Origin of the sequence: Halomonas sp. DP4Y7-1 (assembly GCF_019800705.1) — a bacterium.
Taxonomy (GTDB): domain Bacteria; phylum Pseudomonadota; class Gammaproteobacteria; order Pseudomonadales; family Halomonadaceae; genus Halomonas; species Halomonas litopenaei_A.
Genome location: NZ_JAHVKS010000011.1, coordinates 1 through 185,372, shown reverse-complemented (window position 1 = coordinate 185,372; position 185,372 = coordinate 1). Strand labels below are relative to the sequence as shown.

Below are 185,372 nucleotides of genomic sequence, written 5' to 3'. Positions count from 1 at the left end.
GCGTTCGGGCGCCTTGTCGGCGTCCTGTCCCGGCAGGTCTGTCATGGGACTTCCTCGACGGCTTGAGGATCGCGCCAGGGCACGATCCGGAAATGAGGGGGCGGTGCCGTGGCACCGCCCTGAACGTTCAGGTACTGGCAGGTAACGCGGTACACCCTTATGCGATATGCCGTGTCGCTGCACACCAGGCGACAGTCAGCACGGCTGACGCGTTACCCTGAGACCTTGGGCTTACAGCAGGTTGTGGTTTTCCAGGTAGGCCACCACGGACTCGTAGAATTCCTGGGTGATCTCGTTCTTCTCGGCCCAGTTCTCCCACTCCTGCTTGGCGATGTTACGGAACGCTACGCGCTCTTCCGCCGGCAGGTCGATGATCTCGATATCCGGGTTCTGGCGCGCTTCGCGCACGGCTTCGAGGTCACGCGTCTTGAGCTCGGCGACCATCTCATACGCCAGGGCATCAACGGACGTCTCGAGGATGGTCTTGAGGTCGTCCGGCAGGCTGTCCCAGACATCCTTGTTCAGTGAGACCGCGACCATCGGCAGGGAGTGGAAGCCCGGATACAGCGGGTAAGGAGCAAACTCGTGCAGACCCTGTGCCTGGTTGGTGGCAAACACGGTGTAGTCAGCAGCGTCGATCACACCCTTCTCGAGGCCGGTATAGACCTCAGAGCCCGGCAGATTGACCGGTGTGGCACCAGCGGCTTCAAAGATGTTGTACACCATGCCTTCCGGAGCGCGCAGCTTGAGGCCCTGCATGTCCTCGATGGAGCGCACCGGCTTGGTCGAAGGCAGCGACTCCAGCCCGGTGGCAGCAGCGCCGATCAGGTGCAGACCATAGGGTTCGACCAGCTTGTTGTAGAGCTCCTCGCCACCGGCATTGTTCATGTAGTCGAGGAAGTCATAGGGGTCGCTCCAGGCGCCCACCAGGTTGCCGATCATGCCGAAGGCCGGGTTCTGACCCGTGAAGTAGCTGGGATCGGTCAGGTGTCCCTGAAGGATGCCGGACTGCACCGCCTGCAGGGTCTGGTTGGCCTGAACCACGGCATTGACCGGCAGAATTTCGATGGCGATGCGGCCATTGGACATCGTCGAAACGTTGTCGGCCCAGGCCTTCTTCATCTCGAACTGAGGCTCGCCGGCCGTTTCGGAGGTCTGGAAGGTCCACTCATACTCGGCAGCCTGAGCAGAAGCGGCCATGGATGCCAGAATCGCTGCACTCAACAGCTTGAGCTTGGCGCTAGGGGTCTTGAGCTTGGTGCTTGCCATCATGGGAATCTCATCCTTCTTGTCGGCATGTTGCAGATAGTTCGGGAGCGTCAAAGGTTGTCTCGAGCGTCGATGAGGCCTTGGTGACCTCTTCCAGTCCAAGGTCCTGCCCAGTGCGCTCCAGTACCGCGAGCGCCGCACGGGCCGCTTCGCGGGGCTGTCTCAGCCGAATCGCCTCCATCACCTTGCGATGACGATCCATGCTGTCATTGAGCCTGTCCGCGCTGTGGTTGGATCGCTCCACCAGCAGCGCAATGGCAGGCTTGAGAACGTGGCTGATCTGCGCCCACACCAAGTTATGCGATGCGGTGAAGATGGCCTCGTGAAACGCCACGTCGTACTCGTCGTGGGTCTTGCCCTGAAAGCGTAGATCATCACTGGCCAGGGCTTCGATCATGCCTTGATAGGCGGTTTCGATGGCCAGCAGGTCGGCGGCGGTGGCGTGCTCGGCGGCCAGTCGGGCGACGAAAGGCTCGACGGCTACGCGAAAGGCAAACACCTCGCGCTGGATCACCGGATTAGGATGGGCGAAACGCGCCAGCCAGCCGCTGACCCTGGGATCGAGCAGGTGCCAGCCTCCAAGGGGTTGCACCCGCGACCCTTGACCAGAAATTCGAGTGATCATGCCAGCGGCGACCAGCACCTGCAGGGCACTTCTCACCGTCGAACGACTCACCGCGAAACGCTCGCACAGGTCCACTTCTCTGGGCAGGAACTCGCCCGGCATGTACTCACCGGCAAAGATCGCCTCGGCCAGGGCATCTGCGATGTCCGGGCGCGCGCGACGCAAGGGAGTTGAGGCTGCTGCCATGAGGGTCATCCGAACAAGGGAATGCAGAGTCAGACCTGCTATTCCATGTGTCTGACGCTTGGTGGAGTTATGTCGGACATAGCTTCGCTAAAAATGCACATCGATGCCTTTAGACTTTAGTTTGATAACGATCGCTTTTCGCGCGCCCGCCCCTGCTCAAGTAGCGCGCTCGCCCCTGCTCAAGGAACCTCTTCCATTCAGCACAGTCGCACTGTGTAGATCTCAATGACCCGAGGCTTTTTCCTACCTTCTACGCAGCTCTTTACGACTTCGACCGACTGGTCTATTCTGGACGCACAAGCCAGGCGCTGAGTCCATTGGCCACGCCGCGTCCTCAGCAAAGGCGTGTCCTCAGCGGTGTCTGAGGCGTCGTCCGATCCACTGGGCAATGCCCTCTGGCTACAGGACGCAACGTCCCGGCAGGCAGGACCAGCAGCGACACCTTATCTAGCGAACGAGACAGGACGCGATTACCCATAGCAAAGGAGGCATCGATGCAATCCAACTACTACAGCATTAGCGAATACCCTACTGGCACTCCCAGCCCGGACGTCTTTGTTCTGAATCAGCAGGAACTGCCGGCGCTGCAGGATGGCGAGGTACGCATTCGCAATCATTGGCTGTCAGTTGACCCCTACATGCGAGGCCGCATGAGCGGCGTCAAGACGTACATCGATCCCTTCGCCCTCGATGCCCCCCTCGAGGGCGCCGCGGTAGGTGAAATCATCGAATCCCGCGATGACCGCTTCAAGGTGGGAGATCGGGTCACCCACATGGGCGGCTGGCGTGATGTGGCACAGCTATCAGCGGACACCGTCACCGCCCTTCCCGATCTTGACGTCCCCGAGCAAGCCTACCTTGGCGTTCTCGGCATGCCTGGCATGACCGCCTGGACCGGCCTCAATGCGATTGCGCATATGCAGGAAGGCGACAACGTCCTGGTCAGCGCCGCCAGCGGCGCCGTGGGCTCACTGGCGGTACAACTGGCCAAGGCCAAGGGCGGCACTGTTGTCGGACTTGCCGGCAGCCAGAAGAAACGCGATTGGCTCGAGTCCCAGGGCATTGTCGCGGTTGACTACCGCGACAAGGACGCTGCCACACTCAGCGATGACCTGGCCAAGGCCTGCCCAGGCGGTTTCGATGTGTACTACGAGAACGTCGGCGGCGTCTGCCTCGAGGCAGCCCTGAACAATCTCAACGTCGGCGCACGCATTGCCGTCTGCGGCATGATCTCTCGCTACAATGATGAAGGGCCGGCTCCTGGACCCGCCAACCTGGCCATGATCCTGATTCGTCGCGCCAGCATGCAGGGCTTTATCGTGTTCGAGCACTGGGACAACTATCCGGCCTTTCTCGCCGAGGTGGGTCCACAGGTCGCCGCTGGCGATATCGACTATCAGGAAACCGTGCGTGAAGGGCTGGAAGCGACCCCCGAGGCCTTCCTCGACCTGTTCAAGGGCGCCAACAGCGGCAAGATGCTGGTGCGCTTGAGCTAAGGAAGCGCTGAAGTCATCAGCCGAGCGGCGCCAGGCGCCCGCAGCGCAAGACTCCGAGCCCATGCGGTACAGGTGAGGAGTTCAAGCAGCGCGCAACGCAGCGAATCGGCGGCGCAGGCATTTATGCAGTGTTCCCCTGATGGCCCTTGCTCGGCAATTGACGCAGACACCGCCTACGGGCGGTGTCTTTGGTTCAGCGCTGACGCCAATGACACGCCTGCCATCAACGGCCACGGCTGGCGATCATCACACCGAACACCACCATCAACATCCCCACCGCGGTGATCCCACCGATCGTCTCGTCCAGCGCCCACCAGGCCAGCGCCGTGGCAACCACCGGGGTCAGCGACCCTAGTGCCGAGGTCGCCTCAGCGCCCAGCCGTCGAATCGCGATGCCCATCAGCAGGCCAGATCCCAGCCCCACCAGGATGCCCTGAACCACCAACTGCCCCAGCCACTCCTGGGCTGACACCAGGTGTAGCGTCAAGCCCCCCACCCCGCTCACCTCGAGCGCGACCACCGTCAGCGCAATGATCGATCCACTGGGCACCGTGACCACCGCCGTAGCCTCGAGCGCCGACAGGCCACTCTGACGCACGCTGAGGGTGAACACCGCCCACATCACGCTGGACAGCAAGAACATGCCTTGCCCCAGCAGCAGGGACTGCGAGCCCTGGCCCGAGGACGCCAGCAGACAGGCAATGCCCATTGCGATGGCGACCAACCCGGCGGCACGCCCCCGCGACAACGGCTGGGCGAAGACCCACACCGCCAGGGTACTGACGAACAGCGGCGCCGCCCCGGGTATCAGGGTACTGCCGTGGGCCACCGGCGCCAGTCCCATCCCTACCGCCCCCAACAGAAAGAAGGGAATGCCGGCGCCTGCCATCATGCCGACCAGCCACACCGGGTTGACCGCCAACAGACGCTGTCGCCGACGCAGCGCCAACGGCAACAGCACAAGGCCAGGCACGGCGTAGCGAAACAGCGTCAGGTCGAGGGTTCCCAGTGGTGACAGTGCCCCTTGGCGCAGCGACAGGAAGTAACAGGACCAGATCAGCACCGCGCCCAGCGCAGCGGCGACTCCCGACAGGGCGCGCCGGGGAGAGGCGACAAGCGGTGCCACCTGGATCAGAGAAGACGACATGACAGGACTCCGAAAGGGTTGTGGGGTAGCGGTACAAGCACCCTGCTAAGGCCAGTCTGCCGGCAATGCTCGGGGGAATGCAGGCAAAGACACTCCGCCGCTGGACCCACATTGGCAGCGCGTGCCAATATTTCGGTCTTCATGGCAAGTTTGAGCCAATTCCTTGAAAAAACTGGACCGTATCGATCGCCATCTACTCGCTCTGCTGCAGCAGGATGCGCGACTCACCAGCCACGAGCTGGCCGAGCGAGTGGGTCTGTCCCCATCCCCCTGCGCCAGGCGCATCCGCCGGCTGGAGCAACAGCGGCTGATCCAGCGCTACCGCGCTGAGCTGGACCGCGAACGCCTGGGGCTGGGGCTGACGGTGTTCGTCCACGTCAAGCTCAGCCGCCATCAAGATGCCCTCGTGGAAGCCTTCGAAGCCGCCGTGGCAGAGATGCCCGAAGTCATCGAGTGCCACACCGTGTCCGGTGCCTTCGACTATCTGCTGCAGATTGTCAGCGCCGACCTGAAAGGTTACGAACGCTGGGTGCGACAGCTGCAGACCCTGCCCATGGTCAATACCGTGGACTCGAGCTTTGCCATCCGGGCCGTCAAGCGCGCCGGCGCCCTGGATCTTCGCGACGCTCGCCCATCCGACGACGCCTAGCGCCTGACTCCAGGGGCTTTGCTCAAGGGCTTTGCTCAAGGGCTTTGCTCAAAGAGCGTTGCATCAGAGGCTTTGTACTGGCGACTCTCGAGCTGGGTCCGAGCCACGGCCGCATCCGCCAGGCATCGCCGCGCATGGGAGCAGGGCCTGGGCACCTTCGTCAGCATCGAGCCTGCCTGTCGCCGGCGCTTCACTTCGACGGCATCAGTCGTCAAGCTAGAGGCGACTCCGCCGCCATCCGGTCCCACGTATTGCCACTCAGGAGAGTTGAATGCCGACATCGCCCACTCCCCCACGCCTGACGCTCGAGGTCTTCAGCGACCTGCGCTGCCCATTTTGCTATCTGGAGCTGCCGGAGCTTGAGGCCTTGGAGCAACGGTTCGGCGATGACATCCACATCCACTGGCGTCCATTCGAACTGAGGCCAGAGCCTGAGCCGGCCTTGGATCCCCATGGCGACTACTTGAACGAACTGTGGCGTGACGCTGTGCTGCCCATGGCGCGCGAACGTGGACTCAGCATGCGCCAGCCGGATATCCAGCCTCGCTCACGCCTTGCGCTCGAGACCCTGGCCTGGGCTGAACGACACGCCTCGGCACAGCAGGTAGCCTCGTTAAGGAAGGCCTTGTTCAGTGGCTTTTTCGAACGCAGCCTGGATCTCTCCGACCCTGCCGCACTGGCAGACCTCGTTCGTGACCAGGGACTCGATGGCGACGCGCTGGTGGCAAGCCTTGCCAATGAAGAAGATCGTCAGGCCGTCCGCGAGTCTCGTGAGGAGGGACAAGCACTGGGGATCGCCGGCGTGCCTGCCCTGCGCTTCCTGATCGACGGCGAGCATGCCGGCATTCTGTCAGGGGCTCAGCCAAGGCGGCAGCTGTTTCTGGCGGTGGAGCGGCTGCGTGACGCACTCCAGCGCAACGACAGTGGCGCTGGCCATGAGTGACAGAACACGCCCCGTCGTCGTCCTCGGAGGAACAGGGTTTGTCGGGGCTGCCGCTGTGCGTGAACTCTATTTCAGTGGACACGCGGTGAGGGTGGTGGCGAGGCGTCCCCGGCTACCTGACATGGTCGAACCCGGCGACCCGGTGGAAGCAATGGCGGCAGACCTGCAAGACCCCGACAGTCTGGCGCCGGTACTGGAGGGCGCCAGCGCGGTGATCAATGCCGTCAGCCTCTACCAGGAACGTCGCCGCGGGGACTTCGAGAAGGTCCACGTAGAAGGCGCCGCAGCGCTGGCCAGAGCGGCCAGGGCCGCCGGCGTCGACCGCTACCTGTTGATTTCCGGTATCGGAGCGCGGACAGACTCACCCTCGCCTTATGTACGCGCCCGGGCCCTGGGCGAGCAGGCGGTGATGGAAGAAGTCCCACGGGCCATTATCGTCAGGCCCAGTGTGCTGTATGGCCCACAGGCCGGTCTGACGGCCACGCTGGCGCGCCTGGTTCGACTGCCGGTCGTCCCGCTCTTCGGCACCGGAGAGGTACGCCTGCAGCCCCTTCACGTGGGCGATCTCGGCAGTGCGCTGGGACGCCTGGCCACCCGTTTAGATCTGCCGCGTGCGCTGTATGAGCTGGGCGGACCTGACGCCTTGCGCTATCGCGACCTCGTCACGCTGGTCGCCCGCCATCTGGATAGGGACCCCACCCTGCTGACGACGCCGATGTGGCTATGGCATGCCCTGGCCACGACCATGAAGGCCCTGCCGTCTGCCCCGCTCACCCGTGACATGCTGTGGCTGATCCAGCAGGACAACTTGGTGTCACGCGGTGTAGGCACCTTCGACGACCTGGGCCTTCATCCGCGCAGCCTGCGTGACAGCCTGGTGCACTGCCTGCCGCGCTAGATGAGCGTCAATACGTCGGCTGGCTCGTCCCGCTAGGGAAGTGCTGACTACATCAGTCGAGTGGCATGAGGCACCAGGCGCCCGCAGCGCGGAACCCGGAGCCTATGCGGTATCGCTGAGAGTTCGAGCAGCGCGTCACGCAATGAATCGGCCGCGCAGGCCTTTATGCAGTGTTTCCTTAGCCCGTGATACGGGCCAAGCGCCTTCAGCCTTTGCCCACCTGTGACATCAGGTCTGGCTGGACCACCTCGATCCAGTAACCGTCCGGATCCTTGACGAAGACCACGTCCTTCATCTTGCCCTGTTCGGGGCGCTTGATGAATTCGACGTCATTTTCATCAAACCAGGCCACCGCGGCGTGCAGATCCGGCACTGCAAAACAGATGTGACCAAAACCCTGCGGTTCGGCGTTGCCATCGTGGTAGATACGTCCTTCCTGGTCCTCAGTGCCCCAGTTGTGCGTGAACTCCAGCAACCCGCGCTGCTGGAAGGTCCAGGTAGTGCGAGCCGCCACATCTTCAGGCACCTCATCCTGGGCATCCAGGTTAGCGAGGAAATACAGCGAGAACTGCATCTCCTCGAAATCCAGGCGCCTCAGCACGCTCATGCCAAACACGCGGGAATAAAAGGCGAGCGATACTTTCGGGTCCTTGACCCTCAACATGCTGTGGTTAAGACGAAACCCACGGGTGGCCGCCGGTGCCGCTTCAACGCCCGGATGCTGTTCGCCTTGGGGGGTATCCTTCATGGGTATCTCCTTCAGTGAGTTCGAGGAATGCATCAACAGTTTCGACGTGTTCACCATCGATGCGTTCAGATGTTGGCGCCACGCCAACGATGACCCATTAACAGGCCTGACTAAGGGTAATCATCCTTAGCGCACGACATCCTCCAGCGTGCGCGGTGCGCAGCACTTTTGTCTCTGAGCATGCGCTCGACAGGCCAGCGACCTGTCTACTAACGCGCCAAGTGCTGCATCAGGCGCAAAAATACTACCAAAGTCTAATAACATATCCACAAATCAACGCGATAACTCAATCTTTTCGCCACACGCCTTGTCATCCCTACCATTTCGTGAAAAATGGCCACCGAATTCCTACCAATGGAACGCTTTGACATGGACTCCATCGCCACCTGGTTCAACAGCGTCGTTTCCGCTGGAAACGGCCTGATCTGGGGCAAGCTGCTGGTCTACCTTCTGATCGGCGCTGGCCTCTATTTCACCGTGATGACCCGCGGTATTCAATTTCGCTTCTTCGGCCATATGTTCTCCCTGCTCAAGGGATCACGTGACGGCGGCGAAGGCATTTCCTCGTTTCAGGCGCTGTCGACCAGCCTTGCCGCCCGTGTGGGCACCGGCAACCTGGCGGGTGTCGCCGTGGCCATCTACCTGGGCGGCCCCGGCGCCATCTTCTGGATGTGGATGACCGCTCTGGTGGGCATGGCTACCAGCTTTGTCGAGTCTGCCCTGGCTCAGGCCTATAAGGTCGACCACGGCGACAAGACCTTCCGTGGCGGCCCTGCCCGGTACATCGAGCGAGGCCTCGGCCAACGCTGGATGGCGGTTGCCTTCTCCATCTGTCTGATCATCGCCTTTGGTCTCGCCTTCAACAGTGTCCAGGCCAACTCTATTGCTCAAGCCATGGAGCAGGCCTTCTCGATTCCGACCTGGGTGGTGGGCGTTGCCCTGCTGGTGGCGGTAGCGCCGATCATTTTCGGTGGCCTGCGCTCCATCGCCAAGGTGGCAGAGCTGATCGTGCCGGTCATGGCGGTGCTGTACCTGATTCTGGCGCTGGTGGTCGTGGCGTTGAACATCGAGGAGCTTCCTGGCGCCATCGCCCTGATCTTCAATAGCGCCTTTGGTCTTGAAGAAGCCGCCGGCGGTGCCGTGGGCTACGCCGTGGCCCAGGCCATGATGCAAGGCATCAAGCGCGGCCTGTTCTCCAACGAGGCCGGCATGGGATCCGCCCCCAACGTGGCAGCGACCGCCAGCACACGACCCAACCATCCAGCGGCTCAGGGTTTTATCCAGATGCTGGGGGTATTCTTCGACACGCTGGTAATCTGCACCGCGACAGCAGCAGTGATCATTCTGGCAGAGCCGGCCCTGCAAAGTGGCGATGCCCCCAACGGCATCCAATTGACCCAGACGGCGCTGACCGAGCACGTAGGTAGCTGGGGCGGCATGTTCGTGGCGATCGCCATTCTCCTGTTCGCCTTCACGTCACTGATCGCCAACTACTCCTACGGCGAGTCCAACATCGAATACCTGGCCGGCAAGCGCCGTTCTGCCGGCGCGGTATTCATCTATCGGCTGGCGGTGCTGGCCATGATCATGATTGGCTCGGTGGCGCAGCTGAAGACCATCTGGGGCTTTGCCGATCTGTCCATGGGCATGATGGCACTGATCAACCTGATCGCGATCCTGCTGCTGTCGCCCCTGGCCTTCGCGCTGTTCCGTGACTACGAGCGACAGCTTAAGGCGGGCAAGGAGCCCACCTTCGACCCCGACCAGTTCCCGAAGCTCAAGGGCAAGGTCGACCGCAGCGCCTGGCCTGGAACATCCGGCCAGACCGAAGGCACCACCAGGACCGACGCTTGATCCTGATGAATGCCCCCGTTTGACCCTCAACGCCACGGTTCGCCGTGGCGTTGTCGTTTCAGTCCCTGATGGCGTACCAGCCCTTGCGCGAGTCAGTGTCGGTCTCATCCAGAGCATTATCGAGAAACGCCAGAAGCGTTCGAACAGAGGGTAGCTGTCCACGACGACTGGCGTAGACAGCGTGAATCAATCCAGAGCGCGGCGTCCAGCCAGGCAGCACGTCCACGAGATGGCCCCTTTCCAGTTCTCTACCCGCCGCGACCAAAGGCAATCGCGCCACTCCAAGTCCATCCACTGCGGACCTGACTAACAGCCCCACATCGTCAGACACCAGACGCGGCCGGTGTTCTACCATACGCTCCATGCCGCCGGGGCCATCAAGCCGCCAGACATGTCGCCGCTCAGGCTCCTCGAAGTCCAGGCTCGGCCAGTCACTGAGGTCCTGCGGAATCTTCGGCTTACCCATGCGCTCTAGAAGAATAGGAGCAGCCAGCAGCAACTGTGGGCTGGCACATAATCGTCGCATCACAAGATCACTGTCTTCCAACGGTGGATAGCGCACACGAATAGCCAGGTCGAAACCTTCACGAACAATATCGACCCGCCGACTGGTCGCCACAACGTCGAGTGCTATCAAAGGGTATTGCTTCATAAACGCAGACAGGATCGGAGTAAACAGGCTTGTCAACAGACTGGGCGGACAGCTAATCCGTATTCGGCCACGGGGCTCTGATTGATGCCGTTCGACGACTTCTACTGCGGCTTCTGCTTGCCACAGCATGGCCTGACAGTGCTGATAGAACGACTGCCCAAGCTCTGTCACGGCAAACTGGCGGGTCGAGCGTTGGATCAAGCGCACCTCAAGCCGGGCTTCAAGTTCGGCGATGCGGCGGCTCAGGCGCGACTTCGGCACACCCAGTGCGCGGCCAGCAGACGCAAACCCTTGGTGGTCGACGACCTGAACGAAGTAGTAGAAGTCATTGAGATCCTGCATCGCGACGCTCTTGTTGAGACGGGACGCCACATAGGCTGACTCACCGTCCGGTTTATCGGCAACAATCGTGCTCCCTTCCGTCACGTCCTCTTACAGGCCGCATCAGAAGCCTTTCACCACTCACCATCCACTGTCTCAAAAATAGAACAATCAGTCCGAAAAACACCAACTACCAGCATCTTCGTTCTACTTATAGGATAAGAGATATCGGGGTCGCTATAACCCCTCGGCACCAGGAGACTCCCATGAAGAACATCCTCGGCGTTCACTCTGCACCGCGTCGCCATTGGGTTGGTGACGGCTTCCCGGTGTCCTCACTACTGAGCTACGACCGACTCGGCGCGGAGCGAATCAGCCCGTTCCTGCTGTTAGACCATGCAGGCCCTCACCATTTCGCTCCAGGGCAGCACCGGCGCGGCGTCGGCATTCACCCCCACCGAGGCTTCGAAACGGTCACTTTCGTCCATAAGGGGGAGGTGAGCCACAGAGACTCCTCAGGGGGAGGCGGCACAATAGGCCCCGGAGATGTGCAGTGGATGACAGCAGGTAACGGCATTCTGCATGAGGAGTATCATTCTGATGCCTTCAGCCAGACGGGCGGCGAGCTGGACATGCTGCAATTGTGGGTCAACTTGCCCTCACGGCATAAAAGTACACCGGCGCGCTATCAGGGCCTGACCAGCGAGCATATTCCGAAGGTACCGTTGGCAGGCGATAGCGGCTACGTCAAGGTAGTCGCAGGCCGCTACGCCGGAATCACCGGGCCCGCCCAGACCTTCACTCCTGTAAATGCTTGGGAGGTGGTGTTGGCCGAAGGCGCCGAGACCTCCTTGTCACTCCCGAATGGGCACACTAGCCTTCTGGTAGCACTCGAAGGCACGCTGCTGGTCCAGCGCGATCAAGTGGTCCGCAGCGGGAACGTTGTTGAGCTATCCAGAGAGGGTCAAGACGTTGCATTGGCTGCCAATACCGCTGTTCGGCTCCTGGTGCTTACCGGCGAGCCCCTCGACGAGCCCGTAGTGGGTCACGGCCCCTTCGTGATGAGTACCGAAGAAGAGATTCAAGACTCAATCGCTGCTTTTCAGCGCGGTGAGTTCGGCCACCTCCCTCATTGAGCCCGCGTCACTTTCGCAAATCCCGATGCCAAACTTGGTCGGGACCTATCGCTCCAGGCGGAGTGCCGGAGCCTATCTCCCAAGGAAGGGCCCTGACGACCGGAGATTTCTATGACACGCCCCTATGTTCGACTCGACAAGAACGACGTGGCTGTCTTGCTTGTCGACCATCAAGCCGGACTATTGTCGCTGGTGCGCGACTTCGATACCGATGCCTTCAAGAACAATGTACTGGCACTCGCGGATATCGCGAAGTTCTTTGAATTACCCACCATCCTTACCACCAGCTTCGAAGACGGTCCCAATGGTCCAATGGTACCTGAGTTGAAGGAGATGTTTCCCGACGCGCCATACATTGCGCGCCCTGGCCAGATTAATGCTTGGGACAACGACGACTTTGTCGCCGCCATCGAAAAGACTGGCTGCAAACAGTTGTTGATAGCGGGTGTAGTGACCGAAGTATGCGTCGCCTTTCCCGTTCTCTCGGCCATTGAGGCGGGGTATGACGTCTTTGTCGTCACCGATGCGTCCGGCACCTTCAATCAGGTCACACGCGACGCCGCCTGGGATCGAATGAGTCAGGCCGGTGCTCAACTCATGACCTGGTTCGCCGTGGGCGGTGAGCTCCACCGAGATTGGCGCAATGACATCGAGGGTTTCGGTGGCCTGCTGGCATCACACCTGCCGGCCTACTCCAACCTGATGCAAAGCTACGAACAACAAAGCCAAGACTCCTGAGCATGACGAGTCAACCTCCCAACACATTCTCTACACCAAATCCTTAGCAACAGACCGAGCCCGAGATGCTCGGGCTCGGTCTGTATCAGGAGCTAACCGCCCATGAGTCTGCACGAAACACCCCGCCGCCCTTCTTCCTCACGGGATTGTCCGGTCATCGACGGACGTTATCAGATTCAGCGTATTGGCTCGCGAGAGGCCACTGTCGGAGGGCTGCCAATCCATCGCGTGCTGCCTACTCGACACCGCCGCACCATCGGCGCCTGGTGTTTTCTCGATCACGCGGGCCCCAGTATCCTGCGCGAGGGTGAGGGCATGCGAGTCGGCCCTCATCCCCATACCAGCTTGCAGACCTTCACCTGGATGCTGTCAGGTGAGGTACATCATCGCGACAGCCTAGGCAGTGATCAGGTCATCCGGCCTGGCGAGGTCAATCTGATGACCGCGGGCCATGGCATCAGCCATACCGAAGAGAGCCTCGAGGACAGTGACGAGCTGCATGCCGCCCAACTGTGGATCGCGCTGCCTCTTGAACACGCTGACACGGCGCCTCGCTTCGACCACTACGCCGACCTGCCCCGCTGGTCCCAGGAGGATGTTCACTTCACTCTTCTGGTTGGCCACTACGGTGGGCATGATGCACCCACCCTGAGCTTCTCTCCGCTGGTAGGCGTTGATCTTCAGGCCGAGCGCTCCGCCCAGCTGACGCTGCCGCTTCAGGCAGCATTCGAATACGGGGTGCTGGTGCTGGAGGGTGACCTGACCCTGGACGGAGAATCCTTCAAGGTGGATGAGCTGGCCTACCTGGGTCGCGGCCGCAACGCTGTCGACGTCACCCTGTCGCCTGGCAGCCGCATGCTGTTGATTGGCGGCGAGCCGCTCGAGGATGAGATTGTCATGTGGTGGAACTTTGTCGGCCACTCGCGCAAAGCGATTATCGAGGCCCAGCGGGACTGGGAAGCCGAAAGCCCCCGCTTTGGCACCATACCGCAGTGGCAGGGACAGCGCCTGGAAGCCCCGCCATTGCCATGGAAGTGATCTGCCGTGTCAGGGGCTGCGACTCGCCCACCAGTCGGCGTAGCTGCTGTTGTGCGGCGCCTTGCCGGATTCATCCTCGGCTCCATCGTCCCACCACACGGGGCCGCGCTCGCCGAGTGCCTCCTTGGCGGCCTGAACCTGTGCCCGGGCAGCCTTCAAGGCAGCCTCGTCCTCACTCTGCCTGGCATCCTTCACCGCTCGACGAGCTGCCATCAACGCCTTGACGTGGCGCTGTCGAAACGCCTCATCAAGGCTTGGATCGGTGCAGCGCCACAACCGATTCTTGGCGACAAAGTAACGACCATCCGGGGTCTTGGGATACTTCATGGGCAGCCTCCGTGTGCCTTCAACGTAGTGTACATTGCATGATGACGGAGCAGCGGGTTCGCGTCTGTGCTTGCACCCCATCTCAACGCCCTGACGACTGCCCTAGCGCATCAACCTGACATGGAGGAACACGTCATGAGCCACCAACGTCCACGTATCCTGGTCTTCGCGGGCAGCGCTCGCAAGAACTCCTATAACAAGCGTCTGGCAAAACTGATGGCACAGCGTATCGATGCCTGTGGGGGCGACGCCACCTTTGTTGACCTGGCAGATTTTCCCATGCCTCTCTACGACGGTGATCTGGAGGAGCAAGAGGGACTGCCAGAGCACGCCAGCCGCCTGAAGCGCATGTTCATGGACCACCAAGGCGTTGCCATCGCCTCTCCTGAATACAATGGCTTCATCACGCCTCTGTTGAAGAACACCATCGACTGGGTGTCTCGGCCTGATGGAGACCTGGGCGCGCTCGAACCCTATCAGCACAAGGTGGCCGCCATCGTGGGCGCCTCACCCGGCGGGCTCGGCGGACTGCGTGCCCTGCCTCTACTGCGCCAGCTGCTGAGCAACATCGGCGTGACCGTCCTGCCCGACCAGCTCGCCGTCGGCGGTGCCGGTGAGGCCTTCCATGAAGACGGTAGTCTGGCAGACGAAGGCAAGGCCAAGGCCCTGGACGGTATCTGTCAGCGACTGGTGGATAGTTTGACATAGCGCCAGTGAGGGCCGTCTGACCACCGACGGCGACCCAGGCAAGAGGCACGTATCGGGGCGCCTACCACAGCGCCCCGATCATGATGACAAGGCATGCCAGCATACCCATGGCAAACACACCAGAGCGGATCCATTGCCAGTCGAGGGCATAGGCGATGGGATGCAGCAGGCGCGAGGCAAGAAAGACTAGCGCAGGCGTGTCGAGGCTGTTCAGATCGGCGCCAGCGCCCATGGCGACCACGGCCGTGCTCAGATAGACGATCAATGCCTCCCAGGCGTTGGACTGGGCCGCATGCAGGCGCGCGCCAATCCCTTCCATGGCGGCCTGCTGGGCCCGCGGATGGCGGTTATCGAGATGGCCGAACTGGCGCACGCGCCAGGCGGCACCGATCCAGGCCAGCAGGATCGGCAGCAGGGAAGCGATAAACAGGGTGACGAGAAAGATCGACATGGCAGGCTCCGAGGGCGAATCTTCCTCAGCATGGCACAGGCAATGGCTGACAGGCGAAGGGACAGGCGTCAGCATGGCGGTACTTGCCTGATGCCTGGCTTACCGAGCCCAAGAGGTTTCCTCCATGCCCGCAAGCCGAGACCGCGACGTCCCCCACGTACCCGATGTCCACCCTGCCCGCCACGCCCTGACCAGTCGTGCCCTGCACGCCTTGCTGGCACTGACCACCGGCCTTCTCTACCTGAGCGCCTACGGACGCAAGTGGGCGACCACCCAACTGGAAGCCGCCAACTGGTATCTGCTGGTGGCCCACGTCAATCTGGGACTGTTAAGCGTAGCGCTGTCGCTTGGCCTGTTGATGGCGCATCTATGGCTGCCTCGACCTGCCCCCCAGGGGCCGCCCCGCGTGTCGCGCCTCGCTCACCGAGGTCTGCTCGCGCTACTGCTGGCGCTGCCAGTCGCGGCCTATGTCGGCACCGGCTTCGACCTCAAGGTGCTGGGCCAGTGGACACTGCCTTCATTTCAACGCCTGCCAGTGGCTGACTGGCTATCGGACGTGCTGGCCCAACCGCTGATCAGCCTGATGGATCCTTTCGCTCGTTTTCACAAGGAATGGGGCTCCGATCTGCTGCTGCCGGTATTGCTGGCCGGCCATATCGCGGGCGCCCTTTTCCATCACTGGGTGCTCAAGGATGATGTCCTCAGGAACATGTGGACACTCAAGTCACCCTAGGGTTATCGGGGCGGGGCCCTGTGCAAGATGGTCGATGACTAAAACCCCGCGTCACATGCATGACGCGGGGTTTTGGCATCAACGTAGGTGACGCGCTCGATCAGGCCTTGGCCCCCTTGCGCAGTGGCACCTCGGGTACGGCTTCCATACGCTCACGTTCCTGGGTGATCAGCTCCAGAGCCTGATCCTCGGTCAGCTCGGATGCTGGGGTGAACAGACTCACCACGATACCCACCAGGATTGCCATTCCCACTGCCGGGATACTCGGATTGCCCCAGTACAGGTTCCAGCCACTATGGCTGATCACCACCAGTGACGTTATCGAGGCAGTTGCCAGGGAAGCGATCGCCCCCTGCCAGGTATAGCGAGACCAGAAGCGTCCCAGAATCCCGCAGACGAACATGCCCGCCAGTACCGTGGCCACCATCTTGGTGATGTAGGCGATCACGTTATCGGAGGTCAGGGCGAAGGCCAGCGCCAGGCCGATCGTGAACACCAGACCGACGCGGGACAGCCAGACCACGCTGTTGGCCGAAGGAGCACGACCCTTGACCAGCACATAGAGGTCACGAATCAAGGTGGTGACACCGGCAATGGCATCGCTGCTGGCGCTGGACATGGTGGCCGAGAGGCCCGCGACGAGCAGCAGCAGGCCCAGCCACAGCGGCAGCACTTCGGTGGCCAGGTAAGGGAACGCAAAGTTACTGTTTTCAAGGCCTGGGTTCAGCGCATAGGTCGACATGCCGATAATCGCCGGGACGATGGAAAACAACATGTACAGGCAGCCGGTGACCAGGAAGGAGCGACGCACCGAACCCACGGAAGCGCCGGAGTAGATCCGCTGACGGAAGGACGGAGTCGACAGCACCCCTACCGCGATAACCGCCACCAGTGACAGCGCCGGTACCAGGCCAACCTTTTCGATCGCCAGGAAGCTAGTGGCAGCGGCATCCATCGAGGCGGTCATCTCGGCGAAGCCCCCTACCTCTACCACGGCCACCGCCGCCATCAGGAAGAAGCCGACGAACAGCACGATCGCCTGGACGGTGTCGGTCCACACCACCGCCATATAGCCACCGATGACACAGTAGACGCCAAACCCCAGGGCCACGATGAGCTTGGCCTGCCACACCGGGATGTCAGCCATCCAGGCAAGATACAGACCGCCGCCAAGGATATGGGCACCCAGCCAACCGATACAGGCGATGTAGATGAACAGGGCCACCACATTGCGCACCAGACGGTTGGCGCCCACATAGAACGACAGCTCTTCACTCATGGTCATGAAGCGGTAGCGCCGCACACCGGAGAAACACAGCGCCAACAGCAGCACGCCGATGGAGCCGCCGAGGCCATACAGCGCCCCGCCCCATCCGTTGGCGTAGCCAAAGCCTACGGCTCCCATGCTGGAGCCGGTACCCACCATGGTGGCGACGGTGGTGCCGATGGTCAGAAACAGCGGGACACTCCGCCCGCCAAGAAGAAAATCATCGCCGGAACCGCGATCATTGCGCGACATCCACCAGCCAAAGCCAATCATCAGGACGATGTAGATACAAAAGGTAGCAAGGAAAAGATGACTGTTCATACAGACCTCTTATACTTGTCGTCTCGGTCGTTGCCGCGATCGAGACAGTGAACGTAAGCGTTTGCTGAGCCTGGCGTCGGGTCCTTGCCGGGACCCGGCGCCCTCCTTCACTGCGATGCGGGCATCCTGCCCAGGACGAGTTGCCGCTCGCCCCTGGTTATCCCCTGATCCCCTTCCTTATTCAGGCCCGGTCAGCGCGATAGCACGTCAGGTCGACCTCGACCTTGCAGTCCACCACCAGGTCCTGAACGCTGCAGATACGTGCCGGCGGGTGATCCTTGAAGTACTCCGCAAAGACCTTGTTGAACGACTGGAAGTAGCGGGCATCGGTCAGCACCGCGGTCACGTGCACCACGTGTTCGATGTCGTACCCAGCCTCACGGGCGATGGTCAGCGCATTCTCGAAGGCCAGTCGGCTCTGCTCGATGATGCCGCCTTCAACCACTTCACCGTCGGTCATGGGTGTCTGGCCAGACACCTTGAGCCAGCCCCCCGCCTCGACGGCCCGGGAGAACGGCAGTTTCTGTCCACCGGTGCCTACGCCTCCCTCGGCGCCATAACGCTTGATGCTCATCTTTCACTCTCCTGTCAGGTACAGATGCAAACTCTTGATATGTTGAGCGTTCCTTGGCGAAGCGCTCGCTACAGTGGCGTCGCCTCCAGGCGCACGCTTCGACGCAACATGCGTCCGTTACGTTCGTTCGAGGCCCTGTCCTCGGTATAGGCCGTGTGGCCATTGACCCACACCCGCAGAATGCCTTGTGCGGGCGTCTTGGGTTGGTCATAGGTGGCGCTGTCGTCCAATCGTTCCAGGTCCAGCAACACCAGGTCAGCGAACGCTCCCTGGCGAATCACTCCGCGATCTTCAAGGCCAAAGGTGGCAGCGGACAGGCCGGTCATCTTGCGCACCGCCTCGGCGGGCGCCATCAACGCCAGGTCCCGGCTGTAATGGGCGAGGACTCGGGGAAAGGCGCCCCACAGACGCGGGTGGGGATGAGGGTCATTGGGCAGGCCATCCGAGCCGACCATGGTCAGCGGGTGCGCCAGTACCTGGCGCATATCCTCTTCACACATGTTGTGGTAGACCGCTCCCGCCGGCTGCAGCCGCTTGGCCGCCTCCAGCAGTGACACCTCCCAGTCGGCGGCAATCGCCGCGAGTGGCCGGCGCGCCTGCTCGGGATGCGGTTTCGACCAGGTGATAGTGATCTCGATTTCATCCGTGACCTGGCCCAGGTCCAGCGTCGACGAACCCGCGGTATAGGGGTAGCAATCGCAGTGCACCCGCTGCTGGGTGGCCGCATCGGTCAGCTGCGACAGCGCCCTTGGTGCCTGCCCCCAGTTACCGGCGCCGGCACACTTCAAGTGAGAGATCACCAAGGGTGCGCTGGCGTCACGAGCGGTGGCGAAGGCTTCGTCCATGGCCTCGGCCTGGCCGGCGAACTCGTCACGCAGATGGGTGGTATAGATGCCCCCTGCAGCGCTGACCGCACGCACCAATGCCGCCACTTCGGCACTCGGCGCCTGGCGGGCGTTGCGATAGGCAAGCCCGGTGCTCATCCCGATCGCTCCTTCGGCAAGGGCTTGCTCGAGAGATGCGCGCATGGCAGCAATCTCTTCCTCGCTGGCGGGTCGCTCAAGGTCCTGCATAACTTGAGAGCGCAGGCTGGTGTGGCCCACCAGTGCGGCGACATTGATGGCCGGCTCCGCCTGTTCGACGGCCTGGGCATAGGCGGCAAAGGTGGGATAGACGAAGTCGTCGGCCTCACCCAGCAGGTTCATGGGGTCCGGCACGTAGCTACCTGCCAGCTGGACCGGAGAGGCACTGATGCCACAATTGCCCACCACCACGGTGGTCACCCCCTGACTTAGCTTGGGCAGCATGTCAGGGGTGCGCACCACATTGGTGTCATCGTGGGTGTGAACGTCGATAAACCCAGGCGTGAGGGTCAGACCTTGCGCCTCGATGACGTCGAGAGCCTCGTGTCCCGCCAACTGCCCCAGCGCCACGATGCGATCGCCCTTGATGGCCACATCGGCGATGAACGGGTCGGCGCCAGTGCCATCCAGCAGGGTGGCGCCACGGATCAAGAGGTCATGCTGCATATCAGTCTCCCAGTGGCTGACGATTGTCGCCGCCACGATGGTCATCCAGTGCAATCTTCAATCGCCGCAGCTTGGCACGCGCCTGGTCGCGATGACGCATGGCCAGTTCCAGCGCCAGTACGTCGATCGCGGCCATCAGCGCGTAGCGCGACGCCGAAGGGTGAAGAATGAAATCGGTTTCTCGGGTGGCGATAGGCAACACAACATCAGCCGCTGCGGCCAGGGGCGAACCAACAGCGGTTAGGGCGATGACCTGGGCTCCGTATTGACTGGCAATCTGAGCCGACTCGACCATCTCCGGGGTGTAACCAGACACCGACAGCACGACCACCACATCGTCGGGATCCAAGGTGGCGGCGACCATGCGCGGGACCAGGCCATGCGGATAGGCACTGACCGGATAGCCGAGGCGCATCAGCCGAAACTGCAGCTCCTGACACATCACGCTGGAGCCTCCGCCGCAGCCGAAGGCCAGGATCTGGCGCGCCTGGTCCAGTCGCTCCACCGCGCCGGCAATGTCCGCCTCGAGCAACAGTTCGCGATTGATCGCCAGCGTCTGGGTGGCAACGTCGTATACCGCAGCAGGGCCCCGCGCCGGGTCGGCGTCCTCGATGAAGCGGCGACCTGCCGCCAGCGCTCGATTCAGGCGCAGCTTGAGATCGCGCACGTTGTCGCAGCCCACGGATCGCGCAAAGCGGGTCACGGTGGCATCACTGACACCAGAGCGTCTGGCGATGTCGGTGATGCTGGCCTCGGCCACGAAGTCGATATCCTCGAAGATCAACTCCGCCACCTTGCGCTCCGAGTCGCTCAGCGACCCGACAAGGGCAGTGATTCGGGACAGGATGTCGATCTGCTGACTCATGACAGGCTCCTAGCCGTTACCGCGATGGCAGGTCAATAAGCCCATCGAAAGGGCTCGCTATCGGTGTTGTCATTACGCTATGTTAGTTTCTAACATCAATCCATAGTTTTATGAAAATTTCCTACAAAGGTCGTAGTCAGGTCAATTTTCATCGGTTGCCAATGGCCACGCCCGGCGTAACATGACCTTCGCTCAGCTCTCAGGAGAATCCTCATGTCACTGTCGTCTCACTCACCTGCGCACTCCGCCGCGGCACTGGATACCAAGGGGTCCCACAAGGGCACGCTGGAAACCGGTCGTGGCCTGCTGGCGGATGTCAGCCTGCCCGCTGCGGTCATTCATCAGCGCCCGTTGGCACATAACCTGGACTGGATGCAGCAGTTTGCCCGCCAACACGGGGCTGAGCTTGCGCCCCACGGCAAGACCACGATGACGCCTGAGCTGTTTCGTCGTCAGCTCGATGCCGGCGCCTGGGGCATCACCCTTGCCACACTGCCACAGTGCCGCGCCGCCTTTGCCGAGGGGGTCAATCGGCTGCTGGTGGCCAACCAGATGGTGGGCCAGGCGAACATGGCCATCGCCGCCGACCTGATCCGCGCAGGCGCCGAACTCTTCGTGACCGTCGACAGTGCGGAGAACCTGGATCAATTAGGCACTTTTTTTGGTGACGCTGGCATCACCCTGAATATCGTGATTGAGGTAGGTGTAGAAGGGGGAAGGTGCGGCCTGCGTGACGATGCCGAGGTAGTCGAGCTGGCACGCAGGGCCAAGGCCTTGCCCGGCATCGCTCTGGCCGGTCTGGAAGGCTATGAAGGGGTCGTGCACGGTGACGATCCCATCGCCGGGATTCGACGCTACGCCAAGCGGCTCATCGCCAACGTCAAGCAACTGGCGAGTGAAGGATTGATCGAGCGCGATCTGCCCATCGTCACCGCCTCAGGGTCTGCCTGGTATGACCTGATCGCCGAAGAATTCCGTGACGGTGGGTTGGACGGCAAGTTCACCCCAGTGCTGCGTCCGGGCTGCTATGTCGTCCATGATCACGGTATTTACCGGGAGGCCCAGGCCGGCGTTCTGTCCCGCCGCAAGGACCTTCACCAGGGCCTTGAGCCCGCACTAGAGGTGTTTGCCCAGGTGCAGTCCCTGCCGGAGCCCAGCATGGCTATCGTGGCCATGGGCAAGCGCGATATCGGCTTCGACCTGGCCCCGGAAGCGCTGCGCCGCTACCGGGAAGGCGGTCCTACCGACCAGACGCTGTCGGTAGACGGCTGGAAGGTCATCAAGCAGATGGACCAGCATACCTTTATCGAACTCCCGGCCGACGCTACTGACGTGCGTATCGGTGACGTCCTGGCCTTCGGCGCGTCGCATCCTTGCATGACCTTCGACAAGTGGCGTCAGCTGCATCTCGTCGATGACCAGCTGGAAGTGGTGGAGACCTGGGAAACGCGTTTCTGACCAGCGCGCATCCGGCGACCAAGTAGCGACGGCGGCCACACGGCCGCCGTCGCTTTCTCGCTGGCACCATCTGTTCCTCTCCCTTCATATCCCCCTCGTGCGGTGCAACAACGCCTGAGCTCCCCTTCTCCTATGCCCAGCCGTTTCTCCTATGCCCAACCGTTCAATCTAGGCCCGTTCGCCCGCCTGCTGGTCCTGGCGCAAGGTCGACGCCGCCACCTGCACGTACACTGACAGCGATGACCGGGCGTTTTCCGGGCGCCGCCAGCGAGAGCAAGGAAGGTCGATGGCCAAGAACGTGGCGTTGTTTTTCGATGGCACCTGGCAGGTGCCTGACACGGACCTGCAGGATGGGGATACCAATACCAACGTGAGTCGCCTGTACCAGGCGGTGCTCGAGAACCCCATGGCCGAGGGCGGTACGATAACTCGCTACTACCGGGGCGTGGGTAGCGGTCGCCGCTGGTACGAGCGACTGGTGTCGGGAGCCACGGGGCTAGGTCTTTCCGACATTCTGCTCGACGCCTATGTCGAACTCATCGACCTGCTGCGACCGGGCGACCGACTGTTTCTCTTCGGCTTCAGCAGGGGCGCCTACACGGCACGCAGCCTTAGTGGGCTGCTTCACACCACAGGGCTGTTGAGGCCCGCCCACCGTCAGCTGGCGTGCAGGGCGTACAGGCTCTATCGCGATCGCCGACGGGGGCCGCGCTCCGCCGAAGCCAAGCGCTTTGCCTCACGCTATACCTGGATGCCAGACATTCACATGATCGGGGTGTGGGACACGGTGGGCAGTCTCGGCATTCCCCTGAGGAGCTTTGCCAACTTCAACCGACGACTGTTCGAGTTTCACGATACCAGGCTGAGCCCTTTGGTCCGTCATGCCTATCAGGCGCTGGCCATCGACGAACATCGCGAGGCCTTCGCGCCAACCCTGTGGTCGCCGCAGACCACGACCGCTACGCTGGAACAAGCCTGGTTTCCAGGCGCCCACTCGAATGTAGGGGGTGGCGTCGAGCAGCGCGCACTCTCTGATATCAGCCTTGACTGGATGATGACGCGTGCCGCACTCCATGGCCTGACACTGGCGCCACACAGCCGACCGCTGTTGGGAGCGCCGCCCCGTGACGATGACATCGTCGACTCCTACGCCCTGTTTCTATCAAACCTCTACCAATTGGTATCCCCGCTGCGCTACCTGAGGCCTGTCGGCTTTGCTCGCTTCGGTAACGAGTGCCTGCATGCCAGCGTCGCCGAGCGCCAGACGGTACTGCCACACTACCGGCCAGGCAATGCCTTCCACCCCAGCCTGTCGCACTGCTCACGTTCCCCTTGAATCGACGTCTGCCAGCAGGGCATCTCTGAAACGCCAAGCGCCCACCGGATGGGGTGGGCGCTTGGCTCACGAGCCCGCGACATGGGGCTCGTTAGGCGAGAGCTCAGTGCGAGGGGAAGTTGAACTGAGCCTGCTCCTTCTGGCGCTGGCTGGGCCAGCGCTGCGAGATCGCCTTGCGTCGCGTATAGAAGCGCACCGCGTCGGGGCCGTAGGCGTGAAGGTCACCAAACAGCGACTCTTTCCAGCCGCCAAAGCTGTGAAAGGCTACCGGCACCGGCAGCGGCACATTGATGCCGACCATGCCCACCTCGATGGCATCGGCGAAGCGCCGCCCTGCCTCACCGTCGCGGGTAAACACACAGGTACCGTTGCCAAACTGATGAGCGTTGATCAGCGCAATGGCCTCATCGAAGCTTGCCACGCGGACAACACACAGCACCGGTCCGAAGATCTCGTCACGATAGACGCTCATCTCCGGCGTTACCCGGTCGAGCAGGCTAGCGCCGAGAAAGTACCCCGGTGAAGCGGCCACCAGCGGATGCTCACGGCCATCCACGATCAGTTCAGCGCCCTCGTCGACACCCTGCTGGATATAGCCTGCCACCTTGTCGCGATGGCCGGCGTTGACCAGGGCTCCCATGTCGAGGCCAGGCTCGGTGCCAGCACCGATCTTGAGCTCACGGGCTTGCTGGGACAGCCGTTGCACCAACCTATCGGCGGTCTCATCACCAACACACACCGCTACGCTGATCGCCATGCAGCGCTCGCCGGCGCTACCGTAAGCGGCCCCGATCAAGGTACTGGCCGCGTTGTCCAGGTCGGCATCGGGCAGCACCACGGCGTGGTTCTTGGCACCCCCGAGCGCCTGCACGCGCTTGCCGTTCTCGGCGCCACGCTGATAGATCGCCTTGGCCACCGGGGTAGAGCCAACAAAGGACACCGCCTTGACATCCGGGGTATCGATCAGCGCCTCGACCACTTCACGATCGCCATGCACCACGCTGAACAGACCATCCGGCAGTCCAGCCTCGGCCAGCAGTTCGGCCATCTTCACGGCTGCTGACGGCACCTGCTCGGAGGGTTTGAGAATAAAGGCGTTGCCGCAGGCCAGCGCCATCGGATACATCCACAGCGGCACCATGGCCGGGAAGTTGAACGGCGTGATCCCGGCCACGATGCCCAGCGGCTGATGATTGGACCAGGTGTCGATGGCCGGTCCAGCGTTGTGGGAGTATTCCCCCTTGAGCAGCTCCGGCACGCCGCAGGCGTACTCGACGTTCTCGATACCGCGCTTGAGCTCGCCCATGGCGTCTTCCAGCACCTTGCCGTGCTCTTCGCTGACCAGCGCGCAGATCTCGTCGGCGTCGCGCTCCAGCAGCATCTTGAAGCGATACATCACCTGGGCGCGCTTGGCCGGCGGGGTGTCGCGCCAGGCAGGCTGGGCGCGGCGAGCCGCCTCAATGGCACACTCGACGGTAGCAGCGTCGCCCAGGGCGACACGCCCGACCGGCTCGGCGGTGGCCGGGTTGATGACATCCAGATGGCGCTGGGACGGCTGTGACTCACCGCCGATCCAATGATTCACGTCTTTCATCAAAACTCTCGATATGACTTTCTTACAAGGCGTCAGCGCCGGGCGGCCATCTCACATGCAGCCCGGCGCAGCATGTTACGCAGATGATGCGGCTCAGAACTGGCGGTCGAGCAGGGCCTCGTCGAAGGGATAGCGGGACAGCTTTTCGACGCCGGTGTCGGTGATCAGCACCTCTTCTTCCAGCTTGACCCCGTCGGCGGCGCCCACCTCGCCGATATAGCTCTCCACGGACACCACCATGCCTGGCTCAAGCACGCCATCCTTGGAGAAGCGATCAAAGTCCATATGGTGGGCGACCAGCGGCGTTTCACCGTGCATGCCGACGCCGTGAATGATGGAGGGGTAGCGACGGTCCAAGAAACGCTCGGGGATCTTCCAGGCCTGCTCGGCGATCTCGCGATAGCTTATACCTGGCTTCAGGATGCCCATATTGTGGTGCACCTGGTCGTAGGCCATCCGATACAGCTCCTTCTGGTAGGCGCTGGGGCGATTCGGGCCGACGTGGAAGGTACGCGAAAAGTCCGAATAGTAGCCGTGACAACCGATGGTATCGGTGTCCAGCGCCACCAGCTCGCCCGGACGGATGACCCGGTCACTGGCCTCATTGAACCAGGGGTTGGTACGCGGGCCGGAGGACAGCAGACGGGTCTCGATGAATTCGCCGCCCTGGCGGATGACGTTGCCGTACATGACCGCGAACAGTTCGTTCTCGGTGATGCCGGGCTTGATCGCGGCTTCAACCTCAGCGACTGCCGCCTCGCTGCCGGCCATGGACTGGGCCAGACAGGCGATCTCTTCCGGGGTCTTGATGCGCCGACAGTGCAGGGTGTCCTGCATGCAGTCGAAGACCTCAAGGCCCTGGGCCTCGAGCGAACGGGCCAGGTTGAGCGCACAGCGATCCAGCCCGATCTTGCGGTTGCCGCGCCCGTGCTCTTCGATCAGCTCGGCGATCTCCACACCGAAGGGGTCCGAAGAGAGGTTGTCGCGCTGATTGACGGCGGACCACACCACCTTGGACGTGCGCGATTCATCGATGGTCTCGAGCCAGGTAGAGACGTGGGCGCTGCCCGGGTATTCGAACAGGATCACCGGCCCTTCCAGGGGCACATAGATGTAGCGGGTCGAGTTGCGCAGGAAGTAGCCGAACATGTTGCGCGACCCGGTGGCATAGCGCTGGTTGTTGGGGTCGAACAGTACCATGGCGGCGTAGCCTTGCTCCGCCATCGTCGCGCGCAGCCGCGCAAGGCGCCCGGCGCGCAGCTGTTTCGGGTCAAACGCCGTGGGGATGCTATCGCCGTTGGCCATCGGCGCTGATGGCACCACGGGAATGTGATCCGGTTCATTGTCGGTAAGGTTGTCGAAGTCGACGATGCTCATGTCAGGGTCCTGTTCAAACGGGCAGAAAATCACGCTGGGTGCGGCCTGTCCGGAGCTCTATGGACGGGCTCTCTGAGACGGGGCTCTCTGGGACAGGGCTCTGAGACGCTCTGCTAGAACCCGGCCGCCGCACTCCACGCTTAATCCGCCAGGGAATCGGTACGATTCATGCCTTCCTTCAGGAGGGTCTCGTGAATCGGCGCCATACGGCCGAAAATACGTTGGGCGCGCTCCGGGCGGCCGATGAAACCCGGCTCCTTGGCGTAGGCGAAGATCACGGTGTGGCGCTCTTTCTGGCCTTCCACCGGCGTCACGCGATGCAGAGAGTAGCGGCCAAAGAAGACCTGCAGGTCACCCGGCTGCAGATCCAGCGCCTTGAGACGCGAGCGATCGCCATCCAGCACCTTTTCGACCTCTTCGAAGCTCTCGCCTTCAGGACTACGAATGCCGGGGGCGTACTCGAAGCGCCCACCGCCGTGGGACTGGCGAGTCATCATGGTGACGATGAATTCGTTGGTGTCGTAATGCCACGGATGCTGGCAGCCCTCTCTCAGCACATTGACCACCAGGTCCGCCAGCGGGTCGGCATACTGATGAATCTCTTCCATGCCCACCACGGTGGCGATAAAGCGCTGGAAGTCCGGATGCTGGTAGACCTGACGAATGATCGTGTCTTCACCGATGCGGTCACCGGCGACAAAGCCGTTGGTGCGATCGTCGAAGCGATTAAGCGGATGCGACGCGGGCCGCTCGGGATCCCCGGCGTTGTTGTAGGGATTCGTTTCGGTCTGATTGTAGTGAGCATCCGGTGAGAGCCTTTCGGTCTCGCGCTCCAGCCGCGCCAGCGCATCGGCCGGCACGAAGTTCTTGAGCACCACGCAGCCGTCGTCGGCCAGCTGTGCGTGACAGCGCTGGATCAGCGCCCGGCCGGACTCGCCGTCCAGATCATGAATCGGGTAGTGCTCAAGGTCGATCAGACCGTCCAACGAGGACGTGGTGGGCGCATCGGTGGCCTGCATGAGAAGCTCCTGCCTGTCTGGTGTGTTGCTGGACAGGATAGGGAGCGGCTCTCCATAATAGAAATGAATGGTTGAGATACTACTTATTTCAAAGGCTCATTAATCATGGACACAGACCTGCTCCGCGCCTTCGTCACCGTGGCCGAGTGCCAAGGCTTCAGCGCCGCAGGACGGGTGCTGCATCGCACCCAATCCGCCGTCAGCCTGCAGATCAAACGGCTCGAAGATCAGATGCACACTCCCCTGTTCGAGCGCACCAGTCGCAGCGTACTGCTGACGGCGGACGGGGAGCGCCTGCTGCCCTATGCCCGACACATGCTGACCCTGGAAGATGAGGCCAAAGCCGCGCTGGGAGATCATCAGCAGGGTGAAAAGATTCGCTTTGGTACTTCGGAAGAACAGGCCAGCGCCTACCTGCCGGAGCTGCTGCCACGCTTTGCCGAGGCTTATCCCAGCACGCGTATCGAGGTCATCTGCGGCATCAGTGCTGGCCTGGTGGATAGCTTCCAGCAGGGGCTATTGGACGTGGTGCTCTCGATTCGCCATGGCCCTACCCAGTCCGGCCAGTTGCTTGGGTGGGAGCCGATGGTGTGGGTTGCCGCCCAAGGAGCAGACCCTACCCGCGGCCGGCGCCTGCCGCTCGCCCTCAACCCTGAAGGGTGCATCTTCAGAGCCCATGCCCTGGCGGCCCTGGGCAAGCAGGAACGCGCCTGGGAGCTGCGCTACTCGAGCCAATCACCGACTGGCATCAACCTGCCCGTTCAAGCAGGCCTGGCCGTGACCGTCAAGACGCCCCGCAGCGTTCCCGAGGGCTGCCGGATTCTGGATGACGCCCATGGTCTGCCGGCTCTGGGCCAGGTTGAAATTGAGATGCATCGCCGTCCGGGTCACGCCAGCGACGCCTTCAGTACCTTTTGCCAGCAGCTGGAGGAAATCGTGACGCATAACGATGCCGTCGCCGTGCCCGAGTTCCACGATCCGACGCCGTAGACCACCCGCGGCAAACAAGGGGTCACGGCGGCCACCATGTGCCGCCTTCGGCCTGTCATCCACCCGACCACGATGGGGATGCCAGCGCCGTTACCTCGCTTCTTCAGGCAAGCTACCTCCTGATCACTATGTCGAAGCGACATGGACCATGTCACAGTGCGATCAGCAGGTGTGCTCGCCTTCGCGCGCACCTTTCACTTGACCTGAAAAACGGTCGGGAGATAACGGTGACTGCAAGTCGCAACGATACCGCCAGCGGCGGCCAACCCTCCACAAAGGCCTTTCCAGCGCAGGGTGACCGGGACGAAATGGCTGAGGAGCTTGCCCGGCTGAAGGATCGCCATAGAAAGCTGAGAGACAGGGTCACCAGCATACGTCACTACGCCGGCGACCATCTGCCCGCAAAGCCTGGGCTGGTCATCGTCAAGATGTTGGAAGATGCGTTAAAGGTCTAGCAGGCAGACAAGCGCTTCCCAGATGCAGGTAACTCGTGCAAGCAATACTGCCGCCCGTATAGAAAACACCTTTGCGCATACTACTGCATCACCTTCTCCAAATGGGCATCGCTACCACCCTCTTCGTCCGGTTTCTCCTGCCGGTCCTTGCGTTCCTTTCTTCACCGCATTCTGCTACTTCTGACCACCTGACCATGGGACTATTCCGCCCCTGCCCTGCCTTTCCTATAACGTATAGCAGAAGCTATAGGTCTTTGTTTTAGCTTAATCTTGCAGCCTTGGTAAAGAGTTGCATCCTGTCAACAAGACGCTAATATCCCATGCAATGTCGCTATGGCAGTGATAGCCGAAAGGCGCGTGTCTGAGTCATTTTTTTCGATGACGTTGTTGGACGGGCTTGTGCCATCGGGCTTTCTTAAAGGGCGCGTCTCAAGTGGCTTTTGTCAGCGAGCATGACTCACAGCGCGTCATCGCAGACATCAGCAGAGGCCATAGGCACTGAAAGCGCTACGATGCTGGTGGTTTAACAACGGTCATGGCCGCCATCACACCGCTGCCATTCTGCCCATAAAAAGCACGATAACGTTGCCATCATTTACCACAGTCACTGCTATTAAAGAGCCACCATGAATCCGACCTCCACCCTGCTGCTGGCTTTCTCCCTGTCGTCAGATGCCTTCGCCGCGTCTGTCAGCAAAGGGGCCTGCGTGCGACGGCTGCGTTTTATCGTGGCCCTGCAGACAGGGTTGATGTTCGGCCTGGTGGAGGCCACCACCCCGATTATCGGCTGGATGCTCGGTTCCAGCGCTCATGAGACCATTCGTGACTGGGATCATTGGATCATCTTCTTCCTGCTGCTGGCCCTCGGTGGAAAGATGATCCAGAGCGGCTTGATGCCCAGGGCAAAGGACTGTGCCAGCTGCGACTGCGGCGCCACCACTGACCGTACCCGCTGGTGGCTGATCATCGCGACCGCCGTCACCACCAGCCTCGACGCCATGGCCGTCGGTGTCGGCCTGGCCTTTATGGAAGCCAATATCTGGATCACCGCATTGACGATAGGCGCGGCTACAACGCTGATGGCGACCTTGGGCATGCTGTTAGGTCGCAAGCTCGGCAAGGCCGTTGGCCCACGAGCAGAAATTATCGGCGGTCTGGTACTGATCGGCATCGGTGCAACGACCCTGCACCACCACTTACTGGGATAACGTCCCGCTTGGCCGAAACAGCGGCAAGGGACACCCTGCAAAAATGCCTGCTTCGCCAATTCGCTGTTTTTAGCTGAGGCTGCACCGGCCATCCGTCAAAGCGAATATCATAGCCCTGGTCACAACAGAGCTCCGGGTGCCTGGAAGGGTTTTGGCCGTGGCCTCACTGCCTTGGTTTTCGCTGGCTCAGTGATCCTGCAGGACCTATCTAGTCTCCCTCTAGTCTCTCGCTAATCACTCACTCGTCCCGAGCTCGCCCCTCACTAGCCCCGCCCTCTTCCACAAATAAGCCAAATCAGCACAGGATGCGCACGCCAAGGCGCGGTTTCTCGATACTCTGCTGTGAGATACCGCTAGGTCTGAGTCTGTGCTATTTCACCCAATACGACAGATCAAGGCCTTGCTGATACCCCAACGGTGGATCCGCAAGGCTATCCCACGACTTTCTCCCCTTCCGGTTATTCTGTCGGCAGGCCTGCTGTCAGGCTGCGCCAGCTCGTCGCCTGACCGACAGCCGCAACAGGCTTACTATCCTTCGGTGCCCCCTGCACAGGCCAGCGCGTCAGAGTCCGAGCCGGTTGTATCCGCATCGCTGTCACCCTCGGCCCTGTCTCCCTCGGCCCTGTCTCCCTCGGCCCTGGCATCACCATCCTTAGCATCGCCTGCCCTGTCGTCATCGGCTCACGCCTCTTCGACGCTGGTCAGCCAGTCCGTCGCTCGCATGGCCAGCGCCAGCCTGGTCTCCCAGGGAGTCAATGTCGCCCACACCGTTGGTGTCGATCACCTCAGCGCGGGGGCGCAGCAGGCTGTGCATAGCTCGGCTGACTATCTGGAAAGCTCACTTGATGTTATCGACAGCGCGGTGGACACCCTGGCGTCACTTCCCCTGCTGCACCGCTTTGATGACCGGATCACCCGCGTACTGTCACTCGATCGCTACGGCCAACGTATCGGGCATGCCTTGGGATTCAGGGAAAAGGACCTCTATCTCGCCGAACAGCAAGGACATCTGGAGCGCTCACTCACCGCCCAGGTGGCAGACGTGCTACAGGCCGGACTGGAGCCTTTCCTGATCACTACCGACTCGCTGTTGCTGCCCGGACTGGCAGCAGACCTGCTCGTGGCAGGAGGAGACGCCCTAAAGGAGGGAAGTGGCAGCGTGCTGAGCCGCACCGGCGAATGGGTCAGCCTGGCGGGTATCGCCCTGGGAGGACAGCACAATGATAACGGCCTCGCCGGCGCCGCGGCCCGCAGCGTGTCGCGTCATAGCGGTATACCCAGGCTGGATGAGCAAGCCGTCATCGGCCTGGTGGACAGCGTCGGCAGTGACGACAAAAGTACGCTTGCGGCTACCGCGCTGCTGGGGCGCACCACCTTGAGCAATACCCTGGCGGTCGAACTGACGGGAATGAACCGTGATATTGGGGGCCAGCTGTCGCGGCCCAGTCAGCGACTACAGGATAGCGTCACGGACACGCTTGCCCCCGCGCAGCAGCTGGGTGAGCTGGCTACCCACCTGACCGCGATCATCGACGAGACGCAGACCACACTTCACGGTATACAAGATCTCGTCGACGAAAGCCGTGACGTGTCGAGACGCCTGGACGGCCTGCCCCTGTCCAGCTCACTCAGCGACGGCGTCACGCTGTTAGGTCGGCTCGACGGCCGGCTAAGCTCCACCGGCCAGACGGTTCTGCCAACCGTCAGCACCGTCGCCGAAGGCCTGGCCTGGGCCGACGCCAGCACCCGGCAACTGGCTCAACGCGCGGGCGATAGCCTGGCGCCGATCACCGACGCCAACATGGCAAGCGTTGAACATCTAACGAACACCGTGATTCAGGCGCCCATGGCGGCTCGACCGGTCGATGAACTCAGTGATGCCGTGCTGTCACTGGGTGACGGCATGGGTCTTGCTCCCATCGCCGCTGGGCTCGACTGGGTCATGGTGGTGCCGATCAACCGCAACATTCCAGCGAATACGTTGAGTGGTGTCAGCGTCAGTACCGGTGGTCATGGCAACAACCGTCACGGCGTCGACCCTATCCCCCCTCCCCAACACCTCGGTGGAAGTGCGCTGGCAGGTTCAAGGGCCGACCAGATGCCGTAATACCCCCTAGGCCTGCTCTCAGCCCCCTCGAGCATCCAGCCTGCCGCTCGCTCGGCGATCATCAAGGTCGGTGAGTTGGTATTGCCGCTGGTGATGGTCGGCATGACGCCGGCGTCCGCCACCCGCAGCCCCTGAATACCCCTCACCCGCAAGCGCGAGTCGACCACCGCCATGGGGTCGTCGGCCTGGCCCATCCGGGTGGTACCGACCGGGTGAAAGATGGTGGTGCCGATGTCTCCGGCGAGCCGCCACAACTCCTCATCGGTCTGGTACTGGATGCCGGGCTTGACCTCTTCCGGTTCGTACTTGGCGAAGGCTTGCTGCTCGGCGATCCTGCGGGTCACGCGCAGCGAGTCCGCCGCCACCCGCCGGTCCTCATCGGTGCTCAGGTAGTTGGGGGCGATGGACGGCGCCTGGGCCGGGTCGGCGCTCTGGATCCTGACGCTGCCGCGACTGGTCGGATTCAGGTTGCAGACGCTGGCCGTCACCGCCGGATAGGGATGCAACGGCTGACCGAAGGCTTCCAGACTCAGGGGCTGGACGTGGTACTGGATGTTGGGGTGCTCATGCTCGTCGCTGCTGCGGGTGAAGATGCCGAGCTGCGACGGTGCCATGCTCATCGGGCCGGTGCGCTTGAGCAGGTACTCCACCCCGATACCGGCCTTGCCCCACAGGGTGCTGGCCATGGTGTTGAGGGTCTTGGCGCCCTTGACCCGATACACCGAGCGAATCTGCAGGTGGTCCTGCAGGTTCTCGCCGACCCCCGGCAGTTCGTGGACGACGTCGATGCCGTGCTGCTTGAGCAGCTCACCAGGCCCGATGCCGGAGAGCTGCAGGATCTGGGGAGAACCGATGGCGCCGGCGGACAGCACCACCTCACGGCGCGCCCTGGCCACCTGGGTGGTGCCCTCACGCTTGACCTCGACTCCTTCACAGCGCTTCTCGCCGTCAGTCTCGCCGCCCGCGACGATCAGCCGGTTGACCTGGGTGGAGTGCCACAGGGTCAGGTTCGACCGCTTGAGCGCCGGACGCAGAAACGCCTTGGCGGTGTTCCAGCGCCAGCCGGAGCGCTGATTGACCTCGAAGTAATCGACGCCTTCATTGCTGCCACGGTTGAAGTCCTGGGTACGTGGAATCCCCGCCTGGACCGCCGCCTCAGCGAAGTCATCCAGCACCTGCCAGTTCAACCGCTGCTTTTCGATGCGCCACTCGCCACCGTGACCGTGAAAGTCCCGGTGGGCGGCGTCGGCGTCGCTGCCCTCGTCCAGACGATAATGATCCTCGTGCTGGATGAAAGCCGGCAGGCAGTGCTCCCAACGCCACTGCTCGTCGCCGGTGACGTCGGCCCAGTGGTTGTAGTCCCGGGCCTGGCCGCGCATGTAGATCATGCCGTTGATGCTCGAGCAGCCACCGAGCGTCTTGCCGCGCGGATACAACAGCGAGCGCCCGTTGAGGCCCGCGTCTGGATCGGTGCGAAAGCGCCAGTCGGTGCGCGGGTTGTCGATGCAGTACAGGTAGCCCACCGGTACGTGGATCCAGTGGTAGTTGTCGCGACCACCGGCCTCGATCAGCAGCACCCGGTTGTTCGGGTCGGCGCTCAAGCGATTGGCCAGCAGGCACCCGGCGGTGCCTGCTCCGACCACGATGTAGTCAAACTCGCTGTCGTATTGTTGTGCGGTTGTCATCGCGAATCCCTCGATTCAGGGCATTATTTGGCGGTCGGCATCACGAACTCCGCGCCCGCCTCGATGGAGTCGGACCAGCGCTGCATGATCGACTTCTGCTTGGTATAGAAGCGCACGCCCTCTTCGCCGTAGGCATGCATGTCGCCAAACAGCGAACGCTTCCAGCCACCGAAGCCATGCCACGCCATGGGCACCGGGATCGGTACATTGATACCGACCATGCCCACCTGGATGCGACGGCCGAACTCGCGGGCCACCTTGCCGCTCTCGGTGAAGCAGCTGACGCCGTTGCCGAACTCATGGTCGTTGATCAGCTCGATGGCGGTGGCCACGTCCGGCACGCGCACGCAGGCCAGCACCGGGCCGAAGATCTCCTCCCGGTAGATCGTCATCTCTGGCGTCACGTGATCAAACAGGGTGCCGCCCATCCAGAAGCCCTCGCTGCAGCCTTCACCGGTTTGGCTGGCGTCGAAGTCGCGGCCATCAACTACCAGCTCGGCACCCTCCTCGACGCCCTTGTCGATATAGCCGGTAATCCGCTGGTGGGCCTGGGCGGTGACGATGGGTCCCATCTCGGCGTCCAGCTGCATGCCGTCCTGGACCTTGAGGTTGCGTGCCCGCTCGGCGACCCGCGCCACCACATCGTCGGCCACATCACCGACCAGCACCGCCACACTGATGGCCATGCAACGCTCGCCGGCGGAGCCATAGGCCGCACCGATCAGCGCATCCACCGCCTTGTCGAGATCAGCGTCGGGCATCACCACCATATGGTTCTTGGCGCCACCAAGGGCCTGCACACGCTTGCCGAGGGCAGCACCACGCTGATAGATCAGGTTGGCGATGGGGGTGGAACCGACGAAGGACAGCGCCTTGACGTCAGGATGATCGATCAGCGCGTCCACCGTTTCCTTGCCGCCCTGGACCACGTTGAACACGCCGTCGGGCAGCCCGGCCTGCTTCAGCAGGTCCGCCATCATCAGCGAGGCGCTGGGATCGGTGGGGCTAGGCTTGAGGATAAAGCTGTTGCCGGCGGCGATGGCGACCGGGAACATCCACATCGGCACCATGGCCGGGAAATTGAACGGCGTAATGCCGGCGACCACGCCTAGCGGCTGACGCAGGGTCCAGTTGTCGATGCCGGTGCTGACCTGGTCGGTGAAGTCGCCCTTGAGCAGCTGCGGGATACCACAGGCGAACTCGACGATGTCGATACCCCGTGCCACCTCGCCCTGGGCGTCGGTGAAGACCTTGCCGTGCTCACGGGTGATCGCCTCGGCCAGGGCATCCTTGTTGGCGTTGAGCAATTCGAGGAAGCGGAACATCACCCGGGCGCGACGGATGGGCGGGGTGTCGGCCCAGCTCGGGAAGGCCGCCTTGGCCACCTCCACCGCCTTGTCGATCTCGTTGGCGGAAGCCAACGCCACGCGCCCGCTGACCTGGCCGGTCGCCGGGTTGTAGACGTCCTGATGGCCCAGGGATGCACCTTCGTCTCTCTGGCCGCCGATAAAGTGAGGAATCGTCGAGGTCATGGGGTACTCCTTTATAAGCATTGTTTAAGTAAATCGAGCCTGGGCGTCTGCAAAAAGGTGTCCAGCCTGCTCGTCTTGTCGCTGTACAGCCTATCGCTGATGGGGATCGGAGCAATTGAGTTATTTGGAACCCAGATATAAAGTTTTCAAATATCACGCTCGATTAAAGGAAGGCGCCATGCAGGACTACCCCACACTGCGAGCATTCGTCACGGTAGCGCGCCTCGGCAGCGTCTCTCGGGCCGCCGAAGCGCTGCACCTCACCCAGCCGGCGATTAGCCTAAAGTTGAAGCAGCTGCAGGCAACGCTGGGTCTGACGCTGTTCCACCGTCACCCCCAGGGACTGGAGCTGACCGCGGACGGTCAGGCACTGCTGCCCACCGCCGAGAAGGCGCTGGAGAGCGCCCGGGTGTTCGATCAGATGGCCCGCTCACTGCACACGACAGTGCGCGGGCTGCTGAGAATCGGCACCATCATCGATCCTGAGTTCATCCGCCTGGGCAGCTTCCTCAAGGTACTGGTCGAGCGCGCGCCGCAACTCGAAACTGAGCTGCGTCATGGCATGAGTGGTGTCGCCCTGTCACGGGTCGAGCGAGGGGAGCTGGACGCGGCCTTCTACCTGGCGCCACCAGGTGTCGGTGCCAGCAGCACCTCACCGGCGCTGGCATACGTTGAACTGACGCACTTTCGCTATCATGTGGTGGCCCCATCTGGCTGGGAGTCACGGGTTGCGGACACCGCATGGCCCGTCCTGGCCAGCCTGCCCTGGATCGTCACACCGGCGGATTCAGTGCACCATCGCCTGCTCAAGCGCGCCATGCAGCAAAGCGGCGTGACGCCCAGGCGGGTCGCCCAGGTCGACCAGGAAGCCTGCATGCTCGACTTGGTACGCGCCGGAGTGGGACTTAGCCTGGCCCGTGATTCGCTAGCCCTGGCCGAGCGCCAACGCAGCGGCCTGACCATCGTCGAGGGAGTGGCGCTGGACTGTGCGCTCTGTTTCATCTGGCGGCGAGAGCGTACCGCTGACGCTCCACTGCAAGCGGCGCTGGAAACCCTTGAACAGGTCTGGCCCAGTCGGCCCCACTAACCAACGCCGGCTAAGCACCTACACAGAGATCAGTGACGAGGCTAGCTTAAGGCGCCCAGACCCGCGGCTAGTTTAAGGCGCCCAGGGACGCGCCTAGTTTAAGGCGCCCGAGGACGCGCTTAGCTCAAGGCGCCCGAGGACGCGCCTAGCTTAGGGCGCCCAGGCCAGCGACGCCGAACCACGGGCCATTGCAAGGGGATGTGGCGTGCTTCTTTGGGCGCAGACCCGGCGCCTAACCGGCGGCCAGCGGTGATACCATCAAGCACTCTTCCGCCTGGACGAAGGAACGCCCCATGACTGACCTGTCTCGCTTTCCGATTACCCAGAAATGGCCCCCCAGTCACCCGGATCGCCTCCAGCTCTACTCCCTGCCGACGCCCAACGGCGTCAAGATATCGATCATGCTGGAAGAAATCGGGCTGGCCTACGAGGCTCACCGAATCAACTTCGACAGCAAGGACCAGCACTCTCCGGAGTTTCTCTCTCTCAGTCCCAACAACAAGATTCCGGCGATCCTCGACCCGGACGGGCCGGAGGGCAAGCCACTCACGCTGTTCGAGTCAGGAACCATTCTGCTCTATCTCGCCGACAAGAGCGGGCAACTGCTGCCACAGTCTCCCCAGGCGTACTATCAGGCCCTTCAATGGCTGATGTTTCAGGTTGGCGGCGTCGGTCCCATGTTTGGCCAGGTCGGTTTCTTCCATTTCTTCGGCGGTAAGGAGTTCGAGGACAAGCGACCCTTGCAGCGCTACCTCGACGAGGCCCGACGGCTGCTCGGTGTGCTCGACAAGCAGCTGGAAGACCGCCAATGGGTGCTGGGGGATGACTACTCGATAGCGGATATCGCGATCTTCCCATGGGTGCGTAACCTGGTTGAGCGTTACGGTGCCGGCGAGCTGGTCGGCTACGACGACTTCCTCCAGGTCAAGCGAGGACTCAGCGCCTTCCTCGAGCGTCCAGCAGTGCGACGCGGCCTGACGGTCCCTAGCTAAAGCCCTCCCGCCGGCAACATAGTTCTCCAACTGCGACTCGGCGGGCTCAAACTACAAGCGGTCTTTTATACCGTCAGGGCCATAGCGCGAAGGGAAGAAGGGAGGAAAAGCGAGAGTGGCAAAGAGAGAGGACAAAGAGAAGGGGTAAAGAGGGACCAAGAACGAAGCCCTAACAGTGAGATCTGGAAACGTGAAAGACAATGAGGGTTGGTGAGAGCGGGTGAGAGATGACGTGTACAGCACAATAAGCCGATAATCCCGTGGAGCGGCTCCGACCGGGCCGCCAGCTGTACACCATCGCCCCCTTCTCACGACCCCGGCAGCTAATGCCGGCTCATCTGGAGCTTGTCATGACGTTGCGTCACCTACCCCCCCTGTGCGCTCTGCTGCTGTCGTCCTTCGCTTACGCAAGTCCGCCAGCTTGCCAGAACGCTCAGCTCGACAAGACAGCACAGGCGTTGATGGACCGGCATGGGATTCCCGGCATGTCGGTAGCGGTGATCGATGCGGGCGAGGTGTGCCTCAGCCACTACGGCGTCGCGACGAAGGAATCCGGCTCCGACACCACCGCCGAGCTTACCAACGACACGCTGTTCGAGGTTGGCTCACTCAGCAAGACCTTTACCGCGGCGCTGGGTGCCTGGGTGCACGAGAACGGCGGCTTCGCGCTGGATGACACCGCCGCCAGCATCGAGCCCCGTTTCAGCGGCCGACCGGTCGGCGACGTCAGCATGGCAGAGCTTGCCACCTACACCGCCGGTGGCTTCCCGCTGCAGTTTCCCTCGGGCGTCGACGACGACACCATTCACGACTACTTCGTGAACTGGCAGCCGGACTTCGCCGCCGGCACCCAGCGACTTTATTCGAACCCCAGCATCGGCCTGTTCGGCCTGCTCGCAGCCCAGAGCTACGGAGCGAGCTTCGCTGAGCTGATGCAGGACAGCGTACTGCCCACACTTGGCCTCAATGCCACCTGGCTTACGGTGCCCGACGACCAGGCCCACCACTACGCCCAAGGCTACAACGGTGATGAGCCGGTACGCGTCAACCCAGGCCCGCTGGATGCCGAGGCCTACGGCATCAAGACCACAGCGCTGGACATGGCCCGCTTCATCCAGGCCAACATCGATGCCTATCACGGCAACCAGAACACCCCGGACGACCAGCGCATGGCAAAAGCCCTGCTGACCACCCATCACGGCTACGCCGCCGTCGGTGACATGCAGCAGGGCCTGGGCTGGGAAAGCTATGCCCTGCCAACGACACTGGAGACCCTGATGGCAGGCACCACCGCCGAGATGGCCCTCGAGCCCCAGGCCGTTACCATGCTGGCAACCTCTGGCGAGCCTCAGCCCCAGCGCTGGTATCACAAGACCGGCTCCACCGGCGGCTTTGGCGCCTACGCCGCCTTTATTCCCTCCCGGGAACGGGGCATCGTTATCCTCGCCAACAAGCGCTACCCCAACGGCGAACGGGTGGAAGCCGCCTGGCGGATACTGAACTCCCTGGACCAGTAACCGAAAGACCAAAGGGCACACCATGCCCGATAAGAGCAGATAGGCGGAGGACCATCGCCCGTGATGGTCCTCCGCCAGCTGCCTAAGCTAGCGGTGAATGTTGCGCAGACAGCCAACGATGAAACCGGCCCACCAACGCTGGTACACTACGCGCCCTCTCAGCTCCGACCCGTGAACCCCATGACTGACCACGATCCCCTGGCCCAGGCCCGCCGCTTTTCCGTGGCGCCGATGATGGATCGGGGATAAAGCCCGCAACCACGGGCTCTCCCGGCGTCGTGTACCAAAAATGTACCAGCACGAAAAAGTGGCACGGATCCTGCCGCTAGCGTTGCGCTTGTCGGTGAGACAGGCGCGAGCATGGACGTGACGAACGCGTGCGTACGCGCTAGAGGCGGCCCCGCCTCAGAATCCGTGGGGTCAGAATGAGGAAGGTCCTCGGCAACATGCTTGAAGAAACGTCGGCTACCGACCATTCAGGTGTGACTTCAACCACTGAATGACGTTTCGCTTCCCTTCTGGTGAGTACCTACTTAAGTGTGGTGTTCCTGCCACGTAAATATCACGGCCGTTGAGTTCGGTCGAGAACCCCTTTACTTTCCAATTTCCATGGCCTGAGCAGATACGATCTTCTTTTCCATTAAGCAATTTTCGAAGATACCCGTAGGACGACTTCTCGGAGTTACCAAATGCTAATATCAATCTAGGCTGGACCAACTCAATAATCGCTTCATGGACGGGCCAGCACTGTTCCGCTAAGGAGTAGTGAACTCCGTTTTCATCTCGACTCCTCACAAAAATCAAATTACTAGAACAAACTTCTCGTGGTTCAAGGCCAAGCTCATTCAGTAAATAAACAATTCGCCTTTGCAAAGTGGCTTTGCCAGGCCCCCAAGAACCATTGCCATTTGACCAAGACTCGTCCAAATATGCATTTATATCTGAGCTAAGAATTTCGTCAATACCTTCTTCGATCGTTGATCCGCCATCACCTCCAGGATTGAACCCCAGCAAATACACGTCTCCTTTTTTCAACGTTTCGTGACTACTATATAAAATCCCACCAGACTCATTCATCAAATCACTCAGCGCGTTCCGTGCGATCACGGGAATATCTTCCTTTCTCATACTACCTCCAGAGTCGTCTGCCCGAAGAAAGTTCGCCGCAGGAAAAGACAGCTTCCCCGACTAAAGGTGAGAGTGTCAAATCGCATGATTCCGCATGACAGACAGCCCCTTCCCCTGCGCCATGGAGCCCAGAGCGCAGGCACCCTCGGTGGGAGTGCAAGGGTGCACAAAAATCGATAGATTTAGCGCACAGGCGGGGCGGGGTGTCGACAGCGCGCCAGGGATTATATGCAAAAACTCTCCCTGCACGCCTAACGTCGGTGCCATATCTATCGTTTAGAATCACTCGCTAACCATCATTCAGTAGACTGCCAAATTGTTTTTCATTCTATGGCTTTTTCCAACAATTTCTTCAATTTCACTGTCACTAACTCCTATCTTCCTTAATACTTCAAGGTGAAGAACGTCTTCAAGAACTCGACACATCTTCCACAACTTATATCCTTGTGCTGAACTTTCCTTAAGCCCATCGTCAAAGTGGGTAAGGTAGTTCCTTGTTGTTACAATATTCCGAGCAAGTGACTTAACCTTCTTACTCGAACCGATAAACTCTTTATATACACCAAGCACTTCTTTAACCCTCTTTGATAAATTTGGCTCATTTCCATAAATCAACTTCCTGGAGACAAATTCCCTATATTCATCAGGAACTGAGTCGACAATTAAATTGACCATGGAAATATACTCATCTTCTTCCATCATTTTATTATTGAAATTTGCTCGATGGTAGGATTCCAAACATTGAGCAAGGCTCAAAAACTCACTATCCAAATATTTGTGAGCCTTCATCTTCATGGTTATTAGAAGGTCGATTGAAGGTTGTGACTTATCGTAGAATTCAAGCCAGTTTAATAGCATTGAAGGAAATTTATCTTGCACAGCCTTGTAACCTAGCAAAACTTCATGCCAAGAAACTGGTTCACTTTCTTCTACATATGGCAAGCTTTGGTAATAAAGCTCGAGGCGGAGCGGTCTTGTTGAACCATCAGTCAGTACCCTTCCCAATGATTTTGATGTTGCCACAACATCTTTTATATTCTGCACCTTTCCGATCATAAAACTAACTAGAACTGCTATCCTCCCAGACAATTCAATCAGGTCATCAAGCTTGATAGCCTTAGGAGACCTCAGGTCAAAATATACTTTTTCTTTTAACTTGATTTCTCTATAATTTGGTGAGCCAGGGAGTGTCCATTGCAACCCTAGAAACAACTTAATATTATCATGCAACTCTATTTCCACTTCCTCAACTGGATTATATGTTATAGAGCAAGATTTTCCTGAAAGGTCGTGATCAACATCAAATCCGGAGAAACCAAACCATTCTTCCAAACTCTCCATCGAGAACTGTAGTGAGTCCACCATTACATCAGTTTCTTCAAAAACTCCATTACAGATAGCTCGTCTCACGTGTATCGTTGAAGTGGAAACACTTCCAATAGACAGGCTCTTCCTGACATAAAAACACTGATCTAAAGTTACGTTTCCTTTATCTTCCACAACTCCTAAAATCCTAGGGAGCTCAACATCACTATTGCCTTCACCACAAGATGGGAAGCTATCAGAAACTTCCAGTTGGCATTCTCCCCCGTCCCCTATCTTCAACACACCGTACACAATATCCTCGGGCGCTCCTGGAACCCAGAACTTTCCACTAGTAGAAATAGAATTCAAAACGTTCACTTATTTTCCTCGTACTTGATAACGAAAGCTTAGATAGAATACTGCCTTTTGTACTGTGCTTAGTAAATATCTATACTGCACAAGTCAAGTGATGACGAGTTCTCTTCTAGGCATCGTTGCCTCCCTTCCCACCGTATACCGCAGCTGCGTTGTCTGTAGGTCGAGCCCCTGGAACACCTCGCGCATCTTGGGCACGTCGTTGACGCTGATGACGACCTGCCCTTTCGCTGTCCGAGCCAGCTCGGCCATGCGCTCGTATTGCTCGATGCCGAAGTCGGTTCCGTAACCCGCGGTCTCCCAGTAGGGCGGGTCGAGGTATAACAGCGCCCCGGAGCGGTCGTAGCGGGTCAGTCACTCTGCCCAATCCAGATGCTCGATCACGGTTCGCGACAACCGAAGATGTCCCTGGCTCAGGTCTTCCTAGATACGCATCAGGTTGAGCCAACCGAAAGTCTGAACAGTGGACCTTAGCTCCGAAGGTCTGCCAGCTGAGCAGCGGGGGCGTCACAAGTTCGGCCTGACAGCCGAACAGCTACCCGACGGCACCCACAACGAACAGGACGCCCGCGACTGGCTCTGTGCCGCCTGCGGCGTCAACAGCCGCGCCGAGCTGGATCATCGCCCCAAGTCCGCAGCGTTGCTGCGGACCATTCGGCAGCGCTATCACCACTGGAAAAGGAGGAGCCGAACATGAACACATACTTTGGACTGCTGGCAGAGTTCAACGGGCGCTCCGAGCTGCCACTCGATGAAGTGGCACCTCGCTACTTCGGCATCAGCCCACGTACCGCCAGCATCCGCGCCGGAGCCCAGGCCCTGCCTGTACCCACCTACCGCGCCGGCGACTCTCAGAAGTCTCCCTGGCTGGTCAGCGCTGTGGATCTTGCCAAGTACTTGGACAAGCGGAGGGCCGAGGCGCATGAGATGTGGAAAAGCGTCCACATGTGAGCCTGCCCTTTCCAGTAGCTCTATTACACAAGTTGTATAGTCGAATGCATATGCGAGCGGTTTCATGGAGCTTTTCACGGAGGAAGCATGCTCAGAGAAAGAGTTGCTCAAGCAGGAGAATACATACTCGGGCCATTGGCTGAAGCAGAGGCCTTCTCAAGCTTGTTTCCAAACCGAGACGTTCGCCATTCCATTCGAGAAATCCTTACTGAGTACCTGAGAGCCTGGGCTATCCCAGGCTTCATAGGTTACGCACTATTGGACGGGCTAACCTATCTGACAGGGGACTATCAGTTTCGAGAAGCGGGCATAGGCGCGCTCTCTATGGAATTATGGAACATGGTGGTTATCGCAGGGATCACCTTTGCGATCATCGGCAACCTCTCGGGCCTCATTTACCTTACCAAGCTGAAATCAGGCTTCATGAGCAGTGCAATCCGGCTATTGCGCTTTGCATCAGAGGCTGGAGCAATTGCCTTGGGAGCTATCACAGCCATGTTTCTTTTATCCTTTTTCTACACTGACCAGTCTATCGTTCACCTCCTTCCTGAAACCCTACTAGGTACTGCTCTTCTGGCAGCATTTTTCTTTATCAACACTATCGTCTGGTGGATAGCTCATTGCCTCGAAAGTGATACAGCTACCCCTCCCTATTTTCAATATCTGGGTGAGAGAGTACTTGCTAACATCATAGCCTGCTTGATCGGTCTGGCTATTATTATTCTGTCTCTCATGTTGAACCGTGTAGATTCATTGGCTTGACCATCCTACCTCAATTCCAGCGTTTCGGGACGCAGATGCGTATACCGCTTCAACACATCCCAGCTCTCGTGCAGCGTAAACTGCTGCACCTCGACGATCTCGTATCCCGCCTCGAACAGGCGGGATGTCGCTTCGTGGCGCAGGTCGTGAAAGCGCAGGTCCTCGATGCCGCAGGCGGCAGTCGCCGCCCGCCAGCGGGTGCCAATTGACTTGCCGTTGTAGGGGAAGAGCCGGTCTTCCCCTTGAAAGCGCGGCTGCCGTTTGATGATGGCCATGGCCTCGTGTGTCAGCTTGAAGCGCTTGTGGTTGCCCCACTTTTGGCGTGGGTGCTTGGCATCACGCACCCAGCAGGTCATGGCCTCATCGTCGAGATCCGACCATAGCAGACGCGTGATCTCCTCCTGGCGCCGTGAGGTGGCCACCGCAAAATCCATGATGTCCTCCATTGGGATGATGGCACTCGGCCGGATCCGTTGCGAGCGCTGGAAGTAAGCGCGTATTCGCTCAAGCTCCCCGGCGGTTGGCCGCCGATCCCGTGCACTCGACCTGCCGATCACGCCCTTGGTACGCAACAGCAGCCTGGCTGACTCGAACTCATTGAGCTCCACCGGCATCTTCCAGGCCGCCGCTGCAGTCTTGAGGATGATCCCCAGCCACACCACATCCTGGTTGATCGTCGAGGGCTTGATGCCGCTGTCGCGGCGCATCACCGCGTGCTCGATCACCTGTTCGCTGGTAAGTTCGGTGATCGCTACCCTGGAGATGGGAAAACGTCGTAGCTGCTCGATGGTGGCGCGCTTGGAGCGACCGGCACCCTGGGCGAACTCGTGCAGGTAGCGCTCGATGGCGTCGTCCAGAGTCACGCCCTTCCAGCGCAACTGAGCGATACCATCCGGGGCGGCCAGCTCGATCTCGCGACGCTTGGCCCATTCATCGGCCATAGCCTTCTTCGGGAAGGTCCTGGTCTCCGAGTAGTCGGGCTGGCCGCGCCGAGCGATGCGGACCCGGACCAGATATGAGAAACTGCCGTCCTTTTTTCGGCGCTTCACTATTGTCGCCATCACCACACTCCAATGTGACAAATCCCCTCGGCGCCATGTGCCAAGAATGTGACAAGACACTGAGTAAAATACGGCAAAACTACTGTAAATATGTACAGATATGATTGAGAAGGCAACCCCCACAACCCGCATGAAGCCTGACATTCCGCGCCCCACGCTGGATAGGACTTTCTCAGTGGCGCCGATGATGGATTGGACTACCCGCGACTACAGGGTGTTCGCGCGTGCGCTGACGCGCCAGGCGCTGCTGTACACCGAGATGGTGACTACCGGTGCCATCTTGCATGGTCGCCCTCGTGAACGGTTTCTTGGCTATGACAAGGTGGAGCACCCTCTGGCGTTGCAGCTGGGGGGCAGTGATCCGGGCGAGCTCGCGGAATGCGCGGCCATCGCTCAAGAGTGGGGCTACGATGAGGTCAACCTGAACGTCGGCTGCCCGAGTGACCGCGTGCAGAATAACCTGATCGGCGCCTGCCTGATGGGCCATCCCGACAAGGTGGCGGTGGCTGTGGCCGCCATGCGTGAGGCGGTGTCGATCCCGGTGACGGTGAAGTGTCGTATTGGTATCGACGATCAGGACGAGGACGCAGACCTGGAACACTTCATCACCAAGGTCGCCGACGCGGGCTGTGAAGTGTTCATCGTGCATGCGCGCAAGGCGTGGCTGCAGGGGCTGTCGCCCAAGGAAAACCGCGATGTGCCGCCGCTCAACTATCCACGTGTCCATCGCCTTAAGGCGAACCGGCCCGACCTGCATATCGGGATCAATGGCGGCATCAAAAGCCTGACGGAGTGCGCAGCGCAGCTTGAGCACGTCGACAGCGTCATGGTGGGACGCGAGGCATACCAAAATCCTTGGCTCTTGGCCCAGGTCGATGAGGCCCTCTACGGGGTGTCTGGCCCGGCTCAGAGCCGCCATGCGGCAGCGATGACGCTTCGCCCCTACATCCAGCGTCGGCTGGAGGAAGGGGCCAAGCTCAACCATATGACACGCCATCTTCTGGGCCTCTTCCAGGGCTGCCCTGGCGGCCGGAAGTTCCGTCGTCACCTCTCTGAAAATGCCCACAAGGAAGGTGCCGGTCTAGCCGTGTTCGATGATGCGCTGGGACTGGTACCCGACACCGTCGAGTCCTGAGCCTTGCTGCCGTGTTGAAGGCATTAAACGCCAGCGGCCGAGCACGAGGCTCGGCCGCTGGTTAGCATCAGGTTCCCCAGGAACGTCAATACAGGGCGTCCGGCGGTGGTTCCAGGCTGGACTGAAACGTCTCGATGGCACTCTCGGCCTCTTCGATGGCATCAAACCGAGCGACGTGAAATAGCGCCTCCCCCTCGTTGGCCAGAGGCAGTCGACTCATGCCGATCACGATGCCGTCAGCCATGGCCAAGACCTCGCCTTCGGTCTCGCCGAAGGGGTCTGCTACCTTCCCCAGTACCTGGCCCTTGGCTACCCGTGCGCCAAGTCGCACCTTGGGACGCAGAATGCCGTCTATAGGCGCCCTCGCCCAGCTCGATCCATTGGCGACTTCAGCGGCAGGCGGTGCGCGACGGCGCTGCTCGCCGGTGAGCATTCCAAGCCTGCGCATGACCCGTTGAACGCCGCGAACCCCTGCGGTGATCGCCCATTCGTCAAAGCGCAGTGCTTCACCCGCTTCATAGGTCAACACCGGCGTACCGCGACTCTGGGCATAGTGGCGAAGGCTTCCCTCGCGCAGTTCCGCATTGAGGATGACCGGAGCCCCGAAGGCATCCGCCATGCGTCGCGTTTCTTCGCCGGCATCACCAAGCTGCGCGCGAATCTGTGGCAAGTTAGTGCGATGAATCGCGCCCGTGTGCAAATCGATGATGTGAGTCGCGTGATCGACAATCTGTTCACGAAACAGCGCCGCAATACGCCCGCCCAAAGACCCCGACTCACTCCCGGGAAAACAGCGATTAAGATCGCGTCGATCAGGCAGGTACCGGCTGTGTTGCACGAATCCAAAAATATTGACGATAGGCACCGCGATCAGGGTGCCCCTCAAGCGGTTGATCTGGCGGGAGCGCAGTAGCCGACGGACAATTTCAACGCCGTTGATCTCATCGCCGTGAATGGCGCCACATACCAACAGGGTAGGACCTGCCTGCCGTCCGTGGACCACTTCTACGGGGATATCCAAAGGGGCGTGGGTATAAAGCTTGGCCACGGGCACATCGATCTGCGCGCGACTGCCGGGCTTGACCGTGACTCCGGCCAGTTCAAAAGGGGCTCTCGCCATACAGGCTCCTTGGTCACCTTATCGGTCCGTCTACAGGCGGACGGCATGTTCGTTCTTATACGCCCACGCCGTCTCCAAAACGAGTCCAATTTACCTCGCATCACTCATCGACGTCACTGAACTCATTCGGTGAGTCCGGTAGAATACGTTACTTGACGATACCGCTGGAGTTGCCCGCCCACATGGCCCGCCGTACCAAGGAAGAAGCTGCCGCTACCCGAGCCGCCCTGCTCGATGCCGCCGAGGAGGTGTTTCTCGAACGCGGCGTGGCACGTGCCTCGTTGGACCAGATTTCCCGACGGGCGGGGGTGACCCGCGGCGCGCTGTATTGGCACTTCCGCAACAAGGGCGATCTGTTCCGCGCCATGCTGGAACGTGTTCACCTTCCCTTTGAGGACCTGCTGAACAACCTTGATCACGCAGAGGTGGGCCATCGGCCACTGGAAGCGGTGCGCTTGGGCTGCCACACCGGTCTGAAGCAGTGCGATACCCCGAGACACCGACGCGTGCACGGCATCTTGCTGCACCATTGCGAACGTACCGATGACTTCGACCCGCTGCAGGCAAAGGCAGAGATAGCCAGAGAAACCTGTCAGGCCTTGCTTAGGCAGTTTCAACAGGCAGAAGAGCGCCATCAACTGCGCCCGGGGCTAAGCCCGGAGCGCGCCACTGACTTATTCCACTATGCCCTCAGCGGGCTGTTCTGGGAATGGCTGCGAGTACCCGATGCGTTCTCGCTCAGCCAGCGCGGCCCGGCGCTGGTGGATGACCTTATCACCCTGATCGGCAGCAGTGAGACGCCATAGCAGCGCAGCACCGGTCAGTGCTGGTGATGTCCGTGGTAATGACGATGTTGCCTGCTCTCGGCATTGTCCTGGGGTGGCACCGGCTCATGGCGCTCGATCAGCTTGAGTCGCACCAGGCGCGTGCGCGCATCGAGAAACTCGCGCTCGGCGACTGAACGAAATCCATCTTGTTCATCCAGGTACTTGACCAGCACCCGCACCTCTCCTTCCTTGGGCATTGAGCCGGGCTTGCCCCTGAGGCAAACCTCCCGCGTGCCATCGGAACACAGCACCGCTCGACAACATCCCTGCTGATCGACAAAGCCCACCACTTGCACTCGCTCACCCAGCAGGCACCGCTGGTTGAACGAAGGCCGGTCACGGTAATGGCGCAACAACGCGCGGCAACTCTTGGCCGCAAGTGGTGACGCAAGAGCAAAGGCTCCCCACAATACCGCAATACCCAAAGGCACGATCACCAGCGCCAGATCAAACCAGCGCAACACCAGTAGCTCGGCAACCAGCGTGATGACCGCCGCGTACACGAACAACACAGAAAGCGCCATGGTGACGGGCACGCCAGCAAACCCAAGCGACACCATAGTGCTGGCCAGGTGGTCGTCTCTCAGGCTATCGCGCTCAAACAGCTGCAACGGTGCCACCCTGACGGCGACCAGCAACCAGTAGATCAGGACCACGGGCAGTAGCAGCGTGAACAGAATAAGCGGAAAGCTGAATGCCGTTTCCTGGATGATCGCGATATTCATACGTCTCTCCCGTGGCGAAGGGTGGGCCTTCCACCTGCCCAGCAGCCGATGCCACTCGTTTAGTGTCTGATAAAAGCATAGCGCTCTCTACGGCAAACCTCGACCGGGCGGTGTGGATTTTTTCGTTACCGGACAACGTGTTGCGCTGCAGCAAGCGATGCGCCGAGGCCTTGATATATGCTCTCTGCGTGCGTCGGCCTGCCCCGAAAGCCGGCCCGGTGGAAAGAAAAAAGGCGCCGTCCCAATGGGACGGCGCCTTGGTCAGCACCACGTGCAGACAAAGCAAGTAACGCTATCAGGGGGTCGTCGGACGTTGCTCTTGATCATCTCTGTCATCACCCCTGTCATCACCCCTGTCGCCGCTTCTATCTTCGCCCTCGTCGTGGGACGAGTTGCTGCCGAATAGCTTGTGCGACAGCGTTGCGATCATGGCGTAGAAGGATGGCACGAAGCAGCTGCCCAGCACCGCCACCGACGCCATGCCCATCGCCACCGTGGTACCGATGTGGTGGCTACTGGTATCACTGGCGCCGGTCGCCATGGCCAATGGCAAGGTGCCGAAGATGAAGGCCATGGAGGTCATGACGATGGGGCGGAAACGCAGCTCAGCCGCGGTGATGGCCGCCTCACGTATGCTCTTGCCCATTTCCTTGCGTTGCAGCTCGGCAAACTCGACGATCAGGATAGCGTTCTTGGCCGCAAGGCCGATCACCACCAGTACCCCGATCTGGACGTACACGCTGGTGTCCAGTCCACGCATGGCAATACCCGCGATGCCACCGAGGAAGGCAAAGGGCGTTGCCGTCAGCACCGCCAGCGGCAAGGACCAGCTTTCGTACTGGGCCGCCAGAATCAGGAATACCATGACCATGCCGAAGATAATGGCGATGGTACCGGCGTTGCCTGCCTCGCTTTCCTGATAGGCAGTACCGGTCCAGCCCATCCCCCAGTCACTGCCCAGGGTGTCCTCGACAATCCTCTCCATGGCCTGGATCGCCTGGGTGGAGGAATAGCCCTCAGCAGGACCGCCCTGGAACTGCGCCGCCGAGTAGACCCCAAAGCGGGTCACCACGGCAGGCGCCGCCTTGCGCTCGAGAGTCACGAACTCGGACAGCGGAATCCGCTCGCCATTGCCACCACGCACGTAGACATTGTTGATGTCGTCCGGGGTGTCGCGGTACTCCGCCTCGTTCTGCAGGTACACCTGGAAGTTACGGTTCTGGTAGCTGAAGAAGTTGACGAAGCCGTTACCGAAGGTATTCGACAAGGTCGCGTTCAGGTCGGTCAGCGACACGCCGTAGCTCAGCGCCTTCTGCTGGTCGATATCAGCCCGGAATGACGGCACGTTGACACTGAACGTCGAGAACACCTGATTCAGCGCCGGGTCCTGATTGGCTGCCTGCATGACCTTGAGCGAGGCCTGGTAGATCTCCTCGGGTGTGGCACCGGAGAACGACTGCAGGTAGCCGGTGAACCCGCCAGTGGTGGAGAGACCAATGATCGGCGGCATATTGAAGGCCATGACCGTACCGCCATCCACCTCGGCACCGATCTGGAAGATCCGTCCGATCAAGTCATCAACGGTGGTCTCCCGCTCGTCCCAGTTATCCATGTTGATGAAGATGATGCCGCGGGCCGTATTGACCGAGCTGGTCAGCATGTCGTAGCCAGCGATGGCCGATGAATACCTCACACCGGGCACCTCCTCGATACGCTTGCTGACTTCCGCCATGTAGGCCTTGGTACGACTCAGCGACGCCGAGTCCGGCAGACTGACGGCCGCCAAGGCAATGCCCTGATCGGTCTCGGGCACCAGGGTCGACGGCGTGTTCTCGTACAGCCAGAACGAACCGACGCCCACCAGGGCCACCAGCGCCAGGGTCAGTATCCAGGCCTTGACCAGGCCTTTCACCGCCAGCATGAACAGCTTGGTGACCCCGTCGAAGAAGCGATCGAACAGCCTCAGCGGGGTGCGCACCGCACGCATGAAACCGGATTCTTTCTTGTGCAGGTCATGCTTGATGAAGATCGCGGACAGGGCCGGAGTGAAGGTCAACGCCATCAGCGCCGAGAAGGCCACCGATATGGCGATGGTCAACGCGAACTGCTGATAGATCTGCCCGGTGAAGCCACCAAGGAACGCCACCGGCACGAACACCGCCGCCATGATCAATGACGTCGCAATGACCGGACCGCCCACTTCCTTCATGGCCTGAACCGTCGCCTGACGAACGCTGATGTCTTCGTCTTCGGAGAGCACTCGCTCGACGTTCTCTACCACCAGGATGGCGTCATCCACCACGATGCCTATCGACAGCACCAGGGCAAACAGGGTCAGCAGGTTGATCGAGAAGCCGAACGCATAGAAGCCTGCAAAGGTCGCCAGCACAGACACCGGCACCACCGACATGGCGATCACGGTAAAACGCCAGTTCTGCAGGAAGATGAACAGAATGACGCCAACAATCAGGAAGGCTTCGATAAAGGTGTGGAAGACGGTTTCCACCGACGCATCAATGAACAGCGTGGTGTCGTAGGGCACCACGAATTCCAGCCCCGGCGGGAAGCGCCCTTCCAGCTCCGTCATTTTCTCCTTCACCAGATCCGCGGTATGCAGCGCATTGGCGCCAGGCTGCTGCTGAATCATGATCGGCGTCATGATGGCGCCGTTAAGACGCGCTTCGACACCATAGAAGGAGGCGCCCAGCTCGATGCGAGCCACATCATCCAGACGCAGTGCAGACCCGTCTTCGTTGGTACGCAGCAGGATGTTGCGGAAGTCGTCGGCACTGGACAGACGTCCGCCGGCGGTGATGGTGTAGGTAAAGGCTCGCGGGCTGTCGATGGGTGTCGACGCCAGGCTGCCCGCAGGCACTTCCGTGTTCTGGGCGCGGATCGCCGCCGCCACTTCAGTCGGCGTCAGGTCGTACTCGGCCAGCTTGTTCGGGTCCATCCAGATGCGCATGGCAAACTCGCCGCCGCCCAGCACCTCGGCCTCACCGACGCCGGGAATCTGGCGCAGCTCATCGAGAATGTTGAGGGTGGCGTAGTTCTGCATGTAGATGTTGTCGTAGTCTCCCTGGGGAGAGATCAACGACACCAGCATCAGGATCGAGCTAGAACGCAACTCGACCTGAACCCCTTGCTCCTGCACCGCCTCGGGCAACTGGGACAGCGCCCCTTGCACCCGATTGTTGACGTTGATGGTATTGATATCACCGTCAGTGCCGATATCGAAGGCGACACTCAGGCTCATGGAGCCGTTATCGGAGCTGGTCGAGTTCATGTAGAGCATGTTCTCGACGCCGTTGATGGCTTCCGCCAGGGGAGCAGCAACGGTTTGCGCCACGGTCTCTGCGTCAGCCCCCGGGAAGGTCGCGCTCACCGACACCGTCGGAGGCACCACGCTGGGATACTGCTCGATCGGCAGTACCCGCATGCTCATCGCACCGATGATGGTCAGGATGATCGCCAGGACCGAGGCAAAGATCGGCCGTTTGATGAAGAAGTTGGCGAAATTCATTCGTTGCCCTCTCCTTCAGCCTCCTCGGCCTCCTGGTTGCCCTGCGGTGCCTCCATTGACGCCTGGTCGGCGCCCTCTCCCGCAGCGGCCTCAGCCTGCTCGCCGGCCGCCTGTCCTGCGCCACCCTGGCCACCTTGCTGTGCCTGCTGCTCGTCGTACTGGGCCGCCTGCATCAGCGCCTCGGCATCACCGTCAAAGGGTTGCGGGTCAATCGGGGTGCCTGGCTTCAAGCTGCCCGGATCGCCGACCACCACACGCTCGCCAGGCTCGACGCCATCCAGGATGATCTGCCACGGACCGGCCAGTTCACCCAGCTGCACCGGGCGCGCGCGGGCGACGTTGTCGTCATCCAGCACGTATACCTGCGGTCCCATCAGCCCCTGAGTCAACGCCAGCTCGGGAACCGCCAGCACACCGAAGCGCGCGAGTCCCTGAATCTTCACCCGAACATACTGACCGGGCAGCACCGCGCCGTCAGGATTGGCGAAGGTAGCCTCTGCCTGCACCGTGCTGGTCTCGGCATCGACTCGGGACCCCAGAAAGTCCAGGTGACCGCTCAATACAGTGGGTGCCTCACCGCGAGAAGAGAACGCTTCCAGCGAGGCAGCAATGTCTTCGATGCTCATGTCTTCAAGCTGACGACGCAGCTCGAAGGCATCGTTCTGGGGCATTTGGAAGCGCACCTCGAGCGGGTCCAGAGGGGTAATGGTGGCCAACTCGGTATTCGGCGACACCAGGTTGCCGACGTTGACTTCGCTCAAGCCAATCACGCCGGACACTGGGGCCGTGACATCCGCATAGTTCAGGTCAAGCTGGGCACTCTTCAGGGCCGCCTCGGCCTGGGCCACGCTGGCACGTGCTACCCGCGCGTCCGCCAATGCCTGATCCACCTGCTGGCGGCTGACAGAGTTCTGCGCGGCCAGCTGCTGGAAACGGTTGGCATCACGGTCCGCCCGAGCCACCTCGGCCTGGGCGCTGGCCAGATCTGCCTCACGCTGCGCTACCGTTGCCTCATACAGGTCAGGCTCGATCGTATACAGGCTATCGCCCTTCTCCACCTGATCGCCGGGCTCGAACTTGCGCTCTTCCAGCACACCAGTGACGCGCGCCACGAGCGTGACCTCCTGCTCGCTCATCAACTTGGAGGGGTACGATTTGTCCAGCGGAATGTCCTGATAGGCCAGCTCAGCCACTTCAATAGGCTTTGCCGGCGGCTGGCCGCCCGCCTGGGCGTCAGACTGTCCTTCATCCTGGCCACAGCCAGCCAGCAGCAGCGCCGCCGCCAGTGCGGCCCAGGGGCGACCGCGCGTCATGGTGGTTTTCATCCCGTCATTCCTTGGGGTTCGTGATGTCGTAAGGCTGAAAGACATCCGGCCACCGCGGTGGTGGCCGGACCGGCGCTGGAGGGAACTACGAGTCCTGACGCGGAGGCGCGCCAATGTCCAGCACTGCGTCGTAGCCGTCGGCTTCGCTCTGCTCGGGAAGCGTAAAGTTGACCTGCCCTTCTTCTACCAGGAAGGCGTTCAGTTCAGCGATATCGTCAGCGTCGAGCACGCCGGCCTGGCGATGCAGGCTCAGCAGGTCGACCACGTAGTTGTATCGAGCATCGGCGTAGTCGGCGATGGCGTTGTACAGGCTCTGTTCGGCATTGAGCACGTCAACAATGTTACGTGTGCCGACCTCATAGCCCGCACGAGTGGCGTCCAGAGCGCTCTGGTTGGAGACGATGGCCTGCTTGCGCGCCGCCACGGTGGACACGTCATTGCTGACCTGGGTGTACAGCGAGCGAATCTGCAGCACGGTCTCGCGGCGCTGGGACTCGAAGTCGTACTGACTCGACTCCAGCTGGTAGGTCGTCTGGCGCACGGAGGCACTGGTGCGTCCGCCGGTGTAAAGCGGCATGCTCGCACTCACGCCCACCTGGCTGTTCGAGTTGTAGTCCTCGTAGCCGTCCCGCTCATCATCGCTGTAGGCGTAGTTGGCAAAGGCCTCGAAGACCGGTAGATCAGCCGCGCGAGCCACATCGATCTGCTCGCGAGCCACATCGACACCGGCCTGCTGCGCCAGCAGTTCGGGATTGCGCTCAATCGCCAGCTCGATCCAGGCATCGCGGCTGGCCGGCTCAGGCAGCGCAATGGGCAGGTCGTCCTGGAGCATCTCGATGCTGTCGTAACGCTTGCCGGTCAGTCGCTCGAGGGCCTCGAAGGCGACCTGCAGGTTGCTTTCAGCGGTGATGCGGTCCGCCCGAGACTGGTCGAAGCTGGCACGGGCTTCTTCCACATCAGTGATGGCGATCAGGCCCACATCGAACTGCTCCTGGGCTTGCTCGAGCTGACGCCCGATAGCACGCTCCTGGGCACGGCGTGCTTCCAGGATTTCATACGCACGGAGAATGTCGAAATACGCCGAGGATGTGTCGATCAGCACCTGCTGCTCGGTCGCGGCCAGGCTGAAGGTCTGCTGCTCGAGCTGCGCCTTGGCCACGTCGACCTCACGGCTGTTCAGCGCGTCGTACAGCTTCTGAGTGGCCTGCAGGTTGATTCCGTAGCTGATGTAGTCATCATCCATACCGGTGCCGCTGAAACCGGACTGGGATTGCGTCTCGAAGATGTGGTTATAGGCCGCTTCACCTGAAGCGGATACCTGCGGATTGAGGTCCGCCTGCTCGACGTTGATGCCCTCTTCCACGCCACTGGTTGCAGCACGTGCCGATGCCAGCTCGGAATTGTTTTCCAGGGCGTCGCGGGTAATCGTCAGCAGATCAGCACCCTGGGCCTGTCCCACCATCAAGGCAGCTACAACGGCACACAGCAGGTGGCGGCGCACGCGTACCGGCGTACTCCGGGAATCAGAAACTGGATGGGAAGGCGTCATTAAAAGCATCCTCGGTATGTTGCTTGGCGTTGTCCACAAGTCCCATCACACCGGCCCGGAGGGCTCCTTCCAGGCAATCAGGACCGGTACAGCAGCGGGGCGCGTCATTGACACAGCGTGGTCGACTCCCGCGCCATCCGCGAGATTCGATCTTGCATCGGGTCAACGATCTTTCACTTGCAGCATACGCCAATAGTAGCAATCGATATACATACATTGTCGCATGTTTGATGGACTATTCTACCGCCCTTCGTGCAAGGATGGTGAAAATTTCGCAATTTCGCACGCACCCTCTAGCTCGACTAGAATGATGCAATGCAGCATTTGCATCCTCGCCGTCAGACCACCCGTCAGGAGCTGCCATGGATCATCTGAGCCTGGTCACACATCGCGAACTGGAGATCGCCGTGCGCGTTTTCCACCCCGAAGCACCGAAAACGGTAGTGGCCTGGCATGGGCTGGCGCGCCATGGTGGCGACTTCGCAGCCCTGGCAAGAGAGCTGGGTCCAGAATGGCGCGTTCTTGCTCCTGACACCCCCGGGCGGGGGCTCTCCAGCTGGTCCATGTATCCGGCCAATGACTATGTATACGCCCATTACATGACAGTCGCGTTAGCTGTACTCGACCACTTTTCGTTGGACAGCGTCCCCTGGATTGGTACCTCCATGGGAGGCCTGCTCGGCATGTTGCTGGCGGCAGATCCTGCCAGCGCATCCCGCATCGAACGCCTGGTGCTTAACGATGTCGGCCCCGAGCTCGACCCCTCGGGGCTGACCGAGCTTGCCAGCTACTTTACGGTCCCCCATCGATTCACGCGGCTGGGGCAGCTTGAAGCAGAGCTACGTCGCCACTACGCCGGCTTTGGCATCGACACCGAGGACGGTTGGCGCCAGCTGACACTGGAGAGCGCTCGGCGCCTGCCGGACGGCAGCTGGACCTATCACTACGACCCCCGGATAGGCGAGCAATTTGTGCATGACACGCCGCGGGATACCTGGTCCGACTGGAGGGCCATACGTTGCCCCTTGATGGTCATTCGTGGCGAAGATTCCACGCTGATCAGCGAAGACATTGTCCAGCGCATGGGCGAAACACAGCCAACACTCGAGACATTGAGCGTACCTGGCTGTGGACACGCTCCCATGCTCGATCGCCCCCAGCAGGTCGACCCCATCAAGGCCTTTCTGGAATCCACCACCAGCGCCCAGCAGGAGGCCGTGGACGCCAACGCCTTGCCATGGTGGAAGCGCTGGCTGGGTATCGGGCACTGACACGCCCCGGCTACACTTAGCGGTTCTTGACGGGTCTAGCCTGCCCGGTGGGCAGGCAGTCGCAGGCCCTCATGCACTGTTGCTCCAGGGAGACGTTATGTACAAGCTCGCCTTTTTCGTACCACACGACCATGCGGAGGCGGTCAAGGAAGCGGTCTTCGCCACCGGTGCTGGCCGTATCGGCGACTATGAAGCCTGCTGCTTTCAGACCGCCGGGGAAGGTCAGTTCAGGCCCTTGAGCGGCGCGGATCCGCATATCGGCCGAGTCGGTGAGCTCGAGCGAGTACAGGAGTTCAAGGTCGAAATGGTGTGTGCAGATGAGTTGATTGAAGCGGCAGTGTCGGCACTGAAACTGGCACACCCTTATGAAGAAGTGGCCTATGACGTCTGGCGCCTGGCCGAACTGTGACGTCTGGCGCCTGGCCGAGCTGTGCCCCCCTGCTCCAGCTCGGCTCAAGCTTCGGCTCACGCTCAGGTCTGCCTGGCCATCACAGGCCCACGGCGAGCAGCATTGAATGGGCCCTGCTCAGGCACTGCCGAAGAAGGCGGAGCGCTGCTCTGGGGTGATGTCACTGACGTGCAACGGGAAGTGATCAGTGCCCCGGTCTTCGAAAAAGTGCCGCAAGGTGCGCTCGATGGTGGGAAAGGCAAGCTCATCCCAGGGTATCTCGTGTTCTTCAAAGAGTTGCACGTCCAGGCTCTCCGGCCCCGCCGCATAGCTGCCGTTCAGCTCCGCCAGAAAGATCATGAAGACCTGGTCGATGTGGGGCAGATTGATCATGGTGTACAGCCCCGCCAGCGCCACATCGGCGCAGGCTTCCTCGCGGGTCTCCCGCCGGGCCGCATCCGGTGTCGTCTCTCCGTTCTCCATAAAACCTGCCGGCAGCGTCCAGTACCCTTCTCGGGGAGCTATGGCCCGCCGACACAGCAATACGCGAGAGCCGCACACCGGCAAGGTCCCCGCCACGATCCTGGGATTCTGGTAGTGAATCGTGCCGCAGGCATGGCACAGGAAACGCGGGCGGTCATCCCCCTCAGGGATGGCAAAGCTGACCGGCTCACCACAGTGGCTGCAAAAATTCATGGGCTGCAATCGTTCTTGTCGTTCCCTGGCAGGGAGTGGGAGACAGGCTTGACGCCGCTACGTAGGGCTGGGTACAACGAACGAAACCCAGCGGACACCCCATGTTAGAGAAACTACGCAAACGCCTGCAAGCGCATTCCCCGCGGCAGCTAAAGGTCAAGCTGCCAGAGGCAGCGGTGCTGATCCCAGTGATCGACCGACCAGAGCCGGGCCTGTTGTTCACGCGTCGCGCCAGCCATCTGTCGACCCACAGCGGCCAAGTGGCCTTCCCTGGCGGCAAGCGCGAGGATCAAGATGACCACCTGCTGGCCACGGCCTTGCGTGAGTCGGAAGAGGAAATCGGCCTGGAGGCCCATCACGTCGAGGTGATCGGTCAGCTGTCCGACGTGCTTTCCCTGCACGGGCTCAAGGTCACGCCCTTTGTCGGCATCATACCGCCGGGGCTCCCGCTGGCGCCGGATCAGGGCGAGCTGGACGCCATCTTCGAGGTGCCGCTGGCTCACTTCCTTGACGATCATCGCACCCATACCGATGTCATCCCGGTCGACGGCAATAACCTCTACGTGCCCAGCTACCTGATCCCTGCCGACCAAGGCGAGGACTACGTGATCTGGGGGCTATCGGCGATGATGCTGGTGGAGCTTCTGGCGGAGGGATTCGGCCAGGAAATGAGCCTCTCGCGCCGCCCTGAGGGTACACTGCGCCACCTGCCTCCGCGACGGGCCCCACATGCCTGACGCAGACAGCCACCACTGGCTCGCAAGGGCACATGACATCACCTGGCAAGAGACGACTTCGGCACTATGAGCTATCCAGACGCTTGCCCTCTACCCCCTGGCCGCCTCGACGAGTTGATCGAGGCGCTGGTGGAGCAAGGCTTTTATATCGGCAAGGAACTGCTGGATCCGGCGCTTTGCCAGGCCCTGCACAGCGAAATCGAGGACCGCGCTCGTCTAGAGGCCCTGACCAGGGCAGGTATAGGACGCGGCAACGAGCACGAAACCCGCGATGACATTCGCGGAGACGCCATCCATTGGCTCGACCGGGAAACCCTGGCTCAGCGGCGCTACCTGGACACCATGGGGGAATTGCAGCAGGCCCTCAATGCCAGCCTGTTTCTCGGCCTGTTCGAGTATGAAGCGCACCTGGCACGCTACCCCAGCGGCGCCTTCTATCGTCGCCACCTCGACAGCTTTCGCGGCCGCGCCAACCGTGTGGTCTCCACGGTCGGCTACCTCAATCCGGACTGGCCTGAGGACGGCGGCGGTGAGATGGTGATCTACGCAAGCGATGACCAGGATCGGGAAGTGGCGCGTGTGGCGCCACAGGCTGGGACCCTGGTGTGCTTCCTGTCAGAGCAAGTACCCCATGAAGTGTTGCCAACGCGACACCCCCGGGCCAGCATCGCCGGCTGGTTCCGACGCAACGCCTCACTCGGGGGCATGATCGACCCCGCGCGCTGAGTCAGCCGCCCTGTGTGACCTGCGCTTGCCAGACAAGCCATACCGCTATCGAGTGTGCCCATGTCCACCACTACCGACACCCGGCTGCGTGAGCTCGAGCAAACCATCGCGCGGCTGGAAGAAGAAAAACGTCACTATCAGTGGCTGGCGGAAAGCACCACCGATCTGATCTCGCGGCACGACCAGGACGGCGTCTTTCTCTATGCGTCCCAGGCCTCGCAGTCGCTGCTCGGCTTTGCGCCGGAAGAGCTGGTGGGCATCTGCGCCTATGACATGTTTCACCCCGACGACCTGGCCGCCCTGCTGAGCAAGTCACCCAGCATTTACTACCACGAAGGCTTCTACGAGCAGACCTACCGTTTCCGCACCCGTGCAGGCCACTACATCTGGTTCGAGACCACGAGCCGAACTCGCCGAGACCCCGCCACCGGCGACTTGATCGACATACTCTGCGTATCCCGCGATGTCAGCCGGCGGGTCGAGGAAGAAGCGAGGCGTCAACGCCTGGCACGGGTGGTCGAATCAACCACGGACTACGTGCTGTTCTGCGATGAAGACGAGACGCTGGTCTACTCGAACCAGGCGGCTCGCGAGCTGCTGGGCCTTGCCAAGGACAGCACCTCGCTGGCCATTCGCCAGCTGCTGACCACTCAGGCCACCCAGACCTGGTGCCAGCAGGTACTGCCAGCCATTCACCAGCATGGACGCTGGAGCGGAGAGTTGGCCCTGGCCAGCCCTGGCGGTGACATTCCGGTGCTCAGTGTGGTCCAGCAACACCGTGAACAGGCAGGCCAGGCCCAGCTATCCCTGGTCAATCGAGACCTCAGCCTGCGTCTGGAAGCAGAAGCGCAAGCGCGGCGCCACCAGGAACAGATTACTCATGCCAATCGGCTGGCCTCCCTCGGCGAGTTGGCCACCACGATTGCCCACGAGTGCAACCAGCCATTGGCGACCCTCAGCAACTATGCCAGTGGCGCGCTGATGCAGCTTGAACGCAATCCCCAACAGCCCGCCAGTGAGCTCACCGTTCCACTCACCCGAATCAGCCATCAGATTCAGCGGCTATCGGACCGTCTCAAGCATATTCGCCGCTTTGTTCGCCGTGGCAGCCTGCACCTTGCCCCCCAGGACCTCACCGCCATCATCTCTGCGGCGGTCGACCTGTGGGAGCCACAGTGCCGCCACGAAGGGGTTCAGCTCATCTGGTGCATGACGCCTCCTGGCCTGTACGTTACTGCCGACGCCGAGGGGCTGGAGCAGGTACTGGTAAACCTAATTCGTAACGCGCTAGACGCCTGCCGCGACACGGTGGCCACTACCTCGCCTCCCCGTATCCTCGTCGATGCCTATCCCACCGGCGCAGATACGGTATGCATCGACATTCTGGATGACGGGCCAGGCGTCCCTGAAGATCAGCGTTCACAGCTCTTCACGCCTTTTGTCAGTAGTCGCCCGGAGGGCCTTGGCATGGGGCTATCGATCAGTCTGTCATTGCTGGAGGCCATGGGCGGAGGGCTGACGCTTGAGGATACTGGTCGTGACGGCGCAACGTACCGAGCTCCAGTGCCAGAGAATTCTCAGCGCTTCCAGGTGTCTTCCCCCTTTACCGGTGCACGCTTTCGCATCAGCCTCGCGCGCGTCTAGGCACCAGCACCAGCGCGATGAACAGTCCCCGGCAGGGCCCCAATCGGATAGGATAACGACGTCTCTTGTTTTCTGTTATCGGCGGTCAGCATGTGCTCACCACATGTCCAGGCTCGCCAGACCACCTCGGTAACTGACATGTCTCATGATGTTCCGCCTGCCACCGTCGCCATCGTCGATGATGACGAAGATCTGAGGGAGTCGCTGGCCTGGCTGCTGCAGTCGGTAGGACTCGGCGCTAGAGGCTACTCCAGCGGTGATGACTTTCTTGTCTCGACCCATTCGCATCAGGTGCTATTGCTGGATGTGCGCATGCCGGGACTCAGTGGGCTTCAGGTCCAGCAGCGGCTAGCCCAGCGCGACCAGCACCTGCCGTTGATCATGATGACGGGACACGGTGATGTCCCCATGGCGGTGGCAGCCTTGAAGGCAGGCGCCTTCGATTTCATCGAAAAGCCCTTCAACCAGCAGCAGCTGATCGACACGATTCAACAGGCGCTGGATCTCCATCACTGCCAGATGAACCACTGGTCGCGACAGCAGGAGCTGAAGCGTCGCTACGACACGCTGAGAGCCAATGAGCAAGCCATCCTGCGGGAGGTGGCGCGGGGTCTGACCAGCCGTGAAATCGCAGAACAGCTATCCCTCAGCGCCAAGACCATTGAGGTCTACCGTCAGCGCATCATGAAGACGCTGGGTGCCGCCAATCTGGCTGAACTGATTCGAATGGCCGTTGCGCTGGAGCTGGTCGATGCGCTTCCGGCCACTCACTAACATCGCGCACTCGCCTGGCGAGTGTCGCCACCTCGCACACCTTCTCGCCTCAGGCCGAATCACGCCATCGGTCCGGGCCGGCGCTTCGCTCCTGATGCCAGGAAGGCCCCTGAGGTGAACCCCGCAACCGGGCCAGGCGCTGAGAGAGCGGCTCCAGCCCCAGCGCCTGTCGGCGTCGGTCCACGTCGGCAGGGTTCTCGATCTCACCAGGGACCGGCCAGCCATCCTCACCAATCTCGAACTGGGTGCCGTAACGCTGTGGCTGTCCCATCAGCACGCGCATACGATCCTCCAGGTAGGCCAGCTGCCACCCGGGAGCCTGACCGTCGCCAACGGCCTGCTTCAGGGCAACACAGCAGCGCTGCATGAAGTCGACGTCAAACACCGCATGCATGGCGATATGCCACGCCGCCTCGCAACCATCCTCGCCTGCGGCATCGCGGCCCGGCCAGCCCTGACGATCGATGATCCCCGACAGCCGCTCGGCATTGTCCTGATACAACGCCCGAACCCGCGGGTGATAATCCATCGAGGGAAGTTCCCCGGAAGCGCTGAGTTCCTCCAGCAACGTCCGGTCCTGTTGCAGCAGCGTGATCATCTGCTGGGCCAACACTCCTTTGCGTATCGTCATCCCGAGCACCTCGTATCCGCTGATCTGCCACGCTTGATCACAGACTCCTAGGGTTAATGGTCTGCATCAATAGTCGATTCTCCGACCGCTCCGTAGGAAAACATCGACAAAGCAGGCTTGTTTCAGCAAAGAAAAGACTGGCGTCACCGAGCGCAGCGTGGGGTCAACCCGCATGCTAGAGTCCATGGGAACACCCTGGCATCCCTCCTCCGAGGCATCCCAGGCCTAGCAGACGACGCTGTCAGTGCTGCCACTTATGAGGACATGCTGATGAATGAGACCGACCTCCATCACCTGCGCCGTTGCATCGAATTGGCACAGCAGGCCCTGGACAAGGGCGACGAACCCTTTGGTTCGCTGCTGGTCGATGGCCACGGCAAGATACGCTTTGAGGACCACAATCATGTCGCGGCGGGTGACGCAACTCAGCATCCCGAGTTTGCCATCGCCCGTTGGGCCGCCACCCACCTGTCAGCAGAGGAGCGCAGGGCAGCCACGGTATACACATCGGGAGAACACTGCCCGATGTGCGCCGCCGCCCACGGTTGGGTCGGCCTTGGCAGGATTGTCTACGCCAGCTCGTCTGAACAACTGGGTCAGTGGCTGGCGCAGTGGGAGGTCGCCCCGGCACCGGTGGCACCGCTACCGATTGGATCCATTGTTCCGGGTCTTCAGGTCGACGGGCCAGTCGCAGCGTTCGGCGATGCGATTCGCGAACTGCATCGCCGGTACCACCGGGAGAAGCGCCTCAGAGGGTGACAGGACGCTGGCTTGCTTCCAGGCGGTCGCCGACCCTGAGCACGGCACCGACACCGTCTTCGATGATGGCATTCTGACCGAAGTAGGCGCCTTTCCAGCCAGGCTGCGTGTCCATTTCGACCAGCGTCTTGAGCGGCTCCTTGGGGGAAGGCGCAGCGCCACTGCGCTGATCAAGGGTAATGATCTTGCAACGCTTGCAGGGCTTGCGTAGCCCCAGTCGATAGCCTGGGCCCGCCAGGCTGCTCCAGTCACGCTCAGCAAAGGCGTCAGCGCCCGACACCACCAGGTTGGGACGGAAGCGCTCCATCGGGACGGGGTCTTCTCCTTTGGCCAGCAGTCGCTCGTTGAGCGCCGCCAGAGACGCCTCGCACGCAATCAGCAGTGGATAGCCATCGGCAAAGCCGGTATGAACCACGCCCTGTTCCTGGGGGGACAGGTAATCAGTTTCGACCAGCCTTCTGGCGGAATCGGGGAGTCGCACCAGGCGCAAGGATCCTTGAGGAGCGCCCAGCGCAGCGGTGAGCCACTGTGACGCCTCGGGGCCCTCATCCTCCGCCTGGCAGTCACTCGCCCAGACCCTCACATCCAGCATGGCCCCACTGGTATCCGCCAATGGCACCACCAAGGGCGGCATATCCGCATGACGCAGTTGTAGCGCTGTTTCGGTCAGGACGACACCGATGGTCGCCAGCGCTGGTAGCTCGCGCTGGGTGACGAATTTGCCCGCGGGATTGACCAGCATCCAGCGACGATCATGGGCCAGGCCGCGCTCGGTAAGTTCCGCATGGGACAGGGTGATTCCCTGCAGGGACTTCACCGGATAGCAGGCGAGAGAGGACAGCTTCATCAACGTTCCTTGTCAGTGGTGGGTGCGCTCGACGTGGCGGTGAGCGGTAGCCATGCGATCTTACCCGACAATGCCGACACGCTGTCGTAACAGACTGTCGAGACGATCTATCACAGCGAGCTGTCGTGGCACGCTTTCGCGACACGCTTTCGTGTCGCCCTATCGTGACACCCTATCGTGTCACCCCAGCGTGACAGCGCCCACAGGATCCATGACGCCGATGTGGTAAGTGTCAGGTAAGCTGGCTGACGCTCAGCCAATGGCCAGTTCTACCGCCCTTTTCGCGTGGATCGCCGTGGTGTCGTACAGCGCTTCCGCGGTATCCTGCTGATTGACCAGCAGCGCAATCTCGGTGCACCCCAGAATCACGGCCTGGGCCCCATCAGCGACAAGCTCCTCTATGATGGCCAGCATCTCATCGCGAGACGTTGGCACGATCTGGCCATGACACAGTTCATCGTAAATGATGCGATGCACTTGCTCGCGCTGGGGCTTGTCAGGGACCCTGACGTCAATTCCGAAGGCCTCGAGCCGATCCTTGTAGAATCCCTGCTCCATGGTGAAACGCGTACCCAGTAGCCCAACACGCTTGATCCCGTCCATGACCAGTGCATCCGCAGTGGCGTCGGCGATGTGGAGCAAGGGAATATCCACGGCCTTCTCGATCTGACGTGCCACCTTGTGCATGGTGTTGGTGCACAACACGAGCATGTCGGCGCCAGCTTCCTGCACCTGCCAGGCAGCGCCTGCCAGCAAGGCGGCAGCGTCTTCCCAGCGCCCCTGCCGCTGGAATGCCTCGACTTCGGCAAAATCGACGCTGACCAGGACGATCTTGGCCGAGTGGTGTCCCCCAAGGGTCTCGTTGACGCCACGATTGAGGTACTGGTAGTAGCTCACCGTGGATTCCCAGCTCATTCCACCCAACAAACCGATGGTCTTCATGCCCGCCCTCCCGGAATCATCCCTGACGTCAGTATCGTCTAACCCACAGCATACAGGGACCCGCTGAGAGGAACAGTATCCATCACCTCAACCCTTTGCTGCTCCTGAGTGGGCTGCGCGATCATGAACAACCGCTTTCTCCAGGCCCAGCACCTGGCCATGGGGAGTCGGGCAGCCTCGCACCTGCTGATACCCCTGTCGCTGGTACCATGACACGGCGCGACTCCCCGACAGCACACGCAGGCGAAGGCATTGAGCACCCGACAAGCGCGCCATGTCTTCCCACAGTGCGAGCAAGTGCGTACCGATTCCCTTGCCGCGTTCATCCGGCACCACATGCAGCTCCCGCAGCACGGCAACATCAGCACTCTGCTCCCATGCCAGCAACCCCACTCGCCCACGGTCGCAGACCGCCCAGCGCCAGCACCGCTCGGGGAAACGCTGGTGAAACCGGTCACTGTCCCAGGTCAGCCCGTGGCGAAGGTAGTCATCTGCCATCTGATGACGCACTAGCGTTTCTGCCGCGTCAGCCTCTGCGCATCCCTCGAGCGTCACCCTATCGCCGTCCATGCCCCATGCCCCTTCCCATCCCCTTCCCATCCCATCCCATCCCCTTCCTACAACAACACGGCCCTGGTAAACACCAGGGCCGTGTTGTTGAGGCTATGACAAACCCGCGCCGTCAGAAGTTGGGTTTGCGTTTCTCGACGAAGGCGCTCATGCCTTCACGCTGCTCGTCGGAGGCGAAGCACAGCGCGAACAGGCTGGTCTCCAGCGCCAACGCACTGTCCAGATCCTGATCCATGCCATCGTGGATGACCTGCTTGGCACTGCGCACGGCTCCCGGACCATTGCCAGCGAGCTGCTTGGTCAAGGTCTGGGCATAGTCTTCCAGCTCCGCCTGGGACATCACCTGATTGACCAGCCCGATACGCAGCGCCTCGGCGGCATCAATCTTGCGTCCGGTGGTGCACAGGTCCAGCGCCATGGCCGGCCCCACCCGGCGCGGCAGGCGCTGTGAGCCGCCGAAGCCAGGAATCACGCCCAACAGAACCTCCGGCTGACCAAACACGGCGTTGTCGCTGGCCACCGCCCAGTCACAGGCCAAAGCCAGCTCGCAGCCGCCTCCGAGGCAAAAGCCGTTGACCAGGGCCACCACGGGCACTGGCAGCGTCTCAAGTCGCTTGACGGTCTTCAACGCCTGGGCCGCGAAGTCGCGCGCCTGCTGAGGTGACATCTCACGCATCTCGGTGATGTCGGCCCCTGCCACGAACGACTTTTCGCCAGCGCCGGAAATCAACACCGCACGCAGCCCTTCGCGGCCTTCCAGCTGGTCCAGTACGTCTTCCAACGCCTGGATGACGCCACTGTTGAGAGCGTTCAGCGCCTTGGGGCGGTTGATGGTCAGACGAACAACGCCGCCTGTATCGGTCATCTCGACCAGTTGCTCACTCATGCAGGGACTCCTGTACGTGAAGGGACAGACACCGCTGTGAAGGCTTCACCCGCCCTCCGCCACTCGCCCTGGACGGGTGACGGCCAGACGCCCCGAACAAGCATGGGATCTAGCGCGTGCTTCACAACGCTGTGCTCGAAACCGTGATAGTTAGGCCTGGCTCTCAAGACCGGGCTTTCAAGACCGGGGTTCAAGACCTGGCTTTCGCATCACCCTAGCGAACGCTTGGTAGGCTCACAAGCCATTCTTTTGGCGCATATACGCCGCATCAACCACTGTAGTCGTGGAATCCTCGCCCGCTCTTGCGGCCCAGATAACCTGCATCGACCATTCGCTTCAGCAAGGGGCAAGGACGGTACTTCGGATCCCCGAAGCCTTCCGCTAGCACATTCATGATCGCCAGGCAGACATCCAGGCCGATAAGGTCGGCCAAGGCCAAGGGCCCCATGGGATGGGCAGCGCCGAGCTGCATGGACGTATCGATATCGTTTACGCTGGCGACGCCTTCCTGCACCAGGAACGCTGCCTCGTTGATCATCGGCACCAGCAGTCGATTCACCGCAAAGCCCGGCGAGTCTGAAATCGCCACAGACGTCTTGCCCATGGCCTCCGCCAGCGCCTCGACACGAGCCACCGTGGCGTCACTGGTCTGTTCAGCGCGAATGATCTCGACCAGCTTGAGCACCGGCACCGGATTGAAGAAGTGCATGCCCACCACCCGTTCGGGCCGTTGGCACACGCCGGCCAGTCGAGTGAGCGACAGCGAGGAGGTATTCGAGGCCAGAATGGCCTGGTGATTGAGCGCGTCCAGCTCCTTGAACAACCGTTCCTTGAGCTCTGCGGCTTCAGGGGCGGCTTCAATAATCACCTGCCGATCTGCCAGTGCATCAAGCGACGTGGACGTCGCCAGGCGGGCACTGGCAGCCTGCTGATCCTGCTCGCTGAGGCGACCTTTCTCCACCAGCCTGCCAAGTCCCTTGGCTATTCCTGTCTGCGCGCGCTCAAGGGCTTCCTCAGCGACATCACACAGCGTGACCTGGAAACCACTCTGAATCAGCACCTGGGCAATCCCCTGCCCCATGGTACCGCCTCCCACGACTCCGATCAGAGTCTCGCTCATGGCATCGTCCCTCTAGGTTTCATTCAATGGTTAATCGGTGATACATCTGCGACACATGTGTGTGAGTGCACGATCACGCTGGATCATATAGCAACGCCGCCGGAGATGACCGGCGGCGTCATGCAACGTTCCTCGGCAGGTGGCATACCCTGGTCGAGTGGCGTCAGCTTTCCTTGGCTTGCTGACGCAGCATGAATTTCTGGATCTTGCCTGTGGAGGTCTTCGGCAGCTCGGCAAACACGATGCGCTTGGGCACCTTGAACCGCGCCAAGCGCTCGCGACAGTGTTCGATGATGTCCTGTTCGGTCACCTCAGAATGAGCCGCCTTGAGCTTGATAAATGCACAGGGACTTTCTCCCCACTTTTCGTCGGGCTGCGCCACCACGGCGGCTTCCTCGACGCCAGGATGCGCATACAGCACATCCTCGAGCTCTATCGTCGAGATATTCTCGCCCCCGGAAATGATGATGTCCTTGGAGCGGTCCTTGATCTCGATATAGCCATCGGCATGCCAGACCGCCAGGTCGCCGGTGTGATACCAGCCGCCGTCCAGCGCCTCTCGGGTGGCGGCCTCATTCTTGAGATACCCCTTCATGACATTGTTGCCGCGCATCATGATCTCGCCAATGCTCTCCCCATCCTTCGGCACAGGCTCCAGCGTCACCGGATCGGCCACACAGAGTGCTTCCAGCATGTGACCACGCACACCCTGTCGGGCCTTGAGGCGGGCGCGCTCCTGCAGCGGCAGCGCATCCCAGGCTTCGCGCCAGGCACACACGGTGACCGGACCGTAGACCTCGGTCAGACCATAGACATGGGTCACGTCGATTCCCATCGCTTCAACGCCCGCGATCACCGCCGCTGGCGGTGCTGCGCCGGCCGTCGTCGCCTTGACCGGATGATCGATGGGTCGACGGTCTGCCGCCTCAAGGTTGACCAGGCCGTTAAGTACGATCGGCGCCCCGCTGAAGTGGCTGACCTTCTCGTCTGCGATCAACTCCATGATGCGCTTGGGGTCAACCTTGCGAAGGCATACGTTGACCCCGGCGTTGGCGGCGATGGTCCAGGGAAAACACCAGCCATTGCAGTGGAACATGGGCAACGTCCACAGGTAGACGGGATGGTGTGGCATGGCCCATTCAAGAATATTGCTGACCGCATTCAAGTAGGCGCCTCGGTGATGGTAGACCACCCCCTTGGGCTTGCCGGTCGTACCCGAGGTGTAGTTCAGCGAGATCGCGTCCCACTCGTCCTCTGGCAGCCGATAGGGATACTCAGGGTCACCTTCCGCCAACAGCGCTTCATACTCCAGCTGCCCCAGACGCTCGGCGTTCCCCTCGAACTCAGGGTCCAGCACATCAATGATCAAGGGGGGCTGCTCGAGGCCTTTCACCGCCTCGCCCACCACCTCGACGAACTCGGGGTCTACCAGGATGGCCTTGGACTCAGCATGCTCCAGCATGTAGGCGATGGCCGCCGCATCCAGGCGAATGTTCAAGGTGTTCAGCACGCAGCCTGCCAGGGGCACGCCGAAGTGGGCCTCGAACATGGCCGGCACGTTGGGCAACATCACCGATACGGTATCCCCCTTGCCAAGCCCGCGCTGCTCCAGCGCCGAGGCCAGGCGACGGCAACGCTGCCAGGTGGTGGCCCAGTCGCGGCGCACCTGTCCGTGCACGATGGCAGGCAGATCGGGATAGACGCTGGCCGTACGTTCGATGAAGGTCAACGGAGAGATCGCCACATGGTTGGCTGTGTTGCGTGGCATCCCCTGGTCATAAAGACTACTCATTAGTAACTCCTTATTTTATAGCGCATGTTGACCCAGTGACGGCCTGCGTCTTCCGTTGGCGAAGGATAAATGGCAAGTGGAATGGGCCTGAAACAAAGATAGCCGCCGAGAAGCCTCGGCGGCCACGAGATCACGCGAGTGACAGTGACAGCCAGTCCTGGTAACCGGCTTCGATCACAGACCGTTGCGCGCGCCCTTCGGGCAGCCAGTGACGAATCGCAAAGTCGGCACAGACCAGCTTGCGACGATAGAACTCGTCATCCTGCCCGGCGTCCAGAGCGGCTCGTGCGACCAGAGCCGCACGCCCCATCTGCCATGCACACAGGACGTGTCCTGCCAATGACAGCAAGGGAGTGGCGTAGGCTTGCACCGCATCCAGCCCGCTGTGTTCGTCGCTGCCCTCTTCCAGAACCCTGGTGAGGCAGGCCCGGAGATCCTGGGTCGCCGCCGCCAGCTCATGGCCCAGCTTTTCGAGTGACGGGTGCGACGCCAGCGCCTGGGCGGTGCCATCGACGTCATCCAGCAGGCTCGACATCGCCGCGCCACCATCACGCTGCAGCTTGCGCCCGGCAAAATCCAGTGCCTGAATGCCATTGGTACCTTCGTAGATCGGCGCGATGCGCACATCTCGCAGCAGCTGGGCAGCACCGGTTTCCTCGATAAAGCCCATCCCGCCATGCACCTGCACCCCCATGGAGGCAATCTCCACGGCCTGGTCGGTGGAAAAGCCCTTGACCACCGGAATCAGCACATCCACACGGGCCTGGGCGGCCTGTCTGACGCTGGCATCATCGTGATGCCGTGCAACATCCAGCTGCTGCGCACAGAGCAACGCCAGGGCGCGCAGGGCGTCAGTCCGGGTCCGCATCGACAGCAGCATGCGGCGCACATCAAGGTGTTGGGCGATATCACAGGCCTCGCCGCCTCGGGCTGGCGGAGTTCTTCCCTGGGAACGCTCGTTGGCGTAGGCCACGGCATGCTGGCAGGCACGCTCAGCCACACCGATGCCCTGAATCCCTACCTTGTGACGTGCCTCGTTCATCATGGTGAACATATGATTCAGGCCGCGTCCGGGTTCACCGACCAGATAGCCGATGGCCCCGTCCTTTTCACCAAAGCTAAGGGTGCAGGTGGGGCTGCCATGAATCCCCATCTTGTGCTCTATGGACGCGCACACGACGTCATTGCGCTCGCCCAGACTACCGTCTTGATTGACCAGAAACTTGGGTACCAGAAACAGCGAGATGCCCTTGTTGCCTTCGGGCGCATCAGGGGTGCGTGCCAACACTAGGTGGATAATATTGTCCGCTGCATTGTGCTCCCCCCAGGTAATGAAGATCTTCTGACCGAACACGCGGAAATGATCGCCCTCTGGCACCGCTCGGGTGCGTACGCGTGACAGGTCAGAGCCTGCCTGGGGCTCGGTCAGGTTCATGGTGCCTGTCCAGCTACCCTCGACCAGACGCTCCAGGTAGCGTTCGCGCAGTGCTTCATCGCCATGGTGCGCCAGTGCTTCGATCGCACCGGCTGTCAGCATAGGGCACAGGCCCAGCGCCATGTTGGCGCCATGCAACATTTCCTGGACAGCACTGGCCACCACCTCCGGTAACCCCTGTCCGCCCAGCGACTCGGATACACCAATGCCATTCCAGCCGCCTTCCGCGTAGGCCTGGTAAGCCTCAGCAAACCCATCCGGCAGCGTCACCCCGCCGTCGTCACGTCGTTGGCAGCCCTGGCGGTCCCCTGTGGCATTCAAGGGCCCCCACACATCGGTGGCTAGCTTTCCGGCTTCTTCCAGCACGGCATCGATCACATCAGGACTGACCTCGCCGAAGACCGGCAGGTCCAGGGATTTGTGCTCAAGCAACTCACTCAGCACAAAGGCCATGTCTTTCAAAGGAGCGGCGTAGGGATACATGGGGGCACCTCATGAAAACGATACCCGAGATAGTAGATTCCCTAGTCGACGCAAACTATTGGGCCAAGGTCGAAAAACCGTAAAACGGTGATCTTCGACAAGGTTCATGCTCAGACCGGCAAGGTGCAGGCATTGAGATGGGGCCAGCAACTGCCGAGGGCCAGGCCCCGTGGCGACGCCCTGTCAGTGCTCGGCAGACATCCTGCCGCACACAGAGGTGACGAGGCATGCCCCCAGGGATAAGGGATAAGGGATAAGGGATAACGGAGAAGGGAAAAGCGAGAAGCGAGAAGCGAGAAGCGATGAAGGCGGTGATCAGAACGGAGGCGGCGGCAAAGGGGGTCAGAGAAAAAAAGTGGCCAGAAAAGACAGCGCCGCCGCCCGAAGGGGCGACGGCGGCATCAGGTCCCGAGTCTCTGTTCCGTCCTGACTGGCCGTGAAAGGCCAAGACATCAGAGCGACGACCCTACCGGACCCGTGGATCAGGGTGTCTGGCGAATGACATCGGTACCCTCGGGAATATCGAACTGGTAGCGCCCGTCATCGATCTGGCCATTCTGCTCGGCGTTGTCAAAGGCAATCGCCGTGCGTTGGCCGGTGCTGTCGGTCATTTCCAGTGCCGCCAGCTCCTCGCTGTAGAAGGTCAGGCGCAGGCTTTCAAACAAGGTGTCGGCCGCCTTGGGTTCCAGCGTGAAGGTCTCCGAGGTGCCTTGCTGGGAGCTCGACACGTTATAGCTGTCGGTCAGCTCGCTGGCACTTCCCGACAACAGCAAGGCAGGCGTGTGCGTAACGCGCTCGTCCAGAGCCTGGATAGTAGCTTGCTGCAGGTCAGGGTCGAACAAGGTGACTTCGCTGCCGTCCGATACCACCACCTGCTCATACGGCGCCTCTACCTCCCAGCGGAACTTGCCGGGACGTGACAGCCACATGTGACCCTCCGTACGCTGCAGTCGCTGACCGCTGCCGTCCAGAATCTGCTGTTCAAAATCGGCAGAGTAGGTGTTCAGCGGCTCCAGCATACGCGTCAGTCGCTCGGCACCATCCGCCAGCGCGGTAGCAGGCACCGCAAGTGCCAGTGCCAGCGTGGCCAGGCCGGAAGTCAGGGTAAGGCGTGCAGGCATAGCGTCTCTCCGTCGATATGGTCGATTTCCCTGTCGTGCCGAAGATGCTCCGGCATGAACGGGCATGTCCCTTTGAGCCCAGTATGCCTGGCAAGTTGCCATGGGTCTCAAACGCAACCGTCTGTTGCATGGTCGTTTCATGGTAGCGCCGCATGCGTCGCCAAAAAGCGACGCATGCGACGATCGGGGGCTAGCCTCCTGCGGGAGGCGGTGCCAGCACTTCACGTCCGCCGTTGGTGCCCATGGAGGACACGACACCGGCCATTTCCATGGCTTCCACCAGACGCGCGGCCCGGTTGTAGCCAATCTTGAAACGCCGCTGCACGGCGGAGATAGATGCGCGCCGCGACTCGGTAACAAAGGCCACCGCCTCGTCATACAGCGCGTCCTGTTCGGCATCGCTGTCGTCACCGGAGCCCTCAGCCTCCAGCCCGGTCAGGGCATCGGCGGAGACACCCCCCGACAGGATCTCGTCAATGTACTCAGGCTCGCCACGGCGCTTCCAGTCCTCGACCACTCGGTGAACTTCGTCATCGTCGACGAAGGCCCCGTGAACGCGAGTGGGCTGGCCCGAGCCGGCCGGCAGATAGAGCATATCGCCGTGACCGAGCAGGTTTTCAGCGCCGCCCTGGTCGAGAATGGTGCGCGAATCCACTCGCGACGACACCTGGAAGGCCATGCGCGTGGGAATGTTGGCCTTGATCAGGCCGGTCACCACGTCCACGGACGGACGCTGGGTCGCCAGCACCAGATGGATACCCGCGGCGCGCGCTTTCTGGGCCAGCCGAGCAATCAATTCCTCGACCTTCTTGCCGACGATCATGAACATGTCGGCAAACTCGTCGATCACCACCACGATGTACGGCAGCTTTTCCAGCACCGGAGGGGTCTGATGCATTTCCCACGGCTGAGGCTCCCACAACGGATCCGCCACCTGGGCGCCGGCACGCTCGGCTTCATCCAGCTTGCTGTTGAAGCCGGCGATATTCCGCACCCCCATGGCCGCCATCAGCTTGTAGCGGCGTTCCATCTCGGCCACACACCAGCGCAGCGCGTTGGCGGCTTCCTTCATGTCGGTGACGACAGGCGCCAGCAGATGCGGGATTCCGTCGTAGACCGACAGCTCAAGCATCTTGGGATCGACCATGATCAGGCGTAATTCGTCAGGGGTCGCCTTGAGCAGCATCGAGATCAACATGGCATTGACCCCGACGGACTTGCCCGAACCGGTCGTACCGGCCACCAGCACGTGAGGCATCTTGCCCAGGTTGGCGACCACCGCCGCTCCCCCGATGTCCTGGCCCAATGCCATGGTCAGAGCGGAGGCCTCGTCCTGATAGCGATCCGAATCGATCACCTCGCGCAGGCGAATCATGGCCCGGTTGGGATTGGGAATCTCGATCCCCACGGTGGGACGCCCTGGAATCACCTCCACCACGCGGACGCTCTTGACCATCAGCGAACGCGCCAGATCCTTGGCCAGATTGCTGATCTTGGACACCTTCACTCCCGCTGCGGGCTTGATCTCGAAGCGGGTGATGACCGGACCCGGCCAGGTGTCGACCACCTCGGCCTTCACGCCATATTCGCGCAGGCGCATTTCCAGCAGCTCCGCCATGTCGGCAAGCTGCTCTTCGGTGTAGTTGGGCTGGTGCGGCTCGGGCGGCGTCAACAGTCGCAGACCCGGCAAGTCACCATCGGGTTCGGGCAGATCATCGAAGCCGGAACGCTGGTTCTGCAGGTGCTCCACGGTCCACAGCGTCGGGCCGCCCTGATCGGCCGCTTCCCTCCCCTGATCCGCTGTCGCCACATGGGGAGTGACCGACGCATCGCTATCCTGGTGGTGGACATGCCCGCGGTCCTCGGCCGATGGCTCAGCTGAAGAGGCGTCGCCCCTTGGCGGAGCCTCTGCCGCCGTCACAGACGACTGCTGCCGACTGTCCACGGTGGGCTGCGACACGCTGTCAGGGTGAGCGCTTACCACCCGCCGAGGGGCCTCGTGCGTGGACGACAGCAGTCCAGCGCTGGACGCCAGGGCGCCACCAGCCAGCGCGCCGCCGTCGTCTGGCAACACCGGCTCGGGGATATCCTCCGCCCGCCTTTCTTCGCGCTGAGGCGCTTCAGGGGTAGCAGCAGCGGGAGCTGCAGCGCCAGCTGTGGAGGAACCAGCTGTGGAGAGCCCAGTTGTAGAGGGACCAGCTGTGGAGGATGCAGCTTCGCTGGGCGGCTGCGGGGCGTTCGTCCTGTGCTGTCCCTGATTCGTACTGTGCTGTCCCTGATTCGTACTGTGCTGTCCCTGAATAGCAGCGCTCTGATTAGCAGAGCCCTGAGGTGGCGTTTCGTCCTCGGCGTGAGCCGGCGACGGAGGCTGCGATGTCGTCGCACCGGCGTCAGCGGCATCTTCAGTTGCACGCTGGCCCGCGTGATCTTGAGGCGCCGGAGAGGCTGATACGCCGCTCTGCGCGGTGTCAGCCTCAAGCCTGCGCTCCTGGGCCTCGGCACTGGTGCTTTCAGGGGCCACGCTGCGCGTCTCATGGGGCATCGAGGCCGCCGGCTCAGAAGCAGCAGCCCCGGCGGCGGGCTCATCGCGCTCTGCGCGCAGGGCAAACGTTGGCTCCGCGGGCTGACGGGTGTCACGCCTGACGTCAGCGGAGGGTCGTGTTGGCGAGCCCGCAACCGTATCGTCACTCGGGCCTGTCCCGAGACTCGCGCCCAGGGTGGGCTCCCGGCGCTCGCGGGCTGAGGTTGGTGCACTGCCAAAAGACGGCTCACGGCGAGCGGCTGTCCCAGCCTCCCTTTCGTGTTCCCGAGAGGGGCTGACAGAATCTCTAGCAGCGGGGGCACGCCCATGACGCTCATCAGCATCCAGGGCAGGCGATGGCTCCTCCCTGCTTGCCCTCAGCCCAATGGAGGGCTCAGTGGCCGCGCGGCTATGGCCGGCTGTCGCCAGTCGTTCGGTATAGGCAGCCCCCGGCTGTTTGGCTGACGGCGTGGATTCCGCCACCTCCCATGGAATATCGGTGCCGTCCTCGGTGTCCCACTGGGGGCGCTCGGAGGCGACATCGCGACGACGGCCCAGCAAGCGCTGCCACCAGGCAGGCTTGGTTGCGGCGCCGTCTTGCTCGTCTTCGTCCTGAATGTCGCGCTGGGTGTGGTCCTCGACCGATGACTCCACACGATCCGCCTCAGCATCCGAAAGAGCCGGATCCTGGGCTTGCTTGCGCGCGGAGACAGCCTCGTCGGAGGCATCCTTGCCGCCCGCGAAACGCGCCTTGATCCAACGCCCCAACAGCAGGCAACGATGACCGGCCTCGTCCATCACGTTCAGCCAGGATAAGCCGGTGAACAGTGGCATCCCGCCCAGAATCCCGACGACCGCCAGCAGCCCTGTGCCGCCATACCCGACTAGCGGGCGCAGCGCACCGACCAGCCCCACGCCAAGTATGCCGCCAGTGGAATACGGCAACACACTTTCCGGGTGGTTAAAATACAGCGCGCCGAGAGTCGTCGATCCCAGCAGCAGCAGCACCAGGCCGCCACAGCGAACGGCTAGCGCAGTGGCATCCCACTCAAACTCGACCCGCCGGGAGCGAATCAGATACCACGCCGCGAACGCCAGCATTCCCGGCCACCACAGGGCACTGACCCCAAACAGCGAGTACAGCACGTCGGCTAGCCAGGCGCCGATCGGCCCCATCCAGTTGGCGACGTCGGTTTCAGGACCGCTGCTCGACCAGCCAGGATCTGCAGGTTCAAAGCTGAACAGTGCCAGCAACAGGAACACACAGGCGGCCAGCAGCACGATGATGACACCTTCCCTGGCAGAGCCGTGCAGACGCAGGCCAACTTTCTTGGCGGTCTCCTTGGCAGCTGCCGCCGTCGCTCGAGACGACACAGACTTCTTGTTGGCACTCAAATGGCCTTCCCCTTGCGCCATGGCGGCGTCTTCCATCCTACTGACTGGCCCTCATGATACCGAGCCAGCCGGTGAGCGAATAGGCCCCAGACGGCTTGAGCGTGCCGCCATCTGGGGGCACACTCGCCTGTTGATCAAAAACCCTGTTGAAGGGAGCCCCATGCTACCCTGGCTATCCCCCTACCCGGTCGCCTTTCCCAGCGTCGAGACGGCCCTTGACGACCCCGACGGCTTGTTGGCTGCAGGGGGCGACCTGACCCCCGAATGGTTGATTGCCGCCTATCGTCGCGGCATCTTTCCTTGGTACAGCGATGACCAGCCCATCCTGTGGTGGAGTCCGAATCCTCGTATGGTACTGCGTCCCGACGAACTGCGCGTGCGTCGGAGTCTGGCCAAACGCGTCCGCAATGCAGGTTTTACGGTCACCGCCAATCGCGCCTTTACGTCGGTGGTTGCCGCCTGCGCTGCTCCCCGAGGTGGCGACCAGGATGGCACCTGGATCATCGACGAGATGCGCAGCGCCTATGACCAACTCCACCGCATGGGTGTGGCTCATTCGGTAGAAGTATGGCGTGACACCACTCTGGTAGGCGGGCTGTATGGTGTAGCACTTGGTCCTGTGTTCTTTGGCGAATCCATGTTCAGTCGCGAGGCTGACGCGTCCAAGATCGCCCTGGTCCACCTGGCACATGCGATGCAGCGGGGAGCCGGCAAGCTTATCGACTGCCAGATGCAGACCCCGCATCTGGCCAGCCTGGGCGCTAGAGGTATCGCCCGATCCGAGTTCATCGGCTATCTTGAGAAGTGGCTGGATGGCCTGGACACAGACGCTCTGGTCACGCCTGCGTGGTCCTTTGCTGACGTGGCTTGCGTCGACAACGTCTGACTCGGCGCTTGCCATCGCAGTGGGTGCATCGCCACGCCCCCCTGCCGTTGGAATCATTGAGTTGAGATCATTGAGTTGAGGTCATTGCAGTTCAGACCACGGCAGTTCAGACCACAGCAGTTGAGACCACGGCAGTTGAGAGCATTGCAGCGGGTCATGCCTTTGCCTGACGACCGACGAGACGCCATCCGACAGGGAGACGGCCGCCTTGAGCAGCAACACACCGCGGCAACCGGTCCGCGACCTGAGGTTTTTCCTCACGGTGCCACACGCTTGCAGCTACCTGCCAGAAAAAGAGGCGACCACGCTGTTCCTTGATCCCAAGGAATCGCCGGGGCCGAGTGTGTATGATGCGCTGACGCTTCTCGGCTTTCGGCGCAGCGGGCTTCACCTGTACCGCCCCCACTGCGAAGGCTGCCATGCCTGTGTCTCGGTGCGGATTCCTGTCGCGGAATTTCGTCCAAACAGGAGCCAGAAACGTTTGATGCGGCGCAATGCCGATCTGACCGTCGACGTGGTACCTGCCCGCTTCGACTCTTCCCACTATGATCTCTATGCGCGCTATATCTGCACTCGCCACCACGATGGCGACATGTTCCCCCCAAGCCATGAACAGTACCGCACCTTTCTGAGTCTCGACCAGCCTTATGCCCGACTGCTGGAGATGCGACTCGACGACAGGCTGGTGGCGGTCTCCGCCTTCGATGAACTCGGCCACGGCCTGTCAGCCATCTACACCTTCTTCGACCCCGAGCAGAGCCTCGAGAGACGATCCCTTGGCACCCAGGCGGTGCTCACCCTGATCCAGATGGCGTCGGCGAAAGGGCTTGACCACGTATACCTGGGTTACTGGATCGAGGCGTGTCGCAAGATGAGCTACAAGAGCAACTTCACTCCCCTCGAAAGGCTGGACGGACGCCTGTGGCGCCGACTGGTACCTACCGAACACGGCTGAACGCCTGGCGCTGTACCGCCCTGAGTCGCGCCAGGATCGCCACTGCTCACTCGATCCAGACAGCCTATGCTGCCAGCAACGACGGCATGCCAGTGATAGGGTAGGCGCCAAAGGCGTCAGACCTCGGCCTAGACATCTGCCGTTTTTTCAGGCAACTCACTTTGCCATCTGCCCCAGCATCCGGCAGAATATCGCGCTATCCTGACCAGAGTAACGGCAGTCGCGCCGCGCGGTCGGGCATCACTCTGTCTACACATGCGAGGATTCGCCTATATGGCACGCGAAGACCATATTGAAATGGAAGGCGTGGTCGTCGACACGCTTCCCAACACCATGTTCCGGGTCGAGCTGGAAAACGGCCACGTGGTCACCGCCCACATCTCGGGCAAGATGCGCAAGAACTACATCCGCATCCTGACCGGGGACAAGGTCAAGGTCGAGTTGACTCCCTATGACCTGTCCAAGGGTCGCATCGTATACCGTTCTCGTTGAGATCGGCCGGCGTCAGCGCTTTGCGTAGACGCCACTTGCCGGTATCGCGCCCGTCGGGCGTGCCCGCCTCGCCGGCAAGCGCAGCTCCCTGATATTCGGGTCAATGCCCATCGGCATTCGGCCCCTATCACCCAGTGCTGGAGCACACCTGACACTGGTGCTGAATAACCCGGAGCCTGGCGCAAAAGCCGCCTGCTGCGCAGCCCACCCCTGCCACGATTTACGTAGCAGGGTGGCGCTTGGCGTCCGGAACTCGCCTGCGTTTTTCACACCCTGCCGCCTTGCTGCCCGGTCCCGTGGGCAAGCGAGCCAGCAGGCGATACCTACAAGAACGCCCTGCCATAAGACAGGGCGTCATCTCTTGCGTCAGCGGTGTCCTCAAGACTCGCTGCGGCCTAACCCAGAGAGCTTAGTCAGGGCGCATCGGCCAGCTCCACATCGGTGGAGAGATGCAACTCGCCACTTTCGAGGCTGACATGGACAACCCCCCCGTGCTCAGCCAGATCTCCAAACAAGATCATCTCGGCCAAGGGCTTCTTCAGCTTCTCCTGAATCAACCTTGCCATCGGGCGAGCTCCCATGTCCGGGTCATAGCCCATGGTCGCCAGCCAATCTCTCGCCTCGTCATCGACTTCCAGCTGAACACGTTTCTCGTCTAGCTGAGCCTGCAGTTCCACCAGGAACTTGTCGACCACGTTGCGCACCACCGGCTTGGGCAACGCCGAGAACTGGATAATGCCGTCCAGGCGATTGCGGAATTCCGGTGTAAAGGTCTTGCGAATCGCCTCCATGGCATCGGTGGAGTGATCCTGGGTCTGGAAGCCGATGGAGCGGCGCGTCGCGATCTCTACACCCGCGTTGGATGTCATGATCAGGATGACGTGACGGAAGTCCGCCTCGCGACCATTGTTGTCGGTAAGACGCCCGTGATCCATCACCTGCAGCAGCAGATTGAACACTTCCGGGTGTGCCTTCTCGATTTCATCCAGCAGCAGTACGCAATGGGGCTGTTTGGTCACTGCTTCTGTCAGCAGGCCGCCCTGGTCATACCCTACATAGCCGGGAGGTGCGCCGATAAGACGTGAAACGGTGTGCCGCTCCATGTACTCCGACATGTCGAAGCGCAGCAGCTCGACGCCCATGATGTGCGCCAGCTGGCGAGCCACCTCGGTCTTGCCCACTCCCGTCGGGCCAGCAAACAGGAAGCTGCCCACTGGCTTGTCAGGAGACTTGAGCCCAGCGCGAGAGAGCTTGATCGCCGCCGCCAGGCTATCGATGGCCTCATCCTGGCCGAACACCAGCATCTTGAGATCGCGATCCAGATTCTCCAGCAGCTTGCGATCGGAGCTGGACACGCTCTTCGGCGGAATTCGAGCAATCGATGCGACTACCGCCTCGACCTGATCCACATCGATGGTATCGACACGCATCTCGGGCGGCAGCAAGCGCTGGTGAGCGCCCGCTTCGTCAATGACATCGATGGCCTTATCCGGCAGGAAGCGGTCGTTGATGTAACGATCGGCCAAGCGGGCCGCGCTGTCGAGCGCAGCGTCGGTGTACTTGAGCTGGTGATGCTCCTCGAAGCGCGAGCGCAAGCCCTTGAGGATCTTGATGGAGTCTTCCACCGAGGGAGCCAGGACGTCGACTTTCTGGAAACGACGCGCCAGCGCCCGGTCCTTCTCGAAGATCCCGCGGAACTCCTGGAAGGTGGTCGAACCGATGCAGCGCAACTCGCCGGAAGACAGCAGAGGCTTGAGCAGGTTCGAGGCATCCATCACCCCGCCAGAGGCAGCCCCCGCGCCGATCACGGTATGAATCTCGTCGATGAACAGAATCGCGTTGGGCAACTTGCGCAATTCGGCCAGCAGGCTCTTCAGGCGCTTCTCGAAGTCACCGCGATACTTGGTACCCGCCAGCAGGGCGCCCATATCGAGGGAGTACACGACGGCATCCCCGATCACGTCGGGAACGTCCTCCTCGACGATGCGCTTGGCCAGGCCCTCGGCGATGGCCGTCTTGCCCACCCCGGCCTCGCCCACCAGCAGCGGATTGTTCTTGCGACGGCGTGCCAGAATCTGCACCACACGCTCAAGCTCATGGTCACGGCCGATCAGCGGATCGATCTTGCCCATCCGCGCCTGTTCGTTGAGGTTGGTAGCAAACCCGGTCAACGGGTTGCCGCCGGCCTCGGTGCTGCCATCTTCAGCATCTTCTGCCTCCGGCGACGATGCCGCCGGGCTTTGACCGTGACCGGTCACCTTCGAAATACCGTGAGCGATATAGTTGACGGCGTCGACACGGGCCACGTTCTGCTGCTTCAGGAAGTAGACCGCCTGGCTCTCCTGCTCGGAGAAGATGGCCACCAGCACGTTGGCGCCCGTCACTTCGCTCTTGCCTGAAGACTGTACGTGGAAGACCGCACGCTGCAGGACACGCTGGAACCCGAGGGTGGGCTGCGTCTCGCGCTCGGTCTGGTCTTCCGGAATCAGCGGCGTCGTGGAATTGATAAAGTCCTGCAGGTCAGACCGCAGCTTGTCGAGGTTCGCCCCGCAGGCACGCAGCACGTCTGATGCTGACGCATTATCCAGAAGTGCCAGCAGCAGGTGCTCCACGGTCATGAACTCGTGGCGCTTGGAGCGCGCCACGGTGAAGGCCGTGTTCAGGGTCAGTTCAAGTTCTTTGCTCAGCATGGCAGTCCCCTTCTCGCCGCCTAGGGCTTGCGTCGGATCTTTTATGGTCCGGCACCATCAACATCGGGTACAAATGGCGCCGTTGCAAGTTCTTCGTCAACGAAGGACGCGTCTCCGTTAACGCATGTGCCGCCTCATGCGCCCACATCACAGGCAGATCAGCGATTCTCAGGATTCCACCTAGTCCGCCGCTTCTATATCGCTCAGCAGAGGATGCTGACACTCCCTGGCATACTCGTTGACCTGGTGACTCTTGGTCTCGGCAATGTCGTGGGTAAAGACGCCACAGGTGGCTTTGCCATGGCTGTGCACTGTCAGCATGATCTGCACGGCCGTCTCGCTATCCAGGTGAAAGAACGTCCTGAGAACCTCCACCACAAACTCCATGGGGGTGAAGTCGTCATTATGCAAGACAACCTTATACATGGGTGGCTTGGCTAACTCAGGATCGGCTTCCTGAGTGGCCAGGTCACCGTCGTCCTGTTCGTCGGGCTCTCCCGGCGGACGCGTCATTCCTGCCACCGGCATCTGGATCCAGAGCGGATCCTCGTCTCTTGCGTTGAACATAGGCCTCACACTGTCAATCGGGTGCCCGCGCTCACCCGCGTCGAGCATTGGACGTCTGGGGCGCGGTAGGGTTCCCTCTCATTATCGGGAATCCCGACGCGGCTTTCACCCTCTACGCGGACAAAATGCAAAAGGCCCTCGCCGGCGAGGGCGAGGGCCTTGTCTGTCAGCACTGACAACGAGCAGGACGGCTCGTCGCTCGGTGCAGTCGCTTACATGTTGTCAGCGACAGCCTGACCGAACTCAGAGCACTTGAACAGCGTGGCATTCTCCATCAGGCGGTGGAAGTCATAGGTGACTTCGCCCTTGCTGATGGCTTTCTCCATGCCTTTCAGTACCAGATCAGCAGCCTCGACCCAGCCCATGTGACGCAGCATCATCTCGGCAGACAGGATCAGCGAGCCCGGGTTGACCTTGTCCTGGCCAGCGTACTTCGGCGCAGTACCGTGAGTCGCTTCGAACATGGCAGTGGTGTCGGAGATGTTGGCGCCCGGAGCAATACCGATGCCGCCGACTTCAGCCGCCAGAGCGTCGGACAGGTAGTCACCGTTCAGGTTCAGGGTCGCGATGACGTCATATTCGGCCGGACGCAGCAGGATCTGCTGCAGCATCGCGTCAGCGATCACGTCCTTGACCACGATGTCCTTGCCGGTCTTCGGGTTCTTGAAGGTCATCCAGGGGCCGCCATCGAGGAGCTCAGCGCCAAACTCTTCCTTGGCCAGCTCATAGCCCCAATCCTTGAAGGCGCCTTCGGTGAACTTCATGATGTTGCCCTTGTGCACCAGGGTCAGCGACTCGCGGTCGTTGTCGATGGTGTACTGCAGGGCCTGGCGCACGAGACGCTTGGTGCCTTCCTCGGACACCGGCTTGACGCCAATGCCGCAACCCTCGGGGAAGCGGATGTTGGTCACGCCCATTTCTTCGCGCAGGAACTTGATGACCTTGTCGGCCTCAGCGGTACCCGCCTTCCACTCGATACCGGCATAGATATCTTCAGAGTTCTCGCGGAAGATAACCATGTCGACGTCAGCGGGCTTCTTGACCGGGCTAGGCACGCCTTCGAACCAGCGAACCGGACGCTGGCAGACATACAGGTCCAGCTTCTGGCGCAGTGCGACGTTCAAGGAGCGGATACCACCGCCCACCGGCGTGGTCAGCGGGCCCTTGATGGAAACGATGTATTCCTTGACCGCTTCCAGGGTTTCTTCCGGCAGCCAGGTGTCCGCGTCATAGACGTGGGTGGCCTTCTCGCCGGCGTAGACTTCCATCCAGTGGATCTTGCGCTCGCCGTTGTAGGCCTTCTGCACAGCGGCGTCGATGGCGATCTTCATCGCCGGGGTGACGTCGACACCGATACCATCACCCTCGATGAACGGGATGATCGGGTTGTTCGGCACATTCAGGCTGTTGTCGGCGTTAGCGGTGATCTTTTCGCCGCCCTCAGGGACGACAATTTTCTGGAAACCCATTGAGAACTCCCCTGTCAGGTCTATTCAGTGGAGCGCGGAGTATAGCATTACCCCCAGCGCCCGGAGTAGGCTTTGTCGACAATCTTTGCAAATGACCGCACGAGCCCCGTCAGACGGGCCTCGTCAGGACTACCGAGCCAGCCCATGAGTCAACTCTACCTGCTGCACAAGCCCTACCGCGTGCTGTCCCAGTTCACCGATGAGCAGGGACGCGATACGCTGGCGTCGCTCATCGATGTACCCGACATCTACCCTGCCGGACGTCTCGACTACGACTCGGAGGGTCTTTTGTTGCTCAGCGACGACGGTGAGTTGATTCATCGTATCAGCCACCCCCGCCACAAGCAGCCCAAGACGTACCGTGTGCTGGTTGAAGGACAGCCGGATCAGCGAGCTCTGGACGCCCTTGCAAAAGGCGTCACGCTCAAGGACGGACCGACCCGACCTGCCAAGGTACGACGCCTTGTCCACAGCGGCCTGCCGGAGCGTGAACCACCTCTCGACCCGAAACGCCATCCTGATACCTGCTGGCTGGAGCTGACCATCAGCGAAGGGCGAAACCGCCAGGTGCGCAGAATGACAGCACACGTCGGGTACCCCACACTTAGACTTGTACGGGTAGCCATTGGCCCATGGAACCTGGACGGGCTGGCGCCGGGGCAATGGCAGCGTCAGACGCTGCATGCACCCAAGCGCCCGAGAACCGCATCCCCAGCGAGGAGACGCCGATAATGCGATGGACCCCTTATGTGACCGTGGCCACCGTGGTCGAACGCGCCGGGCGCTTCTTGATGGTGGAAGAGGACCATGGCGGCCCTCATACCCTGTTCAATCAGCCCGCAGGCCATCTGGAACCCGGTGAGCGCATTCGCGATGGCGCACTGCGTGAAGTCGCCGAGGAGACCGCCTGGCGGGTGGGTATCACCGACTATCTGGGCATGTACGTGTATCAAACCAAGGACGGCAAGGCGTTTCACAGCCATGCGTTTCTGGGCATGGCACTGGCCCACCTGGGTACCGAGCTTGACCGCGATATCCACGCCATCCACTGGCTGACCCTGGAAGAAATCGAAGCACTGGATCGGGACGGACGTCTACGCAGCCCTCTGGTGCTTAAACGTATCCGCGATGCCCTGGCTGGCAAGACCTTTCCCATGGACGTGCTCCACGAGCGGTGAGGCTTCGGTTGAGCGCCGCATTTCGTGTATAATCTCCGCCCCTGCACCACCACCCCGAGAGTTGTTATGTCAGCGTCCAACGGCAAAGTCATCGTCGGCATGTCCGGCGGAGTCGATTCCTCCGTTTCCGCACTGCGCCTGATCGAACAGGGATATCAGGTAGAAGGTCTGTTCATGAAGAACTGGGACGAGGACGACGGCACCGAATACTGCACCGCCATGGAGGATCTGGCGGACGCCCAGGCCGTGTGCGAAAAACTCGACATCCCCCTGCATACCGCCAATTTTGCCGCTGAATACTGGGACAATGTGTTCGAGCACTTCCTGGCAGAGTACAAGGCTGGCCGCACGCCAAATCCGGATATCCTGTGCAACCGCGAGATCAAGTTCAAGGTGTTCCTTGATTACGCAGAGATGCTGGGAGCCGAGATGATCGCCACCGGCCACTATGTCCGCCGCGGTGAGCGCGATGGCCGTCCTCGCCTGCTGAAGGGCCTGGATGGCAACAAGGACCAGAGCTATTTTCTGCACGCGGTGCCGGAAGCGGCCATCGCCCGCACGCTGTTTCCTGTGGGCGAGATCGAAAAGCCGGAAGTTCGTGCCATTGCCGAGCGCCACGGTCTGGTCACCGCCAGGAAGAAGGACTCCACGGGCATCTGCTTCATCGGCGAACGACGCTTCAGCGATTTCCTCAAGCAGTATCTTCCGGCTCAGCCCGGCCGCATCGAGACACCTGATGGTGACGACATCGGCGAACATATGGGACTGATGTACTACACCCTGGGACAGCGTCAGGGACTTGGTATCGGCGGCCTCGCCAACTACTCCGAGGACCCCTGGTACGTGGCTGGCAAGGATCTGGAGCGTAATGTCCTGGTGGCCGTGCAAGGCAAGCATCACTCTCTGCTCTACACCGACAGCCTGGCCACTGAGGCCATGGACTGGGTAGCCGGTCACGCTCCCTGCCAGCAGGGTCGCTTCACTGCCAAGACGCGCTACCGTCAGGAGGACGTGCCCTGCACCCTGACCAGCATGGCAGACGGCGGTGTCGAGGTGTACTTCGATGAGCCTCAACGCGCCGTGACACCCGGCCAGTCACTGGTCATCTACGACGGAGATGTCTGCCTCGGTGGCGGCGTCATCCGACACACCTGGAACGCCAAGGAGCGCGCGGCATGACCGATTCGGTACCTATTCACCGCGCGCCGGAATCCCCGGCTGCCCGTCAGGCCATTGCCATGGCGGGCGTGTTCCAGGCGGCTCATCTGGTGGATGACCTTGCCCGCACCGGCCAAGTGGACAGTCGCGCCTGGGACACCCAGATCAACGCCACCCTGGTGACCAACCCTCCCACCTTTGAATCGATCTACGGTGGACACCCGAACAACCTGCGGCTGGGCCTGGAGACGCTGGACGGCGTCCTGGGTCGCCGGCAGGCCAATCCGGTGGTGATGCGCTACGGCTTCAGCCTGATGCTGCTGATGAACAAGCTACGCAACCAGCCCGCCATGATGGATGAGCTCGGCGCTCACCTGACCCGCATTCAGGGCCAGGCCGAACACTTCGGCCCCACCCACGAAAACGTGGTGGCTAGCCTCGGCGAGGCCTACCAGCAGACCCTGTCGACCTTCAAGAACCGCATCGTGGTCCAGGGCGACCCCTCTCTGCTGCAGAGCCGAATGATGCCCGAGCGAGTGCGGGCGTGCCTGCTGTCCGGCATCCGCTTCGGCCTGCTGTGGCACCAGCAAGGCGGGCGACGCTGGAAGCTGGTCTTCCAGCGAGGCAGCCTCAAGCGTGCCCTGGACTCGCTATAACGATATCGCTTCGACACTCTACCCTGTACCTACCCCACCGGAACCACACCATGCAACTCTCCGCACTGACCGCCCTCTCCCCCGTCGACGGCCGCTACGGCAGCAAGGCCGAATCCCTGCGCGAGCATTTCAGCGAATTTGGCCTGATTCGTGCCCGCGTCACCGTCGAGATCCGTTGGCTCGAGCGCCTCGCCGCTCACCCCCAGATCACCGAGGTGCCGGAATTGTCGGCCGCAGCCACCGCCTTCCTGGACGGCCTGGTAAAGAACTTCAGCGAAGCAGACGCTTCACGCATCAAGGACATCGAACGCACCACCAACCACGATGTGAAAGCGGTGGAGTACTGGATCAAGGAAGCGATCGCCGACAACGCAGAGCTGCATGCCGTTACCGAGTTCGTGCACTTCGCCTGCACCAGCGAGGACATCAACAATCTGTCCTACGGGGTAATGCTGCGCGATGGCCTGGACAGCCTGCTGCCCACCATGCGCCAGGTGGCCGACGACGTTGCACGACTGGCAGCCGAGCACGCTGAAGTGCCGATGCTCTCGCGCACACACGGCCAGACCGCCAGCCCCACGACGCTGGGCAAGGAAATGGCCAACGTGGCCTACCGCCTGCGTCGCCAGCTCAAGCAGATCGAAAGCGCCGAGGTGCTGGGCAAGATCAACGGTGCGGTCGGCAACTACAACGCCCACCTGGCGACCTACCCGGACATCGACTGGGAGGCCAATGCTCGCACCTTTGTCGAAGGCCTGGGTCTGACCTTCAACCCGTACACCACCCAGATCGAGCCTCACGACTATATCGCCGAACTGTTCGATGCGGTCTGCCGATTCAACACCATCCTGATCGACTTCGACCGTGATGTATGGGGCTACATCTCGCTGGGCTACTTCAAGCAGCGCACCGTGGCCGGCGAGATTGGCTCCTCGACCATGCCCCACAAGGTCAACCCGATCGACTTCGAGAATTCCGAAGGCAACCTGGGCCTGGCCAATGCCATTCTTGCTCACCTGGCCCAGAAACTGCCGATCTCCCGCTGGCAGCGGGACCTGACGGACTCCACCGTGCTGAGAAACCTCGGCGTCGGTCTGGCCTATGGCCTGATTGCCTACCAGGCGTCGCTCAAGGGCATCAGCAAGCTGGAAGCCAACCCCCAGCGCCTGGCAGAAGATCTCGACGCCAGCTGGGAAGTGCTGGCGGAGCCGATTCAGACCGTCATGCGTCGTTACGGCATTGAAAAGCCTTACGAGAAGCTCAAGGAACTGACCCGCGGCAAGCGCATCGACCAGGCCGGTTTCGCCGCCTTCATCGATGGTCTCGAGCTGCCGGAAGCCGTCAAGGCAGAGCTCAAGCAACTGACCCCAGGCAGCTACATCGGCAATGCCGTGGCACAGGCCCAGGCGCTGCCTCGCCACTGACCCGGCGGCGGCCTCACGCAGCGTCTGTTCGCGACGTTGCTGTGCTCGCGGCAGCTGTCAGACCCGTTCTCACCCCACCCTATGGTGGGGTGAGGCGTATTCAGTCCTTGCCCTTGCACTCATCACATGCTCGACTGCCCAGCGAGCCGCTTCTCACCATCATCAGGAATCATCATGTCAGCCGATACCCCTCTTACCCTGCTCGGCGGCCTGTCAGCCGCCGATTTTCTCCGGGACTACTGGCAGAAGGCGCCACTGCTGATTCGTGGCGCCTTCCCTGACTTCGACAACCCCCTGTCTCCCGATGAGTTGGCAGGACTAGCCTGTGAAGACAATGTCGAGGCGCGTCTGGTGGAAGAACAGGGCCCCGAGGGTGCCTGGCAGGTCAGCCACGGCCCCTTCGATGACAGTACCTTCGCACGCTTGCCGGAACAGGATTGGACCCTGCTGGTGCAGGCGGTCGACCACTATGTGCCGGACGTCGCGGCGTTGCTGGAAGAGTTTTCTTTCCTGCCACGCTGGAGACTGGACGACATCATGGTCAGCTATGCCCCTCCCGGCGGGAGCGTGGGGCCCCACGTCGACCAGTACGACGTGTTTCTTGTCCAGGGCAGTGGTCAACGGCATTGGCAGCTGGGTGGCAAGGTGGCGGACGATGCACCGATCATCAAGGGCATCGATCTACGCATCCTCGAGACATTCGACATCGACCCCGACCACGATTGGGTACTGGAACCCGGTGATATGCTCTACCTGCCCCCGGGCTGGGCGCATCATGGGGTCAGCCAGTCGGATGACTGCATGACCTATTCCGTCGGCTTTCGAGCCCCGTCTGCCGATGAAGCGATCACCTCCTTTGCCGACTACCTGGGTGAGCAGCAGCCAGCGTCCAAGCGCTACAGCGATGCCGGCATGCCACCGTCCACGGATCCTGGAGAGCTCGACAGCGCCGCGCTGGAGCGCATGCGAGCGCTGATTCTCGACACCATTGACGACCCCGCTCAGCTGGCACAATGGTTTGGCCGGGTGATGACCCAGCCCAAGTATGTCGACCAGCTCGCCCCCAGCGACACGCCCACCCCTGAGGATGAGCTTGTCACTGCACTACAGGAAGGCGACATCCTGGTCACCGCGCCTGGCTCGCGCTTTGCCTGGCATGCCATCAGCGCTGACCGAGCCACCTTGTTCGCCGACGGCGACGGGATCGAATGCGATCTGGCGCTGGCGCAAGACATCGCAGGCCGTAACGAGTTCGATGCCAGCCTGCTGGATCACCCCGATGCCCCGCGGGTACTGGTCAAGCTGGTGGACGCCGGTAGCCTGGGCTGGCCTGTCACAGACGACGAATGGGACGAGGAGGAGGACCATGACTGAGGTCACCATACAGCACGGAGGCTGGGAGCAGCTTGGCGAGGCTGCCAGCGAGATTCGCCACCGCGTATTCGTTATCGAGCAGAACGTTCCCCTGGAGGAGGAATGGGACGGTCGAGACCCGCAATGCCTGCATTTTCTGGCCATCCGCGGTGAGCAGGCGCTGGGTACTGCCCGGTTGCTGCCGGACGGCCACATCGGTCGCGTCGCCGTCCTGGCCGAAGCCCGCGGACTCGGCGTTGGCGTTGCGCTGATGCGGGCAGCCATTGATGCCGCACGCGAACAGCGCTTCAGCCAGGTCGAGCTCGCCGCACAGACACAGGCGCTAGGCTTCTATGAAGCACTTGGCTTTGTCGCGGAAGGCGAGGTCTTCCTCGATGCCGGAATACCGCATCGCAACATGACGCTAACGCTCGCCACCTGATTCCTTCCCCACCCTGATACCTCAGGAAATTCGACTACAGGAATACCTCGCAATGACGCATTCCTGTAGTCGGACTACAACGTTGTATTACCCCAAGTACCAATAGCAAACCCTCATGCTGCTGGGCCATAGTCTGTTCCATGGCGCGGACGAAGGGCCACTACAGGAAGGTAACTCGCCTACTTTGTAGTCATCCTGATCCGCCGCGCCGAAACGGGACCACGGCTGCAGTATCATTCACTGGCTGGGTCGAAAAATACGACTACACTTCGCAGATGCAGCATAAGGCGGACAGCACTTCTGCTGCATGGCACTGAATCAGCACGACACCGATGCCAGCACTGGGCAACGACAGGACTGGCAGAGAGAACAGAGGCAGTGTGCTGCATGTGGCACCGCGATAGTCGCTTCATCACAACATCAGGACGGCCAGACCATGACCTTTCGTGAAGAACTGAAGACACTGACCCAGCTTCGTGAAGCCCAACGCGGCAAGTGGGACAACATCGACCCGCACAGCGCTGCCCGCATGCGCGTGCAGAATCGCTTTCGCACCGGCCTCGATATCGCTCGCTACACCGCCGCCATCATGCGTGAAGACATGGCCGCCTATGATGCTGACAGCGCCAACTACACCCAGTCCCTGGGCTGCTGGCATGGCTTCATCGGCCAGCAGAAGCTGATCTCCATCAAGAAGCACTTCGGCACGACCAAGCGTCGTTACCTCTACCTGTCCGGCTGGATGGTCGCCGCCCTGCGCAGCGAATTCGGACCTCTGCCCGACCAGTCCATGCACGAAAAGACCAGCGTCGCCGCCCTCATCGAGGAGCTCTACACCTTCCTGCGTCAAGCTGACACCTGGGAGCTCAACCACCTCTTCCGCGCCCTGGATGACGCCCAACAGGCCGGCGACGACGCCAAGGTCGAGGAGTTGACCCAGCAGATCGACAGCCACCAGACCCACGTGGTGCCGATCATCGCCGATATCGACGCCGGTTTCGGCAACGCCGAAGCGACCTACCTGCTGGCCAAGAAGATGATTGAAGCAGGCGCCTGCTGCATTCAGCTCGAGAACCAGGTGTCTGACGAGAAGCAGTGCGGACATCAGGACGGCAAGGTCACGGTGCCCCACGAGGACTTCATCGCCAAGATCAACGCCGTGCGCTACGCCTTCCTCGAACTGGGCGTCGATGATGGTGTCATCGTGGCCCGAACCGACTCTCTCGGTGCCGGTCTGACCCAGAAGATCGCAGTCACTCAGGAGCCTGGCGATCTTGGCGATCAGTACAACAGCTTCCTGGATGGCGATGAGATTGCCTCTGCCAGTGATATCGACAACGGCGACGTGGTCATCAAGCAGAACGGCAAACTGGTCAAGGTCAAGCGACTGGCGTCCGGCTTGTATCAATTCAAGCCCGGCACCGGTGAAGACCGGGTCGTGCTGGACTGTATCACCAGCCTGCAAAACGGAGCCGACCTGCTGTGGATCGAGACCGAGAAGCCCCACGTCGGGCAGATCGCCAGCATGGTCAACCGCATTCGCGAAGCGGTGCCCAATGCCAAGCTGGTCTACAACAATTCACCGTCCTTCAACTGGACGCTGAACTTCCGCCAGCAGGTCTTCGACGCCTGGGAGAGCGAAGGCAAGGATGTGTCTGCCTACGATCGCGCCGACCTGATGAATGCGCGCTACGACGAAACGGAGCTGGGTCAGCTGGCTGACGAGTGGACACGCAACTTCCAGCGTGATGCCTCCCGGGAAGCCGGTATTTTCCACCATCTCATCACGCTGCCGACGTACCACACAGCCGCGCTGTCCACCGACACGCTGGCCAAGGGCTACTTCGGTGACGAGGGGATGCTGGCCTACGTTGCCGGGGTGCAGCGTCGCGAAATTCGCGAGGGGATTGCCACCGTCAAGCATCAGGACATGGCCGGCTCCAACATTGGCGATGACCACAAGGAGTTCTTCCACGGTGATGCCGCACTCAAGGCTGGCGGCAAGGACAACACCATGAACCAGTTCGGCTAAAAAGCGGTAGATTGGGCTGCGGCGCCCCGGACTGCCAAGTGGCGGTCCGGGGCGCACTCGTCTGGGCGGACACACCGGCGAACATTTTCAGTGCCCTTTCGTCTCCCTGCTGCTTGTGATGCGCTGCACAGAGCTCCTTGCATCAACATCTTCTTGCATCAACATCTTCTTGCATCAACGCTAGCCAAGGACAGGCGCGCCAGCACACTCTTGTTGTCAGGAAAGCGCCAGCACTGCGACATTACCTTATCGACGGCGAGTCACCGCTGGGGCGCTTTCGGCCCAACAAGCGTCGGGAGTGGCCCGGTAAGCGGGAACCAAAACCCTGTGATAGCTTCTAATGAGGCACTAGACTATTATCGAACAGCGTTTCGCAAGCCAAGGGCTACGCCATCATCCCGGGCAGAACGCCCTGCTGCGACGCAACTGCATTCAAGGAGAACACCCATGAAGATCACACTGCTGCCCGTCCTCGCCATCAGCGCTCTGACGCTGGCAGGCTGTACTGCCACCAACCAATACTCCGGCAACGTTTACTCTGGCAATCAGGCGCAGACAGCCCAGAATGTCCAGGTCGGCACCATCACCGCCCTGCGCCGCGTGCAGATTCAAGGCGACAGCGCTGCCAGTGGCATTCTCGGCACCGGCGGTGGTGCCATCATCGGTGGTCTTCTCGGCAACCAGGTCGGCGGAGGCTCCGGCCGCACCATCGCCACTGCCGCGGGCGCCATCGGCGGTGCAGTCGCAGGTAACCAAATCGAAAAAGGCGTCAACCGCACCGATGCCTGGGAGATGGAGATTCGCAAGGACACTGGCCAGACCGTCGTCATCGTGCAGAAAGCAGATCAGGCCTTCCAGGTCGGTCAGCGCGTCCGCTTGATTGGCAGTGGTTCACGCCAGAGCGTTGCTCCCTACTGAGCCGACATGCTTGAGATGGCCTCCTCCCGCCATTAGACCAAGCCAACATGCAAACACCCCATAGCGACGCTATGGGGTGTTTGTGTATCTCGCGTGCGCTTGGCAGGCACTTCACCATCGACAGCCTAACGCCCCTTCCGCCTTCAGGGCGTCACAGAACTGGGTCAGTGCACCTTGCCCATGACCCAGCAGCCCAGCTTGCAGGCCACCAGAGCAATGACGCCAATCACCAGCATGGTCATCAGCATATCGATGGGGAAGACGATAAAGGTAGCGCCCAGAACCGCCAGGGCCGGGCACCAGATCCAGCGATCGTCGTCACTGCGCAGTACCGACGGCAACAGCCCGTCGAGCACGCACCCAAGCCCTTTCTCCCAGGACTTGATCATAACCGCCAGCAATACCGCAAAGGCCAGCACCCAGATAAGTAGCGATGTCATATCGTAGCTCCGCAAAAACAGCGTGGAAGGCAGGATGAAAAATCTCCCCTGAGGGTATCCCCACCATCGGCACTGCGCAACAGCACCATGGGTGGGCACCCGCGTGAATCCTGCTCAGGATATGACCACGTAAGGTGAAAAATGTCCCATTCCCCTGACAGCCCCCGCACCGTCGCGTTACCATGCGTCCTCACACGCACTCACCAAAGGTTCATCAATGCAAATTGCGCAGAATTCCGTTGTCGCGTTCCACTACACCCTGACCAATGACGCAGGTGAAGTGCTGGACAGCTCGGAAGGCCGCGAGCCGCTGACCTACCTCCACGGCGCCGGCAACATTATTCCGGGTCTGGAAAAGGAACTCGAAGGCAAGGCCGCGGGCGACAAGGTCAACGCCAAGGTCGCTCCCGCCGAAGGTTACGGTGAGGTCCAGGAGCAACTGGTCCAGGAAGTGCCGCGCGATGCCTTCCAGGGCGTCGAGAGCATCGAGCCGGGCATGCAGTTCCAAGCCCAGACCCAGGGCGGTCCGCTGATGGTCACCGTGACCCAGGTGGAAGGCGATACGGTTACCGTTGACGGCAACCATCCGCTGGCAGGCCAAAACCTGAACTTCGACGTGGAGATCGCCGAAGTTCGTGAGGCTAGCCAGGAAGAAATCGAGCACGGCCACGTGCACGGTGAAGGCGGCCACGAGCACTAAGGCTCGCCACGATCACCGCGCTGCTGCGCTTTACCCGCAGCGACATCGCGGCATATTGAGCCAGCGCTAGATCCCAGGATCAGCGAATCGGCTTAGCCCTGATAGGGCAGCAAAGGACAGCTTAGGCTGTCCTTTTGCATGTCTGGGCACTGCTCAGCAGAAGGCCCGCGCTGGCGTCTTCTCCCTGCTGGCGCTCAATGCCTGTTAGCGCTGCCCTGTTGTTAGCCTTTCGCTACCCTTTCGCTACCCAGTCGTTACCCTGTTGCCGCCCTATGGTGACGATAGGACGGCCCCTTAGGTCGCCTCCCCTTCCTGTCGCTGCCCTGCCTTTACGGGAATAGTGGCGACGCGCGATCAGGGATTGGGCGATGACTGGGGTGAGATCGCCTTCAGGGTGTGATAACCACCCCAGAGTCGCGTGGCCGTCGTCAGCAGACACGCCCCTGCAAAGACGACCGCCAACGTCGGGAAGTGACCGGGCCACAGACAAAAGGCGATCAACGCCAGCACGGTTTCGGTACCCTCGGTCAATCCGTGGAGGTAATAGAAGGCTTTGCGCTGAAAGCGTGGACGCTCCAGATCATGTCGGGCCGCCATGATGGCGAAGGCCAGAAATGATGTCCCCGTGCCGATGAAAGCGAACAGCAACAAGGCCGCCGGCAGCGCATTCTGCTCGCTATCGGCCAGAGCAAACCCCAGCACGACGCTCGCATAGAAAACGAAGTCGAGGCCGATATCGAGAAAACCTCCCGCATCGGACGCACTGTTCAAGCGGCGCGCCAGAGCTCCATCGAGACCGTCTGCCACACGATTCAAGACAATTGCCAGCAGCGCCCAACCGTAGGCCTGAATCGCCAGCAACGGCAGCGCCATCATGCCGATGGCGAAGCCTGCCAAGGTCACGTGATCTGGGCGTACCTGGGCACGCTGAAGCAGTGTGACCAGAGGCTTCAGGGGCCCTTGGGTTTTCGGCATGGTCCAGCGATCTAGCATTATCAGTCTCGGTAAGAGGAAGGGTATCAAGGGTGAAAAGGCGCACGGCGGAAACCTCCGCCGTGCGCTCTTGAGTGACTCGCTCGTCAGGGACTAGGCCGCGGTATCGTTGGCAGCTCGCGTCGCACCGTCCGACTTGGTCACCGCGTCGGCCTCCCCGGATGACGCGGCCTGATCCGCCTCGGCGCCACCTCTACGCCAGCGGAAGTAACGCTCAAGGTAGCCAAGCACACGTTCGGGCTTATGGGCATTCTTCCAGACACCAGCGGCCGCCTTGACCGCTTCGGAGTGGGTCGGATAAGGGTGAATGGTCCCCAGCAGCTTGTTGAGCCCGATGCCACGCGTCATCGCTAGAGTGAATTCCGCCAGCATCTCTCCTGCTCCGGCACCCACAATGGTTGCCCCAAGGATGCGGTCCTTGCCAGGTACGGTCAGCACCTTGACGAAGCCAGTCGTGTCACCTTCAGCGATGGCCCTGTCCAGTTCTGACAGTTCATAGCGCGTCACCTCGAAGGCTACGCCCTGTTCCTCGGCCTCACGCTCGTTGAGACCGACCCTGGCCACTTCAGGGTCACAGAAGGTCACGGCGGGCAGTGCCTTGTAGCTCACCGTGAATCGCTTGAATTCACCGAACAGCGCGTTGACGGTGGCATGCCACGCCTGGTGGGCGCTGGCATGGGTCAACTGGAAAGGCCCGACCACATCACCACACGCCCAGACATTCGGCAGAATGGACTGCAGACCACCGTCCACATCCAGGGTGCCATTATCGCGAGTGCCTACGCCTAGCGCCTCGAGGCCCAACCCCTCTACGTTCGCCTGGCGCCCCACCGCCACCAGCAGCTGGTCAAAGGCCAAGTGCTCAATACGGGTCTCTCCACCGTCGTTGATCTCTACCTCAAGACGGTGCTCGCCGTTATCGCCTGCCAGCACCTTGAGCGCTCGGGTCGACAGATACAGGTGCACACCGCTGGCTTCAAGCCCGGCTGCCGCTTCACGCGCCACATCCGAATCCTCACGGGGCAGCAGTTGAGGCCCCATTTCGACCAGCGAGACCTGACTGCCCAGCCGAGCGAAACTCTGCCCCAGCTCGCTGCCGATCGGACCTCCCCCCAGCACGACCAGTCGCTTGGGCAGCGAGGTCAACTGCCACAGGTTATCCGACGTCAACACCTCAATGTCGTCGATTCCCGGAAGCGGCGGAACCCTGGGCCGCGCGCCGCTGGCAATAATGACATGCCGCGTGGTCAGCACCTGCTCCCCCACCTGCACGCGCCAGGGGTCAAGAAGCCGAGCCTCCCCCTCGACCACATCCACACCAAGCCCCCGATAACGCTCAGGGCTGTCATGGGGCTCCACCTCAGCGATGGCACCGTGTACATGCCCCATCACCGCGGCGAAATCTACCTGGGGCTCGCCAGCGCTTACGCCATAGGCAGGCGCCCGACGGATGTCCTCCGCCGCCCGGGCGGCGCGGATCAATGCCTTGGACGGAACGCAGCCCGTATTGAGACAGTCGCCCCCCATGCGATGGCGTTCGACAAGTGTCACCTTGGCCTTCACCGCCGCCGCGATATAGCTCGCTACCAGGCCAGCAGACCCCGCCCCGATGACCACGATATCGCGATCGAAGCGAGCTGGACGCTGATAGGCTGACGCCAGGCGACGACGCTTGAGCACGCCCACCAGCGCCTTGGCAAGCCAAGGGAACAGGCCAATCAGCACGAACGACAACACCAGACCCGGCGACAGAATCCCCGACAACGAATCCAGATCCCCGAGCTCACGCCCGGCGTTCACGAACACGGCGGTTCCCGGCAACATGCCAAGCTGGCTGACCCAGTAGAAGGTCGGCAGACGCATCCGGGTCAGCCCCACCACCAGGTTGATCACAAAGAAAGGAAAGATGGGGATAAGACGCAGGGTGAAGAGATAAAAAGGGCCCTCTCGATCAATGCCGGCATTGATCCGCGAGAGCTGCCGGGAAAAGCGCGTTTCCAGGCTCTGGCGCAGCAACGTCCGGGCAATCAGTGCCGCCAACGTTGCGCCCAGCGAACTGGCAAACGACACCAGCAACAGCCCAGCCCAGAAACCAAACAGTGCACCGGCCAGCAGTGTCAGCAATCCCGCCCCTGGCAGCGACAGGGCAGCCATCAGTACGTAGATCGCGAAAAAGCCTCCCGCCACGGTCCATGGATCGTCATGGAACCACTGCTGAAACTGCGCTTGCTGCGACTTGATGGCCTCCAGGGTAAAGGCATCGTTGGCGCCGGTGGCGAAGAAGCAGACAACCGCGAGAGCGATCACTGCCAGCAATATCCATTTTTTACGGGTCACCCGTCTCTCCTTCTCGACTCGGTAGGGCACAGGGGCCTGGGCAACAGACGTCACGATCTCGCCGTGCTTCAGTAGCAAGACGCTTCTCGCTGGCTCAGGGCCAAGGCATCACGATGCCTTCGAGGTTAGCAGCAGCGGCTATGTCGCGGATAGCCGCCCTAGCCTTACGGCTGAAAATGCAAAGATTCTGAATTTAGCTGAGTCGTCCTGTAAGGAAGGACCTGCCACACTGACCAAACCTGCGGAAGGTCACCTGCACCCTGGACACTAAACGGAGTGAATTGATGCGAATTCCCCTGATCCCACGAAGCGTCATTGTTGCCGGCATGTTGACTGGTGCCACGCTGACAGCCCCCGCGGCCTTTGCCGATCAGCAGACGGCTATCTTTGGTGGGGGCTGTTTCTGGTGCATGGAAGAAGCGTTCGACAAGATCGACGGCGTCGAGGCGACCGTATCGGGCTTTGCCGCCGGGAACACAGAGAACCCGACCTATCAGGCGGTCAGCGCTGGGGGGACCGGCTACGTGGAAGTCGTGCAAGTCACTTACGACACCGACAAGCTCGACTACGAAGACCTGCTCTACGTCTACTGGCGTAACATTGATCCCTTTGTCGCCAATCGGCAGTTCTGTGACGAAGGTGACACCTATCGCTCTTCATTGCTGCCGCTGAACGACGAGCAGCGCAGCCAGGCGCAAGCAAGCCGAGACGCCATCGCCGAACGCTTTGATCAGCCTATCGAGACCCTGATCGAAGACCCTGGCACCTTCTATCCGGCCGAGGACTATCACCAGAACTACTATCAGAACAACAAGGTTCGCTACACCTTCTACAAGAACGCATGCGGTCGCCCGGATCGCCTCAAGGAGATCTGGGGCGAAGAAGCCATGCCCCACACGACCCCGGGTCAACAGGCGACCTCCTGAGCCCTTGCCATGAAGGCCGCTCTGGGGCTCCTCTGCAGGAGCCCATTACCCTCACGGCCCCTCTCGACCGACGTGGACGAGAGGGGACGCTGTCTTCCTGACAGCTCTTGGCCAGCAGGTCTATACGGCAGAAAGGTGGCGGGTGGCGCCGGCCGGCTAATGACTGCCGGACGTCGCCACGGCGATGTTGCGTGCTTCTTCTTGCCGCTGACGCCGACACAAGCGCCAGCTCAGCCATCCCGTCACGGCAAGTACCCACCAGCTGGCGCCGATCACACCGGTCCACCCCTGCCACAGCCAAAATGGCTCCAGCCATAGCGGCCCCAGGCTCGCACCCAGATAGTAGAAGACCAGGTAAAGCGCCGACGCGCTGCCCCGTCCCGTCTTGGCCTGGCGCCCGACCCAGCCTGATGCGGTCGCATGGCACAGAAAGAAGCCAAAGGCACTGACCATCAGCGCCAGCACGATCACGCTGAGGGACTCGACCAGCGTCACTCCCAGCCCCACACTCACGATCCCGATTCCCAGCAGCATGGTGCCCGGCGCACCAAGCCTGGCGACCACCCGGGCTGACAGGGTCGAGCCAAGGGTGCCGCCCAGATAGGTAAGGAACAGCAGCCCCAGCCAGCGAGGGCCAAGCAGAAACGGGGATTCTGCCAAACGGAACGTCATGTAACTGTACTGGTTGATGAATACCAGAAAGTTCAGCCCCCCAATCAGATAGGCCGGCCACAGCCATGGATTGCCAAGATGCGACCTCATCTGTTGCACCGCGCTGGACACGCGAAATGGCTGGGGCTTGAAGCTCCTGGCGGCAGGCAGCAACCACCAGAACAACATCGTGCCTGCCAGCGTGACCACCGCCACCGAAACGAAACTTGCCTGCACCCCCTGCCACTCACCGATGACGCCGCCCAGGATGCGCCCGCCGATACCTCCCAGGGTGTTGGCGGCGATATACAGTCCTACCGCACGGGTCATGGCCTGAGGGGAAAATTCGTCCCCCATCCATGCAATGGCGACGGCCGGCAAACCGCCCAGCGCAAGCCCCTGCAGCACCCTGGCAGCCAGCAGGCTCTCCAGCCCCGGAACAAAGGCAATCAACAGCGTCGCCAAACCCACCGCGGCCAGACTGACCTTCATGATCGCACCGCGCCCAATGGCGTCGGATAGCGGGCCATATACCAACAATGACAAGGCCAGCGTCAACGTTGCCAAGGACATGACCAGGCCGATCATCAAGGTCGATGCACCATATGCCTCTCGCAACATGGGCAGCAAGGGCTGGGGTGCATACAGGTTGATGAACACCAGCATGGAACCCAGACACAGAGCCAGTGTCGCTCTGCGCCAGGTGGGCGTATCGGCATGAATCATGAAAGTCTCCTTTGGCAAACGCTATCATCCATGCTTCACTTCCATCACACCAACAGAAGAAAATGATGCTCACCATCAGATTGACTTATGAGTCTACCCTTTGATCTCAGGTCGCTGGCTGTTTTCGTTGCCGTGGTCGACCATGGCGGCTTCAGCGCTGCCGCTCGTGCGCGACATGTAGCCCAATCTGCCGTCAGCCAGACCATCGCTTCACTGGAACAACGCCTGGATACGCCGCTGTTCAAACGTCAGGAACGCCCCATACAGCTGACTCCAGAGGGTGAGGTGCTGCTGCAGCATGCGAGGCGTCTTCTTGACGATGCCAGCGCCACGGAGCTCGCCATGCGGGAACTCAAGGGCCTGGTCAAGGGTGAGGTCCGCATCGGCATTCCTTCCATGCTGGGCTCCTATTACCTGCCCCCGCTGCTGATGGGATTTGCCGCGCGTCATCCCGGCATCCGCATGACCGTCATCGAGGCAGGCGCACGCCGCCTGCAAGCCCTGATCAAGGAGCGGGAACTGGATTTAGGCATCGTGGTGGAAGACGGCACGAATCACGACCTGGAGACGGAAACCCTGCTGTGTGAAGAAATGGTGATCTGTGCCCCTCGCGACCATCCTTTTGTGTCACAAGGCCAGGTCAGTGCAGCGGAGTTTCTGTCACAGCCGCTGGTGCTGTTTCAGGACGGCTACTTTCATCGAGAGTTTGTGGACGCCATGGCCCGCCAGCTTGGTATGGCACCTCAACTGGCGTTTCAATCCAACCTGATTCCGCTGACCAAGGCTATCGTGCGCCAAGGCTTCGGCATCACCACATTTCTGCGTCGGGTCGTGGACGAAGACGACCTAGCCGCCGTGTCCTTTTCGCCGCCAGCCATGTTGACCTTGTCCCTCGCCTGGCAGCCCCAGGGGTACCTGTCGCGCGCCGAACGGGCCTTCATCGACTACGCACTGGCCAACCGCCACGGGCTATGACCAAGCCGCAAGCTGTAGAGTTGACGACATAAAAGAGGCAAGCCATCAGGCTTGCCTCTTTTATGTCCATCTCACGATTCACAGGACAGCATCATGGGGCGCAGGCCATAACCAGCGACCTGAGCAGCCGATTGTCCGCCATCAAGCGCTATCAGCCGCCAAACTGTGCCGGGTTGTAGGCAAACTGTCGCATGCTCAGATGTGTCGGCTCGAGCGGGCGGCGCGCCTGCCAGTAATAGCGGCGCCAGTAGCTGTTGTCGAGCTTGGAAATCATGACACCGCGTGAAGAAGACGCGTGCAGAAAACGCCCCTGCCCGACGTAGATGCCGACATGACGATTGCCAGGAGGCTTGAAGAAGACGAGATCACCGGGGGACAGCTGATCGCGAGTGATGGGTTCGCCCATGTGAAGCTGGCTGCCGGTAGTTCGGGGAAGCTCAACCTGGAAGGCGTCGCTGAAAATGTTCTGCACCAGCGCCGAACAGTCGATGCCACTCATGTTGGTGCCACCAAACCGATAGGGCGTTCCCGCCCAACGATCGTGTTCTGCCATCAGGGCCTCACGAATCGCGGCGGCTGGATCATCCAGGAAGCTGCCGCCGGTATTGGGCACTTCAACCGGTGACATTCGCGAGGCGGCTCGCTCCGCCAATGTCGGCATGTCTCTGCTGAAATAATCGTTCTGGGCAGTATCCTGTTGACTCGCACATCCGACCAACAGGCCAAGCATCATCATAGCCGCTGTCACGCGGCAGGTCTGGGCGACGCTCATGCGACACACACCTCATTCCCTGAACCGGACCCGCTGACGACAGATCCGGCGCCCAAGAGCCCCTGTGGAAGTGACGCACTAGTGCCACTGCCACAATACCCTCAGCTACGCTAGTGGATCGACGACCCCCTTCTTTACGGGGGGCCTGACGAAAGTTCTCATGGATAGTAGCCAAAATAATCTGTTATGACGATAGATCAGGACAATTTTTTGGCACTTTTTTTCTGTTGTTCCAAGACGATCAGTGCAGGGTTCGACCATCTCCCGGCAAAGTATCAATATGCAGAGGTGCCCAGTGTCGCGGGCGCGCCCCCGGAAAGTCCAGGCTCGCCCAGGTTCCCGCGAGGGGTGGAGCTCCCGACAACCAGGCGATCAAAGCCTGTCGAAAACTGGCCAGAAATGACTCACGCTCTGGCGTCTCACCCATGAAGAACGAGAATCCTGCGTACAGCCCTCTTGCGTAGTCCTGCCAGCCGGCATAGTGGGTAGATGCCAACTGATAGGCCCGTTCAAGCAGGGCCAGAAAGTCTGGCTGTGCCAGCCACCCAAGCTGTCGACCGGCAATGGCAAGGTCGACGGCCTGTGCCAGATCCCAGGCACACATGTCGATATCGTTGCAATGGTCGGCATTGTCGCGAACACGCAGCAGGCGCAGCAGGTGATTACGCTCCTCCTCATTGCACTCCCCGGACTCAAGAGTGGCAATCTCGGAGTTCAAGCGCGCGGCATTCAGGGTGTAGGGCGCATAGTTGATCTGATACTCCTGACGATCTCCCACATCGAGCAGAAAGCGCACGAAATCGATCAGCTCCGTCGCCGTGTGCAGCCCGTAATGGCCATCGATCCAATCGCGGATCGACGCACCCTCACGATCGCTCTCTGGCTGAGGCAGACTCCAGGAGGCGGTATTCAAAGGTCCGACCAGAGACAGCGCCGTAAAATGCATCAGACTGGGCCGCTCTCCCGGCTCTCGCCAGTCCCCGCCCTGCCAGGTCAGCCAATGAAACAGACTGCCAGGATCGTCCAGGTGCCAGCGAATCTCATGACTCAACGTCGGCTGTTCAGGCTCCGGTAGCAGACTGTCCCAGGTCGCCCACGCTTCGAGTAGCCGCTTTGGCGAACTGTAAAAACGGCACAGGACATCACGCAGTGCTGCCGCCATTTCCTCAAGACTGGCAGCATCAAACTGCTCACTATCCATGCTCATCAACAGGTAGAAAGCGTACTTTTCCGCCATATGAATGGTGGCCGAGTGGCGCGTGGCCTTGGCCAATCCGTCACGTCCGGAGATGTCGCCAGCGGGCGCATCACCAAAGGGGGTTCGGGCGGAGGGCAAGGCACGATGGGCAGCGTCGGCCGCCAGTTGGTTAAGATGGTGGGCCTGGGCCGGTAACCAGTAGCGAACCAATGCCCGGGCCCCTTCGTCCGGATGCAGGTCCAGCGTCTCGACCAGATACTTGCGGGCTTCATCTCGGCGGGACTGCACCAGTGTCGGCGGCGGCCCTTGGCGCGCAGCCAGTTCGGGCTCGCGCACCGAGGCCAGGGCGAGCACCCAGTGCCGCGGCGATAGACGAAAGCCACGGGCGGCCTCGCGTGAGGCCTCAATCATGCCTTCGTCCAGCAGCTCCGCCAGACTGTCCTGCCAGGGGCTCAGGGGAGAGCCCATCAGCCATTGCGAGTCAGCGGCCAAGCTGGGAAGCCGGTCCTGACCTTCGAACAACCCACGCCCCCGCTGGTAGGACCGTGCCAACGCGCTCCAATCACTGTAACGACGCTGCACCAGGTCGGCAGCGTGATAGGCCATCAGAGCTGCGTCGCTGGGGGACAGCCAGCCCATGCAGGCGCCCGCCCAGGCCAGGTCCACCGCACGCAGCCAGTCCCAGGCGGCCCACTCCAGCGGCTCGCCCTGGTCGATGTAACGGCACAGTAGGCGGCCGTAGGCACGCTCCTGGGGGCCGAGACCTTCACACCAAGCCTGTCGCTCTGCGGTGCTGACACTCATCAGTCGCGAGGCGTCGATATCCCACCCCTGCCGGTCGCCTTGGCTCGTCAGCCAGAGCAGCGCCCGCTCAAGATCCTCGACACAATGAATCTGCCAGACCTCAGCCAGCCAGGTATCGACACCCTGCCAGTCGTGCTGACTGGCTGGCGTGACCAGCACGGGAGAGAAGGCAGCACGCAAGCGCCAGACACGATCCTCGGGACTATCCGGCCATAACGGCCCGACAGATGCCTGGGCGAGGCCCTGCTCCAGCAGTGGCCAGGTGATACCAGCCCCCTCGCCTTCCAGCTTGGACAAGGCTCGGCAGGCATCGAGCAAACCTTCGTCGCCGTGCAACCAGCCTTCCCGACCACGCGCCTCGCACAGGGCCTCAAGCCAATCATCCAGGCTGTCGTAGCGGCGCTGAATCTCGCGGCAGCGATTGACGGCCCAGGACCGGGCGACATCGGCTGTCAGCCAACCGGCCGCCCCACCCAGCGCAATCAGCTCCAGAGACGCCAGCAATTGCGATGCGGATGCATGACCGGCCGCATCCAGCTCAAGCAGACGCCAGGCCAGCTCACCTCGATCCACCACTTCAATGGCAGCCAGGCGCTCAAGCGCCGCCTCTTCCGGCAACGTCAAAGGGTCAGGCATGAAAGCCCAGTCACACAGCACCAGTTGCTGCGCCCACCAGGCATTGAGCGGATCAACCAAGTCTCACCTCGCTGGAACACGAATATCCGGCCGGCCCGGCAGAAGCCTGCTACGGCGTTTCACTCTTCACTATGTTGCGTCGCCGTCTCTACACAACCGTGCTTGTCGACAGGCAACCCCGCAGTGGCCGCAGAGCCAACGTCGCAGGCGGTGGCAACAAGACGGCGACATAGTGTACCGGAAACTGCTCGTCGCGCCGATGCCAATGTCCTGTTCGAGGGGTGAACGATGGTCGTGCTGTGCGCTTCCACCGGATTCTTCAAACAGCCGTAAAAAATTATGATCACGCCCCTTGGCGCCATGTTTCAAATAATGCACACTCGTCAATCATGAGATAACACCTATTCCCTGACTTTCGCGGAGCCCCCCATGTCCAACGCTCAGGACCTGATTATCGACAAGGCATACATCGGCGGCCAATGGCGTACCACCGACCGTCGCTTCAGTGTGACCAATCCCGCCACGGGTGCCGTTCTGGCAGAAGTACCGGACCTCGGTGCCGATGAGGTGAAAGAGGCCATCGGCGCCGCTGATCAGGCCTGGGCTGGCTGGAAGCGCAAGACCGCCAAGGAGCGCTCCGCGCTGCTACGCGCCTGGTTCAACGCGATCATGGACCATCAGGAAGCCCTCGCCGAGCTGATGACCCTTGAGCAAGGCAAGCCGCTGGCAGAGTCTCGCGGCGAAGTGGCCTACGGGGCTGCCTTTGTCGAGTTCTATGCCGAGGAAGCCAAGCGCATCGCCGGCGAGACGCTGCCAGGCCACGGCCAGGACAAGCGCATTCTGGTATTCCGTGAACCGGTCGGCGTGGTCGCTGCCATCACCCCGTGGAACTTTCCGCTGGCCATGATCACCCGCAAGTGCGCCCCTGCTCTGGCAGCGGGCTGCACCGTGGTGGTGAAGCCGGCGGAGGCGACCCCTCTGACCGCCCTGGCGCTGGCCAAGCTGGCAGAAGAGGTCGGCATCCCCGCTGGTGTCATCAATATCGTGACCTCCAGCTCGCCTCGCGAAGTGGGCCCCGTGCTGACCGGTGACGCTAGAGTGCGCAAGGTGTCTTTCACCGGCTCTACTCCGGTAGGCAAGATTCTGCTGGCCCAATGCGCAGATACCGTCAAGAAGGCTTCCATGGAGCTAGGTGGCAACGCTCCCTTCATCGTCTTTGATGACGCTGACCTGGACGCAGCCGTGGAGGGCGCCATTGCCTCCAAGTACCGCAACTCCGGTCAGACCTGTGTGTGTACCAACCGCTTCCTGGTTCAAGACGGGGTGTACGATGCCTTCGTCGAAAAGCTGGGCAAGCGCGTTGCCCAGCTCAAGGTGGGCAACGGCCTGGAAGAAGGCGTGGTCCAGGGCCCGCTGATCAACGCGGCCGCGGTGGACAAGGTGCAATCGCATATCGCTGACGCCCTCGACAAGGGTGCGCGTCTGGTGACCGGTGGTGAAGCTCTGGAAGGCACCTTCTTCCAGCCCACGGTGCTGGCCGATGTCACCACCGCCATGCGCGTGGCCAAGGAAGAAACCTTCGGCCCGTTGGCCCCCATCTTCCGCTTCAGCAGTGACGATGAGGCCATCGCCATGGCCAATGATACCGAGTTCGGCCTGGCTGCCTACTTCTACGCCAGCGATTACCGTCGCATCTGGCGCACCATGGAGCAGCTGGAGTACGGCATGGTCGCCATCAACGAAGGCATCCTGTCTACCGAACTCGCGCCCTTCGGGGGCGTCAAGGAGTCGGGTCTTGGTCGCGAGGGTTCGCGCCATGGCCTCGACGAATACACCGAACTCAAGTACGCCTGCGTCGGCGGCCTGTGAAAGCCGGGCGACCAGCCGTCTGCCTCATGCCACGAACACCAGAGGAACACTTGAGTTAGACCGTGCATCCTCACCACATAATATGCCGGGACGCGCACTGCGCGTCCTGTCGTTAACGTCTACCCTGAACACACTCTCTCCACACTGCAGGCACAAGGAGTCTGAAGATGTCCAACGCACAACTGAACGAACTCAAGCAAAAGTACGTGGCCAAGGGTGCCGCCAGCCCCGCGACCGCCTTCGCAGACCATGCCAAGAATGCGGAACTGTGGGACGCCGACGGCAACCGTTTCATTGACTTCGCCGGCGGCATTGGCGTCCTCAATATTGGTCACTGCCACCCCAAGGTGGTCCAGGCGGTCAAGGACCAGCTGGACAAGGTGATGCACACCTGCCAGACCGTGATGCCCTATGAAGGCTACGTCAAAGTGGCCGAGAAGCTGGCCGAGATCACCCCGGTGCGCGGCGATGCCAAGGTCATGCTCGCCAACTCCGGCGCCGAAGCGCTGGAAAACGCGGTCAAGATTGCGCGTGCCGCGACCGGCCGCAACAACGTCATCTGCTTCGACGGTGGCTACCACGGCCGTACCTTCATGACCATGGCCATGAACGGCAAGGTGGCTCCCTATGCCAACGACTTCGGCACCATGCCGGGCTGCGTCTTCCGCGCCGGCTACCCGGTCGCTGAGCACGGCATCAGCGAAGAGGAAGCCATTCGTCGCCTGAAGATGGTACTGAAGACCGACGCCAACCCGGCCGACACCGCGGCCATCGTGCTTGAGCCTGTGCTGGGCGAAGGTGGCTTCTACCCGGCTCCGCAGAGCTTCCTCGAGAAGATTCGCGAGATCTGCGACGAGCACGGCATTCTGATGATCATCGACGAAGTTCAGAGCGGCTTCGGTCGTACCGGAAAAATGTTTGCCATCGAACACAGCGGCGTTCAGCCCGACCTGATGACCATGGCCAAGAGCATGGCAGCGGGCATGCCGATCTCAGCTGTGGTCGGCACTGACAAGCACATGGACGCCTCCGGCGCCAACTCGCTGGGTGGCACCTATGCCGGTAGCCCAGTGTCCTGCGCCGCCACCCTGGCGGTACTAGAGGTGTTCGAAGAAGAGGATATCCTGGCCAAGAGCCGCGCGCTGGGTGACAAGCTGGCACAACGTTTCGCCCAGTGGGCCGAGACATTTGACGCTGTCGTGCACCCCCGCAACCTCGGTTCCATGGCCGCCTTCGAACTGAACGGCAAGGATGGTCAGCCGGCCCCCGAGCTGGCCGCTGAACTGTGCAAGCGCGCTCGCGAGAACGGCCTGATCCTGCTGTCTTGCGGCATGTTCGGTAACACCATCCGCTTCCTCATGCCGGTCACCATCGAGGACGCGGTTCTCGAAGAAGGCCTTGGCATCATCGAGAACGACCTCAAGGCCATGCTGGGCAGCACTGCCGCCGCCACGGCGTAATGCTCAGACACTGACGGCCCACCGTCGTCATGCCTCGACGCCACCGGCTGATGCCGGTGGCGTTGTTGTTTGGGGGCAGTGAAACAGCAGCAATGCTCGCCCTTGCGGGCAGCCAGATTGGAAAAAACGTGCCCAAACAAGCTACGGTAAAGCCTCACTCATGGACGCGAGGGACCCGACCATGCAAGAGGATGAACTAGGCAATATGGGCGTTGCGGCACTGACGGAACATTACCGCAATGGCAGCGTCTCACCGCTGGAAGCGACTCGAACCGCTCTGTCCAGGATTGAACGCTTTAACCCGACCGTTAATGCCTACACCTATATCGATGCCGAAGGCGCCGAGAAAGCCGCAACAGCCTCGGCACGGCGATGGGGGCAAGGCAAGCCACTCAGCCCCATCGACGGCGTACCGGTCTCCATCAAGGACCTGACCAACGTCGCGGGCATGCCAACGTCAAATGGCTCGCTGCTGGGATCTCGTCAGCCCTGTGACACTGATGCGCCACCGGCCCGGCGACTGAGAGAGGCCGGCGCTATTCTGCTGGGCAAGACCAACACGCCGGAAGATGGCTGGAAGGCGGTCACCGATAACCGCGTGTTCGGTGCCACCTGCAACCCCTGGGACACTCGCCTGACGTCCGGCGGATCGTCGGGAGGTGCTGCCGCAGCTGCCGCCCTGAACATGGGAGTGCTGCATCAAGGTGGCGACTCTGGCGGTTCCATTCGCATACCCGCCGCCTTCTGCGGCGTCTTCGGCTTCAAACCAAGCTTTGGCTGGACACCGCAGTGGCCGCCAGCGGAGGCCCCGACGCTTTCCCATATCGGCCCGATCACGCGCACGGTGGAAGACGCCGCCGCCATGCTCAACGTCATTGGCCGCTACGACTACGTGGACCCCTATGCTACCCGAGGTCAGCCGAGCGACTGGGGCCAGGACCTGGGCCAGGACTTGCGCGGTCTGCGCATCGCCTTCTCCACCGATCTCGGCTTCGCCGACGTGGACCCTCAGATCGTCGCCAAGGTCAGAGAGGCCGCTCACCACCTCGAAGCCTTGGGTGCCGAGGTCTGCGAGGTCAACCCAGACCTCCCGTCGCCCCTGTGGATCTTTCAGCGACTGTGGTTTACCGCCTCACTGGAGATGGTCTCGCAGCTCAGTGATGACGACCGTGCCAAGCTGGACCCCGGCCTTTACGAGAATGCCTTGCGCGCAGAGGACTGGAAGGCCGTAGAGCTCTTCCGCGCGCAGGCCGCCCGGGCCGACCTAACGATGCGCCTGGAACAGTTCAATCAGGACTATCACCTGCTGATGACCCCATCCGTGCCCATCAGTCCCTTCGAGATTCACCACCAGGTGCCTCCGGGAAGTGGCATGCGCGACTGGGAGGAATGGGCGCCCTTCTCCTACCCCTTCAACCTCAGTCAGCAGCCCGCAGCGTCGGTTCCCTGCGGCTTTACCGAACAGGGACTGCCGGTCGGTTTTCAACTGGCGGGAGGCAAGTACGATGACGTCAGGGTGCTCAGGGCGTGCCACGCTTACCTGCAGGCACACCCACCCCGCTTTCCCTCCCTGCCTGACCCCGCCCGTCATGCAGGCTGAAGGGCGCTCGCCATCGACGCCAAGGGAAGAGATCAAAACTTAAACACAACATAATGGCGCTGCCACTTCAGACCCACCACTTAACCCAATGACAAGCCCCTTCCAGCGCCCTACGCGTATGAGAAAAGCGAAGGTATCCCGACCTTCGCTTTTCTCCACCACCAGATTGGCGATTTAGTGGCATTCAAACTCCGCGACGAGCCCTGTCGAAGGAATCCTCATGGGAATACCATTTACCACACTAGGAACAGATGAGACGAATGCATCATCCTCATTTCCCGTTATGGTATAGTTCGAGTCGCCACATACCTCTTCAGCCTCTTCTCTCACATTGTCCATGTGATCCGATTTTGATGCCCAAACATTACCACTACTCGTCACTCTGTATTTATGCGGCCCGATATTTTCGGAATGGGCTATTGAGCATGCTGAAATCAAGAAAATACAACATAGCGCGATGATAAATATAAAAAAATTTCTCACAACTTGATACTCCTTATTCTTGGAATAACCTGGTAAACATGAGTATGCGCAGCATCTGAGGCCACTTCTCACTAGCACAACCGTCCTCGCCTATTTTGAGAAAGTATCCTTCACAGGCTGCCTATCGACTATGCAAATCTCTAACTCGACCACACCACACATAACCATCACAAACTTGACCTAGATCAAAACCCATGAGGCAAAGAAAGCGTTCCACCTCTATATTAATGAGCACACATACTTTACCCCACGTCATTAATTGGAAGCTTATCCCATACCGTGGAAGACATAGTTTGCTAGCCAGAAACAACGAATACACGGCTTCACCTAGTCAGCAAGGCCGTTGTACTAACGACTAACTCCGGACCCTATCTTGAAGAACACATCATGGTGCACGTTATCATCGAGTAAAAACGGAGCAACCGAGTGATAGCAAGTCTGCTCGAGCGGTGACCGCAGGCGACCAATCGAAAAATGACTCACTATGGATAGCCCGATGACAGGTATCCTGCATATCAGCGCAATATCGTCACCGCATGCCTCCCCGACCAGGTAAACGGCGACCTTCATCATCTGTCGACCACGGGCCGAAACCTCTATCGCTGCTTTGAAACACCCTGCAACGCTGCCTCAGCGGTAAGCGTCATGGCGAAGAGCGCCTACCGGGCAGCCATGGCGTGAACAAGAGAACCGGCGTAACGAGATGCCTAGCCCGCCCAAACGCCAAGGGCCCGGTGCAATGCACCGGGCCCTTGGCGTTTGGGCGATGATGACGCTCCTTATGAGGCCATATCACCCCTCAACGGTCGTGAGTGAACGCTAACCTCGTAGCTTTCCCACGCCCCACAGCAATACCACGGCACCTACCACGGCCGTCACCAGTGAGCCGATGAATCCTCCACTGGAAAGCCCAACCAGGCTAAACAGCAGGCCACCGATCAATGCACCAACGACACCAACCCCGATATTGCCAAGCAGACCGAAACCACCGCCACGCATGATGTTACCTGCGATCCAACCGGCCAGTCCGCCAATGATCAACCACGCGATAAAGCCCATTGCGTTCTCCTTCGTCGCTGAATGAAAGCTTGCGGTTCTGCGGTACAAGCCCCCCAGCGGCAGATCCCTTGGCCGAGGAGCAAGACCTTCAGGCGTGCCCTAGAGGCCATCGCCCATGCATTTACAGCTATACCATTACATTCATGCATACGAAAGTAGCGATCTGTATCTCTAGCCATGCAAGAGGAGGCCTGGCTAAGCACCAGCAGCCCCTACCGCGGCCACCCTAGATGGTCAACAGCCGTGCTCTACCGCCACAGCACACCACCATGGAGCCACCAGCAAAACGCAATGCCTGTCCTTCATCAGCCCCGCACCGATTGCGAGCACTCACTCACCTCGCCTGCCTTCTGGCCTCACCGAGTCACCGTCAGAAGCGATTTCCCGGCTCGGCGAGGAACGCCTCTTCCTCTGGCGTGGAACGCCGCCCCAAGGCAGCGTTGCGCTGAGGATAACGACCGAAGCGGAGCAGTACCTCCCGGTGCCGGTGCTCATGGTGCAAATTGCTTTCCAGTCCCGGTTGGTCAAACAGGCGCAAGGCTTCCTCGTGTATCAGCAGTGACTCGCTGTGCATGTAGGGCATGTAGAGAAAGGCACGCCAGGCGACATCCAGCACCCGATCCGCCCCCTGTGCCACCGCCTCCTGCGCCAGCACCAATGCCTGGTCATCGCAGGCGAAGGCAAGCGCACTATCACGGTGGATGTTTCGCGAGAACTGATCCAGGACCAGGATTTCCGCCAAACGCCCGCGTGCCGAGGTACGCCACTGCCAGGTCTCGGCAGACGCGGCAGCAGACAGCGTCGCACTGAACGCATCGCGCATGCGTTGGTCCAGGTCGGCGTCCTTGGCAAACCACTGCCGCGGCGTCAACGTGTGAAACCAGAACTCGATGACCTCATCGGCTCGCGCTACCGCTACTGACATGGCATTCTCCCCCTCCCAGAAATCCTCTGCCATTGGCGCCCGGCTACCGGCATTAGGGCGCCGGCACCGGATGATGGTCTACCACCACGACGCGCCAAGATGGCATTGTGTGTTCGCTCGCGTGACTCACCCGGCCACCCACCTGCTGGATCCCATCACCCATGACACCCTTCGAACTGCTTCGCTCGCTGGCGGTCGTCTTTCATATGTCTGGCCTGGTCGTCTGCCTGCTGGGTCTGCATATCGCTCGCACCCATCGCTGGCCAAGGCGGCTTCTGGCCGCCTGCGGATTCATCATTGCGGCAACGCCTACATTGCTGCAACTATTTGGCATCGTTGAGCCTATGCCGGTTCCAGCAGTTCTTCCGGAACCACACGGCTAAGACAAAAGATGTATGGCTCGAGCGTGATAGCCACATAAACTAGCCAACATGCTGCCAACAGGCACTATATCGACGAACTTAATCCTTTAAGAAACGGAAAAGCGCGTTCACCTCAGGCGGCCTGACCGCGCTGGCTCCGCCATCGCGACCAGCATGTGCAGGGGCGATTTCGATACCGATCATCAAGTGAAGCGATACAGCTGCAATACTGCATACAGCGTCCCGGGACCCTTGACCACCGGTTAGCACCGGCGGGGGACGCTACCACTGACCCCTTGGTCGGCCAGTACCGTCGTCGCCCCCCACGGCACGCGCAGCGGGAACGCCGCCACCGCGGAACACGATTGCAAGGATGACACTATGCCCCTACTGACCTTTGCGTCCTTTTTGTTCTTTACCGGCCTGGTCGCCTTCATCACCTGGCGGATCACCCGCCGGGACGACCATTCCAGCACCAGCGGCTTCTTTCTCGCTGGCCGCAGCCTGACCTTCCCGCTGATTGCGGGCTCATTGCTGATGACCAACCTGTCCACGGAGCAGATGGTGGGCTTGAACGGCTCAGCCTTCACCGATGGCCTTAGCGTCATGGCCTGGGAAGTGGTCGCCGTCATGGCACTGGTGGCGCTGGCACTGTTCTTTCTGCCGCGCTTCCTCAAGAGCGGGATCGCCACCCTGCCCCAGCTGTTGGAAATCCGCTTCGACAAGGGCACCCAGCTGATCACCAACGTGATCTTCCTGATCGCCTACGCGGTGGTGCTGCTGCCGATCATCCTGTATTCCGGCGCGATCGGCCTGCAAGGGATGCTCGACCTGTCGGGACTGACCGGGATCGAATCCAGTACCACGCTGCTATGGCTGACGGTATGGATTGTCGGCATCATCGGTTCCATCTATGCCCTGTTCGGCGGCCTGCGCACGGTGGCCGTGTCCGATACTCTCAACGGCATCGGACTACTTGTCGGTGGCTTTGTCATTGTCTATTTCGGCTTGCAGGCCGTCAGCGACAGTGGCGGCGTTCTCGCCGGCTGGGACATCCTCAAGCAGGCCAACCCCGAGAAGATGAACTCGATCGGGGGCAGTGACCAGAGCGTACCGTTCTTTACCCTGTTCACCGGGGTCTTTCTCATCAACGTGTTCTACTGGACCACCAACCAGCAGATCATCCAGCGCACCTTTGCCGCCAAGAACCTGGCCGAAGGCCAGAAAGGCGTGCTGCTGACGGGCTTCTTCAAGCTGCTGGGTCCGCTTTACCTGGTCCTGCCCGGCATCATTGCCTATCACCTGTATGCCGACCAGGGCATCAAGGCGGACGAAGCATACGGCCACCTGGTCTTTAACGTGCTGCCCGCGCCGCTGACAGGCTTCTTTGCCGCGGTGATGGTTGGCGCCATCCTGTCATCCTTCAACTCGGCGCTGAACTCTACCACGACGTTGTTCAGCCTGGGCCTCTATAAGGCCGTACTCAAGAAGGACGCCAGCGAGGCCCAGGTGGTCAGGTCCAGCCAGGTGTTCGGTTGGATCATGGCAATCTCGGCCATGACTATTGCGCCCCTGCTGGCGGGTCAGGAAAGCCTGTTCGGCTACCTGCAGAAAATGAACGCCATCTACTTCATCCCCATTCTTGCCGTGGTAGTCGTCGGCCTGCTGACCAAGCGGGTACCGCCCATGGCCGCCAAGATCGCCCTGGTCGGCGGCTGTCTGATGATCTTTGCCGGTTACTTCATTCCCCCGTTCAACAAGCTGCCCGTGCTGATGCACGAATTCCATTTCGTTGCGCTGGTCTTCGTGTTGCTGGTGGTCATCATGCTGCTGATCGGCAAGTGGCGCCCACGCACCGAAGCCTGGCAGCAGGAGGACGTCGGCGCCGTGGATCTGACACCCTGGAAAGGCGCCGTTCCCGCAGGCATCCTGCTGGTCGTACTGGTGATTGCCATCTACGTGGCCTTTGCTGGCTGAAGCCCCCCACTCCCTCGAGTCGCCTCCACAACGCCTCGCTCCACCCCACTGGAGCGGGGCGTTGCTGATTGCGAGCCCCATGTCCGGATCGGTGGGGTACCTGTCCTTGCCGCCACCCTCACCAGGCGCCATCATCAACACGGCTTCCACGACATGCCGAGACCCCGATGATGGACATCAAAGACGTTGCCCTGCTGGCCTACCCCGATTGCCAGATGCTCGACGTCACGGGGCCCTGGCAGGTGTTCGCCACGACCAATGAGGTGCTTGGGCGCCGCCACTACCGCCTCCAGCTGATCGGGCGCGGCGACGAGGTCATGTCCAACGGCGGGTTACGCCTGCGACCGGACCTCGGCTGGCGTCAGTGGGAGGCGGGCGACGGTGGCCAAGTGGATAACGCCACCTTGCTGGTGGCCGGAGGACACGGCGTCTTTGTGCAATGCCAACAGGGCCGCTGGCGAGAGCGCCTCAACCGAGTGGCGCCACGCCTGGACAGGCTCGGGTCGGTCTGTACCGGCGCCTTTCTGCTGGCCGATGCTGGACTGCTCGACGATCACGACGCCACCACCCACTGGCGGCACTGCGAGCGCCTGGCCCAGACCTTTCCCCAGGTACGCGTGCCGGCAGATGCGCTGTATGTCCATGATCGCGGGCGTTACACCAGCGCAGGGGTGACGGCGGGTATCGACCTGGCCCTGTCACTGGTCGAGGCAGATCTAGGCACAGACGTGGTCGCCACCGTCGCCCGAGAACTGGTGATGTTTGTCCACCGCCCTGGGGGCCAGTCGCAATTCAGCGAGCTGTTGGCCCGCCAACACGCCAGCGGCAGCCGTCTGCGTCCCCTGCTGGAGCGCCTGCACGCGGCACCGGCAACCGATATGGACCTGCATAGCATGGCCGAACAGGCCCATATGTCGTCGCGCCACCTGTCTCGACTGTTCCGTCGCCAACTGGGCACGACGCCCATGGAGTACCTCACCCGAGTGCGCCTGGAGGCCGCCCGGCAGGACCTGATTCGTGGCGCGTCGTCACTCGAGCAACTGGCATCACACTGGCGCCTGGGCACCAGCGAGCAGCTGCGACGCCTGTTCCAGCGTCACTACGGCGTATCACCATCGGTCTACCGAGCTCGCTTCGGCACGTCATCCGAAGCCAGCTGACGCGTTATCCCCCACGCCAACCGACGCCTGGCCCCCCCGGTCATCTGATACACCACACAGGAGTCCTCGACATGCACGACGCCACTCAACCGCGACTGCCCACCGGCGTCGTTCTGCTTTCGCTGTGTCAAGCGCTGCTGGTCAGCGGCAACATCCTGCTGATCGCGGTGTCTCCGCTGATCGGCCAGGCCCTGGCTCCTACGCCGTGGCTATCGACATTGCCGGTCGCTACCCAGTGGCTTGGCTTGATGCTGGCCACCCTGCCCGCATCACTGATCATGGGGCGACTGGGACGCAAGCGCGGCTTCGTGATCGGCAACCTGATCGGACTTGGCGGCACCGTGGCCGCCTGCGTGACGCTGGTCGCCGGCAACTTCGTCGGCTTCGCGATGGCCACCACCGCGATCGGTATCGGCATTGGCTTTGGCCAGCTCTACCGCTTTGCCGCCATCGAGATTGCTCCGGCCCAGGCACGGGACAGGGCTATCGGCCTGGTGATGGGGGGCGGCGTGCTGGCGGCGTTTTTCGGCCCCTGGCTTGCCAGATTCAGCCAAGACGCGTCGGTCACCCCGTTTCTCGGCAGTTTCATTGGCCTGGGGGCGCTCTATCTGATCGCCCTTGGCCTGCTGCTGGTCATTCCCCTTCCCCCCGTTGACCGCCAGGCGCGTGATGAGCCCGCCCGCCCCATGGCCGAGCTGTTGCAGCAAAGCAAGCTATGGCTGGCCATTCTCGGCGCCATGGTGGGCTACGGGGTGATGAACCTGGCCATGACGGCGACGCCCTTGGCCATGGCCACCCACGGTCACGCGTTTCACCATGTCTCGATGACGATCCAATGGCACGTATTGGCCATGTTCGTGCCGTCCTTCTTCACCGGGCGATTGACCCAGCGCCTGGGCGCCCCGAGCATGATCGCCCTGGGCTGTGTGCTGCTGATGGCCAGCGCACTCACCGCCCTGGGGCCCTCGACCATCGCCGGCTTCAACATTACCCTAGTGCTGCTCGGCCTCGGTTGGAACTTTACCTTCCTGCCCGCCACCGGCCTGCTGACCGAATGCTATCAGCCCGCCGAAAAAGCGCGGGTCCAGGCCCTCAACGAGTTTCTGGTGTTCACCACCGCCGCCATCACTGCCCTGGCAGCAGGCCCCCTAGTGGGCGTGATGGGATGGCAGACATTGAATCTGTGGCTGCTTCCCATGGCAGCCCTGCCGCTGGCATTGATCGCACTACAATCGCTTGTCTTTGCGGCACGGCGCCCTCAGATTAGGGGGTAATCTGACAGGATGGAGCCGCAATGCCCACGGACCTGACCCGTGATCTGATGGATCTGATCGAACGTGGCCGAGACCGCCAGCTACGCCTGGCGGTCACCGGCCTGTCTCGGGCGGGCAAGACAGCCTTCCTGACTTCGCTGGTGGACCAGCTGCGCCATGCTGGCCTGGAAGCGCGCCTGGACTTGCTTGCTGCCAGCCGTGAGGGCCGTCTGCTGGGCGCCCAGCGGGTGGCCCAACGAGACCTGGGCGTGCCCCGCTTTCCTTTCGACCAGGCTCGCGCCAGCCTGGAGCAGATTCCACCGCGCTGGCCAGAGCCCACCCGCGGCATCAGCGAGCTACGCCTGACCATTCGCTACCGTCCGCAGCGCCAATCCTGGCTCAGCGCCGACAACGCGGAGCTGACCCTGGACCTGTTCGATTATCCGGGGGAATGGCTGCTGGACCTGCCTCTGCTGGATCACACCTTTGCCAGCTGGAGCATGGCCCAATGGCAAGCCATGCAGGAGAGCGCCGGCCCGGCACGACGGGCCATGCTGGCGCCTTGGCAGGCCTGCGTCGATCAACTGGACATCGAACAGGAGGCGGATGAAGCTCTCCTCGCCGATATCAGCGAGCAGTATGCCAGCGGACTGCGCGCCGCCCGTGAGGCGGGCTTTTCGCACCTTCAGCCAGGGCGTTTCCTGCTGCCCGGAGAGCTGGCCGGCGCCCCCGTGCTGCAGTTCTTTCCGCTGCCCGGTCTTGACAGTCACTCAGCCGAGACCCTGGAACGCTTGCCTGAGTCGAGCGTGTATCGGACGCTGGCACGCCGCTTTGCCCACTATCAGCAACATATCGTCAAGCCGTTCTACCGCGATCACTTCCGTCGATTCGACCGCCAGATCGTGCTGGTCGACGTGCTGGGCGCCCTCAACGCCGGCCCTGAACGTTTCGAGGACCTGTCCCAGGCGTTGCAGCAACTGATGCAGAGTTTCAACTACGGCAGGCGCAGCCTGTTCAGCCGCCTGTTCACACCGCGCATCGATCGCCTGGCCATTGCCGCGACCAAGGCGGACCACGTCACGCCGGATCAGCATGCCAGGCTTGTCAGCCTACTGGAGGCACTGCTCGCGGAACCCATGAAAAACCTCAAGTACGCCGATATTCCGGTCAAGGCACTGTCGCTGGCCTCCATTCGCGCCACCGAGGCGCGTGAGGTCACCCATCAGGGACGTACATCGCCGGCCCTCAGGGGCACCACCCTGGACGGCGAGTCGCTGCTGACCTTCCCGGGAGAGGTGCCAGGCCGGCTTCCAGACCCTGCCTTCTGGGAACGTCAGGGATTCGACTTTACCGCCTTCAGGCCGCAACCGGTGACGGCAGGAGCCCTGCCCCACATCCGCATGGATCTGGCGCTGGATTGGCTACTCGGAGACAAGCTCAGATGACCCAGGACTCGCCGAACGACCCGCGCCCCTCGGTGCGCTTTGCCGAGCAGGATGACGCCACCATCGGCTCTTTCCATGACCCCAGGCCTGGCCAGCGCTTCGCTGAAGGAGTCGACAGCCGAGCGCTGACGCCCACCCCGCCAGCCACTGCCGACGACGATCGGGTGGACTTGGCGGGCACCCTTGGACGCCCTCGCAAACGCCGCTGGGGACTGGTGACGGTGCTGCTCGCCACTACTGGCCTTGGCGCTGCCGAACTGGTGACCGGCGTGCCCCAGACTCTTGCTGGGGGAGACCTGCTGGCGACCGGCTGGCAGCTGCTGGGACTGACGGCCATTGGCCTTGGCGGAATGGCGCTGATGCGTGAGCTGTTTCGTCTGAAGCGATTGAAGCGCCACGATCAGCTGCGTCTGGCCTTGGCGCAGATGCATGAGCGCTCGCCCAAACAGGCACTGGCGCTGGCTCGGCGCCTCAAGACTCAGCTCGCTCTGGGCGATGACGACCCCCACTGGCATGCCTTCGAGGCGGCGCGAGAAGCGCACCATGATGGCCAGGACCTTCAGCAGCTGGTGGCGCACCACTTGCTGGCGCCGAGAGATAGAGAGGCCCAGCGCCTGATATCGCGAATGAGCGGAGAAACCGCGGTCATGGTCGCCGTCAGTCCGATGACCCTGGTGGACATGACCCTGGTGGCATGGCGCCACCTGGCGATGGTGGACCGGTTGTGTCGACTCTACGGGCTGGAGCTGGGCTACGCAGCCAGGCTCAAGCTGCTGCGCAGCGTGCTGTATCAGATGGCCTTTGCAGGCGCCACCGAGCTCGCCACCGACGCCAGCGTGCAGATGCTGTCACTGGATCTGGCCGGGCGCCTTTCGGCCCGCGCCGCCCAGGGCCTTGGCGTGGGTCTGCTCGGCGCTCGACTGGGGTTGAGGACCCAGCGCCTGGTACGGCCGCTGACGTTCAGCCCGGAGCAGCGGCCCCGTTTGGCCGACCTTCGCCGCGACCTGTGGCGCCAGCTAAGACGCATGGAGGCGCCCAACAAGGACGCCTGAATCACCTTACAAACCACCGTAAAAACCAACATACATACCAAGCTCTACCGGACCCACGGGGCCAAGCGACGCCTGGCCCCGTGGGTTCTGTTCACCCGCCTTCGCGCCGTGCCAGCACGCCCATCACCTCCTGACAGGCACCCATGGTGTGATAGTCCACCTTGCCGGCCGGGCTCTTGGCGTCATCGTAGCGGCGGTTGTCAGCAGACAGGATGCGATACCAGGCACCGTGTCGATGATCCATCATATGCTGCCAGCTGTACTCCCACAGGCGCTGATACCAGCGCTGGTAGCAGCCCTTGCCGGTGACTTCCCACAGCACCGCAGCCGCGGCGAAGCTCTCTGCCTGTACCCAGAAGTACTTGTCGCCGTCACATACCTCGCCGTCCAGATCGCATCCATACACCAGCCCGCCATGCTGCTTGTCCCAGCCGGCCTCACAGGCACTGCTGAATAACCGCTCTGCGGTAGGTATCAGCCAGGCATCGTCGCGGTAACGGGACAGCAACACCAGCAGCTTGGCCCACTCGGTCTGGTGACCCACCTGATACCCCCAGGGGCGGAACAGGTGCTTGGGGTCCTGCCGATTGTAGTCGAGGTCAGGGTTCCACTGCTGATCGTAGTGCTCCCATATCCACCCGTGTGGATGCTTGCGGTTGATGCCGATGATCGAGCGCGCGATGGCCAAGGCCTGATCCAGATAGCGGGTTTCAGCCGTCGCCTCGTAGGCTGCGATCAGCGCTTCGCAACCATGCATGTTGGCATTCTGGCCCCGGTAGTCCTTCAAGCGCCAACGCTCATCCGCTTCATCGGCAAAACGCTGCCACTGGGGCTCCCAGAAGTGCTGCTGCAGCATTCGGTGAACCCGACCAATGCCTGCGTAGGCCTCGGCAATCCCCGCCCGGTAGGCCTCGGCATAGGCCAGCAGCACGAAGGCCAGACCGTAGCAATGATGGGTGGTGTCCTCAGGCTTGCCATCTCGTAGCGTCCAGGCATAGCCCTGATGGCGCGTCTGAAAGTGGGCCTTCTCCAGATAGGCAAGCCCGTGGCGCGCCCAGTGCAGATACTCGGATTGACCGCTGTGCAGCGCAAACCGCGCATAGGTGACGACATAGCGCGCGCTCGACACCAGATGACGATGCTCCGCGTCATAGACGCTGCCATCATCGCGCAGGTAGTGAAAGAAACCACCGTGGGGATCGATCGCCCTGGGGTGGTAGAAGGCCATCGTGTCGCGCACGTGACGGTCGAGAAACAGCGGGTCGTATCCGTTCATCCGACGCTCCTGAGAAGTGATCCGAGGCTATATGACCTGTTCATGCTGGGCGCCAAGGCCCGCACGAGGCCAGCGACAGGGGCATGTCTGGGGCATTGGTGGGGCCGGCTCGGCAACTAGCCGTGCCGCTCATCCGCGAGCCCGAAGCGACGGCGCAGGCAGCGCGCCACCCCTTCTTCGGCGTGATGGCCGATCACTGTCGCCCCGGGCAGATCCTGCGCCAGCTGGGGATGGGCGTTGGCCATGACGTGGGCTTCGCCCGCAAGGCTCAGCATTTCCAGGTCATTGAGGTTGTCGCCAAAGGCCAGGCAGCGCTCTGCAGGAATCCCCAGATCGTCGAGCAGCGCAGACACGGCACTGCCCTTGTTGACCCCTGCCGCCATGATTTCGAGCGAGTGACTCATCGAATAGGTGATATGCAAGGCATCGCCTGCTGCCTCCCGTGCGGCCGCTTCAATAGTGGCCAGCAGACGAGGCTCGCCGATGTAGAGCACCTTGCCTACACCCTGCACCTCCATTCGCTCCGTTGGCGCTACCTGGTACTCGAAGCCAGTCGCTTCATGCAGGGCCAGCAGACCAGGGGCATGATCGTCGATCAACCAGGCATCCTCGCGGTACATGTTGAGGCGTACCTCTGACGGCCGGGGAAGGCCCAGCAGCATTTCCACCTGTTCCGGCCGCAGGTGCGCAGACCGCACACACTGCCCGGCAGCATCCAGGGTCCAGGCGCCGTTGCTGGAGATGATGTGTGCCGCCCCACCCAGTCGATCGCGAAAACCGACCATATCCCGGTGGTGTCTGCCTGAGGCGAGGCACAGCCGATGCCCCTCCCCGGCCAACGCACGCAGGGTATCAATGGTCAGCGCGGCCAGGTCGTGATCGGCACCCAGCAAGGTGCCGTCAAGGTCGGACACGATCAAGTGTGGCTGCATAAAGGCTCCAGGACGTTGCAAGTGGATCGGGCCAGGGATCGCAGCAGTCTACACCATCGACCGGCGACACAAAGGGACAGCGTCTTGCAAGCAACATACGAAAGAGCAACGTATGAAAGAGCAACGTATGAAAGAGCAACGGCACGCCTCTCGGCATGCCGTTGCTTAGGGTGCTTCGCCAAGGTCTCCTGGGAGACGTGCTCAGTTGGGCACCACGCCTGCCTCACGCAGGCCCCCGGCCAGAGCGTCCGCATCCTTGCCGACCACCAGATGCCAGACGCCCTCAGCCACCCTTAGCACACCGTGGCAGCCCAGCTGGGCCAAGGCCTGCTCATCCAGCTCGCTATCGTGACGGACCGCCAGACGCAGGCGAGTCGCTGCGCGAACGTCCAGCGCGCGGATGTTGTCACTTCCTCCCAGGGCTCGGCGCCAGGCTGCTACCTGCTCATCGTTGAGGCTTGTCGGGGTGGACACCTTCTGTGCGACCACGACCTCGGCGGGATCAGCCCCCACTGGGGGCGTCTGCCCCTGAGCCGCCATGGCCGCACGAATCTCGTCGGCGACGGTGTCGGCGATAGGGCCCAGGATCACCTGCACACCGCCCCCACCCAGTCGCAACACACCACGAGACCCCAGTGCCTTCAGCGCTGCCTCATCGATCTGGTCCGGCTGTTTCAGTACCAGCCTCAGACGGGTGGTACAGGCCCCCACCGCTTCGAGGTTGGCCGCCCCTCCAAGGGCGGTGGTAAAGGCGGGACCACGCTCACCGAGTTCGGCGGCGCTCATCTGGGGGTCCTGCGTCAGCGGCTCGCGTCCCGGCGTGGGCAGGTCAAACCGCACAATCGCCCAACGGAACAGCACGTAGTAGATGCTACCGATCGCCAGCCCCACCGGCAGCATCAGCCAGCCGTTGGTGGACAAACCGTAGGACAGGGCATAGTCGAAGGCCCCGGCGGAGAAGGTGAAGCCCAGCTTGACGTCGAGCCACTGCATGATGGCCATGCTGAGACCGGTCATCACCGCATGGAAGGCGTAGAGCAGCGGTGCCAGGAACATGAAGGTGAACTCGATGGGTTCCGTCACCCCGGTCAGGAAGGCGGTCATTGCCAGTGATAGCAGCAGCCCTCCGACCTGGGCCCGACGTCCCTTGTCGGCGGTGTGGTACATGGCCAGTGCCGCCGCCGGCAGGCCAAACATCATCACCGGGAAGAAGCCCGCCATGAAGCCACCGGCAGACGGATCTCCGGCAAAGAAGCGATTGAGATCGCCGGTGGCGTCGCCAAAGCTGCCGAAGACAAACCACACAAAGCTGTTGAGGACGTGGTGCAGGCCGGTGACGATCAACAGGCGATTGAGTGCGCCGTAGACAAACTTGCCGAAAGCGCCAGCGTCAATCAGCCAATGGCCAAGGGTGTCGATGGCGTGCTGTATTGGCGGCCAGCCCCAACCAAAGGCGATGCCCAGTACCACGCCAGCAAGGCCGGTGGCGATGGGGACGAAACGCCGACCACCAAAAAACGCCAGATAGTCGGGTAGCTTGATGGCCTTGAAGCGGTTGTACAGTAGCCCCGCGACGGTCCCCATGATGATACCCGCCAGCACTCCCATGTTGATCTCGGGGTTGAGACTTTCCAGCACCGCATCCAGCACCAGATAGCCGATCACCCCGGCAAGGCCCGCAGCACCATTGCTGTCGTCGGCAAAGCCGACGGCCAGTCCTATGGCAAAGATCAACGCCAGGTTGGCGAAGATCGCCTGGCCAGCGCTGGCCACAAAGGCAATGTCGAGAAGGTCAGGCTGCCCCAGCCGCAGCAGCAGGCCGGCGACCGGCAAGACGGCGATCGGCAGCATCAACGAACGCCCCAGCAGCTGCAGCGCAGCCATCAGGCGTGAGCCCAGTGAGCTTGTCATGTCATGATCCTCTCGGAAGGTGTCTCGGCGACCAGCGCGGCCTCTACCAGTTGCGTCAGTGCATGGCGCACCGATGCAGCGTCTGGCATCGCCAGCAGGGTATCGATTTCGCGCGCGATCACGCTGGCATCCAGGCGTCGCAAGCGCGCCTTCACCGCCGCTACGCTGGCCGGCTCCACCGATAGCTCGGAGACGCCCATGGCCACCAGCAGAGGACCCGCAAGCTCATCGCCGGCTGCCGCTCCGCACACTCCCACCGGGCAGCGCCCCCCGGTGCCCGCCAGGGTCGCCTGAATCAGTCGCAGCACGCCGGGGTGAAGCACATCCGCCCGGGCCGCCAGCAGCGCATCCTCGCGATCCATGGCCAGCCCATACTGGGTCAGATCGTTGGTACCGATCGACAGAAAGTCAGCCACCTTGGCCATGGCAGCGGAACATAGCGCCGCACTGGGTACTTCGATCATCGCTCCCAGCAGGGGCAGTTCGGTCAGGCGCATGTCGGCCGCCATTGCCTCCATGCGCTCGCGCACCCATTCGAGCTCGCTGGCATCGCTGACCATCGGCACCATGATGCGCAGATGACGCAGCGGCTTGCCCCCCAGCAAGGCGCGTAGCTGGGTATCCAGCAATTCAGGGTGAGACTGCCACAGGCGCATGCCGCGGACCCCGAGGGCAGGGTTGGGTGACGACGGCAGCGTCAGGTACGGCAGCTGCTTGTCGGCGCCGATATCCAGGGTGCGGATAATCACTGGCTTGGCGCCCAGGGCATCAACGCTGGCCTGATATTCCTCACGCTGCTGTGCTTCGCTGGGCGCCGAGTCCCGCCCCAGGAACAGAAACTCGCTGCGCATCAGGCCGACACCATCCGCCCCACTGGCGCTTGCCTGGCGGGCCTCTTCGGCGCTGCCGATATTGGCGGCGACCTCTACCATGCGGCTATCGCGGGTCACCGCTTCCAGGTGTGCCTGGCTGCGTTCTTCTTCGGCGCGGGCGGCCCGGACGGCGATCTCCTTCACCACCTGTTCGCAACGAGGCTGGTCAGGCGTCAGCTCCAGCCGCCCCTTGTCGGCATCCAGCACTACCGTGCTACCGTGATGGGCATCGGCTGCCTCAAGCAGCGCGCCGCCCATGGCCACCAGACAGGGCACGCCCCGGGCGCGGGCCATGATCGCTACGTGGGAGGTGGTACCGCCCGCCGCCAGGCAGAGCCCCGCCGGATCATGCTGGCACAGCTCGACGAAGGATGAGGGAGTGAGATCATCGGCCACGACAATGGCGTCTGCCGGCAGCTCCCCCAGGGCCGTTGACGGGCCATCACTGAAGGTCAGCATCACTTGACGCTGAAGGTCTCTCAGGTCAGCGATGCGACCGATCAAGATGGCGTTGCCGGTGGCGCGAAGGCGGTCGGCTTCTGCGTCCAGGGCTTCACGCCAGGCTTGCCCCGGACTAAGCCCCTCTTCCAGCCTGCTGACCGCCGATGCCACCAGGTCCGGATCTTCCAACCACGCCTGATGGGCTTCGAACACCTCAGCTTCGGCCTGCTGGCCTTCACGCAAGGCGCGTGTCCTGGATGCCTCTAGCTGCGCCCCTACCTGCTCCAGCGCCGCCATCAAGCGTGGACACTCCACCTGACGACCGTGCCCTTCTAGCGGCACCTCAGGCAACCTGACGCTCAACACCGAAAGCGGCCCACTGGCCATCCCGCGACTGGCTGTCAGGCCCCCTAATTGTCCAGGTTCCAGCTCCCCTGCAGCGGGGGCCGCCTGCTGAATGTCACCGGCGCCATGGCCTTCCGCTGTGGTCAGCAGGGCAACAGCACTGGCCATTGCCGCCTCAGCGTTGGCCCCTTCCACCTTGATCTGCACCGCATCGCCACACTCAAGCCCGAGATTCATCAGTGCGCTGACACTGCCGGAGCTCGCGGTGCGCGCCTTGGCACCCAGGCTCATGACGACCTGGTGGTCGCGGGCAATCGCCCTGAGCCTGGCCGCCGGACGTGCGTGCAGTCCCGCTTCAATGGCCAGCGTAACCGTGCGCTCGAGCTTTGGCCCCGCCGGCTCAACGCCAGCGACGCCGCCGGCCACCGCTGAGCTTGCCGGGCCCAGCACGATCAGTGGTTCCCCTCGCTGTACGATATCGCCGGCACGCAGCTCCAGCTCGATCCACTGGCGCTCACCGCTATCCAGCACGACCATGGGCGTCACCAACGAGGCAGCGTCGCAGGCCAGCTGGTCCAGGTCGAAGTAACACAGAGGTTCGCCTGCCTGTACCCGTTGCCCTTGGGTCACGCAGGCCTCGATACCACGACCTTCGAGCATCACGGTGTCGAGTCCAAGGTGCACCAGGACCTCGATGCCCTCATCACTCCTGATGGTAAACGCATGATGGGTGCGAGCAGACTGAACCACTTCGCCGTCACAGGGGGCATGCAAGCACCCGCCTAGCGGGTCCAGGGCGATGCCCTGGCCGAGACTGCCCTCGGCGAACACGGGATCCGGGACGTCGGCCAGGGGGACCACCACCCCCTTGACCGGCGCCACCAGGGTGACATTGCTCAAAACCATGATCTGCTCCGTATCGTTGTCATTGAGGAGAGGACGCTTGGGTGGAAGGGATCGCGCTAGACCGTGCAGGTCACCTTGCGCAGGTGACGGGGCTGATCAGGATCGATCCCCCTCGCCTCGGCGAGACGTGCCACCATCGGATAGAAGCTCTGAATGACGGACAGCGGCTCAAGGGCCTCATGGCTGGTGCCGGTCAGCGTCAGCTGTCGCCGGGCCACCCTCTCGTCAGCGGCGAGCAGCACCTTGGCCCCGACGCCTTCAAGCCATTCTGCCAGCTCCAGCAGACCGGCCTGCTCGGCGCCTGGGGGAGCGAACACCAGCACCGGGTAGCCGGGCTCGATCAACGCCATCGGCCCATGCTTGACCTCAGCTCCGCTGAACGGCTCGGCTTGGATACCGCAGGTTTCCTTGAACTTGAGCGCGGCCTCCTGGGCGATCCCCAGGCCGGCGCCACGTCCAATCACCATCAAGCGATCGACATCCTTGAGCGCTTCCACGGCAGGGCTCCAGTCCTGAGCGGCAGCCTCTACCAACCGATCGGGAAGCTCGTTGAGTGCGCCCAGCAGCATGGCACTCTCGTTCCAGTGCGCCAGCAACTGGGCCCCAGCACTCAGGGTCGCCAGGAAGCTCTTGGTGGCTGCCACGCTGCGTTCTTCTCCGGCGAACAGCGGTATCTCGATATCGCTGGCCTGCCCAAGTGGCGATTCAGCGGTGTTGACCAAGGCCAGAGTGGTAGCGCCTCCCTGCTTCAGAGCGCGCTGGCTGACCACTAGATCGGGGCTCTGGCCCGACTGGGAAATGGCAATGGATAGCTGTCCCTGAAGCTTCCAGGGGGTGCGTGCAAGCGTCGACAGGGAGGGCGGCAGCGATGCCACCGGTATCCCCCGGGCCTGCATGCACAGATAGGCCAGATAGCTGGCGGCGTGATCCGAGCTGCCCCGCGCCACCGTCACGGCAGCGCTGGGCGCTTCATGGCGCAGCCGCTCCCCCAGATCGCGCAGCAGGGTCTGGTTACGCGCCAGCTGGCCGCGCAGTCGTTCCGGCGCATTCAGCGCCTCTTCAAGCATGAGTGACATGGGGGTCTCCTGACACCAGATGACCATCCAGGTGGACAGCCGAAAGCGTTAACTGGGGATCGAGCGTGACGACATCGGCGCGCGCGCCAACCTCCAGGCGGCCCACGTCGGTGCGCCCTAGAAAGTCGGCGGGAAAACGCGACAAGCGATCCGAGGCCTCGGCCAGACTGAGGCCGAGACCGACGAAGTTGCGCAGCGCCTGATCCATCGTCAGCGTGCTGCCCGCCAGGGTGCCGTCTGCCAGGCGCACACCGCCCAGGCACTTGGAGACCGTCTGGCTTCCCAGGCGGTAGTCGCCATCGGGCATGCCTGCCGCCGCGGTGGAGTCGGTCACCGCATACAGACGCGGGATACAGCGAAGCGCAGTGCGAATAGCCCCAGGATGAACGTGCAACAGATCCGGGATGATCTCGGCATACTCAGCGTGGGCTAGCGCAGCACCGGCCATGCCGGGCTTGCGGTGATGCAGCCCGGTCATGGCATTGAACAGGTGGGTAAAGCCACAGGCGCCATGTGCCAAGGCTTCCACCCCGTCCTCGTAGCTGCCCAGGGTGTGGCCCAGCTGAACCTTGACGCCCTGTTCGCTGAGGTGACGAATCACCTCACCATGGCCGCTGATCTCGGCGGCCAGTGTGACCACCAGGATCGGGGCCAGCGCCAGCAACTCGTCCATCTCGGCCACGCTGGCGACCTGGGCATGGGCCGGCTGGGCACCGAGCTTGCCAGGGTTGATGTAGGGTCCTTCGAGATGCACGCCCAGGACTCGCGATGCCTGGGGCTCCGGCTCACGCATGTAGGTCGAGATCTCCCGCAGCACTGCGCGGACCTGTGCCGGAGTGGCGGTCATGGTCGTCGCCAGCAGGCTGGTCGTCCCAAAGCGCAGGTGAGTGCGTGCCAGGGTCGCCACCGAGGCGGCCCCCTCCATCGCGTCCGCGCCGCCGCCGCCATGCACGTGCAGGTCAATGAATCCCGGGATCAGCCGCGGAGCATCGTTTTGCTCAGGGTCGACGGGGCGACCTTCTATCGCGGCAATGCGGCCATCTTCCAGCCGCATGTGACCCAGCAACCAGCCCTCCGGGGTCAATATATTGCCGCTCAAGCGGGTAGCAGCGATCGTCATGGACACCTCCTAGCGGACAAGCTCAACGGTGAAGTCGTAGTAGTCAGTGCGACAGTAGGTAACGCTTAACTCGGCAGGAGTGTCGTCGGCGAGAAACCCCAGACGGGTGACCTTGAGCAGCGCTTGCCCTGGTGCTACCTGGGCCAGGGCGGCCAGCTCGGCATCGGCATTGACCGCCGTCACCTGCTGGCGCGCGCGGACGATCGGCGTACCGGCATCCTCCAGCCAGCGGTAGAGGGACACGTCCACATCCATGGGGTTGGGCAACACCGTGACCGGCAGGCAGCTTTCTTCGACCGCCATCACCACATCGTCGGCAAGGCGCAGACGCTTGAGCCGTGACACCTGGGCGTTGCTGGACAGCCCGAGGCGAAGGTTCTCCTCACTGCCGGGCTGGCAACGCTCACGTGCGATCCACTCCGAGCGAGGCTGAAACCCCCGCCTGGTCAACATCTCGCTGAAGCTGGTCAGGCGCGTCAGAGACTGGTCCATGCTAGGCCGGATAAAGGTGCCAGAACCGCGATCCCGTCGAATCAGGCCCGTCGTTTCCAGCTGATCAAGGGCCTTGCGGGCGGTAATTCTGGACACACCCAGCGCTTCGGCCAGGTTGCGTTCGGATGGCAAGGCTTCGCCGGCACGCCACTCGCCTCCGCGAATCGCGGCCTCCAGCTCATTCGCCAGCTGCCGATACAGGGGGGTGGCCAGCGTTCCATCAAGTCTTAGACGATCGAATCGTGAATCCATGGCGGTCAGGTCCTCGGAGCTAATAGGACCAATATAGCTCCACATGAAGACCAATTGAATACCAATCTAGTACCACATTGGTCGAACCCTGACTGTGCATTTCACGGCGAAGGGAGATGCCACTCAACACCCCGCCCGAGGTATCCAGCAGGGCGCGAAAGGAGGCCCCTGCTCTTGTCAGCGTGTCGGCAAGGGCCGATAAGTACCCACAAGATCTTGATTTCCCGTTGTCACCGAGCAAGGGGTTTGGCCGCCGCGCGAACAATCCGTATAGTGGCCCCCTTATTCCCGCCACTCGATCGTGACCATGCTGCAGAACAACGCCTTGCTGGCTCAGCTCAAGCAACAGATCCGCGATAACACCCCCCGTGTCACGGGTGTCATCAAAGCCACCGAAAAAGGCTTCGGTTTTCTCGAAACCGATGATGGTGCGTCCTACTTTGTGCCACCTCCCGCGATGAAGAAGGTGCTGCACGGCGATCGCGTCGAGGCGGTGCTGCACGAAGAAGGTGAGCGCAAGTCGGTCGAACCCGACACCTTGATCGAAAGCAACATGGAGCGCTTCGTTGCCCGAGTGCAGCTGCGCGAGGGCCGCCTGGCGGTGGTGCCCGACCACCCGTCGATCAAGACCGCCCTCAAGGCGCGCATCAAGCGCAGCCTGGACGAAAACACCATCGGCGATGGGGACTGGGTCGTAGCACGACTGGTGCGCCACCCGCTCAAGCCGGATGACCGCGCCTTCTTCACCCAGATCGACGAACTGGTGGCCAAGACCGACGACCCCGCCGTGCCGTGGCGCGTCACCCTGGCCCGCCATGCCCTCGAGCAGGAATGCCCCGACGCCGGCACCGACTGGCCGCTACGCGACGAAGGGCTCACCCGTGAGGACCTGACCGCGGAGCCGTTCTTCACCATCGACGGCGAGAAGACCCGCGACATGGACGACGCCCTGCGCGTCGAAGTCCGCGAGGACGGCGGCTGGCGCCTGTCGGTAGCCATCGCCGACCCCACCGCCTACGTGGAGGAAGGCCACGCCGCCGACCTCGAGGCCCGCACTCGTGCCTTCACCGTCTACCTGCCGGGCCAGAACGTCACCATGCTGCCCGAGCAGCTGGCCGATGATCTGTGCTCGCTGCACGAGGGCCAGGAACGCCCGGTGCTGGCCTGTCGCCTGGACGTCAACGCCGATGGCAGCCTCGGTGACTATCAGTTCTTCGCTGCCACCGCGCGTTCACAGGCTCGCCTGGTCTACGACAACGTCTCTGACTGGCTCGAGGGCCAGGGCGAGTGGGCACCTGAAGCGTCCATCGGCGATCAGCTCAAGGCCCTGCGTGATCTGACCGAGGCACGCACTCGCTGGCGCCAGGAGCACGCCCTGGTGTTCAAGGACCGTCCCGACTATGTCTTCGACCTGGACGAGGCCGGTAACGTGCTGGCGATCCGCACCGAAGAGCGGCGCATCGCCAACCGCATGATCGAAGAATCGATGATCGCCGCCAATGCGTGCTGCGCGGCGCTGCTTGCCGACAAGGTTGGTCATGGCATCTTCAACGTCCATCGTGCCTTCGAGGACGACAAGGCCGAGGCCGCCCAGAGCTTCCTGGAGACCCAGGACATCAGCGTCGAACGTGAGGCGCTGACCGACCTGTCCCGCTACAAGGAGCTCAAGCGCGCGCTGGAAAGTCGCGATGACGCCTGGCTGGATGCCCGCCTGCGCAAGTTCCAGGGCTTCACCGCCATGTCGGCCCAGCCGGGTCCGCACTTTGGCCTGGGACTGGCCGCCTATGCCACCTGGACCTCCCCGATCCGCAAGTACGGCGACATGGTCAACCATCGCCTGATCAAGCGCGTGCTCAAGGGCGAGCAGGCCCCCAAGGAAGCCAGCATCGAGCTGACCGAACAGCTGACCGAGCGTCGTCGTCTCAACCGCCTCGCGGAACGTGACGTCAAGGATTGGCTGTACGTGCGCTACCTGACCCCGGCGGCCAAGCAGCAAGATGTGTTCGAGGCCGAGATCATCGCGATCAACCGCGGCGGCATGCGCGTGCGCCTGACCGCCAATGGCGCGACCGCCTTCGTCCCGGCTCCGCTGATGCACGCTGACCGCGACAAGGTGGTGGTGGACGACAAGGAAGGCCGCATCCAGATCGAAGGTGAAGAGCGCTTCAAGCTCGGCGACAGCGTGCGTGTCGCCCTGACCGAAGCCAAGGAAGAAACCCGCTCGCTGGTGGCCCAGCCCACCGTCTGAGCGGTTGCGCTACCCGCTAGCGGCCAGACCGTGCCGCTAGCGGGCAGGGCTATCTAGCAGGGCTATCTAGCTGAGCTATTTAGCGGGGCTATCAGACAGTCCGTATCGTGATAGAACAAAAAAACGGCGACCCTTGGGTCGCCGTTTTTTTGTTGGGCCTCAATGCGCACCGCCTCCCCCTGTCGCAGAACTGTCGCATTTCCCTCGTAGGCTCGTGGCTACAATGTCACTGCCACGGAGGCCTCCTTGCATCTCGCCGACGTCACCATGTTCCACGCGCCGTCTAGCGGCGGTGTTCGTACTTATCTGCAGGCCAAGCACCGGGTCTTTTCACGCTTTCCCGAGTGGCGCACAAGCCTGGTGGTGCCTGGCGCAGAGCGAGACAGTCTAGGGGACCACCATCAGCTGCCCTCCTTGCGTATTCCCCTGGGACAAAGCTATCGCTTTCCGCTTCGCCGCCGCCCCTGGAAAGACGCGCTCGTGGACCTGTCCCCCGACCTAATCGAGGCCGGCGATCCCTACGTGACGGCCTGGGCCGCCCTGGACGCCGGCCAGCAGCTTGGGATACCCGTGGTCGGCTTCTATCACTCGGATCTTCCACGCCTGATGGGCGATCGTTTCGGCGCCCCAGTGCGACGGCGTCTGGAGCGCTATGTGGTTAACCTCTACCAGCGTTTCGACAGCGTGCTGGCGCCCTGCCAGGCCATGGCAGACCGACTTGCCTCCTGGGGTGTCGATCGCGTACGCGTGCAACCCCTTGGGGTGGATCTGGCCACCTTCCATCCTGACAAACGGGATCCAGCATTGAGACTCAAGCTGGGCCTGGAGGCCGATAGCCGCTTGCTGGTCTTTGTGGGCAGGTTCTCCCAGGAGAAGAACATCGACATTCTGCTGGACACTGCCAAGCGCCTGGGCTCCCCCTATCACCTGCTGTTGATGGGTCCTGGCATGCCAACCCAGGTACCGTCTAACGTCAGCGTGATCAATCGCTGCGTTGGCACCCATGAAGTCGCCAGGGCCCTGGCCTCAAGCGATGCGCTGCTGCATGCGGGTACCCGCGAAACCTTCGGGCTGATCGCCCAGGAAGCGATGGCCAGCGGAATCCCGGTGGTCGGGGCACGCGCCGGGGCCTTGATCGAGAACGTTCCGCTGGGCGGCGGCATTCTGTGTCAGCCGCATTCTGCCTCGGCCATGGCCGAGGCCACCGAAGCCCTGTTCGCCAACGATCCCAAGGCCTCGGGACGCCATGCCCGGCGCTTCGTCGAACGTCAGTTCGATTGGGACAAGGTCATGCTGTCACTGCTGCACCACTATGAAGCCGTCGTCGACCCTATCGTTCCTGCCAAGCGACGCCATGGCTGAAGGGCCATCCACCGATAGCGGACTCAGGCTTGCCCAAGACGGCGCGCGTCAGTCTCCCCGACATCGCACAGGACTGCTGGTGAAGGCCGGCCTGCTGGCCCTGACCATCGTGCTCTCGCTGGTGCTGCCCTGGTGGCTGGGAGGGACTGGCACCCTGGGCGCGGTCATGGCCTTTCCCCCTGAAACGCTGTGCCTGATGGTGGCGTTGGCGATCCTCTGCTGGAATCTGAACGCGGCACGCCTGCGGCTAATGCTGAATGGCCGCGCAGGACGGCTTGGCCAGACGGGTGCCCTGGCCATCGAGATGTCGTCAAAATTCGCCCTATGCGCCACTCCGGCCGGCGGTGGCGGCGTCGCCACGCTACTGTGGCTGCTGTCGCGCCGGGGTTATCCCGCGGCTCAGGGCTCGGCGATCTTTCTGGTCGACCAGCTGGCCGACATGCTGTTCTTCAGCCTGATGCTGGGGCTGCTGGTGTCGCTGTCGCTGGGAGGAGTGGCAAGCTGGCCCCACCAGTCGCTGGTCGAGGCGGCACTGATCGGGCTCATGGTCGCACTGGCCGCTTTCACCGCCATCATCGTCTGGCTGCCGCGATGGCTTCGCTATCCGCCGCGGTTGTCCGTCATCACGGCCTGGTGGCCTGCACGCCTGTCTCCCACGCCGCGAGCAAGACGCTGGGTCGTCAGGCGCTTGCTGCGCTGTCGCCACACCCTTATGAACACACTTCAGCTGCCGCCACCGATACTCGCAGGCATCTTCCTGCTTTGCAGCCTGCACTGGCTGGCACGCTACAGCCTTCTTTATCTGGCGGTGCTCGGTGTCGGTGGCCAGGCCGACTGGGCCTGGACCTTTCTGGTCCAGATGCTGGCCATGGCCGCCAGCCAGCTCAGCGTGCTACCCGGCGGCGCCGGGGCTGCTGAAGTCAGCGTCGGCGCGCTGCTGCTGCCCGTCATGGCGCGGGAGCAAGCGGCTGCCGCAGTGATCATCTGGCGTCTGGTCAGCTATCACCTTTACCTGGTGGCCGGGGCCCCGGTCTTTGCGGTGCAGCTATCAAGCGTGTGGAAGCGTCGCCGCTAAGGCGTCAGGGCGGGCGTCAGAGCGTCAAGGCTCTCGTCCGCCGGCTCAGAGGCCTTTAGACCTCGCGATAGACCTGCACGTTAGCCCCGCACGTCAGACCAAAACGTTAGCCCCCGGACGATAGACCCGCGATCTAGCCCCGCGATCTAGCCCCGCGATCTAGCCCCGCACATTAGAGACAAGAGTCCAGGCGACATATCCGTGGAAACGCCCACAAAAAAGGCCACCCGAAGGTGGCCTTTGTGCTGACGCCTATTGTGACGCCAGGACCGCTTACCAGCCGGTCGCTTCCTTCAGGGCATCGCCGATCTGGGCGAGGGAACGCACGGTCTTGACGCCCGCCGCTTCCAGAGCCGCGAACTTCTCGTCCGCAGTGCCCTTGCCGCCAGCGATGATGGCACCAGCGTGGCCCATGCGCTTGCCCGGAGGCGCAGTCACACCTGCAATGTAGGAGACCACCGGCTTGGTGACGTGCTCCTTGATGTAGGCAGCGGCTTCTTCCTCGGCGGTACCGCCGATTTCACCGATCATGACGATGGCTTCGGTGGCCGGATCCTTCTCGAACATCTCGAGGATGTCGATGAAGTTGGAGCCCGGGATCGGGTCGCCGCCGATACCCACACAGGTGGACTGGCCGAAACCATGGTCAGTCGTCTGCTTGACCGCTTCATAGGTCAGGGTGCCGGAACGAGACACGATACCGACCTTGCCAGGCTTGTGGATGTGGCCCGGCATGATGCCGATCTTGGTCTCGCCAGGAGTGATGACACCCGGGCAGTTCGGACCGATCAGACGCACGCCCAGCTCATCGCACTTGACCTTGACGTCCAGCATGTCGAGGGTCGGGATGCCTTCGGTGATGCACACGATCAGCTTGATGCCGGCATTGGCCGCTTCCAGGATGGAATCCTTGCAGAAGGGAGCGGGCACGTAGATCACGCTGGCTTCAGCGCCGGTCTGCTCGACGGCTTCCTTGACGGTGTTGAACACCGGCAGGCCCAGGTGTTCCTGGCCGCCCTTGCCCGGGGTCACACCGCCGACCATCTTGGTGCCGTAGGCGATGGCCTGTTCGGAGTGGAAGGTCCCCTGGCCGCCAGTGAAGCCCTGGCAGATGACCTTGGTGTTCTTGTCGATCAGGATGCTCATTACTTGCCCTCCGCTGCCTTGACAACCTGCTGAGCCGCATCGGTGAGGCTCTTGGCAGCGATGATGTTCAGACCGCTGGAGGCCAGTTTCTCGGCACCCAGCTCGGCGTTGTTACCTTCCAGACGCACGACGACCGGCACGTTCACGCCGACCTGCTCGACAGCACCGATGATACCTTCGGCGATCATGTCGCAACGCACGATGCCACCGAAGATGTTGACCAGTACCGCCTGGACGCTGTCGTCGGACAGGATGATCTTGAAGGCTTCCGCCACACGTTCCTTGGTGGCACCGCCGCCCACGTCAAGGAAGTTGGCCGGCTGGCCACCGTGGAGCTTGATGATGTCCATGGTGCCCATGGCCAGACCAGCACCGTTGACCATGCAGCCAATGTTGCCTTCCAGGGCCACGTAGTTCAGGTCCCACTGGGCGGCGTTGGCTTCGCGCTCGTCTTCCTGAGACGGGTCACGCATTTCCTGCAGGTCCGGGTGGCGATACAGCGCGTTGCCATCCAGGTTGATCTTGGCGTCGAGGCAGTGCAGGTTGCCTTCGTCGGTGATCACCAGCGGGTTGATCTCGAGCAGCGCCAGGTCCTTGTCGTGGAACATCTTGGACAGGCCCAGGAAGATCTTGGTGAACTGCTTGACCTGGGCACCCTCGAGGCCCAGGGCGAAGGCCAGTTCACGCGCCTGGTACGGCTGCGCGCCAACCAGCGGATCGATCTCGGCCTTGAGAATCTTCTCAGGCGTCTCTTCGGCGACCTTCTCGATCTCGACACCACCTTCGGTGGATGCCATGAACACCACGCGGCGGGTGCCACGATCGACCACCGCGCCCAGGTAGAGCTCGTTGGCGATGTCGGTGCAGTTCTCGACCAGAATCTTGGCGACCGGCTGACCGTGTTCATCGGTCTGGAAGGTCACCAGGTTCTTGCCCAGCCACTGCTCGGCGAAGGCCTTGGCCTCGTCCGGGCTCTTGATCAGCTTGACGCCACCGGCCTTGCCGCGGCCGCCAGCGTGCACCTGGGCCTTGACGACCCACTGCTCGCCACCGATCTTCTTGCACGCCTCATAGGCTTCTTCCGGGGTGTCGCAGGCAAAGCCCTTGGAAACAGGCAGACCATAGTCGGCAAACAGCTGCTTGCCTTGATACTCGTGAAGGTTCATCGATTCATGCCATTGGTTGCATGTGACTCGAACGGCGCCCCACCCTGCCCCGCAGGATCAGTCGTGTGGGACGCCACCGACCGCCACCGATACATGGTCGGCGGCGATGCGTCGGCAACAAGCGCCGGCAAGCCTGCCAGAACTGCACAGGCTTGCCGGAGTGCGCCGGACGCTTGTTGTCTTGCTAGCGCTTCTTGCGGTTGGCGACGTGGATGGCATGGCCTTCCACTGCCAGTGCGGCTTCGTGAACCGCCTCGGACAGACTCGGGTGCGCGTAGCAGGTCAACGCCAGGTCCTCGGCACTGGAGCCGAATTCCATGGCGATCACACCCTGGGCGATCAGCTCACCGGCATGCTGGCCGACGATATGCATGCCCAGCACGCGATCGGTTTCCGCATCAGCGATGATCTTGGCCTGACCGTCGGTGGCGTTGTTGGCCATGGCACGACCGCTTGCCGCAAACGGGAAGCTGCCGGTCTTGACCTTGATGCCAGCCGCCTTGGCGTCCTGCTCGTTCATGCCGACCCACGCCACCTCGGGATGGGTGTAGATCACGCTGGGGATGGCGTCATAGTTCATCTGGGCCTTATGGCCAGCGATGACGTCAGCCACCATCACGCCCTCTTCAGAGGCCTTGTGGGCCAGCATCGGGCCACGCACGCAGTCGCCGATGGCGAAAACGCCCGGCACGCTGGTGCGGCACTGATCGTCGACGTGAATGAAACCACGCTGATCCAGCTCGACGCCCAGGCCATCAGCGACCACGCCCTTGGTGTAAGGACGACGGCCGACGCAGACAATCAGCTTGTCGAAGGTCAGTTCCTTCTCGCCTTCATTGTCTTCGTACTTGACGACCACTTCCTCGCCCTTGACCTCGGAGCCAGTCACGCGAGCATTCAGCTTGATATCCAGGCCCTGCTTCTTGAGCAGTTTCTGGGTTTCCTTGCCGATGGCGGAGTCGACCATGGGCAGGAAGCTGTCGAGCGCTTCCAGCACGGTCACGTCGGAACCCAGACGGCTCCATACGCTACCGAGCTCGAGGCCAATGACGCCGGCACCGATCACGCCAAGACGCTTGGGCACGTCCTGGAATTCGAGCGCGCCGGTGGAGTCGACGATCAGGCCTTCGGTCAGCGGTGTCGGCGGAATCTCTACCGGCACGGAGCCAGCGGCGATCACGATGTTATCAGCTTCGACGGTGCTGGTGCCGCCGTCCTTGTCAGTGACCTCGACCTTGTTCTTGGCCACGACCTTGCCGGTCCCTTCGATGGCAGTCACGCCATTGGCCTTGAACAGTCCGGAGATACCGCCGGTCAGCTGCTTAACGATCTTGTCCTTGCGGGCCATCATCTTGGACACGTCCATGGTGACGTCGCCCGCCTGGATACCCATGTCGTCGAAGTCATGCTTGGCTTCGACGTACTTGTGGGACGCCTCGAGCAGCGCCTTGGACGGAATACAGCCCACGTTCAGGCAGGTACCGCCGTGCACTACCTTGCCTTCCTTGCCGATCCACTTCTCGACGCAGGCAGTCTTCAGACCCAGCTGGGCAGCACGGATGGCGGCCACGTAGCCCCCCGGGCCCGCGCCAATGACGATCACATCATACTTGTCGGCCATGTTGGCTCCTGTTCGTTCTGTGTGCAGAGGCTCTGCAATAAATCCCTGTCACTGCCAATCAGGTCAGATTTCCAGCAGCAGACGCGCCGGATCCTCGAGCAGCTCCTTGATGGTGACCAGGAACTGCACCGCGTCCTTGCCATCGATCATACGGTGGTCATAAGACAGCGCGAGGTACATCATCGGGCGAATCTCGACCTTGCCGTTGACCGCCATCGGGCGCTCCTGAATCTTGTGCATACCGAGGATCGCGGTCTGCGGGGGATTCAGGATCGGCGTGGACATGAGCGAGCCGAAGATGCCGCCGTTGGTGATGGTGAAGGTGCCGCCCTGCATGTCTTCAATGCCCAGCTTGCCTTCGCGACCACGCTTGCCGAAGTCGACAATGCCTTTCTCGACGTCGGCGATCTTCATGCTGTCGGTGTCACGCAGCACCGGCACCACCAGGCCACGATCGGTGGATACGGCCACGCCGATATCCTGGTAGCCGTGGTAGACGATGTCATCGCCGTCGATGGACGCATTGACGTCCGGGAAGCGCTTGAGCGCCTCGGAGGCCGCCTTGACGAAGAAGCCCATGAAGCCAAGCTTGACGTCGTGGGCCTTCAGGAAGGTGTCCTTGTACTGCGAGCGCAGCTCCATCACCGCACCCATGTCCACCTCGTTGTAGGTGGTCAGCATGGCAGCGGTCTGCTGGGCCTGGACCAGACGCTTGGCAATGGTCTTGCGCAGGCGCGTCATCGGCACGCGCTTCTCGGGGCGCTCGCCCTCGACGGCAGGTGCTGCCGCACTGGCGGCGGCCTTCTTGGCCGGCGCTGACTTCTTGGCACTGCCTTCCTTGACCGCCTTGAGCACGTCTTCCTTGAGCACGCGACCGTCCTTGCCGGTACCCGTGATCGCGCTGACATCAAGGTCGTGCTCGGCGATCAGCTTGCGCGCCGCCGGTGCCACGATCTTGTCGCCCACCTGCTCGTCGCTGCCACCGTCATCGGCACTGGCCTTCGGAGCCTGCTTGTCAGCGGTCGGAGCGGCACCACCAGCGCCGACTTCGAAGATCGCCAGCACGGCTTCCGACTCGACGGTGCCGCCTTCCTCGACCTTGATCTCGGCGAGCGCGCCATCTTCCGGTGCGACCACTTCCAGCACGACCTTGTCAGTCTCGATCTCGGCCAGCACTTCATCGCGCTTGACCGCTTCACCGACCTTCTTGGTCCAGCTCGCTACGGTGCCTTCCTGAACAGATTCAGGGAAGCTCGGCGCCTTGACGTCACGCTTCTCACCACCGCCCTTGGGAGCTTCTTGCGCGTCGCCCTTTTCAGCCGGCTTGGCCTCTGACTTCTGCTCGGCGCTGCCGCCGCCTTCACCGATGCGGCCCAGCACTTGCTCGGACTCTACCGTGTCGCCTTCTTCCACCAGCACTTCGGACAGGGTGCCAGCTTCCACCGCCACAACCTCGAGCACGACCTTGTCGGTCTCGATCTCGACGATCAGCTCGTCACGCTCGACGCTGTCACCGGGCTTCTTGTGCCAGGTGCCCACGGTGCCCTCGGCAACGGATTCCGGAAAGGATGGTGCCTTGATCTCGGTAGCCATGTCGTATCCTTAATGTTCTCTCTCTTCCCGATGGTCGCCTTAGAGATTGAAGGCGTCTTCCACCAGTTGGCGCTGCTGTTCGGTATGTACGGACATGTAGCCCGCCGCGGGTGCCGCTGACGCCGGCCGTCCAGCAAACTTCAGCTGGGAGCCCAGACCGTCCTTGAGCGAGTCGGCAACGACACGCAGGTTGTGCTGCATGGAGTACCAGGCACCCTGGTTGAGGGGCTCTTCCTGACACCAGACGATATCGGTGACGTTGGAGTACTCCTTGAGCGTTTCGATCAGCTCTTCCTTGGGGAAGGGGTAGAGCTGCTCGACACGAACAATCGCCACGTCGTCGCGCAGGTTCTCCTCGCGCCAGTTGGCCAGGTCGTAGTAGACCTTGCCGGCACACATGATGATCCGCTCGACCTTGTCGGCATCACGCTGCCCCTGATCCGGCAGCACCATGTTGAAGCTGCCTTCGGCCAGTTCTTCCAGGCTCGAGGTCGCTTCCTTGTGGCGCAGCAGGCTCTTCGGCGACATCACCACCAGCGGCTTGCGCAGCGGGCGAATCACCTGGCGACGCAGCAGGTGGAAGATCTGGGCCGGCGTGGTCGGGACACAGACCTGCATGTTGTGCTCGGCACACAGCTGCAAGAAGCGCTCGAGACGTGCTGACGAGTGCTCAGGCCCCTGCCCTTCAAAGCCGTGAGGCAGCAGCATGGTCAGGCCACACAGACGTCCCCACTTGGTCTCGCCAGAGGAGATGAACTGGTCGACCACGACCTGGGCACCGTTGAAGAAGTCACCGAACTGAGCTTCCCAGATGACCAGCGCATTCGGCATGGTCGTCGAGTAGCCATACTCGAAGGCCAGCACCGCTTCCTCGGAGAGGAAGGAGTCGTGAATGGTGAAGCGCGGCTGACCGTCTGCCATGTGCTGAAGCGGCACATGGGTGGAGCCATCCTTCTGGTTGTGAATCACCGCGTGACGGTGAGAGAAGGTGCCACGCCCCACGTCCTGACCGGTCAGACGGATCGGATGGCCCTGATCCAGCAGCGTCGCGTAGGCCAGAGTCTCGGCAAAGCCCCAGTTCATGGCCATGCCACCGCCCTGCATCTTGCGGCGGTCTTCGTAGATCTTGGCGACCTGACGCTGCACCTTCACACCGTCCGGAATCTCGCACATCTTGGCGGCGAGCTGCTTCAGTCGCTTCATGTCGAAACTGGTATCGGCGTGCCCGGTCCACTCATGACCCAGGTACGGCTTCCAGTCGACAAACAGCGAGGTGTTGGGTTCCTGCACCAGCGCATTGGCCACGTGATTGCCAGCGACCAGGTCATCACGGTACTTCTCGACCACGGCCTTGGCGTCGTCTTCGGACAGCACGCCCTGCTTCACCAGACGGTCGGCGTAGAGGGCACGAGAAGACGGATGATCCTTGATCTTCTGGTACATCATCGGCTGAGTGCCGGAGGGCTCATCCGCTTCGTTGTGCCCGCGACGACGGTAGCAGACCAGGTCGATGACCACGTCCTTCTTGAACTGCTGACGATAGTCCAGTGCCACCTGGGTCACGTGGAGCACCGCGTCGGGATCGTCACCGTTCACGTGCAGAATCGGGGCCTGCACCATCTTGGCGATATCGGTGCAGTACTCGGTGGAGCGTGCATCTTCCGGGTGGGACGTGGTGAAGCCCACCTGGTTGTTGATGACGATATGCACCGTGCCGCCAGTCTTGTAGGCGCGGGTCTGGGACATCTGGAATGTCTCCATCACCACACCCTGGCCAGCGAAGGCCGCGTCACCGTGAACGTTGATCGGCAGCACCTTGCCACCGTCAAGGTCATCACGACGATCCTGGCGAGCACGCACGGAGCCTTCCACCACTGGCGCCACGATCTCGAGGTGCGAGGGGTTGAAGGACATCGCCAGGTGAACTTCGCCACCAGGCGTCATCACGTTGGAGCTGAAGCCCTGGTGGTACTTGACGTCGCCGGAGCCGCGTTCAATCAGCTTCTTGCCGTCGAACTCGTCGATCAGCTCACCCGGGTTCTTGCCGAGAATATTGACCAGCACGTTCAGGCGGCCACGGTGGGCCATGCCGATGACGACTTCCTTGGTGCCGTAGCTTCCGGCGCGCTGGATCAGTTCGTCCATCATCGGGATGAAGGTCTCGCCACCCTCGAGGCCGAAGCGCTTGGTGCCGGGGTACTTGGAGGCCAGGTAGCTCTCCAGACCTTCGGCGGCTGTCAGACGCTCGAAGAGCTGCTTGCGGCGGTCATCACCAAAGTCTGGCGCAGAGCGCACGGACTCGAAACGCTGCTGCAGCCAGCGCTTCTCTTCCGTATCGACGATGTGCATGAACTCGCAGCCGATCGCGCGGCAATAGGTGCGATCCAAGGCATCGACGATTTCCTTGAGCGTTGCCTGCTCCTTGCCCAGGAAGAAGGACCCGGTCTGGAACTCGGTGTCGAGGTCGGCCTTCGACAGCTGGTGGAACGCAAGATCCAGATCCGGCACCGGCTTGGCATCGCGCAGCCCCAAGGGGTCGATGTCGGCCTTCTGGTGACCACGGAATCGGTAGGCGTTGATCAGCTGCAGGACCTTGACCTGCTTGCGGCTTTCTTCGCTGTCGGCAGTCGCTGCGCTGGCCACCGCGGTGCGGCGCTCGCGGCCCAGCTGATAGAACTGATCACGGATCGGTGAGAGGGGGGTCTCGTCGGACGGGGCGCCTTCCTGGCGGGACAACTCGTCGAAGTAGTCGCGCCATTCATCGGGGACGGCGCTGGGGTCGTCGAGGTACTGCTCGTAGAGCGCTTCCACGTAGTGGACGTTGCTGCCCGTCACGTGAGAGGAGCGCCACATCAACTCCATTATGCCTTGTTGCATCTCTCGGTCACCCTGCACTGATGGGGTGGTAGTGGGCTCGATGCTAATCCGTACCGCGGGCGTGCTGTCACAGGACATCTAGCGCGATGCCCTGCCCTTCATCACCCATGGCACTGACTATCAGCGAGCGCCCTGGTGGTTCTGCCGCGACCTGCCGGCCGTCGGTCTCTCTGCCTTGCGGTCTTGCTTCATGCTCAAAAGCCGGTGCCCATGGCACCGGCTCTTGACGCTGTCATCCGCGGGCGCGACATCGTGTCGCGCCCGCGAACCGGGACATGATAACAAGCCCGGCGCCACGTTTTAAGTGGCATTCGCGAGCAACATCTCGCGGATCTTGCCGATCGCCCGAGTGGGGTTAAGCCCTTTAGGGCACACCGCCACACAGTTCATGATGCCGCGGCAGCGGAACACGGAGAACGGGTCCTCGAGCTCGGACAGACGCTGCTGGGTGGCCGTATCGCGCGAGTCAGCCAGGAAGCGGTAGGACTGCAGCAGACCCGCAGGACCAACGAACTTCTCCGGGTTCCACCAGAACGACGGGCAGGAGGTCGAGCAGCAGGCGCACAGGATGCACTCGTAGAGACCGTCGAGCTTGTCGCGCTCTTCGGGGGCCTGCAGACGCTCGATCGCCGGCGCCGGCGTATCGTTCTGAAGGTACGGCTGAATCTTCTCGTACTGCTTGTAGAACAGCGCCATATCGACCACCAGGTCACGAATGACCGGCAGCCCAGGCAGCGGGCGCAGTACCAGCTTGTTGTTCTTGACCACTTCAGACAGCGGCGTGATGCAGGCCAGGCCGTTCTTGCCGTTCATGTTCATGCCGTCGCTGCCGCAGACGCCTTCACGGCAGCTGCGACGGAAGGCGACAGAGCTGTCGTCTTCCTTGATCAGCTCGAGCAGGTTCAACACCATCAGGTCACGACCCTGGGTGTCGACCTCGAACTCCTGCATGTAGGGTGCGGAGTCGGTTTCCGGATTGTAGCGGTACAGGGATACCTGAAGCTTTGACATGCTGACTCCCCCTTAGTAGGTGCGGATTTTCGGCTCGAACTTGTCCATGGTCTTCGGCGCAAAGTTGACGTCGCGCTGACCGACGCGCTTGTCGCCGGGGAAGAACATGGAATGCTTGAGCCAGTTGGCGTCGTCGCGATCCGGATAGTCGTAACGCGAGTGTGCGCCGCGGCTTTCCTTACGCTCCAGGGCAGCGATGGCGGTGGCTTCAGCCACTTCCATCAAGTTGTCCAGCTCCAGCGCCTCGACGCGTGCGGTATTGAACGCATGCGACTTGTCCGCCAGGTGAGCGTTGGCAATACGGCCGCGCAGCTCCGCCAGTTTCTCCACACCCTCGACCATGTTCTTCTCTTCACGGAAGACGCCGAAGGAGTTCTGCATGATGCTCTGCAGCTCGCGCTTGAGCTCAGGCACGCTCTCACCGCCCTCGGACTCGTTCCAGCGAGTGATGCGCTTCATCGCCGTCTCGATGTCGGACTCGCGGGCATCCAGGTATTCGATACCTTCGTTCAGAGCACTCTCGATGTACATGCCCGCGGCACGCCCGAAGACCACCAGGTCCAGCAGCGAGTTGCCGCCCAGACGGTTGGCGCCGTGGACAGAAACGCAGGCAGCTTCGCCACAGGCATACAGACCGTTGATGATCTGGTCGTTGCCATCAGCATCCTGAGCAATCGCCTGACCGTGCACGTTGGTCGCGATGCCGCCCATCATGTAGTGACACGTCGGCACCACCGGAATCGGCTCCTTGGCCGGGTCCACGTGGGCGAAGGTCTTGGCCAGCTCGACGATCCCGGGAAGGCGCTTGGACAGCACTTCTTCGCCCAGGTGGTCCAGCTTGAGGAAGACGTGATCGCCGTTTTCGCCACAGCCACGTCCTTCCAGAATCTCCATGACCATGGAGCGAGCGACCACGTCACGGCCAGCCAGATCCTTGGCGTTCGGGGCGTAACGCTCCATGAAGCGCTCGCCGTCCTTGTTCACCAGGTAGCCACCCTCACCGCGACACCCTTCGGTTACCAGCACGCCTGCGCCGTGGATGCCGGTCGGGTGGAACTGCCACATTTCCATGTCCTGCATCGGCACGCCGGCACGCAGGGCCATGCCAATACCGTCGCCGGTATTGATCAGGGCATTGGTAGTGGAGGCATAGATACGGCCGGAACCACCGGTGGCCAGAACGGTCGCCTTGGACTTGACGTGCACCACTTCGCCCGTCTCGATGTCCATGGCGATACAACCCACCACGTCGCCGTTGGCGTTCTTCACCAGATCGACGGCGTACCACTCGTTGAGGAAGGTGGTGTTGTTTTTCAGATTGTTCTGATACAGCGTATGCAGCAGAGCGTGTCCAGTACGGTCGGCAGCGGCACAGGTACGTGCTGCCTGGCCACCCTCGCCGAAGTTCTTGGACTGACCGCCAAACGGGCGCTGGTAGATACGACCGTTGTCAAAACGGGAGAACGGCAGGCCCATGTGCTCAAGCTCGAACACCGCCTTCGGCCCTTCGGAACACATGTACTCCGCGGCGTCCTGGTCGGTGATGTAGTCCCCCCCCTTGACGGTGTCATACATATGCCAGCGCCAATCGTCATTGGGATCGGCAGAAGCGATGGCACAGGTGATACCCCCCTGGGCGGACACGGTGTGCGAACGGGTCGGAAAGACCTTGGACAGCACCGCGGTCTTCTTGCCGGACTTGGCCAGCTCCAGTGCGGCACGCAGGCCAGCACCACCGCCACCGATGATGATGGCGTCAAAGGTCAAACTACGCATGGTTGACATGTAATCAGGCTCCCCACAGCACTTGGATGCCCCAGACCAGGAACACGAAGATGGCAATGATGATGACGGACTGGGCGCCGACACGAATGCCGGTCGGCTTGATGTAGTCGGTGGTCACGGTCCACAGACCCACCCAGGCATGGGCGGCGAGAGACACAAAGGCCAACAGCGAGAAGATACGCATCCAGGTCTGTTCGAACAGACCGCTCCAGGTGGCGTAGTCGAGCTGCGGGTGAGCCAGCAGGTAGACCACCAGGAACACCGTATAAAGGGCCATGACCACCGCACTGGCACGCTGGATGATCCAGTCTGACAGACCGCTGCGGCTGAAGCTCGTGATGTTGGTTACCATACCCAGACTCCTGCCAGAATGATCAGAACAACGCTCGCCACGATAGTGATCTGAGCCTTCTTCACTGCGCCCTCAAGAGATACGCCGATGTTGGCGTCCATGATGAAGTGCTTGCAGCCAGCGACGAAGTGAAACGCCAGGGCGGACAACAGGCCCCATGCCACCAGCTTGGCGAAGAAGTTGTGCGCCAGCGCGTCACGCACGGCTTCGAAACCGGCGGGGGAAGACAACGAAGCGTCCAGCGCCCAGAAGCCGAAGATCAATCCGACAAAGAGGATGACGCCGGTAATCCGGTGGGTAATCGACGTCAAGGCGGGAAGGGGGAAGTGGATCGTGGACAGATCCAGATTTACGGGTCGTTTGCTATTCACGGCTCTCTACACACTCTCTTGGCCCACTCTACGACAGACGGGCCAGAGGCCCGAGCGGGCGGTGGTTTTGGGAAGGGCGCTGTCGTGAACCAACCCTCGACAAGTTGGACACGACCTCCTGTTCCTGCCAGTCGCGGCCTGAATTATAGGGACATGCCCCCACCATGACAAATGGCATCGCGTCACAATTTGCTCGCTGCTTCGAAGCAAAATGCAGCAAAGCTGCATAGAAACGCCACCTCGTCAAGATGCTGCGCCGCAAAACGCCCATTTTTGATGCAAAGCATCAAAAACTATACAAACACTGTACTGCTAATTGAGCATAGTACAACAGCAAGGTTTCGATGGGAGAATTGACAATATCCTGAACGCTTCTATAGTGGGCGAACCTTTTTTGCCGGGCGACCCCCTATTCGTCGGCACGTTAGTGAGAAATAACTACGTATCGCTCCATATCGAACACGAAGGAGGCCAGACATGGCTGACAGAAAAGCGACCCTGACGGTGGATGGTCTGGAGAACCCTGTCGAACTTCCCATTCACTCGGGCACTCTGGGCCCAGACGTCATCGACGTCCGCGGCCTCGGTGCAGAAGGCCTCTTTACCTTCGACCCTGGCTTCCTGGCCACCGCCTCCTGCGAATCCGGCATCACTTACATCGATGGCGAGAAAGGCGTTTTGCTGCATCGCGGCTACCCGATCGAGCAGCTGGCCAAGAACTCCAACTTCGTCGAGCTCTGCTACACCCTGCTGTTCGGTGAACTGCCCAACGACGAGCAGTACAAGGATTTCGAGCATCGTGTGCGCAACCACACCATGGTGCACGAGCAGATCGCGAACTTCTTCAAGGGCTTCCGCCGCGACGCCCACCCGATGTCGATTCTGTGTGGCGTGGTCGGCGGCCTGGCGGCCTTCTACCACGACCACCTGGACATCACTCAGCCCCAGGACCGCGAGATCAGCGCCATCCGCCTGATCGCCAAGATGCCCACCATCGCGGCCATGTCCTACAAGTACAACATCGGTCAACCGTTCAACTATCCGCGCAACGATCTGAACTACGCAGAGAACTTCCTCTACATGATGTTCAGCAATCCGTGCGAGCCCTACGAGATCAACCCGGTCTACGCCAAGGCGATGGATCGTATCTTCATGCTGCACGCCGACCACGAGCAGAACGCCTCGACGTCGACGGTACGCCTGGCAGGCTCCACCGGCGCCAACCCGTTCGCCTGCATCAGCGCCGGCATCGCCGCCCTGTGGGGCCCCGCCCATGGCGGCGCCAATGAAGCGGTCCTGAACATGCTCGACGAAATCGGTGACGATTCCGAAGAGAACATTCAGCGCTTCATCGACAAGGCCAAGGACAAGGAAGATCCGTTCAAGCTGATGGGCTTTGGCCACCGCGTCTACCGCAACTTCGATCCCCGCGCCAAGGTTATGAAAGAGACCTGCGACGAAGTCCTGGCGGAACTCGGCAAGGCAGACGACCCCCAGCTCAAGATCGCCAAGCGTCTGGAGCAGATTGCCCTGGAAGACGAATACTTCGTGGAGCGCCAGCTCTACCCGAACGTCGACTTCTACTCTGGCATCATCCTCAAGGCGATGGGCATCCCGACCAACATGTTCACGGTCATCTTCGCCGTGTCCCGTACCATTGGCTGGATTTCCCACTGGCACGAGATGCTCAGCGACAGCTACAAGATCAGCCGTCCTCGCCAGCTCTACACTGGCCACACCCAGCGCGACTACCCGACCAAGTAAGCGTCATCGCTTCGACACTGAGCATCAGCAAGGGCCGCCCACCAGGGCGGCCCTTGTCGTTAATAGGGTTCAAGGATGAATCAGCAGCACCACAAGCGCTATGCTGACCCTTCACGCCTTATCCAACAGCCACAAAATGACGAAGGAGCCTCTTGATGAGCCAGCAGATTTCCACAGTCGCTTTCATCGGCCTTGGCGTCATGGGATACCCCATGGCCGGACACCTTGCCCAGGCAGGGCTGGATGTGCGCGTCTACAACCGCACCTCGGCAAAGGCCCAGCAATGGACCGAGCAGTTCGGCGGCAGTCACCACCCGACCCCGGCAGAAGCCGCCAAGGGGGCGGATCTGGTACTGGTCTGTGTCGGCAATGACAACGATGTCCGTGACGTGGTCACCGGCGCTAATGGCGCCCTGCAAGGACTGGCAGCAGGAGCACTGCTGGTCGACCACACCACCGCCTCGTCCAGCCTCGCCGAAGAGCTCGGCAAGGCCTGCGCAGAGCGTGAGGTGGGCTTCATTGACGCCCCCGTCTCCGGCGGCCAGCAAGGGGCCGAGAAGGGTGCATTGACCATCATGTGCGGCGCACAGGAAGACAGCTTCGAACGTGCCCGCCCCACCCTGCTTCACTATGGAAGAGCCGTGACGCGCATGGGCGACATTGGCGCCGGCCAGTTGACCAAGATGGTCAACCAGATCTGCATTGCCGGCCTTGTCCAGGGCCTCGCCGAGGGCATGCACTTTGCAGAAAAGGCTGGCCTCGACCAACACCGGGTGATCGAGGTCATCAGCCAGGGGGCCGCCGGCTCCTGGCAAATGGAAAACCGGCACGACACGATGATCAAGGATGAATACGATCACGGCTTCGCGGTGGACTGGATGCGCAAGGATCTCGACATCTGCCTGAGCCAGGCGCGCCAACTCGATGCACGACTGCCCGTCACTGCTCTTGTCGATCAATTCTACGCAGAGGTCCAGGCCCTGGGCGGTGGACGCTGGGACACGTCGTCCCTACTGAGACGCCTTAAGGCCACGGATCGCAAAGACTGACTTTTCACATACCAGCAGGGGCAGCAACATCACGCTGCCCCCAGCCTGCCCTCTCGCGACTCCATCCGGAAAGCCAACCTCCTCCCCCTGATACCCCCAGGCTCTCGTTTTCCACACTTTCTGTGGATAACCCTGTTCACAACCTATCGAAACCGCCCCTCAATCGCCATGAAATGGGCCTCTACCTTAAATTGGTCAATTTTTGACCTTAAGTAAGCTGTTGAAATACAAGGGAAAAAATAAAAAACGCGTAACCACGGGCGCTATCCCCGAAGCGAGAGCTGACCGGGGCAGGTTGAGCAGTGGTGGTGGACAAATACCCTTTGCTGTCAAGCCGACAATGACAACAAATGGCAATAATCCACAGGCCAATTTGGCATCAACATCTGTTGACAGATGTAGCTAGGCAGAATGCTACGCAGACCAAGAAACCCTCAGCCTAATGCTTTTGCATTAAGCCAAGTGACAAGGCATATAGATAAGCGGCATCAAAAGAAGAGTGGCGTCCCATAGGGGGTTCGAACCCCTGTTCCCGCCGTGAAAGGGCGGTGTCCTAGACCACTAGACGAATGGGACGCAGCCTGAAACGAGGATGGTGGAGCCTAGCGGGATCGAACCGCTGACCTCGACACTGCCAGTGTCGCGCTCTCCCAGCTGAGCTAAGGCCCCGTCTCGTTAAGACGATGCGTATAGTACTGATTCCACTTGTTTCGGTCAAGCCATCCTGGCAGAAATTTGAAGGCCCGAGTGCCTGTGGCCGTCCTGTCGACGCCGCTGGCTGCTCACAGAGACTCGGCCACCGCCGACTCAAGGACTCAACGTCAAGAGGGCGCCAGCGACGTTGCGCTGGCGCCCTCTCTTGCTAGCCGCTCTTCAGCCTGTTGCCACCGCCCCTTGCAGACGGCGGTGCTAGCTTATCGGCAGCTCACGGCTATTCCGCCGGCAGCTCGCGGTACTCTTTCTCGAAACGCTTGGCCTGCTTCTTCGACACGCCGCCCAGCACACCAATGGCATGGCGCAAGCGGGCTCGGGTCATGTCGGAGCCAATGATCGCCATGGCATCCATGACGGAGGTGCTGGACGAAGAGCCGGTGATCGCGATGAACACGGGAGCCAACAGTGCCTTCATCTTGAGATCAAAGTGAGCCCCCAGGAGCTTGACCTCCTCCAGCAGCGACGCCTTGTCCCAACGGGTCACATTCTCGAAACGCCACACCAGGAACTGCAGCAGCTTGAGCAGGTCTTCCCGCTCGAGCTTGATATCGCTGAAGCTTGCTTCACTGATATTCGGCAGTCCGGAGAAAAAATGGCCCGCCAAGGGCGCGACATCCGACAGGGTATCCACGCGTGTGCGCACCTGAGGGAGAATCTCGGACACGTACTCTTCGTTGAAGGCCCATTTCATCAGCGCTTCGAGAAAGCCACGATCATCCAGGTCTTCGCGCAGGTAGACGCCGTTGAGCCAGGTCAGCTTTTCAAGGTCGAATACCGGCCCGCCAAGCGACACACGCTGAATATCGAAGTGCTCCATCATCTCGGACAGCGAGAACTTCTCCCGGTCGTCAGGCATGGACCAGCCCATGCGGCCAAGGTAGTTGGTCACTGCCTGGGGCAGGAAGCCCATGCGACGGTAGTAATTGATGGACGTCGGATTCTTGCGCTTCGACAGCTTGGACTTGTCAGGGTTACGCAGCAGCGGCATATGACAGAGAGACGGCATCTCCCAGCCAAAGTACTCATAGAGGAGCTGGTGCTTGGGTGCCGAGTTGATCCACTCCTCACCGCGCAGCACATGCGTGATGCCCATCAGGTGATCGTCGACCACGTTGGCCAGGTGGTACGTCGGCATACCGTCCGACTTGAGCAGGATCTGCGCATCGACCTGCGCCCAGTCCACTTCGATCTCACCGCGCAACATGTCCTGCACCACACAGGGGCCACTGGCGGGTACGTTCATGCGCACCACGTAAGGCATGCCCTCACGCTCACGGCGTGCCTGCTCTTCCGGCTCCAACGCCAGATCAGCAGGCTTCAGGGCAAGATGCAGCCCCTCGGCCTTGCGCGCTTCACGCAGTTCATCCAGCTCTTCGCTGGTGCGATAGCACTTGAAAGCATGTCCGGCATCCAGCAACGTCTGCGCGTGCTGTGCGTAGATCTCACCACGTTCGCTCTGGCGGTAGGGTCCATGGGGACCGCCCACATCAGGACCTTCATCCCAGTCGAGGCCGAGCCAGCGCAGCGAGTCGAGAATCATCTGCTCCGACTCCGCGGTAGAGCGGACTCGATCCGTATCTTCGATACGCAGGATGAACTCTCCGCCGTGCTGGCGAGCAAAGCACAGGTTGAACAAGGCAATGTAGGCAGTACCTACGTGAGGGTCCCCCGTGGGCGACGGGGCGATACGCGTGCGAACAATCATAACGTCCTACATCCTGAATAGGTTGAAGCCAAGCTGGTAGCGTGGGCGCATTATACGCACCGTGGACGCAATTGCGCAGGGGCCAGCGCCGCTGACCATCGCCCCACTCTATGCAGAGCGCATGGCAGGCTCAGCCTGACGTCGAGTCAACCCAGAGCACGCGCGGTGGCTCGCACAACGGAGCGACAGAACAGCGAAACCAACGGAACGACATAACGAACGTCACGAACGGCCGCCACATACAAACGCAACAACAGAGGAGTGAGATCATGTCGCAGTCATCCCCCAGGTTACCCGAGGACTACTGTGCCATCGTCGTGGGCAGTGGCGGTGGCATTGGTCGTGCGGTGCTGGAGCGGTTGCTGACCGATCAGCGTCTCGGTCGGCTTATCAGTGTCAGTCGTCGACCCACGGATCAGCTGGATCACCGGCACGAGCCCATCGCCGCCGATATCACCGCGGCAGATGGCCGAGAGGCGCTGTCCCAGGCACTGCATGAGCAGGCAGGCGCGGTTCATCTGGTGGTCAATGCCGTCGGCCTGCTGCACGATGATGCTCGCGGCGTCCAGCCCGAGAAACGCCTTGAGGAGCTTGACGAAGCCGCCCTGCTCGCTCTCTACCAGATCAACGCCATTACGCCCGCCCTGCTTCTAAAGACGCTGCTCCCTCATTTCAAAGGCCAGCACCCTGCGACCTTTCTCAGCCTTTCCGCTCGCGTCGGGTCGATCGGCGACAACGGCCTGGGCGGCTGGTACGGATACCGGGCCAGCAAGGCCGCCCACAATATGCTGATGAAGACGGCAGCCATCGAACTCAAGCGTTTAAATCCACAGTCTTGCGTACTGAGCTTTCATCCAGGCACGACCGACACCGAGCTCTCTCGCCCGTTCCAGGCACGAGTACCTGAAGGCAAGCTGTTCAGTCCCGAGTTCGTTGCCGACGCCATCCTTCAGGTGGTGGAACAGCATGGCCCCGATGACAGTGGAGGCTTCTACGACTGGGCAAATACCTCTATTGACTGGTAGTTATCCCAGCACCCTAGGTATATCGTTGACTCCTGATATTGCATATGGAGACCTTATGAATGAGTATTCTAAGTTCTCTTATTGTGTCGACAGGGTGGTTCCATGGACGCGCTGGGTCCGCGCATCAAGTCTTTACGAATGGCAGCCGGCCTGAACAAGGCAGCACTGGCACGCCAGGTGGGGGTCTCGGACGTTACCATTTCCTATTGGGAGTCCGGCACGATCAAGCAAATTGGACATGAGCGCCTCGTGGCATTGTCCCAGGCGCTCAACTGCCCGCTCAGCCACCTGCTGGAGGGTGAGCCAAGCCGCCCCTCTCCGCTCTACCTGCGGTCATCACTACCACTGCCTTGGCAGGAAGTGGCACACAAGGGTATCGACCTTCCCCTGGAGCTCATTCCCGACCAGCGCTGGGACGGCGACTGCCATCTCGTGACGCCGGCCCCACAGGAACACTTCGACTTTCTAGGCCCCCTGGACCTGGCAGCCGTCGCCCCGACAGATATCTTTCGCCAGCCCGGCCTTTACTTGATCGCGGAAGAACAGCAGCTCTATATACGCCGTGTGGCTCAGGACGCCAATGGCCAACTGACCTTCCAGCGCCAAGGACAAACAGCGACCACCCCTTATCACAGCGGCATGCGCCTCAAGGCGAAGCTCGTCGCCGTGTGGAGAAACGACAGCTTGGCGTGATCAACCAAAGGGCGAGCGGCAACGGAGCTGCCCTTGCCGCCGCCGCCCACACGACAACGCTTGACGCTTAACGCCTATTTAGCGTATTCGCCTTCAACACTCTTCTGCGCCAGATCTACTCATTCCCCATCATTTGCCGCGGCCTTCTAGTGGCTCTCGGCACACAGGCACTGACTGGCCCTCGCGGCTAGCGTTGCTGCTGGACCTCGACATCATCCAAGGTGCGTCGCACCTCCTGCCCCACCAGAAACCGCTCGCTGGCCTCTACCAGCTTGCCCAGGCCGTGCTCGGATTCAACCACCAGCGGCCCCGACAGATATCTGCCTCGCTCGCCAATGCTGGCCTTTACCGCCGCTGGCTGAACGTCCGCAGGCGCCGTCGCGAATTCAATTCGATAGTACCCGTCCGGCAGACCGCTGCCAGGCCCATACGGCCCGGCGCTGACAGCGCCATCGGTCACCTGGGTGCGTGACTGCCAACGAACGTTACTGGCCTCGCGCACCACCCGAAGCTGAACCCGCGTACCCGCCGGCAGATTCGTTGTGGCCGTGACGTACATACGCCGGTCAGACCCTAGCTGACTGTTCAGGGCAACGGCCACCGGCTCGGCAAGACGCTCATCGATGGGAGATGCGTCCTCAGCCTCCTGGGGAGGAGACTCTTGTGACAATTCCCTCGCCGCCATGGGCTGGCGTGCCTCAGTGGCGCGCTCCTGCTCGGAGGCCACATTGACGCCAGACGACTTGCCGTCGTCGTCACAGGCAACCAGTGCCACGGATATCAGTAACCATCCAATTCGCCATGCGGACATAGCCTTCCCCCTTGTCTACTCCAAAAGACTAACACGCGAGTGCAGGGGTGTACCTGTTAAGCGTCAGCGCAACTTTAACCAAAACACTAGCTCACCAATTACTTACATTTCTTAATGCATTAATACCAATTAAAACCCACAAAAGCTTAGTAAAAAGGAACTATGCCGTAAGAAGCATCTAATCTAAACCATAACAACAACAGAGTGTGACGCTTGTAAAAAGCGCCAACCCGATGACCCCAATAAGCACTACTGCGGCATAGGCGAGGTACCGACCGATGACTCTACAAAAGAAACTTCTTGTGATCGCACTGGCCAGTGCCATGGCGACCCTGACCGCCTGCTCTGGCGACTCCAGCAACTCTCGCACGCTGGCAAGCAATAGCCAGGACCCGATCACCAGTGATGATGATTCTACCGGAGGCGGCGGCGATGGAAGCGGTGGCGGCAATGGAAGCGGTGGCGGCAATGGAAGCGGCGGCGGAAATGGAAACGGCGGCGGCGATGGAAACGGCGGCGGCGACGGAAACGGCGGCGGCGATGGAAACGGCGGCGGCGATGGAGACGGCGGCGGCGATGGAGACGGCGGCGGCGATGGAGACGGCGGCGGCGATGGAGACGGCGGCGGCGATGGAGACGGCGGCGGCGATGGAGACGGCGGCGATGGTATTGCCCGCAGCTCGCTGGAAAACCTCAGCATTGCGACAGCCGACACGGCAGGCGGTATCGATCAGACCCTGACCGATATCGGCACAGGTATCTCCCAACAGCAGGCCGTTCCTCAGCTTTCAAGCGTCACACAGCCGGCTGGCACCATCATCAGCGAGGGCGGGGACGTGGTCGGGGATGTCTCGACCGGCGTTCGTAGCGGACTTGGCGATATCAGTAACAATGACAACTATCTCGGCACCACCGCTGCAGGCATCACCAATGGTGCCGGCGAAGCGGGCCAGATGGTGTCGGCCACCGGAGCCACGGTGGAAGCCCTCGCCACCCTCCCGGTCGTCATGGAATTGAACGCTAGAACAGGTCTCGTCACCAAGCTTGGCACCACTGTCCAGGGACTCGGCGGGAAGGTAGAGCGGGTCGGAGATGCCCTCAGCGTCAACCTGGAGGACTCTGACCAGGTGCTGGGTGGGCTCACGACCAAGCTCAGCACCAGTCTGCGCCCAGTGCTGCTGGGAACCGATGGCAAGGTGACCCGCGTGGCCCAGGCGCTGGTACTGCCCGCCCAGGCTGGCAACCTTTTGCTGCGCAGCGGCGAAACCTTGGGCGAACTCGGTCAGCGAATCGGGCAGCGTTACACCTTGCTGGGCGGGGCAGGTAACAGCGTCACCGGCACCGGTGGGATCGTCATCGCCACAGGGGAACTGCTCGGAGGAGGCAGTGCCAACGATGGTAGCGGCCTGGGTGACCTGCTTACTGGCGACACCACGGCACCCAACGATGGTCGAACTGACCTTGAGCGCACTGTGGCCGGCGCAGGCCAGGCTGGTACTGGCGTCGGCAACGCCGTGACTTCCCTGGGTAACGGCATCTCTCAGCAGAGCCTCGGCGGTCAGGGTGAATTCATTACCGATGGCCTGGGCAATGTCGTGATCAACTCGGGCGAGGCCGTATCGGGGGTCACTGGTGGCCTCAGCAACGGTGTCGGCAATATCTCCAACAACCCCAATGCCTTGGGTACCAGCCTGGCGGGAGGTGGCGTCGCGGTATCTGAGACCGGAGAAGTGGTCTCAAGTCTCGGTGCCACCGTGGGCGATCTGCGCCAGCTCCCGCTGGTCATGCAGCTGGACAACCGCACCGGCGCCATTTCTCAACTGGGCAGCAGCCTGGCGCAACTGGGAGGAGGCGTGACCCAGGCCGGCAACGCTCTGGCCCTGAGCTTCAATGATCAGACATCCCACCTTGGTGGACTGACCAGCGAAATCACCGCCGTTGTTCGCCCTGTGGTGATCCATACCGACAGCGGAGTGACGCAGCTCAGTCAGGCGCTGGTGGTCGGGCCTGAAGCCGGCAACTTGCTGATTCGCGCGGGAGTGGCCGTGGATGGACTGGGTGGACGCATCGGCGGCAATGGGGCACTCGCCTCAGGTCTTGGCAGCACGGTCAGCGGTGTCGGCGGCGTGGTGGCCAACACCGGCCGACTGCTGGGAGGTGACGAAGCGCGCCTTATCGCAAGCCTTGATGGGCAAGGCCTCAGCAAGCTCGAATCTGCTGGCCTGCTGGATGACGGCGCACTGCTCTCGGGACTTGGCGGTAGCCAGGACGGCAATAGCCTCACCGGCGGCCTGGACAGTCAGCTGGGGGGAGACAGCAACCTGATCGCTGGCCTCAACGACAGCCTTGGCGGCAATCTGACCCAAGGCTTGAACGGAGCTCTGGGAGGCGATAGCTCAGGTGGCCTCACATCCGGACTGGGCTCGACCCTGGGTGGCGGCGACAGCGGTGGCGGCCTGGTGTCAGGCGTCAACGACACCCTGACCAACACTCTGGGAGGCGATAGCAGCGGTGGCGGCCTGGTATCAGGCGTCAATGACACCCTGACCAACACCCTGGGAGGCGGTAGCAGCGGTGGCGGCCTGGTCTCCGGCGTCAATGACACCCTGACCAACACCCTGGGAGGCGGTAGCAGCGGTGGCGGCCTGGTCTCCGGCGTCAATGACACCCTGTCCAACACCCTGGGAGGCGATAGCAGCGGTGGCGGTGGCACAGGCGTCACGTCAGGTATCAGCAACGCCCTGGTGGGTTCAGAGGGTGATGGTGGCCTGGTCGGCGGCACCCTGGATACCGTCGGCGGCGTCACCGATAAGCTGACGGGAGGGCTTACCGGCAGCGAGGGCTCCGGCTCTGAAGGGGGGGCCAAGACAGGTGGCCTGACCGGCATCGTGGGAGGTCTGCTTGGCGGCAACAAATAAGCTGCGGCTGAGATGATCTGAAGGCCCGGCACCCTGACGGGTGTCGGGCCTTTGTTCTCTCTGCCTTCTCTTTGTGCTCGGCCTTTGTGTACGGCCTAGACCCATAACGATAAACGAGGCCTCGCCTGCTGCGACGCGCCTTGAGCGCCATACCCCACTGGGAACGACAAGGATATCAACGAATGCGCAGGACTTTTTCTCCTCTGGCAGCCACTGGCTGTCTTCTCCTGGCGTCTGCGGCCATGGCCCAGGAAACTCTGGACACCGTCGACGATATCATCGAGAACCAGCGACTCCTTCCCCCCGAGCGTGATGTGCAGACCGAAGTGGATCTGCCCGATGACGCCAACCCAGGCGTCCCTGACAGTGTCACAGTACGCCATGTGCGCTTTATCGGTGACAGCGTACTCGACCTGAGTGCGCTATCCAGCGGACTACAGGCCATGGTCGGGCAGACGGTATCCCGCGAGGCCGTGGAGGCCGAGGTCAAGACCATCACCGACGCCTACCAGTCCTCGGATTACCCCCTGTCATTCGCCTACCTGCCGACCAACAACTTTATCGACGGCAATGTGCGTATCGTGCTGGTAGAAGGTCACATCGCACGTACCGAAATCGTCGTAGACGACGACCCCGTGGCCCGCCGCGTCGAGCGACTGGTCATGCCGTTGCTGGATGAGCGCCCCCTGACGCGGGCAACCTTCGAGCGCGTCAGCGGCCTGATCGAGCAAATCCCCGGCGCCAGCTTGACCCTCAAGGCCCCTGTCCCGCGCACCCCCAATGGCGCCACCACCCTGCGAGTGGAAGAACGCCGCATCGACCACTTCGACTATGCCGGCAGTATTAGCGGGGGGGATGAGGAAGACGCCGTGTTCATCAACCGAGTGTCGACACAAAGCCTCACCTCCTGGGGGGAGAGCCTGGGCTTTTCCTGGCTATGGCCCATCGACAATGACAATGAACTGTACGCGCTGGACTTCCGCACCGGCATTGGCAGCGATGGCCTGACACTATCGGCGTCTGCCGACACCTACCGCGGCAGCGATGATGAAGATCTTATCTACCTGCTCAACAGACAGCGCTTCGACCTCAGCCAGGATCAGGACACCGATCGCGAGCGCTATCGCCTGGGTCTGTCCTATCCGGTGCTGCTGACACGTTCTTCAAGCCTGACGCTGGGGGGCGCCCTGCGTCATCACGACGAAACCAAGACCACGACCCTACGCTTCGAGGATCGCACGCTCAGCCAGCTGGTCGATGACTATGAATATTCCGCAGCGGACCTGGACCTGAGCTATCGCACCCAAGCCAACCGGTCACTGTGGCAGGCCTCGGCCGCCGTCCGTCAGGGTGTCGACCTGGGCGGCAACGAACAGCGGAGCCGTTTGAATTGCACTCCTCTGGAGACCACCAGCGACCTTCACTTCACCCGCTGGCAGCTGGAGACACAGTACCGACACCTGTTAGGGGAGCGCTGGCGGCTGACCGCGGCTGCCAACGGCTTTTACTCCGACGACGAGCTGCCCGAACCCGAGCGCGGCAACTACGGTGGCCAGCGTTTCGGGCGCGGCTACGATGCGGGTCAAGCCGAAGGGGACTATGGCTACGCGGGCTCACTCGAGCTGCGCTACCTGCATACGCTCGATAGTGACTGGCTCAGTAACGTGGAGCCCTTCCTGGTCGTCGATGGTGCACGCACCGAGTTCCAGAACCGTGATGTGGATAGCCATCTGGCATCTGCCGCAGCGGGCGTTCGGCTAGCCAAAGGACGATGGTACGGACTGACGCTGGAGTACGCAGAGCCCATCGGCGACCGCGACCCGGACACCGACAGCCGTGACGGGCGTATCAATGCTCGGCTGGTGTGGAACTTCGAAGGCTAAGCGACTCGAGGTATCCACCGCCGACGGCATTCTTCGCTGAAGGCAGCACGGCCAGGACCCCAGACCCTGGCCGTTTTCATGTCCGCCCCGCCGCTTCACGCCACAGACGGCCATCAACCCTGCATCGATCTTCCCCCCTGTTCTGCGACGAGGTCGTCGCGCGACGGCTACTGCAGAATGCCCTCGCCCCATTCCTTGAGCCAGGCCAGCATAATTCCCGCTCCATCACCGCAGATCGTCCCGCTCCTTGCAGCGGGTCAAGACTTGCACCGAGGGCCGCCCAACTGGCGGCTTGACCCTCGTAGACTCGAACGGTGGGCGCCACTCTCTCGGCGCCTGCTGGAGCACACAAAACACAACAGAGCCCACTCCATGACCTGATGATCCGGCCCATGAACCGACTACTGAACCGAGGAACACGAGATGGAAACGCAATCGATCTCTTCCCGTAAACGCAGCCGCCTACGTATGCCGACGGTGTACACCCTGCTGTTCCTGATCACCATCATGGTCGCCCTGCTGACGTGGGTGATGCCCGCCGGCAAGTACGACTATCGCGTCGAAGGCACCGATACCGTCATCCCCGCCACCGAAGTCCTCGACTACGATGGCGATGAGCGCCTGCTGCCGATTCCTGGCACCTATCAAGTACTGGAAAGCTCGCCCCAGGGGCCCATGGACGTCTTGATTGCCCCCATCAAGGGGTTTCACGAGGCCGTTGATGTCGCCTTGTTTGTCCTGGTGATTGGAGGTTTTCTGGCGGTCACCATGCACTCGGGCGCCCTCGATGCAGGGATCGGCGCGGTGGTGGCCCGCTTTCAGGGGCGGGAGCACTTTTTGATCCCGGTCTTGATGATCCTGTTTGCACTGGGGGGCTCCACCTACGGCATGGCGGAAGAGACCGTCGCCTTCTGGGCCATTATCCTGCCCGTCATCACCGCCGCGGGTTACGACCGTATGGTGGCGGCAGGTATCGTCCTGCTGGGCTCGGGCACTGGGGTACTCGCCTCCACCGTCAATCCCTTCGCCACCGGTATCGCCTCGGGATTTGCGGGACTGCCGATCGGCGCCGGTATTACCCTCCGACTGGTCCAGTTCGTGATTCTGGTATCGCTAGCCATCTGGTTCGTGATGCGCTACGCCGCCCGCGTCAAGCGCGATCCGCAGCGCTCCGTCCTGGCTGACCTGAGCGCGACACCGGCAAGCGCCAGCGCCCCCGTCACCAGCGGTGCCTACACCCTGCGCCATAAGCTGACCATGACGGTCTTCTTCCTGACATTTGGCATCATGGTGTATGGCGTCGTGCCCTGGGAAGACATGGGGATCACCCTGTTCCCGACCCTGTGGTGGTGGTTCGACGAGCTGTCTACCCTGTTCTTGACCTCTGCGATCCTGATCGCGGTCATCAATCGGCAGCCAGAATCCAGCTTCATTGCCAGCTTCCTGGATGGCGCTCGGGACCTGATCGGGGTTGCCCTGGTCGTGGCGGTGGCGAGGGGGATCTATGTCGTGATGGACAATGGCGTGATCATCGACACCATCCTCAACTGGGCGGAAGGTGCGGTGCAGGGACTATCGACCGGCATGTTCGTCGTCGTCTCCTACGTGGTCCATATCGTGCTCAGCTTCTTCATTCCTTCCACCTCGGGCCTTGCCACCGTGTCGATGCCACTGATGGCACCTTTGGCAGACTTCTCTGGCGTCGAGCGCGAGCTGGTCGTCACCGCTTTCCAATCCGCCAGCGGTTGGATCAACATGTTTGCTCCGACGGCGGCCCACCTGGTGGCGGGCCTGGCGCTGGCGAAGATTCCCTACGAGCGCTTCGTCAAGTGGGCCATGCCCTTCATCCTGCTGACCTTCGGCGTCAGCGCGGTGACCCTGTTCGTCGGCGCCAGTCTGGTCTGAACACGGCGACGCGCGCACACGACTCAGGCGCCGATAACCGTCACCGTCCACCCATCTGCCTCATCCAGCCCCAGCGCTCCTTGCGAGCGCTGGCGGCGTTGCCGAGACCCTGCCAGCTTCCGCCAACTCACGCCTTCTTGACGTACATCGACTTGAGCTTCATGGCACCGAACCCATCGATCTTGCAGTCAATATCGTGATCTCCGTCGACCAGGCGAATGTTCTTCACCTTGGTACCGACCTTGACCACCGACGACGATCCCTTGACTTTGAGATCCTTGATCACGGTGACGGTATCGCCATCGTTGAGCGGGTTTCCGTGGGCATCGCGAATACCAGGTTCTGCGTCGCTCTCTGCTGTCTCCAGGGACCACTCATGACCGCACTCGGGGCAGATCAGCGAAGGGCCGTCCTGATAGGTATAAGGTGACTGACAGGCGGGACAGGCGGGCAAATCGCTCATGACGCTCTCTCTCATTGAAGGAAGGCGCTGACGGTACTCCCCCACCGCGCGAAAAGCCAGTCACCCGCCTGGCCAGGTCATCAGTCGCCTTGCTCCCTTTCCGGCTCTTCACCCTCGCCCTGGGCCTGACGCTCGTGAATCCGCTTGATATCGCGCTTGAGCTCCCTGCGCTGCCTGCGGGTGCTGAACTGCAGGGTGTCCCAGGTCTCTGGCACCAGCGTGCAGCTATCGTCGGCCTGGTGAAAGACAAAGCGGCGCTCGGCGCCAATCGGCAGGTTTTCCGAGCAATAGGTGCCAATCACCCGAACACACATCGCCTTGAGCACCAGGTCATCCTTCGTTCCCTCTTTGTCGTCCAGACCAGCGATATCGATGATCCGCTGCTTCAAGGCGTTGAAGGAGCCGATATGGACGAAACCACCACTGTCCAGCGGTCCCTGATGGGTGCAGCGACCGTCTGGCGTTCGCTCTTGGTCACTGTGGTTGTCTTCCAGATCCGCCTCATGGTCGCTGACGTCCAGGGTCCAGTCGCCCTTGGAGGTCTCCAGGGTCATCATGATGTGCTGAAGATAGATAGGTTCGGCACTCATGTTGCTGATGACACAGAGAGCATCGAGGTTCTTGCGCTTGCCGCGGTTGATGATCAAGCGCGGACGGCGCTGACGGCGAAACCCGAAGTACAGCAGCTGAGCATAGATCAGCCAGATGAGAAAGGAGCCCACGCTTGCCAGCGTCTGCAGAATGTCCTTGTGAGCTGAAATCCAATCGAACATGAGCGTCATCCTTGATCACTCGCCATGCGGCCGAAACGGCACACATGCGTTGAGGGAGTAAAAAAGCCCGCCCTGGAGGCGGGCTGTCAGCCTGTTCTCAGGCCTCGCGCTGATAGGTGCCCACCAGGCGATTGATACCCAACAGGTGCGGTTCGACCTGTTCGAGCAACTCGCTCATGCTGAGACCTTCGGGCAACTGGGTCGCGGTATCCAGCGCCAGCACCCAGAAGTAGTACCGATGCAGCCCATGGCCCTCGGGCGGCAGGGGTCCGTTGTAGCCGAGATTACCCGCATCATTGCTCCCCTGAGTCCCCTGCTGGGTGCCTTCCTCAAGGGACGTCAGCGACGCCGGCAGGTTATACAGTACCCAATGCACAAAACCGTAGCTGCCATGTTGCACCAGCGGCGCATCCGGGTCGTGACAGATGACCGCAATCCCTTTAGTGCCTTCTGGCAGGTATTGCCAGGCCAGCGCCGGTGAAATGTCCTCGCCTTCCTGGGTATGACGTGCGGGAATACCAGCGTCATTGTCGAAAGCCGGGCTAGTGACGCTTAATGAAGATAGCGCGAAAGGCATGGGGGTTTCCTCCCTGGAACGGTGGTCTTTGGTGCATCAAGTGAGCCCTTGAGCACAAGCCAATAGCCAGCCCAAGGCGCCACATGCACCTTAATCACCCTTCCTAGGGTCGACAAGCCGCCACCCGCTGTCAAACGCGCATGTTATTGACACGAAGAACCCTTCACTGTCGCCATTGCCCACATGCCCATTGCGGAGCCACGCATGAAACGTCTATTGGTCGTCGCCCACGCGCCCTCCCCCAATACCCTGAGACTGCGGGAGGCCACTTGCCGCGCCAGCTGCCACCCGGATATCGAGAACGTGGACATCGTGGTGCTCGGCCCCCTGGAGGCAGGCCCCGAGGACGTGCGTCAGGCAGATGCCATCCTGCTTGGCACCACTGAAAACCTCGGATACATGAGTGGCGCCCTGAAGGATTTCTTTGATCGCAGCTATTACCCACTGCTGGATCACACTCAAGGCCTTCCCTGCGCCCTGTATATCCGCGCCGGCCATGACGGCACCGGCACCATGCGAGCGGTCGAGTCGATTGTCAGCGGACTGCGCTGGCGCTGGGTTCAGCCCCCGCTGATATTGAGAGGCGCATGGCAGGACGACTTCGTCGACCAGGTGGAAACGCTATCCCAGGCCATGGCCGCTGGACTGGACGCGGGTATTCTCTGACATCGTCGTCTGCTGGGCACGACGTGTGAGACAGACGCGTCCTTAAAGAAAGACGCGCCATGGGGGAAAGCGCGCCTATGCCGGTGAGGGTTGTCCTGCTGCCTACTTACCGAACATCGCCGCTTGCCTGCGGCGGGAGGCGAGCCACTGGCGGATCCACCCCTCACCGCTGACCAGGGTGATCCCCACCACCACCATGACCGCACCGATCACAAAGCCAGGCTCTATGGGTTCGTCCAGCAGCCAGGCGCCAAACCCGACCCCAAACAGCGGGGTCAAAAATGACAGCACCCCAATCCTCGACGCCTGGTAGTGTCGGATCAGCCAAAACCAGACCAGGAACCCGGCAAAGGAGACGATCACAGACTGGAAGGCAAGGCTGGTCAACGCCAGAGGCGTAGGATCAATCGCCAGCTGTCCCAGCACCGCGGCGCTGGCCAACAGCACCACGAACGCAGCCACCAACTGGTACATCAAGGTCTGCTCTGGCGCCAGCGAGGAGAGTCGCGTGGTACGCACCAGCACCGTCGTGGCGCCCCACGCCACGCCGGCCAGCAATGCCAGCAGATCGCCCCACAGCGATGCTTGCCCAGCGGCCTCCACATCGCCCCCCGCAGGCAGCAGAAAGGCCACTCCTATGCCCACAAACGCCAGGCTGATCCCCAGCCACTGCATCGCTGCCATGCGCTCGTCGCGGACCAGAAAATGCAGCAATAGCGCAGTGAAGATGGGAGAGGTGTAGAGAAACACCACCGCATGGGAGGCGGTGGTAAAACGCAGCGCTTCTCCCAGCAGCACGTACTCCAGTGAGAACAAGCCGCCCACGATCAGACCTGGCTTCCAGCTTCCATCCCCCAGAGACATCCGCTGTCCCCGCGCCAGCATGTAGCAGGCAATCAGCGCGGCCCCCAGGCCAGAGCGCAGGGCGATCTGTAAAACCGGTGAAATATCGTCGCCGGTCGCCTTCAGGGCGACCTGCTGCATACCCAGCGTCAGGCAAAAGACCAGCATCAGGCCCACGGCGTGTGCGTCTAGCGTCCTGCGATCCCCCATGACCTTCTCCCATCGCTACTGTCGGCCATGAAGTATGCGATTGTCGTATTCACCGGATATAGCTAAGATCAGACAAGCCATGCCTTCCCTCGGACAGGGTGCCGATCATGTCCCACACACCCAAGCATTTGCTGTTTCCGCCCTTTCACGATGCGCTGCCTGCGCCGGTCGTCTTTCGCACCGGCTATATGCCAGCAGATGCCGCCTATCCCCGTCATCGCCACAGCTGGGGAGAGTTCGTCTATTCCTACAGCGGGGTGGTCCAGGTCGATGTGGGGCAAAGGCGCTATCTGACACCGTCACACTACGGGTTGTGGCTCCCCCCCGGGGTGGAGCACCAGGGCCTTAATCGCCAGGCCGCCTGTCATTGTTCGCTGTATATCGCCGCGCATCAGACCAGTGCGCTGCCTGATATCACCTGTGCATTGACCGTTGGGCCCTTGACCCGGGCCTTGCTAGAACATCTACGCCACCACCCCGCAGAAGCGCCCTACCCCGACGACCTCACGCGCCTGCTCGACGTGCTGGTGGACCAGTTGGCGGTCGCCGAATGCGCGGGAAGCTACCTCCCTACCTCCGCAGACCCTCAACTGCGCCGAGCCCTGCAACTGCTTGAGGACGATCCGACCGCCACTGCCAGCGTGGGAGAGCTGGCCAAGGCGGTGCACGTCACCGAGCGTACCCTGCTGCGCCGCGCTCAGCGCGACCTGGGGATGACGCTTACCGAATGGCGCCAGCGCCTCAAGGTCGTCAAGGCAATGCCGATGCTCGAATCCGGTGCCAAGGTCGAGGCCATCGCCATGGACCTTGGCTATGCCAGCGCGTCTGCCTTTATTGCCATGTTCCGGCGGCTGACAGGACAGACACCGGACGAATACCGGCGTGGGCAGGAGCGATAGCACCTCAGCACGAACAGCACAGCCTTCGCCCTGGAGCACTCGGCGACAGCGCGACAGCTCCCGGCAGCGACATGGTTTGGCCTGGTGTTGGGTGCACAAAAAACGCCGGCGCTGCTAGGCAGCGCCGGCGAGATCAGAACAACGGCTCAAGGCCGACTTGGCGAATCAACTCAAGGGATCAATTCAGGCGTTCGAACACGGTCGCAACGCCCTGGCCCATGCCGATGCACATGGTCGCAAGGCCAAGGCGCGTGTCCTGGCGCCGCATGACCGTGAGCAGGCTGTTGCTGATTCGGGTCCCGGAGCAGCCCAGCGGGTGCCCCAGGGCGATGGCCCCTCCGTGCAGGTTGACCTTCTCGTCCATCACGTCGAGCAGCCCCAGATCCTTGAGCACCGGCAGCGCCTGGGCAGCGAAAGCCTCGTTGAGCTCCACGGTCTCAATGTCATCAATCGTAAGACCCGCCGCCTTCAAGGCTTTCTGAGAGGCAGGAACCGGTCCATAGCCCATGATGGAGGCATCACAGCCGGACACCCCGGTAGACAGCACGCGAGCGATCGGCGTGAGGCCGAGAGCCTGGGCGCGCTCGTAGCTCATCACGACCATCCCGCTCGCCCCAACGGAAAGCGCTGAGGATGTGCCCGCCGTGACGGTACCGCCACGAGGATCAAACACCGGCCTGAGTCCTGCCATGCTCTCCAGGTTGGCTTCCGGGCGAATGACCTCGTCGCGCTGGACCAGGATCCGGCGCCCGTCGGCGTCATGCCCCTCGACACCGATGATCTCGCTATCAAAGGCGCCGCTCTGCTGCGCCTCATAGGCGCGCTGGTGAGAGCGCACGCCGAAGTTGTCCTGCTGCTCGCGGGAAATGCTATGCAGCTTGCCAAGCAGTTCGGCGGTCATGCCCATCATCATCGCCGCCTTGGCGGCATGCTTGCTGGCGCTGGGATTGACGTCGACACCGTAGGTCAGCGGGATATGCTCCATGTGCTCTACCCCACCCACCAGGTAGACGTCGCCCATTCCGGCCTTGATATTGGCGGTCGCGATATGCAGGGCGCTCATGGAGGAACCGCACAGCCGATTGACCGTCTGAGCCGGCACACTGCGCGGCATGGCGGTCATGATCTGGGCGTTACGGGCGACGTTGAAGCCTTGCTCCAGGGTCTGGTTGACGCAGCCCCAGATGACATCATCCACCTCGGCCGGATCAAGCTGCGGCACTCGCTGCAGCAGAGCGTTCATCACTGCCGCAGACAGATCCTCGGCACGCACGTGGCGAAAGCCACCGTTCTTGGCCTTGGCCATGGCGGTACGGGCACCATCGACCACCACGACGTCTCTCGGGTTCAAGCTCATCTGTCTTCTCCTGTCTCGTGGGGTCACTTGGTGTAAAAGGTCTTGCCCGCGTTGGCCATCTCGCGCAGGCCATCCGTGGGGGCATACAGCGGGCCGAGCTCAGCCGCAAGGCTATCCGCCAGGGCGACAAACTCTGCCACTCCCATGGCGTCGATGTAGCGCAGCGCACCGCCACGGAAGGGTGGGAAGCCAATGCCATAGATCAACGCCATATCAGCCTCTGCGGGCGTGCCAACAATGTTGTCCTCAAGGCAGCGCACGGTTTCCATGCACAGCGGCACCATCATTCGCGCGACAATCTCCTCATCAGAGAATTCGCGGCTTTCCGTCACGACCTGACTCACCAGCTCGACCGCGCTCTCGTCGCGCACCTTCTTCGGCTTGCCCTTGCGATCCTCTTCATAGGCGTAAAAGCCCTTGGCGTTCTTCTGGCCGAGACGATCGTTGTCGAACATGACCTGAATCGCCGTCTTGCCCTCACGGGCCATCCGATCAGGGAAGCCTTCCGCCATCACCTCATTGGCATGGACGGCCGTATCCATTCCCACCACATCCAGCAGGTAGGCAGGTCCCATGGGCCAACCGAACTTCTCCATGACCTTGTCGACTCGCTGGAAGTCAGCGCCTTTCTCCACCAGCAGGCTGAAGCCGCCGAAGTAGGGGAAGAGCACCCGGTTGACCAGGAAGCCGGGGCAGTCGTTGACCACGATCGGGGTCTTGCCCATTGCCTTGGCGTAGGCCACCGTCGCCGCCACGGCGGCATCGCCAGTCTTCTCGCCGCGAATGACCTCGACCAAGGGCATACGGTGCACCGGGTTGAAGAAGTGCATGCCACAGAAGTTTTCCGGGCGCTTGAGGTTCTGCGCCAACCGGGTGATGGAAATCGTCGAGGTGTTCGATGCCAGGACGGTGTTCTCGCTGACCTGTGCTTCGACCTCGGTCAGCACCGCATCCTTGACCTTCGGGTTCTCGACCACGGCTTCGACGACCAGATCGACCGTGCCGAAGTCACCATAGGACAAGGTAGGACGAATATTGGTGAGCTTCTCCGCTGCTGCCTCAGGTGACAGCTTGCCCCGAGCCGCCTGCTTGCCAAACAGCTTGCGTGCCTCCTTGAGCCCCAGCTCGATGGCATCCTCCTTGATGTCCTTCATCAAGATCGGAGTGCCCTTCGAGGCGCTCTGATAGGCGATTCCACCGCCCATGATCCCGGCCCCCAAGACGGCAGCCTGACGCACAGGCTGAGCCTGCTTGGCGTACTGTCCGCCCTTTTTCTTGACGACCTGATCGTTCATGAACAGGCCGACCAGGTTGTAGCAGACATCGGTCTTGGCCATCTTGCAGAATGCCTTGGCCTCGATGGCCTGCGCGCGTGCCCGCGTCTCGCCGGCGCCCTTCTGGATCACCTTGATGGCTTCCACTGGCGCCGGATAATGTGGTCCCGCCTTGCCTGCCACATAGCCCTTTGACGTTTCAAACACCATCATCTGCTCGATGGGGTTCAGGTTGAGCGGGCTGTTCTTCTCTTCTCGACGTGCCTTGACGTCAAGCTCTCCGGCGTTGGCCCGGGCCAGGATATCCAGCGCCGCCGCCTCGAGGTCTTCTCGGGGCACCACGGCGTCAACCGCTCCCACCTTGAGGCATGCATCGGCGCGGTTCTCGGTGCCTCCGGCAATCCATTCGATGGCGTTATCGGCGCCGATGACCCGCGGCAGGCGAACACAGCCGCCCCAGCCCGGCACGATGCCCAGCTTGGTCTCCGGCAGGCCAATCTTGGCCTCCTGACTCATCACACGGAAATCCGTTGAGAGCACCACCTCACAGCCGCCCCCCAGGGCCAGGCCGTTGATCGCGCTGACCGTCGGGAACGGCATGTCCTCCAGGCCATTGAAGATGCCGTGAACCTGCTCGAGCATGGCCTGAATCTCCGCCTCGTCCTTGTCGAACATGGCGTGAAACTCAGTAATGTCGGCGCCCACAATGAAGGCTTCCTTGGCGCTCTTCAGCAGCAGCCCCTTGAGCCCCTGATCACCGCGCACCGCCTCGAGGGCTTCACCGAGCTCCTTGATCACGGCGCCGGAGAGCTTGTTGACCGATTCATCCTTCAAGTCGAAGGTCAGGATGGCGATATCGTCGCCATTGCGAGCCACCGAAATGGCGTTGCCTTGATAGATCATCCACGCATCTCCACTGAAGTCATCCCGTGTTACCCGGACAGTGGCCGGTGTCCCTGTCCAGGTGAGCGGTATTCATACGGCCGTTTGATTTTGCCAGCTTGGTGCAAAGATTCACTTCCGTCAACCCCTACCATTACCTTAGAGGGATTACACGACGTTGAAGCAGGTAAAGGCATCCTGGCAGCGTTTAAGCATACTGTTAACAGAGCGCTGGAGAGGTGTCGTGGGAGCTGGCAGGGCCACCGCCGCTATCCCCTTGCGAAGGCCAGGTCGGGAGCGCAGCTTACCTATGGTTAAATGGCGGCCCTGCGCTACACCCGCTGTCGATTGAGCGGCTGCGCATGACCTTGACCACGACCCTGCGTTCAGCGCTTTGTCGCAGTGCCGACTGTCTTTCATCGTTACGGATTCTCCTATGTCTACGCCGCCCGCCCAGCGCACCACGCTGAACGCCCTCCAGCGCACCATCGAAACCTGGGTTGCCCGCCTGCGTCCCTGGCACTGGGTCTGGCCACCGCTGGCCTTTGCCGCGGGCGTTGCCAGTTTCTTTCTGGTGGAGCGACAGCAGTGGTTGGGTGTCCTGCTCGCCACTGGCATGCTGCTGGCGTGGATTCTGCTGCTGTCAGAGAGCCTGATCGGGAGAATCATGGTGCGGCGAGGCTACCCGTCCCTGCCCCGCGGCGTGACCACCTTTATTGCCCAGATGATTCACCAGGAAACCTTGTTCTTCACGCTTCCCTTCCTGGTCGCCACCACCGTCTGGACCAGCGGTCAGGCACTGTTCACCTTGTTCATGCTGGCCATGGCTATCCTGTCGATTGTCGATCCCCTGTACTACCGTCTGGCCGCCCGCAAGCGCTGGCTGTATTTCGTCTTCCATGCCCAGTGCGTGTTTCTCGTCGTGCTGGTCACGCTGCCGCTGGTGCTGCACCTGAGTACCGGACAAAGCATGCTGGCGGCGGTGGTCGCCATGCTGCTGTTCAGCCTGCCAAGTCTGTTGCATCTCCTGCGGCCACTCAGCCCAAGCCGGTGGCTGGCCATGTTCGCCTTGCTACCGGTGCTGGCGGGGGCGGCCTGGCTCGGGCGAGTGTGGGTCCCGCCCGCCACGCTTTGGCTGTCTGGAAGCGCGCTTTCCCCCGCCTTCGACGAGGCCAGCCGCACACCTCAGGGCAACATGGCGCTGACTCCGGAGGCACTGACGTCTCGCGGTCTGTATGCCTATACCGCGATTCACGCGCCGCGAGGACTCAAGGAAGAGGTCGTGCACGAGTGGCGTCATGAGGGGCAGCTGGTTGACCGCATCGCGCTGGAGATATACGGCGGCCGTGCAGAGGGGTATCGCGCCTGGACCCGCAAGCAGAACTTCCCTGACAACGTGACCGGCAGCTGGCGGATCGACGTCATGACCGCCGGGGGACAGCGCATCGGCGTCCTCAGGTTCGAGGTGGCGGATGATCCTGACCAGGCCACCAGGGCAGACGCTACTATCGATACTCAGGTCGGCATGCCAGGGCTGCGCTTGCGGTGGCTGACGGCCGGCCCTAAGGGCCAAGAGGCAGACCGGGACGAGGAAAAAGAAGACGCTGGTACAGCTCCCGGATTGACGGAAGAACACTCAGGCAGCAGCGAAAGCAGCGAAAGCAGCGAAAGCAGCGAAAGCAGCGAAAGCAGCGAAAGCAGCAAAAGCAGCGAGGATAGTGAAAACACCGCAACCAGTGCGCAAGCCCCCAGCGAGGCCGTGCCACAGTCGACAGCGCAGTAACAGGCTCGGTGGATACCTCAATCGGACGATCGAGAAGGTGCATCAGAGGGCAAACCAGGGTGGTGGCTTGCATTCCCGCGCCAGCGTTCGGACAATCGAATCATTTGCAGCCTTGCGATTCTAGGTCGATATGAACGAGAACATTGGATTCCAACTCTCCCGTGCACCGCGCATATGGCGGGCGGTGCTTGATCAACGTCTGGCCCCTCTAGGGCTCACCCAGACCCGTTGGGTGACGCTCTATCATCTCTGGCGCATGCCAGAAGGCCAGCCACAATGCGACCTGGCTCGCGCTATCGGTGTCGAGGCGCCTTCACTGGTACGAACCCTTGACCAACTCTGCGAGCAGGGCCTGGTGGAGCGCTGCCCCTGCGATCAGGACCGCCGCACCAAGCGCGTCCATCTCACGGAGCAGGCAACCCCGCTGCTGGAGAAGATCGACGCCATCGTGCGTGAAGCCAGGGAAGAAATGTTGAAGGGCCTGGATGATGATGAGCAGGAACGCTTGAGTGACATGCTCAATCGTATCGAAGCCAATGGCCAGGCACTGTTAAGCCCGGAAGACTGCCAAGGCTAAGTGGCGCTGGCTTGGCTTGGCTTGACCAGGTCAGGTCTGGCCGAGTCTGACTCAGCATCGGCGGCGCGCATCCGCAGCATCGCAAAAGCGCGCCCTCCAAAGCAGAGCGTTATATCTGTAGCAGAGCGTATTACTTTCTCCCGCCCCGCGGAGCCTAAGGCGGCGAGCCCGGGACGCTGCCGGCCGGACGATCAGGACGCCCCTGCAGCGCATCTCGAAGTGCCGCTGCTGGCGCCGAGATAGCGCCAAACTCCGGCGCCTCGAGAGACTCCTCCCACCACAGCGTCAAGGCTTTATCACTGGATTCCACCACCCAGGCGTCGTCCGGCAGTTGTGACAGCAGCCTCGACAGGCGTGCGCTGATGACAGAGGGCAATGGCTCCAGCGGCTGTACCCTCCAGCGCCAGCCTTCATCGTATTTAAAGTGCTTCAACGACTCGCTGGCCCGAGCCTTGCGCACCAGCACAAAATGAGGTCCCGGGCGCTGAGCAGGATAGGCCCAACGATAGGCCGCCATCTTGTCGACCTCACCATGCAACGGGGGTGTATCCAGCTTGACGCTGGCACCTGCTTCAATGGCAACCTGACGCAGCTGGCCCTGCCGACGCTCCCTGGCGGTGGGCCTGAGCCACATCGCTGGTGCGAAGACCATCCCTACGACACCCAGTATCAGTAGCCACAACATACGGTTTCCTTTGCAAAAACGTTGATCGTCGGCATTGTTTTGACTGCCACGGCGTCCTAGAGTGACGTTACGATACCTCTTTTACTTGACCGCCGAGGAGGCGTAGTCCCGTGAGCAATGAATATCGTCATGTGCTGGTGGCAGTGGACCTCACCAAGGACTCTCACAAGATCCTCGAACGAGCCTTGCAGGTCGCTGACCGCAACCACGCCAAGCTATCGATCATGCACACCCTGGAGCCACTGGGCTTTGCCTATGGCGGTGACATTCCCATGGATCTCACCAGCATTCAGGATCAGCTGGATGACCATGCCAAGCAACGTCTGGCGGAGATCGCCGATGCCACGGTCGCCCGGGAAGACCAGCATGTGGTGGTGGGCATGCCAGATACCGAAATTCACCGTTTTGCCGACGAAAACGGCGTAGACCTTATCGTGGTTGGCTCACACGGTCGCCATGGCTTTGCTCTGTTGCTCGGCTCCACCTCTACCGGGGTACTCCATGGAGCCCAGTGCGATGTGCTGGCCGTGCGAGTCGGCAAGGAAAGCGAAGAGTAAGCACACCACCCACCACCCTATCGGGTGTCATGCATCTCCAACGTTGGCGCCGGCTTCATGCCGGCGCCAACGCCTGACTTGGCCACAGCTGGGTTACTCCCCGGACGCCATGGCCTCGAGTTCCATCCAGCGTTCCATGGTCGCGTCCAAAGCATCCTGGGTCTGCTGCAGCAACGCCAGTCGCTCGGCCACCACGCCGGAGGGCTGCTGGTAGAAGTCTGGGCGCCCTGCCTCGCTTTCCAACTCGGCCACCTGGTCTTCCAGCCGCTCAATCTCGGCGGGCAGGCCATCCAGCTCACGCTGCAGCTTGTAGGACAACTTGACCGGTTTGGCCTTGCCTTGCCCGGTCGGGCTGGAGCTACCCGCTGAGGGCTCTTTGTCACCTGAAGGCTCTTTATCCGCTGAAGGCTCCGTATCCGCTGACGGCTCCACCCGCTGACGCGCTGCCCCCTCCCATGGTGCAGGCGGCAGTTTACCGCCCTGACGCACCCAGTCGGTGTAGCCACCCACATATTCACGCACCTGACCACGCCCCTCGAAGGCCAGTACGCTGGTCACCACATTGTCCATGAAGGCGCGGTCGTGGGACACCAGCAACAAGGTTCCATCGAAGCCCAGCAGCAGTTCTTCCAGCAGCTCCAGGGTCTCGACATCCAGGTCGTTGGTCGGCTCGTCCAGCACCAGCACATTGGCTGGCTGAGTGAACAGCTTGGCTAACAGCAGTCGATTCGACTCGCCACCCGACAAGGCCTTGACCGGCTGGCGGGCGCGCTCAGGCGAAAACAGGAAATCCTGAAGGTAGCTCATCACGTGGCGATCGCGGCCACCCACCGTGACACGATCACTTCCCTGGGCCACGTTATCGTAAACGGTACGCTCCGGCTCGAGCCCGGCTCGCAGTTGGTCGAAATAGGCGACCTGAAGCTTGGTGCCAACCCGGACATTGCCCTCGCTGGGGGACAGCTCACCCAGCAGGATCTTCAATAGCGTGGTCTTTCCCGCGCCATTACGGCCGATCAAGCCGATGCGGTCACCCCGTTGAATCTCGATGCTGAGGTCACGGATGACCGTCGCTTCCTCGAAGTGCTGGGTGACGTTTTCCAGTTCAACCACGCGCTTGCCGCTGCGCTCACCGGAGTCGACGGTCAGGTTGGCATTGCCCTGACGCTCCCGTCGCTGACTACGTTCACGACGCAGCTGCTCAAGGGCCCGCACGCGCCCTTCGTTGCGGGTGCGACGAGCCTTGATGCCCTGACGAATCCAGGCCTCTTCCTGGGCCAGCTTCTTGTCGAACTCGGCATTCTCGCGCGCCTCGATCTCGAGCTCGTGCTGCTTCTGCGCCTGGTAGGTGGCGTAGTCGCCGGGGTAGCGGCCCAGCTTGCCCCGGTCCAGCTCAAGAATGCCGGTGGCAAGCCGCGACAGGAAAGCCCGGTCGTGGGTGATAAACAGCACCGCCCCGGCAAACGCCGCCAGCTGCTCTTCCAGCCAGGCAATCGTGTCCAGATCCAGGTGGTTGGTCGGCTCATCCAGCAGCAGCAGGTCGGGCTCCGCCACCAGGGCTCGCGCCAGCGCTACCCGCCGCCGCCAACCGCCAGACAGCGACGACATGGCAGCATCTTCGGGCAGGCCAAGACGTGTCAGCACGACATCGATACGCTGGTGAAACGACCAGCCATCGATGGCCTCCAGGCGGGTCTGCAGCTGCGCCATGCGGCGCATGTCCGGGTCTTCCGACTGCACCAGGTGGTGGTATTCCGACAACAGCCCGCCTGCCTCCGGCAGACCTTGTGCCACAACGTCAAAAATCGTCTCTCCGCTGGCCTCGGGAAGGTCCTGCTCGAGGACACCAATCTTCAAGCCCGGCGCACGCCACACCACACCGCCATCGGCCTGGTTTTCCCCCGACACCAGGCGCAGCAGGGTCGACTTGCCAGTACCATTGCGGCCTACCAGCGCCAGCCGTTCACCCCGCTCCAGGGTCAGGTCCGCACCATCAAGCAACACATGGTGGCCATAGGCCAGTTGCAATTGCTCCAGTCGTAGCAGGGTCACGCTTCACCTCATCGCTTGATCATCGTCATAGTGTACCTCAAGCCCCAGGCTCTCTGGCATGGGCAGCGTCTGCCAAGCACTCTCGACCAGGCCGAGGTCCGAACCACTTGGCGCCAATGGTGGTCACGCCTCGCGGCAGGTACAATGCGCCCCCTGCTTCATTCCCCGCCAAGGAGCCCGCCTTGTCAGCCTGCGATGACACTCAGGATGATCTGCTACCTGAAGCCCTGCGCTTTCGTTCTCCAACGCCACTGGTCGACATTGGCGCCAACCTTACCCATGAGAGCTTCGCCAAGGACCTCGACGCGACCCTGACAAGGGCCCGCCGTGCCGGCGTCGAGACGATGGTGCTGACAGGTACCGACCTGGCTCACGCACGCCAGGCCGCGGAGCTGGCAAAGCACCATCCGGGCCTTTACGCGACGGCAGGGGTGCACCCCCACCAAGCGAGCGAGTGGTCTACTGAGTTGGAAGCCGCCATGCGCGCCCTTCACCGGCTACCCGAGGTCGTCGCCGTAGGTGAGTGCGGGCTCGACTTCCATCGCAACTTCTCCACGCCTGCACAGCAGGAGGCTGCCTTCGAGGCGCAGCTAGCATTGTCGGTGGAATCAGGCCTCCCACTCTTTATCCATGAGCGAGACGCGGGTGAGCGGATGCGTGACATCCTGCGGGCATGGCGAGATGATATTCCACGGGCCGTGGTGCACTGCTTTACGGCCGATCGGGACACGCTGCACAGCTACCTCGATCTTGATCTGCATATCGGCCTGACCGGTTGGCTGTGCGATGAGCGCCGTGGCCACCACTTGCGCGACATGGTAGGCGACATTCCCGCCAATCGGCTGATGGTAGAGACCGACTGCCCCTACCTGCTGCCCCGTAACCTGCCAGCCAAGCTCAAGGGACGCCGCCATGAGCCGGCCCTGCTGCCATGGATCGTCCGTGAAATCGCTCATTGGCGTGGCGAAGATGAGGCCACACTGGCAGCCAGCAGCACCGCCACGGCGAGAACGTTCTTTGACCTCAAGGAGTCCTGACATGGGCGACATGCCTGCCTTTATCGCCGTAGAAACCGGCGGCGACGGTGACCTGCCCCTGGCGATCGCCTGGAGCCTGGATGACGGACGCATCAAGCACACCCTGATTCAGCCCGACGAGGATTGGCTTGATGCGGAGACCGTCTCGCTGGGTGACTACAGTCGTGAGGAGCTGGCCAGCATCGGCGTCAGCCCCCTCGACGTCATCCGGGAACTCGAGACCGATCACTTCAACGCGACCTTGCTTACTGCGGGCGTATTTGATGACGAGGCGGCCATTTCTCGCCTGTTCGACACCTACGGGCTGGACCCCTTCGTGGAGCTGGCTCCGGCAGAGACCCTTTACCCTGACCTGGACCCCGGTGAGTGGGCCAGAGCGCGCAATGAGCTGTTCGGTGAACTTGGCCTGGAGCCCATGCGCCCGGAGCAGGAGGTCGAAGTCATGCTGCACCTGCATCGCCGTCTCAGCGGTAGCTTCGACGACGAATAAGGCGACTCAGCTGATCGCTGGCTCCGGTACAAGCCGCTTGCGGCCACAGCGAATCGCCTCTGCCAGCCCCCTGCCCTCGAGATAGAACGCCTTCAGAGCCGCTTCAAATGCCGCGGCTCTGAGCGGCAACCCGTCACGGCAATAGCGCTCGGCGCGGGCAGCCACCCGCTGGGAAAAGGCTTCCCGATCAACCTCGACCTCTCCCAGGTTGTCGACGCTGACATGGAAGCTCAGTCCTGCCGCACGGCAAAACAAGCTTTCAAGGGCCTGAGGCGCCACCTCGACCTGTTCAAAGGCCTGTTGCTGGTGCTGGTCGCGCCCATCTGGCTCATACCAGTAGCCATAGTCCTCGAGCTGTCGCCGCCGGGCCCCGGCGATGCACCAATGGCTGACTTCATGCAGTACGCTGGCAAAAAAGCCGCGGGCAAAGATCACTCTGTGCCAAGGGGTATGCTCATCGGCAGGCAGATACAGGGGCTCATCTCCACCGCGTTCAAGGCGGGTCTGGAAAGACTCTGAAAACAGGCCATCGAACAGAGCGATGACATCTTCAAGGCGGTGCTCCACTGGGGCTCCTTGCAAAGGCGGTGATAGAAGGCTCGTCATGAACGTCCGGCGCTGCACCGGGCTACGGCAATGCCGCCAGGCGTGCAAGAATAACAAGACTCGGGAGAACGCCAAACCCGCAGGCTACGGCGATGCTGTGCCACAGCAGCTCGCTTCCACCCAGCTCAACCGTAGAGCGCGGTGCAGACCTATCACGCCATGCTGATGTCCTCTCGGCCGGCACTATGACCGAGTTCACTAAGGCGACGAAAACCTTAACGTTGTGCCAGCTGTTGTATGCCTAATTAGGTTGCACAAATTGCAACGAGGAGGCGCGCAATCACTTTGGCAGCAACGTCAAATTGCCATGCCACCGACACCGTCCCCGCCATCGCCGTTTCTGTCACCATGGCCGGGAGCCGCCCGGATCTGAGTACGGACGTCGGGCTACACTGCCCCTTATTACCGTGTCTAAAACCGGCCACAAGACCACTGGACACTCCAGCGCAACATCCATCAGACGCTCAACTCAGCCACTATCTGCTCAACCGAGCATTCGAGACGCAATAAGCAGGAAGAACCTTACAACTCCATGTCGTTATTCACCACAATTCTTGATAATACTGTCTCTTCACCTACGCCTCTCTCCTGATTGACTTAGCGCACATCTAGACACTCTGTTAGCATGATCTAAGAGATAGTACACGCATCAACTATCTCATAGCACTCGGTCACTATACTCATAATCACTGATATTCATCTTTAATATACCTCGCCACCAGAGGCTCATGATAAAGGCAACGATAGTGATTTTAGCGTCGCTTTCATTTTCATGAATGAATGCTTTTAATTTTCTAACTAACACGAATATTGATAGAAACGTACAGATGAGTTCGTGACGTCGGGGAGACCCTCACGTTAGACACATATTGATATCCATGAATGATAGCGTGGGAGAATCATGTTTGGTCATAGCTTCAATAATGACAGGCTAATAAAAAACATCCAGACAACGTGCTGAGAAGGGATATGAAACCTAATTCGGCTTTATCATTCATCCTGTCCCATAACAAACCCTCTATCGCTACTGGAGTAGTGTGATGAATCCATACGAAAATTTACCAGACAAAGCTTTCTGGAAGAAAATGGTAGCCGAGAGGTCAATGTTTGACTTATCTGATTTATGGTCACCAAAATTCAAAGTTTCTCGACAACACAGGGTTGTCACCTTTGGATCTTGCTTTGCACAACATATCGGGAGAGCTCTGGAGAGCCGAGGTTACCATTGGGTTTCGACTGAGAACCCACCGAAACGTCTTTCGGATGAAAGTGCAAGAAAGTACAACTACAACATCTTTTCAGCGAGAACCGGAAATATTTACACCACCTCACTACTCAAGCAATGGGTCGAGTGGGCGTTAGAAAAAAAAGGCGTGCCAGAAGAAATCTGGGAGAAAGACGGCCGCTTCTATGATCCCTTTCGACCAGCCATCGAGCCGCAGGGCTTCTGTAGTGAGGAAGAGTTAAGGCAATCCCGGAATCAGACCATAAGTTCATTCAGGGAATGCATTAAGACGTCGGATTTTTTTGTTTTTACACTGGGATTGACCGAAAGATGGCTCAATTCAAAGCATGGCTACGAGTATCCGATGTGTCCAGGTACTTCTGCAGGAATGTATCAAGAGGATGTCCACGCCTTTAGCAATCAAATATTCCATGAAGGAATCAAAAGCATGACCAAGTCGATGGAAATGATGCGTCAGGTCAATCCATCACTAAAATTCATATTAACCGTTTCTCCTGTTCCGCTGGTAGCAACAAACTCGAGTAACAATGTGCTGGTTGCAACGATGGAGTCCAAATCGATACTTCGTGCCGTGGCAGGACAGCTGGCCCGACAACGTCCCTATGTCGATTACTTCCCTTCTTATGAAATCATCAATAGCCCTGTGTTCAGAGGCGTCTTTTTCGAACCCAACCAGCGAAGTGTAAACCCGGCAGGGGTGCAATTCGTCATGAACCAATTTTTTCAATGTCAGCAGAAAAAATTTGGTAGTGAACTGTCCATGACAGACAGAAGCCAGCAAAGCGATGACATGGAACGCAGCGAACTGGTTTGTGAGGAAGAAATACTCGAAGCCTTTGGAGGCGAAGGATGAAAAGGAAGGTCTGCATTATAGGTAACAGCCACGCCGGCGCCTTGAAAAGAGCTTGGGACCTGGTGCCTGAATGGCATAGCGCTAACGAACTCACTTTTTTTGCTGCGCGAGCCAACGGGATGAGGCACCTTCACCTTAAGGGGCATACCCTTATTCCTCGTTCAAGGATGCTCAAGGAGTCCATCAGATTTACATCGGGTGGGCTAGACTCTATTAACGTCTCCGACTATGACACCTTCTTAATCTACGGACTTCAAATGGAGGCTTTTTTCATTGAGCCGGGTTCTTTTTTCTCGGCGGCCGTGATCAGACAGTCTTTGCTTGACAGTGTCGACAGCACTCTTTCCTTTAACATCTTGAAAATGATAAGAAGCGTAACAGACAAAAGTATATATATAGGGCATAGTCCTTTACTCACGATGAATAGCGATGAAGATTGGACTTATTCTTCAGAGGACTATCTTTCCGGGGTACGATTGATGAATGATGAAGTACTTTCCTCGTACTGCGCGACATTGATCGCTCAGCCTTCTGCGACCATCGTCAACGGCATCTTTACCAAGTCAGAATTTTTGAAGGGAAGTAAAAGGCTGTCTGTGGGGGACAACCGTGATGATCAGGTACATCCAGATCACGATGATCGGCACATGAACGACACATTTGGCAGAGAATGGCTGTCACATTTTTTCGAGCAGGTCTCAGCAGGAACATCCTATCGATCAGAGGGACGGAGTGCGAAAAGCTCCTCACACCGGCCAGCTGGGTAGATCCTGCTCCATCTGTCTGCGGATGGCACACTGCACCGAGCCTGCGGAAAACCGTCATCATGACGTGGGTCATTAACTGGAGCGCTGGCACTTGCAGGCTGAATTTTCACCTCAGCCTGCAATTACCACGAGAACTGACCGTTCAGAGAGGCTCCGCTAGAGGCGGATACCCTTGCGGCTATCTGCCATCAAGTCGACACTGTCGAGGTCATGGACGGCTGGCGTGCGGCTGCCTGTACGCCACCTTCGGCTCGCACCGAGGTTTGGCCAGCGGATAATGACCGATATTTGATACCTGCTGGATGAACGAGCACCTGCCACGTAAGGCTGCGCTGAGAAATGGTGCAGAGGCATACCGTCTTTTCCATTGATGTTCACAGCCAACGCCGCTGACAGGCGCCAGACTGGTGCATCGCTGATACACTCACACCATCTCCCATCGGCCGACAGCGCAGGATGCGGATAGCCAGGGCATGACGCCCGTTACCTTTTGCATGGAGCCTTAGATCGTGCGCCCTTTCCCCACTGGCCTTGGCGCCACGAGCCGGCGAGAAAGCTGGCCGCTTATTCGTCTTGCCCTTCCCATCTGCGGTGCTCAGCTGGCCCAGGCCGGAATGAGCGTGGTCGATATCATGATGACCGGCCGCCAGAGTGCTACCGACCTGGCGGCGGTGTCGGTGGGCGCCAGCCTGTGGATGCCACTGATGCTGTTCATGACAGGCACCCTGATGGGGCTGACGCCGATCGTCGCGCAGCTGATGGGAGGAGGACGTCAGGGCGGTATCCGGGCCAACGTTCATCAGGCCATGTGGGCAGGGCTGGGCCTTGGACTGGTCTCGGCGTTGCTGCTGAACCTGGCCGTGGCGCCCGTGTTCCACTGGATGGCAGTGCCTCCTGCGGTTGCCGAACGCGCCGCTGACTACGTCGGAGCCGTGGCATACGGTATGCCCGCCGTGGCCATCTTTCTGGCCCTCAGGGCCTTTTCAGACGGGATGAACCATACCCGACCCGCACTGTGGATCAGCCTGATCGGATTGGCCGTCAATATTCCCAGCAACTATGTGTTGATCTACGGCGGAGAAGGCCTGGTGCAGCTGTTGGGTCCGGCAACGCCAGACTGGCTAGCGACCTTGCCTGCTCTCGGTGCTCATGGTTGCGGCATTGCCACTGCCATTGCCATGTGGGTCATGACGCTGGCCATGGTTCGCTATACCCAGACAAGCCGGGCCTATGGCAGTGTTGAGCTGTGGCGCCAGCCAAGCCGGCCGGACCTGAAGTCGATGGCTGAGCTGCTTTATGTTGGGGTGCCCATTGGGGTCGCGATCTTTGTCGAGGTGACGCTTTTCACGCTGATTGCCTTGTTCGTCGCAAGCCTTGGAGAAATCGTGGTGGCAGCTCACCAGGTGGCGCTCAACTTCACTTCACTGCTGTTCATGCTGCCGCTTTCGTTGGGAATGGCGCTGACCGTTCGTGTCGGCAATGCCTTGGGAAGCGGCGATGCCCGTCTGGCCCGACTGGTCGCCTGGAATGGCATCCTGATCGCCCTGCTGGTGGCGCTGTTCAACAGTGCCGTCCTGTGGCTGTCCGCCGATCTGGTGGTCGGCCTGTATACCCACAACACCCAAGTACAGGCCCTGACGCTGTCACTGGTGGGCCTGGCCATGCTGTACCAGGTATCCGACTCGCTGCAGGTGGCACTGGCCGGTGCCTTGCGAGGCTACAAGGACACCAGAGTCATCATGTTCATCACCTTGCTGGCCTACTGGCTGGTCGGGCTGGGCGGTGGCCACCTGCTCGGCCGCTACGGTCTAGGAACCTGGCTGCCACCCCTGGGCGTCCATGGCTACTGGATCGGATTGATTGCCGGATTGACCGTGGCGGCGTTGCTGCTAGGGGAACGTTTTCGCGTCAAGGCCAGACAGGTAGCCCGCGCCAATATCGACATCGCCCCATGAAGGCATGCCGCCTGTTCGCCCTGCTGGCGGGGCTCGCTGTGTTGCTCTGTGGTTGCGGGCCGTCCCCTCTGGAGCGTGAGCTCATCACCTATCAGCACGAGCTTGCCGACGCCACTGGGCTATCAGCGCCAGAAACCAGCGATGTGCCGAATATCGGTGATTTCCCCGAGCGCCGGTCACTGACGCTGGAGATTCCAGAGGTCCGTGAAGGCCTGCTGGACGTTTTCGCCTTGCGTGGCTGTCACATCGCCAACCTGGTGGCCCAGCGCAACAACCAGCTTGGCAAGACCGCAGCACCGAGCCAGCACTGGCTCTACGAATTGCAGCTATGGCGACGGCTTGACCATTGCATGAACACCCCTGCCGTCGACTCGCTCAGTACGGAAGATCGCGAGCGCCTGGCCAGGCTGACCGAGACCAAGACCCGCCAGCTTCCCTTGGCCAGCTACAACGCCTTGGTCGCCTCTTCAGAGTGGGCAGGCAGTTTTTCACGCGCCAGTGCTGTACTGGACATTGACGAACTGACCGCCGTGGATGCTCAGCTACCCGCCTTGACCTACTTGACCCAGGCCGTAGATCGACAGTTCGACCATCAGTGGCAGCCTGACTCAGCCAAACTCGAGCAGGCGCTGAAAGTGCTCCGCGATCGTCCACTCAGCGCCGAACTCATGCGCACACTCCAGCTCGCCACGCTGCGGCTGAAAGAGGCCAACGGCCTGCTGGTAAGCGCGCTGGGCAACACCAGTCTGCCGCCCCGGGCGAGCTGTCCGCTGGCTGAGAAGACGCCCTCGGCGGATCTCCTGCTTCGACAGATGGAGCGTCTGCTACGTCAATCGCGACGCTGGTTTACCGCCATGGACCAGCTCCTGGATGCCCACCTAGAGGGCGCAGCCGAACTCCAGCGCTACCGCAGCCAGTGGCTCTCGCCCAGCGGCGCTGACACTCCGCTGGTGCGTTTCCGCGAGGTCTTGGACCACCACAGGCTACTGCGCCAGCAATGGGATCAACGCTGTGTGGGCGACAGGGACTTACGCTAGTCGATCAGTCTGTGCTATTGATGAGAACAGGGACGTAGAGCGCAGCGTCCGGCCTTCGCCGAGATGCACAGCCGTTAGCAAGCAGCCGCTGGAGGGAGATCATGGGCATTCCACTATCACCCCGCCCCGCTCGGGTCATCGACCTGGAAAGCATGCGCCAACGCCAACAGGCGCGTCGACGCCTGGTCAGGCTGGCGCCGGAGCTAGACGGTCTGGAAATGGTGTATCGGCTCGATGCACATCCTGACACCCTCTATGGCATGCCTATCCTCGCTTGGGGAATGCGAGAGAATGGCGACATTGTAGGCCTGGTACCCTGGATGGAGTCACTGACTCCCTGCGAACAGCTTGATGATCCAGACCATGGACACTTCGTCGGTTACCGGGATCCCGAAACGGAAGAGCTGTTCGATCAGCCACCGGAACACAAGGAGATGGAGCTTGCTCACGCGGCTGCCTACTTCGAATACGAAGACACCAGCGACACCACGCTCATCCAAACGCTACCTGACCACCAGGGAACCCATGCGCTGTGCATGGACGATGAGGGCGAGCCATGGCAGCTCAAGCAGGTCTTTGGCTGGCGCCTGTACAGTGACGGCACCATTGAAGCCTTGCTGGCTGACGAAGAACTGATTGAATCCGTACCCGTTCTGCCGGGCGACGCCTGCCTGTATCCCGGCCATAGCCGCCACAAGGTGGTCTACTTCTTTCAGCGCCAGATTGCCAACCGCATCCGTCAGGAAGACCCGGCAACGCTCGAGGCTCTGGCCATGATGGTCATGCCGGACGACGAGGATGACGTCGAATAAAGGCCCCATGCCCAGCACGGGGCGTCACCGTCGACGCCCCCTTCAAACAAGCGCGATGTCACAAGCCGGCGGAGCTGTCACCCAAGGCGAATAAAGTACCAGTGAGTGCCATCTTCCAGCGTGTGATGCTGCTGCAGATCGTGACCGAGAAACTGGCAAAATTTGGGCACATCACGCGTGGTGGCAGGATCCGTCGCAATCACCTTGAGCACCTCACCGGCCGTCATGTCACGCACCGCATTGTGCATCATCATGATGGGTTCGGGGCAAAACAGACCACTAGTGTCCAGCTCCTTATCGCTGGCGGGCAGGGCATCTACAGAATCCACCATCACTACCTCTGGGTTGGAGTAAAAGCATGATCAAGATCATCATCGAGCGACGTGTCATGCCGGGGTTGGAAGAAGAGTACGAACAAGCCGCCCGAGAAGCCATGCGCCAGTCACTTGGCGCCGATGGTTTCTTTGGGGGCGAAAGCCTCGTCGAACAAGGACGCTCGGACCGCCGACTGATGATTACCAAGTGGCGCGACCTGCGCGCCTGGAAAGCATGGTACACCAGCGAAGCCAGAGAACGCGTCATGCAGCAGGTACACCCCCTGCTCACCGAGGCCGAGACCGTCAGAATCTTCGAGCCCGCCTACTGATCTTTATCGAGTTGACCTTCACAGACCAGGCCTGAAAAGACCAGGCCTTCCTGTTCCAGGCCTTAATAGCATTGAGCTGCATGGACGACCGGCGTCGCCGCGGTATCGACGAGGCATTCAAGCGCAGCGCCACCAAGCGATACGTCTACGCAGGTATCTCAGCCGTACTGTTCTAAGCGATACGCACGTAGACCGTGACTTCTTCCCTGTCATGGTAGAGGTGGCGGCAACGTATCTCGGCCTTCACACCGGCCTCGTCAAGCTGATCGGCCAGGGTCGCCAGGCACAGCGATACCTCCTCCCAACGTTTTTTCATTGGCAGCTTGAGGTTGAAGACAGCTTCTCGACACCAGCGGTTTACCAGCCAGCGTTGCACCATGGCAATGACGCGTGTCGGCTTGTCGACGATGTCGCATACCAGCCAATCCAGGCGCATCGGCGGCTGCCACACGAAGCCGTCCTCTCGTAGATGCTCGACCATCCCAGACGCCATCAGTGTGTTATCCATCGGGCCATTGTCGATGGCATACACCTGCATCCCACGCTGTACGAGTTGCCAGGTCCAGCCACCGGGCGCAGCACCGAGGTCAGCGGCCTGCATTCCCTCCCCCAGACGTTCATCCCACTCATCTCTCGGGACAAATTCATGCCACGCTTCCTCGAGCTTCAAGGTCGAGCGGCTCGGAGCAGCATGAGGAAAACGTAGCCTGCGAATGCCTCCAGGAAACTCGCTTCGATTACCCGGAAAACTCATGGCCAGCTGCACGCGGTCACCGTCTCTCCAGACCAGGTGGAGGCGCCGCCCTCCCGCCTTTCGCCTCAGAGCACCACGCTTCTTCAAGCGCATCGTCAGGGGCCGCTCGAGCGCCTTGAGCAGGCTACTCAGTGCCTTGGCTTCATTGGTATCAGGCGTCTCCTGCCAGATGGACTCGAAACTCCAACCACAGGCTTTCAACTGCTCGAGGATGGCCGTCAGCCGGTCATCCCTGGACAATCTCAGCTCCGGCAACGCCAGCAGCGACTGCCTGGCAAACACCAGCTCATCAAACCGCAGCGACCGATGCAGGTCATTGGCCGGGTATCCGTCCGCCATGACGACCCTGACAAGCCCCTCCTCCATCAATGACTCGACGCTTGCCACCGTGGCATCGCGCCCGAGTCGGTCAGTCAGTTCGGCACACAGGTCAGGTTCAAAGCCTGGACGGCAGAAAAGCAGTATTTGGTCAGGCGTCATGAGTAAAGGTTCTCTTTCTCCAGGCAAGATCCGCCCGCCCCTTGGCGGACAGCTCGATATCCTTGAGCTGCACATTCAGCGCATTGGTGGAAATCACGACTTCCCACAGGGAAAACACCAGCGAAATCGATAGCGACACAAGGCTAATGCCGAACAGCAGCATTCCCAGCGGTGTCCAGCTGAGAAACAAGGCAAACATGGACAGGGTGCACAGCAGAAAGCTGAACACACCAGCTATCTGCATGCGCTTGGTCAACGAGATGCGCCGGCGCAACAGGCGAATCTGCGTGATGTGATCATCTTCACCGTCCTTCACCTGTTCCGCCAGCTTGCGTATCAATCCCGCCAGGGTCAAAAAGCGGTTGGTATACGCCAGCAGCAAGAGAGATATCGCAGGAAACAACAAGGCCGGCGTGGTCAGGTTCACGGTGAGCTCCAGAGCGTCGACGAAAGTCGATTATGGTAGCAGTCGGCACGCCCAACGACGAGCCATCTTGCACGTTCCACGCACCCTGATACATGGCCAAACGAAACGGCCCCCGACTCACGTCGAGGGCCGATTCTGGATAACACAAGTAGCGTCAGGCGACTTACCGAATACCTTGCTCTCGGGCCATTTCCAGCGCAGCACGCGGCGCCGTCCACAGGGTCGGCAGAAGTACCAGCGAGACGGGAATGGCAGTGATCACGATAAACTGCTGCAGGGCACTGATCTGACCGGCTCCCATGCGCAGAAGAATCGCTGCCATCAGCGCCATGGCGATACCCCAGAAGGCACGGACCATCGGATTAGGCTCGTCGTGACCGGCTCCCACGACCGAGATGGCGTAACTCATGGAGTCACCAGTGGTCGCAACGAAGATAGTGGTCAACAGCAGGATCGCCAGCGCCATTAACGTGCCACCCGGCAGTGCCTGAGCCACGGTCAGCGTCGCGACATCGAACTGAAAGTTGTTCAGCGCCTCGGTCAGGTCAATCGCTCCAGACAGCTGGTAGTAGATCCCGGAGCCGCCGAGCAGGGTGAACCACACCATGGTAGCCACCGGAGCCATGACCGCCACGGCCAGAATCATCTGCCGAATCGTCCTACCCCGTGAGATCCGTGCGACGAAGATCGCCATCAAGGGCCCGTAGCCGATAAACCAGGCAAAGAAGAACACCGTCCACCACTGCATCCACCAGTCAGGGGCGGTTTGGGTGGTCATGGTGGCCATCTCGAAGAAGGATCCCAGATAGCGACCCAACCCCTGAGTGAAAGCATCGGTCAGGAACAGCGTCGGCCCGAACAGGAAGATCGCCACTGCTATCGCCAGCGCCAGGAAGACGTTGAACCGGCTCAGCACCTGGATACCCTTGTGAATCCCGGTAACCGCCGATGTCACATAGACTGCCCCCAGGCCTGCCAGCACCATCAGCTGGGTGCCATAACCTTCACTGAAGCCGAACAGCTCGTGCAGGCCGAAGCTGACCTGAGTCGCGAGGAAGCCGATGGGACCTACCGTGCCGGCAACCACCGCAATCACACAGAGTGCGTCAACCAGACCACCCAACGGCCCCTGCATGACACGTTCGCCCAAGACTGGCGTCAACAGCGTTCGTGGCTGAAGGGGGAGTCCCTTGACGTAGTGGGCATGGGCCAGCACGACGGATGCCAGAGTGCCCAGCACTGCCCACGCCAGCAGCCCCCAGTGCATGAAAGACTGGGCGAGCGCACCTGCAATAGCGTCGACAGTTCCTGCTTCAGTATCGAAGGCCGGCGGTGTCACAACAAAGTGATAGACCGGCTCGCCGGCAGCAAAAAACACACCGCCCCCAGCCAGCAACGTGCACATGATCATCGACAGCCACTTGAAGGTGCTGATCTCAGGTGCATCCAGGTTGCCGATACGCGCCTTTGCGCTCGGACTTACCGCAATGCCGATGGCAATGAAGAATGTCGCCAGCAGGAGCAGCTGGAAGTAACTGCCCAGGGTCTTGGCTGTCCAGGCAAAGCCCGTCGAGATGCCATTGGCGACCATCTCAATGTCGTACAGCGACAAGGCAACAAAGCCCAGGATAAATCCCACACTTAGGATGAGAACGATGGGGTCGCCCAGCCGGGCGCTTGAAGACTTCCGCGTATCGGTGCTAGCGGTGGAATGACTCATGTCGTAGGTAGCGACAGACGACGAGGCGTCGGGCTGTCGGACTCTCCTTTCGGGAAAGATGAATGGCGCCCTGATGGGCATGAAGGAAGCACGGAGGATTCCGCGATTTCATGGCAGCTCTGTGGCTGAAGGGAAAGGATTCACCGCGCCTCATGCGCGGATCACATCCGGCGACACACCTGTAACGAGGTTCCAAGCGTGTCGTAAAAAGCATGACAATGTCGACGCCGCATGACCACCCCCTGAAGAGCGCGATGGTTCAACGCTTGAGTCTTTCTCCGGTCATGCCAGCATCCCACTGGCGGGGGATACGAACTCCGGGCGTCACATAAACAACAGCGCCCTCGCACGAAGGTGAGTCGCCCCGGCGCTCTCAACAAGGGCTGCAGCGAAGCTGCAAGGGGTGGCGAACGACGCGAGCCCGCCCTTGAGAAGGATCAGGCCGGACAGCGCCGAGGGAGCCATCGACCCGCACTCGTCTATGGGAAACGATCTTGACCTTGTGGAAAATCCCGATAGCCGCAGTGGTACTCGCAACCAGGCAGCTTGCCTCTCGCATGGGGGTGAGCCACCCCGAGCTTTTGCAGCGAAGCTGCAAGGGGTGGCGAACGACGCGAGCTTGCCCTTGAGAAGAGCCAGGCCGGACCGCGCCGAGGGGGTTATCGGCGCGGCCCCACACATAAAAAGCGGGGTCGACCCATGCGTACGAAAAACCCCGACTATCTCTCGATAATCGGGGTTCTTCTGAATAAATGCCTGACGATGACCTACTCTCGCATGGGGAGACCCCACACTACCATCGGCGCTGAGCGGTTTCACTTCTGAGTTCGGCAAGGGATCAGGTGGTTCCCACTCGCTATGGTCGTCA

The 185,372-nt window shown here is 61.4% G+C and carries 155 protein-coding genes, 2 tRNA genes and 1 rRNA gene; 78 read left to right on the top strand and 80 right to left on the bottom strand.

All coding sequences use genetic code 11. The features are described 5' to 3' along the window. Window positions 1-231: 231 nt before the first annotated feature. Window positions 232-1,272, bottom strand: a complete 1,041-nt coding sequence (locus KUV72_RS18395; protein ID WP_206944258.1) for a TRAP transporter substrate-binding protein — start codon at window positions 1,270-1,272, stop codon at window positions 232-234. Between the two features lie 7 nt (window positions 1,273-1,279). Beyond that, window positions 1,280-2,080 (bottom strand): FadR/GntR family transcriptional regulator, encoded by an 801-nt coding sequence (locus tag KUV72_RS18390; RefSeq protein ID WP_206944260.1) that lies wholly within the window; start codon window positions 2,078-2,080, stop codon window positions 1,280-1,282. Between the two features lie 494 nt (window positions 2,081-2,574). On the opposite strand from KUV72_RS18390, the gene KUV72_RS18385 reads away from it, so the two are divergent. Then, window positions 2,575-3,576, top strand: a complete 1,002-nt coding sequence (locus KUV72_RS18385) for an NADP-dependent oxidoreductase (protein ID WP_206944262.1) — start codon at window positions 2,575-2,577, stop codon at window positions 3,574-3,576. A gap of 223 nt (window positions 3,577-3,799) precedes the next feature. Here KUV72_RS18385 and KUV72_RS18380 read toward each other — a convergent pair whose 3' ends face one another. Next, window positions 3,800-4,723, bottom strand: coding sequence for a DMT family transporter (locus tag KUV72_RS18380; protein ID WP_222239338.1), 924 nt, complete (start codon window positions 4,721-4,723; stop codon window positions 3,800-3,802). A 163-nt stretch (window positions 4,724-4,886) separates the two neighbouring features. On the opposite strand from KUV72_RS18380, the gene KUV72_RS18375 reads away from it, so the two are divergent. From KUV72_RS18375 to KUV72_RS18365, 3 genes are all read left to right on the top strand, one after another. After that, the gene (locus KUV72_RS18375; RefSeq protein WP_224852161.1) at window positions 4,887-5,372 is read left to right on the top strand and encodes an Lrp/AsnC family transcriptional regulator; all 486 of its coding nucleotides are present in this window, start codon (window positions 4,887-4,889) and stop codon (window positions 5,370-5,372) included. Window positions 5,373-5,643: 271 nt separating this feature from the next. Beyond that, window positions 5,644-6,315, top strand: a complete 672-nt coding sequence (locus KUV72_RS18370) for a DsbA family protein (RefSeq protein WP_222239337.1) — start codon at window positions 5,644-5,646, stop codon at window positions 6,313-6,315. Beyond that, window positions 6,308-7,213, top strand: coding sequence for an NAD-dependent epimerase/dehydratase family protein (locus KUV72_RS18365; RefSeq protein WP_222239336.1), 906 nt, complete (start codon window positions 6,308-6,310; stop codon window positions 7,211-7,213). Before KUV72_RS18370 ends, KUV72_RS18365 begins: the two co-directional genes overlap by 8 nt. A 205-nt stretch (window positions 7,214-7,418) precedes the next feature. Here the strand turns inward: KUV72_RS18365 and gloA are convergent, their stop codons facing one another. Next, window positions 7,419-7,961 (bottom strand): lactoylglutathione lyase, encoded by a 543-nt coding sequence (gene gloA / locus KUV72_RS18360; RefSeq protein WP_222239335.1) that lies wholly within the window; start codon window positions 7,959-7,961, stop codon window positions 7,419-7,421. Between the two features lie 369 nt (window positions 7,962-8,330). Here gloA and KUV72_RS18355 point away from each other — a divergent pair, with 369 nt between their 5' ends. Next, entirely contained in the window at window positions 8,331-9,815 is a 1,485-nt protein-coding gene (locus KUV72_RS18355) for an alanine/glycine:cation symporter family protein (protein WP_206944270.1), read from the top strand. A 58-nt stretch (window positions 9,816-9,873) separates the two neighbouring features. On the opposite strand, the gene KUV72_RS18350 is transcribed toward KUV72_RS18355, so the two are convergent. Next, entirely contained in the window at window positions 9,874-10,809 is a 936-nt protein-coding gene (locus KUV72_RS18350) for a LysR substrate-binding domain-containing protein (RefSeq protein WP_222239334.1), read from the bottom strand. Window positions 10,810-11,054: 245 nt separating this feature from the next. Here KUV72_RS18350 and KUV72_RS18345 point away from each other — a divergent pair, with 245 nt between their 5' ends. The 3 genes from KUV72_RS18345 to KUV72_RS18335 all read left to right on the top strand — a co-directional run bounded on the left by KUV72_RS18345 (window position 11,055) and on the right by KUV72_RS18335 (window position 13,700). Then, a complete protein-coding gene (locus KUV72_RS18345; protein WP_222239333.1) occupies window positions 11,055-11,924 on the top strand; it encodes a pirin family protein in 870 nt (289 codons plus the stop codon). A 111-nt stretch (window positions 11,925-12,035) separates the two neighbouring features. Continuing rightward, window positions 12,036-12,662 (top strand): isochorismate family cysteine hydrolase YcaC, encoded by a 627-nt coding sequence (gene ycaC / locus KUV72_RS18340; RefSeq protein WP_222239332.1) that lies wholly within the window; start codon window positions 12,036-12,038, stop codon window positions 12,660-12,662. A gap of 102 nt (window positions 12,663-12,764) precedes the next feature. After that, entirely contained in the window at window positions 12,765-13,700 is a 936-nt protein-coding gene (locus KUV72_RS18335) for a pirin family protein (RefSeq protein ID WP_222239331.1), read from the top strand. Window positions 13,701-13,709: 9 nt separating this feature from the next. On the opposite strand, the gene KUV72_RS18330 is transcribed toward KUV72_RS18335, so the two are convergent. Beyond that, complete coding sequence (locus tag KUV72_RS18330; RefSeq protein ID WP_224852162.1) at window positions 13,710-14,027, bottom strand: hypothetical protein; 318 nt, start codon at window positions 14,025-14,027, stop codon at window positions 13,710-13,712. 135 nt (window positions 14,028-14,162) lie between these two features. Between KUV72_RS18330 and KUV72_RS18325 the strand changes: the two genes are divergently transcribed. Further along, window positions 14,163-14,735: an NADPH-dependent FMN reductase gene (locus KUV72_RS18325; RefSeq protein ID WP_261317557.1), complete on the top strand. Its 573-nt coding sequence runs from the start codon at window positions 14,163-14,165 to the stop codon at window positions 14,733-14,735. A 61-nt stretch (window positions 14,736-14,796) separates the two neighbouring features. Here the strand turns inward: KUV72_RS18325 and KUV72_RS18320 are convergent, their stop codons facing one another. Continuing rightward, window positions 14,797-15,186 (bottom strand): MAPEG family protein, encoded by a 390-nt coding sequence (locus KUV72_RS18320; protein ID WP_222239329.1) that lies wholly within the window; start codon window positions 15,184-15,186, stop codon window positions 14,797-14,799. A gap of 124 nt (window positions 15,187-15,310) precedes the next feature. Here KUV72_RS18320 and KUV72_RS18315 point away from each other — a divergent pair, with 124 nt between their 5' ends. Further along, window positions 15,311-15,919 carry a cytochrome b/b6 domain-containing protein gene (locus KUV72_RS18315; RefSeq protein WP_222239328.1) on the top strand — a complete coding sequence of 203 codons (609 nt, stop codon included), beginning with the start codon at window positions 15,311-15,313 and terminating at the stop codon, window positions 15,917-15,919. Window positions 15,920-16,019: 100 nt separating this feature from the next. On the opposite strand, the gene KUV72_RS18310 is transcribed toward KUV72_RS18315, so the two are convergent. The 4 genes from KUV72_RS18310 to KUV72_RS18295 form a co-directional block, all read right to left on the bottom strand. Beyond that, complete coding sequence (locus tag KUV72_RS18310) at window positions 16,020-17,507, bottom strand: sodium:solute symporter (protein ID WP_206944281.1); 1,488 nt, start codon at window positions 17,505-17,507, stop codon at window positions 16,020-16,022. Window positions 17,508-17,688: 181 nt separating this feature from the next. Further along, a complete protein-coding gene (locus tag KUV72_RS18305) occupies window positions 17,689-18,081 on the bottom strand; it encodes a RidA family protein (protein ID WP_206944283.1) in 393 nt (130 codons plus the stop codon). Between the two features lie 68 nt (window positions 18,082-18,149). Continuing rightward, complete coding sequence (locus KUV72_RS18300; protein WP_222239327.1) at window positions 18,150-19,610, bottom strand: N-acyl-D-amino-acid deacylase family protein; 1,461 nt, start codon at window positions 19,608-19,610, stop codon at window positions 18,150-18,152. A gap of 1 nt (window position 19,611) precedes the next feature. Then, window positions 19,612-20,475, bottom strand: a complete 864-nt coding sequence (locus KUV72_RS18295; RefSeq protein WP_206944288.1) for a MurR/RpiR family transcriptional regulator — start codon at window positions 20,473-20,475, stop codon at window positions 19,612-19,614. 213 nt (window positions 20,476-20,688) lie between these two features. Here KUV72_RS18295 and KUV72_RS18290 point away from each other — a divergent pair, with 213 nt between their 5' ends. Both KUV72_RS18290 and KUV72_RS18285 read left to right on the top strand, forming a co-directional pair. Further along, window positions 20,689-21,933: an amino acid deaminase gene (locus KUV72_RS18290; RefSeq protein ID WP_222239326.1), complete on the top strand. Its 1,245-nt coding sequence runs from the start codon at window positions 20,689-20,691 to the stop codon at window positions 21,931-21,933. Between the two features lie 286 nt (window positions 21,934-22,219). After that, window positions 22,220-23,269: a DUF2235 domain-containing protein gene (locus KUV72_RS18285; protein WP_222239325.1), complete on the top strand. Its 1,050-nt coding sequence runs from the start codon at window positions 22,220-22,222 to the stop codon at window positions 23,267-23,269. A 103-nt stretch (window positions 23,270-23,372) separates the two neighbouring features. Here the strand turns inward: KUV72_RS18285 and KUV72_RS18280 are convergent, their stop codons facing one another. From KUV72_RS18280 to KUV72_RS18270, 3 genes are all read right to left on the bottom strand, one after another. Further along, on the bottom strand, window positions 23,373-24,863 hold the full coding sequence (locus KUV72_RS18280) for a CoA-acylating methylmalonate-semialdehyde dehydrogenase (RefSeq protein ID WP_222239324.1): 1,491 nt from the start codon (window positions 24,861-24,863) through the stop codon (window positions 23,373-23,375). Window positions 24,864-24,956: 93 nt separating this feature from the next. Further along, window positions 24,957-26,240, bottom strand: a complete 1,284-nt coding sequence (locus KUV72_RS18275) for a M24 family metallopeptidase (protein ID WP_206944295.1) — start codon at window positions 26,238-26,240, stop codon at window positions 24,957-24,959. A 140-nt stretch (window positions 26,241-26,380) separates the two neighbouring features. Further along, entirely contained in the window at window positions 26,381-27,259 is an 879-nt protein-coding gene (locus tag KUV72_RS18270; protein WP_206944297.1) for a hypothetical protein, read from the bottom strand. Window positions 27,260-27,364: 105 nt separating this feature from the next. Between KUV72_RS18270 and KUV72_RS18265 the strand changes: the two genes are divergently transcribed. The 4 genes from KUV72_RS18265 (at window position 27,365) to KUV72_RS18250 (ending at window position 32,019) form a co-directional block, all read left to right on the top strand. Beyond that, complete coding sequence (locus KUV72_RS18265; protein ID WP_206944299.1) at window positions 27,365-28,249, top strand: LysR family transcriptional regulator; 885 nt, start codon at window positions 27,365-27,367, stop codon at window positions 28,247-28,249. 227 nt (window positions 28,250-28,476) lie between these two features. After that, complete coding sequence (locus tag KUV72_RS18260) at window positions 28,477-28,704, top strand: hypothetical protein (RefSeq protein ID WP_222239323.1); 228 nt, start codon at window positions 28,477-28,479, stop codon at window positions 28,702-28,704. A gap of 626 nt (window positions 28,705-29,330) precedes the next feature. Then, complete coding sequence (locus tag KUV72_RS18255) at window positions 29,331-29,912, top strand: manganese efflux pump MntP family protein (RefSeq protein WP_206944302.1); 582 nt, start codon at window positions 29,331-29,333, stop codon at window positions 29,910-29,912. Window positions 29,913-30,633: 721 nt separating this feature from the next. After that, on the top strand, window positions 30,634-32,019 hold the full coding sequence (locus KUV72_RS18250; RefSeq protein WP_222239322.1) for a hypothetical protein: 1,386 nt from the start codon (window positions 30,634-30,636) through the stop codon (window positions 32,017-32,019). Here the strand turns inward: KUV72_RS18250 and KUV72_RS18245 are convergent. Continuing rightward, on the bottom strand, window positions 31,938-33,704 hold the full coding sequence (locus KUV72_RS18245) for a GMC family oxidoreductase (protein ID WP_222239321.1): 1,767 nt from the start codon (window positions 33,702-33,704) through the stop codon (window positions 31,938-31,940). The two genes, KUV72_RS18250 and KUV72_RS18245, sit on opposite strands and share 82 nt — an antisense overlap. 23 nt (window positions 33,705-33,727) lie before the next feature. Beyond that, complete coding sequence (locus tag KUV72_RS18240) at window positions 33,728-35,236, bottom strand: CoA-acylating methylmalonate-semialdehyde dehydrogenase (RefSeq protein WP_222239320.1); 1,509 nt, start codon at window positions 35,234-35,236, stop codon at window positions 33,728-33,730. Between the two features lie 178 nt (window positions 35,237-35,414). On the opposite strand from KUV72_RS18240, the gene KUV72_RS18235 reads away from it, so the two are divergent. From KUV72_RS18235 to ampC, 3 genes are all read left to right on the top strand, one after another. Further along, complete coding sequence (locus tag KUV72_RS18235) at window positions 35,415-36,323, top strand: LysR family transcriptional regulator (RefSeq protein WP_222239319.1); 909 nt, start codon at window positions 35,415-35,417, stop codon at window positions 36,321-36,323. A 293-nt stretch (window positions 36,324-36,616) separates the two neighbouring features. After that, window positions 36,617-37,315 (top strand): glutathione S-transferase C-terminal domain-containing protein, encoded by a 699-nt coding sequence (locus tag KUV72_RS18230; RefSeq protein WP_222239318.1) that lies wholly within the window; start codon window positions 36,617-36,619, stop codon window positions 37,313-37,315. 350 nt (window positions 37,316-37,665) lie between these two features. Then, entirely contained in the window at window positions 37,666-38,832 is a 1,167-nt protein-coding gene (gene ampC / locus KUV72_RS18225; protein ID WP_222239317.1) for a class C beta-lactamase, read from the top strand. A gap of 465 nt (window positions 38,833-39,297) precedes the next feature. Here the strand turns inward: ampC and KUV72_RS18220 are convergent, their stop codons facing one another. After that, window positions 39,298-39,960, bottom strand: a complete 663-nt coding sequence (locus KUV72_RS18220; RefSeq protein ID WP_222239316.1) for a uracil-DNA glycosylase family protein — start codon at window positions 39,958-39,960, stop codon at window positions 39,298-39,300. 300 nt (window positions 39,961-40,260) lie between these two features. Beyond that, window positions 40,261-41,643 (bottom strand): HEPN domain-containing protein, encoded by a 1,383-nt coding sequence (locus KUV72_RS18215; RefSeq protein WP_222239315.1) that lies wholly within the window; start codon window positions 41,641-41,643, stop codon window positions 40,261-40,263. Between the two features lie 460 nt (window positions 41,644-42,103). On the opposite strand from KUV72_RS18215, the gene KUV72_RS18210 reads away from it, so the two are divergent. The 3 genes from KUV72_RS18210 to KUV72_RS18200 all read left to right on the top strand — a co-directional run bounded on the left by KUV72_RS18210 (window position 42,104) and on the right by KUV72_RS18200 (window position 43,353). Then, window positions 42,104-42,337, top strand: coding sequence for a hypothetical protein (locus KUV72_RS18210; protein ID WP_222239314.1), 234 nt, complete (start codon window positions 42,104-42,106; stop codon window positions 42,335-42,337). Then, the gene (locus tag KUV72_RS18205) at window positions 42,334-42,591 is read left to right on the top strand and encodes a pyocin activator PrtN family protein (RefSeq protein WP_222239313.1); all 258 of its coding nucleotides are present in this window, start codon (window positions 42,334-42,336) and stop codon (window positions 42,589-42,591) included. The genes KUV72_RS18210 and KUV72_RS18205 overlap by 4 nt, the downstream gene beginning before the upstream one ends. A gap of 87 nt (window positions 42,592-42,678) precedes the next feature. Continuing rightward, complete coding sequence (locus KUV72_RS18200; RefSeq protein WP_222239312.1) at window positions 42,679-43,353, top strand: hypothetical protein; 675 nt, start codon at window positions 42,679-42,681, stop codon at window positions 43,351-43,353. A 5-nt stretch (window positions 43,354-43,358) separates the two neighbouring features. Here KUV72_RS18200 and KUV72_RS20020 read toward each other — a convergent pair whose 3' ends face one another. Then, window positions 43,359-44,402, bottom strand: coding sequence for a site-specific integrase (locus KUV72_RS20020; protein ID WP_315857940.1), 1,044 nt, complete (start codon window positions 44,400-44,402; stop codon window positions 43,359-43,361). A 142-nt stretch (window positions 44,403-44,544) separates the two neighbouring features. Here KUV72_RS20020 and dusA point away from each other — a divergent pair, with 142 nt between their 5' ends. Continuing rightward, a complete protein-coding gene (dusA, locus tag KUV72_RS18190) occupies window positions 44,545-45,549 on the top strand; it encodes a tRNA dihydrouridine(20/20a) synthase DusA (protein ID WP_261317563.1) in 1,005 nt (334 codons plus the stop codon). A gap of 85 nt (window positions 45,550-45,634) precedes the next feature. Here dusA and KUV72_RS18185 read toward each other — a convergent pair whose 3' ends face one another. Next, the gene (locus tag KUV72_RS18185) at window positions 45,635-46,669 is read right to left on the bottom strand and encodes a succinylglutamate desuccinylase/aspartoacylase family protein (RefSeq protein ID WP_206944329.1); all 1,035 of its coding nucleotides are present in this window, start codon (window positions 46,667-46,669) and stop codon (window positions 45,635-45,637) included. A gap of 182 nt (window positions 46,670-46,851) precedes the next feature. Between KUV72_RS18185 and KUV72_RS18180 the strand changes: the two genes are divergently transcribed. Beyond that, a complete protein-coding gene (locus KUV72_RS18180; RefSeq protein WP_206944332.1) occupies window positions 46,852-47,475 on the top strand; it encodes a TetR family transcriptional regulator in 624 nt (207 codons plus the stop codon). Window positions 47,476-47,489: 14 nt separating this feature from the next. Here KUV72_RS18180 and KUV72_RS18175 read toward each other — a convergent pair whose 3' ends face one another. The 4 genes from KUV72_RS18175 to KUV72_RS18160 all read right to left on the bottom strand — a co-directional run bounded on the left by KUV72_RS18175 (window position 47,490) and on the right by KUV72_RS18160 (window position 54,618). Continuing rightward, complete coding sequence (locus tag KUV72_RS18175) at window positions 47,490-48,221, bottom strand: hypothetical protein (protein ID WP_224852167.1); 732 nt, start codon at window positions 48,219-48,221, stop codon at window positions 47,490-47,492. Between the two features lie 295 nt (window positions 48,222-48,516). Then, window positions 48,517-51,744, bottom strand: a complete 3,228-nt coding sequence (locus KUV72_RS18170; RefSeq protein WP_222239309.1) for an efflux RND transporter permease subunit — start codon at window positions 51,742-51,744, stop codon at window positions 48,517-48,519. Beyond that, a complete protein-coding gene (locus KUV72_RS18165) occupies window positions 51,741-53,069 on the bottom strand; it encodes an efflux RND transporter periplasmic adaptor subunit (RefSeq protein ID WP_222239308.1) in 1,329 nt (442 codons plus the stop codon). The genes KUV72_RS18170 and KUV72_RS18165 overlap by 4 nt, the downstream gene beginning before the upstream one ends. A gap of 85 nt (window positions 53,070-53,154) precedes the next feature. Beyond that, window positions 53,155-54,618, bottom strand: coding sequence for a TolC family outer membrane protein (locus KUV72_RS18160; RefSeq protein WP_206944337.1), 1,464 nt, complete (start codon window positions 54,616-54,618; stop codon window positions 53,155-53,157). A gap of 362 nt (window positions 54,619-54,980) precedes the next feature. Here KUV72_RS18160 and KUV72_RS18155 point away from each other — a divergent pair, with 362 nt between their 5' ends. Further along, the gene (locus KUV72_RS18155; RefSeq protein WP_222239307.1) at window positions 54,981-55,889 is read left to right on the top strand and encodes an alpha/beta fold hydrolase; all 909 of its coding nucleotides are present in this window, start codon (window positions 54,981-54,983) and stop codon (window positions 55,887-55,889) included. 97 nt (window positions 55,890-55,986) lie between these two features. Continuing rightward, complete coding sequence (locus tag KUV72_RS18150; RefSeq protein ID WP_222239306.1) at window positions 55,987-56,298, top strand: YqfO family protein; 312 nt, start codon at window positions 55,987-55,989, stop codon at window positions 56,296-56,298. A 117-nt stretch (window positions 56,299-56,415) separates the two neighbouring features. Here the strand turns inward: KUV72_RS18150 and KUV72_RS18145 are convergent, their stop codons facing one another. Beyond that, window positions 56,416-56,973: an NUDIX hydrolase gene (locus tag KUV72_RS18145; RefSeq protein ID WP_206944340.1), complete on the bottom strand. Its 558-nt coding sequence runs from the start codon at window positions 56,971-56,973 to the stop codon at window positions 56,416-56,418. A gap of 101 nt (window positions 56,974-57,074) precedes the next feature. On the opposite strand from KUV72_RS18145, the gene KUV72_RS18140 reads away from it, so the two are divergent. The 4 genes from KUV72_RS18140 to KUV72_RS18125 all read left to right on the top strand — a co-directional run bounded on the left by KUV72_RS18140 (window position 57,075) and on the right by KUV72_RS18125 (window position 60,854). Continuing rightward, window positions 57,075-57,710 carry a CoA pyrophosphatase gene (locus tag KUV72_RS18140; protein ID WP_206944341.1) on the top strand — a complete coding sequence of 212 codons (636 nt, stop codon included), beginning with the start codon at window positions 57,075-57,077 and terminating at the stop codon, window positions 57,708-57,710. Window positions 57,711-57,776: 66 nt separating this feature from the next. Next, entirely contained in the window at window positions 57,777-58,436 is a 660-nt protein-coding gene (locus tag KUV72_RS18135; RefSeq protein ID WP_206944342.1) for a 2OG-Fe(II) oxygenase, read from the top strand. Window positions 58,437-58,496: 60 nt separating this feature from the next. Beyond that, complete coding sequence (locus tag KUV72_RS18130) at window positions 58,497-60,080, top strand: PAS domain S-box protein (RefSeq protein WP_222239305.1); 1,584 nt, start codon at window positions 58,497-58,499, stop codon at window positions 60,078-60,080. 138 nt (window positions 60,081-60,218) lie between these two features. Beyond that, the gene (locus KUV72_RS18125) at window positions 60,219-60,854 is read left to right on the top strand and encodes a response regulator transcription factor (RefSeq protein ID WP_222239304.1); all 636 of its coding nucleotides are present in this window, start codon (window positions 60,219-60,221) and stop codon (window positions 60,852-60,854) included. A 49-nt stretch (window positions 60,855-60,903) separates the two neighbouring features. Here the strand turns inward: KUV72_RS18125 and KUV72_RS18120 are convergent, their stop codons facing one another. Beyond that, window positions 60,904-61,485, bottom strand: coding sequence for a DUF6624 domain-containing protein (locus KUV72_RS18120; protein WP_222164222.1), 582 nt, complete (start codon window positions 61,483-61,485; stop codon window positions 60,904-60,906). Between the two features lie 270 nt (window positions 61,486-61,755). On the opposite strand from KUV72_RS18120, the gene KUV72_RS18115 reads away from it, so the two are divergent. Further along, window positions 61,756-62,244, top strand: a complete 489-nt coding sequence (locus KUV72_RS18115) for a nucleoside deaminase (RefSeq protein ID WP_315857939.1) — start codon at window positions 61,756-61,758, stop codon at window positions 62,242-62,244. On the opposite strand, the gene KUV72_RS18110 is transcribed toward KUV72_RS18115, so the two are convergent. The 9 genes from KUV72_RS18110 to KUV72_RS18070 form a co-directional block, all read right to left on the bottom strand. Then, window positions 62,234-63,091 carry an MOSC domain-containing protein gene (locus tag KUV72_RS18110; RefSeq protein ID WP_222239303.1) on the bottom strand — a complete coding sequence of 286 codons (858 nt, stop codon included), beginning with the start codon at window positions 63,089-63,091 and terminating at the stop codon, window positions 62,234-62,236. The two genes, KUV72_RS18115 and KUV72_RS18110, sit on opposite strands and share 11 nt — an antisense overlap. 252 nt (window positions 63,092-63,343) lie before the next feature. After that, window positions 63,344-64,033, bottom strand: coding sequence for an aspartate/glutamate racemase family protein (locus KUV72_RS18105; RefSeq protein WP_222239302.1), 690 nt, complete (start codon window positions 64,031-64,033; stop codon window positions 63,344-63,346). An 87-nt stretch (window positions 64,034-64,120) separates the two neighbouring features. Continuing rightward, window positions 64,121-64,603: a GNAT family N-acetyltransferase gene (locus tag KUV72_RS18100; RefSeq protein WP_222239301.1), complete on the bottom strand. Its 483-nt coding sequence runs from the start codon at window positions 64,601-64,603 to the stop codon at window positions 64,121-64,123. 112 nt (window positions 64,604-64,715) lie between these two features. Further along, the gene (locus KUV72_RS18095; protein ID WP_222239300.1) at window positions 64,716-65,489 is read right to left on the bottom strand and encodes an enoyl-CoA hydratase-related protein; all 774 of its coding nucleotides are present in this window, start codon (window positions 65,487-65,489) and stop codon (window positions 64,716-64,718) included. A gap of 268 nt (window positions 65,490-65,757) precedes the next feature. Then, window positions 65,758-66,609 (bottom strand): 3-hydroxybutyryl-CoA dehydrogenase, encoded by an 852-nt coding sequence (locus tag KUV72_RS18090; RefSeq protein WP_206944354.1) that lies wholly within the window; start codon window positions 66,607-66,609, stop codon window positions 65,758-65,760. Window positions 66,610-66,772: 163 nt separating this feature from the next. After that, window positions 66,773-68,401 carry an acyl-CoA synthetase gene (locus KUV72_RS18085; RefSeq protein WP_222164227.1) on the bottom strand — a complete coding sequence of 543 codons (1,629 nt, stop codon included), beginning with the start codon at window positions 68,399-68,401 and terminating at the stop codon, window positions 66,773-66,775. 130 nt (window positions 68,402-68,531) lie between these two features. Further along, entirely contained in the window at window positions 68,532-70,319 is a 1,788-nt protein-coding gene (locus tag KUV72_RS18080; RefSeq protein WP_222239299.1) for an acyl-CoA dehydrogenase, read from the bottom strand. Window positions 70,320-70,801: 482 nt separating this feature from the next. Continuing rightward, window positions 70,802-71,440: an outer membrane lipoprotein chaperone LolA gene (gene lolA / locus KUV72_RS18075; RefSeq protein ID WP_206944357.1), complete on the bottom strand. Its 639-nt coding sequence runs from the start codon at window positions 71,438-71,440 to the stop codon at window positions 70,802-70,804. Between the two features lie 190 nt (window positions 71,441-71,630). Beyond that, a complete protein-coding gene (locus KUV72_RS18070; RefSeq protein WP_222239298.1) occupies window positions 71,631-75,377 on the bottom strand; it encodes a DNA translocase FtsK in 3,747 nt (1,248 codons plus the stop codon). Between the two features lie 139 nt (window positions 75,378-75,516). Here KUV72_RS18070 and aat point away from each other — a divergent pair, with 139 nt between their 5' ends. The 3 genes from aat (at window position 75,517) to infA (ending at window position 77,689) form a co-directional block, all read left to right on the top strand. Beyond that, window positions 75,517-76,242: a leucyl/phenylalanyl-tRNA--protein transferase gene (aat, locus tag KUV72_RS18065; protein ID WP_222239297.1), complete on the top strand. Its 726-nt coding sequence runs from the start codon at window positions 75,517-75,519 to the stop codon at window positions 76,240-76,242. Window positions 76,243-76,450: 208 nt separating this feature from the next. Next, the gene (locus KUV72_RS18060) at window positions 76,451-77,197 is read left to right on the top strand and encodes an arginyltransferase (protein ID WP_206944362.1); all 747 of its coding nucleotides are present in this window, start codon (window positions 76,451-76,453) and stop codon (window positions 77,195-77,197) included. A 273-nt stretch (window positions 77,198-77,470) separates the two neighbouring features. Beyond that, on the top strand, window positions 77,471-77,689 hold the full coding sequence (gene infA, locus KUV72_RS18055) for a translation initiation factor IF-1 (RefSeq protein WP_013332816.1): 219 nt from the start codon (window positions 77,471-77,473) through the stop codon (window positions 77,687-77,689). Between the two features lie 413 nt (window positions 77,690-78,102). Here infA and clpA read toward each other — a convergent pair whose 3' ends face one another. The 3 genes from clpA to icd form a co-directional block, all read right to left on the bottom strand. Continuing rightward, window positions 78,103-80,379: an ATP-dependent Clp protease ATP-binding subunit ClpA gene (gene clpA, locus KUV72_RS18050; RefSeq protein WP_222239296.1), complete on the bottom strand. Its 2,277-nt coding sequence runs from the start codon at window positions 80,377-80,379 to the stop codon at window positions 78,103-78,105. 180 nt (window positions 80,380-80,559) lie between these two features. Then, on the bottom strand, window positions 80,560-80,907 hold the full coding sequence (clpS, locus tag KUV72_RS18045) for an ATP-dependent Clp protease adapter ClpS (protein WP_206944514.1): 348 nt from the start codon (window positions 80,905-80,907) through the stop codon (window positions 80,560-80,562). A 251-nt stretch (window positions 80,908-81,158) separates the two neighbouring features. Continuing rightward, window positions 81,159-82,415, bottom strand: coding sequence for an NADP-dependent isocitrate dehydrogenase (gene icd / locus KUV72_RS18040; protein WP_206944366.1), 1,257 nt, complete (start codon window positions 82,413-82,415; stop codon window positions 81,159-81,161). A 144-nt stretch (window positions 82,416-82,559) separates the two neighbouring features. Between icd and KUV72_RS18035 the strand changes: the two genes are divergently transcribed. The 9 genes from KUV72_RS18035 to KUV72_RS17995 all read left to right on the top strand — a co-directional run bounded on the left by KUV72_RS18035 (window position 82,560) and on the right by KUV72_RS17995 (window position 91,576). Next, a complete protein-coding gene (locus KUV72_RS18035; protein WP_222164231.1) occupies window positions 82,560-83,147 on the top strand; it encodes a pseudouridine synthase in 588 nt (195 codons plus the stop codon). Beyond that, a complete protein-coding gene (locus tag KUV72_RS18030; RefSeq protein ID WP_206944515.1) occupies window positions 83,144-83,593 on the top strand; it encodes an NUDIX domain-containing protein in 450 nt (149 codons plus the stop codon). Before KUV72_RS18035 ends, KUV72_RS18030 begins: the two co-directional genes overlap by 4 nt. A gap of 66 nt (window positions 83,594-83,659) precedes the next feature. Further along, on the top strand, window positions 83,660-84,772 hold the full coding sequence (gene mnmA, locus KUV72_RS18025) for a tRNA 2-thiouridine(34) synthase MnmA (protein WP_206944370.1): 1,113 nt from the start codon (window positions 83,660-83,662) through the stop codon (window positions 84,770-84,772). Continuing rightward, complete coding sequence (hflD, locus tag KUV72_RS18020) at window positions 84,769-85,407, top strand: high frequency lysogenization protein HflD (protein ID WP_206944372.1); 639 nt, start codon at window positions 84,769-84,771, stop codon at window positions 85,405-85,407. Before mnmA ends, hflD begins: the two co-directional genes overlap by 4 nt. Window positions 85,408-85,457: 50 nt before the next feature. After that, the gene (gene purB / locus KUV72_RS18015) at window positions 85,458-86,831 is read left to right on the top strand and encodes an adenylosuccinate lyase (RefSeq protein WP_222239295.1); all 1,374 of its coding nucleotides are present in this window, start codon (window positions 85,458-85,460) and stop codon (window positions 86,829-86,831) included. 174 nt (window positions 86,832-87,005) lie between these two features. Beyond that, window positions 87,006-88,205, top strand: coding sequence for a cupin domain-containing protein (locus KUV72_RS18010; protein WP_222239294.1), 1,200 nt, complete (start codon window positions 87,006-87,008; stop codon window positions 88,203-88,205). Then, on the top strand, window positions 88,198-88,626 hold the full coding sequence (locus tag KUV72_RS18005) for a GNAT family N-acetyltransferase (RefSeq protein ID WP_206944377.1): 429 nt from the start codon (window positions 88,198-88,200) through the stop codon (window positions 88,624-88,626). The genes KUV72_RS18010 and KUV72_RS18005 overlap by 8 nt, the downstream gene beginning before the upstream one ends. Window positions 88,627-89,062: 436 nt before the next feature. Continuing rightward, window positions 89,063-90,658 carry an isocitrate lyase gene (locus KUV72_RS18000; protein WP_206944379.1) on the top strand — a complete coding sequence of 532 codons (1,596 nt, stop codon included), beginning with the start codon at window positions 89,063-89,065 and terminating at the stop codon, window positions 90,656-90,658. 447 nt (window positions 90,659-91,105) lie between these two features. After that, entirely contained in the window at window positions 91,106-91,576 is a 471-nt protein-coding gene (locus KUV72_RS17995; RefSeq protein ID WP_222164235.1) for a glycine zipper 2TM domain-containing protein, read from the top strand. Between the two features lie 164 nt (window positions 91,577-91,740). On the opposite strand, the gene KUV72_RS17990 is transcribed toward KUV72_RS17995, so the two are convergent. Beyond that, window positions 91,741-92,016 carry a hypothetical protein gene (locus KUV72_RS17990; RefSeq protein WP_222239293.1) on the bottom strand — a complete coding sequence of 92 codons (276 nt, stop codon included), beginning with the start codon at window positions 92,014-92,016 and terminating at the stop codon, window positions 91,741-91,743. A gap of 217 nt (window positions 92,017-92,233) precedes the next feature. On the opposite strand from KUV72_RS17990, the gene KUV72_RS17985 reads away from it, so the two are divergent. Next, complete coding sequence (locus KUV72_RS17985) at window positions 92,234-92,716, top strand: peptidylprolyl isomerase (protein ID WP_045992921.1); 483 nt, start codon at window positions 92,234-92,236, stop codon at window positions 92,714-92,716. A gap of 354 nt (window positions 92,717-93,070) precedes the next feature. Here the strand turns inward: KUV72_RS17985 and KUV72_RS17980 are convergent, their stop codons facing one another. Both KUV72_RS17980 and KUV72_RS17975 read right to left on the bottom strand, forming a co-directional pair. Further along, window positions 93,071-93,709, bottom strand: coding sequence for a CDP-alcohol phosphatidyltransferase family protein (locus KUV72_RS17980; protein WP_222239292.1), 639 nt, complete (start codon window positions 93,707-93,709; stop codon window positions 93,071-93,073). 93 nt (window positions 93,710-93,802) lie between these two features. Continuing rightward, entirely contained in the window at window positions 93,803-96,046 is a 2,244-nt protein-coding gene (locus tag KUV72_RS17975; RefSeq protein ID WP_222239345.1) for an FAD-dependent oxidoreductase, read from the bottom strand. 284 nt (window positions 96,047-96,330) lie between these two features. Here KUV72_RS17975 and msrA point away from each other — a divergent pair, with 284 nt between their 5' ends. Then, complete coding sequence (msrA, locus tag KUV72_RS17970; RefSeq protein WP_222239291.1) at window positions 96,331-96,972, top strand: peptide-methionine (S)-S-oxide reductase MsrA; 642 nt, start codon at window positions 96,331-96,333, stop codon at window positions 96,970-96,972. Window positions 96,973-97,128: 156 nt separating this feature from the next. Here msrA and KUV72_RS17965 read toward each other — a convergent pair whose 3' ends face one another. Next, complete coding sequence (locus KUV72_RS17965; RefSeq protein ID WP_222239290.1) at window positions 97,129-98,349, bottom strand: MFS transporter; 1,221 nt, start codon at window positions 98,347-98,349, stop codon at window positions 97,129-97,131. An 87-nt stretch (window positions 98,350-98,436) separates the two neighbouring features. Here KUV72_RS17965 and KUV72_RS17960 point away from each other — a divergent pair, with 87 nt between their 5' ends. Next, window positions 98,437-99,324, top strand: a complete 888-nt coding sequence (locus KUV72_RS17960; protein WP_222239289.1) for a LysR family transcriptional regulator — start codon at window positions 98,437-98,439, stop codon at window positions 99,322-99,324. Window positions 99,325-99,475: 151 nt separating this feature from the next. Here KUV72_RS17960 and KUV72_RS17955 read toward each other — a convergent pair whose 3' ends face one another. Both KUV72_RS17955 and KUV72_RS17950 read right to left on the bottom strand, forming a co-directional pair. Continuing rightward, window positions 99,476-99,985, bottom strand: coding sequence for a C40 family peptidase (locus KUV72_RS17955; protein WP_261317556.1), 510 nt, complete (start codon window positions 99,983-99,985; stop codon window positions 99,476-99,478). 352 nt (window positions 99,986-100,337) lie between these two features. Next, on the bottom strand, window positions 100,338-102,794 hold the full coding sequence (locus KUV72_RS17950) for a DUF1266 domain-containing protein (protein ID WP_222239288.1): 2,457 nt from the start codon (window positions 102,792-102,794) through the stop codon (window positions 100,338-100,340). Between the two features lie 369 nt (window positions 102,795-103,163). Between KUV72_RS17950 and KUV72_RS17945 the strand changes: the two genes are divergently transcribed. The 3 genes from KUV72_RS17945 (at window position 103,164) to KUV72_RS17935 (ending at window position 107,663) form a co-directional block, all read left to right on the top strand. Continuing rightward, a complete protein-coding gene (locus KUV72_RS17945; RefSeq protein ID WP_222239287.1) occupies window positions 103,164-104,603 on the top strand; it encodes an NAD-dependent succinate-semialdehyde dehydrogenase in 1,440 nt (479 codons plus the stop codon). Between the two features lie 167 nt (window positions 104,604-104,770). Next, a complete protein-coding gene (locus tag KUV72_RS17940) occupies window positions 104,771-106,063 on the top strand; it encodes an aspartate aminotransferase family protein (protein WP_206944392.1) in 1,293 nt (430 codons plus the stop codon). 181 nt (window positions 106,064-106,244) lie between these two features. Beyond that, complete coding sequence (locus KUV72_RS17935; protein WP_222239286.1) at window positions 106,245-107,663, top strand: amidase; 1,419 nt, start codon at window positions 106,245-106,247, stop codon at window positions 107,661-107,663. Between the two features lie 1,302 nt (window positions 107,664-108,965). Here the strand turns inward: KUV72_RS17935 and KUV72_RS17930 are convergent. Both KUV72_RS17930 and KUV72_RS17925 read right to left on the bottom strand, forming a co-directional pair. Then, window positions 108,966-109,205, bottom strand: a complete 240-nt coding sequence (locus KUV72_RS17930; protein WP_206944395.1) for a GlsB/YeaQ/YmgE family stress response membrane protein — start codon at window positions 109,203-109,205, stop codon at window positions 108,966-108,968. Window positions 109,206-109,575: 370 nt separating this feature from the next. Next, complete coding sequence (locus tag KUV72_RS17925; protein ID WP_222239285.1) at window positions 109,576-110,130, bottom strand: DUF924 family protein; 555 nt, start codon at window positions 110,128-110,130, stop codon at window positions 109,576-109,578. A gap of 161 nt (window positions 110,131-110,291) precedes the next feature. On the opposite strand from KUV72_RS17925, the gene KUV72_RS17920 reads away from it, so the two are divergent. From KUV72_RS17920 to KUV72_RS17895, 6 genes are all read left to right on the top strand, one after another. Then, window positions 110,292-110,513, top strand: a complete 222-nt coding sequence (locus tag KUV72_RS17920; protein ID WP_222239284.1) for a hypothetical protein — start codon at window positions 110,292-110,294, stop codon at window positions 110,511-110,513. A gap of 360 nt (window positions 110,514-110,873) precedes the next feature. Continuing rightward, complete coding sequence (locus KUV72_RS17915; protein ID WP_222239283.1) at window positions 110,874-112,469, top strand: solute:sodium symporter family transporter; 1,596 nt, start codon at window positions 110,874-110,876, stop codon at window positions 112,467-112,469. Window positions 112,470-112,636: 167 nt separating this feature from the next. After that, window positions 112,637-113,629, top strand: a complete 993-nt coding sequence (locus KUV72_RS17910) for a GlxA family transcriptional regulator (RefSeq protein WP_261317555.1) — start codon at window positions 112,637-112,639, stop codon at window positions 113,627-113,629. A gap of 95 nt (window positions 113,630-113,724) precedes the next feature. Continuing rightward, window positions 113,725-114,903, top strand: a complete 1,179-nt coding sequence (locus tag KUV72_RS17905) for an MFS transporter (protein WP_222239342.1) — start codon at window positions 113,725-113,727, stop codon at window positions 114,901-114,903. Between the two features lie 20 nt (window positions 114,904-114,923). Beyond that, on the top strand, window positions 114,924-116,327 hold the full coding sequence (locus KUV72_RS17900; RefSeq protein WP_222239282.1) for a YcjX family protein: 1,404 nt from the start codon (window positions 114,924-114,926) through the stop codon (window positions 116,325-116,327). Next, window positions 116,324-117,379 (top strand): YcjF family protein, encoded by a 1,056-nt coding sequence (locus tag KUV72_RS17895; RefSeq protein WP_222239281.1) that lies wholly within the window; start codon window positions 116,324-116,326, stop codon window positions 117,377-117,379. Before KUV72_RS17900 ends, KUV72_RS17895 begins: the two co-directional genes overlap by 4 nt. A 91-nt stretch (window positions 117,380-117,470) precedes the next feature. Here the strand turns inward: KUV72_RS17895 and KUV72_RS17890 are convergent, their stop codons facing one another. The 7 genes from KUV72_RS17890 to KUV72_RS17860 form a co-directional block, all read right to left on the bottom strand. Continuing rightward, complete coding sequence (locus KUV72_RS17890; protein ID WP_222239280.1) at window positions 117,471-118,655, bottom strand: AGE family epimerase/isomerase; 1,185 nt, start codon at window positions 118,653-118,655, stop codon at window positions 117,471-117,473. 116 nt (window positions 118,656-118,771) lie between these two features. Beyond that, window positions 118,772-119,587, bottom strand: coding sequence for a Cof-type HAD-IIB family hydrolase (locus KUV72_RS17885; RefSeq protein ID WP_222239279.1), 816 nt, complete (start codon window positions 119,585-119,587; stop codon window positions 118,772-118,774). Window positions 119,588-119,788: 201 nt separating this feature from the next. Continuing rightward, on the bottom strand, window positions 119,789-121,498 hold the full coding sequence (gene nagE, locus KUV72_RS17880; RefSeq protein ID WP_222239278.1) for an N-acetylglucosamine-specific PTS transporter subunit IIBC: 1,710 nt from the start codon (window positions 121,496-121,498) through the stop codon (window positions 119,789-119,791). After that, window positions 121,495-124,062, bottom strand: a complete 2,568-nt coding sequence (gene ptsP / locus KUV72_RS17875; protein ID WP_222239277.1) for a phosphoenolpyruvate--protein phosphotransferase — start codon at window positions 124,060-124,062, stop codon at window positions 121,495-121,497. Before ptsP ends, nagE begins: the two co-directional genes overlap by 4 nt. 56 nt (window positions 124,063-124,118) lie before the next feature. Beyond that, the gene (locus KUV72_RS17870) at window positions 124,119-125,138 is read right to left on the bottom strand and encodes an SIS domain-containing protein (RefSeq protein WP_206944409.1); all 1,020 of its coding nucleotides are present in this window, start codon (window positions 125,136-125,138) and stop codon (window positions 124,119-124,121) included. Beyond that, window positions 125,122-126,258, bottom strand: a complete 1,137-nt coding sequence (gene nagA / locus KUV72_RS17865; protein ID WP_222239276.1) for an N-acetylglucosamine-6-phosphate deacetylase — start codon at window positions 126,256-126,258, stop codon at window positions 125,122-125,124. The genes KUV72_RS17870 and nagA overlap by 17 nt, the downstream gene beginning before the upstream one ends. A gap of 9 nt (window positions 126,259-126,267) precedes the next feature. After that, a complete protein-coding gene (locus KUV72_RS17860) occupies window positions 126,268-127,002 on the bottom strand; it encodes a GntR family transcriptional regulator (protein ID WP_206944413.1) in 735 nt (244 codons plus the stop codon). A 307-nt stretch (window positions 127,003-127,309) separates the two neighbouring features. On the opposite strand from KUV72_RS17860, the gene KUV72_RS17855 reads away from it, so the two are divergent. The 3 genes from KUV72_RS17855 (at window position 127,310) to KUV72_RS17845 (ending at window position 131,687) form a co-directional block, all read left to right on the top strand. Beyond that, entirely contained in the window at window positions 127,310-129,250 is a 1,941-nt protein-coding gene (locus tag KUV72_RS17855) for an exoribonuclease II (RefSeq protein WP_222164252.1), read from the top strand. 246 nt (window positions 129,251-129,496) lie between these two features. After that, a complete protein-coding gene (locus tag KUV72_RS17850) occupies window positions 129,497-130,612 on the top strand; it encodes a glycosyltransferase (protein WP_222239275.1) in 1,116 nt (371 codons plus the stop codon). Beyond that, window positions 130,605-131,687 carry a YbhN family protein gene (locus tag KUV72_RS17845; RefSeq protein WP_222239274.1) on the top strand — a complete coding sequence of 361 codons (1,083 nt, stop codon included), beginning with the start codon at window positions 130,605-130,607 and terminating at the stop codon, window positions 131,685-131,687. The genes KUV72_RS17850 and KUV72_RS17845 overlap by 8 nt, the downstream gene beginning before the upstream one ends. A 273-nt stretch (window positions 131,688-131,960) precedes the next feature. Here the strand turns inward: KUV72_RS17845 and sucD are convergent, their stop codons facing one another. The 9 genes from sucD to sdhC all read right to left on the bottom strand — a co-directional run bounded on the left by sucD (window position 131,961) and on the right by sdhC (window position 143,609). Continuing rightward, window positions 131,961-132,833, bottom strand: coding sequence for a succinate--CoA ligase subunit alpha (gene sucD / locus KUV72_RS17840; RefSeq protein ID WP_206944421.1), 873 nt, complete (start codon window positions 132,831-132,833; stop codon window positions 131,961-131,963). Further along, window positions 132,833-133,999, bottom strand: a complete 1,167-nt coding sequence (gene sucC, locus KUV72_RS17835) for an ADP-forming succinate--CoA ligase subunit beta (RefSeq protein WP_206944423.1) — start codon at window positions 133,997-133,999, stop codon at window positions 132,833-132,835. The genes sucD and sucC overlap by 1 nt, the downstream gene beginning before the upstream one ends. 184 nt (window positions 134,000-134,183) lie before the next feature. Continuing rightward, on the bottom strand, window positions 134,184-135,620 hold the full coding sequence (gene lpdA / locus KUV72_RS17830) for a dihydrolipoyl dehydrogenase (RefSeq protein ID WP_206944425.1): 1,437 nt from the start codon (window positions 135,618-135,620) through the stop codon (window positions 134,184-134,186). A gap of 63 nt (window positions 135,621-135,683) precedes the next feature. After that, window positions 135,684-137,213, bottom strand: coding sequence for a 2-oxoglutarate dehydrogenase complex dihydrolipoyllysine-residue succinyltransferase (odhB, locus tag KUV72_RS17825; protein WP_222239273.1), 1,530 nt, complete (start codon window positions 137,211-137,213; stop codon window positions 135,684-135,686). A gap of 39 nt (window positions 137,214-137,252) precedes the next feature. Then, a complete protein-coding gene (locus tag KUV72_RS17820) occupies window positions 137,253-140,090 on the bottom strand; it encodes a 2-oxoglutarate dehydrogenase E1 component (RefSeq protein ID WP_206944429.1) in 2,838 nt (945 codons plus the stop codon). Window positions 140,091-140,390: 300 nt separating this feature from the next. Further along, entirely contained in the window at window positions 140,391-141,101 is a 711-nt protein-coding gene (locus KUV72_RS17815; RefSeq protein ID WP_206944431.1) for a succinate dehydrogenase iron-sulfur subunit, read from the bottom strand. A 12-nt stretch (window positions 141,102-141,113) separates the two neighbouring features. Beyond that, the gene (sdhA, locus tag KUV72_RS17810) at window positions 141,114-142,886 is read right to left on the bottom strand and encodes a succinate dehydrogenase flavoprotein subunit (protein ID WP_206944433.1); all 1,773 of its coding nucleotides are present in this window, start codon (window positions 142,884-142,886) and stop codon (window positions 141,114-141,116) included. Window positions 142,887-142,890: 4 nt separating this feature from the next. Next, on the bottom strand, window positions 142,891-143,238 hold the full coding sequence (sdhD, locus tag KUV72_RS17805) for a succinate dehydrogenase, hydrophobic membrane anchor protein (protein ID WP_206944437.1): 348 nt from the start codon (window positions 143,236-143,238) through the stop codon (window positions 142,891-142,893). Then, entirely contained in the window at window positions 143,232-143,609 is a 378-nt protein-coding gene (gene sdhC, locus KUV72_RS17800) for a succinate dehydrogenase, cytochrome b556 subunit (RefSeq protein ID WP_206944439.1), read from the bottom strand. The genes sdhD and sdhC overlap by 7 nt, the downstream gene beginning before the upstream one ends. Before the next feature lie 477 nt (window positions 143,610-144,086). On the opposite strand from sdhC, the gene gltA reads away from it, so the two are divergent. Continuing rightward, window positions 144,087-145,373 (top strand): citrate synthase, encoded by a 1,287-nt coding sequence (gene gltA / locus KUV72_RS17795; protein ID WP_222239272.1) that lies wholly within the window; start codon window positions 144,087-144,089, stop codon window positions 145,371-145,373. Window positions 145,374-145,528: 155 nt separating this feature from the next. Continuing rightward, a complete protein-coding gene (locus tag KUV72_RS17790) occupies window positions 145,529-146,422 on the top strand; it encodes an NAD(P)-dependent oxidoreductase (RefSeq protein ID WP_222239271.1) in 894 nt (297 codons plus the stop codon). Between the two features lie 500 nt (window positions 146,423-146,922). On the opposite strand, the gene KUV72_RS17785 is transcribed toward KUV72_RS17790, so the two are convergent. The 3 genes from KUV72_RS17785 to gltX all read right to left on the bottom strand — a co-directional run bounded on the left by KUV72_RS17785 (window position 146,923) and on the right by gltX (window position 148,841). Next, window positions 146,923-146,998 (bottom strand) — tRNA-Glu (locus KUV72_RS17785). 17 nt (window positions 146,999-147,015) lie between these two features. Continuing rightward, a tRNA-Ala gene (locus KUV72_RS17780) sits at window positions 147,016-147,091 on the bottom strand. Between the two features lie 262 nt (window positions 147,092-147,353). Beyond that, window positions 147,354-148,841 (bottom strand): glutamate--tRNA ligase, encoded by a 1,488-nt coding sequence (gene gltX, locus KUV72_RS17775; RefSeq protein WP_222239270.1) that lies wholly within the window; start codon window positions 148,839-148,841, stop codon window positions 147,354-147,356. A 269-nt stretch (window positions 148,842-149,110) separates the two neighbouring features. Here gltX and KUV72_RS17770 point away from each other — a divergent pair, with 269 nt between their 5' ends. Both KUV72_RS17770 and KUV72_RS17765 read left to right on the top strand, forming a co-directional pair. After that, on the top strand, window positions 149,111-149,866 hold the full coding sequence (locus tag KUV72_RS17770; protein ID WP_222239269.1) for an SDR family NAD(P)-dependent oxidoreductase: 756 nt from the start codon (window positions 149,111-149,113) through the stop codon (window positions 149,864-149,866). Window positions 149,867-149,968: 102 nt separating this feature from the next. Next, on the top strand, window positions 149,969-150,559 hold the full coding sequence (locus KUV72_RS17765; RefSeq protein ID WP_222239268.1) for a helix-turn-helix domain-containing protein: 591 nt from the start codon (window positions 149,969-149,971) through the stop codon (window positions 150,557-150,559). Window positions 150,560-150,746: 187 nt separating this feature from the next. On the opposite strand, the gene KUV72_RS17760 is transcribed toward KUV72_RS17765, so the two are convergent. After that, entirely contained in the window at window positions 150,747-151,370 is a 624-nt protein-coding gene (locus tag KUV72_RS17760) for a hypothetical protein (protein WP_261317554.1), read from the bottom strand. A 278-nt stretch (window positions 151,371-151,648) separates the two neighbouring features. Between KUV72_RS17760 and KUV72_RS17755 the strand changes: the two genes are divergently transcribed. The 3 genes from KUV72_RS17755 to KUV72_RS17745 all read left to right on the top strand — a co-directional run bounded on the left by KUV72_RS17755 (window position 151,649) and on the right by KUV72_RS17745 (window position 158,076). Continuing rightward, on the top strand, window positions 151,649-154,288 hold the full coding sequence (locus KUV72_RS17755) for a collagen-like triple helix repeat-containing protein (RefSeq protein ID WP_222239267.1): 2,640 nt from the start codon (window positions 151,649-151,651) through the stop codon (window positions 154,286-154,288). 182 nt (window positions 154,289-154,470) lie between these two features. After that, window positions 154,471-156,171 (top strand): ShlB/FhaC/HecB family hemolysin secretion/activation protein, encoded by a 1,701-nt coding sequence (locus KUV72_RS17750; protein ID WP_222239266.1) that lies wholly within the window; start codon window positions 154,471-154,473, stop codon window positions 156,169-156,171. Between the two features lie 423 nt (window positions 156,172-156,594). Continuing rightward, entirely contained in the window at window positions 156,595-158,076 is a 1,482-nt protein-coding gene (locus KUV72_RS17745) for a YfcC family protein (RefSeq protein ID WP_222239265.1), read from the top strand. A 127-nt stretch (window positions 158,077-158,203) separates the two neighbouring features. On the opposite strand, the gene KUV72_RS17740 is transcribed toward KUV72_RS17745, so the two are convergent. From KUV72_RS17740 to KUV72_RS17730, 3 genes are all read right to left on the bottom strand, one after another. Then, complete coding sequence (locus KUV72_RS17740) at window positions 158,204-158,539, bottom strand: zinc ribbon domain-containing protein YjdM (protein WP_206944459.1); 336 nt, start codon at window positions 158,537-158,539, stop codon at window positions 158,204-158,206. An 80-nt stretch (window positions 158,540-158,619) separates the two neighbouring features. Further along, window positions 158,620-159,312, bottom strand: coding sequence for a hypothetical protein (locus tag KUV72_RS17735; RefSeq protein ID WP_206944461.1), 693 nt, complete (start codon window positions 159,310-159,312; stop codon window positions 158,620-158,622). A 97-nt stretch (window positions 159,313-159,409) separates the two neighbouring features. Further along, window positions 159,410-159,889, bottom strand: coding sequence for a YbhB/YbcL family Raf kinase inhibitor-like protein (locus tag KUV72_RS17730; RefSeq protein WP_206944463.1), 480 nt, complete (start codon window positions 159,887-159,889; stop codon window positions 159,410-159,412). Window positions 159,890-160,093: 204 nt separating this feature from the next. Here KUV72_RS17730 and KUV72_RS17725 point away from each other — a divergent pair, with 204 nt between their 5' ends. Further along, complete coding sequence (locus tag KUV72_RS17725; protein ID WP_222239264.1) at window positions 160,094-160,555, top strand: flavodoxin family protein; 462 nt, start codon at window positions 160,094-160,096, stop codon at window positions 160,553-160,555. Window positions 160,556-160,657: 102 nt separating this feature from the next. Here the strand turns inward: KUV72_RS17725 and KUV72_RS17720 are convergent, their stop codons facing one another. Next, a complete protein-coding gene (locus KUV72_RS17720; protein WP_222239263.1) occupies window positions 160,658-161,608 on the bottom strand; it encodes a DMT family transporter in 951 nt (316 codons plus the stop codon). A gap of 107 nt (window positions 161,609-161,715) precedes the next feature. Here KUV72_RS17720 and KUV72_RS17715 point away from each other — a divergent pair, with 107 nt between their 5' ends. Continuing rightward, window positions 161,716-162,507, top strand: a complete 792-nt coding sequence (locus KUV72_RS17715) for an AraC family transcriptional regulator (RefSeq protein ID WP_222239262.1) — start codon at window positions 161,716-161,718, stop codon at window positions 162,505-162,507. Between the two features lie 178 nt (window positions 162,508-162,685). Here the strand turns inward: KUV72_RS17715 and fadA are convergent, their stop codons facing one another. Together fadA and fadB are read right to left on the bottom strand one after the other, a co-directional pair. Further along, complete coding sequence (gene fadA / locus KUV72_RS17710; RefSeq protein ID WP_206944471.1) at window positions 162,686-163,864, bottom strand: acetyl-CoA C-acyltransferase FadA; 1,179 nt, start codon at window positions 163,862-163,864, stop codon at window positions 162,686-162,688. Window positions 163,865-163,887: 23 nt separating this feature from the next. Then, on the bottom strand, window positions 163,888-166,041 hold the full coding sequence (gene fadB, locus KUV72_RS17705) for a fatty acid oxidation complex subunit alpha FadB (protein ID WP_222239261.1): 2,154 nt from the start codon (window positions 166,039-166,041) through the stop codon (window positions 163,888-163,890). A 415-nt stretch (window positions 166,042-166,456) separates the two neighbouring features. Here fadB and KUV72_RS17700 point away from each other — a divergent pair, with 415 nt between their 5' ends. Both KUV72_RS17700 and slyA read left to right on the top strand, forming a co-directional pair. Next, window positions 166,457-167,803: a DUF5924 family protein gene (locus tag KUV72_RS17700; protein WP_222239260.1), complete on the top strand. Its 1,347-nt coding sequence runs from the start codon at window positions 166,457-166,459 to the stop codon at window positions 167,801-167,803. Window positions 167,804-167,933: 130 nt separating this feature from the next. Next, complete coding sequence (gene slyA, locus KUV72_RS17695; RefSeq protein WP_222164271.1) at window positions 167,934-168,380, top strand: transcriptional regulator SlyA; 447 nt, start codon at window positions 167,934-167,936, stop codon at window positions 168,378-168,380. 154 nt (window positions 168,381-168,534) lie between these two features. On the opposite strand, the gene KUV72_RS17690 is transcribed toward slyA, so the two are convergent. Further along, complete coding sequence (locus KUV72_RS17690; RefSeq protein ID WP_222239259.1) at window positions 168,535-169,065, bottom strand: preprotein translocase subunit YajC; 531 nt, start codon at window positions 169,063-169,065, stop codon at window positions 168,535-168,537. Window positions 169,066-169,175: 110 nt separating this feature from the next. Here KUV72_RS17690 and KUV72_RS17685 point away from each other — a divergent pair, with 110 nt between their 5' ends. Then, window positions 169,176-169,622 carry a universal stress protein gene (locus tag KUV72_RS17685; RefSeq protein WP_206944481.1) on the top strand — a complete coding sequence of 149 codons (447 nt, stop codon included), beginning with the start codon at window positions 169,176-169,178 and terminating at the stop codon, window positions 169,620-169,622. Window positions 169,623-169,715: 93 nt separating this feature from the next. Here the strand turns inward: KUV72_RS17685 and KUV72_RS17680 are convergent, their stop codons facing one another. Beyond that, window positions 169,716-171,674: an ATP-binding cassette domain-containing protein gene (locus KUV72_RS17680; RefSeq protein WP_222239258.1), complete on the bottom strand. Its 1,959-nt coding sequence runs from the start codon at window positions 171,672-171,674 to the stop codon at window positions 169,716-169,718. Between the two features lie 182 nt (window positions 171,675-171,856). On the opposite strand from KUV72_RS17680, the gene KUV72_RS17675 reads away from it, so the two are divergent. Both KUV72_RS17675 and KUV72_RS17670 read left to right on the top strand, forming a co-directional pair. Beyond that, a complete protein-coding gene (locus KUV72_RS17675) occupies window positions 171,857-172,711 on the top strand; it encodes a TatD family hydrolase (protein ID WP_261317553.1) in 855 nt (284 codons plus the stop codon). 1 nt (window position 172,712) lies between these two features. After that, a complete protein-coding gene (locus tag KUV72_RS17670) occupies window positions 172,713-173,201 on the top strand; it encodes a hypothetical protein (RefSeq protein WP_222239257.1) in 489 nt (162 codons plus the stop codon). Window positions 173,202-173,207: 6 nt separating this feature from the next. Here KUV72_RS17670 and KUV72_RS17665 read toward each other — a convergent pair whose 3' ends face one another. Further along, on the bottom strand, window positions 173,208-173,768 hold the full coding sequence (locus KUV72_RS17665) for an elongation factor P hydroxylase (protein WP_315857933.1): 561 nt from the start codon (window positions 173,766-173,768) through the stop codon (window positions 173,208-173,210). 1,079 nt (window positions 173,769-174,847) lie between these two features. Here KUV72_RS17665 and KUV72_RS17660 point away from each other — a divergent pair. The 5 genes from KUV72_RS17660 (at window position 174,848) to KUV72_RS17640 (ending at window position 180,477) form a co-directional block, all read left to right on the top strand. Continuing rightward, window positions 174,848-175,906 (top strand): GSCFA domain-containing protein, encoded by a 1,059-nt coding sequence (locus KUV72_RS17660; protein ID WP_222239255.1) that lies wholly within the window; start codon window positions 174,848-174,850, stop codon window positions 175,904-175,906. Continuing rightward, the gene (locus KUV72_RS17655) at window positions 175,903-176,673 is read left to right on the top strand and encodes a hypothetical protein (protein WP_222239254.1); all 771 of its coding nucleotides are present in this window, start codon (window positions 175,903-175,905) and stop codon (window positions 176,671-176,673) included. The genes KUV72_RS17660 and KUV72_RS17655 overlap by 4 nt, the downstream gene beginning before the upstream one ends. Before the next feature lie 509 nt (window positions 176,674-177,182). Next, window positions 177,183-178,628 (top strand): MATE family efflux transporter, encoded by a 1,446-nt coding sequence (locus tag KUV72_RS17650; RefSeq protein WP_315857932.1) that lies wholly within the window; start codon window positions 177,183-177,185, stop codon window positions 178,626-178,628. Beyond that, a complete protein-coding gene (locus KUV72_RS17645) occupies window positions 178,625-179,665 on the top strand; it encodes a DUF3080 family protein (RefSeq protein ID WP_222239253.1) in 1,041 nt (346 codons plus the stop codon). The genes KUV72_RS17650 and KUV72_RS17645 overlap by 4 nt, the downstream gene beginning before the upstream one ends. A gap of 101 nt (window positions 179,666-179,766) precedes the next feature. Then, window positions 179,767-180,477, top strand: coding sequence for a hypothetical protein (locus tag KUV72_RS17640; protein ID WP_206944495.1), 711 nt, complete (start codon window positions 179,767-179,769; stop codon window positions 180,475-180,477). 77 nt (window positions 180,478-180,554) lie between these two features. Here KUV72_RS17640 and tusA read toward each other — a convergent pair whose 3' ends face one another. Then, window positions 180,555-180,809: a sulfurtransferase TusA gene (gene tusA / locus KUV72_RS17635; RefSeq protein ID WP_222239252.1), complete on the bottom strand. Its 255-nt coding sequence runs from the start codon at window positions 180,807-180,809 to the stop codon at window positions 180,555-180,557. Between the two features lie 26 nt (window positions 180,810-180,835). Between tusA and KUV72_RS17630 the strand changes: the two genes are divergently transcribed. Beyond that, window positions 180,836-181,123, top strand: coding sequence for an antibiotic biosynthesis monooxygenase family protein (locus KUV72_RS17630; RefSeq protein WP_206944499.1), 288 nt, complete (start codon window positions 180,836-180,838; stop codon window positions 181,121-181,123). A gap of 172 nt (window positions 181,124-181,295) precedes the next feature. Here the strand turns inward: KUV72_RS17630 and rlmM are convergent, their stop codons facing one another. From rlmM to rrf, 4 genes are all read right to left on the bottom strand, one after another. Further along, window positions 181,296-182,357 (bottom strand): 23S rRNA (cytidine(2498)-2'-O)-methyltransferase RlmM, encoded by a 1,062-nt coding sequence (gene rlmM, locus KUV72_RS17625; protein ID WP_222239251.1) that lies wholly within the window; start codon window positions 182,355-182,357, stop codon window positions 181,296-181,298. Then, a complete protein-coding gene (locus KUV72_RS17620; protein ID WP_206944502.1) occupies window positions 182,347-182,784 on the bottom strand; it encodes a DUF2721 domain-containing protein in 438 nt (145 codons plus the stop codon). Before KUV72_RS17620 ends, rlmM begins: the two co-directional genes overlap by 11 nt. A 163-nt stretch (window positions 182,785-182,947) precedes the next feature. Then, window positions 182,948-184,504: a BCCT family transporter gene (locus KUV72_RS17615; protein ID WP_222239250.1), complete on the bottom strand. Its 1,557-nt coding sequence runs from the start codon at window positions 184,502-184,504 to the stop codon at window positions 182,948-182,950. A gap of 754 nt (window positions 184,505-185,258) precedes the next feature. Continuing rightward, window positions 185,259-185,372, bottom strand: a 5S ribosomal RNA gene (rrf, locus tag KUV72_RS17610); the annotation flags it as partial.

What these genes read in the sequence shown, in the direction of transcription:
- msrA (WP_222239291.1), top strand. Translation starts at nt 96,331, where the DNA reads ATGCGAATTCCCCTGATCCCACGAAGCGTCATTGTTGCCGGCATGTTG.
- KUV72_RS18235 (WP_222239319.1), top strand. Translation starts at nt 35,415, where the DNA reads ATGCAGGACTACCCCACACTGCGAGCATTCGTCACGGTAGCGCGCCTC.
- tusA (WP_222239252.1), bottom strand. Translation starts at nt 180,809, where the DNA reads ATGGTGGATTCTGTAGATGCCCTGCCCGCCAGCGATAAGGAGCTGGAC.
- KUV72_RS18350 (WP_222239334.1), bottom strand. Translation starts at nt 10,809, where the DNA reads ATGCAGGATCTCAATGACTTCTACTACTTCGTTCAGGTCGTCGACCAC.
- KUV72_RS17845 (WP_222239274.1), top strand. Translation starts at nt 130,605, where the DNA reads ATGGCTGAAGGGCCATCCACCGATAGCGGACTCAGGCTTGCCCAAGAC.
- KUV72_RS18395 (WP_206944258.1), bottom strand. Translation starts at nt 1,272, where the DNA reads ATGATGGCAAGCACCAAGCTCAAGACCCCTAGCGCCAAGCTCAAGCTG.
- KUV72_RS18010 (WP_222239294.1), top strand. Translation starts at nt 87,006, where the DNA reads ATGTCAGCCGATACCCCTCTTACCCTGCTCGGCGGCCTGTCAGCCGCC.
- KUV72_RS17860 (WP_206944413.1), bottom strand. Translation starts at nt 127,002, where the DNA reads ATGGATTCACGATTCGATCGTCTAAGACTTGATGGAACGCTGGCCACC.
- KUV72_RS18070 (WP_222239298.1), bottom strand. Translation starts at nt 75,377, where the DNA reads ATGGCGCAAGGGGAAGGCCATTTGAGTGCCAACAAGAAGTCTGTGTCG.
- KUV72_RS18150 (WP_222239306.1), top strand. Translation starts at nt 55,987, where the DNA reads ATGTACAAGCTCGCCTTTTTCGTACCACACGACCATGCGGAGGCGGTC.
- nagE (WP_222239278.1), bottom strand. Translation starts at nt 121,498, where the DNA reads ATGACAAGCTCACTGGGCTCACGCCTGATGGCTGCGCTGCAGCTGCTG.
- KUV72_RS17715 (WP_222239262.1), top strand. Translation starts at nt 161,716, where the DNA reads ATGTCCCACACACCCAAGCATTTGCTGTTTCCGCCCTTTCACGATGCG.
- KUV72_RS17935 (WP_222239286.1), top strand. Translation starts at nt 106,245, where the DNA reads ATGCAAGAGGATGAACTAGGCAATATGGGCGTTGCGGCACTGACGGAA.
- KUV72_RS17955 (WP_261317556.1), bottom strand. Translation starts at nt 99,985, where the DNA reads ATGCCGACATTGGCGGAGCGAGCCGCCTCGCGAATGTCACCGGTTGAA.
- fadB (WP_222239261.1), bottom strand. Translation starts at nt 166,041, where the DNA reads ATGATCTATCAAGGCAACGCCATTTCGGTGGCTCGCAATGGCGACGAT.
- KUV72_RS17930 (WP_206944395.1), bottom strand. Translation starts at nt 109,205, where the DNA reads ATGGGCTTTATCGCGTGGTTGATCATTGGCGGACTGGCCGGTTGGATC.
- KUV72_RS18115 (WP_315857939.1), top strand. Translation starts at nt 61,756, where the DNA reads ATGAATGAGACCGACCTCCATCACCTGCGCCGTTGCATCGAATTGGCA.
- KUV72_RS17925 (WP_222239285.1), bottom strand. Translation starts at nt 110,130, where the DNA reads ATGTCAGTAGCGGTAGCGCGAGCCGATGAGGTCATCGAGTTCTGGTTT.
- dusA (WP_261317563.1), top strand. Translation starts at nt 44,545, where the DNA reads ATGAAGCCTGACATTCCGCGCCCCACGCTGGATAGGACTTTCTCAGTG.
- KUV72_RS18270 (WP_206944297.1), bottom strand. Translation starts at nt 27,259, where the DNA reads ATGCAGGCCACCGATGCGCCCACCACGTCCTCGTTGGACGGTCTGATC.
- KUV72_RS18105 (WP_222239302.1), bottom strand. Translation starts at nt 64,033, where the DNA reads ATGAAGACCATCGGTTTGTTGGGTGGAATGAGCTGGGAATCCACGGTG.
- KUV72_RS18175 (WP_224852167.1), bottom strand. Translation starts at nt 48,221, where the DNA reads ATGAATATCGCGATCATCCAGGAAACGGCATTCAGCTTTCCGCTTATT.
- clpA (WP_222239296.1), bottom strand. Translation starts at nt 80,379, where the DNA reads ATGCTGAGCAAAGAACTTGAACTGACCCTGAACACGGCCTTCACCGTG.
- KUV72_RS17820 (WP_206944429.1), bottom strand. Translation starts at nt 140,090, where the DNA reads ATGCAACAAGGCATAATGGAGTTGATGTGGCGCTCCTCTCACGTGACG.
- KUV72_RS17670 (WP_222239257.1), top strand. Translation starts at nt 172,713, where the DNA reads ATGGGCGACATGCCTGCCTTTATCGCCGTAGAAACCGGCGGCGACGGT.
- KUV72_RS18295 (WP_206944288.1), bottom strand. Translation starts at nt 20,475, where the DNA reads ATGAGTCAGCAGATCGACATCCTGTCCCGAATCACTGCCCTTGTCGGG.
- KUV72_RS17770 (WP_222239269.1), top strand. Translation starts at nt 149,111, where the DNA reads ATGTCGCAGTCATCCCCCAGGTTACCCGAGGACTACTGTGCCATCGTC.
- KUV72_RS17740 (WP_206944459.1), bottom strand. Translation starts at nt 158,539, where the DNA reads ATGAGCGATTTGCCCGCCTGTCCCGCCTGTCAGTCACCTTATACCTAT.
- KUV72_RS17655 (WP_222239254.1), top strand. Translation starts at nt 175,903, where the DNA reads ATGAAAAGGAAGGTCTGCATTATAGGTAACAGCCACGCCGGCGCCTTG.
- KUV72_RS18330 (WP_224852162.1), bottom strand. Translation starts at nt 14,027, where the DNA reads ATGAAGTATCCCAAGACCCCGGATGGTCGTTACTTTGTCGCCAAGAAT.
- KUV72_RS18140 (WP_206944341.1), top strand. Translation starts at nt 57,075, where the DNA reads ATGTTAGAGAAACTACGCAAACGCCTGCAAGCGCATTCCCCGCGGCAG.
- KUV72_RS18120 (WP_222164222.1), bottom strand. Translation starts at nt 61,485, where the DNA reads ATGACGATACGCAAAGGAGTGTTGGCCCAGCAGATGATCACGCTGCTG.
- KUV72_RS18325 (WP_261317557.1), top strand. Translation starts at nt 14,163, where the DNA reads ATGAGCCACCAACGTCCACGTATCCTGGTCTTCGCGGGCAGCGCTCGC.
- KUV72_RS17790 (WP_222239271.1), top strand. Translation starts at nt 145,529, where the DNA reads ATGAGCCAGCAGATTTCCACAGTCGCTTTCATCGGCCTTGGCGTCATG.
- ptsP (WP_222239277.1), bottom strand. Translation starts at nt 124,062, where the DNA reads ATGGTTTTGAGCAATGTCACCCTGGTGGCGCCGGTCAAGGGGGTGGTG.
- KUV72_RS18200 (WP_222239312.1), top strand. Translation starts at nt 42,679, where the DNA reads ATGCTCAGAGAAAGAGTTGCTCAAGCAGGAGAATACATACTCGGGCCA.
- KUV72_RS18130 (WP_222239305.1), top strand. Translation starts at nt 58,497, where the DNA reads ATGTCCACCACTACCGACACCCGGCTGCGTGAGCTCGAGCAAACCATC.
- KUV72_RS17985 (WP_045992921.1), top strand. Translation starts at nt 92,234, where the DNA reads ATGCAAATTGCGCAGAATTCCGTTGTCGCGTTCCACTACACCCTGACC.
- icd (WP_206944366.1), bottom strand. Translation starts at nt 82,415, where the DNA reads ATGGGTTTCCAGAAAATTGTCGTCCCTGAGGGCGGCGAAAAGATCACC.
- KUV72_RS18085 (WP_222164227.1), bottom strand. Translation starts at nt 68,401, where the DNA reads ATGAGTAGTCTTTATGACCAGGGGATGCCACGCAACACAGCCAACCAT.
- lpdA (WP_206944425.1), bottom strand. Translation starts at nt 135,620, where the DNA reads ATGGCCGACAAGTATGATGTGATCGTCATTGGCGCGGGCCCGGGGGGC.
- KUV72_RS17870 (WP_206944409.1), bottom strand. Translation starts at nt 125,138, where the DNA reads ATGTCACTCATGCTTGAAGAGGCGCTGAATGCGCCGGAACGACTGCGC.
- KUV72_RS17735 (WP_206944461.1), bottom strand. Translation starts at nt 159,312, where the DNA reads ATGTTCGATTGGATTTCAGCTCACAAGGACATTCTGCAGACGCTGGCA.
- KUV72_RS17720 (WP_222239263.1), bottom strand. Translation starts at nt 161,608, where the DNA reads ATGGGGGATCGCAGGACGCTAGACGCACACGCCGTGGGCCTGATGCTG.
- KUV72_RS17630 (WP_206944499.1), top strand. Translation starts at nt 180,836, where the DNA reads ATGATCAAGATCATCATCGAGCGACGTGTCATGCCGGGGTTGGAAGAA.
- KUV72_RS18250 (WP_222239322.1), top strand. Translation starts at nt 30,634, where the DNA reads ATGGCCAGCGCCAGCCTGGTCTCCCAGGGAGTCAATGTCGCCCACACC.
- KUV72_RS18000 (WP_206944379.1), top strand. Translation starts at nt 89,063, where the DNA reads ATGACCTTTCGTGAAGAACTGAAGACACTGACCCAGCTTCGTGAAGCC.
- KUV72_RS17640 (WP_206944495.1), top strand. Translation starts at nt 179,767, where the DNA reads ATGGGCATTCCACTATCACCCCGCCCCGCTCGGGTCATCGACCTGGAA.
- KUV72_RS18370 (WP_222239337.1), top strand. Translation starts at nt 5,644, where the DNA reads ATGCCGACATCGCCCACTCCCCCACGCCTGACGCTCGAGGTCTTCAGC.
- KUV72_RS18205 (WP_222239313.1), top strand. Translation starts at nt 42,334, where the DNA reads ATGAACACATACTTTGGACTGCTGGCAGAGTTCAACGGGCGCTCCGAG.
- KUV72_RS18365 (WP_222239336.1), top strand. Translation starts at nt 6,308, where the DNA reads ATGAGTGACAGAACACGCCCCGTCGTCGTCCTCGGAGGAACAGGGTTT.
- KUV72_RS18290 (WP_222239326.1), top strand. Translation starts at nt 20,689, where the DNA reads ATGTCACTGTCGTCTCACTCACCTGCGCACTCCGCCGCGGCACTGGAT.
- KUV72_RS18275 (WP_206944295.1), bottom strand. Translation starts at nt 26,240, where the DNA reads ATGAGCATCGTCGACTTCGACAACCTTACCGACAATGAACCGGATCAC.
- KUV72_RS17920 (WP_222239284.1), top strand. Translation starts at nt 110,292, where the DNA reads ATGACACCCTTCGAACTGCTTCGCTCGCTGGCGGTCGTCTTTCATATG.
- KUV72_RS18090 (WP_206944354.1), bottom strand. Translation starts at nt 66,609, where the DNA reads ATGAGCGAGACTCTGATCGGAGTCGTGGGAGGCGGTACCATGGGGCAG.
- KUV72_RS17960 (WP_222239289.1), top strand. Translation starts at nt 98,437, where the DNA reads ATGAGTCTACCCTTTGATCTCAGGTCGCTGGCTGTTTTCGTTGCCGTG.
- KUV72_RS18155 (WP_222239307.1), top strand. Translation starts at nt 54,981, where the DNA reads ATGGATCATCTGAGCCTGGTCACACATCGCGAACTGGAGATCGCCGTG.
- KUV72_RS18245 (WP_222239321.1), bottom strand. Translation starts at nt 33,704, where the DNA reads ATGACAACCGCACAACAATACGACAGCGAGTTTGACTACATCGTGGTC.
- hflD (WP_206944372.1), top strand. Translation starts at nt 84,769, where the DNA reads ATGACCGATTCGGTACCTATTCACCGCGCGCCGGAATCCCCGGCTGCC.
- mnmA (WP_206944370.1), top strand. Translation starts at nt 83,660, where the DNA reads ATGTCAGCGTCCAACGGCAAAGTCATCGTCGGCATGTCCGGCGGAGTC.
- KUV72_RS17750 (WP_222239266.1), top strand. Translation starts at nt 154,471, where the DNA reads ATGCGCAGGACTTTTTCTCCTCTGGCAGCCACTGGCTGTCTTCTCCTG.
- KUV72_RS17995 (WP_222164235.1), top strand. Translation starts at nt 91,106, where the DNA reads ATGAAGATCACACTGCTGCCCGTCCTCGCCATCAGCGCTCTGACGCTG.
- fadA (WP_206944471.1), bottom strand. Translation starts at nt 163,864, where the DNA reads ATGAGCTTGAACCCGAGAGACGTCGTGGTGGTCGATGGTGCCCGTACC.
- KUV72_RS17765 (WP_222239268.1), top strand. Translation starts at nt 149,969, where the DNA reads ATGGACGCGCTGGGTCCGCGCATCAAGTCTTTACGAATGGCAGCCGGC.
- KUV72_RS17690 (WP_222239259.1), bottom strand. Translation starts at nt 169,065, where the DNA reads ATGTTGTGGCTACTGATACTGGGTGTCGTAGGGATGGTCTTCGCACCA.
- KUV72_RS18125 (WP_222239304.1), top strand. Translation starts at nt 60,219, where the DNA reads ATGTCTCATGATGTTCCGCCTGCCACCGTCGCCATCGTCGATGATGAC.
- aat (WP_222239297.1), top strand. Translation starts at nt 75,517, where the DNA reads ATGCTACCCTGGCTATCCCCCTACCCGGTCGCCTTTCCCAGCGTCGAG.
- KUV72_RS18185 (WP_206944329.1), bottom strand. Translation starts at nt 46,669, where the DNA reads ATGGCGAGAGCCCCTTTTGAACTGGCCGGAGTCACGGTCAAGCCCGGC.
- KUV72_RS17660 (WP_222239255.1), top strand. Translation starts at nt 174,848, where the DNA reads ATGAATCCATACGAAAATTTACCAGACAAAGCTTTCTGGAAGAAAATG.
- KUV72_RS17895 (WP_222239281.1), top strand. Translation starts at nt 116,324, where the DNA reads ATGACCCAGGACTCGCCGAACGACCCGCGCCCCTCGGTGCGCTTTGCC.
- KUV72_RS18355 (WP_206944270.1), top strand. Translation starts at nt 8,331, where the DNA reads ATGGACTCCATCGCCACCTGGTTCAACAGCGTCGTTTCCGCTGGAAAC.
- KUV72_RS17615 (WP_222239250.1), bottom strand. Translation starts at nt 184,504, where the DNA reads ATGAGTCATTCCACCGCTAGCACCGATACGCGGAAGTCTTCAAGCGCC.
- KUV72_RS17745 (WP_222239265.1), top strand. Translation starts at nt 156,595, where the DNA reads ATGGAAACGCAATCGATCTCTTCCCGTAAACGCAGCCGCCTACGTATG.
- KUV72_RS18180 (WP_206944332.1), top strand. Translation starts at nt 46,852, where the DNA reads ATGGCCCGCCGTACCAAGGAAGAAGCTGCCGCTACCCGAGCCGCCCTG.
- nagA (WP_222239276.1), bottom strand. Translation starts at nt 126,258, where the DNA reads ATGACGATCGCTGCTACCCGCTTGAGCGGCAATATATTGACCCCGGAG.
- KUV72_RS18165 (WP_222239308.1), bottom strand. Translation starts at nt 53,069, where the DNA reads ATGAAAACCACCATGACGCGCGGTCGCCCCTGGGCCGCACTGGCGGCG.
- rlmM (WP_222239251.1), bottom strand. Translation starts at nt 182,357, where the DNA reads ATGACGCCTGACCAAATACTGCTTTTCTGCCGTCCAGGCTTTGAACCT.
- KUV72_RS18345 (WP_222239333.1), top strand. Translation starts at nt 11,055, where the DNA reads ATGAAGAACATCCTCGGCGTTCACTCTGCACCGCGTCGCCATTGGGTT.
- KUV72_RS18305 (WP_206944283.1), bottom strand. Translation starts at nt 18,081, where the DNA reads ATGAGCATCAAGCGTTATGGCGCCGAGGGAGGCGTAGGCACCGGTGGA.
- KUV72_RS17915 (WP_222239283.1), top strand. Translation starts at nt 110,874, where the DNA reads ATGCCCCTACTGACCTTTGCGTCCTTTTTGTTCTTTACCGGCCTGGTC.
- KUV72_RS17645 (WP_222239253.1), top strand. Translation starts at nt 178,625, where the DNA reads ATGAAGGCATGCCGCCTGTTCGCCCTGCTGGCGGGGCTCGCTGTGTTG.
- odhB (WP_222239273.1), bottom strand. Translation starts at nt 137,213, where the DNA reads ATGGCTACCGAGATCAAGGCACCATCCTTTCCGGAATCCGTTGCCGAG.
- KUV72_RS17945 (WP_222239287.1), top strand. Translation starts at nt 103,164, where the DNA reads ATGTCCAACGCTCAGGACCTGATTATCGACAAGGCATACATCGGCGGC.
- KUV72_RS17760 (WP_261317554.1), bottom strand. Translation starts at nt 151,370, where the DNA reads ATGTCCGCATGGCGAATTGGATGGTTACTGATATCCGTGGCACTGGTT.
- KUV72_RS17910 (WP_261317555.1), top strand. Translation starts at nt 112,637, where the DNA reads ATGATGGACATCAAAGACGTTGCCCTGCTGGCCTACCCCGATTGCCAG.
- sdhA (WP_206944433.1), bottom strand. Translation starts at nt 142,886, where the DNA reads ATGTCAACCATGCGTAGTTTGACCTTTGACGCCATCATCATCGGTGGC.
- ycaC (WP_222239332.1), top strand. Translation starts at nt 12,036, where the DNA reads ATGACACGCCCCTATGTTCGACTCGACAAGAACGACGTGGCTGTCTTG.
- KUV72_RS18145 (WP_206944340.1), bottom strand. Translation starts at nt 56,973, where the DNA reads ATGAATTTTTGCAGCCACTGTGGTGAGCCGGTCAGCTTTGCCATCCCT.
- KUV72_RS18160 (WP_206944337.1), bottom strand. Translation starts at nt 54,618, where the DNA reads ATGACGCCTTCCCATCCAGTTTCTGATTCCCGGAGTACGCCGGTACGC.
- KUV72_RS18170 (WP_222239309.1), bottom strand. Translation starts at nt 51,744, where the DNA reads ATGAATTTCGCCAACTTCTTCATCAAACGGCCGATCTTTGCCTCGGTC.
- KUV72_RS18135 (WP_206944342.1), top strand. Translation starts at nt 57,777, where the DNA reads ATGAGCTATCCAGACGCTTGCCCTCTACCCCCTGGCCGCCTCGACGAG.
- KUV72_RS17980 (WP_222239292.1), bottom strand. Translation starts at nt 93,709, where the DNA reads ATGCTAGATCGCTGGACCATGCCGAAAACCCAAGGGCCCCTGAAGCCT.
- gltA (WP_222239272.1), top strand. Translation starts at nt 144,087, where the DNA reads ATGGCTGACAGAAAAGCGACCCTGACGGTGGATGGTCTGGAGAACCCT.
- KUV72_RS17730 (WP_206944463.1), bottom strand. Translation starts at nt 159,889, where the DNA reads ATGCCTTTCGCGCTATCTTCATTAAGCGTCACTAGCCCGGCTTTCGAC.
- KUV72_RS18220 (WP_222239316.1), bottom strand. Translation starts at nt 39,960, where the DNA reads ATGAGAAAGGAAGATATTCCCGTGATCGCACGGAACGCGCTGAGTGAT.
- KUV72_RS18320 (WP_222239329.1), bottom strand. Translation starts at nt 15,186, where the DNA reads ATGTCGATCTTTCTCGTCACCCTGTTTATCGCTTCCCTGCTGCCGATC.
- KUV72_RS17815 (WP_206944431.1), bottom strand. Translation starts at nt 141,101, where the DNA reads ATGTCAAAGCTTCAGGTATCCCTGTACCGCTACAATCCGGAAACCGAC.
- KUV72_RS18230 (WP_222239318.1), top strand. Translation starts at nt 36,617, where the DNA reads ATGACTGACCTGTCTCGCTTTCCGATTACCCAGAAATGGCCCCCCAGT.
- KUV72_RS18100 (WP_222239301.1), bottom strand. Translation starts at nt 64,603, where the DNA reads ATGGACGGCGATAGGGTGACGCTCGAGGGATGCGCAGAGGCTGACGCG.
- KUV72_RS18265 (WP_206944299.1), top strand. Translation starts at nt 27,365, where the DNA reads ATGGACACAGACCTGCTCCGCGCCTTCGTCACCGTGGCCGAGTGCCAA.
- infA (WP_013332816.1), top strand. Translation starts at nt 77,471, where the DNA reads ATGGCACGCGAAGACCATATTGAAATGGAAGGCGTGGTCGTCGACACG.
- KUV72_RS18110 (WP_222239303.1), bottom strand. Translation starts at nt 63,091, where the DNA reads ATGAAGCTGTCCTCTCTCGCCTGCTATCCGGTGAAGTCCCTGCAGGGA.
- KUV72_RS17990 (WP_222239293.1), bottom strand. Translation starts at nt 92,016, where the DNA reads ATGACATCGCTACTTATCTGGGTGCTGGCCTTTGCGGTATTGCTGGCG.
- KUV72_RS18285 (WP_222239325.1), top strand. Translation starts at nt 22,220, where the DNA reads ATGGCCAAGAACGTGGCGTTGTTTTTCGATGGCACCTGGCAGGTGCCT.
- KUV72_RS17700 (WP_222239260.1), top strand. Translation starts at nt 166,457, where the DNA reads ATGTCTACGCCGCCCGCCCAGCGCACCACGCTGAACGCCCTCCAGCGC.
- KUV72_RS18335 (WP_222239331.1), top strand. Translation starts at nt 12,765, where the DNA reads ATGAGTCTGCACGAAACACCCCGCCGCCCTTCTTCCTCACGGGATTGT.
- lolA (WP_206944357.1), bottom strand. Translation starts at nt 71,440, where the DNA reads ATGCCTGCACGCCTTACCCTGACTTCCGGCCTGGCCACGCTGGCACTG.
- KUV72_RS18005 (WP_206944377.1), top strand. Translation starts at nt 88,198, where the DNA reads ATGACTGAGGTCACCATACAGCACGGAGGCTGGGAGCAGCTTGGCGAG.
- purB (WP_222239295.1), top strand. Translation starts at nt 85,458, where the DNA reads ATGCAACTCTCCGCACTGACCGCCCTCTCCCCCGTCGACGGCCGCTAC.
- KUV72_RS18255 (WP_206944302.1), top strand. Translation starts at nt 29,331, where the DNA reads ATGAATCCGACCTCCACCCTGCTGCTGGCTTTCTCCCTGTCGTCAGAT.
- KUV72_RS17725 (WP_222239264.1), top strand. Translation starts at nt 160,094, where the DNA reads ATGAAACGTCTATTGGTCGTCGCCCACGCGCCCTCCCCCAATACCCTG.
- KUV72_RS17885 (WP_222239279.1), bottom strand. Translation starts at nt 119,587, where the DNA reads ATGCAGCCACACTTGATCGTGTCCGACCTTGACGGCACCTTGCTGGGT.
- gltX (WP_222239270.1), bottom strand. Translation starts at nt 148,841, where the DNA reads ATGATTGTTCGCACGCGTATCGCCCCGTCGCCCACGGGGGACCCTCAC.
- KUV72_RS18280 (WP_222239324.1), bottom strand. Translation starts at nt 24,863, where the DNA reads ATGAAAGACGTGAATCATTGGATCGGCGGTGAGTCACAGCCGTCCCAG.
- sucC (WP_206944423.1), bottom strand. Translation starts at nt 133,999, where the DNA reads ATGAACCTTCACGAGTATCAAGGCAAGCAGCTGTTTGCCGACTATGGT.
- clpS (WP_206944514.1), bottom strand. Translation starts at nt 80,907, where the DNA reads ATGCCGGTGGCAGGAATGACGCGTCCGCCGGGAGAGCCCGACGAACAG.
- sdhD (WP_206944437.1), bottom strand. Translation starts at nt 143,238, where the DNA reads ATGGTAACCAACATCACGAGCTTCAGCCGCAGCGGTCTGTCAGACTGG.
- sucD (WP_206944421.1), bottom strand. Translation starts at nt 132,833, where the DNA reads ATGAGCATCCTGATCGACAAGAACACCAAGGTCATCTGCCAGGGCTTC.
- KUV72_RS18385 (WP_206944262.1), top strand. Translation starts at nt 2,575, where the DNA reads ATGCAATCCAACTACTACAGCATTAGCGAATACCCTACTGGCACTCCC.
- KUV72_RS18240 (WP_222239320.1), bottom strand. Translation starts at nt 35,236, where the DNA reads ATGACCTCGACGATTCCTCACTTTATCGGCGGCCAGAGAGACGAAGGT.
- KUV72_RS18310 (WP_206944281.1), bottom strand. Translation starts at nt 17,507, where the DNA reads ATGAACAGTCATCTTTTCCTTGCTACCTTTTGTATCTACATCGTCCTG.
- gloA (WP_222239335.1), bottom strand. Translation starts at nt 7,961, where the DNA reads ATGAAGGATACCCCCCAAGGCGAACAGCATCCGGGCGTTGAAGCGGCA.
- KUV72_RS17890 (WP_222239280.1), bottom strand. Translation starts at nt 118,655, where the DNA reads ATGAACGGATACGACCCGCTGTTTCTCGACCGTCACGTGCGCGACACG.
- KUV72_RS18095 (WP_222239300.1), bottom strand. Translation starts at nt 65,489, where the DNA reads ATGAGTGAGCAACTGGTCGAGATGACCGATACAGGCGGCGTTGTTCGT.
- KUV72_RS18080 (WP_222239299.1), bottom strand. Translation starts at nt 70,319, where the DNA reads ATGTATCCCTACGCCGCTCCTTTGAAAGACATGGCCTTTGTGCTGAGT.
- KUV72_RS18315 (WP_222239328.1), top strand. Translation starts at nt 15,311, where the DNA reads ATGCCCGCAAGCCGAGACCGCGACGTCCCCCACGTACCCGATGTCCAC.
- KUV72_RS17940 (WP_206944392.1), top strand. Translation starts at nt 104,771, where the DNA reads ATGTCCAACGCACAACTGAACGAACTCAAGCAAAAGTACGTGGCCAAG.
- KUV72_RS18300 (WP_222239327.1), bottom strand. Translation starts at nt 19,610, where the DNA reads ATGCAGCATGACCTCTTGATCCGTGGCGCCACCCTGCTGGATGGCACT.
- KUV72_RS17965 (WP_222239290.1), bottom strand. Translation starts at nt 98,349, where the DNA reads ATGATTCATGCCGATACGCCCACCTGGCGCAGAGCGACACTGGCTCTG.
- KUV72_RS17855 (WP_222164252.1), top strand. Translation starts at nt 127,310, where the DNA reads ATGCTGCAGAACAACGCCTTGCTGGCTCAGCTCAAGCAACAGATCCGC.
- KUV72_RS17755 (WP_222239267.1), top strand. Translation starts at nt 151,649, where the DNA reads ATGACTCTACAAAAGAAACTTCTTGTGATCGCACTGGCCAGTGCCATG.
- KUV72_RS18035 (WP_222164231.1), top strand. Translation starts at nt 82,560, where the DNA reads ATGAGTCAACTCTACCTGCTGCACAAGCCCTACCGCGTGCTGTCCCAG.
- KUV72_RS18380 (WP_222239338.1), bottom strand. Translation starts at nt 4,723, where the DNA reads ATGTCGTCTTCTCTGATCCAGGTGGCACCGCTTGTCGCCTCTCCCCGG.
- KUV72_RS18390 (WP_206944260.1), bottom strand. Translation starts at nt 2,080, where the DNA reads ATGGCAGCAGCCTCAACTCCCTTGCGTCGCGCGCGCCCGGACATCGCA.
- KUV72_RS17900 (WP_222239282.1), top strand. Translation starts at nt 114,924, where the DNA reads ATGCCCACGGACCTGACCCGTGATCTGATGGATCTGATCGAACGTGGC.
- ampC (WP_222239317.1), top strand. Translation starts at nt 37,666, where the DNA reads ATGACGTTGCGTCACCTACCCCCCCTGTGCGCTCTGCTGCTGTCGTCC.
- slyA (WP_222164271.1), top strand. Translation starts at nt 167,934, where the DNA reads ATGAACGAGAACATTGGATTCCAACTCTCCCGTGCACCGCGCATATGG.